Origin of the sequence: Corynebacterium sp. HMSC072A02, from assembly GCF_001810085.1 — a bacterium.
Taxonomy (GTDB): domain Bacteria; phylum Actinomycetota; class Actinomycetes; order Mycobacteriales; family Mycobacteriaceae; genus Corynebacterium; species Corynebacterium hesseae.
Map to the genome: position 1 here is coordinate 1 of NZ_KV799849.1, position 162,290 is coordinate 162,290.

Sequence of the window (162,290 nt, forward strand, 5' to 3'; positions counted from 1 at the left end):
GGGAGAGTAAGAAACCGCCGACACCAAACAACAAACAACAACTCAATACAAACAACGAAGAGACCGTTAAAGCACCATCACTGCTTTAACGGTCTCTTTCCCGTTTTCACAACGCGGCAGCAACTAGGTGGTATCGCCGCGGACTTCTATTGAAGGGGCCATTCGTTATGGACCAAGCTCTTGCTGTTCAAAGGAGAACCAACAAATGGGATAGCCTCACCGTTCCACTCGATTCTCAGTGCAAAGCCGTCCTCTTGACGGTATTTGAGGCGGATGACCGCTAGTTCGAATTCTTGTCCGTAGGACTGTTGCTCGATGAGCGCAACTGCACTTTTGTGGACCTCGCGGCGAGGGATAGGGGCGATCCGATAGCTGCCGTTATTCCAGCAGAAGATCGCGTCAACTTGGCGGAGGGAGGTACCTCCCGTTGCTTTGCGCACGACAAAGTTCATGGCGAAACCGTCCCAGTCTCCACTGGAGGTCTGGTTGAAAAGCTGAATGGATGGTTTGACGTCGTTGATGAGTTGCTTGACTAATCCTCCATCGTCGCCGTTGGTGCCATTCCCATAGGCTGCGGGTGGTATGGCGTAGTCCAAAGCCGGGTAGGAGAACTGGCCAGATTGTGCGTTCTTGTGGCTCTGGTCTTTCAAATCTTGTGCAATGGGAGAGAGTTCCTCGAGGCTACTCGGTGGAGTGTAGTGGTCCGGGTAGTCTTTTCGGTCATACGTAAAGCTATCCAGCTTGTAGTCATAGCGCACGGCCAGCAACGTTGCCACGATGTTGCTTGCGTTGAAAGCCTCCTGTGCTTGCTGCAGGCCATGCAGTTCACCCGCAAAGTTGGGCGGAAAGAGGTCTAGCAACAGATTCTGGTGAATGCGTTCGTGCGCTTCGCTATAGCGCAGAACGCTGTCAAAGGGCGGAGCACCCTTGATTTCAGCGACATTGACGCAGATGAAGCCGGCGTCCTTTTGCCAGACGGCGAAGAAGGTGATGGACTCGACGTTCTGTTCTTTGATGGTTGGGTCTGTGACGAATGAATGACGTACCGCCAGCTCGAATCTCTCCGTGGGAGAGCCGAAGCCGTATTCATAATGTTGCTGTGACATGTGAGCCACAATACAGAGATTTGCCCCGTTCCGGTCGGGGATGCTGGTGATAGAGCCCCGGAGAGCTTTCCTAGCAATTGGGCATCAGACGGCGAACCGCTTCGCGGATGATTTCCGGACGCTTGCAGAAGGCAAAGCGAACCTTGGACTTCCACGGCTCTGGGTTGTCCGTGAAGGCGGCCAGCGGGATAGCGGCCACGCCCTTCGTTGCGGGCAACTGCATGCAGAAGTCCACGCCGGTCATGCCGGTGGGGGAGATATCGGCAACCACGTAGTAGGTGCCGCCGGTGTCGTGGACGTGGAATCCCAGCTGCTCTAGGCCTTCTACAAGGATGCTGCGGCACTCTGCAAGCTCAAACACCATGCCGTCCAGCCATTCTTGTTCATAACGCAGGGCATGCGCCACGGCGGGCTGGAAGGGCGTGGTGGAGACGAAGGTGGTGAACTGCTTGGCTTTGATGACGCCGTCGAGAAGCTTAGGCTCCGCAATGGCCCAGCCGGTCTTCCACCCGGTGCAGTTGAAGGACTTGGCGGCAGAAGACACCGTGACGGTGCGTTCGGCCATCCCCGGCAGGGAGGCGATGCTGACGTGCTCGGCGCTGCCGAAGGTGAGGTTTTCGTAGACTTCATCGGCCAACACAAGGAGGTCCTTTTCCACGCAGAGCTCGGCAAGCTCGGTGAGTGCCTCGCGGGAGAAGACCGAACCGGTTGGGTTGTGCGGGGTATTGATGATGACCATGGCGGTCTTGTCCGTCACGGCAGCACGTACCGCAGCAACGTCGATGTCCCAGCTGTTGCCGGATTCCTTCAGGGGGGCGGGGATGCGGGTGGCGTCGGCAAGCGCGATGGCGGCGATATAGGCGTCGTAATAAGGCTCGAGGACGATGACCTCCTGGCCGGGCTCCACGAGGCCCAAGACTGTTGCGGTGATGGCCTCGGTAGCACCGGCGGTGACCACGACGTGATCCTGCGGCACGGAGTAGGTCTCCGCGATGGCGTCGACCAGTGCTGGGACCCCGCGCAGGGGAGCGTATTGGTTATTGCCGCCGGCGATATTCTCCTGGGCAATCTCCAGCATGCGCCGTGGGCCATCGCTATCGGGGAAACCCTGGCCCAAGTTCACCGCGTCATGCTCCACGGCAAGCGCGGTCATCGTGGCAAAGATGGTTTCGTCAAATTCTTGAAGCCTGTGAACAGTCATTTAAAGCACCAACAGATCGTATTTCGTAGCCTTCACAACAGAAAGACGCTTGCGTGCGCGCTCGAGGCGCTGCCACTGATCCTCCGGAATGGACTTGCGGGCAATCGTCACGGTTTCCGCATCCGGGGTGCCCCAGGCAATCGGCATCGGGGTGATCTGCTGCCAGTGGTCTTTATCGCTTGAGCTGCGCTGGCCGGAGACCGCGGCCACCGGGACCTTGGTGCCCACGGTGCGCTTGATGCCTGGAATGCTCGTGACCGTGCGCAGACATGCGCCCCACCGCGGCGGCGCCTTCGGGTCAACATTGGTGTTCACCAAGGCCATGAGGACCATGTCACGCTCGTTAACCTCCGCTACCACGGCCGGGGCAAGCGGATAAGAGTCATAGAGCTTTTGCGCCGTGCCGACCTTTCGCGAGGCCATGATGCCAACAACGGCGCAAAAGATTCCGAAGAGCACCATGCCGACGGCCAGCGTGATGCGCCAGACGGCATCCATGCCGAAGTAAACGGCGAGGGCACCGAGGATAAGAACCAAGCCCATGATGAGGCCGGAATTGCGCAGGCGCGAGGAATCACGCAGGAGCTCGTTGTTCTTCTTGGCAAAGTCTTCGTTGACTTCAAACTTGAAAATCTTCATCAGCTCACAAGTCTACTTCGTCCACCAGCCGGTAGGCATAACCTTGCTCGGCCAAAAAGCGCTGGCGGTGCATGGCGTATTCCGCATCGATGGATTCGCGCGCCACGAGAGTGTAGAAGGTGGCCTCCTGCCCGTCCTTCTTCGGGCGCAGCAGGCGGCCCAAGCGTTGGGCTTCCTCCTGGCGGGAGCCAAAGGTGCCGGAGACCTGGATGGCCAGGGCAGCCTCGGGAAGGTCGATGGAAAAGTTCGCCACCTTGGACACCACGAGGGTGGGAAGCTCGCCCTCGCGGAATTGCTGGAAGAGCTTTTCGCGATTGGCGGTGGAGGTCTTGCCGTCGATTACCGGTGCGTTGAGGTGCTCACCGAGCTCCTCCAGCTGGTCCACGTAGGCGCCGATGATCAGTGCCTGCTGGCCTGCATGTTTCTTCAGCAGCTTGTCGACGGCCCGCAGCTTCGCGCCTGCCGATGCCGCAATCCGATAGCGCTCCCGCGCTTGTGCCGTGGCATAAAGCAGGCGTTCCTCCTGCGTCATGTCGACGCGCACCTCGACGCAGTCCGCGGTGGCGATATAGCCGGCGGATTCCAGTTCCTTCCACGGCGCGTCATAGCGCTTGGGCCCGATAAGTGAGAAGACATCGCCCTCGCGGCCGTCCTCGCGGATGAGTGTGGCGGTCAGTCCTAAGCGGCGTCGCGATTGCAGGTCGGAGGTCATGCGGAAAACTGGGGCCGGCAGGAGGTGCACTTCGTCGTAGATAATAAGGCCCCAGTCATGGGAATCGAAGAGCTCGAGCGCGCGGTATTCGCCCTTGGTCTTGCGGGTGACCACCTGGTAGGTGGCGATGGTGATGGGCTTGATTTCCTTCTTCTCACCCGAATACTCACCGATCTCCTCGGGCGTGAGGCTGGTGCGGCGCAGCAGCTCATCGCGCCATTGGCGCCCAGCTACGGTGTTGGTCACGAGGATGAGCGTGGTGGCCTGTGCTTTAGCCATGGCGGCAGCACCGACGATGGTCTTGCCCGCGCCACAGGGCAGGACCACGATGCCGGAGCCACCGGACCAGAAGGATTCGGCGGCATACTGCTGATAATCCCGAAGCTCCCAGTCCACCTCCTCCGTGCTCAGCGCGATGGGATGGGATTCGCCGTCGACATAGCCGGCGCGGTCATCGGCGGGCCAGCTGGCTTTGAGCAGCTCTTGTTTGAGCCGCCCGCGAGCGGAGGGCGGCACGGCGATGGTGCTGTCATCGATGCGCGGGCCCAGAAGTTCGCTGACTTTTTTGGTGCGCGTGAGCTCTTCTAGGATGACGGGCTCGTCCGATTCGAGGATGAGACCGTGGGCTGGGTGGGCCAACAGGCGCACGCGGCCGTAGCGCGACATGGTCTCGGCGACGTCGATCAGCAGCGCCTGCGGCACCGGGAAGCGGGAGTAGTTCTCCAGAACGTCGACGACTTGCTCGGCATCGTGCCCGGCGGCGCGCGCATTCCACAGGGCTAGCGGGGTGATGCGATAGGTGTGAATGTGCTCGGGCGCGCGCTCCAGCTCAGCAAAAGGCGCGAGTGCTGCGCGAGCTTCGTTGGCTTGGGGGTGATCCACCTCGAGGAGGACAGTCTTGTCCGATTGGACGATGAGCGGTCCGGGCATGTCTGGGGCCTTTCTACTCTGTGCGTCAGGGAAGGGCTTAATCCCTGTCGGCGAAGCGGACGGAGGAAATGCGGTGTACCGGGAAACGCACGGGCTTGCCCGCTGCGCCTAGGGCATCAATGTAGCCGCCCTCAACGGAGAGCGGTGTCACGGTCACGGTGCGGAGATCGCCGCTTTTATCGGCATAGGAAATCACGATATCGGCGTGGAAGCGCGCGGCGGCGCGGGCCAGGGTGAGCGGATCCGGCTCCTCCTCCTGGTGTTGGCTCGGGTCCTGCGCTGACTTCTGCAAAGCCTGAAGCGCCTGCTCCACCGAGGCGGGCTCGCGCTTGCGCGGCTTCGTGCGGGGCGTGGGCAAAAGGTAGGGCTCGGGGGCGACGGTAAGGGAAGCGCCGGATTCATCCTCCGGGGTGGGGGATAGGCCCTTCGCTCGCAGCTTCTCCAGCAACTCGCCCACGCGCAGCTGCGATACCGCGACGGTGGGCGCGAGCAGGCGCAGACCGGGAACGGATGCGACGGCAAGCTCCAGCAGCGCGGGGTCCTCGCTGCGAAGGTACGAGAGCGCTGGCCCGCTGCGGAGGGTGCCATGGCGCTTGGCGACGTCCCCGATGGCAAACCCCAACGCCTGCGGCACGCCCGTCGGGCAATGCGTTTCCAAAAAGTCGGTCATTTCCTGGGCGGTCAGACCCTGGTCCATGCCACGGCGAATGGTGGACTCGCTGATGCGGTACACGCTGGCCAAGCCTGGGGATTCGAGGTCCGCCAGGGAGGCGAGGGTGCGGTGCGTGTCTGGCTCAAGGGGGCCGGGCACGAGGACGGTGAGATCTTGTTGGATGATGAATTCGCTGACGGTATCGGGGACGAGGCTGGCGGCCGCGGCGGAATCAGCCAGCACGCGGGTGGCTTTGCCCAGTGCAATGGCACCGATCCATTCGGCTTCGGCGCGCAGATTCTCAATGGTCAGCGTGCGCGTGTGGCTGGCAAAGAGAGGGGAGCGAAAGCGCAGATCCTCCCAGAACTCTTCGCTGTTCAGCGCGACGGCGGAGTGAGCGTAGACACCCAGGACGAAGCTACGGAAGCGCGGCAGGCGGCGCACTGCGCTGTCGTCTGCGAGCACCCGAGTATCGCTCCATGTGGCCCAGGGGGAGGTACGCCAGGCGTCGAGAAGAATGCGCCACTTCTCCCCGAGATCGGCCTCGAGCCAGTCCTGGGAGCCGGTGGTGGGGGCGAGGAAATGGCCCTCTAAGCCATCAGGTTCGCCGCGGTGGAGAAGCCGGGCGTGGTGTCCTAGAGCAATAAGCCGCCCGACTTCTTCTTTATCCAAGTCGAGGTCCTTCGCCAACTGGTTGAGCGGGCGAACGCCCACCGAAGAATCCTTGAGCAGCGCGACCGGGTGGCTACCGAGCAACTCGATGAGCCTCTCCATGCCGCGCACGGCCTCGAGGCCCGCCGCGGCACCGGCGTCGTCTGCCTTTGAATCCGGTTCCGGGGTGCCGGCGCGTCCTGAAGGAGTGGTGGGGATGGGCGGGGTTGCGTCCCCAACCAGTGCACGGGCGAGCGCGCGCGGCAGGCGTACCGAGTGGGCATTGATGCGCTCCAAGAAACCTTTGGCCAGCAGGCGCTTGGCGGGGTCGTCAGAGTTGATATCCGGCTCGGTGTCAGTGGTGTATCCCACGCCATCGCCCTTGGCCAAAGCGTCGAGGATGTGGCGCTCTTCTGGAATGAGCGCTTCGATGTCTTGTGCGTCGAACTCGACTTGATTGCGCAGCGACCAGCCGGTGGGAAGCGAGCCCATGACGGCGGTGACGATGCGCACCTGCGGGGCGTTGCCGAAGACGAGGCCGCGCTCCTTGAGCTGTTTCGTGATTGCCGGGTTGGTGTCTTCCACCATGTCGACTTCGCCGCCGCGTTGTGCGATGTCCTCCAAGGCGGCGAGCTGCTCGGCGTTGCTTGCCGCCAAGGCATCCGCGACGTGCATCGGAAGTGTCAGGCGCGAGGCCAGCGCGTCGAAGTCCTTCGGTGCGGGGGAGAGAACATCGCTGCGGTTACTCAGCAGGGCGCGTAAGTCTTCAGCGGGTAGTTGGCTGAGCCATTCGCGGTAGCTCTCGGTGACGTGGGCGCGGTTTGAGGGGGAGGTCATGATGGCCATCAAGTTTAGTAGGCGGGGGAGGGATGGGGCCCTCGTTGGGTGATTAAGTTACTTTTCGGCGCAGGGTTTGGAATAATAAGGAGCATGTCGAATGAGAACAAAGGCTTCGTATCCCCGGCTTGGCCGAAGAACAGCCCCCGCGAGCACGTCATTACTGAGATCACTGCACCGTTTGCTGGCGCATCCAGCCCGTATGGTGACGATCTGATTCTGCCGATGCCGGCAGAGAAGCTGAACTACGTACACCCGTACACCCGCATCAACCGCTAAGTTGGCGCGCAGAAATCTGCGCTTCACTTAGCGAATGTGCTGAGCCTGACTGGCCTGCTTTCAGCCCCTCCGAGAATGTTCTCCTCGGTGGGGCTATACGTGTTTGTAATGTACTTGCGCCTCAACTAGTCGGCACGGGAACTAGTCGGCACGGGCTTGGGCTTTAAAGCCGTCGAGCAGCGTATCGATGAGCTGGGCTTGTATACCTGATAGGTAGTCGGTGCTCACTGGCGTTCTGGGCAGCGGGCGGGTGATGAGACCGATGCCGATGTGAAGTTCGAGTGGGGTGAGGGACTCGGGGCAGAGGCCTGCTTGCCGCGCGAGTTCGAACATCGGTTGGTAGATCGATTTCAGTTCTGCTGTGCGATGGGCAGCGATCTTCTGCGCGTCATCGTCTGAGAACGCAGCAGTGTTCATTTCGGCTGCCGCAGCTTGAACAACGGCGGCGAAGTTAAGGCCGGCGATGCGATGAATGATATCGCGCCAGGTGCCTTCGGGGTCCTCGTCGAAGCCTTGCAGGTGGCTGTCCACCTCTTCCTTGATGTTCGCTACCTCCGCGCTGGTGATGGCAACGATGAGGGAGAGCCGCTCGGGGAAGTGGCGTGAGACCGTGGCGACGCCCACGCCAGCTTTCTTGGCGATTGAGCGCATGGATACGCCCGGTCCCTCGGTGATGAGCAGCTGCCTGGCTGCTGCGACGATGGCTTGCTTGTTTTCTGCTGCATCTTGTCTCACGGCTTGCATCATATCAAACGGAACACTATGCTCCACTTTGTAAGTGAAACATCCTGTTCCGTTTGGAGGCTATGTAATGTCAGCGGTGAAAAGTCGGGAAAGAAAGCAGCCATCGGTTGCTGTGAAATCGATAGCTGCCATCGTGGGGATCCCCATCGTTATCGGTCTCATGCTGTGGGCATTCTTGGCGCCCACCTTTGCATCCGGGCCAGCCGGAGTGCCGATTGCGGTCTCTGTACCGGAGCCCATGCTCGATGGCATCTCGCAGAAGATTGAGAGCGCGGCTGGGGATGAGGCCCCGGAGATCGTCGTGAAGCACGGCGAGGCGGAGGTGCGAGACGCGGTGCTACAGCGTGAGGCTGTTGGCGGCCTCGCTATCTCTCCTCAGGGCGCGAATGCTTTCACGGCCGCGGGAAATGGTGCTCCCTACGTTGCGATGGTTGACGGTCTTGCGAGCCAGCTCGAGGCTCAGGGGATGACCGTGGAGAAGCGGGAGCTGGCACCGACGACGAAGGAGGACCCGCAGGCAAGCGGCATTGCATTGCTTGGCCTTCCGCTAGCTTTTGGTGGCATTATTTCCGCTGTCATTGCCACCTTTGCATTCCGTGGTAAGAAGTGGATCAAGATGGGAGTGCTCGTTGGTATCGCGCTGGTGGGTGCGCTTATTGCTACGTGGATGCTGCACTCGGTTTATGGAACCCTCGGTGGCAGCTTCGCTGCCGAGTGGATGGCCATCGCAGCGGGTATCCTTGCGACTTCTGCGGTAACCGCCGGCCTCGCGGGAGTGATGGGGGCCGCGGGCATCGGAATCGGTGCTGTGGCGACCATCTTCCTGGCGAACCCGCTGTCGGGTCTGGCGACGGGACCATGGCTGCTTCCTGCCGGGTGGTCGACGCTGGGGCAGTGGATGCCCATCGGCGCGACGGGCCACTTGGTCCGTTCACTGTCCTTCTTTGATGGCAATGGTGCCGTCCATGCGTGGTGGGCACTGGGGCTGTGGATCGTTGTCGGTCTAGTGTTGCTGGCCTTCGATAGGTCGCGCGCTAAGGAAGACGTTGCCGTTGAGGAAAAGGTTTAAGCAAAACCAAAAGAGACTGGATGGAGGACACCATCCAGTCTCTTTTTATGTAGTTAGAGTTTTGCCTCGATGTGCCGTGCTTGCACGGCGCTGCGCGCTGCTTAGCGTGCAGCCAGAACCTGTGCCAGCGGGTCGATGACGTGGCGGTTGGCGGAGTAGAAGGCGTTGAAGTCGTGGCGGTTTGCCTTGTACTGCTCGGTGAAGGATGCCGGGATCGTCAGGCCGTACTGGGTGGCGGTGTCCTGGATGAGGGAGTAGAGGGCGTCGGAAGCCAGCTCATCGGTGGGCTCCTCAGCGGCCTCCTGAACGGCCTGCGGGGCGTCAGCCGGAGCCTCCGGAGCGGTCTTCTCCTCGGCCGGGGCTGCGGCTGCGCTTGCATCACGCGGGGTCGGGGCGGAGTTCAGGCCCAGGCTTGCGGAGCAAGCCGGCCATGCGCCCCAACCCTGCTGTGCCAGGGTGCGCTCAGCAACAACGATCTGCTGCTCGCGGGTTGCCAGGTTAGCGGTCGGAGCGAACTCGCCGCCGCCGTAGGCCTGCCAGGTCTGAGCGTTGAACTGCAGGCCGCCGTGGTAACCGTTGCCGGTGTTGATGGCCCAGTTGCCGCCGGACTCGCACTGCGCGAGGCGGTCCCAATCGGAATCCGGTGCAGCGGCAGCGTTCGGTGCCATGATGGCTGCGGCGGCGCCCACGGCAACGGTGGAGGCGGCAAACTTGGTGGCGATGGACTTGTTCTTAGCGGAGTGGCGTCCCATTAAAGTATTCCTTCTCTAGGTTGTTCTTGCTTTCTCGCGCCCAGATGATGCCCAGTCCGGCATAGTGTCTTGCAGTTGATGTTCATAGTCATGCACATCATGTGCGGCCGCCTAGTGGAAGCCCGGACTGTGTCTGGGGCGAGACTTCCACGGCCGGTGGCCGAAGTGCCTGTGGGAAAGAGTAGCGGTTTATAACGAAACAGTCACGTTAAATGCTCCAAAACGGTAACAATCATGGCAATTTATCTATGTTTCCCCTGTTCGCGGCGGCAATGTTAGCTACATCACGCATGTTATGGGTGTGGTTGATGGGGTGAACCCTGGGGCAAGTTTCTCTGGCGGAGCGTGGGGAGGTTAAGATGTATCTCTTTATAAGTTCCACGGATAGTTCCTCCGCGCGGCCGCTTCAGTATTAATTACGCCGCGCCTCCTCGTCCCGGAATGCTTGCGGCCTATAGGCCTGGCGCATGGCAGCGCCTAAGCTTTCATAAGAGGAGAGACGGAAAGAAAGTGAGTGAAGAACCATGCCTATCGGCAAAGTGAAGTGGTATGACGCGGACAAGGGCTTCGGCTTTGTCAGCAACCCCGGCGATGAAGACGTCTACGTTGGCCGCAACGTGCTGCCCAAGGGTGTTGATGAGCTGTATCAAGGCCAGCGAATCGAGTTCGACTTCGCTGCTGGCCGTCGCGGCCCGCAGGCGCTGCGCGTGAAGGTCCTTGATTCCCCGCGCCGCCGTACCCCGGCCCGCAAGCCGGAGGAGCTGTCGAGCATGCTTTCCGACGTCATGACGTTGCTCGAAACCCAAGTACAGCCTGTGCTGAGCCAGGGCCGCTACCCAGATCGCAAGACCGGCCGTCAGGTGGCGGAGATTCTGCGCGCTATTGCCAAGGACTTGGATAGCTAAGGGGCGGCCTACATTCGTAGGCCGATGACTGAAAAGTGCCCTAGTTGCCAAAAGCTAGGCTGATTTTTCAATGATCAGCCCTAAGTTTGGCAGCTAGGGCACTTTGTCGATCGGTGGGGCAGGGGCGCTACTTCTCAGCTGGCGCGTCGCCCGTGGCCTTGGACTCCTTGAGTTCTTCATCCGTCATGGTGGACAGGGACCACACCGTCTGCATCGGGGTTTCCTCGCCATTGGCATCGTGGCCAATCATGAGCGTGGAAATCTCCACCACCATCAGCTTGGGGCGCTCACCGGTGGAGGCCTCAATCGGCGGCACAGAGCCGGGGATATCCAGCGAGGTGGTCTCGTTGGCGCCGTGAGAGGTGCTGTCATTGGCGGCCGGGTCATCATAGATGGACAGCACGGACCACTCGTGGTTAGAGATGGCCTCGGGGATCTCCAACTTCAGGGTGTCATCGGGGCCCACCGTGAGGTTGGGAACCTCGCCTTCCTTGCAGTCGGTGCCAGGCTCGCAGACGCTATAGGGTGCAACGTCAAGGGTGTCGGAGCCCACCGTAGCCGTGATGGTGACGTCCTGTGGCTCGGGGCCCGGGCGGTCATTCCTCCACTTTTGGAACAGCACCACCGCCACGACGATGACCGCCACGGCGATGATGAGCACCAGAAACTGCAGCAGCGACTTCTTCCTTGCTTGCTTCACGGTAGCCATGGCTGAGAATCCTACTCGAAGCGCACCCGGTACAGCTCATCCCAGAGCTTGCCGGTGATCCAAAACTCGTCGGTGCCCGGGATTCGGGCAATGCCGTTGAGGACGGCGTTGGGATCCGTAGAAGGGGAATGGTTGAGGTTTGCGGTATCGATCACGGCGGTGACAGCGCCGGATTCCGGGTCAATGCGCAGGATATCCTCGCTCATCCAGACGTTGGCATAGACCGCACCATCGACGCACTCAAGCTCGTTGAGGTTATCCACGGGGGAGCCGTCGAGGGTGACTTCGGTGCGCGGGCCGAGCTCTGCGAAGGTCTTCGGATCCAGGTGACGCAGCTTGGCGGAGCCGTCGGACAGGATGAGTTCGGATCCCGCGTTGCACAGGCCCCAGCCCTCGCCGTCATAGCTAGCGCGGTCCAGTTCCTCGAAGGTGGCGGAATCCCGCAGGAAAGCTGTCCCGGATTTCCAGGTCAGCTGCCAGATGCCGGCGTCGGTCTGCGTGATTCCCTCGCCGAAGAATGAGCTTTCAAGCGAGGTTTCCTCTTGCGGGGCCTCTGCACCCGGGCTGAGGCGCAGCAGGCGGGACTTGCCGTTGAGCCCGGTGCCGATCAGCAGGTTGCCATCGGGGTCAACCTCCAGGCCCTGGGTAAAGGTATCGGGCGGCAGGGGTACGGTGTCCAGGACGGTAACGCCCAAGCGCTCTGGGGAGCGTGCGCTTGGCGACGTCCCACCGTCCCCCTTCGACGAGGAAGACGACGTCGAAGAGGCAGACGACACCGAAGAGGCAGGCGACACCGCGCGATCGCCTGCGGGTTGGGAGGAACACGACGTGAGCGGTGCGAGGAGAGCGCCGGCGGAGAGAGCTGCAGCGAGTGCGCGAGATGCGAGAGTGAGGTGCGGGAGGGCCATGACTGTCATTGTGCACTATGCCTTGGTGCGTGATTAATAATGGGAGGGTGACTCGCAAGAAAAAGATGCATTCCCCGCTTCTCGACTCGACCGCCGTCGACTTGGCGCGCCGGGCTGTGGAAGAGGTAGGTGAGGGGGACGTCGGCAAGCACCGCGGCGTTGCCGGAGTAGGCCGCAACGTGGCCACTCACCGTTTCGACGCCCACGTGCCGGGCTATCCGGGGTGGGAGTGGCATGCTGTCGTCGCCTGCGCGGAGGGCTCGCGCACACCGACCGTTAACGAGGTCGCGCTCGTTCCCGGCGGCCAGGCCCTCCAAGCACCCGAGTGGGTGCCCTATTCCGAGCGCCTGCGCCCAGGGGACCTTGGCCCGGGCGACCTCATGCCGCCCGCGCCCGATGACGAAAGGCTTGATGAAGGGAAGCTTTCCGAGGCAGGCCTCAAGGAAGCCAAAGAGCGCTGGCGCAAGAAGTATGGGCCTAATTCGGAGATGGCGGCGCAGGCGCAGCTGCAGTGCAAAACCTGTGCTTTCTATCTCGAGCTGATGCCTAATTATGGTGTCTGTGCCAATGAATACTCGGCGGATGGGAAAGTGGTGCACGCCACCTATGGCTGTGGTGCGCATTCCGGCACGACCATCCGTGAGGAGGGATCGGAGCAGGAGCGTCCCTTTGATGATGAGAAGCCGATCTTTTAAGAGGCTCGCCTTGCTCCCCGCACGCAGCAACGACGCAGCGTGCGGGGTTTGCGTTTTAGTACCTGGATGGAGCACCCTTAGCAGGTAAAACTTCATTTCTCTAGATAGAAGGGGCGCTCTCTCACGATGAACGCAGCTATCGATCGCTATTTCAAGATTTCCGAACGCGGATCCACCGTGGGAACCGAGGTCCGCGCCGGCGTGGTCTCGTTCTTCGCGATGGCCTACATCATCCTCCTCAACCCTCTCATCCTGGGCACGTCCGCTGACGCTGCCGGTACCACCCTGGGCATCCCGCAGGTCGCCGCCGCCACCGCACTGGTGGCCGGCGTCATGACCATCGCCTTCGGCATGATCGCCCGTTACCCATTCGCCATGGCTGCGGGCCTGGGTATGAACACCTTCGTCGCCGTGACGATGGTTTCCCTCAACGGCCTGGAATGGCGCGAGGCGATGGGCCTCGTCGTCATCGAAGGCATCATCATCGTCCTGCTGGCCATCTCTGGCTTCCGCCAGGCCGTTTTCGATGCCATCCCGGCCTCCATGAAGGCGGCGATGGGCGTGGGTATTGGTATGTTCATCGCGCTCATCGGTTTCGTGGATGGTCACTTTGTCACCCGCGTCCCGGATGCCGCGATGACCACTGTTCCGGTGAGCCTGGGCGTTAACGGTTCGATCGCTACGTGGCCGGCCTTCGTCTTCGTCGTGGGCCTGATTCTCTCCGCCTTCTTCGTCATCCGTCAGGTCCGCGGCGGACTGTTCATCGGCATCGTCATTACCACCATCATCGCCATGATCATTCAGGCGCTGACCGGTTCCGAGGACTGGGGCATGGCCACTCCGGAGGTGCCCAGTTCCTTGGGTGGTCTGCCGGATCTCTCGATTGTGGGCCAGGTCGATCCGATCAGCGCCTTTACCAAACTCGGCGTGGTCTCCACGGTCTTGCTGATCTTCACCCTGCTGCTCACCAACTTCTTCGACGCCATGGGCACCATGAACGGCCTGGGCAAGCAAGCCAACCTCGTGGACGAGAAAGGCAACCTTCCGGAGATGAAGACCGCCCTGGTGGTTGAGGGCTTTGGCGCCGTTGCCGGTGGCGCCGGTTCGGTCTCCTCCAACACGGTGTTTGCGGATTCGGCGGCCGGCATCGGTGACGGTGCCCGCACCGGCCTGGCCAACGTAGTGACCGGTGTGATCTTCCTGCTGGCCATGTTCCTCACCCCGCTCTACGAGATCGTGCCCATTGAGGCAGCGGCCCCCGTCCTCGTCGTCGTGGGCGTGATGATGGCGGCACAGCTCAAGGACATCGAGTGGAACCGCATGGAGGAGGCCATCCCGGCCTTCCTGACCATCGTGGTCATGCCCTTTACCTACTCCATTGCTAACGGTATTGGTGTGGGCTTCATCGCTTATGCCCTGATGGCTACCTTTGCCGGCAAAGCCAAGAAGGTGCACTGGATCATGTGGCTCGTGGCCGCCCTCTTCGTGGTCTACTTCGCCATGGAGCCCATCAGCTCGCTGCTGGCTTAGCCCGCCTGGGGTGAGCACGCGGCCCTGTGCCTAAACTAGGGGCCATGCGTTTTGTCATCGATGACCCCACAGACCCTCGCCTGGACGATATCCGCGATCTCAAGCACGCGGACAAGTCCGGCGAGGGTTTCGTCTTTGGTGAGGGCCCACTGTGCGTGGAGCGCCTGCTCGCCTCACGATTCCCGGTGCGCTGCATCATCGGCTTTGAAGGAAAGCTCGACACTTTCCTAGCGAACCACGATGTTGGCGATATTCCCGTCTATCAGGTCACTCGAGCAACGTTGGGGGAGGTCACAGGTTTCGACATGCACCGCGGGCTGGTTGCCGCAGCCGACCGCGCAGAGGCCTGGACCGTGGATGAAGTCATTGAGGGCGCTCGCACCCTGGCCATCATGGAAGGTGTGGGTGATCATGAGAACATCGGCTCGCTCTTCCGCAACGCCGCGGGCATGGATGTTGATGGCATCCTCTTAGGCTCGGGAGCTGCGGATCCGCTCTACCGGCGCTCGGTGCGCGTTTCCATGGGGCACGTGCTGCGTTTGCCCTGGGCTCGGTTCGATGGCGGCTTTACCACCTGGCAGCGCGGGCTGGAGAAGCTGCGCGACCAAGGCTTCAGGCTGGTGTCGCTGACCCCGCATCCGGAGGCCGTGCATATCGCCGACGCCCTGGAGGGGGCGGAGAAGGTGGCGCTGCTGGTTGGCGCGGAGGGCCCAGGCCTGACCGAGCATGCCATGCGCGCCACCGATGTGAGGGCGCGTATCCCCATGGCGGAGGGCACGGATTCCCTCAACGTGGCGACGTCGGCGGCAATTGCCTTCTACGAGCGCCAGCGTTCCCAGAGGCTCCGTGACGTCGACACCGCATAGCGGCGCACGAGTCCGCCGAGGTGCTTGGCGGTGCGGACAATCTCTTCGCCGGTGGATTCCGGCTCGAGGTCGTGCTCTTCATAGTCGTCATAATCGTTGAGCCCCAGCTTCGCCACTGAGGTTGTGGCCACCTCAGCCACGGTGCGGCGCGGTGGGGGAGTATCGACCTTGGGCTCGGGGCGGCCGTCGGTGGCATAGCCCACGACGTCCACGTCTGGGCCATCTTCGCCCACTTCGATGCCCAGCCAGAACTCTTGGGCTGCCTGGGTGATGGTGAGCGGCTCGAAGGGCAGGGCAATCCCACCTGCGGGCTCGTCCATCTCCCCGGCCCAGTAAGGGGCCTCAAAGGTTTCGGGCAGGCCATGATCCTCGTAGAGGTTAAAGCGCGTTCCACACAGGGAGCGCCGCAGGCGGCTGCCCGTCCAGTGCGCAAAGCCGGCATAGCCAGTCTCTGGGTTAGAGGTGAAGGCGTAAATCTCCTCTGCCGGCACGGCCTCGCGCAGGGTGCGGGAGAGCTGCGAGAGGATCAGCTGGTCATCATGGATGATGGTTTGCACGACGGCCACACCGGGGTAGCCGCCGATGTAGAACTCGCTCGCGCCGGGTTCGGCGGAACGGTTTAGGGGGAACTGCCCGATAGGCGTTACCGGTAGGGAGGGGTTGAGTTGAGCGAGAAACTTGCGGCCGAAACCGCGGTCAGCCTTGGGCTCTCCGCGGAGAACCTCGGCGGGATCGGCGGCGGTGACGTACCAGAGAGTGAGAACGGCGCTTTGGGTATCCACGGCAGGCTACTCGTTAATCGCGGGGGCGCTTGGTAGAGGAACGAACGCCGAGCAGCACATCCTCCCAGTGCGGGGTGACGGCCTTGCGGCGGCGCTTGGCAGGCTTGGGTTCCGGATCCGGGTTCTGGAGGAAGTCCTCGTCTACGCCCGATTCCTTCTCCTCCGGCTGTGCCGCCGCGCCCTCGTCGCGGGCATCTGCGTTTTCATCGGCGCCGGTTTCGGCGGGGTGCTCCCCACCGCGCGGGGAGGGAAGCACGGAAGGCTCGGCATTGACGTCAGTCTCCGCCTCAGTGTTCTCATTGCCATTGCCGGTGTAAGAAGACAACTCCGTCACGCCGGGGGCTCCAGCGCGCGCGTCCTCGTTGACCTCTCGGCCCTCGGCGTAGTCACGCCCATCGATGGCTTCGTCGTAGCGCTCGCCACGGCCCACGGAGGTCAGCGAACGCACCGGCTGCACGAAGTCCGGGTCCGTCAGGTCTGCGGCCACGGAATTGCGTGCCTCCACCGTGGCCGGGGAAGACATCGTCTGCTTGAAGGTCCACTCCGCTTCGTTGGCGGACAGCCCCGTCTTCCACGTGATGCGCAGGATCCACGGTTCGCCTTGATGGCGGTAGGCATCCCACGTTGCCTCCGACAGCGAGTGCCCGCGTGCGGCGAATGCGGTGGCCAGGATTTCCCACAGGGTGAGCTTGGCTGGGCCATCCTCGCGGATGGGGTGCGCCTGCTTGGCGACGTCCGCAATGCGCGCCCGCTCCAAAAGCACCGGGTGCGCAAAAGGCTCGATGCGGGATTCCGGAACGCCGAGCTCCTCGGCGATCTCAGCGGCGCTGGCACCGGCGCGGATGCGGGCTTGAATCTCATTGGGGCGCAGGCGGATTTCTTGCGCCTGCTGCGTGTGCTGAGTCTGCGGAGAGGAAGGGGAGCCACCAGAAGATGGCATCACGGTGTGCAAACCAGCAGAGCGCGAAGCCTGTGCAGAAGTGGGGGAGGAATCGTCGGTGGCGTTCCCGGCCTCGTGCGTGGTGTGGTCGGATGCCTCTTTCGCGGAGTCGGATTCGGCGGAGTCGGCGGGAGCGAAAAGCTCGCGAAGCTCGTCGGTGACCTCGAGGAAGAATTCCTCACCATCCTCGGCCCGGAGGACGAGCGAGGTGTCAGTTGAGTCGCTGGGTGCGAGGAAAATCTCGCGCATGATGGCGCTCCTTAGCCTGGTAGCGGACATGTGATGAAATCCACTTTACCCAGAACATGCCCCGAACTCTGGCAAGAGCGCGGGGCATGTTGTATGACTCAACACATAGGTGCAAACAAAGTTGTTGCGTGGTGCAAGGAGTGGCGGGCGAAGGCTAGCGGTTGTCCAAAACGTAATCGATAGCCTTGGTGAGCTTGGTGACGTCCGCGGAGTCGATCGCCGGGAACAAGCCCACTCGCAGCTGGTTGCGGCCCAGCTTGCGGTAAGGCTCGACGTCGAGAATGCCGTTGGCGCGCAGCGTCGCGGCAACCGCAGCTGCGTCGACGGAGTCCTCGAAGTCGATGGTGCCCACCACGAGGGAACGTGCGGCAGGCTCGGCCACGAAGGGGGTGGTCTCCGGGCGGGACTCTGCCCAGTTGTACAGGATGGAGGAGTTCTCCGTGGTGCGCTTGACCATGCCGTCGAGGCCGCCGTTGGAGTTCATCCACTGCACCTGATTCTCCAGCATGAGCAGCGTGGCCACAGCTGGGGTGTTGTAGGTCTGGTTCTTGCGGGAGTTGTCCACGGCGGTCTGCAGGTTGAGGAAGGCTGGGATGAAGCGATCGGAGGAGTTAATCTTCTCGATGCGCTCGAGGGCTGCCGGGGACATGGCCGCCAGCCACAGGCCGCCGTCGGAAGCGAAGCACTTCTGCGGGGAGAAGTAGTAGACGTCGGCATCCGACATGTTCACGGGCAGGCCGCCGGCGCCGGACGTGGCGTCGACGACGACGAGCTGCTCCGCGTTTTGGGGGTTGGGGCGGGTCACCGGAACCATGGCGCCAGTCGAAGTTTCGTTGTGGGCCCACGCGATGATGTCGGCGCCTTCGGCGTCGGCTGCCTTCGGATCAGGTGCGGTGCCGACCTCGGCTTCGGTGACGAGTGGGGCGTCGAGCCAAGGGGCGGCGGCTGCGGCTTTAGCAAATTTAGAGGAGAATTCGCCGAAGCTGAGGTGGGCGGATTTCTTCTCAATCAGGCCGAAAGTCGCCGCGTCCCAAAACGCGGTGGCACCGCCGAGGGAGAGAACAATTTCATAGCCTTCTGGCAGGGAAAACAACTCGGAAAGCCCTTCGCGGATGGAACCGACGAGGTTCTTGACGGCTGGCTTGCGGTGCGAGGTACCAATGATGGTGCTGGCACCCGCGGTGATTGCCTCAATTTGGGAGGGGCGAACCTTCGAGGGGCCGCAGCCAAAGCGGCCGTCGGTAGGGAGGAGATCTGCTGGCAGGACGAGTTCTGAGTTGCTCATGTGGGCAGTGTAGCCTAATTTCGTTCGCGCATTAGATACTTTGCCAGGATTGCCAATGTTGGCAGAGTCACAGGTTTTGCTAGAGTGTGAAGAGGTTTAGATTTGTCGCGCCGGCTGCGGTCGGCGTTGAACATTGAGGAAAGGAATATACGTGGCTTCTGAAAAGAACAAGGTTGTACTGCAGTACCCCGGCGGCGAGTACGAGATGGACATTAAGCAGTCCACGGAGGGTGACTCCGGCTTCGATATTGGCAAGCTCCGTAACGAGACCGGCCTAGTCACCTTTGACCCGGGCTATGCGTCTACCGGCTCTACCGAATCCAAGATCACCTTTATTAATGGTGAGGAAGGCATCCTCCGCCACCGCGGCTACGACATCGCGGACTTGGCTGAGAACGCCACCTTCAACGAGGTGTCTTACCTGTTGATCAAGGGCCACCTGCCCACCGAGGATGAGCTGTCCAAGTTCAACACCGAGATCCGCCACCACACCCTGTTGGATGAGGACTTCAAGGCAGCCTTCAACATCTTCCCGCGCAACGCGCACCCGATGGCTGTTCTAGCCTCCTCCCTCAACATTCTTTCCGCCTACTACCAGGACCAGCTCAACCCGCTGGATGAGGAGCAGCTGGATAAGGCGACCGTCCGCCTGCTGGCTAAGGTGCCGATGTTGGCCGCTTATGCTTACCGCGCATCGCAGGGTAAGCCCTACATGTACCCGGATAACAAGCTCAACGCGCGCGAGAACTTCCTGCGCATGATGTTTGGTTACCCGACTGAAGATTATGAGGTCGACCCGATCGTGGCCAAGGCTCTGGATAAGCTCCTTATCCTTCACGCTGACCACGAGCAGAACTGCTCCACCTCCACCGTCCGCATGATCGGCTCCGCTCAGGCCAACCTGTTCGTTGCTATCGCCGGTGGTATCAACGCCCTGTCCGGCCCGCTGCACGGTGGTGCTAACCAGGCTGTTCTGGAGATGCTCGAGGATATCCAGAACAACCACGGTGGTGACGCAACCGACTTCATGAACCGCGTGAAGAACAAGGAAAAGGGCGTTCGCCTCATGGGCTTCGGCCACCGCGTGTACAAGAACTACGACCCGCGCGCGGCCATCGTCAAGGACACCGCTCACGAGATCATCGATCACCTCGGTGGCGATCCGATGCTGGACCTGGCTATGAAGCTCGAGGAGATTGCGCTGAACGACGACTACTTCGTCTCCCGCAAGCTCTACCCGAACGTCGACTTCTACACCGGCCTGATCTACCGCGCCATGGGCTTCCCGACGGACTTCTTCACCGTCCTCTTTGCCATCGGCCGCCTGCCGGGCTGGATTGCTCAGTACCGTGAGCAGCTTGAGCTCAACACCAAGATCAACCGCCCGCGCCAGATCTACACCGGCGAGACCCTGCGCAAGGTCACCCCGCGTAGCGAGCGCTAAACGGTAGCCTGAACGGTGGTCTTTAATAGGCCGCCGTGGCTTGACGTATAGCCTATACGCTGGGTTTCTAGGGCCGAGCCCCGCATCTCCGCTTATACTGGGGAACGTTGTGGCTCGGCCCACGCGTATGCGGCCAGCAAAGAAGAAAACAGTCCAAGGAGGATAATCCCCAATGGAAAAGCCCGTAATTGAGCCGGCAACGGAGCCTGCTCCCCAGGACCTTGTCATCGAAGACATCGTGGTGGGTGACGGTGCCGAAGCCCAGCCGGGCGGCTTCGTTGAGGTCCACTACGTTGGTGTTGACTACGAGACGAACCAGGAGTTCGACTCTTCATGGGGCCGTGGCCAGTCCATCGAGTTCCCGCTGACCGGTCTCATTGCCGGCTGGCAGGAAGGAATCCCGGGTATGAAGGTGGGCGGCCGCCGCAAGCTGGTCATCCCGCCGGAGAAGGCTTACGGCCCGGCCGGTGGCGCACACCCGCTGTCTGGTCGCACGCTGACCTTCGTCATCGATCTCATCCGCGCCTAGGGGAGAGGGCTTAGCCCTTTCTGTTTCCCTAAACGACGCCCTGCCCGGCCGTGCAGTAGTACACGGCAGGTCAGGGCGTTTCGCGTGCATGGGTTCGGATTAAAACGCTGAGGAGCTATGCTTCGCCCCCCACAGGAAGTTAAAGTGCGGCACAATGGGGGACATGAGTGTCCCACAAACCATGTTCAATGATGACCGCGAGATGCCGCTGATGGGTCTCGGAACCTACAAGCTGCGCGGAGAGGATCTTATCCGCTCCGTGCGTGAAGCCATCGATCTGGGCTACCGCCACTTCGATACTGCGACTCTGTACGAGAATGAAGAAGAACTTGGGCAGGCACTGAATGAGGCCATGAAGGCCGGTGACGTAACCCGGGATGAGCTGTTTATCACCAGCAAGGTCTGGCACGACCATCACGGCAAGGACAAGGTAGGCCAAGCCTTCCGTGAATCCTTGGACAAACTGCAGCTGGACTACCTTGACCTCTACCTCATCCACTGGCCGTGGCCGCAGGGTGGGCTCTATGTGGAGACGTTCGAGGAGATTGCCCGCATGCAGGGCATGGGTCAGATTGCGTCGATTGGCGTGGCCAACTTCTATGAGGAAACCTTGCAAACCCTGATTGATGAGACCGGTATCGTCCCGGTTCTCAACCAGGTGGAGCTGCACCCGGGCTTCACTCAGCCGGAGCTGCGCGAATTCCATGCCAAGCACGGCATCGTGACGGAGGCTTGGTCGCCGTTGGCGCGCGGCGTTGTGCTCAACAACCCGGTGGTTGAGTCCGTCGCCGAAAAGCATGGCATCACTGCCGGACAGGCGGTGCTGGCGTACCTGCTGAGCAAGGGGATTTCTGTTATCCCGAAGTCCAGCCGCCGGGAGCGCCTTGCAGAAAACTTCGCTGCCGCAGAGGTTGAGCTTACTTCCGAAGACGTAGCGGCTCTTGATGCGCTTGATGGCCAGGAAGGCTTTGGCCGTATGTTCAAGGACCCGCGAGAGTTCCCTGGCGCCTAAGCCAAAACACGTGGGGCGTACCAAACACCCGCGAGCGGTGGAGCCCGCCTTCAGCGCCTTGCTCTTTCTTCCTACATCGTTAGGGGAGAGGGCGTAGGACGCTGAAGGCGGGCTTTGTTGCGTACCCAGGGAAGTGGGAATCGTGAGGGGTGGGGGAGTGAAGATCTGTGAAAGACTCTGTGAAGTTTCGGTTTGCTAAATTAGATTCTTCCTTTGGAATCTCCTGTGGGGGTGCTAGCAGCGAGATAGAAATCCCTTGTAGTTGCAGGGGTAGGGGGTAGCGAAAGTGTATGTTATTAACTTTTCTTGGCAGGATTTACAACCTTGCAAGAGCGGTTAGGTAACTTACTGTGCAAGGCAAAACGTGATTGAAGACACTACCTCTTGTCTCTCACCGCGGTTTGTGGAGAAAAGACCCCTTGTAAGGAGAGCGACATGACTGACGCACCTGCTTCGATTAATTCGCGCCGCGAACCTACGCCGCAAGAGTTCATCGAGATGCGTGACAGCCCGCAGTTTGCCAAGCTGCGCAGCGCGTACCGCAAATTCACCTTCCCCATGACTGTGGCGTTCTTTGTGTGGTACGTCCTCTATGTGCTGGCTGCGGTCTTTGCCCCCAGCTTCATGGCCATAGAACTTGGTGGCGGTTGGAACATCGGCCTTGTCTTTGGCCTCGCCCAGTTCCTGACAACCTTCATCATCACGTACATCTACGTCAACTACGCCAATAAGAACATCGAGCCGCAAGCAGCGGCCATTCGCCAGGAACTGGAGGGCTAACCAATGCAGACCATAACCTTGGCCGCAGCGGAATCCTCCGCCGGCAACCCGATTCTGAATATCTCAGTCTTCGCCGCCTTCCTTGTCGTCACCATGTACGTGGTGCTTCGTGCCGGCAAGTCCACGAAGGAAGCCTCTGACTTCTACACCGGCGGCGGTAGTTTCTCCGGCCGGCAGAACGGCCTTGCTATCTCCGGCGACTACCTGTCCGCCGCGTCCTTCCTGGGCATCGTCGGCGCCGTTGCGCTCAACGGCTACGATGGCTTCCTCTACTCGGTCGGCTTTTTCGTCGCCTGGCTCGTTGCGCTGATGCTCGTCGCGGAGCCGATGCGCAACGTTGGCCGCTTCACCATGGCGGACGTGTTGTCCTTCCGCCTTAAGCAGCGCCCGGTGCGCGTGGCAGCTGCGATTTCGACCCTGTTCGTGTCGCTGTTCTACCTCATCGCGCAGATGGCCGGCGCAGGCTCCCTCGTGGCCGTGCTCCTGAATATTCACGATTTCAAGTGGCAGGCCGTCGTCGTCGGCATCGTGGGCATCCTCATGATTGTCTACGTTCTTGTCGGTGGCATGAAGGGTACGACCTACGTGCAGATGATCAAGGCCGTGCTCCTGGTAACCGGCGTGGTCATCATGTGCATCCTCACCTTCGTCATGCTCAAGGGCGGCTTCAGCGCACTCTTTACCCAAGCCATTGATATGCACGCTAATTCCGAAGCTATCAAGGAAGGCGGCTACGAAGCCTCCCAGATCATGGAGCCGGGCCTGAAGTACGGAAAGAACCTCACCACCAAGCTTGACTTCATCTCCCTGGGTATTGCCCTCGTTCTCGGCGTTGGCGGCCTGCCGCACGTTCTCATGCGCTTCTACACGGTGCCGACCGCGACCGAGGCTCGCCGCTCCGTTACCTGGGCCATCGTCATCATCGGTGCCTTCTACCTCATGACCCTGGTCCTGGGCTACGGCGCTGCCGCCCTGGTTGGCCCGGACCGCATCCTCGCCGCACCGGGTGGTGCTAACTCCGCAGCACCGCTGCTGGCCCTGGAAATCGGTGGCTCCATCTTCATGGCGGTCATCTCCGCGGTGGCCTTCGCTACCGTTCTGGCTGTTGTCGCCGGCCTCGCCATCACCGCGTCAGCCTCCATCGCGCACGATATCTACCACTCTGTCATCCGCAACGGTGAATCCACTGAGGCTGAGCAGGTCCGCGTCTCCCAGATCACCGTGGTTGTCCTGGGCATCGTCGCCATCATTCTGGGCATCCTGGCCATGACCCAAAACGTTGCCTTCCTGGTGTCCCTGGCCTTCGCGGTCGCGGCATCCGCTAACCTGCCGACCATCCTGTACTCCCTGTACTGGCGTCGATTCAACACCGCGGGCGCTGTCGCATCGATGTACACCGGTGTTATCTCCTGCTTGGTACTCATCTTCCTGTCCCCGGCGGTATCCGGTTCCCCGACCTCGATGTTCCCGAACGCCGACTGGTCCATCTTCCCGCTGTCCTCCCCGGGCCTGGTCACCATCCCGCTGGCCTTCTTCGCGGGCTGGATCGTCTCCATCATGACCCCGCCGGACAACCTGGAAGAGCTGTCCGCAGAGATGGAGGTTCGTTCCCTGACCGGTGTGGGTGTTGAGGCTCCGGTGGACCACTAAAACACCTAAAACGCTACGTTTCGGACGGTAGAGAGTAGACTCAGGTTCTGTGTTTTACTCTCAGCCTTCTCACAGGGCGGTGTCAGCGCGAGCTGGTGCCGCCCTTCTGGCGTGCGTGCTCGGAGCAGCGAGTCTCGCTGCATGCTCACCAGCGCATGAAGAAGACTTCACGGCTGGCGGTTCAGCGCAGACCAGCGCAAGCAAGCCTGGTCCCATCACACATAGGAAAGGGCAGCTGCAGCTGGCAGCTGTCCCGGACTCAGTAGGTCAGTTCCTCAAGGGCGATGAGTCCAAGGCCATCACGTATTACCGCATTGAGACGGGCATGCACATGGGCTCGACCACTGAACACCAGCCGCGCTATGCGCTGAGCTTGATTAAGCTCTACATCGCAACCTACGTGCTGGAACGCGGGTCTTTCGAGGACAAGTACCTAGCGTTGGATATGGTTGCTGATTCCTCTGACGAGAGTGCCGCACAGCTCTTTGAGAAATATCCGCGATCCATCGATGCCATTGCTAAGGAATATGGCTTGGAGTCCACGTCCGCGGGGGAGGACTGGGGGCATTCCATGACCTCTACGTACGACGTTGTGAGGTTCATTGTTCAGCTCATGGAGGATGATCCGACCCATCCTGTGCTGGTAGCTATGTCCCACGCCGATGCTGTATCTGCCGACGGATATCAACAGAACTATGGCACCGCGAAGCTGAGCGACGTCGTGGGCTCTAAGTGGGGATGGTCGGACAGCAAGGATCGTCATTCCTCGGTGTCTTTTGGAGAGAACTTTGTCGTGGCTGCATCCATCGAAGGAAGCGCTCAGGAACTCACGTCTTATGTACGCAAGGAGATCACCGGTAAGAACCTGGTGAAGGGCAACAACCTGAACAAGGAGGCGCTGGCTAATCCTGGTGCTGTTGCCACGCGCTTGACGACGTCCAGCGCTGCGCCCACTGCGACCTCCACGACAGCGACGCCGGCTGCCGCGACATCTTCGGAGCCGTCTTCTTCTGCGCCGTCCTCTCAACCAACGTCTAGAACGTCGGCCTCGAAGACCTCTGCGGCACGGTAGGGGACTGCGCCGCAGCAGGGCATTTAGCCCATGGACTTGCGCACGGTGTTGAGGATATCCACCGCGCCGCGGACTTGGTCATTGCTGATGGAAGAACCAGCAATGGTGATGCCATCGCTGCTCACACTGGAGCCGCGACCAGTGGGATCCGGCAGGGTGATGTTGGGCAGCGGGATGTTGTCCGGCACGCTCGGGATGTCCTTGACCTTGGGCGGTGTCACCGCGCCTTGGCCCGGGGTCCACTGACCCCAGTCATTGGCGTAGACGGTGTTAATATCGCAGGTCACGCCGTCGATGGTGGCCTGGTTCTTGGCTTTTTGGTGGATGGTGGTGCGCGGGTGAATCTTGCCGCCCGAGCCCCAATCGTGCATCCAGTAGAACTGGCCAATGTGGTCGTTGACGCACCAGTCGATGACGTTGTAATTGCCGTACACGCCGGTTTGGTAGCCGGCCGCGCTCAGCGCCGTCGAGAAGGCCTTGAGGTAGGGGCGGATTTGGTTCTCATACTGGGCGCGGGTGGGGTTGTCATCGATCGCGATGTAGATTGGGCGGCCCGTCGGCCCGCCAGCGGCCTTGTGAATAGCGATGGCCTGCGGGGCGTGGACGGCGGCACCCGCCGCACCGTTGAGCCAGTCGGCGGTCTCGGCGCGGCCGAACTGGTAAATGGAGGCGGTCTTCAGGCCGACAGCGGCATTGGCCTTCGTTTCCGCCAGCGTGACGGGTTTGCCCTGCATCCAGTTAGCGCCGGGGCGGCGCTGGGAAACATAGCGAATGGCGCCGAGGTGGCCGGCGGCCTTGATGGCGCGCGCAGAAGGGACACCGGCGGAGAAGTCAATGATGGTGCCCACAGCTGGACCCACGGCGAGCGCAGCGGGTGCTTGGCTGCCGATGGCACCGGCGGTCAGCGCGAGGGCACTGGCTTTGATAAGGGAACGGCGGGACAAAGACATGATGGAGTTCTCCTAGCGAGGGTCAAGTGGGCTGACAAAGATGGGGCCGAAGAAAGTATCTGAAGTCACTTTAGCCACGATGGTCTAAAATTGCACCACAATTAGTATGGGTGGGTGCACAGGTGCGCCTCGCAGAGCCATAAACGTGCACGGAGCCCCATAAGACGGAGGAATAAGTATGGCTGAAGAGCTGAGAATGCGTTTCATTCAGGGCGACAGCGTGTTCCGGCTGAACCACCAGCAGTTCAGCGATGCTGAGGTGCAAGCGGTGCTTCAGGGTTACATCGAGAACTGCCGTCGGAACTCTCAGTGGATCCTCGATACCCGTGAAGAAGGAAACACCCTCGTGGTGGAGCATCTTTTCCCCGCGGAAGAATTCATCGAGGCGAATAATGGCCGCCTGCATATCGATGAGGCTTTCGTCGAATCACTGCCCCTGACGTACCCGATCGTGTTTGAGATCCGCTCGGGCTACCTGCGCATCCACAAGCCGCTAGCCAATAAGTACGGCGCTCTCCTGTCTGACTTCATTCGTGGCTTGTGGGAAGTGTTGCTGCAAGGTCAGATGCACTACCTGTGGGATCACGGCTTTGCGCAGTGTGGTGGTGTGGGAACGATACAACTCAACGCCTATGGGCTGCTGGAGCCGGACGAGCCGCTCATTGGGTTTTACCGGGTAGACGTCGATATGCAGCACGAGGCCTGGGTGTACATCACCCCGCAAGGGCTCATCCTGGTTTTCGACGATGACGACGTCCTTGCCTTCGACAAGGTGGACATGCGCAATCCCTCGATTCCTTCAGGAGTCTTTTCTTTTAGCATGCTCAAGGCTGAGGTGGTTGGAACCGGCGGCGGCAAGACTATTAAAACCTCAATGAGTCCAAAGGATCTTGGGGAACTGGACCAGGCTCGGACGGATATCCGCACCATGTTGTCCTCGCCACACCAAGGGCAGCCGCGCCGTATGGTGGATCCGAACCCGCTTCCCTGGATCGTGGTGGACGGCGAAGAGCTGGGCTATATGGCACAGGCGGATCTGGAGCGCTACCGCCGCCAGCGCTCCGATGCCGGGCACAACCCATTCGGGGATGGCTCCCACACTATGCAGCAAGCCATGGACAACCCCTTCGTTGAATCGTGGGAGGAGAACCCTTCGCGCGACGATAACCCTTTCGCTTAAAGCGCTCTAAAGGCGCTTAAAGCGGAGTGGGCTTAGGGCTGGGTCGTGCGGAACGTGACGTTGGTGGGGTTTTCTACCGTGCGGGAGACGGTGCAGTCCTTCTCGTGGGAGATGCGCACGAGGCGCTCCACCATGGACTGGGCCTGACGGCCGGCATCGGTATCGGGGAAGCGGAGGGAGAATTCCACGTTGACGTCGCTAAGCCTTGAGGCGCCGTCCTCGTTGACGCGGGTGCCTTCTACGTGGACGTCGAAAAGCTCCGGCTCCGTGCGCCGGGAGGTGACCACGTCGACGTCCACGGCCGAGCAGCCCGCCACGGCAGCGAGCAACAGCTCGACCGGACTTAGCAGTCCGTCGCCCGTGCCGAATTCGAGGGTCGCGCCCGCAGTGTTCGTGGCGCGGTAGCGACCGGTATCAACGCGGGTGACGTCGACGTTGTATTTCTTAGTGATATTGCTCATGAGCGTTCATCCTAGCGGCGGGTAATCATTTAAACGTGCGTTCATGCGGTCGTTACGTGAGGGAAAGCTATGGAGAATACATTTCTTATGTCTCTTTTGGCTTTATTCACTGTGATTGGAAGAACTATGGCTTCTCGCCGCCTGCTCGGCACCGTGGTCACCGCCTCGGTGGCCGGTACGTTCCTTATTGTCCCTGCTTCTGCCGATGAGTCGGTGGAAGGCCTAGGTTCGCGCTTCAGCATCGGTGTGCTGCCGGATACTCAGTTCTATTCCCGTTACTCCACCCCGGAAACCGGCAACCTGGCGCAAGCGCGCTACGGTAGCGAGCCTTTTAAGGCGCAGACCGAGTGGCTGGTGAAGAACCAGCAGGCGCTCAACATGGACTTCGCTACCCACCTCGGTGACGTGGTGGACCAGGCGGACGTCGAGGGGGAGTGGAAGGTTGCTGATGAGGCGATGAAGGTCCTCGATGATTCCGACCTGAACTACTCCATCTTGCCGGGCAACCACGACATGATTGAGGATAAGTCAGCGCACCCGTACGACGTCTACTTCAGTGCCGAGCGCGCCAAGACCGCCAACCCGGAAACCTTCCAAGAGCGCCACACCGCGGTCAACAATGACTCCGAGTACCACATTTTTGAGGCCGAGGGCCAGAAGTACCTGGTCCTGGCGCTGGGCTGGCGCGCGGATGATGCGGCTCTGGAGTGGGCGCAAGGCGTTCTCGATGCGCACCCGGACCTGCCGGTCATCCTCACCAGCCACGAGGTGCTCAACCTCGATGGTGCTGGCGAGGTTTTCTACTCCGATGACTATGGCCAGGGCCTGTGGGACAAGTTCATTAAGAAGAACGACCAGATCTTCTTGACCATGGGCGGCCACCACCACGGCGCGGGCTACCGCGTGGACAAGAACGATGCAGGCCACGACGTCATCGGCATCCTGCAGGACTACCAGATGGCTTACCAGGGCGGTAACGGTCTGCTCGGCGTGCTCGAGTTCGACCTGAGCGGCAATGAGCTGGAGATGACCGCCCTGTCCCCGTGGGTCGCGCAGAAACCAGCGAAGGAGCTCACGCAGTTCGACAAGCTCATCCTCGACGGCACAGGCGATAGCTATCACGTGCCGCTCAACTTCAAGGAGCGTTTCGCTGACTTCGCCCCGGACTGGACCATTGGCGATGAAAACGACCCGGACCTCGGTCAGAAGGCCCGCGACATCGCTGAGGAAGGCTACACCCCGTACACCATCCCGAAGGACCAGCTGCCGGAGGGCCCGAATGACTTCGTGAAGTCCGACAAGACCGTCTTCCACTGGCGCCCGGGGCAGACCAAGAACACGGACGGCAAGCAGCTTGCCGACGGCGACGTGGCCACCGAAGGCGCAGTCATTCCGGATGTCTTCGGTGCTGATGGTGCCGGTGACCTCGTTCGCGAGGGTGGTCCTTCCAACACGGGTGAGCGCATCACCTACACCAAGGACCACCACCCGTTGTCCTCTGATTCTGGCTCCCTCTACTGGTCCGACCCAGCTGGCAAGCTCGCGATGGCAGAGTTTCGGTCCAAGGAAGGCGCGGAGATCAACAAGGTCGATACCTCCGAGGGCTACACCTTTGAGTCCTTCGTGAAGATTCCGAAGGACTTCAACGGCTCTGAGCACGGCTGGGGGAGTGCGCTCTCCCGCGACTCCAGCATCGCCGAGCTTGTCGACGGATCCGAGGACACCGACCCCACCGTCATGTTCGGCATTTCTAACCTCCGTGAGCTGCGCTGGTGGGCGGAACCGAAGGAAGGCGAAGGTTCGACTGTCTGGTCCCACGAGGTTCCCACCGAGGAGTGGATGCACATCGCCGTAGTCAACAAGCCGGATTCCGACACCGTAGAGATGTTCATCAACGGTGCACCCATCCTGCGCAACGCCAAGGGTGCTGAAGGCCTCCTCCCGCGCGACCTGCAGTGGGTTATGGGCGCTGGCTTTGATAGCCGCAAGCCGCAGGACCCGTGGTACGGCTGGATTGGTGAGACCCGCCTGACCCAGGGCGTTCTGGACTCCGACGAGTGGCTCACCGCGCGCCCGGCCGTGAAGGAGGAAGAGCCGTCGAGCTCCACTACGACGCCTACCGAGCCGACCAAGCCTTCTAAGCCGACCAACACGAAGGAGCCTTCTGCCGACGATATGGCTGCGGCCTTCTTCGCAGGCTCCAGCCGTGGCGCGAAGGTTATCCTCCCCATCATCGCCGTCATTGCAGTCGTCGGCGGTGCCGCCTACGGCCTCATCCCGACCATCAACCGCATCTTCGGTCTTAACATCCCGCAGCCGAAGCTGCCGCAGATCCCGGGTCTGAACTAGTTACCGTTCACCCTCCGTCCCCCGACTCACATTGAGGCGGGGGTTTTCTATTGTGATGGCCCTGGGCGGATTTTAGCGGGTTAAGGGTCAAAATGTGTGTCTGGCTCGGCGTGTCGCTGGGGTTAGATTTGGCCTTTTTGGATGCCGATTGAGTGGGTGTACTCGGTGTCGATACCGTTGTCGTAGAGGGCTGGTCGTCCTGTTTCGTGGTCGGCTTGGTTCTCGGTGTGGGTCAGGATGGATACTTTGGCGAGTTGGTCCTGGCCCCAGTGGGACTGTCTGGCGATGCGTAGTGGATCGTCGGGCAGTTCTGTTTTTAGGTACAGCCACCAGTCCAGCATTTTGCGCTGGTGTTCATTTGTTCTGCCCCGGTGAGCACGCGCAATCTCTTTCAGGCGAGCGTTAATCCCGCCTTCAAGACTGTTGGTCGTAGATTTGATGCGGGCAGGTTCTAAGACGCCTTTAGGTTGATTGATGTAGACAAAGAGCATGCCTTGGCGCCATAGATGGTTCAGACTGTTGTAGGCCTTTCGCACGTTGGAATGTGTCCATACCCATGTCCAATTTCCTGTATCAGGGTCTTTAACCCTGGTCCTCTCGTCCATCCACCTGCGGTAGACAGTGTTGAAGTTATGGAGCAATACACCCCAGTCAGCTACCTCACGCGCAGGGATTTTTCGTTTTGGTTGATGCGCTTAGATAGCACCTGGGTGCCGTCGATATCTAAGACGCAAGCGTGGTGAAAGTATTTACCGACGTCCATGCCGATGACATAGTCGTAGGTCATGCCAGACCTCCTAGCGAATTGAATGAGTATGGGACTTATTTCATCGCTGGTGGTCGGACATACTTCACGCTGGCATCCACATTACTTTGAGACCTCGCACATTCTGTGCGGGTCAGGTTCCTATTAGCAGTCTGGAGTATGCCACTGCCTTCGGCGGCATCACCCCCCGGATCATTTTCAGACAGGGACGAAAACAAGCCATACCGAAGCCAGCGACTAGTTCCACTGCCCCAAGGCAGAAGGAACGCAGACAAACATAACCTGCCCCAGCATGGGGCTAGGAGTACGAATCCTGAGTTCCTTCAAGCGGAACTGCCAACAACGTAATGGGGGAGAAGGGTGCCCCCGCAAACAACGCCGATCTCGGTGCCCGCGTTAATCGCGTCCCGAACTGATTTTCCACCCGCGTGCTGCTTTGCGTTGCTGCCAGAAGTGACGGTAGATACCGGGGACATCGGAAAGCTCAGAATGCGTGCCCAGCTGGCTGACTTGCCCGTGTTCATCCAAGACTACGATTTGATCAGCAGATTTGATTGTATCCAGCTTATGGGCGATGACAATAAAAGTAGATTGCTCCCGTAGCTCGTCCATCGCAGCAAGAATGTTTGCCTCATTTTCTGCATCGAGCGCGGAGGTAGCCTCATCAAAGAGTACAATCGGCGCTTGCTTGAGAAGCGCGCGAGCTACAGATACGCGCTGGCGTTCACCACCGGATAGAAGCCGACCGCCTTCACCAACAGGAGTATGCCACCCTAGGCGGTTGGCAATAGAAGTCACGCCTGAAAGATCAGCTGCGCGGAAGACTTCCTCATCGGAGGCGTCGGGACGACCAACGCGGATATTAGCGATTAACGAGTCGTCGAAGAGGTAGACATCCTGAAAAACCATGGACAGTCTGGACATTAACTGTTCGGTTCCAAGCTCGCGGATATCTACGCCGTCAACCATCACCGCCCCGGAATCTACATCCCAGAATCGCGAAATAAGGCGCGCAATTGTGGTCTTTCCGGAGCCAGAAGGACCGACAATGGCGGTAACGGTGCCTGGTCGAGCATGGAAAGCGATATCTACCAATACTGGTTTATCGCCGTATCCAAACGTGACATTACGCAGCTCTACACTTCCCGAACCATCGCCTGGGCGCGGAGTAGTGGGTTCCGGTAGGGAAGGGGCATCGGTGATGAGCTCAGTTTCTGTGAGCGCGATACGGCCGGCATCTAAACCGACGAAAGAAGAACCCAGCTGCTCAAGCGTGCGGGTAAACCTCAAGCTGATTCCGATGATCGCAATTGTTTCTAGTGGCGATAGGGCGCCTTCAACGGCAAGATCCGCGGAGACCATAATGAGAGCCACAATGAAGATCTGCACTACTATGCCGTTGAGTAGCAAAGCTAATGTGGATACCCATAGCTCGCGTATTCGTGCTTTATGGTCGATTTCTAGCGCTTGCTCTAGTGGCGCAAAAACTTGTGATTGTCCTGCCGCGCGCAGGGCTGGTTGACGGTTAGCAAATTCTACGATGCGCTGGGAGAGCTCTTTACTCGGCCCCAGTGCGCGGTTCGATGCTTTCTCACGAATCCATGCAGCCAACTGCATCACCACGAGCGCCAATGGTGCGATGATAAGAAGGACCAAGCCCAGCTTCGGGTTCCAGAAACACGCTCCTACTAACAAGGTGACAAGTGCCGCGCTATCGCGGTATATCGTTCCTTGAATATGCGCAATGGTCTCGGCCGCCACCATAAAGCGATCTGAAACGAGGCGAGATAGGCCGCCGGTATTAGCCGGTACGAACCAGCCGAGCGGTAGCGTTGCTAATTTATCGCCCACAGTCGTGTGCGCGGCTCGGATGAAATCCAAGGCCGTGTGGTAAGAGGCCATGGTTGCGAAAAATCGTAGCGCAAAAGCTACGAGCGCAATTGCCAAAAGCGTCCACATCCATGGTGCGATCGTCGTATCCCCATCGAGTGCCTTTGTAAGTGGCACGAGCGTGAGAACGGCGAGGCCATCAAGCACGCCAACGATAAGCGATAGACAAGCATACCTTTTATTGAGCTTATGGCCTACAGGACTTTGCAGCTTTTTGACACTGCGAGTGAGTAGCGGATCACGAAGACGCGAACTAACAGGCGTAGTGGCATTAGACATGAGAATTATCCTTCATAGGCTTGAGGCAGATTATTTGGTCTGCTCCTTGGATGGACTCCGGCTTGTGGGCGATGACTAAGACGGTCTTGCCTCTGACGAGTGTGGCTAGAGCTGCTTGAATTTCTGCTTCGCAGTCAGGATCAGTTGCCGCAGTAGCTTCATCCAGGATCAAGATTGGGGCATTGGTAATGATTGCCCGGGCAATAGAAATGCGTTGCTGTTGTCCACCGGATAAAGAGGTGTCCTCACCAACAACGGTGTCGAGCCCAGCCGGTAAAGCGCGAATATCAGCAGCTATGTGCGCAGCCTCTGCGGCTTGCCAGATCTCTTCATCGCGGGCTTCTGGGCGTGCAAGGCGAATGTTTTCCCGAATACTCATACGCAGTAAGTGAGGATCTTGTAAGACGAAAGCCACAGTGCGGTACAAACTGTCGAAAGTGAGATCACGGATATCCACGTTGTTGATAGTGATTGTGCCCGAATCTGGATCCTGGAAACGCGCCAACATCGTTGCTGCTGTGGATTTGCCAGACCCGGAGGGGCCAATCAATGCCGTGACAGTGCCTGCATTTAGTTGCGCAGAAAAGTCTTGGAGGACTGGTGTGTCTGGGGCGTAGCTAAAGCTGACCTTATGGAACTCCACCTCCATGTCTTGACTATTGGCGTCGAGGCTCTTTTGGCCTTCTTTCACATGGGAAATTGTCATGACTTCATCAAGGCGCAACGCCGCATTGCCAGCGAGCTGGTAAGACCACATCATTTGGCCGACGGTTTGAATCGTGCCCGGGAGCACCAGCGCAATTAACGTTGTTGCGATGACTTCAGCGACCGTGACATAGCCACCAGCTATCAGCAGGGAACCGACTCCTAGATTGATAAGGATGAGGACAGGAACCGCCACCACAGACTCTGAGATTGCGGAAACACGCAGAAGCGGACGTACCCACTCGTAATAGAATTCCGCGAATTTTTGGGCAGCTTCGCGATATCGAGCGTGGGCTTTGCCAACGGTGCCGAAAGCCTTGACGACGGAAATACCTTCGGAGAACTCCACCGCAGTCGCAGAGACCTCACCCAGATAATTATCCATTTCCGCAGTTTTTGTGCCCATATCTTTCATTGAATATGCTTGGATTGCTAGGAAAATGGGCACAGTGGCAATAGAAAGTAGACCAAGGCGCCAATCCAAGATAAAGGCATAAACCAGAAGCGCGAGGGGCGTAAAGATCGCGGCGACCTTCTCTACAGGAGCATGGGCTGTCAGGGTGTGCAGAGTTAACGTATCGTCCTCGACGGCTTTGCGGACTTTGCCGGAATTAGTCTGGCTAAACCACGAGAGTGGTGCTTTCGCAATAGCGGTAATAATTCGGCGCCGGTTAATCCCCACCAACTTTGCATCAGCGAAGTGGGTGATTGCAAGGGCAAGGAAATAGAAGAATAGCTGGCCCAAAAATGCAGCAAGTAGCCATTTCACAATGGACGCGACGTCATCAGTATTGCCGTCGATTAGAGCATTTCCCAGTGCCACCAACGCGACGTAGGGTGCTACGGCGAGTACCGAGGATATAAGCGCGAGAAACTGTGCGAAGTAGATGGTTGTTTGCACTGGGGCCAGTAGTTTTTTTAGAGCGACCTGGCCGGCTTTTAGTTTTGCGCGAGCCTCTTCTTCCGGTGACGCACCGTGTGATTCTGGTGCGTGGGTTCTGCTTGATTCTGTGGAACTTTGTTTTAGTTCAGACATTTCTTTCTCAATTCTTGTTGATGTCAGTCATATCGATGATTCTGGTGACTGATTCTTGGATGAATTCGTGGTCATGGGTGATGACGATGACCACTGCTCCGCTTGCTGCAAGAGATCGAAGTAGCGCAGAGATGGATTGCAGTTGGCGCCAGCCCACGCCAGAGGTAGGTTCATCGAAGATGTAGATCGCTGCTTGCTCGGCTTGGGCTGAAGCTATGGCTAAGCGTTGCCGTTGCCCACCGGACAGAGACTGCGGATGCCGTTGGGCCATTCCTGCCAGATCGAGGCGATGGAGAATCTCATTGACATCGATGTGGTCCCGCTTCTTCTTTGCCAGTCCGAGCGTGACTTCTTCTTCGGTGGTGGCTGCGAATAATTGGCGGCCAACATCTTGCATCACCATGTACGCGGCACGTCTGCGGGCAGCCGCTCCTACTCGTTTGCTGTTCAAACGGAGACTACCGCCGCGTTTGGGAGAAGCAAGACCACAAATGATCCTGGCGAGGGTGGTTTTTCCAGCGCCGTTGGGCCCGATTAAGGCGGTGACTTCGCCGCTGGGGAAAAATGCGTGGTCAATGTTTAATACCTCATGTGCGCCATAAGAAAAACAGATGTTGCTTAGCTCGAGTCCGCTCCGCTGGGGATCGGCGTTTTCGAGCGTGGGTGGTACCGGCACGCTCGCGGGCAGGGGAACATGGTGTAAGCTGCGTAGCCCCAATTGTTTGCGTTCGGGTTCGTCTAAGGCATAAAACTCCTGAGCGCGGAAACTCCGCGTTATTTTTCCCTGAGTCAAGTAAATAACTTGGTCAGCGATATCTTTTAAGAAAAAGAGACGGTGATCAGCGATAATGATCGTTGTGCCTAATTCCTTCAAGCGGTGTAGCACGCGTGCAAGAATATCGATGCTTTCCATAGAGAGATTGGACGTGGGTTCATCGAGAAGCACGAGACTGCCCGGGGACACAAGCGCGCATGCGCATGCCACGGTTTGTAACTGCCCACCGGATAATTCTTTGAATCGCCGGCCCCGAAGATCGTTAATGCCTAGTAGCTCGACCGCTGATTGAATCCTCGACTCAATTTCTTTGGGATCTACACCAAGGTTTTCTAGCCCGAAGGCCAATTCTGCATTGACGCTTTCAGTGAAAAATTGTGTCCTTGGATTCTGGAATACTGAGGCGCTGAACTCGATGGCTCGGGACAGCGGTTCTTCCGCAGGGGTAAAAGCCTGGTCATCCTTTATAATAGTGATGGTGCCTAGTAGCTCTCCTGGATTGAAATGGGGGATGAGTCCGTTGATCAACTTGAGTACCGTGGACTTTCCCGATCCGGAATCACCGGTAATCAGTAGACACTGTCCTGGAGAGACAGAAAAAGACACATCAGATACACCTTGAATACCTGGCCGAGCTCCCAATGGATATGTAAAAGAAACGTTGTGGGCGTCTACACTGGTTGCGATACTGCGTTCGTTCATAAGTGGACCTCCGTGGGAAGCCAGACAGAGGCAACAACGAGGCCCAACCCAGCTAGTGCAGTTGCATCGACAAGCTTGAAGGAAAGATCGGCGGTGGTGGTTGGGCGTGCGGGTCCTCCCAATCCCCGGACAAGAGCAGAGGCAGCGAGCTCATCACCAGCGCGGACGACGGCACCTAATAAGGGGATGATCAACATCGCGGACGATTGTGTGGGCTGTGTGATCCAGCTTTTTACTCCAGGCTGGAGACCCCGAAGGACCATGGCATCGCGGATGGCTTTGGCTTCTGCCACGATGATCGGCAAAACGCGCAGGAATACCGCCGGTGGAATGGTGGCCCAGCCTGGTAAACGCAGGTCCCGCAGTGCTGAGGTCAACGTGGATGGTGTGAGAGTGAGCAAGCCGAATGTGCCGATGGACATGCTGATGACAAAACGGCTTAGCCACGAAAAAATTGCCGCTGAAAAAGCGAAAAATGTGGAGCCAGGAAGCTGTAATAGGCCCCAGTACCCTAGATAGGATAATGCAAAAGCGAACAGGCAAATAAGACCATAGTGTGGCTTTACTGTAGCTAGTGCGATGGAGCTGAAAGCGATAGAAATCAGCAGTGTCGGTAGGTGGCCGTGGCTGAGAGCTACCGCATTGATTACTAGAACAGAAAGCAGCACGGTCCGTGGATCGATCGAAGATCGATGAAGCACGCCCTGTTTTGGCAGGCTCACAGGAGACCAGCGCTTTCAAAGTGTTTGCGGCTGACGCGAACTCCGACCTTTCCTCCGATAAAGCCGACGATGAGCGCACAAATGGCCAGTACTCCAATGGTCCATGGCTGGAAGATATCCGACATGGCATCGGCATATTCTTGACCCATTTGGTCTGCGATATCGACGTAGTAGGAGTCCGTATCCAGAATTAGCGGGATAAAAGGCATAGAAATCCAGACACAGAAGACGCTGTAGGCAATAGGGAAGGATTTGGCAATACTGAGGTGGCTTTTTGTAATAATCAAATCCGCGATAAACCCTAGAATTATGCTTCCCAGCAGGGTCCAGAAGTAGTGTCCGGTGAGCATGAATGCTAGTCCGTTAATACCACCGACGAGGGTGAAAGCACCCATTTTGGGCGTGCGGGCGGCATAAAGCGCTAGCACGATTCCGTTTGCGATTGCCGCGATGAACCATCCAATAAACATGAATTGTGGTCCTGCGAATCCAATCATTCCGCTTACAAAGGTGATTACAAAGTAAAGTGCAGCAAAGATGCCAGCGTTGATGAGATCTCTGGTGTTTAAACGTGCCGTCGACCCACTGGATGAGCTTGCACTCCGTGCGGGCGTAGAGGACTGTTGGGTCATAGTAAACCTCGATTTATGAACAGCAGGAAAGGTAAGGCTTACCTAAGTTAGGTAATACTGTTTATAAAACATTTCAAGTTTTGATCTGAAGATTCACCCTTAATGGGGGTGAATGCAGATAAGTAGACATCAAACCAGACCACGACTACCGACTAAGTACCGACAAAATCGGCACCAACGGCAAGACAACCCTGCGATGGGGAGGCAAACTACGCCGCCTCTACATCGGACGCAGATGGGGCGGGGAACCAATCACCATGGTCTGCATCGACAACCACGTCGACGTCAAAATAGCCATCACTGGGGCACAAATCGCCGCCTACACACTCACCGAAGAAAAGATCTACTACAACTAGAAAGACAACGAACTCAACCCCAGTCGGGGCAACTAAAAAATCTCGAGACACCGACCGGAACGATGTCTCGAGACTTCACAGCGTGCCCCAGAGAAGATTCGAACTTCCGACACCGGCTTTAGGAGAGCCGTGCTCTATCCCCTGAGCTACTGGGGCGGGGGTGCGTTGCGCACCTAGGTAAGACTAGCAGCCCCGCGTGGGGCGGCGTTAAATGCGTCGCCTTTCGTTTATTCGCCGGCCAGCTCCGCGTACTTGGCGCGGACCTCGCTGGCGGAAGGGTTGGTGGCGTGGGTGCCGTCGGAGTAGAGGACGGTGGGCACGATGCGGTTGCCGTCGTTGACGGACTCGATCCAGGCGTTGATGTCGGCGGTGTCGGGGGAATCCGCTTCGACGTTGACGAGCTCGTATGGGGTTTCGGTGCGGTCCAGGTTTTTGATCAGCTTGGCACAGAACGGGCACCAATCGGCGAAGAAGATGGTGACGTGCTCAGTGGTTTCGGGAGTGGCAACGTTGGTGCTCATTAAGCAGCAGCCTTTCTGTCGTAGGTGAGGAAACGGTATTTCATCGGCAGCTCGCTGGGCGGCTGGCCGGGAATGGTGAGGTGGCCTGATTCGGAGGTCAGCCAGTCACTATCGGCAGATAGGCTGAATTCCTCCGGAACGCTCGGGGCCAGGACGGCATCTGCGCCGTAGGCATCGCCGACTTGTACACCCATGAGGGTGAGCTCGATTGTATCCACGCGGTCGAGGGCGGAGCTGTAGAGCTGGCCGCCGCCGATGATCCAGGCGTCGTCAAGCGTGGCGTCAAGTGCGGCGTCGAGGTTGTCCACCACGGTGGCACCCGCGGACCATTCGCCCGGCTGACGGCTGGACAGCACAATGTTCTCCCGGCCTGGCAACGGGCGGAACTTGGGGTTGAGGGACTCCCACGTCTTGCGGCCCATGATGACAGGCGCGCCCATGGTGACCTCTTTGAAGTGCTTGAGGTCCTCCGGCACGTGCCAGGGCATGACCACGCCGTCACCAATGACCCCGTCGAGGGATTGAGCCCAGATTGCGCCCAGCATTAAACGGACACCTGCGCCTTGATGGTGGGGTGGGGGTCGTAGCCGATGACCTCAAAATCATCGAAGCTATAGTCAAAGAGGCTTTCGGCCTTGTGGAGGATAAGCTGCGGGTACTCGCGGGGCTCGCGGGACAGTTGCTCCTTGACCTGTTCGATGTGGTCGTTGTAGATGTGGCAATCCCCACCCGTCCAGATGAGATCGCCTACCTCTAGACCTGCTTGCTGGGCGAACATGTGGGTCAGCGCGGCATAGGAAGCCAGGTTGAAGGGAACGCCGAGGAACATGTCGGCGGAGCGCTGGTAAACCTGCATGGAGAGTTTGCCGTCCGCGACGTAGAGCTGGAAGAGCAGGTGGCAGGGCATGAGCGCCATCTTGTCCAGCTCAGAAACGTTCCACGCGGAGACCAAGTTGCGGCGCGAATCCGGGTTGTTCTTGAGCGTGTCCAAGGCGACCTGGATCTGGTCGATGTGCTGGCCATCCGGAGTGGGCCAGGAGCGCCACTGCACGCCGTAGACAGGGCCCAGCTCGCCGTCCTCATCGGCCCACTCGTTCCAGATGCGGACCTTGTTTTCCTGCAGCCACTTCACATTGGAGTCGCCGCGCAGGAACCACAGCAGCTCACCAATCACGCCGTGGAAGTAGACCTTCTTGGTGGTCAGCAGGGGAAAAGACTCCGCCAAGTTATAGCGCAGCTGGGCGCCGAACAGGGAGAGGGTGCCGGTACCGGTGCGGTCGCCTTTGGGTGCGCCTTCTTCGAGGACACGGCGCAGGAGGTCCTCGTACGGTGTTTTGAGGGATGAAGAAGCAGTGGGATTTTCACTCATGACGTCCAAGTGTAGAGCGTTCAAAAAGTCTTAGGTAGTGAGGTAGGGCTACTAGTGGTTGGATTTGTCACTACGCCGACTGAGCTTGATGAATAGCCTTTAATGCTTCGTCGGTTGGGGTCGCCTGCCATGCGGACTTAGCTCCGGTAAGAATGGAGGGACGGTCCCACAGGTAGCTCATTTCTTGTAGGCCTCGCAGGTCCGTGCTGACAATGCCACCTAGCTTCAGCATCCATGGGCGAATCGTGATGGGGGAGTGTTGGCATCCGGCGCGTCGAGCAAATTCAGCTTGGGTGAGCGCGGGCGCGCAAGGCGTGGAAACTATAGGGGGTGTCGATTCGTTCAGTAGTGCGTCAGCTAGCGCACGGGCGAAATCGGGAAGGTACGTGACCGAGTGTTTAGCGTGTGCGTTAAAAAGAGCAAGGGGACGCTTCTTCCCAATGATGAGCTGATGGTAAACGCATCCGGGGCCGGCATCGGGTCCGTACAGATCGGCCGCGATTACCGAGGTAGTGCGCGAGGGAGAGGCTAAGCGGTTCTCGATTAGGGTCGCTCGAACACCGGGTTTGCCATTGTGGGATCGGGTTCGGGGCGTGTCAGGCGAAATTACCTCGTAAGTCTGGTCGAACCCATACATCGATTCGGGAAAGACAACGGGGATGCCCCGTTGGGCGGCTACCTCTAGCACGGTTTCTTCAGCTGGAATGAGCAGGTCGCGCCACTTTTGTGCGTCGTATGGGGCATGGATGCAGTGGGCAATTCCGTCGATCTGTTCTGGGTACGCGTCACTGTGTGTTGCATCGCCTTTCTTGAACTGCACGTTCCTACTGGCGGCGAAATGGGGCTGCCGTCGCGTCATGATTGTGCATGTGTGCCCTCTTTTAGCGAGTTCGCGTGAAAGTGATCGGCCCACGGGGCCTGCCCCGGTGATGAGAAAATGCATTAGGTGACCTCTGCTCTAAATAGTGACTAGTGCTCTCTAATTCTATAATTGCAGTTACTCAGATTCAAGAGCAGTGCTCTCTTTCTTGTTGATATAGTTTCTATATGTCAATGACCCCAAGAGCGCGTGCTCGCGAACAGACGATGTTGCGCATTGTTGAGGTAGGGCGGGAGCAGCTTGATAAAGGCGGCCCAGAAGCCTTGAATCTTCGTGCAATTGCACGTGATTTGGGGATAGTTTCTTCGGGTATCTACCGCTATGTGCCCGACAGGGCCCACCTATTAACGATGCTGATCGTTGATGCGTTTGAAGCACTTGATGATGCCGTCGCGCGAGGAATCGGTGAGGCTACCGAGACGCGGGACAGATTCCTGCGCCTTGTGTTTGCCATGAGGGCGTGGGCCTTGGAGTTTCCTCAAAGGTGGGCGCTTATTTATGGCACACCCATCATTGGATACGAAGCGCCTGCTTCAGAGACAACGGGCGCGGGTACGAAAGTTAGTAGGCGTCTGGCCGCGTTGTTAACTGAGGCCTCGGTTAAAGAGCTAGAACCGCGTTCATCTCAGTTCTCGCAAGACCTTGCGGCGACCTCTGAGGAGCTTGATGTGGAGCTTCCCACTGACGTCATGGAAAAGGCGCTTGAGGTGTGGATACAGATAATTGGCGTGATTAATGCCGAGGTATTCGGTTACCTCGGCACAGACACGCTGCATGACTACCATGAGTTTCATGCTCGAATGGTTTCTCGTCTGGCTGACGAGTTGGGAATCTGACTTTCTTGCGCTGCGTAGGTAGCTAGCGCAGCGCGTGGGGCTTAGTAGCCGCCGTTGGCCTCCGCGTAGGCGGCGGCGTGCTCCAGAATCTCGTCTGCTAGCTCCGGGCGGCAGATCAAAAGATCCGGGATGAAGGTGTCCTCGTTATTGAACTTGATGGGGGAGCCGTCCAGACGCGAGCAGTGCAGGCCCGCGGCCAGAGCCACGCCCACCGGGGCGGCCTGGTCCCACTCGTACTGGCCACCGGCGTGGATATAAGCGTCATAGTCACCCAAGAGCACGTGGATGGCCTTCGCGCCCGCGGAGCCCGCGCCGACAGTTTCAAAGCCCATCTTCTCCGCGACATAACCCGCAACCTTTGGCGGGCGGTTGCGGGAGACCACGAACTTCTTCGACAGCGGGCCCGTCACCGCGCGCACATCGGAGGACTTAAATGTCACGCCCATGTCCGGCATGCCGACGGCCGCGTGGATCGGGGTGCCGTTTTCTACCAGCGCGATGTGGACGGCCCAGTCCTGGCGGCCGGTGGCGAATTCCTTGGTGCCGTCGAGCGGGTCAATGATCCACACGCGGTTCTTCTTCAAACGGCTCAAGTCATCGGCAGCCTCTTCCGACAGGACGCCATCCTGCGGGCGGTGCTGCTCAAGGACGCGGGCGATCCATTCCTGAGCGGCTTCATCGCCGGCATCACCCAGCGCCAAGCCGCGCAGCAGGCCACCGTTGCGCACGCCTTTGAGGATCTCGCCACAGCCATCGGCGAGGGAGTTGGTTAGACGGGAATCAGAAATCTCAACGGTCATAGTGACCAGATTAGCGCGCGCGATACAGTAGGGCATGTCCAAAAACGTTCTGGCGAAGTTCCGCCCGCAGGTGGCCGGTTGGTTCCAGGACGTTTTCGCCGCCCCCACCCCGGTCCAAGAGCAGGCGTGGGAGGCGATTTCCGGCGGCGCGAACGCACTGGTTGTGGCGCCAACCGGTTCCGGTAAGACGCTCGCGGCTTTCCTGTGGGCCTTGAATTCCTTGGTGGAGCGCGAAGGCCAGACCGCCCTGCCGCTGAGCAATGAACCCTCCCGCGAGGGCGCGCATGATGGCGTGAGAGTGCTGTATATCTCACCACTCAAGGCTTTGGGCGTGGACGTCGAGAACAATTTGCGCGCCCCGCTCAACGGCATTGCCCGCACCGCTGAACGGCTGGGCCAGGAGGTGCCGGATATTACCGTTGGCGTGCGCTCCGGGGATACCCCGCAGGCAGAGCGCGCCCGCCAGGTGCGCAAGCCACCGGACATCCTCATCACCACGCCGGAATCGGCCTACCTGATGCTCACCTCCAAGGCGGCGGGCATTTTGAAGACCGTGGATACCGTCATCATCGATGAAATCCACGCCCTGGCCGGCACTAAGCGCGGCGTGCACCTAGCGTTGACTTTGGAGCGCCTCGGGCTCATCGCAGGGGAGTTCCAACGCATCGGGCTTTCCGCCACGGTGCGCCCGCTGAGTGCTGTCGCGAACTTCTTAGGCGGCGACCGCCCCGTGGATATCATCGCCCCGCCCGCAAAGAAGTGCTGGCAGCTCGACGTCCACGTGCCGGTCGAGGACATGTCGGACCTGCCCACCCCGGAGCAGGGCTCGCCCATCGGGGAGGCGACTGTCGACGACCCCCTTGGCATCACCGAAGGCCCCCAAGACGCGTTGCGCTTACACGCGCAGCGCGGGGAAACTAACACGCAGGGCGGGGTTGGAGATTCCGCCCTGCCCACGGCGAAATCCATCTGGCCCTTCATCGAAGAAGAGCTCTACGCCGAAGTCATGGAGAAGCGCTCCACGCTCGTCTTCGTCAACTCGCGCCGCACCGCCGAGCGGCTCACCAGCCGGCTCAACGAGCTTTATGCCCAGGAGCACGATCCGGAGTCCTTGAGCCCGGCTACCCGGCGCGACCCAGCCCAGCTGATGAAGCAGGTCGACGTCGCCGGCAAGGCCCCGGCTGTCATTGCCCGCGCGCACCACGGCTCGGTGTCCAAAGATGAGCGCGCATTGACGGAAACCATGCTCAAGGAAGGCACGCTCAAGGCCGTGGTGGCCACGAGCTCCCTGGAGCTGGGCATCGACATGGGTGCGGTGGAACTAGTAGTGCAGGTGGAATCGCCGCCGTCGGTGGCTTCCGGCCTGCAGCGCGTGGGCCGCGCCGGGCACTCCGTCGGCGCGGTCTCGCATGGTTCCTTCTATCCCAAGCACCGCGCGGACCTGGTGCAGTCGGCACTCACCGTCGCCCGCATGCAGGACGGCCTCATTGAGGAGATGCACGCCCCGCGCAACCCGTTGGATGTCTTGGCACAGCAGACGGTGGCGGCGGTAGTGGCGTCGGCAAGCGCGGGCACGAGCGAGGGACTCGAAGCCGACGAATGGTATGACACGGTGCGCCGCGCCTGGCCCTATAAGGACCTGGCGCGTGAGGTCTTCGACTCCGTGCTGGACCTGGTCAGTGGTGTGTACCCTTCGACGGATTTTGCGGAGCTGAAACCACGTGTGGTCTATGACCGCGTGACGGGCGTGCTCACCCCGCGCCCCGGCGCGCAGCGCGTGGCGGTGACCAACGGCGGCACCATTCCGGACCGCGGCATGTTCGGGGTGTTCCTCGTGGGAACTGGTGAGGCCGGTTCCGCGCCGCGCCGTGTGGGTGAGCTCGACGAGGAAATGGTTTATGAAACCCGGGTGGGGGATATCTTCACGCTCGGCGCGACGAGCTGGCGCGTGGAGGAGATTACGCGCGACCAGGTGCTCGTAACTCCCGCGCCGGGGCACACGGGGCGTTTGCCTTTCTGGAACGGTGACTCTGCGGGGCGGCCCTATGAGCTGGGCAAGGCGTTGGGTGCATTCCGGCGGGAGGCGTACGCGGATCCGTCCGTGGTGCGCGGCGCCGATGAGAACGCGCGGCGCAACATCGCCGCCTACTTGCACGAGCAGAACGAGGCCACCGGGCTCATCCCGGATGAAAAGACGCTGCTGCTGGAGCGCTTCACGGATGAGCTGGGGGATTGGCGCGTGCTATTGCACACCCCGTTTGGCAGGCCGGTGAATGCGGCGTGGGCGCTGGCGGTGGGTCAGCGCGTGGCGGAGTGCACCGGTATGGACGCGCAGGCCGTGGCGGGCGACGACGGTATCGTGTTGCGCCTGCCGCAGGGGGAGGCGGACCCGGATGCTGCGCTCTTTCTTTTTGACGCTGATGAGATAGCGGACATCGTCACCGAGCAGGTGGGAAACTCCGCGCTCTTTGCTTCTCGTTTCCGGGAGTGCGCGGCGCGAGCGCTGCTTCTGCCGCGGCGTAACCCGGGCAAGCGCGCGCCTTTGTGGCAGCAGCGCCAGCGCGCGGAGCAGCTTCTCGACGTCGCCCGCAACTACCCCTCTTTCCCCATCATCCTGGAGACCGTGCGCGAGTGCGTGCAGGATGTCTACGACCTGCCGGCGCTCACGGAGGTCATGCGGGAGCTGGCGCACCGGCGCATTCGCATCGCGGAGGTCACCACGGAGCAGCCTTCGCCGTTCGCATCTTCGCTGCTGTTCAACTACACCGGCGCGTTCATGTATGAGGGGGACTCGCCGCTGGCGGAAAAGCGCGCGGCGGCCTTGGCCCTAGACCCCGCGCTGTTGGCGAAGCTTCTGGGCACGGTGGAGTTGCGCGAGCTTCTCTCCGCTGAAGTTATTGCTGAAGTCCACGCCCAGCTGCAGCGCACCACTGTAGAACGCCAGGCGCGGACCACCGAGGAGGTCGCGGACCTGCTGCGCGTGCTGGGCCCCATCCCGGTCGATGAGTTCGGCGCGCACGCCACGGTGCCATTGAGTGCACTCGATGCGCTCGGTGCGCGGATCATGCGGGTGCGCATCAACGGCCGCGAGCACGTGGCCCAGGCGCTTGATGCGCCGCTGCTTCGCGACGGCCTGGGCATCCCCGTCCCGCCCGGCATCCCCGCCCAGCAGGCCACGATTACCGACGCCCTGGATCAGTTAGTCAGCCGCTGGGCGCGCACACGCGGGCCGTTTGTGGCGCGCGATGTGCAGGAGGCCTTTGGCCTGTCGGCCGCGGTGGCGCACTCGACGCTGAATGGGCTGGATTCCATCCTGGCGGGGCATTACCGCCAGGGGATAGAGGAGCAGGAGTACTGCGCGGCGGAGGTGCTCAAGGTCATCCGCTCGCGCTCGCTGGCGGCAGCCCGGGCGGCCACGCAGCCGGTTTCGCCCGCGGCCTTTGGGCGCTTTCTCCCGGACTGGCAGCAGGTGGCGGCGGTGGGCCGGCGCCCGGTGCTGCGCGGGGTGGATGGCGTCTTCGCCGTCGTTGAGCAGCTGGCCGGGGTGCGCCTGCCGGCCTCGGCCTGGGAGAGCCTCATCTTGCCTGCGCGTGTAGGGGATTATTCACCGACGATGCTCGATGAGCTCACCGCCAGCGGCGAGGTTCTCATCGTGGGCGCGGGCAAGGCTGGCTCGAACGACCCCTGGATCATGCTGCTACCGGCGGACTATGCCGCACAGCTCGCCCCGCAGATCTCTGCGGAGGAGGCTGGCGTGTCCATGCTGCAAACCCAGCTGCTGGAGGCCTTGCAAGGCGGTGGCAGCTACCTTATCTCCGATATTCAACCGCAGCTGAGCGGTACGCCCGAGGAGGTTCACGAGGCCCTCTGGGGACTGGTGGAGGCAGGTCTGGTCAGCCCCGATTCCTTCGCTCCTATCCGGGCCCACCTTGCCGCAGGCGGTCCCGCCGGGCGTGCGGCGCATCGCGCGCGGCGCAGACCATCGCGCTCGCGACTGCGCATGGGGCGCACTTCCTTTGCGCAATCGCTCAATGTGTCTGGTGCGCAGGCCGCACCAGACGTGGTGGGGCGGTGGTCGCTGTCCGTGCCCGCCGCCACGGATGCGACGTCGCGCTCCATCGCGCACGGCGAGGCCTGGTTGGACCGCTACGGCGTGCTCACCCGCGGATCCGTGGTGGCCGAGGACGTCCTGGGTGGCTTCGCCCTGGCTTATAAAGTGCTCTCCGGCTTCGAGGAATCCGGCAAGGCCATGCGCGGCTATGTCATTGAAGGCTTGGGGGCCGCGCAGTTCTCCACGCCTGCGGTCATTGATCGCCTGCGCGGCGTGGATGATTCCCCCGATGTTACGGGCTGGCCCTCCGGCACCCGCGAGCCGCAGGCCTATGTCCTTGCCGCGACCGACCCGGCCAACCCCTATGGTGCGGCGCTGTCGTGGCCCACTACGGATGCCGGCGAATCCGCGGCCCGGCCGACCCGCGCCGCGGGTGCCTTGGTGGTGCTCATGGATGGCTTGCCGGTGGCGCACCTGACCCGCGGCGGGAAGACACTGACCACGTTCTTCAACGCCCTTCCTGAGGGAATCGAGCGCACCGAGGTACTAGCCGCAGTGCTTGCAGGACTCAACGAGCTGGTTGCCGCCGGGCACTTGAGCAAGGTGGTTATTGAGAAGGCGAACGGTCGGCCTATCTTCGAGTCGAAGCTCGGCGGCGAACTGCGTGCACTGGGTGCGGCACTAACCCCGAAGGGCGTGCGGATTACTGGCTCTGCCCACACCGCCTCTTCCGGCCGTGCAGGACAGCACGGCCAATCTGGAGAAGCCGCGCGCTCCGCCGAGCCTTACCGTCCCGCACGTCGCGGTGGGCGCCGTGCCGTCGAGGCGATGGAGGAGCTCACCTTCGATGATCCGGAGGATTCCACTGAGTCTGGTGGTTCATCGACTGCACCGGGCAGCCCAGGTGGTTTCCGCCCGCGCCGCCGACGCCGCTGAATGATATTCACCTTCATTTAGCCCACGGGCTTTTCATGGGTCTAACCTCAAAAGCTGATAGCCCAATAGAAAAGGAGTCTTGTTTTCATGCGGCTGAAGCGCCAACTGCCCAACGTGTCCGAGCTCAAGAACCTCATGCGGTTCGAAGCACCCAACCTCGACCGCCGGGCAGCACGCCTGGCAGAGGCCGCTGATGTGTGGGATCTGCGCAAGATTGCCAAGCGCCACACCCCGAAGGCGGCCTTTGACTACGTCGATGGCGCCGCCCGCGATGAGGTCAGCTACCGCGAATCCCGCGATTTCTTTCGCGACGTTCGCCTCATGCCCAACGTGCTCAACGGCGCACACGACATCTCTTTAAACACCGAGATCGCCGACGAGCCGGCAGCATTGCCCTTCGGCATCGCGCCGACCGGCTTTACCCGCTTCATGCATGCCGAAGGCGAGGATGCCGGTTCCCAAGCCGCCCGCGACGCAGGCATCCCGTTTACGCTCTCCACGATGGGCACGCGCTCGGTCGAGGAGGTCGCGGCGTCGCAAGGCGCTAGCGGTCGCCGCTGGTTCCAGCTTTACCTGTGGAAGGACCACTCTGCCTGCCAAGAACTCATCGAGCGTGCTGCCGCCAACGGTTATGACACCCTCGTGGTCACCGTGGATACGCCCGTGGCCGGCCAGCGTCTGCGCGATACCCGCAACGGCATGCGCATCCCGCCGCGCCTGACCGCCGGCACCGTCTTCGACGCCGCGTGGCGCCCCGAGTGGTGGTTCAACTTCCTCACCACAGACCCGGTCACCTTCGCGTCGTTGACCTCGACCACCGGCACCCTGGGCGAGCTGGTCAACACCATGTTTGACCCAGGCCTCAACTTCGAGGACCTCGCGTGGATTCGCAAGCAGTGGAAGGGCACGCTCTTCGTCAAGGGAATCGTCAACCCCGAAGACGCACGCAAGGTCATCGACCTTGGCGCCGACGGCATCGTGGTCTCCTCCCACGGCGGGCGCCAGCTCGACCGCGTGGTCAACACCCTCCAGGCCCTTGAGGCCGTGCGCGCAGAGGTGGGCCCGGACGTGGAGATAATCTACGACTCCGGCATCATGTCCGGCGTCGACATCGCCATTGCGCTGGCTCTGGGGGCGGACTTCGTCCTTATCGGCCGCGCCTACCTCTACGGGCTGATGGCCGGCGGCAAGGAAGGCGTGGACCGCGTCATTGAGCTGTTGGCAGAGGAGTTCAAGAACACCCTCCAGCTGCTCGGTGTGAAGAGGATCGAAGACCTGTCTCGCCAGCATGTGGTCACCCCGTGGGAGCCGGGCGCGCTGGCATTCGGTGCGGGAAAGGATGCGCCGGTAGAGTAGGCACCCGTTTGGTGAGGAGGTTCTGCTGTGCCTGAGGGTGATTCCGTTCTGCAGCTGTCGCACCGGCTGCAGTTCATGGAAGGCCGGCGCGTGACCTCCTCCTCCCTGCGCGTGCCGCGCTATGCCACCGTGCGTTTCGACGGGCTGGTGTGCGAGGAGGTCTGGCCCTATGGCAAGCACCTCTTCATGGATTTCGGCGGCGAGCTCATCCTGTATACCCACCTCAAGATGGAAGGCACGTGGGCCATCCACTATGCCGGGGACCGCTGGCGCAAGCCCGGGCACAGCGCACGCGTGGTGCTGCAGATGGAGAACACCCCGCGCGATATTGAGTTGGTAGGGCATTGGCTAGGGCTGGTCGAGGTCTTTCCAGCCCGCGAGTTTGAACAGCGCATGGCGCACCTAGGCCCCGACATCCTCGCGCCAGAATGGGAAGAAGGCGGATTCGAGGAGGCCGTTCGCCGCATCGAGTTGCGCCCCGAGCGCAGCATCGGCGCGGCCCTCCTGGACCAGCGCAACGTGGCAGGCTTGGGCAACGAATACCGCGCCGAGGTCTGCTTCCTGGCCGGCGTTCATCCAGCAACACCTGTAGCGCTTGTCGACGTCCCCCAGATCCTCACCATCTCCCGCCGCCTCATCTGGGCCAACCGCGACTCCCCGGTACGTGTGACCACCGGCGTGAAAAGGGCAGGGGAGACCACCTATGTCTTCGGGCGCAACCGTCAGCGCTGCCGACGCTGCGGCACGCTGATTGAGAAGTCCACGCTGGGTGGTGTGGATGCCGGCGGTGACGAAGGGGAGTTAGAGCGCGTCATCTGGTGGTGCCCGCACTGTCAGCCGCGTCGCTAGGCTGGGATGCATGAAGATCATTTTGAACATCATCTGGTTGGCAACTGGTGGCCTTGTCCTCGCACTGGGCTACTTTCTCTTAGGCATCCTGGCCTGCATCCCCGTCGTGACGATTCCTGCCGGTGTGGCCTCGATGCGTATGGCGAATTTCGCGCTGTGGCCCTTTGGGCGCTCCGTCATTCAACCGGTCAAAGGTACCGGTGGCATGTCTCGGTTCTCTAACGTTGTCTGGTTCCTTGTCGCTGGCCTGTGGTTGGCTATCGGCCACGTCACCACTGCAGCGGCGCAGGCCGTGACCATCGTGGGCATCCCGGTGGCTCTGGCCAACCTGAAGATGATCCCGGTGACCTGCTTCCCGTTCGGCCGCAAGATCGTGGACTCTGACCACATCCCCTTTGGCTGGGAATCGATGATCAAGCTCTAACGAGTATCTCTCCGGTTGCGGGGTTGCCTGGGGTACTTTAGGGTTCTGAGTCATGGGGGATTTAGAGACCTATTTCTCCTACCGCAACTCGGGGATTACTTTAGTGGGGCAAGCGGTAGGAGGAGAGAAACATTTACGCGCACTCGGCGCTTCATCAGCTGACGCCGCCGAACTGGCGCGCTTAAACTACATCTACTTCGGCGCCACCAAGTTCACGGGTAAGCAACGCACGGCCCGCAGCCGAGCTTTAGAACAAGGCCATGACCTGGCCACGCTGAGCCTCATCGAGGCCTACACGAAGAAGCTGAAGAATCAGCTGCATGCGTGGAACCTACGGGTCAAGCTTGCCGGCACACCGGCACCGAACATCCCAGCCGTGGCGGCCAAGCGCTTAAAGGAACTCAAGCCTAAACGTATCCCCACGCCCGGGGTACGCATGACCTACCGCGCTGACGGGCCGCACTCGCTCACCATTACTGATGACCCCATGACAGTCACCGAAATGCGTGGAGTGTTGGAATCCATCAATCAGGACAACCTGCTTGACGCTTCCAGGCACGTTTTCTTCAACAAATCTCACGGCGGTACCAAACCTGCTGTTCTCACCAGCGTGGTCGTCACCTTGGACAAGCTCGACAAAATTGTTAGCGGCGATGGTGATGACATCGTGCTTGAGCTAACTAATGGCGGCCGGATGACCGGCGCGGAGTTTCTGAACTACAAGTTCGCCGAGATCGGCTACGTAACCCTCATCCACCCCACGATCGGGCCGGTGTGGCTGCACCGGATGAAGCGTTTAGCCGGGTTTGAGCAGCGCATGATGGCCAGCGCCGAGCATCCCACCTGTGCCAGGAAGGGATGTAATAAACCTGCTGATTATGCCCAGGTGCATCACCTAGTGCCGTGGAAAGCAGGAGGTACCACCGATCCACCGAATCTGACAATGTTGTGTGCCTATCACAACGGCGTCAATGATGACGACCCAGAGAAACCAACAGGTGCTGGCTACGTGTTTAGGATTCGCGGCGGTGTGGACTACATCCCGCCCTGGGGAGAACCAATCACCGCTCAAGTGGCATATCAAGCCGCACAACGCGGACTCGGACCGCCCGGCGGGTAAACCGCCACGCGGGCGAGCCCACAGGGGCCGCCCGACAGGTCAATCGTCACGCGGGCGCCCACAGGGCCTCCGCGGCGTTGGCGATCCCACATGTCGATTGCGCGTTAAAAACGCGTGAACCCCCGACCGTTCGGCCGGGGGACGTCGCCAAGCAGTGCTTAGCGGTGCTTGCGGTACCAACCGATCAGAGCATCGGTGGAACCATCGCCGGATGCGGCCTCCTCCTTGCCGGAGACTGCCGGTGCCAGGTCATTAGCCTGCTGCTTGCCCAGCTCCACGCCCCACTGGTCGAAGGAGTTGATGTCCCAAATGATGCCCTGGGTGAACACGATGTGCTCGTAGAGCGCGATCAGCGCGCCGAGGGCCTGCGGGGTGAGTTCCTCCGCCAGAATGGTGGTGGTAGGACGGTTGCCCGGCATCACCTTGTGCGGGACCACGGCTGGGTCCACGCCTTCGGCGGCAATCTCTTCTGCAGTCTTACCAAAAGCCAGAACCTTGGTCTGTGCGAAGAAGTTACCCATGAGCAGGTCATGCATCGAGCCGGTGCCGTCGGCGGTGGGGAAGTCTTCCTTCGGGCGGGCAAAGCCGATGAAGTCCGCCGGGATGAGGCGGGTTCCCTGGTGCATGAGCTGGAAGAAGGCATGCTGGCCATTGGTGCCCGGCTCGCCCCAGTAAATCTCACCGGTGCCGGTGCTGACAACGGTGCCGTCGCGGCGCACGGACTTGCCGTTGGACTCCATAGTCAGCTGCTGCAGGTAGGCCGGGAAGCGTCCGAGGTCCTCGGAGTAAGGCAGCACCGCGTGGGTCTGCGCGCCGAAGAAGTTGGAGTACCAGACGCCGAGCAGGCCCATGAGCACCGGTACGTTCTGCTCCAGAGGTGCGGTGCGGAAGTGCTCGTCCATGGCGTGGAAGCCCTCGAGGAAACGCATGAAGTCCAGTGGGCCGATGGTGCACATGAGCGACAGACCAATAGCGGAATCGACGGAGTAGCGGCCGCCCACCCAGTTCCAGAAGCCAAACATGTTCTGGGGGTCGATGCCGAACTCCGCGACCTTCTCCGCGTTGGTGGAAACGGCAACGAAGTGCTTGGCGACGGCCGACTCATCACCATCAAACTGCTCAATCAGCCAGCGGCGTGCGGCGTGAGCGTTGGCCAGGGTTTCCTGGGTGGTGAAGGTCTTCGAAGCGACAATGAAGAGGGTGGAGCCGGCGTCGAGGCCGTCGAGAGTCGCGGCGAGATCCGCCGGGTCGACGTTAGAAACGAACTCCGCGCTGATACCCGCTACCTCGTAGGAACGCAGCGCCTTGGCAGCCATAGCGGGGCCCAAGTCGGAGCCGCCGATGCCGATGTTGACGACCTTCTTGATGGTGTGGCCCGTATGCCCCAGCCACGCACCGGAGCGTAGCGCAGTGGCGAAGTCACGCATGCGGCCCAGAACCTCGTGGACGTCGGCGGCGACGTCTTGGCCGTCGACGCTCAAGTCCTTCTCCACAGGCAGGCGCAGAGCGGTGTGCAGCACAGCACGGTCCTCGGTGTTGTTGAGGTGCTCGCCGGTGAACATGGCGTCGCGGCGGCTCTCGACGTCCGCGGCGCGGGCAAGATCCACCAAAGCGGTGACGACTTCCTCATCGATGAGGTTCTTCGACAGGTCCACGTGCAGGCCCGCAGCATCGAAAGAAAAGTCTGCGGCGCGGGAAGCGGAGTTAGCAAAAAGCTCACGCAGGTTGAGGTCCTTCTTGCTCTCAAAAAGCGAGGTGAGCGCGGCCCACTGCGGCTGAGCGGTGATGTCCATTGCAAAAGCCTTTCTGGCAGGTAGCAGACATGAAACTTACTGTGTCCACCGTAGTCCAGAAATCTCTTCGGTGCCGAGACAGAAGGCTGCGCTGGGTTGAGCTAGGCGTAAAGCTTGAGGCCGAATTGCTTCATTGTGTTTGCGATCTCCATGGCGCCCGTCTCGGAGCCGGAGTAATCGTAATAGTCGCCAAAGGACACGACTCCTGCTGCATATAGTTTGCCGTCGATGGAGGCGTAGACAGGACCACCGCTATCACCGGTATCGCTGTAGCTGCCGAAGGTGAAAAGCCCTTGAGCACCGAATCGGTCGATGAAAGGGTCGCAGGCAATGCCTGCTGTGGAACCGGCAAAGCACAACGTGGGCTTCTTTCGCGTGATTTCTTCCAGGCTCATCCATCCGGCTAAAGGCGCATTGAGCGCCGGTGAGGTAGATACTTCGGCGTCGGGGTTGGACACTTCGATCAGCGCAATGTCGGCCGAGTTGATGCTATCTGTGTTGGTGTTGCTGGCCTTCATTACCATCTGGCCTATCTCTACCTCGCTGCCGGAGCGATCTTCATAGTAGAAGCTGTCGCCCTTGTCCCCGCAGTGTCCGGCGGTGAGGATAAAGAGGCGCTGCCCATCGCCGGCGAAATGACCGGTAGAGCACCGGCCATCATTCGTGCGGTTATAGATAGCCGCACCCGGCGTCAATACTCCCACGTCCATGTAGTAGTCGGCTTTTAGTGCGTTGTACAAGTTATTGCGGGGCTCAAGCAGCTCTGCATGGGGGATTTCAGTGGAGTTAACCCAGAGCGCATCGCCGTCGAGGACCTCTTCGGAGCCTTGCATTGTTCCGGATGCTCCGGAACCTTGTCTGCGTTCGGAGTCGCTGACGGAGGGATGGTCGAGTGGAGTAGCGGAATTTGAGGTCTCAGGTGAAGAAAAGCTGCCGCAGGCGGTCAAAACTAAGGCAGTGACAGCTGCGGTGAGAACAACAGCGGGGCGAGAGGACACATGCATGCTGAGAGCTTAAAACACCGCTAGTTCAGGTGCGCGTGCGTTGGGGATTAGTCCGAGTTGGTGCTAGATTAGCCGAGCTTGCCGCGCCCCAACCGCAGCAGGGCAGAGGCAATCGCGGGGCCTTCCTCGCCAAGCTCGTCGCGGAACTCATTGAGGATGGCAATTTCGCGGGTGTGTACCAAACGGGTACCGCCCGAGCTCATGCGCGTCTTACCAATCGTGCGGGAAATATCGGTGCGGCGCTTAATAGCGTCGAGGATAACGCGGTCGAGGCGGTTGATCTCCTCGCGGTAGCGTTGGATTTCAGCATCGCTGAGCGGGTCATCCGTGCCCGAGGGCATGCGAATGTCGAGGCCGTTGTCCACGACGTTGGGGTTTTGGTGCTCGGGGTTTAAGCCCGAATCTGCGGTGTCAGGATGTGAAGCGCTCATGAGTGAAGATTGTGCCACCACGCTAAGACAAACGGGAATCGCGTGCCGTGACGTCGGTATTCGTCGATAAGAAGCGGCGTGGACGGCAATGTCCGGTGGTGCTAGTAGGTTGGAGAGCATTATGAACAACACTTCTCCGTTTAGGCCTCGTTCTTCGTCTGATCCTTCCGCCGACACCTCCGCTGGCGGCCTGTTTCCCGCGTCCGGGCACAACGCGGATGCCCCTTTAAGCCAGGGAAATGATCCTCTGCTGGAAGGTTTAAACCCGCAACAGGAGGAGGCCGTGACACATTCGGGCTCGCCGCTGCTTATTGTGGCCGGCGCGGGCTCGGGAAAGACCGCGGTGTTGACCCGTCGCATTGCGTATCTCATGCGCGAGCGTGGGGTAGCGCCGTGGCAGATCCTCGCCATTACCTTTACCAACAAGGCAGCCGCGGAGATGAAGGAGCGCGTCGGCCAGCTTGTCGGCCCCGTGGCTGAGCGGATGTGGGTGTCTACCTTCCACTCCATCTGCGTGCGCATCCTGCGCAACAATGCTCAGCTGGTGCCGGGGTTGAACACGAACTTCACCATTTATGACGGCGATGATGCGCGCCGGCTGCTCACCATGATTGCCAAAGACATGCAGCTGGACCTGAAGAAGTACTCTGCGCGTGTTTTGGCTAACCAGATCTCGAACCGTAAGAATGAGCTCATTTCGCCGGAGCAGGCCCGGGCGGAGGCAGAGCGGACGAAGAATCCTTTTGAGCTCACTGTGGCGAGCGTGTACGAGGAGTATCAGCGCCGCCTGCGCGCCGCGAACGCGGTGGATTTCGACGACCTCATCGGGGAAGTGGTGCGTATCTTTAACCAGCACCCGCAGGTGGTGGAGTTTTATCGCCGCCGCTTTAAGCATGTGCTTATCGACGAATACCAGGACACCAACCACGCGCAGTACGCGCTCGTTTCGGCCTTGGTGGGCAGGGGCGAGCTGCCGCCGGATGCCCCGGAACTGTGTGTGGTGGGTGATTCTGATCAGTCGATCTATGCCTTCCGCGGAGCCACCATCAGGAATATCCAGGAGTTCGAGCGGGACTACCCGCAAGCGCACACGATTCTGCTTGAACAAAACTACCGTTCGACCCAGACCATCCTGAACGCGGCGAATGCGGTGATTGCGAAGAATGAGGGCCGCCGCGAGAAGAATCTGTGGACCGCCCACGGCGAAGGCGACAAGATCGTCGGGTATGTGGCGGATAACGAGCACGACGAGGCGCGGTATATCGCCTCGGAAATTGATTCCCTGGCGGATAAGGGCACGGCGTATTCCGATATTGCGGTGATGTACCGCACCAATAACGCCTCCCGCGCGTTGGAGGATATCTTCGTGCGCTCGGGTATCCCGTACAAGGTGGTTGGCGGCACGCGCTTCTACGAGCGCCGCGAGATCCGGGACATGGTGGCTTACTTGCGCATCATGGATAATCCGGATGACACGGTGAGCTTGCGCCGCATCATCAACGTGCCAAAACGCGCCATCGGTGACAAGGCGCAGGCGCAAATCGCCCTACATGCGGAGAACCTTGGCGTTAGTTTTGGGGCGGCTCTCCGTGATGCGGCCGAAGGAAAGGTCGCAGGCCTTGGCACGCGGGCGGTCAATGCCGTCACCAAATTCAACGAGATGATGGACGGCGTGCGCGCACAGATTCCGGGCATGGTCAATGAGGTGACGGGCCAGCCGGATTTGGGGGAGCTGCTCAATGCGCTTCTGGACGCCACCGGCTACCGCGCGGAGTTGGAAAACTCCAATGACCCGCAGGATGGGGCACGCCTAGACAACCTCAACGAGTTGGTATCGGTGGCCCGCGAGTTCAGCTCTGAAGCCGCCAATGAAATGGCCTTTATGGGCGCGGACGCAGAGGAAGCCCCGGAGCTTTCAGAAGGCGAAGCCGCGCCGGGCTCGCTTCAAGCGTTCCTCGAAAAGGTTTCGCTCGTGGCTGATGCGGACCAGATTCCAGATCATGAGTCCGGGGTAGTGACGTTGATGACCCTGCACACCGCGAAGGGCCTTGAGTTTCCCGTCGTTTTCCTCACCGGTTGGGAGGACGGTCAATTCCCGCACATGCGTTCCCTGGGGGACCCGAAGGAGCTCAGTGAGGAGCGCCGCCTTGCCTACGTGGGCATTACGCGTGCTAGGGAACAGCTCTACCTCACGCGTGCGATTCTCCGCTCGTCTTGGGGCAACCCGGTGACGAACCCGGCCAGCCGCTTCCTCGCCGAGGTCCCTGAGGACCTCATCGACTGGCGCCGTGAAGAACCGGACAGCTCGCTGTCCAGTGCGTGGGGCGGAGATGATTCCTACCAATACGGGCGAACCTTCGGCTCAGATAGCGGGTTCTTCCGTTCCCGTGGCGGCGGCTATGGCTCGCGGAGCGCTGCGTCTTCCCCTTCGCAGCGCTCGCGCAAGCCAGCTTCGGCGACATCAATGCCGAAGAATAACCATCTCAATTTAGTTGTGGGGGACCGTGTCAACCACGCAAAATACGGGCTAGGCACGGTCATCGAAGCCTCCGGTACCGGCGCGCGGGCGACAGTCACCGTGGACTTCGGCTCAGCAGGCAAGGTCCGCCTCATGCTCATCGGTGGTGTGCCGATGGAAAAGCTCTAAGGCTTTAGATGTGGATGCCGCGCTCGCTGAACCACTCCACCGGGTCAACGGCTGCGCCGCCGCCCGGGTGAACCTCGAAGTGCAGGTGCGGGCCGGTGGAGTGGCCCTCGTTGCCGATGACGGAGATTTGGTCGCCGGCCTCGACGCGGTCGCCGACGTCGACCAGCAGCTGGTCGCTGGGCATGTGGCCGTAGACGGTGATGGTGCCGTCGTCGTGCTGGATGCGGATCCAGTTGCCGAAGCCCTGGGCTGCGCCGGAGGAGATGACCTCTCCATCCATGACGGCGTAGATGGGCGTACCGATTGGGTTCGCCACGTCGATGCCATTGTGGAAGGAACCCCAACGCGGTCCGAAGCCGGAGGTGAAGGTTCCGGAGGTCGGAAAGACCACGGTGTTACCGTTTGCGTCCTGGCTGCGGGTAGGGGTGAGGCCGGAGTGATCGCCTTGCGGCGCGAAGGCTTCAGCGAGTCCGGGAATGCTGGAGGGGTCGAGGACGATATCGAGGCCGTCCTGCGTGGAGTTGATCTCTGGAGTGGATGCCCCGTTGAGGGCCCCGGCCGTCGAAACGAGCAGCCCGGAGAATGCTTTGAAGAGGTCGGCCTTGGAGTCTTCCTTGACTTCGACGTCGTCGGCAGTCGGGCCCTGGCTGGACCCGTCGGAGACATCCACGCTTGCTGCCGGTTCGGCAGCGAACGCTGGGGCCGTCACGGTGGCGGTGGTGACCGCCATGGCGGCGAGTGCGCTGAGCGTGCGCTTCATTACTTCACGTCCTTAAGTCCTGCGGTGGCTCGCTTCCGCCGTCGTAGCCGGCGGAAAGCCTGTGAGCGATAGGATGCGGCCATATCAGCCGCGTTGTGCCTCGAAGTCTGCGACACGCCGGTGCGGTTTCGGCCGTGTGCTGAGCTTCCGTGGCAACGAGATACAAACTATCCCGTGCTATCACCCTGCGCAATGCGCAAAAATGCAGGTAAATACAGGAATTGTTCGAAAAACTATCGAACAGCCCAGCGTGTTACGTGTGTGAAAGAAGTGAAAATTGTTACAGGGGTAAAGTGAAGGTTTAAAGAATGGGGGTAGGGGTTGGGGGTGTGAAAAGAGTTGTTCCCCGGCCGAAGGCTCGGTCGGGGAACGGTGGGCCACGAAGGCTAGGTCAACGAACGCGACTCGCTGCGATCCCGTGCGGTGAGCGGGGCTGTCTTATCGCTGCGATTGACCGCGGCCGCTATAGCGGCGGCTATGAGCGGCACAACAAGCACGGCGAGGAACTGCCACCAATCCGGGGTGAAGTAGTCCTGCGGGCGCAGGCCATGTGGGGGTTCAGAGAAGGTGAAGGCGGACCTATCAGTGAAGAGGAACGTGCCAAGGTGTCCCGCGATCACTCCGAAGAGCATGCTTGCGGTGGCCACTATCCAGGTTTGCCACGCGGCTACCTTGGACATCAGCGAGGGGTGCGCGCCAATCGACTGCAGCACGGTGCTTTCATGGCGCATGGTGTTAGCCGCATTGGCGATGATGAGCGCGAGCACGATGAGGCAGATGATTCCCATTCCTAGGCCGAGGTAGTAGCGGAAGCTCTCGGGGGAGGAGACACCGAACTCCAGTGAGTATCGCGACTGCGAAGCGCTCGCTGTTAGGTCTCGCAGCTCCTCTCGCTCTGCTTCGCTCGGCGCCTCATCCAACGCCAGGGCCTGGCCTACGTAGAAGGGCTTCATGTTCAGCTTTTGAGCGGCCTGTTGGCTAATCAGGACCACGTCACGATCCACGGTAGGCAAGGCCTCAACAACCGGCAGATCGGCGTTGCGGGTTCCGCTTGGCTCTTGACTGTCGACGCGGTTATACGTCTTTATGGTTACCGTGCCGTGTGTCTTGTCCCCGACGTGGCTGCTGTGGGGGAGCACGATGCCGCCGGCCTCCAATGTTTGTGCCGCCGCACGTCGATCCTCTTCCGAGTCGAACTGCCACAGCTCGAGCTGCGAGGAATCAGCTTGGATCATCCTGCTTTGATAGATCAACGGGCTATAAGGGAAGGTCGTCATCAATTCGTGCGCGCACTCTTGACGGGCCTCTTCGGACTCATCGGTGCGCCGCCCTTGGTTGTCCACGAAGACTGCCCTCTCAACCGGTTTTCTGAGATCGACCTGTTCGCACTGGTAGTCAAATTCGGTGCTGAGCTCATAGAATTCACTATCGTCAGGAAGGCTAAAAGACGTGGTCCACGAGGGGAAAGCATAGAAGGAGTGCGTGCGAGCACCGGTAGCCTGCTGGATGGCCTCCGTGGCCGCTCGCTCCTCTGGCGTAGAAGTCTGCGTAGGTTGGTCAAACGTCGTCTCCTCAATCAGCGCTGTGGTCTCCGGCATAACAAGCGCTTCTTCGGCTACGCTCTTTGCGCTATCGGTCATGATGCCCACACCAAACAGGGAGGCTGTGAAGGAGACCGATACGAGAGCGATGGACGTCGGCAAGGCATGCATGCTGCGCCGGGTCAGGCCACGCCCGGCAAGGCGCAACGCGAGTGGACCGCGGCGAGACAGCTGGGAACACAGGAAAACCAATGCTGGAGCGGAGGCGGCAACGGAAATGACTCCGAAGAGAGCGATGATCGTGGGAATGCCCGTGCCCCACGAACTAAAGCTGAACAACACGAGCAGAAGCAGGAATACCGGGCCTATGGCCATCCACTTCCTAAAGCGCAGTAGGCGGTCGGGTGCGGCGCCCTGGATAGCAGTGGATAAGGCTCCGCGCTGCGCCAACCATGCAGGCACAATCGAGACGATGACGCAGCCGGCTACTGCCACCAGCCATGCAAGGGTTATGGCCAGGAGGGGTGGGTGGGCTGCAAAGTCCGGGTAGCGGGCCGTCCACCACATCCACGAAGCCGACAGGCCAACAACCACGCCGATAGTTGCGCCGATGAGGCCCATCAGCAGGCCATAGGCCATCACGGCAAACATGATGTGGCGCGGCAGCGCGCCCTGGCTCGACATCAACGCGTACAGGCGGGTATTGCGGCCGGTAGCCAACGTGAAGACGGGCGCGAGAAGGAAAAGGATGAGCAATCCGGCGATGGCGTAGAGGCCGAAGAAGAAGAGCACGAAAAGAATGCTGCCCATGATGCCGCCGAAGGAATCTGGCGCCTGATCGCTTTTATGCGTTTCCCGCAGCTCCGGTGCTGAGATTTCGAGTCCGGCCTCGTGGGCACGTTCTGCGACGTCCTTGGTTAGCGGTGCATCTCCCACGATGAGCCAATTGGTGCGAGACGTGTCAGCGGGGTCGATGGAGGCGTCGTCGAGGGTGGGGGAGGTGACAAAGTCATAGTGCTCGGGCGCAATGGCGGCAACGGTGGCTTGGTGCTCACCCTTGAAAGCACTGTTGCGCACGGTAATGACATCACCAACGGAGGCGTCGATCTTGTGTGCTGAGGTTCGCGAAAGTACTGCCTGATTGGGGCCAAGGTCAAACTTGTCGACGGCCTCCCGTGCTAACTCCGGCGGATTCTCCGCGTCGAATTGGCTTAGCCATGAGCTGGTTGATTTGCCGGCATGGATGAGCGAGGTGTTGTCAAAGGTTGTGACCGGGCTGACGCTGAGGCCTTCTGGCAGCACCTGGGCGGCTAGACGGGGAACGTCTTCGTTGGCAATGTCCTGACGCTCGTTGCTCACCTGAAGGGACCGGTCAGGCGAGCTCAAAGCTGCGGAGAGCCGTCCGGAGGAATTATCAAAGAGCGCAATTCCGATGACTAGGGCCACCGGCAGGGCAATGAGCATCACGGCGGCCAGAGTGCGCCATGGATGAAGCTTGAGATCGCGCCTCGTCGGGCGGGTAGCGGCATTAATGCCGGACATATTAGCGCACCTCCTCACCGGTCAGGCGCCCGTCGCGAACCATAACGACGCGGTCGGCCCAGCCCGCGAAACGTGGCTCGTGGGTGACCAGAATGCCGGAAGCGCCGGCGTCGATACGCGCGCGTAGAACCTTCATGATCTCCTCGCCCGTCGAGGTATCGAGGGCACCGGTGGGCTCATCCGCGAGCAGAACTTTGCGCGGTCCAATGAGCGCGCGGGCAATCGCCACGCGCTGGGCCTGACCACCGGAGATTTCCTCGGGGAAGCGGTCAATGGTGCCGTCGAGGCCGACCTCGCTGAGCGCTTCCTCTGCTGCCTCACGGCACTGCGCAGGTGATAGGCCATCGAGTTCAAGGGGAAGGGAAACGTTTTCACCAACGGTCAGGGAAGAGACCAAGTTGAAGTGCTGAAACACGAGGCCCAAGTGGCGGCGTCGGGCAATTGCGGCCTTGGCTTTGGAGAGCTGGGAGGCATCGGCGCCGTCGAGAAGCACGCGTCCCGATGTCGGCGGTTGCAACAGTCCTGCGACGTTGAGCAGGGTGGATTTGCCGGAGCCGGAGGGGCCCATGACGGCTACCAACTCGCCCGGTTGTAGCTGCAGGTTGACGGAATCCAGCGCGGTGACCTGGCGAGCGCCGCTGCCGAAGATACAGGTGATGTTTTCGAGTTCGAGCGGGAAAGGAATGTGCTGGGTGGTGGGCACGGAGTCGGGGGTCATCGCGGTTCCTCCTCGGCGGCGGTGGGGGTGGTCGGGTTGGTCAGAGATTCCACGCGGTCGAGCCAACGTGAGAGAGATTCCAAGTCGAAGATTTGGCGCTCCACGGCCAAGCGCTGGGCGCTGCGCTCCGCAGGCAATTCCGAGGCTCGGCGGTTGAGTTCGCGGAGCTGGCGAACGGTGGCGAAACGCTGGGCGTCAAGGACGGCGATAACGTCGACGTCGGAGCGCCGAGCGGCAAGGGACACTTTGAGCACGAGCTCATCGCGTTCGATGGCGTCACTGTGCAAGGTGGACTTCCACCATTGCGAGAGCTCTGCGCGCCCGTCAGGGGTGATGGCGTAGCTGGTGGCGCGGCGCCCGGTGGGGCCGGTGAGCTCGCCGTCGGTGGCGATGAGCCCATCGCGCTCTAAGCGGCTTAGGGTTTGGGCTACTTGGCCCATGTTGAGCGGCCAGAGGTTGTCGAAGGTCTCCGCAAAGCGGGTCTTGATGTGGCTGGCTGTGGAAGGTTGATCACTGAGCAGCGCAAGAACGGAGTGTTTGACGGACATGGTCACCTCCTGCGCGGAGGACAAGGGGAGGATTAGTTAGGTGCATACCCGGTAAGTTACCGGGTAACTATCGGCTTGGCAAGAGGTTCCGGAACGGAGAGTGGTGTTTACCCCCGCCCGGTGTCCCGCGAGGTGGCGCGCGACCCTACGCGCCTGACCATCGGTGAGTGGGGTGAAATACGCAAAAGACGGCATAGAGCAGATTCGCTCTATGCCGCCTACGTGGTGTTGGAAGGTTTGGTCGCGTGAGTTTTAAGCGACGTCGATGCCGCGCTCTGCGAGCCACGGAACCGGGTCCACGGCACCTTCACCGGTGGGGTGAATTTCGAAGTGCAGGTGGGAGCCGGTGGAGAAGCCGAGAGAACCCATGCCGGCGATCTTCTGGCCAGCGTGGACGCGCTCGCCAACAGCGACGTCAAGGGTCTGCATGTGGCCGTAAACGCTCATGGAGCCGTCATCGTGCTTGATGCGGATCCACTGGCCGTAGCCGGAAGCCGGGCCGGAATCGATGACGGTTCCATCCATAACGGAAAGGATCGGGGTGCCCACGGCATTAGCGATGTCGATGCCGGAGTGGAAGGAGCCCCAGCGGGGGCCGAAGCCCGAGGTAAAGGTACCTTCTGCCGGGCGGGCTACGGAAGGCGCGCGGTTTGCCTCATCGGCGGCGGCGCGGGCATCAGCGGCCTGAATGGCCTTGTCCAGCTGCGTGGACAGGTCAGCGACCGGCTTGGTTTCTGCGATGGAGAGGATCTGCGGTGCTGCGTCCTCAACGGCGGCCTGTGCGTCCTTGAGCGGATCGGTGTCTGCCTGCAAGGTGTAATCGATGGACTGCGCCTTGGTCTCGCCGGTGCCGGCGGATTGAATGGTGCCTGCTGCCGCACCGCCAACGCCTGCGGTAGACACGGCACCAGCCGCGATGGTCATAACCGCCAGACGCCCCTTCGCGGTCTGCGAGGTGGTGATTTTGCGGTGGCGACCTGCGCTTCGCTGAGTCTTGCTTCGCATGAACTCTTCTTCCGTCTTAATTCACTATCGTCCAACCAAAAGAATCGTTACGTCTAAATCTGGTTGGTTATCCGATTGTGACCTTCCTGTTACCAACGAGATGTAACAGTAGCGTCTCGACGGGTGCAGAGCAACCCGGATTGCAGTTTTTCTTCTGGATATACCGAAAGATTTCAACGTCATGATACGGCAGCAATTTACTGTGAATAAAGTAAACCTATGGTCAGCGTGGCGGGGTGGTCGGTGAAAGGGGCAGGGAAAGAACTCTCGCAGTGCTGTCGTTTCGGGGTGTGTCGGATCAATTGGATCGGATATCGACGTGCCACCCCCGGTGGGGGAGGCGCGCGTGGCAAAGTGGACGCCGATGAATAAGAACACGAGTCCCCAGTCCAGGACGTCAGCTCGCCCCCGCGCGCATGTGCGTGGTCGCGGTGATAGCGCCGAGCACTCTGAGCGAGGCTACCGGCGAGATCGCCGGGCTCCTGCAGAGCGCATCAAGGGAATTGAATCGGATAAGGCTCGCGCTCGTCGCGCGCAGGCCCCGACGACGCTGCGCGGGCGTATTCGCCGCATGCTTATCGTCGTCGGTGTCCCGCACCTCGTCGTGGTTCTGGGCATCTTCGTGGTCGCTATCGCCGCGCTCCTTCTTACCAGCTCTCCCTTTGCGTGGCTGAACACCATCGTGGGGGAGGCGTGGATGGTGTTTAATCTGGCTCCAATCCGGGCTGGCGGGATTGATATCGGTGTCCTACCTGTTCTTCCGGCCGCGTTCTTGGCCTGGTTAGTAGGCCGCCGCGTTCGAGCGGCGGTTAAGGACAAGGTGAGTATTAATGACTTGCTTGTCCTGAGCTGTTGTGTGCTGGCGGTGCCGGTGGTTCTGACCATTATCGCGTGGCTGATGCTCTGGGATGCCGGAAAGGTTTATGACGTCTCTCCTCCGGAGTTGTATCGCATTGTGCCCCGCATGCTCCTTCTGCATGCTGCTGCTCTCATCGGAGGCATGGGCCCGCGCTTGTGGAAGGCCTTAGCTAAGCGCAGCGGGGTTCCCCGCGTATTTGTCGACGCCGCTCAAATCGGCCTGAGCTACCTTGGCTACCTTGGCGCCGCAGGGCTGGTTCTCGTTGTGATTATGTGGGGGTGTGGCTGGTCGCGCCAGGCTGAGATGCTCGCTAGCTATCCGGTTCTGACAGCGATGGGGACCGTGGGGCTTTTCCTGCTAAGTATTCTGTATCTCCCGAATGCCGCTGTTGCTGCGGGGGCGGTGCTGAGCGGTTCGGAGCTGCACATTGGGGAAGGCACCAGCGTGAGTCTGTTCAGCGGCCACGTAGTTCCACTCCCGCCGCTGCCGTTGGCCGCAGCTGTTCCTCCTTCAATCAGCTCGTGGTTCGCGGTTTTCTTGGTTGTTCCAGTACTCGCTGCGGTGGCGGCGTTTTATCGTCGCCGAGCGCTGGTGTCTTTCCAAGTAGCGCTTGTTGCAACCATCACTGTTGCCGTGTCCTCTCTCGTGGCTTACTACGCCGTGTCCGGTGCGCTAGGCGTGTACGGCTACACCGGGCCCGAACTCTGGACTGCGGTGGGCTTGAGCTCCCTGTGGTGCCTCGTCGTGGGGTGTGCATTTGCGACGTCTCAGGCGGTGTCCGCATGGCGCGCTCGCCGCGCTACCGTCCCGGCTGCTGAGGCAGAAGCCCCCGCGGCCGCCGAGGAGGCAACGACAGACTCCACCGACACTGCTCAGCCGGAGCAGGATTCTGCAGTGCTTGGCGACGCCACCGCTGCCGAAGCGGAAGAAGCAGAGACTGACGCGGAGGAATCCAACCCCGACGAAGAAAGCGAAGCCGAGGCCGACGCTGAGGACGAAATAGAGGACGAGCAAGAGGGCCAGACTAAGGAGCAAGCTGAGGCACCAGTTGAGGAACAGGCCGAAAGCCAGACCGAAACCGACGTAATTGACGCAGAAGTCGTGGACGTAGAAAGTGCCGAAACCGATGAGACCGCTGAAGCCACGGGGAAGCTCGACACAGACGCAGAGGAACACCAAGAAGCTGAAGGCCCCACAAAAGAGTAAAAATTCCGCGGTTCACGGCGGTAGCGGCTAGGCTGTAGCGCGTGACTACACCGCATCAGCCCGCTGCTATTGCCCACCTCAACGTTGTTGTTCTGGTTTCCGGAACTGGCTCGCTATTGCAGGCCATCGTCGATGGCCAGGATGAGCATTACAGCGTCGTGAAAGTCATCGCGGACGTGCCTTGCCAGGGCATTGAGCGCGCGAGGGCGGCGGGAATTGCCACCGAAGTCGTAGAGATGGGCGCTGACCGCGCCGAATGGAACCAACGTCTGGTTGCCGCAGTGGATGCTGCGCAGCCAGACGTTGTTGTTTCTGCAGGCTTTATGAAGATCTTGGGCAAAGATTTCCTGGATCGCTTCGAAGGTCGCACCATTAATACCCATCCAGCGCTCTTGCCTGCTTTCAAAGGCGCGCATGGCGTACGCGATGCGCTGGCTTATGGTGCCAAGGTCACAGGCTCGACCGTCCATTTCGTTGATGCCGGCGTCGATACCGGCTCCATCATTGCCCAGGAAGCCGTCCGGATTCTGGCAGAGGATGATGAGGCCAGCTTGCACGAGCGCATCAAAGTGGTCGAAAGAGAACTTATCGTTAGCGTTCTCCGCGCGGCGCGCGTGGAGGGCGAAGCACTCAGCATTCAGCTCTAATTAATTCATTACCGCAAGGAAGGCTTAAGTCCCCGTACCATGAGCGAAGATCGTAAGAACATCAAGCGCGCGCTGATTAGCGTTTATGATAAGACCGGTCTGGAAGACCTCGCCCGGTCCCTCGATAACGCTGGCGTGGAGATTGTTTCCACCGGTTCCACCGCGAAAAAGATCGCAGACTTGGGCATTGACGTCACGCCCGTCGAGAAGCTCACTGGCTTCCCGGAGTGCCTTGAGGGCCGTGTGAAGACGCTGCACCCGCGCGTGCATGCAGGCATCCTGGCGGATACCCGCAAAGAGGATCACCTCAACCAGCTCCAGGAGCTTGAGGTAGAGCCCTTCCAGCTCGTCGTGGTGAACCTGTATCCCTTCCGTGAGACGGTTGCCTCCGGAGCCGACTTTGATGGCTGCGTGGAGCAGATCGATATCGGCGGCCCGTCCATGGTGCGCGCGGCCGCCAAGAACCACCCTTCCGTTGCTGTGGTTGTAGACCCTGCGCGCTATGGCGAGGTCGCAGACGCCGTGGCCAACGGTGGCTTCACGCTGGACCAGCGCCGCGGCCTAGCCCGCGATGCCTTCCTGCACACCGCTGATTACGACGCCGCGGTGTCCGCATGGTTCGTCGATCAGCTCAGCGAGGGCGAGGAGACCACCCCGCTGCGCTATGGCGAGAACTCGCACCAGTCCGCGACCGTGACCCGCATCGGTGCCAAGGGTCTGGCCAATGCGACGCAGTTCAACGGCAAGGAAATGAGCTACAACAACTACCAGGATGCTGACGCCGCGTGGCGCGCCGCTTGGGACCATGAGCGCCCGTGCGTGGCAATCATCAAGCACGCCAACCCGTGTGGCATCGCGGTGTCTGACGAGTCCATCGCGGCTGCTCACCGCGCGGCCCATGCCTGCGACCCGATGTCCGCATTCGGCGGCGTCATCGCTGTGAACCGCGAGGTCACCGTGGAGATGGCGGAGCAGGTCAAGGAGATCTTCACCGAGGTCATCGTGGCCCCGTCCTACGAGGAGGGCGCCATCGAGGTTCTTAAGGCCAAGAAGAACCTCCGTGTGCTGCAAGCTGAGTACGAGGCTCCGCAGGTGGAGCGCAAGTACATTTCCGGCGGTGTGCTCACCCAAGAGCCGGATACCTACCAGGCGGAGGGCGATAACCCGGCCAACTGGACGCTGGCTGCGGGCGAGGCCCTGAACGAATCCGATCTAGCGCAGCTCGAGTTTGCTTGGCGCGCCGTGCGTGCGGTGAAGTCCAACGCCATCCTGTTGGCTAAGGATAATGCCACCGTGGGCGTGGGCATGGGCCAGGTCAATCGCGTCGACTCCGCCAAGCTCGCGGTTGAGCGCGCCAACACGCTGGCCGACGGCACCAACCGCACCGAAGGTTCCTTCGCTGCATCGGACGCCTTCTTCCCGTTTGCGGATGGTCTCGAGGTTCTCCTCGATGCCGGTGTCAAGGCCGTGGTTCAGCCGGGTGGTTCCATTCGCGATGAAGAAGTCATCGAGGCCGCTAAGAAGGCTGGCGTGACCATGTACCTCACCGGAACCCGCCACTTCTTCCACTAGAGCCTGAACCAAAGCGTTCCAGCAAACTTCAACTGCCCTAGCTGACGAATCTAGCCGCGTAATTCGACGCGGAAGCGCAAGATTTGGCGGCTAGGGCAGTTATGATCTCAGTTTCTTAAGCGCCCGTGATGGTCATAGGCGTGGTCGCAAGCGCGGCCGTCGAGGTTGGCTCGGAGCTTGTACCAGTCTGCTCCGTATTGGATGATTCGCGGCCCCAGATAAACCACGCGCCGACGCCAAGGACGACAGCCAGGATGAGGAGCAAAGCAATCAGCGCCGCGATGGCGCCGCTGAAGCGCCCTGTGCCTTTCGGCGGGGTAGGAGCGGCATAAGAGTTGGGCTGGGGTGGATTTGGGGGTGTTGGCGCGCCACCACTGAACGGCTGCGGGGCGGGGCTAGCGGGGTGCCCACCGAACGGGGGAGTGCTTCCGAATCCGCCGCTCGGACCATTTGTGCCGCCGGGATGGCCCGGGCGGCCAAACCCGGGAGCAGGTGAACCGAAGCCGGAGGAACCGGAGTCGCGTGGAGGGGTGCCCGAAGGACCAGTAGGAAATGACATGGCGGGAGATCAGCAACCTTTCCGTGCACAGGAAGTTAGAGCATCGAGATACCTCTAACAATCTAAACCCTTAAGCACCGTCCGTGGGGACTTCAATGGAAGCTCGTGGGAATACTCCCCAGTGGGGCAGGAAGCGCTGGCAGCACAGCAGAGCACACACTGTGCAAAGCGCGAGTAAAGACGTAAACGCTGCGCAGAGAATTGTGACTGTGCAAAGATAGGACAGATAGAAAACGCCTATTGGCAATTGCAAACGTCACGATCTACGGAGGCTTCGGTGACTGATTCAGATCGCAATCATGGATTCGGCGCGCATCCCCAGCAGGGAAACGGCAGCCAGCCACAGCCTTCTCATCAAGAAACCCACCCGGAAACCGCGGATTTTGAAGCCCCGCCAACACAACAGCGCCCAGTACAGCCCCAGCAATACCCCCAAAACATGGGAAATAATCCGGGCTACTCGCAATCGGGTGAGCACAACTACTCAAATCCTTTTGCTCCCTCCGGATCCCAGGGCCAGTATCCTCAGCAGCAGCAATTCCCCACGCAACAGTTCCCGCCCCAGGCGGCGCCGCAGGACGGATTTGGCCAGTACGATCAGCAGCCGGCTGCCTATGCGAATTCCTATGCACAGGACGATGCCGGAAACCATGGTTCCTCTAATTCCGGAAAGCTTGTGCTCATCGGCGTGCTGATCTTGGCAGTAATCCTCGTTATTGCCGCGTTGGCCTACCTCATTTTCTTTAAACACGCTGACTCAGGATCCCAGGCTGAATCGCCCCAGACCTCTGCCCAACTCACCGAGCAGAATGAGGGGCCACAAGACAGCACTTCAGCTGCGGAGGAGCCTGAAAAGACCTCAGAGGAGGCTACGACGACCTCCAAGGCGCAGAAGCGCCCCGAGCACCCTGACCTGCCCGCGGGCGCTATCCCGGCGAACGACGCCGCGCGTAACAACGAGCCCGGCGGCAACTTCAACAGTGTCTATCGCGGCACTGAGGTGACGACGGAGCCGTTCGCCAACTCCGTGCGCGATGAATACGTCAAACACTACGTCGATACCCACGAGTTTGACGCCACGATTAGGGCCTTTAGCCCGAAGACCAAGCTGTTCTACACCATGGATTGTTCCGATAACGGCGAGTATGTGACCTGCACTGGCGGCAATAACGCGGTTGTATACATCCTCTAATACGTAGGCGATCAACGATGAAACTCAGAACACGCCCAGACCGCACGCATGAACGCCCGCGGCGCCGGCCTGCGGCACTGGCAGCGTTGGTGGGGATCGCGGTGGCGTCGCTTAGCGCCTGCACCATCGGGGACGTCTCTCAGCCGGAACCAAGTGCTCCAGCAAGCAGCCCGCAGCCTTCCCTTCCTGATTCTGGATCCGGCTCGTCCGCAAGTCCTGCCCCTGATTCCATCCGCGACAAGGAACCATCCGTGATTAAGGCCACCGACCTTCAGGAAGCCGTCGACGCCATCGCCGCCGACAACCCGGGAACCGGAATTGCGGTGGCTGGGTCACAGACCGTCGCTGCTGCGGGAATCACCGACCCGCGGCCCGCATGGTCCACGGCGAAAGTCCCCCTGGCCATCGCCGCCGAACGCGCCGGGGTGGCGGATCCGGATGCTGTGTCTAGGGCAATTACTTTTTCCGATAACGCTGCAGCAGATTCTCTCTGGGAAGCTCTCGGCGGGGGAGCGCAGGCTGCACAGGCTACCCAGGAAATCATCGGACCGGCCACCGTCCCCGCCGCACCACCGCGCCCAGGGTTTAGCGCTTTCGGCCAAACGCAGTGGCCGGTGTCCGAGCAAGCGGAATTTGTCGCTGCGCTGGGATGTCAGGAAGGCGCTGATCCTATCCTCGCGGCCATGGGTGACGTTGATCCGGCACAGCAGTATGGCCTTCGCACCCTAGACGGGGCGGTGGTGAAGGGCGGTTGGGGGCCTGCCGAGGACGGTTCCTATGAGGCCCGTCAGATGGGGCTTATCACGCTAGGTGGACACACGGTGGCGGTGGCAATTTATGCCGCAGCACCATCCGGTGATTACGGCGAAGCCCAGCAGATGCTGACGCGACTAGCCCGGCAATTAGAAACCGCTCAGGTGGAGTGGCCGGACGCGGGATGCCAGCAGGGAGCTGTCTAAAAGCCCTAGTGCGGTTCCTAGTGAGGCCAGTAGTCCTCGAATTTTCCGGCCTCCCCGTCGATGTCATAGTCCGTACCCCGGATGTTGAGCACGGAGCCGGTGTCATCCCCGCTGGTGGGATCGAGGATTGTGGCGCTAAAGGAGCTTCCCTCACCGCGCGCCGGACCAAAGGCAGCACCGCTAGACCAGACTCCGCGGTAGAAAAGGGAGTCCTGCTTTTCGCAGACCACAATGTGGGAAACGGGATCGGTACCATGAGCAGCGAAAACCATGTTCTCGCCTTGCTGGCAGCGTGCCTCTGGGTAGTCGGACCATCCGGCCGCGGTGAGTCCTTCGGGGACATCGGCAGCATCAGGATTGAGAGAAGTCTCCGGCGCCTGCTCATCAGCGGCTTCCTCGTCGCCAGCAGCTTCCTCGTCGTCAGCTGTTCCTTCTTCTGCGGCCGTTTCCTCCGGCGCAGCCCCGCCTACGCGGGTGGGTTCCTGCTCCGTTGCGCTGCCGGCTTCGGGGCTTGCCTGGCTGGTGGAACGGACATCATTCCAAATCACGATTCCGGCAATCAGCAGTGCGATAAGGATTGCAATGGCGCAGATGATCGGAACGAGGTTGCGCTGCTCTGACTGGGGCCGTTGAGTCTGGCCCGACGCCGGCGTAGGGGGCTTATGCGCGTAATGGTTAGTGCCAAATCCTGGGGTGCTCATAGGGTCCTTGGAAAACAGTAGAGAACTACAGGTAGCATATCTGGCTCCGCACAACCAGACGGAACTGCGGGGTAGCACCCTCCATTTGGGGGCGATGGGACATGGCAACCTCAAGCCTTGCTATGCATATGGTGCAATGGGGCGGTGACTAATTCCTACTTCGTGCAATGGCTTACCCAGCAAAAGCGGTATACCACCGTGTACCTGCTGGGCGAGGGCGGCATGGGGCAGGTTTTTCATGCAACCGATCCGGACCTGTCCCGTGAGCTCGCGGTTAAAGTGCTGCTGGATGATGTTCGGGATGAGGCCTCTCGAGCCCGTTTCCACAACGAAATGAAGGCTCTCACCAGGATCGGTAGCCACCCGGGGGTGGTTCAGTTCTATTCCAAGGAGTCGACGCCGCGCGGGGATGACGTGATGGTCATGGCGTTCATCGACGGTGGAACCTTAGCGCAGGCGATCCGGGAACGAGCCAACAAGGGGAGGGGATTTACGGTCGCCGAGGTGGCGTACTACCTCAAACCGATTGCCGCGGCGCTGGACTATATGCACCACGAGCTGCACCCCGGGTGGGTGCATCGGGACATCAAGCCCGCCAATATCTTGCTGCGCAAAAACCCGGGCAGCCTGCCGCCGGCTGTGCTGAGTGACTTCGGGATCAGTATCGAAGAAGGCCAGTCGCGCCTGACCAAGGTCGGTCACATCGTGGGTACCGAAAAGTATTTGGCCCCAGAGAATAACGGCCATGCTTATGGTGATGATGACATGTCGGCGCGCGCGGACGATTACTCGCTGGCGCTTATCGCTTTCGAGATGCTCACGCTTCACCACCTCAAGGACACGATGCCGCGCAGCGAGTGGGAAGGACAGCGCCGTATCCCGGATCTGTCCAGCGATGCCTTCGCCGTATTCCTTGCAGAAGACACTGCTCGCGTTGCCTCGGAGGCACAGACCGTGCTGAACAAGGCGCTCAACAGCGTGCCCATGCAGCGCTATGCGCGGGCCCAGGACTTCATCGCCGCGCTTGACGACGTCTCCCGTTCCCGCCCCTCCCAGCCCGCTTCCGGCCCTACTTCCTCTGCCCCGCGTAGCGCCCCAGCCCTGCGCGGCGCCCCAGCCCCGCAGCCTTCGTCGCAACCAGAGCAGCCGCGGAATGAACGAAGCACTGCGCGGACGGGACAGTTTGGCCAACAGGGGCAATCACCCCAGCGTTGGCCGGAGCCCTCCGCCTCCTTTGGGTCCATGGATCGGGCAAGGCCAACTGGCTTCGTCGCTCCCTCTAATCCGATCGCGTCTTCGGGAACCGTGTCACCCTCCACACCAGTTACCCCGGCGATGCCAGGGTCTACGGTGCAACGACGGTCTACTCCTCAACGGGCAACCCGCAAGCCGGCCGCGAAGGATACTTCCAATGCCCTCATCATCACGGTCACCGTCGTGGTCATCATCCTTATTTTCTTAGTGACGTGGGCTATCGTGGCCTAGCGCCAGCTGAGGTGGGGTGTGGCTTAGCACGCCGAAACAAAGTGAATGCCGCTACACTGAAGAGCACTGTTTGAAGGCGCCTCGCCGACATACCCGGCGAAGAGCGCGAGTTGTCCAGCCCTACGGAGGTGTCTATGAGCCAGCAACAACCACGCCCGCCACAGAACGCACCGCGGGGGCCCAGGCTGCGCATCGATGACCTGATCGGCGGCGTGAAGGTTATTTCCCCGGGTGAGGAAGTCATCGTCGGCCGCGCCGGTGACTTCCGGGTGGGTGAGGAGGACCTCAGCCTGCACCGCCAACTCTTCCAGCTGTGGTATGGCGGCCAGGGATGGATGATCTGCAACGTGGGTAGCCATATCCCTCTGCGCATCGAGCTGCGCGGGGTCAAAGGATTTTCGCGCATTGACCTCGGCCCCCGCTCGGTCGCGGCGGTACCCCCAGGGCCATCGAGGGTTACCTTTGAGACGCCAGAATGCCCCTACGAGCTGTATATCGACGTAGAAAACAGCAACTATTCGCGCCGTACCAAGCGCGAGCAGGACGTCGATGAAGAGCGCACACGCACCCGTCACGTGCCCAATGATGAGCAAGAAGAGCTGCTGCGCCAGCTAGCCAGCTACCTCAAGAAACCGGGTTCTACCGACGCCGATATCCCCTCGGTGCGCGACATTGCTGAGGCGCTGGGGTGGACCGAAAAGAAGACGAACCACAAGATGGATCGCCTCGTCGATAACCTCCGCGCTGACGGCGAAAAGGCCTACAAGCCTTATAAGACCTTCTTGGCGCACTACGCCATTCGACACGGCCGCTAGCGGGCCGACCTCTTGCGGTCCGCGGCGGCCGCGGCGGCGGAAGAAATAGAGTCGTTGCGGTTCTTGAGCAGCTCCAGGGTGGTCGCCTCAGCATCGTCGGGAGGGGTGGCGCCGAGGACTGCTAGGGCGGCGTCGGCAAGCATGGCGGACTGCTCCGGCACGCGCTGCGAGGCATCAAACGGTGCGTTGCCATCATTGGGGCGCATTTCAATGACGGAGAGCGCGATGTGGAAGGGGAGCTCGATGCGCGGATCGTCCGCGCCCACAATTCCTGCGGCGGCAGTACGGAAGTGATCCTTGAGGCGGTCGCGCTGCTCGTGATATTCACCGAACTCGGGGGAATTAGCCACCGGCAGCTGATAAAGGCGGCCGACGTTCCACGCCGAGGTCAAAAGCAGGCGAGATTCGGCTGCTACCAGTGACCACAGGCGCTGCGCCGGCGCGGCATCGGAGGCCGCAAGCTCATCCGCGAGCTCCAGCGAGGGCTCGATGGTGGAATTCAGCAGGGTGAGGAAGATATCGGTCTTCGAAGGAAAGTGATAGTACAGCGAAGCCTGACGGATGCCGACGGCATCAGCAATTTGGTGCGTGGAAGTTGTAGCAAAACCCTGGGTGGTAAAAAGCTCGGATGAGGCATCCAGGATTTCTTCGCGCGCGGTGTTACCCCGGCGGCGTGGGCTATTCTTCCGTGGCCTGCCAACGCTACCTGCCATGAGGCGGACTCCCTTCGATAATGTTCATGTAATAACTGACGGCAAATCAGTAATCGTACACTCCGCCGCAAACGGCGATTGCTAAAGCTCAGCTTTCACTACTGCTAACCACATTACCGTGCCGAATCATGATGGATTCAAAGGCAGCGGAGACTGTGCGGCACGCCGATCCATAGGCGGTGCGGTCCAGTGGAGGCAGATCCCCGAGCACGACACTGTGCTGGACGACGCCCTCGTACCACCGTCCCAACTCCAGCGCGATGCCCGTGCCCCAAGCAAGGCTCAAGCCCTCCGCCTCCGCGGTGGTGAGCAACTCACGCTCCACGCCGATGGCGAGACGGTCTTGGGTGGGGCGGGGCGCTGGTGCTGCCCAGCGTGCGATGGCAGAAACGGGCGCCAGCAAAGAAAAACGAATGGACACATCGGCTAAACGATCGGGAAGCCCATCCACGAGCTTGAGCGGTGCTGGGCGCTGTGACACGGCCTCGGCGTAGAGCTCCTCCTCGCCGCCAGACCCTAGTGGGAGGCCAGCATCGGCACGGGTTGATGCGCAATCCTGTACCGCGCCGCAGGTCAAGCCGGCCTCGGTGATGAGCTTCTCGAGCTGCTCGTCAGTGCCTAACCACGTGATGGGTAGTGAGGGGAGGAGGTCGCCGCGGGCAGCGGCGCCGGTGAGGCGAACCGGGCTGGCGAGACCTGGAGAACGGACGATGTCCGTGACCACGCGAGAAAACCACGCAGCGAGTTCCACACCGTCTCCCCGGTGGGCGGTAGCGTTGCGCACCAAATCCTGCGCTTCTTCCAACAAGCCGCGTGCATGGGCGGGGGACTGGCAGTGGGTAGCGAGTTCGCTGAGGTCTGTGAGTGATTCGTGCAGTGGCATAAAGGCTTAAGTTCCCTTTCCATCAGGGGCGTTCTAACCCTTCAATGTAGCACTCGGGGGTGCCAGTTCTGAGTAAGACAGGTGCGGTGCACGATCCCCAAGAGGACAGGCGGAAAACGAAAGCCGCCGCCTACCGTGCCCCTTAAACGGGGAGGTAGGCGGCGGCTTAAAAGCTCTTTTGTCCTGTCCTAGTGAGTCACGAGTACAGCGGCAAAAGTGCGCTGTTGAAACCAGCTAGTGTTTAGCGGGACGTGAACGGCAGGAGAGCCATTTCGCGAGCGTTCTTGACGGCAGTAGCAACCTGGCGCTGCTGCTGCGGGGTCAGACCGGTGACGCGACGGGAGCGGATCTTGCCACGATCGGAGATGAACAGACGCAGGGTCTTGATCTCCTTGTAGTCAACCTTCTCAATGCCCTCGGCCTTGAGCGGGTTCTTCTTCGGGCGACGGGTCTGCTCCATACGGAACTTCTTGTGATTATTACGCTTGACAGCCATTGTATGGGTACCCCTTTACCAGCTGGACTTGCGAACGCCCGGCAGCTCACCACGGTGAGCCATGCCGCGCATACGGACACGGGACAGACCGAACTTGCGGAGGTAACCGCGCGGACGTCCATCGGCGGAGTCGCGGTTACGGACGCGGACGCGAGCGGCGTCGCGCGGCTGACGGTTCAGCTCGAACTGCGCCTCGAGGCGCTCTTCGTCCGGGGTGTTCGGGTTCTTGATGATTGCCTTGAGTTCAGCGCGACGCTCCGCGTAGCGGGCGACGATTTCCTTGCGCTGCTCGTTCTTGGCGATCTTTGACTTCTTAGCCATAAATTATCGCTCCTCGCGGAATTCGACGTGCTTGCGGACGATCGGATCGAACTTCTTCAAGGTGATGCGATCCGGGTTGTTGCGCTTGTTCTTACGGGTCACGTAGGTGTAACCGGTGCCCGCAGTGGACTTCAGTTTGATGATTGGACGAATGTCATTACGTGCCATCTTTAGATCTTCTCCCCACGTGCGCGAATCTTGGCCACGACGGACTCAATGCCGTCACGGTCGATGATCTTCATGCCCTTGGTGGAAACATTCAGGGTGATGGTACGGCCCTCAGAGGGCAGGTAGTACCGACGACGCTGCACGTTGGGGTTCCAACGGCGCGAGGTGCGGCGGTGCGAGTGCGAGACCTGCTTGCCGAATTCCGGCTTGCGGCCCGTTACCTGGCAAATAGCCGACATGGGTCTTCTTTCTCCTAGCCGCCCACATCGAAAGCGACTAACGGAGTGCCTATATCCGCGGTGAGGCGCGGCGCTCTAAAAAGTGAGGTTGAGCAGGAGGCTTAATCCGTTGAACACCAGTTGATGGGGCGTAAAACGATTACTTTGACAACAGCAAGGGGAAATCTTACATGCCGCGGCCTGTAGAACCTAATCACCGCTGTCGTGCAACCCGGCTTTGATACCTATTATCCAAGCGCCATTTCCGTCGAAGGTGCTGGCGGGGTGATTGTTTTCGCTTGCCGTTGCGTTGCTCTGAGGAGTATGAACTGCGGCGATTTCGATTTTGATGCCTGCGGCCTGTAGGATGTTTCAAGTTGTCGGCGCGAGCCGCACGTTTGTAAGTATAGAGACCCAACTCGGGCACGATCCTTTCATGCTCTCACGCGTCACGGAAGGAACCGACCCGTAGTTCAACCCTGAGGGAATCGACATATGAAGAAAGACATCCACCCGGATTACCACCCGGTGGTCTTCAAGGACGCCGGTACCGGCCACTCCTTCCTGACCAAGTCCACCGCTACCTCCGAGCGCACCGTTGAGTGGGAAGACGGCAACGAGTACCCGCTCATCGTCGTCGACGTGACCGCTGAGTCCCACCCGTTCTGGACCGGTGCGCAGCGCGTTATGGATACCGCTGGCCGCGTTGAGAAGTTCAACCAGCGCTTCGGTGCAATGGCTCGCCGCAAGAAGAAGAACGCGTAAGGAGGATAGGAAAAGATGGCAACTCCTAAGTTTAAGAAGTCCCGCGCGAACACCCACTCTCGCCGTTCCCAGTGGAAGGCTGACAATGTCGCCCTCCAGGAAGTCACCATCGACGGTCAGACCGTGCGCATCCCGCGCCGCCTGGTCAAGGCTGCAAAGCTCGGCCTGGTTGACGTCGAGCAGTTCTAAGGCCTCTCAGGTCTTCAGTCTGTGACTGTAGCCCCGAAGATTCACCGCTTTGAGTGAATCTTCGGGGCTTTTGTCGTGTGTATGTAGTGCGCGCTCGCAGCTCTCCATGATTGCTAAGGCGTGGGCCGCCGAGGCGGCCTTGAATTTTTTGGGGAAACCAGCGGCCTAAGGGGGTATAAGGGGGCGAAAGAATGCGGCCTACTTCGTGAAAACGTCCTAGATAGGACATAATTGAGATTATGAAGATTCTTGTCGTGGATGACGAGCAGGCCGTACGTGAATCGCTTCGGCGCTCCCTGAAGTTTAATGGCTACGAGGTTGTGTTGGCCGCCGATGGCGTTCAGGCTGTCGAGATGGTTCACAGTGATAACCCCGAGCTACTGATCCTCGATGTGATGATGCCGAACATGGACGGCCTTGAAGTCTGCCGCACCCTGCGCAGCGAAGGCTGGGACCGCCCCATTCTCGTGCTGACGGCTCGTGATGGCGTGTCCGATCGCGTTGCAGGTCTCGATGCGGGCGCCGACGATTACTTGCCCAAGCCATTCGCTCTGGAGGAGCTTTTGGCTCGCGTGCGTTCTTTGGTTCGGCGTGCCGCTGCGGACTCCATCGGGACGAAGCAGCCGGTTGAGACGCAGCTAAGCTTCGAGGACCTCAAGCTTGATGCAGATACGCGTGAAGTTACTCGCGGCGACCGTCCAATTTCCCTGACCCGCACCGAGTTTGCGCTCTTGCGCTTGTTGATGGAGAACCCCCGCAAGGTGCTCTCCCGCAACACCATCTTGGAAGAAGTGTGGGGCTATGATTTCCCCACCTCCGGAAATGCGCTTGAAGTCTACATTGGCTATCTCCGCAAAAAGACCGAGGAGAATGGTGAGCCGCGTCTTATCCACACCGTGCGCGGTGTTGGCTATGTCATGAGGGAGGCTATCGCGTGATTTTGCGGAGGCCCGCGCCTGATGCGGTGCCTTCTGAAGACCTGGATACCACTGCGTGGTTAGGCCGCTCAGGCCGACGCGGCTGGGTTTCACGGGCGCCGCTTCGGTGGCGCCTTTCTTTGGTTACCGGCGTTGTTGTCGCCTTCTCCGTGGCAGTAATGACGTTTGTGACCTATTGGCTTGTCGCGGCGTCGATGACGGCGAGCGTCGATAAGCAGATTATGCAGCAAGCCGACGTACTCATACAGCAGGCGCAGGATCCGGCCTTTGTGGAGAACATCGACCAGGAAATTTCCTCATTCAAGCTCTATAACCCCTCGACTCGAATCTCAATCTCCCCACCGTCGGCGGCGTTTGCATTTGGTGACGCACTGCCCGTGGGCGGCGATTTTAAGCCCGACGGGGACACTATGGAAAGCTCCATCCGTACTTTGGGCGGGGAGCGCGTGCTGGCTAAGCATGAGGACGGCGGGACCACGGTAGTCCTGGCTAAGGACCTAGGACCGACCGAGGAAATCGTTTCCGCGGTGGGTTCGGCTCTGCTCATCATCGTGGCGTTCGGCGTGCTGCTTTCCGTCTTCGCGGGAATGGTGGTGTCCAAGACCGGTATGGAACCCATCGCGCGCCTCAAGCGCGCGACAGATTATGTGACGCAGACTAATGACTTGCGGCCGATTGCGGTGGAGAGCAATGACGAGATGTCGCAGCTGACGGTGTCCTTCAACCGAATGCTGTCTGCCCTGCAGCATGCGCGCGTGCAGCAATCGCAGTTCGTGGCAGATGCCGGCCACGAGTTGAAGACGCCGCTAACTTCCATGCGCACCAATATCGAGCTCCTCATGATGCTGAATAAATCCGGCGGCGGATTTGGCATCAGCGAGGAAGATCGTCGTGATTTGGAAGACGACGTGATGGCGCAGATGTCGGAGTTGTCGACCCTGATCGGTGATCTCGTGGACTTGGCACGCGAAGATGCCACTGAGAAGGAACCGGAACCGGTCGAGCTGCACGAGGTTCTGGAAAATTCCCTTAATCGTGCCAAGCGCCGGCGCCCTGACGTGGACTTCCGCGTGAGGTTTATTCCGTGGATGTTGGATGGTGACCCATTTGCCTTGGGGCGTGCCACGCTCAATCTCATGGATAACGCCGCGAAGTGGTCGCCGCCGACGGGTACCGTGCGCGTTTCCATGCGGCAAGTGGCAGAGGACAAGGTGCGCCTGCGTGTGGATGACTCGGGCCCCGGTATCGCGCCCGAGGAGCGCGACAAGGTGTTTGAGCGTTTCTACCGTTCGGCCGAAGCTCGTGCAATGCCTGGTTCCGGACTAGGCTTGGCCATCGTGAAATCCGTCGTCGAGCGGCACAATGGAGAGATCACCATTAAGGATTCCGCGGACGGTGGAACACGCATGGAGGTTATCCTGCCGGGGCATCCCACCGAGGGGGATGCCATGGTGGATGGATTGGAAGAAATCCCGAACGAGTTCCAGCCAGAATCCTTCGATGCGCAAGAAGCAGAGGAGACATCTCAGGGGCCAGCCGAGGAGCACTCGGAGAACCCGCACGACCGGGGTCATATCTTTGCGGAGCGGTGGTTTAACCAAAGCTAGTCTTCCAAGTATCGTCCCAGTTCAGGGTGCACAGGAAATGTACAGCTTTTCCTAGCACACTGGCAGAGCAGAGACAGATACACCCCAGCGCGATGGTGCACACTACCTGACATGAATATGAGGAATTCGAACATGGATAATCCCATGGATACCCCGCAGAACTCTGATGGACGGGGACAAGCACAGCAGCAGGGCGGGGCGCCTTCTGCGGGAAGCTCATCAAACGGCTGGAATCAGCCGCGCTCGGACTCGTGGGCACAGGGAAGGCAGCAGCAAGCGCCCTACGGCGCACAGGGCGGGCCGGGAAGCCCGTCGTCGTTTGGTGCTCAGCCTTCTCAGGCGCCAAGCGCGGGACAAGCACCGTATGGCGGCTCAACCTATGGCTTTGGTCAGCAAAGCCAGGTGCGACAGAGCGCAGCACAACCATATGCAGGACAGCGCTTCGGTGCTGCGCCCGAGGGGAATCAGAACGAACGCTTCGCTGGTCAGCAAGGCGCAGGCGCGCAGGTCGTGGAGCAGGGGAGCGAACCGAAGAACAAGCGCAAAGTAGGAATGGGCACCGCGTTGGCGATGATGCTTGTTGAAGCCATTGCAGTTGGCGGCGTCACCGGTGCCGTGGTTGGCAAAGCCGGTGACGATAAATCCTCGACCTCGACGGTCAACGAGGTTCTCGAGCGCCAGCCGGTGGCCAATAGCACCGGTAACGAGCCGGCCGCCGGCTCTGTGGAGGACGTAGCATCGAAGGTTCTGCCGTCGGTGGTGTCGATCTACTCCATGACCCGCTCTGGCGGTGCCGAGGGCTCCGGTTCAATTATCTCCCCAGATGGTTATGTGCTGACCAACCACCACGTCGTTGCTGGCGCGGATCAGGGAGGGAGGCTCGAAGTGACGATGAATGATGGTTCGCGCCATAGCGCTACGTTTGTCGCGTCCGATGCGACGACAGACGTCGGGGTCATCAAAATCGACGACGTCAGCGATCTTCCTTTCCTCCAGTTTGGTGATTCGGACGCGGCCGCAGTGGGGCAGGAGGTAGTTGCCGTTGGCTCCCCGCTGGGGCTCAACGCCACGGTGACGTCCGGAATTGTGTCGGCCAAGAACCGCCCGGTGCGTGCGTCACAGGAAGGTGGGGAGTCCTCGCTTATCGACGCCATCCAGACCGACGCAGCCGTCAACCCCGGTAACTCCGGCGGTCCCCTGGTGGACATGGAGGGCAACATCATTGGCATGAACTCGATGATCGCCTCGCTATCTGGCGGTTCGAATGCCGAAGGCGGCTCCATCGGCCTGGGCTTCGCCATCCCCTCAAATTTTGCTAAGCGGATGGCCGATGAGCTCATCAATAACGGCAAGGTCAAGCATCCCACGTTGGGCGTTAAGGTCCGTGCGCAGAGCGATACCCTTGGCGCGGAAATCGTTGATGTGGAATCTGGCAGCCCGGCTGATAAAGCAGGACTGAAGTCCGGTGATGTGGTCACTCGCGTCAACGACCGGCTCATTGAAAGCTCCGATGCCCTGATTGCGGCAACCCGCTCGCAGGAATTTGGGGCAACCGTGACACTGGAAGTTAAGGGCCGCGACAACGAAGACGTGAGAAAGGTAGAGGTAACGCTGGCGAGCGAGTAAGTTTACAAATACTCGGGCGGTGCGCAAGCACCGCGTGAATACCGCACCCTGACACCTTTTTAAGCAACTACTTCCGGAAGATTCCGTCCCACCTTTAAGGAGAACCTCCGTGGCAGACAACACCGACGCAGCTGAGCTGTTGGGGCGCGATGCCTCACACGAACTTGATGATGTTACCGAGCCCGATGACGCCTTCCTCATTGCGAGCGAGCAAGAACAAAGCGTTCAGGCGCCGCGTCGCGCGCTCGTCGTGATCGTTACCGACCACCCAGATGAGTCAACGGAGGACACATCGCGTTTGGCGGGTGAATTGCTGGCCGAAGCCGATTTCACCTTCGACGGCGCAGTGATTGTTCGCTCCAAGAAATCCAAAATCCGGCAGGCGATTGAAACCGGTGTGGTCGGGGGAGTTGACCTCGTACTGACTATCGGTGGCACGGGCGTTGGCCCCCGCGATAAGACCCCTGAGGCAACCCGCGCGGTGCTGGATCAAATGGTTCCGGGCGTGGCGCAGGCGCTGCGCTCTTCCGGGCAGGCATGCGGCGCGGTGGATGCCTGCACCTCCCGCGGTATTTCAGGAGTGTCCGGATCGACGGTAATCGTCAATGTGGCTTCGTCCCGCGCGGCGGTGCGCGATGGTATGGCCACGTTGACTCCCTTGGTGCATCACCTCGTGGATCAGCTGCAGAAGTCCAGCGTCTAATGGCTGATTCCGCACCACGTGCCCGCCGTCGTCGTGCTCAGCGCCCGTCGACCGCCCAGAATTATGATCGCAGCTTCGACGTGCCCGGCGGGCCAGTATCGCAGACGGCTGGTACCTCTGCTGGGGCTGGCGCCGATGAGCTGCGCATCGTAAGCCTTGATGGCAACAGCGAAGACGAAGTCACCGGTGAGGCTTTCTACCGCGAGAATATGCCGCCGCACTTTGGTACTACGCAGTAGCGCGTCGAGGGCCTAGAGCGCATAAGGAAATCCCGCAGAGCTTCAGCATTGTGCCGGCTCTGCGGGATTGCAGGTTTTGCTTGTGAATTAGAAGCTGGAACCTGGCTTCTCAGTGGTGGTGCCACCGTTCTCAGCAGCGAGCAGGTCGCGGATCTCAGCGAGCAGCTGCTCGGCGGTCGGAGCCGGCTCCTCCGGGTCAACACCCTGGCGGCGCTTAGCGTGCTCGGTGACGGCATTGAGCGGAGCGACAATGACGAAGTAGATGACGGCAGCGACGATCAGGAAGTTGATGAGTGCCGTGATGACCGCACCAAAGTCAAGGAAGGTCTCGGGATTGTCGGTAATCGCGAAGCCCAGGCCACCGAAGTCCGGGGAACCGAAGGAGTTGATCAGCGGCTGGATGAGGTGGTCCGTGATGGAGGTAACGATTGCGGTGAATGCAGCACCGATGATGACGGCCACGGCCAGCTCGATGACGTTGCCGCGCAAGATGAAATCTTTAAAGCCCTTAAGCATGGGAATATGTCCTTTTCTGCGGAGTAAATGCTTCTTCGGTAGTGCGCGGCTGCGGCGCAGCGCGCGGTGAGAGAACCAACGCTGTTCAATGAGGCGGTACCTAGCACGTGATGAGCCGGAAGGGGCCGAAAGGAGCGAGATTCTTGAAGCGGTAGGAGTGCCTACTTAGGAAGAAGCATCGGGGGAAATTGCTGGAATAGAAAAGACCACTGTTGAGCGCTCACAGCATGCGTTGCCACGACGTTGTGAGACAGGAAAGACACACAAACATTAGCGCCTGAGTGGATGCGCCCATACTAGGCAGAGATTGTTGGTGGTGGCAACATCCCGCGGCACCATTGATGCGCAAACGCGGCGATCTTCACAGTGTCATCTTAATTGTGGGCACGGTCGCCCACGATGATGACCGTGAGCGGTTGCGCAAGGGAAGCGGCAGCGACGTCCTCGGCCGCCTCGGCGGGGAGAGCAACGAGCAACGATTGTGTGCGTGCATCATCTTCGCCTGTTCCCACCGACACGACGCGAGCGCCACGGGCAATAGTCGTTCCGCGTGCGGGGGCGGTACCGTCGGGCCTATCCTCTACCGTGCCGACGATATTGACCGTATCTCCATGGTGGAGATTACGAGAAATCTCCGGCTCAGCCAGCGTAAGCGGGATGAGGTGGCCGTTGTCCATACCGAAATCTGCGACGAGATCTGAGCTGAGTAGGCGAGTTGTGGTCAAGATTTCGCCAGCGCTCGCGGCCGCTACCAGCACGCGTCCCACGGCATCCTCTGGGTTATTTCCCAACGCCGTGGCGGGAAGAGCGGAGGAGGGGACGCGGACCACGGAGACATCGCCAAGCGCTAGCGTCTCCCCGGCCGCCACGTCCCGGGCCATGACCACGACGCGGGGCTGCTCACGCGTGGAAGCGAGCGCACTGGCCGCGGCGGTCACGAGCAGGACAGCTGCGATAACGCGGCGCAGGAACACGCTGCGGCGATGTCCCGGGGTGCGCAGAACATGTAGAAAATCCATACCTTCTTAGACTGCGCGTGGCGCCGCGTGGTTCCCGGGCGGGGCCCGAAAGCGATTAAAGCCAGCGCATCCCGCGCTCGGTCAGGACGCCATCGACTGGACGGTCGTGCTCATCGAAGGGGACATCGCGGATCTCGCTGGAATGCACCAAGGTGACGACAGGCGGGCGCCCAGTGGGGAGAGGCGTGAGCGCGCGGTCGTAATACCCTGCCCCCTTGCCCAAGCGCATGCCTGATTCGCTGACTGCCATCGCGGGCGCGAGGATGAGATCGAGCTGGGCCAGGATTTCGCTGCTGTGGCGCTGGCCGACGGGCTCCGCAATCCCCAGCGCCCCCGGGCGCATGGCCTGTGGGCCGGTATATAGCGTCCACAAAAGCTCCCCGTCTGCACCGGAAATAGGCAGGTAAACCTCTTTGCAGAGCTGTGCCACGGTATCTACGAAGCTGGGGCCGCCCGGCTCTGTGCCCAGTGGGTGGTAGGCGGCAATGCGCATCGCGGGAGTCAGGAGCTCTCTCACACCAGCACACCACGCGGCGTTGTCGTCAGTTCGCTGTTCAGAGGTGCGTTCGCGGCGGGCGCTAAGGAGTGAGGCTCTTAAGGCGTCCTTGGGGGAGGTCGTCATGGTTGTTAATCATAATGTGACGGCGTAGCGCAGCGCAGGAGAGCGGTGGGTGCATTGTAAAGTGGAACTTATGGCTATTGCACACGAGGATTCCCACACCGGGATCGCTACGGTCGTTGTTCCCGCTGCTGGCATGGGCACTCGCTTCCTGCCTGCCACCAAGACCGTGCCCAAGGAGCTGCTCCCCGTCGTTGATACGCCGGGCATCGAGCTTATTGCGGAAGAAGCCGCTTCGGTTGGTGCGCAGCGCCTCGCGGTGATCACCGCACCAAACAAGCAAGAGGTGATGCGGCACTTCGAGGAGTTTCCGGATCTGGTTGAGACACTCGACGCCCGCGGCAAAGACGAGCAGGTTGCTAAGGTCAAGCGCGCCGCCCAGCTGATCCACCCGATTTCGGTGGAGCAGGAAAAGCCGCTTGGGCTCGGTCACGCTGTGGGCTTGGCGGAATCCGTGCTTCAGGATGACGAGGAATTCTTCGCCGTCATGCTGCCGGATGACATTGTCCTGCCGGCCACAGTCATGGGGGAGATGGCCCGCGTTCGCGCAGCTCTAGGCGGCAGCGTGCTGTGCGCCTTTGAGGTCGCGCGCGAGGAGACCTTTAACTATGGTGTGTTCGACGTCGAAGACACCGACGCGCCGGGAGTGAAGAAGGTTGTGGGCATGGTGGAGAAGCCGGATCCGGCTGATGCGCCGTCCAACCTCGTGGCCACCGGGCGCTACCTGCTCGACAGGAAGATCTTTGATGCGCTTCGCCGTATCAAGCCGGGCAAGGGTGGAGAGCTGCAGTTGACCGATGCCATCGAGCTCCTCATCAAGGAGGGACACCCGGTTCACGTCGTAGTTCACCAAGGCAAGCGCCACGACCTTGGCAACCCGGGCGGTTATATCCCAGCCAACGTGGACTTTGGTCTACGCGATGAGAAATACGGTCCCGCGCTCTACAAGGCGATTAAGAAGATTGTGGAGGATTACGAAGAAGAAAACGGGCTGAAGGGCTAAGTCTTGACGCACCAAGCGCGCTAAGCTCTACTCCAGTAACTTCCATCCCTTTAGGCCCCACATACCCCAGAGCAAAGGTAGGCGGTACATGCGTTCGGTCGATGACCAGATGGCGTTCATTCTTGATGCAGCGATGACTCCGGAGCCGGTACGCATCGCCATCGCGAATGCGCTGGGTCTCAAGTGCGCGGAGGAGGTGCAGGCTAATCAGCCGCTGCCGGGCTTCCCGCAGGCGGCGATTGATGGCTACGCCGTGCGTGCCGTGGACGTCGGGGGAGAAAAAGCCCTCAAAGCGCGCACTCGCCACGACGCTGAGGATGCGGATGCTCCTGCCTCGGAGACTGAGATTGAGCGCTCGCTTCCGGTGGTGGGGGAGGTTCCGGCAGGCTCGCGCCAGCCTTTGCGTTTGCAGCCTAAGCAGGCGGTGCGGGTGTATACGGGCGCGCCTTTGCCCACGCTTGCCGACGCCGTCCTTCCCCTCGAGTGGACCGACCGCGGCCGCAAGCGCGTGACCTCACACCGGCCAGTGCGTTCGGGAGACTTCGTGCGCCGCGTGGGCGATGATATCCAACCCGGCGATGTGGCAGTGTCCTCTGGGACTGTCTTGGGGCCGGCGCAGATTGGCCTGCTCGCGGCGGTGGGGCGCTCGAAGGTGCTGGCGTACCCACGCCCGCGCGTGACCATCGTCTCTTACGGCAAGGAGCTTGTCGACGTCGACCGTGAGCCCGGCCTGGGCCAGGTCTTCGACGTGAACTCTTACTCACTCGCAGCGGCCGCGAAGGAGGCCGGCGCGGACGTGCACCGCGTGGGCATTGCTGCCGGTGAGCCGCGCCGCGTGCGGGAGGCCTTGGAGACTTACCTGGCGCGCAGCGAGGTGCTGGTGATTTCCGGTGCCGTGGGCGGTGCGGGGGCGGATGAAATCCGCGAAGTCCTCGATGAGCTGGGGGATGTCGATACTACTCGTGTGGCAATGCACCCCGGTTCGGTCCAAGGTTTTGGTCTGTTGGGTGAAGAGCGCATCCCCACCTTCCTGTTGCCTTCGAACCCCGTGTCTGCGCTCGTCATCTTCGAGGTTTTTGTGCGCCCGCTGATTCGGTTGTCCCTAGGCAAGCGCAGCGGTCAGCGTCGCGTCGTACGCGCACGCGTGCTCAACCACATGGAGTCCCGCCCGGGCCGTCGCGGATACATCCGTGCCCGGCTGATGCGTGACGCCGAGACCTCCGATTACCTCGTGGAAGGGCTAGGTGGCGCGGCGGGCGCGCCGGCACACCTGCTCGCCGGGTTGTCAGAAGCGAACGCGATGATTCGCATCCCGGAGGAGGTCACCGAGATCCGCCCGGGAGATGTGGTCGACGTCCTCTTCCTGACCCAACGAAGCTAGCCGGCAGCTACGCACGCCATGCTTGATCCTTTTGGTACTGCCGCAGGGAGGTTTTCCACCCCCGCCAGCGGTGAGGCTCACCCCGAGCATCCGGGGTGGCCTGAGGCGACCCCTGCTGTGCGGCTGCGAGGCTCCAGCGTTTTCCCGCACGGAGCGACGGTACGCCTGCGCCCGCTGTTGCGTCGGGATGGCGAGGCGTGGCGGCAGCAGCGCATAGAGGATCGGGATTTTCTTAAACCCGTGGAACCTACGCTGCCGACGTCGTGGGATGCGGCGCATTCGCAGTCTGCGTGGTGGAATCACCTGATGTTTTTGCGCGATTCTGCCCGCGCTGGAACGGTGGTGCCGCTCGTCATTGACGTCGATGGGCAATTTCGAGGCCAATTAACCCTGGGAAATATTCAGCACGGAGGGGTTAGTGAATGCTGGATCGGCTATTGGGTCCATTCCGGGGTACACGGCGCAGGCGTGGCCACCGTTGCGTGCGCCCTCGGCGTGGACCACGCTTTTTACCGCGTGGGGCTGCACAGAGTCACCGCCACCTACCTGCCGGAGAACCCTGCTTCGGGCAAGGTGCTACACAACAATGGCTTTCGGGATGAGGGATTTCTGCGCCGCAACTTACACATTGACGGAGCATGGCGGGACCACCACTTCTTGGCGCTCAATCGTGAGGATTTTGCCTCGAGCGCGGTGGCGCGCCTGCACGCGGCGGGGCGGATCCTCGGTCTCTAGATCGCGCTTGGATTAGTTCAACTACCTCTGTTTTCACTTAAGTAACAACCTTGTAATTTATGGGCTCGTTGATGCCCATGGAGCCGGTGTGGACGGCTAGAGTAGGGGCCTAGTTATATTCCCTTTTCGTCGACCCCTGAAAGTGGGACACAGCCGCATGATGACTGCCGTGCCGATCATTCTCGTAATCGTGTTGTGGCTCTTCATCCTCGCCCCGTTGCTTTTGCGTTCGCAGCGTCCGATGAGCCACACGGGTGAGGCCTTTGAAGAGACTCGCGTGCTCTTCGAAGGTGATTCCGGCTCTGTGCCGGGCCGTCGCAAGCCGCGCCTGGGCAAGGAAGATATCCGCCCGCGCGCCCAGGCAGGAACGGGGGCTGCAGCGGACGAAGCGGAGTACGAGCTGGTGGAGGCCGAAGGCGTAAGCGAGGATTCGCAGTCCTCCCGCGCTGAAACCGCTACCTCTGATGAAGCTACTTCGGACGTCGCGGAGACGATCGACGGCGAGGTTGTTGAGGAAGACGCCGTTGAAGAGGACTTCGAGCTCGAAGCGGAGCCCGCCCACGTCGCCGAGGCTGAGCAGGAAGCAGAACAGGAAGCCAAGGACGTTGAAGCAGATGCTGCTGAAGTGTTTACAGCCCCAGCAAATGCTGAGGTGGCGGAGGATGCTTATGACTTCGATGACGCCTACACTTCTCCGGTCGATTTGATGTACCCGGGTGCTATTGATGCTGTGGGGGAGGCGCCGACGACGCCCAACGCCGAGGATTCAGATGGGGCTGATGGTGCTCCCGACGCGGAAGAATCCACGGCGGCGGAAAGCGAGAACGCTGATGCCGCGGAGCTGAACACCGAGGACTCTGAGGCCGGCGGCAGCGATACCGAGCTGTCTGAGGACGAGCTCGCCTTCGCACAGCGCCGCCTTGGCCGCGGCGGATGGGATCCGGTGAAGGAAAAGGAAGCTTCTGCCACGCGTTACCAGCGCCGTCAGCGCACGCTCATCGGATTGGCTGTAGCAGTGGTAGCTACGGTATGCCTCGGCATCGTCGTGGGCGGATGGACGTGGTGGCTGGCGGCTATCGCTGGTGTTATGACCACGGTTTACCTGGTGGCGCTGCGCGCCCAGGTACGCTGTGAACGGGAGCTGCTGCGGCGCCGCATTTACCACCTACGTCGCGCCCGCCTCGGAGTGCGTAACGCGGAGAACCCCGCCGAGTCGCTTCCGCCGAAGCTGCGCCGCCCGGGCGCGCTCATCCTGGAAATCGATGATGAAAGCCCGGACTTTGACTACCTTCCGGTGTACTCGGAGGATGATTCCGACGGTGGGTTTGACGGTCCTCACCCCACCCCGCGCCAGCGGCGCGATGATTTGGCGGAGCGCCGAGTTGGCTAAGCGCTGTGTTGGCTGAGCGCTAGGCCGGCCACACACCGGATGTACCGCGACGGTGCGAGCCCACGAGGTGGGCATCGACCATGCCGATGGCCTCCATGAGTGAGAAGCACGTTACTGGGCCGACGAACTTGAACCCGGCCTTCTTTAAAGCCTTGGACATGTCCAAGGCTTCTTGCGTGTATTTAGGGATGTCTTCTTCGCGCTCCGGCGTGATGGTCTCTTCCGGCAAGAAGCTCCAGATGAACTCATCGAGTCCGCCCTGCTCTCTTAAGGCCACCGTGGCCTTCGCGTTGGCAAGTACCGCATTGATCTTGAGGCGGTTCCGGATGATTCCAGGATTATTCATCAGGCGCTCCACTTCCTCCTCGCCGAAGCTTGCCAGAAGGTCAGCATCAAACCCCACGAAAGCGGCGCGGAAAGCTTCGCGTTTGCGCAGAACGATCTCCCAGCTCAACCCAGCCTGGAAGCCCTCCAAACAGAGGCGCTCTAGCAGTGCGGATTCCTCATGGATAGGCATACCCCATTCGGTGTCGTAGTACTCCTTGAGGAGTGGGGAGGTCATTGCCCAAGCAGGGCGGCCGAGCCCCGCGGAGTCAAAAACAAGTCTCGTATCGTTTGCCATCTGTGTACTAGTCATGCCTTTTTAGACTGCAGAAGTTATTCATCGGTTCCCCAGGGCTACCCGTGGTTGCCAAGGGCTCTCTGCGGATTAGTGCCGCAGCATACGGCCTCGTGGTCCAGAAGCATCTGCTTCGCCGCTGCGCCGCCGCGATAGGAACCCACACCGCCGCCAGCCGGTACGACGCGGTGACACGGCACCACAATAGGAAGCGGGTTGGTGGCACAGGCGCTCCCCGCGGCACGCGCGGCCTGCGCGCTACCGGCGGCGGTGGCAAGTGCCGAATAGGTCCAACGTTCCCCGAAAGGGATGTCGCGCAGAGCACGCTGCGCCCGATCCCGGAAGGTGCGCGGGGACTCAGGCACGGCGAGAAGCAGCTCAAAATCCCTCCGCGTGCCGGCAAAGTACTCGGCAATTTGTTGAGAGGCGTCGACAAGCACCGCGCCCGCAGAGCCAGGTTCGGTGACATCCGTGAGGCGTTGCATGCTTCTAAGATCCGGAGATTCGCCGTCGAAATACACGTGAGATAAACCCCGCGCAGACCCCACGAGGGTGAGGCAGCCTAAAGGCGTGTTCGTAGTGGTCCACGTAAGCATGCTGGGTGGGGAGTCCTTTCGTAGGGAGGTGGCTATCCAGGGTAGTCTATGAACCATGAATAGACCCGCCGTACGCGATGCCGCGCTCCTCATCTTCCGCGCGGTGCTGGGAGTAATCTTCGTGGCGCACGGCGTGGACAAGATGTTCTTTAGTGGGATGGACGAAATTACCGGGCAGTTCTCTGCCATGGGGGTCCCACAGCCGCAGACCTCGGCATACTTGGCTGCCTTCGCGGAAATGCTGGGCGGGGCGGCCCTGGTGGTAGGCCTTCTCACGACCTTTGTTGCGGGGGCTTTAGCGCTGCTCATGGCGTGCGCATTGTATTTCGTGCACATCGGTAACGGTCTCTTCGCGGCCGATGGTGGCATCGAGTACCCGCTGGTTCTCATCGTGTCATTGCTCATGATCGTGGTCTTCGGTTCCGGCCGGGCGAGCGTGGATGGAGTGCTGAGCCGTGCTGACGCATGAGCAAGTGCAGGCAGCGATTTCCGCGCAGCTAGACGGGGAAGCCCCGCAGCTGTCGCCTGACGTCATCGAGGCACACGTTTCCAGCTGCCCAGACTGTGCAGCCTTCCGGGACAAGGCAGCGGCTCTATCGCGCTCGTTGAGCCTTGTGGAACCGGATGGAGCACCGCCGCAGGATCTATCCGAGGTTATCCTCGCTGGCGTGGAGCCAGAATGGCAGCGAGCTTCGAGCACTCGGCAGGCTTCGCTGTCGTTGGCGCGAGTAGCCCTCGGTGTGCTGTCCGTGGCATTTCTTGTGTGGGCGATTGTGGTCGTCGTCAGTGCTTCGGGCTTGACCACCCTGGAGAGCGAAGGGACCCTTGCAGAAGGCGCTGACCCGGAGCGCGCGCGCCTGTTGATCGAGGCCGCAGCACTGCGCTTCGGCCTTGCCAGCGGTTTGGGTTTTGCTGCATGGCGCCCTGCCTCAGCGCCCGGATTGCTGCCGGTGGCGTGCACAATGTTCGCGTTCCTGTGTGGCTTTACCATGCGCGATTTTGCCCTGGGCAGCGTCGCTGCGGGGCAGCTTTATATTCTCATCGGCACCGGGCTGGCCACCGCCTGCCTGGGCTGGGCCTGGGCGGCGGACCGGGGGTTCCTGCTGCGGGATGTCTATCGGACGCTATCTGCTAGCCCGCGTTAGGTCCACGACGGCAGCCACATGATGGAGTTGTACCAAGAATCCGGGATCATGTAGCCGTACAGAATCGGGGAGAAGTAGGCAAACATCGCTACAACGAGTGCGGCGTAGCACACCGTGATAAAGGTGCCCAGCGGCATCGCGGAACCGAAGAGCCTTGTGAGCCAGTGCCATTCCAATTTGCGGCCGCGCCCGATCATTTGGCCCAAGGCCAACGCGATGAGCACGATGATGAACGGGATAAACGCCGTGGCATAAAAGAAGTACATCTGGCGGTCAAAGACCGCTAGCCAGGGTAGGAAACCCGCCGCGGCGCCCACGAGCGGAATGAGGAAGGCGCGGTTGCGGCGCACGAGCAAGGACCACAGCCCCCACAGCACCGCTGGAATGACCAGCCACCAAATGGCCGGGGTGCCAAACAGGTACAGCATCTTGCGGCAGGATCCGCCGTCGCCACAGGAAATGTCAGTGGAGGAGTAGTAGAGGATGGGGCGCGCGGCCACCAGCCAGGCCCACGGCTTGGAATCCCAGGGGTGGCTGTGGCCGCCTGAAGTGGTTAAGGAGGCGTGGAACTCCAGCACGGAGGAGTGATAGTAGAACCAGCCGGCGAGCGGCTCGGGGAGGTTGAGTAGCCAGGACCCTTCTTCGATAGTGCCGTCCACCTTGGCGTGGCGGTAGACGGCGGTTTCATCGGCGAACCAAGCGCGCCATGACCACGCGTAGAGCGCTACAGGAACCGCGACGATGGAGGCGAGGGCCGCGGGCGTATCGCGTACCAGCGTGCCCACGATGTAGCGGCGCACTCCATAAAGACGGCGTAGCGCGAGGTCCGAGAAGACGCTCATGAGGCCGAAGAACATGATGTAGTACAGGCCTGACCACTTCACAGAAAGTGTTAGCCCCAGGAAGACACCGGCCGCAAAGCGCCACCACCGGAAACCAAAACGAGGACCGAAGTCGGAATCACCCATGGTGCCCGAAAGGAAAGCGGCGTGGAGGCGCTCGCGCATCTGCTGGTGGTCGCGCGCCAAGGCCCACGCGGCGGCAACGACGAAGAAGACTTGGAAGATGTCCAGCATGCCAAACTTGGAGGCCACGAGAAGCACACCATCGCACACTGCGAGCAGACCAGCCAGGAATCCAACCTGCCATGAACCAGACAATCGGCGAGCCAGCGCCATTGTCAGCAGGACCGTGCCCACGCCAAAGAGCGCGGCCATGCAGCGCCATCCCAATGGGGTGTAGCCGAAGAGTGCCTCCGAAATCGCAACAATCTGCTTGGCCAGCGGCGGGTGGACGACAAGGCCATAGCCCGGATTGGACTCGATACCGCCGATGAAAAGGTTATGCCAGCTGGTAACCATGTCCCAGGCCTGCGGCACGTAGTGCTTCTCATCGAAGACGGGCGTGCCTTCGGAGACCGGGGAGGTCAGGCCAATGAAGCGCGTGAGGAAAGCCAGCGCCGCGATGATCGCGGTGCTGATCGTGTCAGCCGTTGTCCAGACATAGGGCCGGGGAGCAGGAGGCGCTGGCCGGGTATGGGCGCCGCGTGCGAGAGAAGGACGCGGGCGCTTGATGCGGCCAGATCGATCGGTAGGGGTTGCGATACTCACTCGGATGAGTCTAGCGTGCGTGTGCCATGCTGGGGAGTATGAGTCTTCAGCTTGAACCCTTGCCGCGTGGGGTCATCCTTGCCGCCACGCCGCTCGGAAACCCCGGTGACGCTTCAGCCCGCTTAATGCAAGCTTTGGGTCACGCAGATGTCATTGCCGCGGAAGATACTCGCCGCGTTCGCAATCTGGCCCAGGCATTAGGGGTGGAGATCCGCGGCAGGGTGGTGTCCAATTTCGACCACAACGAAGAGGAGCGTTCGCGCGCTCTCGTCGCCGCCGCCCGGACCGGGACAGTGCTCGTGGTGTCCGACGCCGGTATGCCCCTGGTGTCTGATCCTGGACACTCCATCGTCACCGCAGCAGTGGAGGCAGGCGTGCCCGTGACCTGCTTCCCAGGGCCCTCGGCGGTGCCGACGGCTCTTGCGCTGTCTGGTTTGGGGGTGGGGCATTTTCTCTTCGATGCCTTCCCACCGCGCAAGCCTGGGCCGCGCAAGGCGTGGCTGGAGTCCTTGGTGGGGGAGCAGCGCGCGATTGCGTTCTTCGAGTCCCCGCACCGTTTGGCACAGACGCTTGGCGACGCCTCTGAGATTCTCGGCGCCGACCGTCGCGCGGCTGTGTGCCGAGAGCTGACGAAGACCTACGAGGAGATTAAGCGAGGCTGCCTAGGCGAGCTCGCGGAGTGGGCTGAAGAGAATGCGCGGGGTGAAATCACCGTAGTAATCGAGGGCGGTGAGGCCGCGCCCGTGTCGATGGAGACCCTTGTTGAGCAGGTCCGCGCAGAAGTAGAGCGGGGTGTGCGTGCTAAGGATGCGTGCAAGAAGGCGGCGGCGGGAACGGCATGGTCCAACCGTGAGCTCTATGATGCGTACCTTGCTGCTCGTGGTTAGCAGGGGTAAAAATTTAATTCATACGATAAAGTATTTGCTTGAGGGAAAAACGCGATCTTTGCTATCGTTTTGCCGTGCCACCATTGAAAGATAAGAAGAAAACTCGCTGGATTCGCTTGGTTTTTGGAGTCGTCTGCATTCTATCGGTGTTGGCGTCATTATTAATGCTGCGGCTTCAACCTCCCCGCGCGGCTCAGTCTGTGCAGATCAAAACATCAGATTGGGATCCGTATGTCACGACTAGTGATGAAAACGGCGGCGTTGTTGGCGACATTGTTCTGTCAGTTTTGGCGAGTAGTGGTTACAACGGTCAGGTTTCCTTTGACACATGGGATAGTGGCCTCCAGAAAGTACAAGAAGGAACTGTATTCGGCGTTTTCCCAATGGTGAAATCTGCTTCGCGCCTGGAAAATTACGAATACTCTGATCCCCTTGTTGACTATCGGTATGTCCTATTCAAGCGGAAGGATTACAACGTTACCCAGGCGATGCAACGTGGTGATTTTAACGGTGTACGTATTGGAAAAATTGACGGCTATGACTATTGGGCAGAGCTTGATAACTCAGGTGCAGAATTTAGCAACTACTCCTCGCCGGCTGAGGGTTTTAAAGCTCTTCAGAATGAAGAAGTGGATCTTCTCGCGGAATCCGATCTCGTAGGCAACGCTATTCTTAGGAGTGCGGCCTTCGAAGGTGATTCAGGGATGTTCGACATTCTTGAAGGTAATGCGGCAGCTCTTTCTTCTGAAGACAGTGTTCATTTCTTGATTCGGAAAAACAAGCAATCGAGAGCTGTAATCGATAGGTTCAATAAATCCCTGGCTGAGTATAAAAAGACCGATCGATATAGAGAGCAAATCTCCATGCTGAAAGGTGTACCAGAAAGAGTGAGGCTTATCGGTGATGGATTGATTGACATACGTGACGAATCAGGCAAATTGCTTGGCAGTTTGCCAGCTGGAGTATCAGCTCAAGTGCTTGTTTGGCCGGATGACCTCAAAGAGGGGCAGGAAGTAAAAATCAAGATGCTCACCGGACCTTTGGTTGGGCGAACTGGTTTTGTGAATCTTGAAAGTGTGGAAGTCAATGACGTACAAGGCTAGTTTCCGATTAGTTTCGCCGCTGCGCGTTGATTGCTTAACCCAACCCGGAGTTGAATATCGTGATGGAGATTCTGCCCGACGCTTTTGGGAGTCAGTCGCTCGTGAATCTGGGACTATTTATGCGCGCAAGGTTCCGCAAGCAGGATCGCTACAATATGAATCAGCGCAGAGCATTGATATTCAGAATGATATCGCCGTGGTGAAGGACAAGGTTCAAGTCGAAAAGTCGTTTTATCGAAGTCAGGAACCGACAGTAGAAATCAGTTCTGTTGAGTGGAGCCTCTGTGATTTCGGTATCCTGCTTTCTGAAATCGAACTGGCTGTGGGGATTGAAGGGAAAACGGCCTCGTCAATTGAACAACTTGTGCAGAAGGTCGCTACGCGAATTAACCAAGAGCTCATCGCCCGCATTTATGACGAATTGCGCGACGTGATTAAACAACATGATGGCTACGAGGAATTCGTGTTGTTCCAGGGCGATACGCCCATGGAAGATGCCTGGGCGTCGCGAGCACTGATTTTTGACCCATCAGAGTCCGAATATGCAGAACTTCAAAGTGACTTTGCCTTGGAATGGCTGGGAAACACTAAAGGTAAGAGAGGGATTGTTGAATCGCTGAAACAGCGGAAGATTAGCCACACTGCGGACTGGATGAATTACATTTATCTGAGGGAAACTGCTGACAACAGGGGTGAGATGCAGGAGATGTGGAAGGCGCTTGTGCGTGCACAGTTCTTCTATGCTGCTACGGGTAGAAGCGATTCGAATCTCATGAATATCCTGTCTTGGGCCATGTCCCAATCTTCCGATATTTCAACTAGCAAGCTTCGAGCGAAACTGCGGCAGGAGATGGATTTTGCTGAAGCCTTGTTTCTCAAGAAAACGGAAGTGGGTAAATACGTTAATCCAATGTCGAGATTGGAGACGACGCGCATTCTTGAGGTTTGGGATTATTACGAAGTATTGGAGAATCCTGTACAAACCAAGCTGCGTATTTGCCAGACGAGACTTGACGATATTGATGGAGAACGAGCTCGGTCTGCGAGCTTTTTCACGGACTTAATCCTTATGGTGATTGGTGTAACTTCAATCTTAGGGACAATGTTGGCAGTGGTCAGTTTGGGCCGGAGTACTTCTGCCGATCCTGATCAAACTATCTATGATCTAGGTGCGGGTGACCTGACTACGTGGATTGCTACTCAACCCGTCGACGTCATTCTTCTTATATCAACCATAGTTTCGGTTCTCATGGTTATCGCATTCGTAGTTGCTCGTAAGAAAAGCGAGTCTTGATGGGGACGAGAACGCGATACGGAGTAATTGTACTGGCTTTGGAAGTCCAGTTCTGGTTTCCAGTTTGGTTGCTTTTCCTCTTAGAACGTGGAATTACCACCGAGGAGGCCTCTATAGCCGATGGGGTTTTCCGCTTGATTGCGACGGCCCTTGAGGTTCCTGTCGGATGGTTTTCAGATCGCATTGGCCGGAAGAAGTCCCTTTATCTAGCTCTTATTGGTACGTTTATTACATTCCTTCTTATCGCCTATGTGAATGACTTACCTAGCTTGTTTATTGCATGGAGCGTGTGGGGCCTTGTGTGGGCTCTTGTTTCGGGCTTGCTTACGGCCTATGGCTGGGAGATAGGCAGCCAAATAGAAGGTGGTGGTCCTACCACCGCAGCCGAGTTCATTCGTATACGCAGAGTGTGCGCAGCGATCGCGATGATTGTTTCGTTGGTATCGGCAGGAGCGCTGTTCGAACTGTCTCCAGCGCTTCCATTTGTTATTACAGCTGTAGTAGCTGCAGCTGTAATTCCTGTTGCGTGGGGCTTGCCTGATATCGATCAGCATGTGCGTCAAATTGGGCCGAAACGTATTTCAACAGAAAATTTGCCTTCAGGAGAGATTCTCTGGGCAATTGTGGCCGGTAGCATAGTGCTGATCAGCGGATGGAGTATCCAAATGGTCTTTCAACCGCTTGGGTTGGAAGCATCATTGACTGCTGAGGAGATCTCCTTCCTCTTTGCCGGTTTTGGCGTGGCGCAGTTGGCAGGCGCATGGCTTGTGGGAAAGCTCCCCTTTTCGAGACGAACTGTGCTAGTTACGTCTGTAGCGGGAATTGCGTTTATATGCTTAGGCGTGTGGTTTGGGTTCAAACTCGATGTTGATGTTTGGGCTCCTTTTGTATTGCTTGTTTCGCTAGGTATTTTTTATTCGGTCGGCACTGCTTACTGCGACATTTGGGTTTCAGAGCTGTCATCTACGAGCAACCGCGCTACCATGCTGTCCTTCGTTTCATTAGTAGGCGGAGTGGTGATGATCTTCACTCGGCCGCTGTTGGGTTTCATTTCGGGGGGAATAAGCGCTGCTACTGCGTGTGGAGTTTGGGGTGCGGTATGTCTTGTATTGACGGTCGGGCTATGGCTTCTGCTTGTAAAGAAGACCTCAGAGCCAGTTCGTAAGTGCTAAACCTCTCAAAGTAGAGTGGTGTCCATGAAGAATCCAGTTGTCGTTAATGTTGCTTGGCCCTATGCCAACGGACCCCGCCACATCGGACACGTGGCGGGCTTCGGTGTTCCTTCCGACGTGTTCGCCCGATTCCAGCGAATGCGTGGCAACGACGTCCTCATGGTTTCCGGTACCGATGAACACGGCACCCCGCTGCTGGTTCAGGCGGACAAGGAAGGCGTGACGGTGCGTGAGTTGGCGGATCGCTACAACCGTCAGATCGTCACCGACCTGGCTGGGCTCGGCTTGTCTTATGACCTCTTTACCCGCACCACGACGCGCAACCACTACGCGGTGGTGCAGGAGCTGTTCAAGGGACTCTACGAGAACGGCTACATGATTAAGGAGACCACCCAAGGTGCGATCTCGCCGTCCACTGGCCGCACTTTGCCGGACCGTTATATTGAGGGCACCTGCCCGCTGTGTGGCGCCGATGGCGCGCGCGGTGACCAGTGCGATAACTGCGGTAACCAGCTCGATCCGGTGGACCTGATTAACCCAGTATCCAAGATCAACGGCGAGACCCCGGAGTTTATTGACACCGAGCACTTCCTGCTGGACCTGCCTGCGGTCAAGGAGGTCCTCGAAGAGTGGTTGAAGACTCGTGAGGATTGGCGCCCCAACGTTCTCAAGTTCTCCCTCAACCTGCTGGAGGACATGCGCCCGCGCACCATGACCCGAGACATCGACTGGGGAATTCCCATTCCAGTCGAGGGCTGGGAGGACAATGGTGCGAAGAAGCTCTATGTGTGGTTCGACGCGGTCATTGGTTACCTGTCTTCTTCCATCGAGTGGGCACACCGCACCGGCAACCCGGACGCGTGGAAGGATTACTGGCAGAACCCGCAGGCGCGCCACTACTACTTCCAGGGCAAGGACAACATCACCTTCCACTCCCAGATCTGGCCAGCGGAGCTCTTGGGCTATGCGGGTAAGGGCTCCAAGGGCGGTGAGCTGCACACCTATGGTGAGCTCAACCTGCCGACGGAAATCGTGTCTTCGGAGTACCTGACCATGTCTGGGTCCAAGTTCTCCTCTTCCAAGGGCGTCGTTATCTACGTCAAGGACTTCCTTGAGGAGTTTGGTCCTGACGCGCTGCGCTACTTCATTGCCGTTGCCGGTCCGGAAAACAATGACACCGACTTCACCTGGGATGAGTTCGTGCGCCGCATTAACAACGAGCTTGCCAACGGCTGGGGCAACCTGGTCAACCGCACCGTGTCGATGGCCCACAAGAACTTCGGCGAGGTCCCGGCTCCGGCCGCGTTGGAGCAGGCAGACAAGGACATTCTGTCCCTCGCAGAGGAGACCTTCACCACCGCCGCGGGCTTCCTCGAGCAGTCCAAGTTTAAGCAGGCCATGACCGCCATCATGCACGTGGTGGGTGAGGCCAATGCCTACGTCGCTGCTATGGAGCCGTGGAAGCTGGCCAAGGATGAGACCCAACGCGAGCGCCTAGCCACGGTGTTGTGGACCGCGCTGCAGGTGGTCTCCGATTGCAACGTGATGCTGACCCCGTTCCTGCCGTTTACCGCCCAAAAGGTGCACGAGACCCTGGGCCGCGAGGGAGTGTGGGCCGCGCAGCCGCGCATCGAGGAAGTGGCGGATGACATGCCGGTTGAACTCGTTGGTGTTAACCTTCCGCCGGAGAATCACCCGTACCCGATCATCACGGGTGACTATTCTGCGCAGCAGGCCGCGTGGAAGCGATTCGACATAACCCCGGGTACCGCGCTGCAGAAGCCGAAGCCGCTGGTGGCTAAGCTTGACCCAGAGCTCGGTGAGACCGGCCCTGAGTGGGCCCCGGTTCAGAAGTAGAAGGGGTGGGTTTGGCGTTTCGGCGCACACTTGCGCCTGTCCTACTCTTCACAGTTGTTTGCCTGACCGCGCTGAACCTGCGCTCCGGTATTGCTTCGGTGGCACCGGTGCTGGGGCAGATCCAAGACTTCTTTGGAATCAGCTCTGGGCAGGCAGGCTTGTTGACCGCACTGCCGGGGCTGTGTTTTGCCGCCATGGGGTTGGCGGCGGTTCCCATCGCGCGCCGCGTGGGCCTAAGCCGAACCCTAGCCGGCGGCACGGTGGCCTTGGTTGCGGGGCTCGGCCTGCGTCCATGGGTCAGTAGCTTTCCGCTTTTCGTCGCGCTTACTCTGTGCGTTGTTGCCGGCATCGCGCTGGCAAATGTGCTGCTTCCTGCATGGATCAAGCAACATGGGTCGGGCCGCACGTTGGTGGCGCTGATGACCACCTACACCACGATGTTGGGCGTTTCCAGCGCCCTCGGCCCATTGTCCGCGGTGACACAAAAATCGTGGCAAGGTGCGTTGTGGATTTGGTGCCTGCCCGCCATCGCCCAGCTGGTGGCGTGGATAGTGGTCCTACCTAAGGCCGGCAAGGACGTCGCCCACGGCACGGTTGATGGCGCGGACGCACAACGCCCCATGTTCACCTCGCCCACAGCGGTGGCCATGCTCTTTTTCTTCGGTTTGCAGTCCACCATGGCCTATGTACAGATGGGGTGGCTGCCGCGCATGCTGGTAGAAAAAGGCGTGAGTGAGAACACCGCCAGTGTGGCGCTCGCTGTCATCGGAGTCTTCAATATTCTCGGTGGCGTAGTCATGCCGTGGCTCATCTCGCGTCTTAACCGCCTTACTCCCGTTCCCGTGGTGCTTTCTTTGTGCACGTGTGCCGGGTGGGGTGGAGTGCTGGTGGCTGCCGACGCCGCCCCCTTGGTCTGGGCCTCATTGATGGGGATCGGCGGTATGTGCTTCCCATTGGCGCTTGCTCTGCTCACTGCCCGCACGCGCACCGCGCTCACCACGGCGCGGCTCTCCGGCTTCGTTCAGCCGGGCGGCTACGTCTTGGCGGGCCTCGTACCGCTGTCCGTGGGAGTGGTGCGCGGGGCCACCGGGGATTGGACCGCTGTGCTCATTGGTCTCATGGTGCTCTGTTTCTGCATGCTGGTCGCGGGCCTGCGTGCGACGACGCGTGTTTACATCGACGACGAGCTCGCTGCCTAGCTGGTTCTCGACGGTATACTGCCTGTAGAGCAGAGGAGGTTGAGATCGTTGACTACCACTAACAAGCTCCCCCCCGGTACACCCAGGTGAAATCCTTATGGAGGACTTTCTCAAGGACATGGGGATTACCCAACACAAACTCGCTGTTTCGATAGGGGTCCCGCCTCGACGTATTAACGAAATCGTCCACGGAAAGCGGGCTATTACCGCCGATACGGCTCTTCGTTTGGCTAAATATTTTGGAATGTCCCCACAGTTCTGGCTGGGGCTGCAGACTCACTACGATTTGGATGTCGCGGAAGACAAAATTCTTGCTGAGTTGGACGATATTGTGCCGCTTCAGGCAGCGTTGGCTTAACTTGTGCGCTGGGAGTGACTGAGCAGCACAGTGTGAGTCTCTTGGGTTGAAACTGCCGTTGTTGCCAAAGTTTCCCGCTTCGCCTCAGGATCTGGCCAGATCTTTGGCAACAATGGCAGTGCCGTCACTGAGGTGGGGCGTAGGGCAGTGCCGTCACTGGGGTGGGGCGGCAATCAAGCCGCTTTAGGAGCGGTTGAAGTCGCGCTGCAGGTGCACCAGCCCTAGCCGCACGCCGTCCTTGGTGTGGATATTGGGCATGCGGCCAGTCTCCACAAAACCGAACTTCTTGTGTAGGGCGATGGAGGACTCGTTGGTGTCCACGATGTAGGTGATCATCGTCTCCACGTAGTCATTTTCCTTTGCGTGATCCATGAGCGTGTCCATGAGCTCGCTGCCCACGCCCTTGCCGCGCGCTGATTCCGCGATGTAAATGGAGTCCTCTGCCGTGCCGTAGTAGATGGCTGGGGTGACGAATTGGAAGTAGGCGGCCCAACCGACAATTTCGTCGTCGTCCACGGCGACATAGACCGGATAGTTGTCCTTTTCCATCTGCGCCAGCCACTTCTCGCGGTCCTCTACGGACTCCTGCCATGTGACGAGGTTGGCGGCCGGTTTCGCGGCGGAGGCGGAGTTGTAGATGGCGGCGATTGCGGAGGCGTCGGCAAGCTCTGCGGGACGGACGTGCATGATGTTCCTTAAACCATGAGTTGCAAGTGGGTGAGGTCTATCCAGCGCCCAGCTTTGCGGCTGACTTCTTTTAACGTTCCTACAGTGGCAAAGCCGAACTTTTCATGCAACTTGATGGATGCGGCGTTGTCCGCCACGATGAGTGCCAGCAGCGTATGGACCTGCTCTGCCTCGCGGGCATGCTCAACGACTGCACCGAGCAAGCGCGTGCCCACCCCGCGGCCGTGCGCTGCGGGATCAACGTAGATCGTGGTCTCGTAGCATCCCAGCCACACCTTGGGATCGCGGTAGGGGCGGTAGAGAGCCCAGCCCAAGTACGTGCCGTCGTCAGTGAAAGCCACGAAGCAGGGGCAGCCGTCGCGGCGTAGCTGGTGGAGATACTCGGTGCGCTCTTCCACCGTGGCGGGTTCGCTGCGAAAGATGAAGTGGGTCTCTCGGATGGCCCAATTCAGCGTGGCGGTCATCGCGGGGACGTCGGCGTCCGTCGCTTCACGGATAATCATGCGCGCAAGACTACACTCGCAGCCATGTCTAAGAAGAAGCCACGCCCCACGCCCGTTCCCGCCGAAGGTTTGAGCCAGCTTATCGACGCCCACACGCACCTCGCCTCCTGCCGCGACGCTGACGCCGACCTCGTTGAGCGTGCTCGTGCTGCGGGTGTTGAGCGCATCGTCACTGTGGGTGATGGCCTAGCGGAGGCGGAGAAGGCTTTGGCCGCGGCGCAGGAATTCGACAACGTGTATGCCGCGTGCGCCATTCACCCCACTAAGGCGGCTGAACTTGATGAGGCTGCTCGTTTGCGCTTGAGCGAGATGGCTGCGGATCCGCGCTGCGTGGCCATCGGGGAGACAGGCTTAGATACCTATTGGATTCACCACGAGCCGGAAACCACCGCGCCCCTCGAAGTGCAGGAAGAGGCTCTTCGTTGGCACGCGGAATTGGCGGCCAAGGTGGGAAAGACGCTTATGATCCACAACCGCGAGGCCGATGAGGACCTCATGCGTGTGCTGGGGGATTGCCCCAGGCCGCCGACGGTGATGCTGCACTGCTTTTCCTCGCCGCTCGCCGTGGCCAAAGAAGCCCTTGAGCGCGGCTATGTTCTGTCTTTCGCCGGCAACGTTACTTTCAAGCGTAATGAGGAGATGCGCCAGGCCGCTGCCATTGCCCCAGCTGGGCAACTGCTGATTGAAACGGATGCGCCGTACATGACGCCGGAGCCTTTCCGGGGTGCGCGTAATGAGCCCTCCTTGATTGGGCACACGTACCGTTGCGTGGCGCAGGCGCGTGGTCAAGAAGTGGAAGACCTCGCGGCGGAGGTGGCCACGACCTTCGCGCGGGTCTTTGGCGTGTGAGGATTTTCACTTTATCTAAAGGTGCTGCTCAGTGGTGGCGCACGTGTTTGTTGTGACGAGTGTGCTGCTAGTGGCCGCGGCGCGTGAGTGCATTTCGTAAGTTACGTTCTGTTACCGTATTGTTATTCAAAGTTAGTCCGGTATTGATGTCGCCGGCAGGCGCGCGTGGGGCGCGCCGAGACAGGTGTTCAGAATGCGGGTTCCTGCATTGTGAACACGAAGCATCGTGAAGACGAGTAAAGGTTTATGTCCCCGAAGAAGCAGATCAAGCGAATCAACAATTCCCGCTCTTTGCCGCTGCGCATGGCTACCGGTGGTGTGCTTGGCACCCTAGCCGTGGGCGGCGTCGTTGCCGTCAGCACGCAGAAGGACATCACACTTGACGTGAACGGCGAGACCACTCAGCTGGCCACCTTCGCCGGTGATGTCAACGCTGCCCTCGAGGCTGCCGGAGTCAACGTTGAGGGAGAAGACGTTGTCTACCCGGCCCTGTCGGAGCAGGTCGCTGACGGTGACTCGATCACCGTTCGCACTGCCAAGCCTGTCGCGGTTACCATCGATGGCGTCGAAAAGCAGCTCTCTTCCACCGATCTCACGGTGTCTGACCTGCTGGGCGGCCTCGATGGAATCGCCCCGGGTGCTGCCATCACTTCCGGTTCCAAGACCGTGGAGGAGGATGAAACGGTGACTGAGGGAATGAACCTTGAAGTGGTGTCCCCGAAGATCGTTAAGCTTACTGACGGCGGTTCCGTTTCCTATGCCAGCGTTGCGGCCAAGACTGTGGGGGACGTGCTCGAGGCTCGTGGAATCACGGTGGGCAAGGATGACCGCGTATCCCCAGCTCTGGATACGCCGGTGAAGGCCGGTACTGCCATTACCGTGGACCGCGTCGAGATCTCCGAAGAGGAAAAGACGGAGGACTTTGACGCGCCGGCTAATTATGTCGATGACCCAGAGCTCGAGGAAGGCACTGAGGAAGTCCGCGAGGAGGGAACCCCCGGTTCGCGCGCCGTGACCCGCAAGATTGTCAAGGTCAACGGCAAGGAAGAATCCAACGAGATTATCAAGGAAGACGTGCGCAGGGAGGCCGTTGCTGCCGTGATTGCGCGCGGAACCAAGCCGAAGTCCACCGCGCCGGCCGTTGCGGATGGCTCCGTGTGGGATTCCATCGCACAGTGTGAGGCAACCGGAAACTGGGCAATCAACACAGGCAATGGTTTCTCCGGTGGCCTGCAGTTCACCCCGTCGACCTGGGCTGCTTTTGGTGGCACCGAGTATGCCCCGGAGGCATGGCAGGCTTCTCGCGAGCAGCAGATCGCTGTGGCAGAGAAGGTTCAAGCCGCGCAGGGCTGGGGTGCATGGCCTGCGTGTACCGCCAAGCTCGGCCTGCGCTAAAGCTTACGAGCCACGCGTATTAGTCTGAGTGGTATGACTCAACCCCATCTGCTGGGCCCAGTGGAGATCCGCGAACTCGCCGCTGAGCTTGACGTGACACCGACGAAGAAGCTGGGCCAGAACTTTCTGCATGACCCGAACACCATCCGCCGCATCGTCGCTGCTGCCGACTTGTCCCCAGAGGACCGCGTGGTTGAGGTGGGCCCCGGGCTGGGCTCGCTGACCCTAGGTCTGTTGGGGGAAGTTGCGCACGTAACGGCCGTGGAAATTGACTCGCGTCTGGCTGGCAAACTCCCAGATACCGTGGCCGCGCGCGCAGCCGATTTTGCTGACCGTCTTTCGGTCGTGGAAAAGGATGCGCTCACCGTTGAGGCGGGCGAGTTGGGGGAACCCACCGCCTTGGTGGCCAACCTGCCCTATAACGTCGCGGTACCGGTTTTGCTCCACCTGCTGGAGGTCTACCCATCGATTCGCCGCGTTTTGGTCATGGTGCAGCTGGAGGTTGCTGAGCGCCTCGCCGCCGCGCCGGGCAACAAGGTCTATGGCATTCCTAGTGTGAAGGCATCTTTTTATGGCCCGGTTAGGCAAGCCGGGACAATCGGCAAGAACGTGTTTTGGCCGGCGCCGAAGATTGAGTCGGGCCTGGTGCGCATTGACTGCACCCGTCCCTTCGACGAGGCGCTGCGCCCGCGGCTTTTCGCGCTGATCGACGCCTCCTTTGCCCAACGCCGCAAGACCCTCCGCGCCGCCCTGGCGGGCTTTTATGGTTCCGCCGCGGCAGCCGAGGAAGCGCTGCGCGCGGCGAATATCGATCCGCGCCTGCGCGGCGAGAAGCTAGGCGTGGAGGATTTCGTTAGGTTGGCGGAAGCCTCATGAGCAAGACGGTAAACGAGTCTCCGCAGCTGTGGCAGGCGCGTGCCCACGCTAAGGTTAACCTGCACCTGGGTGTGGGCGAGGCCCGCGCGGATGGTTTCCACGAGCTGGCCACCGTGTTCCAATCCCTCGATGTACACGACCGCGTGAGCTACCGCTGGGGCGAGGGCTGTGCCGTGGAGGTCACGGGTAACCACGCGACAGGTGTGCCGGCATCGACCGAGAACCTGGCATGGCGCGCGGTGGAGCTGGTGACGAAAAACCTCATGCTACCGGCAGCTGGCACGCTCACGATGGAAAAGAACATCCCCGCTGCCGGCGGGATGGCCGGCGGGTCTGCCGATGCCGCCGCGGCCCTGCTTTTGGCCAATCACGCGCTGAGCGCTGAGTTTGGTCGTGAGCCTCTCAGCATGGAAAAGCTCTACGAACTCGCCGCGGAACTCGGCTCCGATGTGCCTTTTACCCTCATGGGCGGCACGGCTTTGGGACGCGGCCGCGGTGAGCTTCTGACTCCGATGCTTGCGCGTGGGCGCTATATCTGGGCGATCATCACCAATGCTGAGGGCTTGTCTACGCCGTCGGTATTCCACAAGCTGGATGAGCTGCGGGATGCCGGACGCGGAAGCGCCCCGCACCTCGATACTGAAGCCGTGGGCCAAGCCCTCGTAGGCGGCAACCCCCGTGAGCTCGCCGCAGTGATGCACAATGACCTCCAGCCAGCAGCGCTCTCGCTGCGCCCAGACTTGCGCAAGATTCTGGATACTGGTGAGGCCGCCGGTGCCCTCAAGGGAATTGTCTCCGGTTCTGGTCCTACCTGCGCCTTCCTCTGCGAAGACGAGGAGACCGCGCAGGAGGTGGTGGCCCAGGTGTGCGCCGATAACCGCGGTACTCGCGGATTGGTGACCCGCGGCCCAGCCACCGGCGCAACACTGGTCTAGCACTAGCAGGGTGAATGGTGGAGGCCCTTAGAGGACGGCCATCTCTACGGGCTTGACATCGAGCTTGTAGCGCTGTGGTTCTTGGTCGCCGAGGAGGTCAAGAACGACCAGTTCCTGCTTGTTTGCGTCGGTGACGTAGGCATAGCCGTTGGCTGCCTTCAGGATCGGCCCTGGTTGTTGCCACTCCTCGTTTTCCTTCCACTGGGAGATGGCGTCAATCTTCTTGGTTATCTCGCCGGAATCTGGGTCGATGATGTTGAGTGTGCCGTCGGTCGTGAGCACCAGTGCCTCGCCCAAGGGCCCGCGGGCCAAGGAACGGAACCAGTAGGACTCGCCGAGCTCGACCTTCGTGGCGGAGTAGTCCTCCGTATTGATGAGGGTCACTGAGGTGGGGCGCTCGAAGTCGGCATCTTTGTCGGTCTTGTTATCCGCCAGGATGATGTTGGATTCCTCTGATCCCGCGGAGTTGCCGGAGCGCTGGTAGCCGTCTTTGCCTGCATAGGCGGAAGCGTCGATCTTGTGGAATTCAGTTCCGTCGAAGACGATGGGCCCGTCCTCGCATCCGAAGAAGAGGGAGCCATTGCCAGCGGCAGCTTCGCCGTGAACACCAGGACACTCGGTGGTTTCCGCAAGGACCTTGCCAGACTTATCCACATGCTGGATGGTGTGGCGCTCATCTTCGGTGCCCTTCGTGGTGACCACGGAGCCGTCTTTCAGCGGAACCGCGACGCCGTGGTGCGCAGCACCTGTCTCGACGGTGTTGACCGGCTGGGCGTCTTCCTTGCCGAAGTCCTCGGTCTTGTAGATCTTTGCTACACCATCTCCGTCGGAGAAGAGCGCGGTAAAACCATCGTGGTGAACCACGTGGCCGGCGTGAGGTGCGTCGATGGAAGCGTCGTCAAGCTGCGGCTGAGCCGCGTAGTAGTGCTTGTGATCTCCGTGTGGCTTGGTGATGCGCCCGGTGTCGTAGGTGAGGAAGCTATCGCCTTTGGTCACCATGATGTGGCGGTTATCGCCGGCATCGCTAAGCCGGAGAAATGCTTTCAGTTCTTCGTTGTCGATGACCTCACCGGTCTCTCCATCGAGCGTGGTGAGGCCGTCCTTGTGGGAGATGAGGACACGGGGAGGAAGCTCTGCCACCTCGGTTTCGCCAGCAGAGGCTTCGAAGCCGTCATGGCTGTGCTCTCCGTTATGGCCTTCACCGTGTTCGTCATGCGCGTGGGAGGCTTCAGCGCTGGAGGGAGACGGAGCGTCATTGCTCTCGGGGGAGGAGCAGGAGGACAGGGTGAGGATGCTTGCGGAAAGTGCGGCGCACAGGATGAGGTGTTCTTTTTTCATGGTGTTGCAGAGTATTGGAAATGAAAATCGATAGCAATAAAGGTAATGGTGCGGGGGTAACCGGGCTGAGGCACTAAGATGGACTCTCGATATGGCGAACCTCATTAACCTGGAAAATGTAACCAAGTCCTTTGGTCTGAAGACCCTGCTGGACGGGGTCTCCCTCGGTGTTCAAACCGGTGACCGCATCGGCATCGTCGGCGTCAACGGCGGCGGCAAGACCACGCTGCTGGAGGTCCTCACCGGCATTGAGCCACCGGACGCGGGCCGCGTATCCCATAACTCTGACCTGCGCATGGCGGTGGTGACCCAACGCTTCGAGCTGGAGGAGTCCCTCACCATCGCCCAGGTCATCATTGAGCCGCTCGGGCTGGAAACCTTCGAGTGGGCATCCAACGCGAAGGTGCGCGATGTTCTCGGTGGCCTCGGCATCGTTGACCTGGGGCTGGACACTCCCGTTGGTTCACTTTCCGGTGGTGAGCGCCGTCGCGTCAACCTTGCTGCTGCGCTCGTTCAAGACCTCGACATCGTGGTGCTCGATGAGCCGACAAACCACCTTGACGTCGAGGGTGTGCAGTGGCTGGCCAGCCACCTGCTTTCGCGCAAACTGGCGGTGGTCGTTGTCACGCACGACCGTTGGTTCCTCGACACCGTCGCCACCACGACCTGGGAGGTGCACGATGGCGTAGTCGATGCCTACGAGGGCGGCTATAACGACTGGACTTTTGCCCGCGCTGAGCGCGCCCGCCAGGCTGATGCCATCGAGCAGCGCCGCCAGAATCTGGCGCGCAAAGAGCTGGCGTGGCTGCGCCGCGGGGCGCCTGCCCGTACCTCAAAGCCGCGCTACCGCATTGAGGCGGCTGAGGCACTCATCGCGGATGTTCCAGCGCCGCGCGACAAGGTCGAGCTCATGGCCTTTTCCAAGCAGCGCCAGGGGCGAGTCGTCATTGAGCTCGAGGACGCAAAGGTTACAACCCCGGACGGCCGCACGCTGGTAGATCACCTCACCTGGCGGCTGGCGCCGGGCGAGCGCATTGGCCTCGTCGGCGTTAATGGTTCCGGCAAGACCACGCTGCTGCGCGCGCTTGCTGGCGAAGTCGAGCTTGCCGCTGGCAAGCGCATTGAGGGCAAGACCGTGCGTCTGGGCTGGCTGCGCCAGGAGCTCGATGACCTGGATCCACAGCGCCGGCTTCTCGACGCTGTCGAAGACGTCGCCACCTACGTCCACCTGGGCAAGAAAGAGCTTTCTGCCTCTCAGCTGGCCGAGCGCCTGGGCTTTTCCGCCAAGCGCCAGCGCACACCCGTCGGTGATCTATCGGGCGGTGAGCGCCGCCGTTTGCAGCTGACCCGTGTGCTCATGGCGGAGCCAAACGTGCTGCTTCTCGACGAGCCCACGAACGACCTCGACATCGATACCCTCCAAGAGCTTGAATCCTTGCTGGACTCGTGGCCGGGAACCTTGGTAGTTATTTCTCACGACCGTTACCTCATCGAGCGCATCGCGGACAACACCTATGCGCTGTTTGGGGATGGCAAGCTCACCAACCTGCCGGGCGGAATCGAGGAGTACTTGCGCCGCCGCCAGGAGATGGAAGCCGCCACCGCCGGCGGTGTGCTCGACTTGGGCGAGGCCTCGAAGAACGCCGACGGTCAGCGTACGGAAACCGCCCCAGTTAAACGGCTGAGTTCCCAGGAAGAACGCGAGCTGACCAAGAAGATGAACGCGCTCGAGCGCAAGATGGGCAAGCTCGACGACAAGACGGCGAAGCTGAATGAAAAAATGGCGCAGGCCGCGGAGAAGATGTCTTCCGGAGAGGGAGACAGCGGCGAGCTGGCCAAGCTCGACGCCGACCTCAAAGCGGTGGCCGCCGAGCGCGAGGAGCTAGAGATGGAATGGCTGGAGCTAGGGGAGAAGCTGGAAGGCTAGTGTTCGACGGCTAGTGCTCGCCAGCGAGGGTCAGCTCTACCCGAAGAATGCTGCGATGGCGAGCATGGCCGGCAAGGAGAGAAAAGTGGTGAGGAAGACCGTATCGCGCGCCACCGTCTCTCCCGATTGGTAGGTCGCGGCGTAGTTATAAACATTCTGCGCGGTCGGAAGCGCAGACAAGATGAGTACCGCGTATAGCTCCTTGCCGCTCAGGCCCAAGGCTAGGCCCGTCGCCAAGGCGATGGCTGGCATGGCTACGAGCTTGAGCACGGTGGCGGTCATGGTTGGCAGGCGGTCGCTAGCCAGCAACCCGTCTCCGGTGAGGGAAGCGCCGAAACTCATCAGGATCATCGGGATGGAAGCCCCGCCGAGGATCTCGAGGGGAGCCATGATGACTTCGGGTACCTTCCAGCCAGCCGCAGAAACGATGAAACCGGCGACGGCAGCGATGACAACCGGCGCCGTGAGCCCGGAAAACACAGAGCTGCTTATCGAACGCAGGCTTGTCCCCTGTGCATTGAGACCGGCGATGATGAAGGGGGAGAGTACTGCCATCTGGAGTACGAGTGCTGGCACCACAAAGGTGGCATCACCGATGACATAGGTGGCGATGGGCAGCCCGATGTTGACGGAGTTGTAGTAGCTGGCTGCGGCCGCTCCGGCCATCGTCTCTGCCCCGCTCCGCCGGAAGAACAGCGCGCTGAGCACCGCATACAGGGCCATCGTGGCGACCGAGGCAATCGCGATGACAGCGACAACCGGAGACATAAAGGCAGAGGTATCCGAGGTGGCCACGCTGGAGAAGATGAGCGCCGGAGTCGCAGCCCAGAACGCTGTGCGGTTGAACTGCAGGCGCGCCTCACCGTGGCCGATAACGCCCCGGTGACCCAGAAAGAACCCCACACCGATAACCACAAAAATGATGGCAAATCCGGTTAAGACATCCAGCACCAGTGATCAACCTCTCGAAGAATCCTAAAAGCAAGTCTCCGGTCATTCTTCCACGCCGGTCCTTTCCACCGGCAGCTGATAACAAAGTGATATCGAAAATGCCGTATGACCGGGAAGTCTTTTTCAAGGCGGGCGGACTTATGGCACGGTGGTAGTTATGAATTCTTTGCGTCGTGTTTCCCGCCTGTCCGCTACCTCCGCCGTGGCAGTATCCCTCACCGCCCTTCTTTCGGTCTCCGCGGCCCAGGCCGCCCCGGCTAACCCATCGTCCGCACAGCCCCAGGAACTGAACCAGCTGTCTTCCCAGGCTATGGAGCAGGTCAACTCCTTTGAAGTCGAGCTTCCTGCGCAGGCTTATGACCTGGCTAAGCAGTACAACGTCCAGCTGCCGGACTTCATCAAGAAGCCGACCCCGGCGGTGGCCGATGAGCTCGTTGGCGCAACCCATGCCCACCTGATTAAGCAGGGCCACCACGAAGATGCCAACGCCAAGAACATCGCCCAGGAGTGGGCAAACCAGGCTGCGGCCGGCAAGGTTACCTTCCAGGACAATGCAGGCGATGGCCTGACTCATTTGGAAGAGGGCAGCGGTAACATTTACAAGCTCACGGAGCAGGAAGCTAAGGATCGCGTGAACTGGCTCAACCGCGATGTTCCTGTGACCAAGACTGACGGCACCGGCTTCGGCGTTGCGCAGGCCTTCGACGGCACCCACGTCTACGTTGCGGAGTACTTCTTCAACAAGTAGACCTTCACGCGGCCAATGATAAGCCGCTATTACAGAAGGCCCTGCCTGTAGCGGCAGGGCCTTCTGCACGTTTTCGCGGAGAAGGTTACAGTGGGGCCCATGATTTTGATCAACGTACAGTTCCACGTCAAGCCCGAGTACGCCGATACCTTCCTGGAAGAGATCGACTGGTACACCAAGGCCTGCCAGGCAGAGCCCGGCTGCATCGACTTCAAGTGGTTCCGTGATCCGGAAGACAAGCAGCGCTTCCTGCTCCTCGAGTCTTATAAGGACGGCACTGATGTCGACCACGTCAGCACCGAGCACTTCAAGCGCTCGTGCGAGGAGCTGCCGAAGTACCTGGTAGAGACCCCGGACATCATCAATACTTCCATTCCTGGTAAGACAGCATGGGATAAGATGGCTGAATTCTCGGTCTAAACCCCACGCGTTTACAAAAGCCGCCCGGCAGAAGCCGGGCGGCTTTTAGCGATCATCAGGGGCTTTTAGCTAGCGGGAGCAGACGGTGGTGAGGTCCTTTTCCTCGTTGGCGTATTGCTCCATGGCGTCGTACAGCGCATCCGCGTAAAGATGTGCGCCTTCGGGGAGCGGGTGGACGCCGTCGTCGTAAAGCATGGCAGGGTTCTCCTGAGCCATGCCGCACCAGTCTGCGATGTAGACGTTGTCGTGAGCAGTCGCGGCGTCAATGATTTCGGCGCGTGCCTGTCCCATCCAATCGCGCTCGCCGTAGGGCAAGACGAGGATCAGCGTGCGCTCGGGGCCGACGATGTCGATGAGCTCGTCCATCTGGCCCTCAAACGTAGCCCCGTTGGTTCCCAAGCCCACAAACACGGTGGAGCGCAACTGCCCGGAATCCTTCTGCGCCTTGATGACGGGAAGGGCTGCCGAATAGTGGCGGGAGATCGTGGCGTCGATGCTAATGCCCGGGAAACGCTCATTGAGAGCCTCGGAGGCAGCGAGCATGACGGAATCACCGATAGCACTAATCTCGTTTCCAGTGGGAAGCGCACGCTTTTCCTTCGGCTTCGTGGTCTCGGAAGGCTTTGCGGGGACAGACGATGACTGTGCCGGGGCAGAATTCTCCGCCTGTTCGTTGGACAGCGCCATGCGCTCGAGCTCGCGCTCCAGTTCGCTCTTATCCTCCGAAGTCACCAGCGCGTAGCCCACGCCCAGTACGGAAAGAACAACGAGGACGGGAACGGCAGGCCACATGGCCTTGCCAAAACCATCTTTGACCTCTTGCGCGCTGGGGCGTGCAGCCCAGTAGGCGTGCCACGTAGGGCGGAATCCGGCGCGGCGGAAGGGATTTTCTACAAACTGGTAGGTCACCTCAGCCAGCACGCAGCTCAGCGGAAGCGACAGGAGGCCTAGGAGCCAGGAGGGGGCGTCGGACAGCGCGTGGACAATCATTACCACCGGCCAGTGCCAGAGGTAGAGGGAGAACGAGCGCTGGCCCAGCCACCGCATCACACGGGTGCGGAAGATCCACGTGAGGGGACCAGATTCGCGCACCACTGCCCAAATCATTGCCGCGCCGAGGACACTGGTAAGGACGAGGCCGCCGCGGTAGGTGAAATCCCGATCCGCGCCCATCCACACCAATTGCGCGAGGTAGCCAACTAATGCGAAGGAACCAACGGTTCCGGCGAGAACGCCCTTGTTTGCGGCCGGCCAAGAATCCGCGTCCATGTCCTTGTCGGTGGAGGTCATGAGGAGGGACAGCATCGCGCCGATGAGGAGACCGAACGCGTGGGTATCGGTGCCGTAGTACACACGCGTGGGATCCTCGCCCGGGCTATAGAGCAGTGCCATGGCGACGGCCGAGGCACATGCGAGGATGAGCGATACGGCGATGGGCAGGCGCTTGGGCTTGCGGCGGGAAAAGGCAAAGACGCCAAGCATCAACAGCGGCCAGATCAGGTAGAACTGTTCCTCGACAGCCAAGGACCAATAGTGGGCGAAAACTTGTACTTCATTAGGCGCAAAATAGGTTTGGCTCGTGGCGATTTGGGTCCAGTTGTTGACAAAGAAGAACGTGCCCAAGAATTGTTCGCGGATGCCAACGGCCAGGTCCCCACCAATGAGCGACACTATCGCTGTGCATATGGACAGGACTATGAGTGCGGCCGGGAGGATTCGCCGGAAGCGGCGGAGCCAAAAGCCTTTGAGGCTGATGCGTCCAGTGACGTTGAACTCGCGAACAAGCAGCGAGGTGATGAGGAACCCGGAAAGGACAAAGAACATGTCCACACCGAGGTAGCCGCCGGGGAGAATATCCCCGAAGAAGTGGTAGATCACCACGGCGAGAACCGCTAGACCGCGCAGACCATCCAGGCCCGGCACTTGGCGCAGGCGGGCGCGCGCACGGCGCTTTGAGCCAGCGGGGGCAGTGGGGCCAGAGGCGGTTGCGTTGCGGGCGGATGCAGAAGCAGCTGCTGGAGCTGCGGCGGCTGTGCCCGCCGCGACGGTTGCGGTTGCAGGGGCGGCTGCAGCGGCGGCAGTGGGGGAAGCCTGTGCTACTCGCCGCTTTTCTGATCGGCGTTTTTCCTGCTTGGCGCTTAACGCCCCGACGGATTGCGAGCGGCGGGCCAGAGCACGCGAAATCTCGTTCTCGGTGCCGGGTGAAGCCTTCTTCTCAGGTTGCTTGGATTCCCCGGTTCCTTTGCTCTTTTGGGGCGTTGTGGTTTCCCGGGGCTTTGCGGCCGCCTCGGTCTTTGTCTCCTCGTTGGCCTTTGCAGTCGCCGGGGCTTTCTTGGGTTTCGGGGCCGTCGCGGCCTTTTCGGCTCCTTCTTGCCGCTTGGGGTGTGCTGGAGCCGGGGAAGGAGACTGTGCTTTGTCGCCGTGTGCAGGTGGCTGCTTCGCAGCGGGCTGAGTTTGTGATGGCTTGGTTGTTGAAGCCTTGTCGGCGCTGGGCGTTGCAGGTGCCTGGCGTCGTTGGGCGGGAGCCTGCGGGTTCGGGTGCCGCGGAATGGCCCGACGTGGGCCGCGTCGACCGGCCGAAGCTACTTCGGCCTCTTCGCGGGCTTTAACTAGTTTGGCCTTTTTCACCGCCGAGGCTTTGGGAAGTGCATCCGGAGTCAGATCTAGAGTGAAGTCTTCAGCCGAACGTGGGCGTACGCGGCCAGGCCGAGAGGCAGGACGCTGGGCATTACGGGGTCCGTGCCCAGTGGGTGCTGGTGGAGTCTTAGGGGCGCTTGCCTTAGCAGGCTTATCGTTCGCGGTAGGCGCGGTGGACTTAGCAGGTGGCGGGGACTGAGAAGGCGTAGCAGGCGCAGTGCGCGCGGAAGTTGCAGCGGGTGAAGGCGAGGTAGTTTTCGAGGAATCCGCCGAGGAGGACGGAGCGGGACTCGATGCAGACGACTCGCCCTTTGCCAAACGTGACATCATCGACCGCAAAAACTTCTTCACTACACACTCCGCAGGTAGACACCGGGGTTCGGGTACTGAGGCTCAGTAACCCGAGTAATCCTACTCTGTGCGTACGGGCTACTCGGGCAAGGCTGCGGGGGAGCGTGTTAGGTGCGCAAAAGCTGGCGAAGGACGGTGCTAACCCCGTTGTTGGTATTAGCTGGGGCGATGATATCTGCGATTTCCTTCAGCTGAGGATGCGCGTTTTCCATGGCCACAGCCGTCCCGGCGGCGCGCAGCATCTCGAAATCATTGAGGTAGTCACCGAAGGCGACAGTGGCTGCGATCGGAATACCGGCGAGCTCAGCGAGCTTAGTTAGCGCCGTACCTTTTTCCACGCCGCGGGCCATCACATCGAGCCAGACCTTGCCGGATACCGCGACATTGTCCTCCGGGACGGCGCGGACGATGGGACCGTAAATGTGCGCCTCAGAACCAGATTCGCAGAAAATAGCAATCTTGATGATGTTGCTCTCCGGCACTGCATCCAAGTCATCGACCCAGGTGACCGCCTTGTAGTACTTTGCAATCTCTGTACGTGCCGCGTCTGACACATCCCGTGCAACGTAGGCGGTCTCCGGGGAACATAGAACTATGGTATGTTCCACGTCGATGGCCGCAACAGCCTCTCGTGCCGCGTGCACGGTGGATTCCGCAAGCGGGAATGCTGCGATGATCTCACCGCCGCGCATGATGACCGAGCCGTTTTCGGCGATAAACGTTTCGCCTTTCGGGAACATGTCCTTCAAGGTGGCCAGTTGGCGCCCCGAGGCCGGAACCAGCTCGCAGCCGCGGGCAGTGGCCAGGTCCTGGAGCTCCGAAAAGTCTGCAGGGAGTTGGCCATGCGCGTCGAGGAGCGTGCCGTCCATATCAAGGGCAACAAGTTGTGGGAGCAAGTAAGTCACACCAATCTAAAAGTGTTGGGCTAGAGGCAGGGAACCATGTCCAACGTAGCGCCAAGAAATAGGTGGCTGAAACTTTTGTGATATGGAACACTGGTGCGCATGACTACGACTGATCCAGTACTCGTTTCCGTGCGCAACCACACCGGTGTTCTCGAACTCAACAGGCCGAAGGCCCTGAACTCTTTGAAGCCGGACATGATTGACATCATCCGCCGCTCCCTCGAAGCGTGGGCGCAGGATGACGACATCGAGCAGGTCCTTATTTACTCCAACAGTCCCAAGGCATTCTGCGCTGGCGGCGATGTGCGTCACGCGCGGGAGGGAATCGCGGAAGGCAAGCTGGAAGAGGTTGATGCCTTCTTCGCCAGCGAGTACCTCACCAACGGCGATATCGCCGAGTTTCCGAAGCCCTACATCGCCGTCATCGACGGCGTCGTCATGGGCGGTGGATTGGGCATTTCCCTGCATGGTTCGCACCGCGTGGTGACAGAGAAGGCCTTCGCTTCGATGCCCGAGATGAACATCGGATACGTCACGGACGTCGGAGTAGCTTATGCGGCCCAGCGCATGGTGGGCACCCGCGGCGTAGCTTCGCCGGGTTTGGCAAAGTTTTGGGGGCTGAGCGGGTACCGCATGTATGCCGCCGACATGCTGTGGACGGGCGTGGCAACCCACGTGGTCAAGGATGCCGCCGAGCTGATTGAAGCCGCTATCGAGCGCGGTATTGATGCCGCACTGGAAGAGCTGGCCCTACCCGCGCCACAGCAGCCAGCACCGCTCGAGCAGGTGGCTCAAGACCTGGAGGAGACCTTCGCGCTGCCCACGTGGGAGGAGATTTCCGCGGAGCTGGACAAGCGCCCGCAGATCGCCGGCGAGGTGCGTCGCCTCATGGCAGCCGCGTGCCCAGCCGCCATCATCGCGGCCAATGAGCTCTATGAGGCGGAAGCCGCTGTCGACGATATCCGTGAGGCGCTCCTGCTAGAACTCAAACTGGGCATGCACATGTACCGCCGCCCTGACTTTTCCGAAGGCGTGCGTGCGGTACTGGTGGACAAGACCCAAGACGCAGCGTTTAACCCGGCGACCACGGAGGACGTTGACGTCGAAGAATTCCGCGCGGTGCTCAGCTCCTAGTGGTTATAGCGGGCGTGCCCGCTGGTATGCGGCGCGCGCCCGTTGCTCATCCACTCCCGCCGGCACCGCAACATTGAGCGTGGCCTGCGCGGAGGCCCGTGATGGCGCGGGCAGGTGAAACGCGGGGGCGTCAGAAAGTGCCAGGCCTTGGCGGCCGTCGGGTAGCTGCACTGGCAACAGGGTCCACAGCCCCAGAATTGGCATGGCTAACTGCGGCAAGCGCAGAGAGCGTGCCTCGGGGATGGGTACGCGGGCGCGAATCAGCTCGGGGATGGCATTGTCATATCCGAAGCGGCGCAGGTTCGCCGCGGCGTGGGCGGACATGGAACCGGAGAGCTCGTCTGCCCATGCCCACGTGAAGGTGTTCGTCGTGGCGTTGAGGGTGGCGATGAGATGGGAGGGAACCGTAAGCGAACCATAATCGGAGTTCACCACGGTGCGCGACGTGTCAGGGTCAAGGTCAGCCCACAGGTTGGGGAATCGGGCCTCCAGGAAGAAATTGTGCTCGGTGGCCATAAAGTGGGCGTCGGCCAGCACATCGCGTGCGCTGAGCCCGCCGTGGCCCGAAGGATGGGGGAGAGCCGCGATCCGGATGCCGTGGAAGTGCGCGAGGCCTTGTACAACATCTGGTGCCACGCCCACATAGGAGGCGAGCTCGGCGGTGGCGAGGTGTTCGTCGACGCCTCCCTCAATATCCCCCGTATGCTCAAGCCCGGCCAGGATGCTGACACGGGGATCGGGGTGGATCTCCGCGAAGTTGACGGCGACGAGCGCCTCGCCCTCGCCCTGCGGGACGCGGATGACTGGGCGGTCACCCACGAGCCGCCGCGCCAAGCCGCGGAGCAGGGCGGAATCGGGTTGCGGGCCGTGGAACTCCGGTTGCGGCGCGTGTTCCGTCAACCCCGTAGACCAGTGCAAGCGGCCATCCTGGATTGTGGCTAGGCGCAGGCCATCGAAGTCATAGGTCCCAGAGGCGGTAGTAAAACGCACCACTGCGCGCTGATCGGTGGCGGGCTCGGAGTCGGAAGATGCAAAGTTCACCTCGACGTCGCGCACGTCGCCCAAGCGTGAGGAGAACGCGGCGTCGATGCCGGCTTGAATGAAGGCGCCAGCGGAGTACAGGTCCTGGGCTGAGTCCATTAGTGCTCCTTGACTTGGTTTTATTCCCTGAAGAAGGGATGCTCGATAGCCTCCTCATATGCCTGAAGGAGGGCTTGGGTGGATTCTACCCAGGAATACTTTTCGGCTTCGCGGCGGGCGGCAGCACCCATCGTCTCCCGACGCGTGGCGTCACGAAGAAGATTGACGGTAGCGCTGGCCCAGGCCTCATCATCGGCATCGGGTTCGATGAGATGTCCTGTAACGCCTTCCTCAATGACGAAGGGAATACCGCCGGCATTCGTGCCGATGACCGGCACACCCGAGGCGAAGGACTCTAGCGCCACAAGGCCCAGTGTCTCCGTGGCGGAGGGGAAGAGGAAGACATCTCCGACAGCGAAGGCAGCGGCGAGCTCCTCGCCGGACAAGTAACCGGTGAACACGGTGTGCGAAGGATCGAAGTTGGCCTTGAGCTCCTCCAGCGCAGGGCCATCGCCGACGACGGCAAGGCGGGCGTCACCAAGCTCTGTCCGCACCAGGTGCATTACGTGGTCGAGGCGCTCCAAGTCCTTTTCCTTGGAGACCCTCCCGATATAGGTCACCAGCGGGGAGTCCGGGTTACCACCGGTGAGGCGCTCGCGCATCTGCGCGGTGGCGCGGCTGGGGTGGTAGGCCTGCGTATCGACAGCCTTGGGCCACAGGTGCACGTTGTGGATCCCCACCTCCCGAGCCTTATCCACCATGGGGCCTGAGGTGCATAGGTTCACCGCAGCCTGGTTGTGCAGGTACTTCAGAGCGGCCTCAGTCAGCGGGCGGGTCCACCCGATGCCCAGTGCATCGACGTATTCAGGCACGTTGGTGTGGAAGCTAGCCACCAGCGGCACGGCATCGCGCTGCGCGGCAAAGACACCGAGCGCCGCTGTCCAAATGGGATTGACCGCGTGGATGACATCGGGATCGAAATCCCTGATTTCCTTGAAGAACTTCCACGAGGGCAAGCCGAATTTGATTTCCGGGTAGACCCACAGCGACAAGCTGGGTATGCGGGTGACCTCGAAGCCGGCGTAGGTTGCAGGGGCCTTGCCCGTGGCAAAAATCCGGACCTCATGGCCCATCGCGGCCAGCTGGTCCAGAGTGCGCGTCAGGCGCGTGACCACGCCGTCGATCTTGGGGAGGAAGACCTCGGTAACGATTGCGATGCGCACGGAGGACTAGGCCTCCGTGGAGGGGACGCCGGCGTGCTGCTGGCGCGTCCACAGCGATTGCGCCGGAATCTTGGAGCGGTCAGCGCGGTCGGCGTACTTGCGTGCGACTTCCTCCACCTCGTGCAGCAGCCCTTCAGACAAGGTGGTCGGTTCCAGCCCCAGGTTGAGGAAGGTGTCGTTGGTGACGTGGAGCTCATTTTCCGCGGATTCCTTGCGCGGGTTCGGCACGTAGGCCACCTCTGCGCCAGAGATCTTCGCAACCAACTCCGCTAAGTCACGTACGCGGTGGGTTTCCGTCATCTGGTTGATGATCTTGACGCGCTCACCGCGCGCCGGCGGGTTCTGCAAAGCTAGCTCGATGCAGCGTACCATGTCCCGGATGTGGATAAAAGCGCGGGTCTGGCCACCGGTGCCGTGCACGGTCAGTGGGTAGTCGATGCCGGCTTGGATGAGGAAGCGGTTGAGCACCGTGCCGTAGTCACCGTCATAATCAAAGCGGTTGATAAGGCGCTCGTCCTTCTGGGTCTGCTCCGTGTGCGTGCCCCAAATGATGCCCTGGTGCAGATCGGTGATGCGCAGCTCATCGTTCTTGGCGTAGTAGGCAAACAGGTGCTGGTCCAGCACCTTCGTCATGTGGTAGACCGAGCCCGGGTTGGAGGGGTACAGGATCTGCTGCTTGACGACGCCCCCCTCACCCGCATCCACCTGCACGTCCAGGTAGCCTTCCGGGATCTTCATTCCGGCGGTGCCGTAGCCGTAGACACCCATGGTTCCCAAGTGAGCGACGTGGATATCCTGCTCAGATTCCACGATGGCGGCGAGCAGGTTGTGGGTGGCGTTGATGTTGTTATCCACCGTGTAGCGCTTGGTGCGCGAATTTTTCATGGAATAGGGGGCGGCGCGCTGCTCAGCGAAGTGCACCACGGCATCCGGGCGTTCGGTATTCAGGAACTCGAGCAGGTCGTCGTAGTCCTGGGCCACGTCGAGGTTGCGGAAGCCAATGGTCTTGCCGGAAACCTCGGTCCACGCAGCCAGGCGTTCCTCAATGGAGGCGATGGGTGTTAAGGATTCCGCGCCCAACTCCTCATCGATGGCGCGCCGGGAGAGGTTATCCACGATGATGACGTCATGGCCTTGGTCGGAGAGATAAAGGGAAGCGGGCCACCCACAGAAGCCGTCTCCGCCGAGAATCGCTACCTTCATTTTTTTATCTCTCCACATCTCTGTCGGCGGCAAGCACTTTTCAATACCTTACCGTTGACGGCCCTCACATGAGGGCCGTCAACGGTAAACAGTGAGTGAATGTTTCCTCGGGCTGCACCGTTAAGCCGAGGCATGGCGCAGGGCGCTGAAGACCAGGTGCCCAGAGCAAGTTCCGGAAACGCGCCCTGTACACTGGCGCGCATGCTTGAAGCCGTGCTCAATGCCTTCGCCGATTCCGTCAACGCCTTATTGATCGGAATCTTGGTGGCTATCGGCATCATGCTTCCGCGGGGCAGCTACCGCAAGATTGCGGCCCTCGTCATCGTCGGCGACTGGTTCGGTGTGCTCACCGCCGCCGCCGTGGTGATGTTCGTGTTCGTCGGCATCCAGGACAAGGTTGCCGCGGCCTTGGAATCGCCTCTGCTGGGGTGGGGGCTGGTAGTCATCGGCCTTGCGCTGGGCCTTTTAGCCTGGCGCTCCCAGGGCGAACCCAACGACTTGGTGCAGAAACTCCTCGGCCCGCTGCGCACTCCTTCGGCCAAGACTGTTGTGGTGGGCTATGCCATGGGAGTTATCCAGTCCTTGACCTCCGTGCCTTTCTTCTATGGCCTGATGCACCTAGCGGCCGGGGACTTTAGCAATACCGTTAAGTATGGTGGCCTCTTTTTCTACGCCACGTTTGCGCTCTCGCTGCCGACGGTGTGCGGATTATTCATCGCCCTTGTGCGGGCGAAGCCACAGTCCTGGGCCGGACGCGCCTTTGCGTGGGCCCGGGAGAACTCCACCACCGTGGCATTGTGGAGCGGCTACGGCGTGGCCGCTTTCCTGGTGGTCATGGGCATCTTCGCTCTGCTTTAGGGGCTTGCCTTCAAGGCGACTCGGCAGCTGTCCTAGCTTCGCGGTGGTGGAACTGCCCTAGTTGCCAAAATTCTGGCCAGATCGTGCGGCAGGCTCGGGAGTTTTGGCAACAACGGCAGTTGCGACTGCTAGTCGTAGAGGACGGCGTCGAGAGGGAGGGCGTCGCCAAGCAGCGCCTGATTTTTTGAAATTTCGACGTAGCGCGCGGCGTGCGGTATGAAGGCGGCGGATTCCTCAGGGCTCAGCTCGCGCCGCACCTTGGCTGGAACCCCGGCGGCTAGTGTGCCGGCGGGAATGTCCTGGCCTTCGAGCACCACCGCGCCGGCGGCGATGAGAGAGCCAGGGCCCACGGTGGAGCCGGAGAGCAAGGTGGCTTTCATCCCGACGAGCGTGCCCGCACCCACCCGCGTGCCGTGGAGCATGGCCATGTGGCCCACGGTGACATCATCCTTCAGCACACACGGCTCGGTGGATTCAACGTGGATGACGCAGTTGTCCTGGATATTGACGCGGGCGCCTAGACGGATGGAACCAACGTCCCCGCGCAGCACGGAGCCATAAAACACGGAGGAGTCAGGGCCGATGGTGACGTCACCGATGATGGTGGCATTCGGGGCGATCCAGGCGCTGCGGTGGATGCGGGGAGTGCGTCCTTGGAAGGGAAGGATGAGCATGGCAGGCTAGCTTTCTTCAGGGGTGGTTTCGATGGAGACCGCAAGCGACTCGGAGACTTCATAATCGCCGGGCGTGGCGCTGATCTGGGCCAGCATGTCCCGTTCCGCAGGGGATAGCGGGATGGCCCAGCCCCGCTTGGGATCATGGACCGGACGCTGTGCCTTCGTCGTGGGGGAAAGATGCACCGTGGTCTTAGAGCCACTTAAGCGCGCGGGCTCGCCGGAGCGCGCCACCTCACTGAGTACCTGTGCGCCGGCTGGGGAGGTAACCAGGATGATGAGGCCGCCGGCCGTGTGGACGGACAGGTGGTCTACGGAGACCTCGACGGCGTGGGGATCCGGGGAGGCCAAGCGGACGGTGGGGGAGCCGCCGAGCTTATCGACGATATCCTTTACCGCGGAAAACAAACTCATGGCGCGATCCTAGCGCGGGGGTACCATCGTGCAGTGTGATTGACGCGAAAGATACAGCACTCGTCATTGAAGGCGGCGGTATGCGCAATTCCTATACCGCCGCGTGCATCGTCAAACTCCTAAAGGAGGAGGTGGAATTCGGCTGGGTCGGAGGCGTGTCCGCGGGCTCCTCGCACACCGTGAACTTCCTTTCCCGCGATGTGGTTCGCTCCGAGGAATCCTTCGTGGACTTTGCCAAGAACCCCAGCTTCGGCGGCCTGGGCTCACTGTTGCGCGGTAGCGGCTACTTCAATGCGGAGTTCATCTACGAGAAGGCTGCGGACCAGGACATGCCCTTTGACTGGGAAGCCTTTGACGCTAACCCGGCGCAGGTGTGCATTTCCGCCGCGCGCGCAGATACGGGGGAGAGCGTGTATTGGGGGCGTGAAGACATCAAGACGCAGGAAGACCTGATGGTGCGTGTGCGCGCCTCCTCGACGCTGCCGTTGATCATGCCGATGCGCGTCATCGACGGTGCGCCGTATGTCGACGGCGCCATGGGGGAATCCGGCGGCATCCTCATCGAGCAGGCGGAGAAGGCCGGGTTTGAGAAGTTCCTGTTCCTGGGGTCGAAACCGCGTGGCTACGTGCGGCCTGAGGTGGGGCGGCCGGCGGCGCTGCGGCGAATCTTCCGAAAGTACCCTGCCGTAGCGGAGGCGATGATTGCTCGGCCGGCCCGGTACAACGCCTCCAAGGACCGGCTTCTGGAGCTGGAAAAGGAGGGGAGCGCACAGCTTTTCTTCCCGGAGGATATGCAGGTGGCATCGACTGAGCGTTCTGTGACAAAGCTGCGCTCCAACTATGAGGCTGGGCGCGCGCAGACCTATGCCGAATGGCCGGCGTGGAAGGAATTCCTCAGCAGCTAGTGAGCTCAGCGGGGTCGTGCGCGACTCACTTTTGCCAACACGGTGTGAGTCGCGCCTCCTCTAGGGAGGAGAAGCGGACCCATGCATGGAGTTTTCTGAGTGTTTTCTTACAATGATTTCCCGTGTTGGCACTATTTGATGGAAATATTTGGCTGAGCATTTTCTTTATTGCTTTGCTCGGCACGTTATTTGGCATGATTCCTTTTGGCCCGCTGCGCTTCGGCGCAGCCGGCACCTTGTTCGTGGGATTGGCCATCGGCGCCTTTATCGATCTCGACGGCACGATTTTAAGCAGCCTGCAGGAGATGGGCCTTGGCCTCTTCATCTATATGCAGGGCTTGTCTGCCGGCGAGCGCTTCTTCAAAGGCTTCTCTGAACAGCTCAAGCACATGATTACTGCCGCGATAGCGGTGGTGGGTGCTGCCGCCGTGGCACTTCTCGCGGGCGGCTGGTTGGGACTGTCGCCCTTGCTCTCCGTGGGCGTGTTCTCCGGTGCGACGACCTCGACGGCATCGCTTGCCGTGGCGCAACAGCAAACGGGCGAGGAACTGCCGGCCGTGGGCTACTCCTTGGGCTATCCGGTAGGCGTGGCCGTCGCTATCCTCCTTGTAGCTTTTCTGCTCAAGCAGTCCTGGCCGGCCACTAAGGATAAGGACAATTCTGCGGAGGAGGTCTTTCGCTCCCGGACTATTCGGGTAACCAAGGACATCACCTACGAGGAGCTGGTGGAGCGATTCGAGGATCAGTTCGTTATTGCCACGATTCGCCGTGGCAATACCCGAACCGTGGCCGGGGACCATCCGGAGATTCGCAAGGGTGACATCCTGCGCGTACTCGTGACGAAGGCGAAAAGGCACGAGCTTACCGCTGCTCTAGGCAAGCGCCAGCCTCAGGTGCCCTTCGTGGACAAGCGTTTGGTCATTGAAACCGTGGTGGTGTCGAACTCCGATATTGCTGGTCGAACCGTGGAGGACCTCAACCTCTTCAAGCGCTATGGTGGCCGCATTGTCCACGTGCAGCGCGGTGATGAAGAGTTCCTGGCTAGCTTCGATACGCACCTCGATGCAGGTGACCGGGTGACGGTGATTGTGGATCAGGATCGCCTGGGTGATATTCGCGATTACTTCGGTGACTCGGTTCAGGGTTACTCGCAGCTGAACTGGGTTGCTGTCGGTGGTGGTCTGTTCTTGGGCTACCTCATCGCGCTCATTGTGGTTCCGCTACCAGGTGGTGCGTCCTTTGAGCTTGGCTTTGCGCTGGGCCCATTGATTACCGGACTTGTTCTCGGAGCTCTGCACCGCACGCGCCGCGTGCCCTGGAAGGTTCCGGCTTCTATCAATCTGGCTCTTCAGCAGTGGGGCCTGGTTATCTTCTTGGCTTCGGTGGGCTTGGCCTCAAGTGAAGCTTTCCAGTCCACGGCATTCTCCTGGATGGGCCTGAAATGCATGGTTCTCGCCGCCATCATTACCGTGGTTGTCGTCGTCCTCTTCGCTGTGGCTAACAGGTTCCTCGGCCAGTCAGAAACCCGCACCGCGGGCGGCGTTTCCGGCATCTTTGGCCAGCCTGCCGTGGTCGACTACGCCACAGGAATCAGCACGGATTCCCGCATTATGACTGGCTACGCGGCCACCATTGTGGTGGCGCAGATAGTCAAAATCGTGGTCATTCCGTTGATGCTCACGGTCTAATCTGCCACGAAAACTGCTGCGGGGAGCCTAGTCAGTGCTCCCCGCAGCTGGCCGTTTTGGAGCCTTCACCGCACTTCAAACTGTTTTGTGTCGTGCTGCTTTGGGATTGTGCGAGCATACATTGATGCAAAAGGGTGGCGCGGCACACAATCCATCGGTACGATTCTGGTTAACTTCGTACAGTTTGGAGAGCGAAATATGGACATCGTTATTGCGGGCGCTGCCCGCACGCCTTTCGGCAAGTTGCTTGGTTCCCTTGCACCCTTGTCTGCGACGGAGCTTGGCTCCCGCGCCATCGCTGCCGCACTCGAGCAGGCACAGGTTCACCCTGACGACGTCGATGCCGTGATGTGTGGCCAGGTTCTGCAGGCTGGTGTGGGGCAGAATCCCACGAAGCAAGCAGCACTCGGGGCAGGGATTTCTCCGAACGCGCACACCGCAACGGTCAACAAGGTCTGTTTGTCTGGTTTGACCGCGATTATCGACGCCTCCCGGCTCCTTCGCTCCGGTGAGGCCACGGTGGTGGTCGCTGGGGGAATGGAGTCGATGTCAAACGCGCCGCACCTACTGCCGCAGTCACGCAGTGGGAAGAAGTTCGGTACCGTCGAACTGCTCGATCATATGGAACACGATGGCTTGCGCGCGGCCGACCTGGGGATTTCGATGGGCTCGCTGTCAGAGAAATATGCCGAACGCTATCCCGCAACCCGCCAAGAGCAAGATCGCTGTGCCGCGTTGTCCCACCAGCGCGCTGTGCAAGCGAGTGAGGAGGGGGCCTTCGACAAGGAGATCGCTCCCATAACGGTATCGAGCAAGCGCAGCGAGGTCCTCATCTCACGCGATGAAGGAATTCGGGAAGGGGTTACTGAAGAAACCTTGGCCGGGTTGCGACCAGCTTTTCAGAGCGATGGGAGTATTACCGCTGGCAATTCCTCACCCATCACGGATGGGGCGGCTGCAGTAGTTCTCACCACACGTGAGCACGCGGAAAAGGAAGGACTGCCGGTCATGGCGGTCCTACGGGCGCCAGGGCAGGTAGCCGGTCCGGATTCATCCTTGCAGGAGCAACCCGCTCGGGCTCTCCTCGCAGCCCTTGAGCGCCAAGGCTGGGGCATTGCTGATCTCGATCACATTGAGATCAATGAGGCTTTCGCCGCAGTGGTGGTTCATTCTGCCAAGGTCCTCGGTATCAATCCCGATGATGTGAACCCGCAGGGCGGTGCGATTGCCCTGGGGCATCCTATCGGTGCATCCGGTGCCCGGCTCGTAGCCCATGCGGCGCATCGCCTTGCGAGCGGCCAGGCCCATCGCGCGGGTGTCACTTTGTGCGGCGGCGGTGGCCAGGGTGAAGCGCTGTTGCTTGAAGCTCCACACTAGAACGCGCCCGATTGTCCATAAAGAGGAGGAATAGACGATGACGAATGAAATTATCCACGACATCCGCGGCCATGCTGGTGTTCTTACGCTAAACCGGCCCAAGGCCATTAACGCGCTAAATCAGACAATGATTGATGAGATGACGTCAGTTTTGAAGGACTGGCAGGACGATGATCGCGTCAAGCTCGTTATCCTCCGGGGCGCGGGTGATCGTGGGCTGTGTGCTGGTGGCGATGTTGCGGCCTTGTACCACGATGCACTGGAGGGCGGCACGGCAGGCGCCCATTTCTGGAAGACGGAATATGAACTGAACTATTTAATCTCCACCTATTCCAAGCCCTATGTGGCGCTCATGGAAGGCATCGTGCTGGGCGGCGGAATTGGTGTCTCAGCGCACGCCTCACACCGCATTGTTTGCGAGGATTCGCGCATTGGAATGCCGGAGGTTGGGATTGGGTATTCGCCCGATGCCGGTGGGTCCTATCTTCTGTCCCGAGCTGCGGATCGTCTTGGCCGGCACTTGGCGTATACCGCGATCCACGTGGGGGCCGCGGAGGCGATCGATACCGGCTTCGCGGACTACTTCGTGCCCAAGGACAAGCTCGATGCTCTCGTTGAGCAGCTGGTGGAGACGGGCGACCCAGCCGATATTGAGAAGTTCACTGAGTCAGTGGGCCCAGGCTTCGGTAAGGACCGCGCCGAAATGGTGGACGTCTACGCCGCAGACACCGCTGAAGAGACCCTTGCCCGCCTGCAAGAACGTGCAGCAGCAGGCGGCGACGGGCATTGGGCGGCGAAGGCCGCCAAGCGGATGAGCTTGAATTCCCCGCTGGGCATTCGCGTCACCGAGGAATCCTTAAATCGCAATGCGACGATGAGCTTCGCGGAGACCTTGACCCAGGAGTTCTGGATGTCCGTGAACATGCAAAAACACAAGGAATTTGTGGAGGGAATTCGCGCGCAAATCGTGGATAAGGACCGCAATCCCTCCTGGGAATATGAGTCCATCGGCGCCGTCCCCGACGACGTGGTGGCTTCTGTCCTTGAACCCATCGAGGGCAGCGTGGAAGCCCCAGAATTCAACGATCACCACTGATTAAATACCAATCAAGAACCACAGGAAGGACACTATTACCATGGCAATTCTTAGCGAGAAGCGCGGCCGCGTCGCACTCATCACGCTCAATCGTCCGGAGGCGCTTAATGCCCTGAACAACGACACCATGCTTGAAGTTACCCAGGCAGTTCAGGAATTCGACGCCGATGCAGAAGTAGGGGCAATCGTCATTACCGGTTCAGAGAAAGCGTTTGCGGCCGGTGCAGATATCAAGGAAATGTCTTCGAAGTCGGCGACAGAGATGTACACCGCGGATTGGTTCGCAGGTTGGGACGTCCTCACACGAGCCCGCACGCCGATCATCGCTGCAGTGAACGGATACGCGCTCGGTGGAGGTTGCGAGCTGGCTATGATGTGTGACTTCATCATCGCTGGCGACAAGGCCAAGTTTGGCCAGCCGGAAGTCAACTTGGGAGTCACGCCAGGCATGGGAGGATCCCAGCGACTGACCCGAGCTATCGGAAAGGCGAAGGCCATGGAGATGTGCCTGACTGGCCGCATGATGGCAGCCGAGGAAGCAGAACGCTCCGGCTTGGTAGCACGCGTGGTTCCTGCCGGTGAGCTCCTTGACTCGGCGCTGGAGACGGCGAAGCTCATCGCTTCAAAGTCCTTCGTGGCAACGTCCCAAATCAAAGAACAGGTCAATGCGGTTGATGAACTTTCATTGTCCCAGGGTATCCAGTTCGAACGGCGAACCTTTCACGCGTTGTTCTCTTCCCATGATCAGAAGGAAGGTATGGCAGCCTTCGTAGAGAAGCGCGACCCGGAGTTCAAGCACTCCTAAACCCTTAACCGCGAGTTAGCCTTTCTGCTTCTTCGGCCGCACGTGCGTGAGCGCACGCTTTTTAAAGAACAAATGGCTACTGGGCGTCGGGCTCCTCGACATCGTCACCGGCCGCGCGCCGGATGCGGTTGGCAGCAGCAATGATGCGGTCTTGCTCGCCAGTAGAAAGCGCAACGGAAGCAAAATAGCGATCAAGAGCAGGCCCCGCCGCCGAGGCCAACACGATGCCTTGGTCGGTGACCATGACCAAGGTTGAGCGTTTGTCTTTTGGATCGCTGACACGCTCGATAAGTTCGTCCTTCTCAAGTTTGCGCACCGTGTGAGTGAGTGACGCCGGTGGAAGCTGAAGCCGAGCGCTGATTTTAGACATGGGCATGCTTCCCGCACGTGACCACATGAGCACAGCGAGGACCTCGAACTGGTTGTAGCTCACCCCATAAGGAGCCAGCACATCTTCGGCGCCATTACGCAAAATGTGTGCGGCACGTTCGAAGGAGGATACCGTGGCGAGGCCACGAGCAGAGCGCGCGGAATAACGCTTCGCCCACTGACGGCGTGCTTCAGCGATGATATCCATGAGCGGAAAAGGACCTCCTTGCGGTACGTGAGATAACTATAAATGAGAGCTTCGCTGTTCTAAGTACCCGACCACACGCATCGCAGATAGGGCCGCAGACGGGGGAGAGCTACCGGGGGGATTATGGCGTCGCAGATGCGAAAGCCCCAGCAGTGGGCTGGGGCCTGCGTTGCTGAAGGGCGGTGGGGTTAACCCTTTAGTGCTGGAAAGTCGGAATCCGCGTATTCCGTCGATGCCTTCGTCTCGCCGCCGTCAGCGGAGTGGATCTCGTTTTCGCGCTTGCGCAGATCTACACGGCGGATCTTGCCGGAGACGGTCTTCGGAAGTTCATAGAATTCGAGACGGCGGATGCGCTTGTAGGGAGCCAACCCATCGCGGCAGTGCTTAAGGATGGACTCGGCGGTCTCCGCTGTTGGCTCGTAGCCGCCGGCGAGAGCGACGTAGGCCTTTGGCACGGCGAGGCGGATGGGATCCGGGGAGGGAACCACCGCTACCTCGGCGACTGCCGGGTGCTCAATGACAACGGATTCGAGTTCGAAAGGGGATAGGCGGTAGTCGGAGGCCTTGAAGACATCGTCGGCGCGGCCGATGTAGAAAATGTAGCCGTCCTCATCGCGCTCCGCGGTGTCTCCCGTGTGGTAGTAACCATCGCGGAAGACTTCCGCGTTCTTGTCTGGGTCATTGAAATAACCCACAGTAAGGCCGACTGGGCGGGGATCGAGCTTCAAGCAGATTTCTCCGGTATCCCCAATCTTATCAGTAGCGGGATCCTTGAGCACGACTTCCCAGCCTGGCAGCGGACGCCCCATCGAGCCTGGCTTCACCTTTTGCTCCGGGGTGTTGGCAATTTGCAGCGTCGTCTCCGTCTGCCCGAAACCATCGCGAACGTTTGTGTTCCAGGCCTTGGCAATGGTGCTGATGAGCTCGGGGTTGAGCGGCTCGCCAGCCGCAACCAGCTTTTTCGGTGGCGTCTTCATACGACCCAGGTCTGCTTGGACGAGCATGCGCCAGACCGTTGGCGGCGCGCAGAAGCTGGTGACGCCTTCTTCTTCCATCTTGTCCATGAGCGCAGCGGCGTCGAAGCGCGCATAGTTGTATAGGAAGATGGTGGCTCCGGCGATCCACGGCGCGAAGAAGTTTGACCATGCGTGCTTGGCCCAGCCGGGGGCGGCAACGTTGAGGTGGACGTCGCCAGGCGCCAAGCCAATCCAGTACATCGTGGTCAGGTGCCCCACGGGATAGGACGTGTGAGTGTGCTCGACGAGCTTCGCCTTCGACGTAGTGCCGGAGGTGAAATACAGCAGGAGAGTCTCATCAGCCTTGGTTTCCTGCTTTGGCGTGTACTCTTCCGAGCCAGTAAAAGAATCCGAATAGCGCAGGGTGGGGTGCGCTGTCTGTGCATCTGGTTCATCACCGACCTGGATCAGGGTGAAGTCACCGCTGACGTCTTGGAATTTGGCGGCGTCCTCGGCATTGGCCACAACCCAGGAAATATTGGCTCGGTCAGTGCGGTCCTGCAGATCAGCCGCGCCAAGCATTGCGGTCGCCGGGTTAAGAACGAAGCCTGCCTTGATGCAGGCCAGCATGCACTCCCACAGCTCTACTTGATTGTTGAGCATGAGCATGACGCGATCGCCGCGCTGGACGCCCTGGGCCTCCAGCCAGTTGGCCAATTGTGCCGAGCGGGCTGACATCTCAGCAAAGGTACGGCGGGTGCTGCTGCCATCTGTCTCACAGATGACGAGAGCCTCGCGGTTCTTCGACTCTTCCGCAGTGGCGAGGTGATCAAACCAATCAAGTGCGAAGTTGAAGTGCTCGAAGCGCGGCCATTCGAAGTTGCTGCGGGCTGCTTCATAATCAGTCTGATAAGAAACCAGCAGGTCGCGGGCTGCTTGGAATTGTTCGGTCACCGTGGTCATTGGTTCTCCTCTAGCTTGTGCTCAAATGGGGAAGGACGGCGCACTGGCTATGGCCCGTGTCCCAAACCGTTCGTCTCTGTGACGTGGGTCGCAGCCTACTTTACTTCGAGTTCGAAGTAATGGCTAGAGATTTTCTGAACTGCCTTTGAAAGATGCAGGTTAGCGTAGTGAAATTCCGTGGAGAATGAGCTGGCCAAGGGTGTGGTAGGCCTCTGCTGGGGCCAGGGTGTCTGAGTAAAAGCCCTGCTGAATATCACTCATTGAGCGCTGGATAAGGCGGGAGACAAAGTCGGTGTACTCGGCGGTGAATTCCCCAGCCTCGACGCCCTGGCTGAGTAGCTTGTGGATAGTCTCGGTAGCTCTCCTCGTGTTGAGGCTATACACCTCCTGAGCGGCGGGGTCAGAGGCGAGGTCGCGCATGAACTCAGGGCTCGCGGGTTCCAGGGCAATGGTCATCGAGGAGAAGTATTTCTCAAGAGCTTGGGCGTATGTGGGCGCTGTGGTGACTGCGGTGCGACGGGTGATTTCTTTGAAGAAGCTGACCAGTACGCGGCGAATGATTGCGTCTCTGGATGGGCCTAATGCGTACATGGTCGATTTTGAGCATTGGTAGCGCTTCGTTGCGCCGTCGATGGTAAAGGATTCGAAGCCCTCGGCTAGAAAGTCCTGCAAGAGGGCATTGAACAGCTCGCGTTGTCGTGGCGTGAGTGGTTGGGTCATGAGTCTTTCTGCCTCTCGGTGGTCCTGGCTATGTGGGGTATTTGTGTGCGTTCTCCCCAGTCTGTTGCGCACAATGATCATAGAACACGGCGCGTAAGAGTACGGAAAGATGTATATTCGTACTCATTCAATGTGAAGAGCCCATTGATGCCTGAGTCCAAGAGCTTGTATGTGGCCTGGAGAAAGCCCATACATCGACCTTAAAACCCAGCTAGAAAGGTAGAAAGCTATGCCGCCGATTCTTAGTTCGCAACACCCCAGCGGGAAACATTTGGAGAGCATTAAGTACCCCCACGCTGATATTTTCGCGGTGGCAGATCGTCTCGTCCCAGAGGAACAGGCGCGTTTAGCAGAGATCCACGAGTTCTTGCAGACGGAGATTCGCCCTGTCGTAGGCGAATACTGGGACCGTGAGGAGCTGCCATTCGATCTTCTGCCCCGCATGGCGGAGATGGGCTTGGGCGAAATTGAACTCACGGATACCTCGCGCCTTTACCGCGGGCTGGTGTACGCGGAAGTAACCCGCGCGGACGTGTCCTTGTCTGCCCTGGTGGGTATTCACAATGAGCTGGTCCTCGGACTCATCGACAAGCTGGGCTCGCCAGAGCAGAAGGACACCTGGCTAGCAGGCTTGCGCCAATTCACCAAGGTGGGTTGCTTTGCGTTGACCGAACCGGAGCACGGCTCCGATATCGCCGGCGGCCTTGCCACCACAGCAGAGCGCACCGCTGAAGGCTGGCTCATCAATGGAGCGAAACGTTGGATCGGGGCCGGTACCTTCGCCGATTTTGCTATCACCTTCGCCCGGGATAAAGCAGACAACGAGATTAAGGCCTTCATCGTTGAACTCGACCGCGAGGGCGTAACGCGCAGCAAGATTTCCCGCAAGATGGGCCTGCGCATCATGCAGAATGCGGACCTTAAGTTCGACAACGTCCTCATCCCACACGAGAACCTGATTCCGGGTGCGGAATCCTTTGCCAATGTCAATGACTTCCTGTGTTATTCGCGCGCCTGGGTGGGCTGGCAGGGAGCCGGCTTGCAACTAGGCATCTTCGACAAGGCCCGCGAGTACGCGGTCAAGCGCCAGCAGTTTGGCAGGCCAATCGCCAAATTCCAGCTGGTCCAGGAACAGCTTTCTCGCATCCTCGGCAACGCCACCGCGTCACTCGCCATGATGGCGCAGCTGGCAGAGATTCAAGAACAAGGAAAGCTGGAAATGCCTTTTGCTGCCTTGGCAAAGGCAACCACCACCCGTCTGGCGCGCGAATCCGCCGCGGCGGGCCGCAACATCGGCGGAGGAAACGGCATCCTGACCGAATACGACTTGTCGAAGATGATGGATGATGCCGAGATTCTCTTCACCTACGAGGGAACCTACGACATCAACTCGCTCATCGTCGGCCGCGCTGTCACCGGCGTTTCCGCTTTCGTTTAAACAGCCCTGTCAAACCCCACACCCCACGGTGATTAAAGGAGAAAACACCATGAACCTGCACGAAGCATCCGCCGTCGTTACCGGCGGTGCATCCGGCCTCGGGGCCGCAACGGCCGCAGAACTCGCGGAGCACGGAGCCACGGTCACCGTGCTCGATCTGTCCGTCCCGGAGGAGAAACAAAACGGAATCAATTACACGGCAGTTGACGTCACCGATGCAGCCGCAGTACGCGAAGCGGTTCTCGCTGCATCCAAGCAAAAGCCTTTGCGCGTGGCGGTGAATTGCGCAGGCATCTGCCCTTCAGCACGCATCTTCGGGCGAAAAGGCCCCCACGACCCGGAGCTGTTTTCTAAGACGATCAACGTTAACCTCATGGGAACCTTCCACGTCATGACCGCAGCCGCCGAGGCGATGGCCCAGGCAGAACCACTCGACGAGGACGGCCAGCGCGGAGTCATCATCAACACCGCTTCCGTTGCGGCCTTCGAAGGGCAGGTTGGCCAGGCGGCCTACGCGGCGTCGAAGGGCGCGGTGGCTGCCCTGTCGATTACCGGAGCACGGGATCTCGCCTCGTTGGGAATCCGTGTCAATGCCATCGCACCGGGCGTCGTAGCTACCCCGATGATGGAACAAATCACTCCGGAGTTCCGCGAACAGCTCGAGGCCACCGTGCCTTTCCCCGCAAGGCTGGCAAAGCCGGAGGAATTCGCCGCCCTAGCTGTGTCCATTACCGAGAACCCTTATATCAATGGCGAAACGATTCGCTTGGATGGTGCGCTGCGTATGCCGCCACGCTAAGGGCCTCATCACGAGAATCAACCCTCAGAAACCCATCACGCGCGCATTGTCGACGCCCCTCCGATACGGGGCCTAGCCATAAGCCGGCAGGCCCCAACAGGGAAAGACTGCGCGCGTAGTCTGCACCAGCGCTGCGTGCGGCTTTTCAGCCATGACCTTGGTGGGATCGAAACCCCCAATGGCGGCGCACGCACCCTCATCACCCAAGGTGGGCGAGCCCTCCCAGCCGTTCGGCATCCGTTCCGAAGCTGCGAGCTCAACGTCGGCGACTGCGGCCAGCACCTGGGTCCACGCGCGGGCAACGGCGTCGACGTGATATCCGCCGCCGCCAAGCGCGACCCATCGCCCACCCGCAAACTGTTTCGCCCACACCGCCACTGAGCGATAAGCCCGCGCCATCGCGTCGATGGTGAGTTCCAGATCCGCGAGGGGATCAGAGCGGTGCGGGTCCGCACCGTGTTGGGAAATGATGAAGTCGGGGCGGAATTTCTTGAGGAGCGGCGGGACGACCGCATGGATGACCTGCAGCCACTCCTCGTCACTCACCCCGCGGGGCAGGGCCACGTTAACCGCGGTCCCTTCCGCGCCTTGACCACCAATCTCGTGTGCATAGCCAGTCCCGGGGAAGAGATAGAGTCCCGATTCGTGTACCGAGATGGTGAGCACGTTGGGGTCATTCCAAAAAATCCTTTCGACGCCGTCACCGTGGTGGGCATCCAAGTCCAGGTACACCACGCGTTGGGCGCCATTTGCCTTAAGCCAACGGATGGCAATCGCAGCATCGTTGTACATGCAAAAGCCTGACATGGAATCGGCGAAGGCGTGGTGCAACCCGCCGGAAAGGTTAACGGCGCGCTGCGCACGGCCCTCCCACACAGCGCGCGCGGCCGCTAGGGTGCCACCGGCGATGCGCGCGGCGACCGTCGATAAGCCGTGGCTAATCGGGTTGTCTTCAGTGCCCAAGCCATAGTGAGCGGAAGGCACCTCGGCGCGGGTGGCGGCGATGTAATCAGGACTGTGAACGAGCTCCAAGTGGGAGGTATTCAACGGGGCGGGACATTCGATGTCGAATTCTTCCAGCACACCAAAGTGTTTGGCCAGCGACAGTGCTGCGGCGACTCGGTCCGGTCCCATCGGATGCCCAGGGCCCAGCGAATAGCGGTGCATCTCCTCGGAGGCAAAAAGAAGAGGCTTCGTCTGGTTCATGACAAGGACCTCGCGAGAGGATCGCGGACATCACCGAGCGGTGCGATGCGCATTCGAGCCCCCACCACAACAGTGTGCGCTACCCCGGCGATGACGGGGGAAAGCTCAATATCGACGAGTGCAGCAATGTCGTCCTTGAGCTGTGCCAGCTGCATCATGACCTCTTCGACACGGTGCAGTTTGGCAGCTTTGGTGCCGCGGTAACCAGCAAGAAGGGGAGAAGCCTTGAGGCAGCTGAGCATGTCGAGTGCATCGGTGCGACGAAGCGGGGGCACGCGCCACTCGACGTCTCCCAAAAGATCCGAGGGCAGACCGGAGAAACCGGAGGAAATCATGGGCCCAACAACGGGATCTTCGATGGCACGCACAGTGAGAGAGGCGCCAGCTGTGACCATGCGTTGCACGACTGGGATGAGAATGGCCGGATCCTCGCCCAAGTGGAGATCGCGCGTGAGCTGGGTGATGGTAGTCCACGCGCGCACCATGGATTCCTCGTCATGGATGCTTCGCACGACGGTGGGCAGCTCCGAACGGCCTCGCACCATCTGCGAGCTGCACTTGAGGACGACATCCCAACCATAATCGCGACCGGCCGCGATTGCTTCGTCGAGGGTGAGCACCGGGGCCCAAGGGACGATCTCTATGCCATAAGCCCCAAGGATTCGCGCGCACTCCTCGTCGGTGGCCCAGCGTCCCGTGGGGGAATCAGTCAGAACTTCCGCGACCACACCGCGCGCTTCTGCAAGTCCCGTGCTGTTGGCGAACTCATCGGAAGGATTGGGGCGTGCTAGGACGCGGCGGCGTTCATTATCGATGATGGTGGCCAGAGCCTCAATGGCGTCGGCGTAGGTGCCAAACACGGGAAGCTGGCCGGGCGCCTCTGGTCCCTCGGAGGTGCGGAAATCGGGAATATCAAAACCCACGAAGCTGGCGATGAGCGGGGTATCCGTCGTCGTTGCCGCCAACTGGGACAGATTTACGTAGGCCTCCTTGAGGATGAACTCACCAACTTCCACGACGGCGCACAGCACCGCGTCGATACCCGGATCTTCTAGGGCGCGCCGGGCCTGCTCCGTGATGGCGGGGGCGGGGTCATCGACGACGGTGGTGGCGTGCGGGCGCAGTCCGAAGCGCCAGGCTGCCTGTTCCATCTGCGCGGTGAGGCCGGAGGAATTCGACATCACTGCGATGCGACGGCCCTGCGGAACGGGTTGGCGCGCGAGGAGCTGGGCGATGTCGAGCATGGCATCGCGGCGGGTGACCACCATTGCCCCGGTGCAGCGAATGATCTCGTCGAGCGCAGCCGGGCTCGCCGCCGATAGTCCCTCCACCGCGTAGTGGCGGGCCGACTTCAGAGCCCGGGAGGGCAAGAAAACGACGACGTGCTTGTCCAGCGCTAGGCGGCGCAGCACCCGGAAGAATTTGCGCGGGTTACCAATCGAGTCGAGGGAGAGCAAACAAATTCGTGTGTTCTCATCTTGGCTCCAGAATTGCATGACGTCGTTGCCTGTGACGTCAGCGAAGGAACCGGCGGCAATGAAATTGCTTAGGCCGCATCCGAGCTGCAGTGCATGAGACAGAGCTAGCGTCGCCACACCCGCAGACTGAGTAAACAGGCCCACCTGTCCCGCACGCGGCATGGGTGCTGGGCTGGCGTTGAGCCGCACTGCCGCGTCTGTGTTGATCAGGCCTAGCGCAGCTGGGCCAAGGGCTCGCAGGCCGTAGTCCCTAGCCGCGAGCACGATGTCGCGAGCCTGGTCGGGGGAGAGGTTGGGGTTTTGGCTGCGGGAGATGAGGACTACTCCTTTGGCGCCGGCAGCGGCAGCAGCCTGCATAGCTTCCGCGCCGCCGTGGCCTTGGAACTCGATGACGACGAGATCCACCGGCTCATCGAGGGTGTTGAGCTCCTCCACGCCGTGAAGGTGGCGTAATGTACCGGCGAAGTTGGCGCTAGCTAGCTGCTTGCTGGACAGCGTTCCGACTACCGCCACGGAGCGTGGGTTGAGCAAACGGTGGATCGAGTTCGCTTCTGCACGCAGCTCGCGGCGCTCCATGACATCGCGGGAGTTCTCATTCGGCGCTATTCGGAAATCCACCCGGATGAAACCGTCCTCGAGTTCCGGCTTCGCGGAATACCCTGCGCGTACGAAAACCTGCACCATCCTGCGGTTCTGCGTCAGCATCTCCGCGAAGAAGCGCTCCACTTTTCCTTCGCGTCCAATTTCTGCGAGGTGCTCGAGCAGGATATTAGCCACGCCTTTTCCGTGGTGGGAATCTTGGACAAGGAAGGAGACATCGCCCACCCGCGAGGGTAGGAACTGCTCGACAATGGAGTATCCGGCAACGGCCACGATGTTGCCGCGTTCCACCATGACGAGGGTGACTTTGTCATAGCCATCCGTGTGGAGCCAGCGGTCTAGGTCATCGTCGGTTAGCGCGGGGTGCGTGCCGAAGAAGCGCAAGTACTTTGATTGATCCGAGACGCGGTCGTAGAAGGCGCGGATGGCGTCGCGGTCGGCGGGCGTGATGGGACGCAGCGTAGCGATGTCGCCGTCGTTGAGGATGACATCGGCTTCCCAATTCTGCGGCTCGGGGCCGGTGGGCGCGGTAGACGTGGGCTGCTCCATGTGGTCCATGTCATTACCTTAGCCAACGCTACGTTGAGCTCAGGACAGGTGAACGGCATTCACCCCACCGGGCCTTGGGGAGGGTATTCACAAAAGCGCTGGACAGTGCATGTATGGCAAATCACTGCAGGGGGTGAATGGTGTTCTGTATCTCAATTTCTATGGCGGGCGGTTGTTATTCAACGTTAGTGTGTGACCCAAGCCATACAGGGAGCCGGAGGTTCCAGGAAGGAGACGCGCCATGCGCACTGTGTATCACTACGTCAACGGAGAAACGTTTGAAGGGACGTCGGGCAATACCCAGCCCGTGCTGAATCCTTCGACCGGCAAGGAGCAGGCCGCGGTGGCCTTGGCGAACAAGGCCGACGTGGACAGCGTCATTGCGGAATCCGCTAAGGCCCAGCCGGGTTGGGCGGCGCTGAACCCGCAGAAGCGCATCCGCATCATCATGGAGTGGATCCGCCTCATCCATGCCAACATGGATGAGCTGGCCACCCAGCTCTCCCTCGAACACGGCAAGACTCTCCCGGATGCCAAGGGAGACGTGCTGCGCGGCGTCGACGTGCTGGAGTTTGCCCTTGGTGCGCCGCACCAGCTCAAGGGCGAGTACTCCTCGGAGGTTGGCACCGGCATCGATACGTATTCGCTGCGCCAGCCGCTCGGCGTGGTAGCGGGAATCACCCCGTTCAATTTTCCGGCCATGATTCCACTGTGGAAGGCCGGCCCGGCCCTGGCGGCGGGCAATGCCTTCGTGCTCAAGCCCTCCGAGCGCGACCCCTCCGTGCCGGTTCGCCTGGCGGAGCTCTTTATTGAGGCCGGCGGCCCCGCTGGTGTTCTCAACGTTGTGCACGGCGGCAAGGAGGCCGTCGATGCCATCCTCGATTCCGAGACGATCAAGGCCGTGGGCTTCGTTGGTTCCACGCCGATTGCGCAGTACATCTACGAGCGCTGCGCGGCGACGGGCAAGCGCGCCCAGTGCTTCGGTGGCGCAAAGAACCACGCCATCGTGCTTCCCGACGCCGACATCGACGCCACCGCCGACGCCATCGTGGGCGCTGCCTTCGGCTCCGCCGGCGAGCGTTGTATGGCACTGTCCGTCGTGGTTCCGGTGGGGCAGGAGACGGCAGACCGCCTGCGCGATGCCATCCTGGCAAAGATTCCGGAGCTCAAGGTGGGCCACTGCCTCGACCCAGAGGCCGACTATGGCCCATTAGTCACCGCGGAGGCGCGCGACCGTGTCCACCGACTCATCGCTGAAGGCGTGGAAGCAGGCGCAACGCTGCTTACCGACGGCCGCGAGTTGGACATGTCTGACAAGTCTTTCAACGAGGATTCCCTCGCGGATGGCTTCTATTCCGGTCCGAGCTTCTTCGACAACGTCACCGCAGACATGTCTATCTACAGCGAGGAGATCTTCGGCCCCGTGCTGGTTATGGTCCGTGCCGAAACTCTGGAAGAGGCTGTTTCTTACCCGAATGACCATATGTACGGCAACGGCGTCGCCATCTTCACCCAGAACGGTGGCGCGGCCCGCGACTTCTGCAAGAACGTTCAGGTTGGCATGGTGGGCGTCAACGTCCCGATTCCGGTGCCGATTGCCTACCACACCTTTGGTGGCTGGAAGGCCTCTGGTTTCGGCGACCTCAACCAGCACGGTCCGGATTCCTTCCGCTTCTACACCAAGACTAAGACCGTCACCTCGCGCTGGCCTAGTGATGACTCCGCAGGTCCCCAGTTCACCATGCCGGTCATGTAAGGAGAGAACACAATGACGACTATCGCTTTCATCGGATTGGGAAATATGGGCGGCCCCATGGCCGCCAACCTGGCGAAGGCTGGGCACGAGGTTCGCGGCTTCGACGTCGTGGAAGAAGCCCGGGACCGTGCCGCCGAGCAAGGGATCACCATCATCGAAACCGCGGAAGAAGCCGCGAAAGGCGCCGAGGTAGTGTTTACCAGCTTGCCCAACGGTGGGCTGGTCAAGCAGGTGCTCGAATCGGTCCTCGCAGCAAACGAGGACGCGAAGACCTACGTTGATGTCTCCACCATCGCGGTCGCGGAAGCTCGCGAGCTCGCGGACACCGTGAGCAAGGCAGGCTCCGCCTTCCTTGATGCACCGGTCTCCGGTGGCATCGCCGGTGCCGCCGCGGGAACGCTTGCCTTCATGGTCGGCGGCACAGCCGAAGACTTTGGGAAGGTCAAGTCGCTGCTCGACATCATGGGCAAGTCCGTGACCCACTGCGGTGACATCGGCAACGGCCAGGCCGTCAAGGCGTGTAACAACATGATCCTTGCGGTCCAGCAAATTGTGTTGGCTGAAGCCCTCGTCCTTGGCGAGCGCTTGGGGCTCGATCACCAAGCTTTCTACGACGTCGTTTCCAACGCCACCGGAAACTCGTGGTCGCTGTCCGTCAACGCCCCGGTCCCGGATATCGTGCCGAGCTCGCCGGCCAACAATGACTTTAAACCCGGCTTCGCCTCTGCCCTCATGCTTAAGGATCTCAAGCTGGCCATGGCCGCGGCGGAAGACACCAAGACCGACACCGTCCTGGGCCGGATTGCGGAGGAGCAGTACGCCTCCTTCGTGGATGAAGGCCATGGCGGACTTGATTTCTCCGCCATCATCTCCGAGGTCCGTTCCAAGGGTGCCTCTTAGAAAACTAGGGCGCTGGGTTGCCATCAAGGATGCCCTGCAGCAGCGGGGCATAGTACTCGATGAGTTCCTCGGTTGAGAAGTCCGCGAACTCGGTATCGCCGAAGCGCCGCATGAAGGACAAGCCCATGAGCAGGGCCAGCGCGGATTGGGCTCGCAGCTCTGGCGAAGGTGTTTGGCGTCCGGATTCCTCACGAATCCGGGAGGTCAAGACCTCCAGCAAGTCGGATTTAATTCTCTTACCAATAGCTCCGAGCGTCTGATAGTCCCCGCTCGCGACCGAAATCGTACGGGCCATGGAGTATGGGGCGTTATGCGGCGCGGTGAGGGTCTCCACCACCGCGGTGCGGCCTAGCTCGCTGAAAGGGCCGGCAAAGAGCGCCGCCGAGGAAGCGGTGAAATCCACCGTGGCCTCAAAAAGCCCTTCCTTGTTGTGGAAGTGCTTCACGATCAGCGCGACGGACACTTCCGCTTTTTCGGCGATGTCCTTCATCGACACCTGGGAGAAGGACCGCTCACTGAAAAGCTCGCGTGAGCACTCGAGAATCCTCTCCCGCGTCGAGGCTGCTTTCTCTTCCATAGGGGACATGGTACCGGCGCCGCATGCGCAGGAAGGGCGTTTCGTCCTCTTGCCTCAGATGACCAAGACTGTGAGGTAGAAACAATGGTTATCTCATTCATCGGGGTGATTCTCTCCCTGATTTTCCTCGTCGTGATGGCCTATCGCGGGCACTCCGTGGTGGTCGTCGCTCCCTTCGCGGCGCTGATCGCGGTGCTCTTTTCCGGCGAGCCTATCCTGGCCACCTATACCCAGATCTTTATGCCGGCAGCCGGAAACTTCGTGACCAAGTATTTCCCGCTCTTCCTCTTCGGGGCAATCTTTGGGTACCTGATGACATCCACGGGGCTGGCCCGTTACCTAGCGCGCGGAATTACCGCGCTATTCGGGCCTAAGCGAGCGATGTTCTCGACGGTCGTCGCCACCGCATTGCTTACCTACGGCGGTGTGTCCGCGTGGGTCGTGGCTTTCACCATCGTGCCCATCGCGACCGCTCTGTTTAAGGAGTCTGGGATCCCCAAACGGCTCATGCCTGGTGCGATTGCCTTGGGAACCATCACCTTCGCGCTGGCCGGGCTTCCCGGTTCGCCGCAGATCCACAATGCCATTCCCACCAGTTACTTCGGAACCAACGTCTATGCGGCGCCGCTCTTCGGCCTCATTTCTTCCGCCCTCATGCTGGCGGCGGGAACCGCCTGGCTCGAATACCGCGTGCGAACCCTCCGCGCGAAAGGTGAGACGTTTGAGCCGCTCGATGCCGACGGGAAGGTCATCGAAACACCCGAGGGAATCGGCGACAGCGGGGAAGAAGCAAGTGTAGAAATCGGTGGTGAATCCTTCGACACCAACTCCGGTGGCCGGGTAGCCACCCACGCCAGGGCTGAAACCGAGCCTTCTGTCCAGGTGCAGGGTTTGCTGGGTCTGGTGCCCATCGCCGTTGTCATCGCGGTCAACTTCGCCATGGTCTACGGGGTGTCGAAAGTGCTGGACACCTCCTACTTAGCCGAAGAGAAATACGGCGAGACCAACCTCGATGCGCTGTTGGGCATCTGGTCACCGACGGTCGCTTTGGCCTGCGCGGTGTTCGTCATCGTGGCGATGTTCCCCAAGCGCGCCGCCGAGTCCATTAAGGAATTCTCCGATGGCGCCAAGAACGCAATCCTTCCGTGCCTCACCACCGCCTCGGAGGTTGGCTATGGCGCGGTGATTGCCGCACTGGCTGTCTTTAGCGTGGTCAAAAGCAACATGATGGGAATCTCCGATAACGCCTTGGTGGTTTCCACAGTGTCCACCGCCGTCATCTCCGGCATCACCGGCTCCTCCTCAGGTGGTCTGTCTATCACGATGCAGACCTTGGGAGACCAGCTGGCGCAGCTGGCCACAGAGCAAGGAATCAGCCTTGAGCTGATGCACCGCGTGACCGCGATGGCCTCGGTATCTTTCGATTCCATGCCGCACAACGGCGCGGTGCTTACCATGCTGATTGTCTGCAGCATGACGCACCGACTGTCCTATAAGGATGTTGCCGTGGTGACCATCATCATTCCGCTGGCAACGCTGGCGTTGATGCTCGGCGTCAACGCGCTCATCCCCGGCCTGAGCTAGAGAAAGCGCGGGGCCGCGCTAGGCTCCGTGTGGCCCGCGCTTTCCGCATAGGTTTCTCGCGCGGCAAGGTGCGGGTGCGCCAGAACGTCCTCGGGGGAGACGACCTCCGTGACGCAGGCGTCGCTGCCGCGGAAGATATCGATCCATTCCGCTTGTGTCTTTTCCGCGAAGCGCTGCGCGATGATCTCCTTCATGGTTGGCCAGGCGTCGCGGTCATTTTGTTCGTAGCCACTTAGTTCCTGTTCAAGCCCAAGGCCTTCCACCATGAGCGCATAAAACTGTGGCTCGATGGCACCGGCGGCCATCCACTTTTCATCAGCTGTGCGGTAGACGCTATAAAATGGTGCACCTCCGTCTAGAAGGTTTGTCCCGCGTTCCTGCCATTGGCCTTTGGCACGGAAGGCATGCAGCATGGCGGTGAGGTTGGCCGCGCCGTCGACAATAGCGGCATCCACCACGCAACCACGGCCGGTGTTCTTCGCCTGCAGGACGCCCGCGAGAAGTCCTGTTACCAAATACATCGAGCCGCCGCCGAAGTCCCCGAGGAAGTTGACCGGCGGAACGGGTGCTCCGTCGCTGCCTGCGATGGGGTGCAGCGCACCTGAGACCGCGATGTAGTTGATGTCGTGGCCGGCGGTGTGGGCCAGCGGGCCGGATTGGCCCCAGCCGGTGATGCGCCCGTAGACCAGCGCCGGGTTGATCGCCTGCGCCTCCTTAGGGCCTAGACCAAGGCGCTCAGCCACGCCGGGGCGGAATCCTTCGATGAGGATGTTCGTTGTGGTCAAGGTTTCGCGCAGCTTGTCGACGTCCACCGGGTCCTTAAGGTCCGCCTCCAGAACCTCTTGCCCGCGGTAGAGGATGCTGTGCGGGACCACGGCGGGAGGATTACCTGGGCGGACCACGCGGGTAACACTAGCGCCCATGTCCGCAAGCATCATCGCAGCGAAGGGACCGGGGCCGATGCCTCCGAGGAAAAGGACTGAAATGCCGGTGAGGGGAGAGCTCATGGTGACCTACCTAAAGGTGTACGGATTTCTATATAATCGTACCGTGAGGTGGGTCACCCGACAAGGGCGTGAAAACTAATCCGCCACAAGTGTTTCGATGGTGAGCTCCGGGTGCTCCTTCTCAATGAAGGCCAGCTTCCACTTATCACCAAAGAGCGCGATGAGCTCGCCGTCGCTGCGGGTAAAGATTTCTACGCCGCGCTGGCGGCCCAGTTCGGGCGCGGATTCGGCGTCGGTACGGCGGGCCACCGAGTAGGGGATGGGCTCGGTGATGGTCTCCACGTTGTACTCGACCTCCATGCGAGCCTGCATGACCTCGAACTGCATGGGGCCCACCGCAGCCATGACCGGGGCGGCATCGCCACGCGTATCGTTGCGCAGAATCTGGACCACGCCTTCCGCAGCCAGTTGGTCCAAGCCCTTGCGGAATGCTTTGTAGTCACCCAAAGACTTCGCGCGCAGGATGCGGAATGCCTCCGGCGCGAACTGCGGCATGGGCTTGAACTGCACCTTCTTGCCCGTGTAAATCGTGTCACCAGGTGCCAAGGAACCGGCATTGACCAAGCCCACGATGTCACCCGGGTAAGCCGTATCCACGGTGTCACGCGTGCGGCCGAAGACCGTCAGAGCGTACTTAGTGGAGAAGCTGCGCCCAGACTGCGCATGGTTGACCTGCATGCCGCGCTCAAACTCACCGGAGACGACGCGCATGAAAGCCAGGTTATCGCGGTGCTTGCGGTCCATACCCGCCTGCACCTTGAAGATGACGCCCGCGAAGTCATCGGTGACCTCACGTACCTCATCGATGGCGGAGGTAGCGGCCTCGATGGCCTGCGGATCTGATTCGCGCGAGCGCGGAGCCGGGGCGATGGCGCACAGAGTATCCAGGATCTGGTGCACGCCGAAGTTCAGCATCGCGGAGGCGAAGATGAGCGGGGACGTCACGCACTGTTCGAAGAGCTCCTGGTCGTGCAGGGCGCCGTCGGCTGCCAGCAGCTCTGCTTCCTCCACGGCCGTCTCCCAAGCGTCCTCTTCCTTCGCGGCTGCATCCTCAGGCGCGTAGTGCTCCTCCGGGGCGATGGTGGAACCACCGGCGGTGCGCAGGAAGTGCACGTACTCATCAGCCTCGCCGTCATCGTTGATGTGGGCCAAGCCGCGGAAGTCGCCAGCGATACCCACCGGCCAGTACAGCGGGGTGGGCTGCAGCTGGATTTCGTTGACGATTTCGTCGACAAGCTCCAGCGGCTCTCGTCCCACGCGGTCCCACTTGTTGATCACCGTAATGATCGGCAGGCCGCGGGCCTTACACACGCGAAACAGCTTGAGGGTCTGGGGCTCGAGGCCCTTGGCGGCGTCGATAAGCATGACGGCAGCATCCACCGCCGTGAGCACGCGGTAGGTATCCTCCGAAAAGTCCGCGTGGCCCGGGGTGTCCACCAGGTTGATCATGTAGGGCTCGCCCTCGTGACCCTCGGGCGCGTACTCGAACTGCAGGGCCGAGGAGGCCACGGAAATGCCGCGTTCCTTCTCCATCTCCATCCAGTCAGAGACCGTGGACTTGCGGTTGCCCTTGCCGTGCACCGCGCCAGCTTCGTTGATGACGTGCGCGTGAAGTGCCAGCGCCTCCGTCAGCGTGGACTTACCAGCATCCGGGTGGGCGATGACGGCGAATGTGCGGCGGCGGGAAGCTTCGGAGGCAATACTCATGCGGGCTAGTTTAGCCGCTGGCTGTTACCACTCCACATTGAGCTGGCGGCCCAAATCATCGAAGACGCGCCGCGCCACGGAGAGCTTCTTCGCAATCGGCCTCTGCAGGCCTGGCTTGCGCTTGTTGTTGTAATACTCGCCGGAATTGAAATGGATGCCCGGAGTGCCGCTGAGGAAATAAGCAAGGTTCTCGCCGCCCTTGTCCGCCTTGCCCAAGAAATGCTTTGCTGCAGTGGTCGAATACAGCTTGCTCGTCCTACTCGTTGAGTTCTGCCCGAAGCCAGTATTCAACACGCCCGGGTGGAAGGCCACGGAGGTCAGACCGTGCGAGTCGAGGTAGCGGGTCAGAAGAATATCGCCCAACTTGGCGTTGCCGTAAGCGCGCTCCGCGGTGAATTTTTCAAAGGTGTTTGGGTCACCGGGGTCGAAAGCGGAATACAGGACGTTGGCCAACGAGGCGGTCTGCACCACGGTGGCGTCGCTGGCCCGCAGGGTATCGCGCAATAAAGAGGTCAGAAGAAAAGGCGCCACAACGTTGATCTGCCACGTGCGCTCGAAGCCATCGGCGGTGGCGAAGGGGCCGTCGAACATGCCGCCGGCGTTATTGCCCAAGGCATCGATCTGCGGGTACTGGCTCAGCTCTTCCGCGAGGCGGCGAACCTGGCCCAAAGACTCGTAGTTGGCCACGTGAAAGGCCGCACCAATTTCTTCGGCTACGGCCTGCGTCTTTTCCGGATTCCGGCCCACGAGCACGAGCGAATCCTGCGGGCGGCGCTGGTGAAGAATGCGGGCAGCGGCCGCGCCCACCCCGCTCGAAGCACCGGTAATGACAATTGTTCGAGGGTCATGATTAGAAGGCAGGTTCTTGCTCGCGCGGCTCATACTTGGACAGTGTAGGACGTTGAGCGTGGTCGCGCCGGGGGTTTATTTAGCCCGGGAATGGATTTCCTGTTGGGCCTTACTGAGCCCCTCTGTCACGATGAGGCGGGCGGCCTCAGCAGCGGTGGCGATGGTGGAATCGAGGGCAGCGCTGGCGTCGACAGGCGCGAGCACCCAGTCCGGGATGGAGCCACCCTTGGGCGGGCGCCCGATACCCACGCGCACGCGCAGATAATCGCGCGTGCCCAAGCGCTCGCTCAGCGACTTCAAGCCGTTATGGCCATTTTCGTTGCCGCCCTTCTTAATGCGCACCTTGCCGGCAGGTAGGTCGAGCTCGTCATGGATGACGATGATGTTTTCTGCCGCAACCCCCAGCTGCGTGGCCAAGGGGGCAATAGGATCGCCGGAGAGGTTCATGTAGGTGTGTGAACGCAAAGCCACGACCTTCGTGCCCCCGAGCTCGAGCTGTGCGGCGCTGAGCTGGTGCCCGGTGACGGGTTCAAGCATGTCGCCAGATTCGGCGAGGAGATCATCCACCGCCATGTAGCCGACGTTGTGACGGGTCGCGGCGTATTTCGCGCCGGGATTGCCTAAGCCTACGATGAGCCACTTAGCGCTTAAATCGGCTGGATTTAGTCCAGGGTTGACTGCCTTTTTCGTCTTGTTCGGCGCAGCCTCAGCGCTGCCAAAGAGGCGGGTGAAAAAGTCACGGATGGCGGACACAACAACTCCCTTGATGGATCTTCTTTAGGCTGGGGGACCATGAGTCAACTTCTTGAGGCTATCACCTGTCCCGTCCTACCTGCCCCGATGGCCGGTGGGCCCATCACCCCTGAACTGGTTGCCGCCGCTGAGGCCGCCGGTTCCTTTGGCGCGCTGGGTCTGGGGAGCTCTTCGGTCGACGCCGCGCGGGAGGCCATCGCTGCGTGCGCCGGCACGCGCTTCGGCGTCAACCTCTTTTATCCGCAGAGGGAGCTGACAGAATCGGAGCTCGCGGCTGCACGGTCTCTTGCCGCAGAAGAGGACGCCGTGCTTGGCGACGTCCCCCTGGACTTCGGTTGGCAGGACAAGCTCGACGCCGCGCTGGATGGTGGGGCAGCGGTGCTGTGGTCGATGTTCGGGGTCTTTGAAGAAGAGGAGATTGCGCGCATCCACGCCGCTGGGGCTGAGGCGTGGACCACGGTCACCACCCCGGAGGAGGCGCAGTCCGCGGCCGCGCGCGGCGTCGATGTGTTGTGCGTGCAAGGGCCTGAAGCCGGGGGACACCGCGGTGTATGGGACCCGAGTGCGGAACCCGATCCGCGCCCGCTCAAAGAACTTGTTGCGGCGGTGCATCAAGTCACGGGCATTCCGCTCATTGCCGCGGGTGGGCTGCGCACCGCGGAGGATGTCGCCGAGGCCTTGGCGTGGCCGGGGGTAGAGGCAGTCAGCTGTGGCTCTGCCTTCTTGCTGTCCGATGAAGCCGGAACGAGTGAGCACAACCGTGGCCTTCTGCGCCGCGGCGGCCGGACGGTGTCGACCCGCGCGTTCTCCGGGCGCTACGCCCGCGGGCTGGAGACTGCCTACACACGGGTACACCCGGACCTGCCTTTGGTCTACCCCTATCTCAACGCGTTGCTGAAACCGCGTCGTGCGCAGCTCGACGCCGACGTGGACTATTGCCTCGTGGGCGTCGACGTGGAGAAAATCGGCGGGGGTAGTGTGGCGGAAATCCTCGCGCAACTACACCCAAACGGGCATGAATAGGGGTTAAGATTTACGAATGGACATAGTTTTACACCCTTTTTGACGAGTAAAGGATACAAAGTACGTGACTTCGAACGCGCACATTGGGCACGAGGATTGGAACGAGCGCCTGGAGCTGGCCCAAGAGATGATCCCGCTCATCCACCAGCTGCACCGCAATAACAACGTTGTCACCTCTATCTACGGCCGCCTGCTCATCGGTGTGACCGATATCGACATCATCAAGGCGCACCGCTACGCCCGCCGCATCGCTGAGCGTGAGCTTTCCACCGCAGAGACCCTGCCCATCCTCAAGGAACTGTGCTCGATGAACCTGGGCACCGCTTCCATCGACTTGGGCCGCCTGGCCACTGGCTTCGAGGAATCCGGCTCCGACAACCTGCGCAACTACCTCGAGGAGACCCTCGTGGATCTCGTCGGCGCTGGTGTTGACAAGGAATCCACCGACGTCGTTCTTTACGGCTTCGGCCGCATCGGCCGCCTGCTGGCCCGCATTCTGATTGCCCGTGAGGCTGCCTATGGTGGCGTGCGCCTGCGCGCCATCGTCGTTCGCAAGAAGGGTGACATTGACATCTTCAAGCGCGCCTCCCTCCTGCGCCGCGACTCCGTCCACGGTGCCTTCAACGGCACCATCGCCGTCGACGAGGAGAACGAGGTCATCTGGGCCAACGGCACCAAGATCCAGATGATCTACGCCAACAACCCCGCGGAGATCGACTACACCCAGTACGGCATCGACAACGCCATCGTCGTGGACAACACCGGTGTGTGGCGCGACCGCGAGGGCCTGTCCCAGCACCTGCAGTCCAAGGGTGTGGCTCGCGTGCTGCTGACCGCTCCGGGCAAGGGCGACCTGAAGAACATCGTCTACGGCATCAACCACGGCGATATCGAGGATTCCGACCAGATCCTCTCCGCCGCATCCTGCACCACCAACGGTATTACCCCGGTGCTCAAGGTCATCAACGACCGCTACGGCGTGGTCCACGGCCACGTGGAGACCGCACACTCCTTCACCAATGACCAGAACCTTATTGATAACTTCCACAAGGGTGACCGCCGCGGCCGCGCAGCCGGCCTGAACATGGTGCTTACGGAGACTGGTGCCGCCAAGGCTGTGGCCAAGGCTGTCCCGGAATTCGCTGGCAAGCTCACCGGTAACGCCATCCGCGTTCCTACCCCGGATGTCTCCATGGCTGTGCTCAACCTCGAGCTGGAGAAGGAGGCCGACCGCGACGAGGTCAACGACTTCCTGCGCAATGTCTCCCTGCACTCTGACCTGCGCCAGCAGATCTCCTACATTGCCTCCCCGGAGGTTGTGTCCTCTGACTTCGTGGGCTCTACCCACGCTGGTGTGGTCGATGGTCTGGCAACCATCTCCTCCGGCAAGCACCTCGTGCTCTACGTGTGGTACGACAACGAGTTTGGCTACTCCAACCAGGTCATCCGCATCGTCGAGGAAATCGCCGGTGCCCGTCCGGTGGTCTACCCGAAGCGCGTCGATGTTTCTGAGCTCTAAGAGCTAGATAGCTAACACCGCTCTCGCCACATGGCGCGGGCGGTGTTTCGTTGTTTTGGGGTCGTTATCGATTCATTCCTAAACTTGCCAGGATGCTTCACACGCACAACTGCCCGATCTGCCAAAAGTAGGGGCTGGGATTGAAAAATCTAGACTGTTTTCGTCAGATTGGTCAGTTTTAGCGGGAAGACAGCGCTCGAGTATGGAGTAAATGTCGTGCGCGCAATGTTGCGGCCACACCAAGCACTGCGGCCAACAGCACAGCGACGGCATAGCGCAAAGGTGAGTGCGCAACCAAAGGCCAGGCGGGGAAGGCGAGTACCCACAGACCGGTATCTGCCAAGACATCGCCGCCCAAGGTGACGGAGACAATCGTCCCTACGATTGCGAGAGTGATAGCGCTCACAGTGCCGAAGCGAATCACCAGAATGAGTGATACAGCTGCGATGACATAGCCCACCCCAACCGCAAGGGGCAAAGCGGAAAACTGTGCAGCGCCATCACCACCTGCGAGCGCACTGGCCAGGTATGCGGCAGCGCAAACCGCCACGATGACGGACAAAAACCACATGAGGATTCCGGATGTGCCGAACCGTGTTTCCATATACACCAGCGGCCACGAATCTGACATGCGCGGCCATACGAGGACAGGCAAAATACCTGCGCCGACCGGCAGCAGAAAGAAGTAAAAGAAACCTTCGACGTAGTTAGCAGGATATTGCAGGGCGACAAAGCCTAGCGCCAGAATGCTGAGCATCAGGCAAGAGAAAACCGCTGGGCTAAAAGCTGCACGGTGGAGTCCTAGCAGCGTAGACCACAGCGAGGACTGTGCCGCCGCACGTGGGTGGTTCGTTGGCTGCCATACTTGGGCTTTTTCCACGGTGGTATCAGCCACGTCGGCGTCAGCCTGGGCCGTTGCAGATCGCGCGAAACGGTGTCGCAGCGAGAGCTTAGGCCGGTATCGTCGCGGCGTGTAGACCGCGGCTAGTGCTCCGAGCACGGCGAGGATGACGCACAATATGAAAGCCGGTAGTGGACTGCTGTTTAGAAGTGGGTCGTGTGGTTCAAGAGGCACCGAGTTCTGGTGAATACGCAATGCGCGTAAAAGCAGTCGTTGTGGCCATGCTGGGGGAAAGGCCCACCACTTGCCTGATTCAACAGTGTTCGGAAGGATGCTGAGTATTTGCCACAGGGCCGCAGCAACCAGTGTATAGGCGAAGCCCAGTCTGCGGGCACAGGCAGCGGAAAGCCCGGCAATGCCAAGTGCACCAAGGAAAGAATAAAGCCCGGCTATGAGGATAAGCTCGTGGTTCTCGCGCCCCTGGATGGCGACAGCGAGCCAGGAACCACCAAAGTTCAGCATGTGGAATAGCGCAATGCTGGCAATGACGACGAGAAGCCGGACAGCGTTCTCCCGACGCGGGTTGAGGTTTCTCCACTGCGTCCCGCCGCTGCGGGTAACAACTTCACGGTGTTCTGGGACCGCAGCGAATAGCGCAACAAGTGGGGCGTACATGCCGGTAACAAATAAGGATTGCCAAGCCAAGACGCCTGTGGCATCACTGTGCACCGATGCCATAGATGAAAAGATCACCGTCATGATGACCAGCGGTAGAGCAAGTAAAGGCAACCACTGTAAGGTGCTTCCACGGCTGCGCAGTAGTTCTGCTGAAAGGTAACTCGGGCGAGGATCAGTAGTGTGCTTAGGCATGTGACTCTCCTCCCCGGTTGGTAGGCGCTTGGGAGGGGTGGCCAGGTGAGGTAAGTCGGAAGAATTCCTCCTCCAACTGACCACGTGGAGCTAGCTCGTGCAGGGAACCGGAATAGCGAATCGTACCCTCGGCCAAGACGGTGATGTCATGGGCAAGGTGCAGGACCTCTCCAAGCTGGTGGGAGCTGACGATAACGGTGTGCCCAGCCGCGGCTAGTTGTTGTAGTAGCTCTCGCAATTCCATGATGCCTTGGGGATCGAGGCCATTCTGGGGCTCATCAAGAACAAGTACCTCTGGATCGCCGAGGAGAGCTTGCGCTAACGCCAGGCGGGCCTTCATACCAGTGGAAAAGGATTTCGCCTTCTTGGAGCCAACGCCGTTGAGCCCAGCGCTGGAGAGAACCCGGTCAATCTCGGAATCAGGAAGGCCCAGAAGTCGAGCGTGAACGCGAAGATTCGCCGAGGCAGACAGATGGCCATAAAAGGCTGGCCCGTTCACTGAGGCACCAATGCGGCGAAGCACATTGCGGCTCCATGGTTGGCCCGCCACGTTGATGGAGCCTGAGTCAGGTGGCAGGAGACCTAAGAGGATGGAAAAGAGCGTCGATTTTCCTGCCCCGTTGCGCCCGAGGAGCGCATGCACGCGGCCAGGGGAGATGTGGAAGGAAACATCATCGAGGACTCGTTGCCGACCAAAAGACTTCGAGATGTGCTCAAAAGAGATATCGCAATTCATAAAATGCAGTATCGCCGGGGCTCATCATAAAGGAATCCGCCTGCATGATGGTCTTCAGCGAGCAGACCTCCTACCGTGGTAGGAGCTTAGGCAACCCCAGCACGCTGCGCTAAGAGAACGAGGGCCACTCGGTCACGTGCGGCGAGTTTAGACATGAGCGCGGAGACGTGAGTTTTCACCGTGGTTTCTGCGATGACCATGTCGGCGGCTATCTCCGCATTTGTAGCACCACGCGCGATGAGCGAAAGCACTTCCATCTCGCGGCGCGTTACAAGACTGAGTCCTTGGCGTTCCTGGGCGCTGAGGTTTTCGCGCGTCAGCGCCGAGCGATAAGCCTCCAGCACTGGGCCGGTTACCTCGGCGGCCAGCACCGATTCTCCTTGCGCCACGTTGCGAACGGCGGTCACAAGAACCTCTGGGTCGGCATCCTTCAGCAGGAAGCCGTGGGCGCCAGCGGAGATGGACCGCGCCACGAGCTCTTCATCATTGAATGTGGTGAGCATGATGATGCGGCACTCGGGCTTGCGCTCGAGTATGGCTTGCGCCGCTGCAATGCCGTCCATGCCAGGCATGCGAATGTCGAGGATAGCCACATCAATGTGGTGGCTTATTGCTGCTGCCACGGCATCCGCCCCCGTGGCCGCGGTGGCCACGACCTCGATGTCTTCTTGCGCAGTGAGGATGGTAGACAGTGCTGAGAGCAGCATTGCTTGATCATCGGCCAACAAGACGCGGATTCTAGAGCTGCTGGGTTGCATCCATTGTCTCCTTCATCGGTATCTGTGCGTGCAAGGAAAAGGAATGAGCATCGCCGGAATAGTCGAGGCGACCGCCAAGCGAACGAGCTCGTTCCGCCACTCCGACTAAGCCCACGCCGCTGCCCGCGACGTTGCTTGGCGTGGGATGAGGATTGGTGGAGATGAGGGTGAGCGCGGCGGCGTCATCAAGTACAAGCTCAACCACGACATGCGTGCCGACGCCCTGATGGCGCAGAGCATTCGTCAAGCCCTCCGTGGTAATGCGCACCAATGCCATCTGCACCAACGACGGCACGGCGTATTCAGCTGGGAGGTTTGCGTCGACTTTCAGCCCGGCAGCGCGGAAGCCTTCGAGGATTCCTTCGATGTGCTCAAGTTGTTGAGCAGGCTCTAGAGCCGTGGGGCCGGGTGAGCGCAAGGCAGCGACGATTCCGCGAACCTCGCCCAAGGCGGTATCCGCATTATCGCGGATCGAAAGAAGTGCTTCTTCAGCCGCGCCGGAGTCCGTATTCGCTGCAACGATGCCTGCATTAGCCTGAACCTTAATCAGGGTGAGGGAATGGGCAAGGACATCGTGCAGTTCCCGTGCAATGAGGAGGCGTTCTTCTTCTTGTGCCTGGTGGAAGCGCTCGCGGGCTAGTATCTCCCGTTGGCGATCACGGTCAAAATACCGGGCAGCGATGAAATACGTGCTGCCCAGCACTGCCCAATGGGCCACCACCATGGCAAGGAAGGGTGTGTCTACCTCATAGCGCAGAAGGTAAGTCTCAGTGTCGATGCGCCACATGAAGGGGGAGATAAAGGTACCGAGTGCGGTGATGAGGAGGACCACCCGCGGAACCAGCCTCTGGGTGATGTACCGCGAGGTGGTGTACACGGCCATGGGGGCGGTCAGCGCCCACGGGGTGAGGCCGCTATTGGTGGGGAGCTGGTTCATCCATATGACAGCCCAGGCCAGGAGCAGAACTAGGAATCCTGTTGCGCTCACGATTGGCCTCGAGCGCCACACGAGGAAGAACGGTATGAACAGCAGCGACAAGAGAGCCTCGAGTACTTCCACCGTTCCGGAAGAGGAAAACGCCAAGGCACAATAAAAGGCCGCTACGAGCCCCGCGACTCCTGCGAGTAGCGCGTCCCCCAAATGCACCGAGGACAGGAAGGTACGCGCGGTGCGGGAAGAGCTCATAGACGGCCATGGTAGTACATGCCGAAAGTACTACTTCTTTTTCTTGTCCTTCTTGCCCTTCTTTTTCTTTCCCTGCTTCTTGCCGGAGCCGTTGCCGTTGACCTTGTCGCGCTCCAAATCGGCTGCGACATCTGGTACGTAGGCAAATTCATTGCGCGGCGGGCGTACGTATTCGGCCTCGAGCTCGGGGCGATCTGGGATCTCAGGAACATCCTGCTCTACGTGCTGGTACGGAACCATCTTGAGGATGTGGTTGATCACGTTGATGCGCGAGCGCTTCTTGTCCTCGGATTCCACGGTGTACCACGGGGAGGACGGGGTATCGGTGTGGACGAACATTTCATCCTTGGCACGCGAGTAGTCTTCCCAACGGGTAATGGACTGCAAGTCCATGGGGGAGAGCTTCCAGCGGCGCAGCGGATCGTTGCGGCGGGACTTAAAGCGTGCGAGCTGCTCCTCATCAGAAACGGAGAACCAGTACTTAAGAAGGATGACGCCATCCTCGATGAGCATGTGCTCCAGCAGCGGAGCCTGGTGAAGGAAGCGCACGTATTCTTGCTGGGAACAGAAGCCCATGACACGCTCCACGCCGGCGCGGTTGTACCAGGAACGGTCGAAGATGACGATCTCGCCGGCGGTGGGCAGCTTCTCAATGTAGCGCTGGAAATACCACTGGCCCGCCTCACGGTCGGTGGGCTTCGGCAGCGCCTCGATGCGGCAGGTACGCGGGTTCAGGTATTGCGTAATGCGTTTGATGGCGGAACCCTTGCCGGCGGCGTCGCGGCCTTCCATGATGATGACCACGCGGGCGCCGGTCTCAACGACCCACTGCTGCATCTCGACGAGCTCTGCTTGGAGGCGCTTGAGCTCGTCCTCATAGGCTTGCTTGTCTAGCTTCGGCGGCTTGGTGGCAGACTTCTTAGACTGTGAACTCATACCTCTAAATTTACCGCTTAGCTGGGAGAATCCCTAACCGCGGGGGTTAAGCAAGTGGGGCGAATTGGGAGGTATTTAGTCAACCTCGTGTTGCGTCACCGCGCCGCTGGCGGCGTCGACGTCGAGTTCGTGTTCCTGGCCATTCGCCTTGAACTCGATCTCCCAGTGCGGGCCCTTGCCGTCGTCACCATCGTCGTAGTCGACCTCTTTTTCTGTGACGGTCTGGGCATCAACGCCGGCGTGGGATAAAGCTTTCTCGAATGCTTCATCGCCGGTGAGTTTCCCGGAATTCTCTGCTTTTCCGGCGTCCCCGGCAGCAGCCGTGTCTGCAGGCAGCTGGGCGTCGTCATCGCGGTCATCGTCGTCATCAACATCGCCCTGGTCCGCGCCAGTTGCAACGGCTGTTTCCGTCACGGTTTCCACAGACGCGGGAGTCGGCGTCGGGGCGGGATCGGCCTCTTTATCTGAAGAGCACGCAACCAGCGCGGTGCTGGCGCATAGTGCGAGGCCGGCGGCGGTGAAGCGGGAGCAAAGAGTCATTGAGGCTCATCCTCCTTGGTCAGTCGGGCACGTGTGGTGCCCCACCCTAACGAAACCTGTCAGTTTTCGCTGAAGATCCTGGATACGGCTGAATGTTAACGGCCGTGACAGATACAGCCTTCGCCGCAGCCCCCGGCAGCGGGAGGTTCGCCGAAGCGCGTGGTGTTCTCAATCGCGCCGAGCCCTTCGATGCTGATGCGGGTGCGGGAGCCGTCGCCAAGCAGTGCTTCCTCACCGCGCGCGAAGCCCACGCCTTCCGGGGTGCCGGTGGCAATAACATCGCCCGGATTCAGAGGGTAGAGGGAGGAACAGAAGGCGATGAGCTCGGCCACGGAGAAGATGAGGTCATCGGTGTTATCGTCCTGGCGGACTTCACCATCGACGGTCGTGACTAGCCGCGCGGCCTTGCCCGGGGCCCATTCATCAGTCGTGGTCAACCACGGTCCGAAGCCGGCGGTGCGGTAGAAGGATTTACCGGCGTGGAACTGCGTGGTAGCGCGCTGATAATCGCGCAAAGTGTAGTCATTCATGATGGCATAGCCCGCCACATGCCCGAGTGCCTCCGCTACCGGAACGCGGTGCGCACGGCGCCCAATGACCACGGCGAGCTCTCCTTCATAGTCCAGCTTCTTCGTGGCATAGTCCGGGACGTAGACGTCATCGAAAGGGCCGGTCAGAGCCTCTGGAAACTTGATGAAAAGCGTGGGTTGTGTAGGCAGCTCGCGGCCCATCTCACGGGCATGCTTGGCGTAGTTAACGCCGACACAGATGATCTTTCCTGGGTTCGGGATGACGGGGGCGAGGTCGGCGTCGTCAAAAACCACCGGCTCGCCGGAGAGCTGCGCGGCTTTACGCCAGTCTGGACTGGCCAGCAATTCGCCGACATTCTCATAATCCAGCTCGGTGCCCACGTTGGGGCCATCGATGCGGATAGCGCAGGTGCCAAAACTGGTGCGGAGAGTAGCGAGCTTCATGCCGGCTAGTCTAACGCGCGAAGAATCTCCTCCACCGCATCGGCGCACATGATGGGGACCTCCTGGGCTTCCCGTTTGCTCCATGGCTTGAGAACAAACGCGGCTGGGTCCATGCGTCCAGGTGGGCGGCCGATGCCCACCGAAAGCCGCTGATAGTCCTTGGTGCCCAAAGACTTCGTGGTGGAGCGCAGGCCATTGTGGCCGTGGTCCCCGCCGCCGAGGCGTCGCTTGATGGTGGCAAAGTCGAGCTCAAGTTCATCGTGGACCACGATGATGTGATCATGCGGAATGTTGAAGTACTGAGCGAGGGCCTTGATAGGTCCGCCGGACAAGTTCATGAAGCAACGCGGCTTGGCGACGATCACCTTGTTGTCCCCGCGCCGCGCTTCGGCGAAATCCGTGTTTGTCTTCTTATGAACGGAAAAGGAAGCGAACAGCTCACGGGCCAGCTCATCAGCCACGTCAAAGCCGATGTTGTGGCGGGTGCCGGCGTACTTCGGGCCGGGGTTGCCCAGCCCCACGACGAGGAAAGAAGATTGAGTCACGCTGCCCATTCTAAACAGCGTAGGGGCGAAAACGGCGAACCGCGCCCGTCCCCAGAAAGCTGGGGGCAGGCGCGGTGCGTTAGATAGGTGAGGGGAGGTTTACTCCTCGTCCTTCTTCTCCTCGGAAGCGGACTCGTCGGCGGACTCGGCGCCAGCCTCAGCGCCGCCTTCCTCAGCAGCCTCAGCGGCAGCCTCGACGTCCTCATCAACCTCCGGCTCGGAGATGGAGACGATGACGGTGTCTTCCTCGGCAGCAAGGGTGGTGCCCTCCGGCAGGGAAACCTCGCCAGCGGTGACAACGGTGCCGTCCTCGAGACCCTCGATGGACACGACGATCTCTTCCGGAATGTTGAGCACGTCTGCCTCGACGAGGAGGACGTCGGCATCCTGGATGGACATGAGACCCGGAGCCGGCTCGCCCTCGAGGACAACCGGAACCTCGACCTCAACCTTCTCGCCACGCTTAATGGAGAGCAGGTCGATGTGGTCGATGTTGAAGGTCAGGACGTTCTGGTCGATGTGCTTGACCATGACGAGGTGCTGCTCGCCCTCGAGCTCCAGCTCGAACACGGCGTTGACACCGTGGTTGCGGACCAGTGCGGTCATTTCTAGGCGGTCAACGGCGAAGTGCAGAACGTCGACGGCGTGGCCGTAGACAACGCCCGGGATCTTGCCTGCAGCGCGCAGACGGCGAGCGAAGCCCTTGCCGAACTCAGAACGGACCTCAGCCTTAAGTACGGGGCGCTCAGAAGCCATAAGTAAATCTCCTTAAAGTATCGTTGTGCGGCAAGGGCTGTTGTAGGACCGTGTAGATACGACAAAAGCCTGCCGATGGACGTCTTGGACGAGTCATCGCAGGCTTAATACAAGATTCACTGCTTAACTTGTGCTATCGCGTCGATAACGGATTTCTCCCTCGCCGAGACGCACAAAATTTTAGCAGCAGCGTTGTCGCAGAACCAAATCTAGTGAGTCTCAAACAGCGTGGTCACAGAACCGTTCTCGAAAATCTCGTGGATGGTGCGGGCCAGCAGCGGGGCGATGGACAGTACCGTGAGGTTGTCCCAGCCCTCGGTGGACTGCGGCAGGGTATCGGTCGTGATGACCTCGACAGCACCGCACTCGGACAGGCGCTCGCGGGCCGGGTCGGAGAAGACACCGTGGGTACACGCAATAACCACGGACTTGGCGCCGGCTTCTTTGAGCACGCGGACAGCGCCCGCGATGGTGCCGCCGGTATCAATCATGTCATCGAGCAGGATGCAGTCCTTGCCCTCGACGTCACCGACGACGCGGTTGGACACCGTCTTGTTGGCCTCGGTAGTGGAGCGGGTCTTGTGAACGAAGGAGAGTGGGGCGTCGCCAAGCTCGTGCGCCCACTTCTCCGCCACCTTCACGCGGCCAGCATCGGGGGAGACCACAGCGAGGTTGTCCAGCGGGTACTTGGACTTGATGTAGTCCACCAAGATCGGCATCGCGTGCATGTGGTCGACCGGGCCATCGAAGAAGCCCTGAATCTGGTCGGTGTGCAGGTCCACGGACACGATGCGGTCGGCGCCGGCAGCGGCCAGCAGGTCTGCCACCAGGCGGGCAGAAATAGGCTCGCGTCCCAGGTGCTTCTTGTCCTGGCGTGCGTATGGGTAGAAGGGCAGGATGGCGGTAATACGCTTAGCGGAGCCGCGCTTGAGCGCATCAATCATGATGAGCTGCTCCACCAGCCACTTGTTGAGCGGCTGGGTGTGGGACTGCATCACGAAGCAGTCGGCACCACGGACGGACTCCTCGAAGCGAATGAAGATCTCACCGTTGGCGAAATCGCGCGCGGTGGTTGGAACCAGATCGGTCTTGAGCTCCTTGGCCACAGCCTCAGCCAACGCTGGGTGAGCGCGCCCAGTGAAGAGCATCATGTTCTTGCTGCTGCCGGTAACCTTGCCAGTCATAGGTAGATATCCCTTTACTTGTTGTTAGTTAGTGGTCTATTCGTCAGCCTCGGCGTCCTGTGCCTTGCCGGCGGCTTCTGCTGCCGGCGTGCCCGGACGCTTCTTTTGCACCCAACCTTCGATGTTGCGCTGCTTGCCGCCGGAGACCGCGAGCGCTCCCGCAGGAACGTCGTCCTTAATCACTGTACCCGCACCGGAGTAAGCGCCATCACCGACGGTGACGGGGGCGATGAACATGGTGTCCGATCCGGTGCGCACGTGGCTGCCGATGGTGGTGTGGTGCTTGTTGACGCCGTCGTAGTTGACGAAGACGGAGGAAGCACCAATGTTGGAATAATCGCCCACGGTGGCGTCACCGATATACGTCAGGTGAGGCACCTTGGTGCCGCGGCCGATCTGTGCCTTCTTTGCCTCGACGAAGCCGCCCAGCTTGCCCTCTTCACCCACGATGACGCCGGGGCGGATGTAGGTAAACGGGCCAATCTGCGCGTTGCCGCCAATGACGGAGTCGAAACCGTGCGTGCGCACCACATGTGCGCCTTCACCAACCTGCATGTTGGTCAGCGTGGTGTCGGGGCCGATTTCGGCGCCATCGGCGATGGTCGTGGCACCCCACAGCTGGGTGTTGGGGTGAATGGTGACGTCTTGGCCAATGGTCACGTTGACGCCGATCCAGGTGGTGTCGGGGTCAACGATGGTGGCGCCGCCGCGCATGGCTTCCTCAACCACGCGGCGGTTGAGCAGGCGGCCGGCTTGAGCTAATTGCACGCGGTCGTTGACGCCGGAGAGCTCCTCCGGATCGGCGGCGACGTGCGCACCAACGCGGTGGCCGTCTTCGCGGGCAATCTCCAAAACATCGGTGATGTAGAGCTCGCCCTGGGCGTTATCGGAGTTGAGCTTCGTCAAAGCGTCGCGAAGCACGGCACCGTCGAACGCGAAGACGCCGGAGTTGACCTCGCGCACCTTTCGTTGTTCCTCAGAGGCGTCCTTCTGCTCCACGATGGCGGTGACGGATCCATCCTCGGCGCGCAGCACGCGGCCGTAACCGGTGGGATCCTCCAGCGTCATGGACAGAACTGTTACGGCATTGCCCTCGCCGGTATGGGCCTCCTGCAGCTGGCGCAAAGTCTCCGGACGCAGAAGTGGAACGTCACCGTTAGTCACGATGACGGTTCCGTTAAAGTCCGGCAGAGCGCTCAAGCCGCACTGCACGGCGTGGCCGGTACCGTTCTGTTCCTCCTGGACCGCCTGGGATACTGCACAATCCAGTTCCTCGGCGATGGCATCGACAGCAGGGGAAACCTGGTCGCGCTGGTGGCCCACGACGACCACGAGGTGCTCCGGATTCAGACCGGCGGCTGCGTGGAGGGCGTGGCCGAGAAGTGACCTCCCGCCAATCTCATGCAACGTCTTTTGGGTTGAGGATTTCATGCGGGTACCTGCGCCTGCTGCCAGGACAATGGCGGCGCAGTCAGTTACTTCAGCCACGAGTGTGTGCTTCTCCTGTGATTGGGGGTCAGGACTTACTGTGTTTCATCATAACGCGTGCTGCCTACTTCCCGTGTGACACCTCCGGGAGCGCTCGGGCACGCCATGCGCCAATCAGACCGATGCACGCTAAGAACAGGATGGCCGCCGAGGGGCCCGCGAGTGCAATGACGGCGGAGATGCCGCCGACGACGAGGAGGATGACGCCCATCATGGTGTTTGCGGCCCCGACGTAGCGGGTGCGCTTGTCCTCACCAGCCATGTCCACCACATACGTCTTGCGAGCCACGCGGATGGCGGCGTGCGCCAGATTGACCAGGAAGAAGCCGAGGGGAAGGGCCCACATGCTCACCGCTGTCGGCGCCCACGCGGCGCAGGCCACGATGGCCAGCAAGATGATCGCCGCGGCACCCGCGGCCCAGGACATGACCAGACGGGAGGACTTATCCGACAACACACCAGAAACCCGGCCGCCGACGAGGCTGGCCAAGCCCGAAGCTAGGACGAAGCCGCCGAGTCCACTAAGCGCATGCGAGCCGATGTTCTGCGAAAGTACCACGATGAAAGAAGTGGATAAGGCAGACACCAACAGCAGGGCGCGGACGTTAACGAAGGCTCGGAAGCGGGCATCCTGGGTGTATAGCTGCCAGGTGTCCTTCCACCAGCTGCGGTTTATGCCCTTCTGGCCGGAGTTCTCCGGCACGGGCTCCTCGATGCTGCGAAAGACCGCTGCCGCAAGGAACCACGTGGCCGCGCCGATGGCCAGTAATAGTGCCAGACCCCAGCGCGGGAGTTCGCCCAGAACGGCGAGGACGCCACCGGTAATCAGGGTGACCGCCCCGCCCAGCTGTGTTGCCCGGCCGGTCACCACGCCGCGGCGACCCTTGGAGATGGTGCGGCCTTGGACGTCCTTACCGGTGAGCGAACACAGCGCGCGGAGCACGGCGAGAGCAGCAAGCGCGAGGCAGACGATGAGGCCGAGGAGGGGGCCGCTAACAAGCACGGCAGCCGCCGCAATGATCGCCGCGCACACACCCTGGCCCATCGACCCCAACACCCACAGGCGCTTGCGGGCAGGATGGGACACCACCCATGGGGTTAGCGCCGCCTGCGGGAGCATGGAACCGGACTCGCGCAAGGGGACCAGTAGGCCGGTGAAGAAGCTTGGGACGCCGGCCACACTAAACAGCCAGGGGAGGACCGTCTTTCCAGAGAGCAATTGATCGCCCACGCCCTGCAGGCCGTTCGACCACACGAAGCGGCGTGCATTGGCGGATTCCTGGGAGTGCGACGAGCTCTGAGTCATGACTGTGATTTTAAGCCCGGCTCGACCTTATATGGGTCCTAAGGTTTGCCTGATCTCTATCCTGGAAAACATGTCTATCTCCGCTCGTCCCACAGTGTCCCGCCGTGTCTTCGTCCAAGGCTCCGTGCTCACCATCGCCGGTGCCACCGTGATGGGGTTGAGCTCATGCTCTGCATCGTCCTCGAAGAATCAACCGGAGCCGCAGGGCTATGACAGTGAGCCGCGCGCCCTGCCCATCCCGCCGGTGGAAGAGGGCGAAGTTATTGACGGAACGCGAGTAATCAAGCTCACCGCGCAGGACGGTTACTCGGAGGTTCTCCCTGGCAATGACCGCACCAGGACATGGGGTTTTAACGGCCCCTTCTTAGGCCCCACCCTGCGCGCCCGGCGTGGGGAGAAGGTCCGCGCGGAGATCACCAACAATCTCATTGAGATGACCACGGTGCACTGGCACGGCATGAAGTTGCCTGCCTACTCGGATGGCGGCCCGCACTCGCCGATTGAGGTGGGCAAGACCTGGAAACCCGAATGGGAGATCACCCAGCCGGCGGCCACGCTGTGGTACCACCCGCACCCGCACATGGCCACGGCCACGCATGCCTACCGCGGGCTGGCGGGCATGTTCCTCATCGACGATGACGTGGCCTCTGGTCTTGACTTGCCGCAGGACTACGGTGTGGACGATATCCCGGTGGTCATCATGGACGCGAAGTTCACCGAGGACGGACAGATCGATGAGAAAAGCGATAACACCCTGGGCCTTCTCGGAACCACGCCCGTGGTCAACGGCATCACCAATGCGCGCTTCGACGCCACCACGCGCCGGGTTCGCCTGCGTCTGCTTAACGGTGCCTCCATGCGCTTCTACACACTGGAGCTGAGCAATGGCCCCTTCCATGTCATCGCCACGGACACTGGGCTTCTCGACGCCCCCGTGGAAGTCGACTCCCTCCTCTTCGGCCCGGGCGAGCGCGCCGAAATTATCGTGGACTTGGAGCCCGGCGAGGAAGTACAGCTGCGCTCGGTGCCGCGTAAGGATAACTTTGGGGTGCCCAAAGACAAGGATGCGGCTGACTTCGGCTTTCAGGATTCCTTTGACATTCTCACCATTTCCGGGCCGGAAGAGTCCGCACCGGAGCCACCGGCTCTGCCGGAAACGCTGGACCCAGCCGCGGCGAAGACCCCGTCCACGGAGGGCCTTGAAGAGCGCGAGTTCGTGCTCAACACCTTCATGATCAACGGCGAGCAGATGGACATGGCGCGGGTGGATACGGTCATTGATCACGACGCCCCGGAGATCTGGACCGTGACCAATGAGAACTCTGATTGGCCGCACAACTTCCACATCCACAACGCCCGCTTCAAGGTTCTGGACTGGGACGGCGATGAGAAGATGAATGTGTTCAACTCCGGGTGGAAGGACATTGTGAATCTTCCGCCGAAGGCAACCGCGCGCCTGCTGGTGGAGTTTGGACACTTCCCGGACAAGACCATCCCGTACATGTACCACTGCCACATGTTGCTGCATGAGGACGAGGGAATGATGGGGCAGTACGTCATGGTCAATAAAGGCGAAAAGCCCGACGTGCGCGTTAAACCCGCCGCCTTAGTCTTCGAGCAAACCGCCACCACGCACTCCGCCCACGCCGGCCAGGTGGTGGACTCCTCCCGCAGCCCCTATGCGACGCCGGAGGCGAAGAGCTAACCCTTCACGATGCTCTCGTAGGCACGGCCCGCTAGCGCCGAGCTGTGCCAGCGGCGGAAGAGGTTGGATGGACGGTTGCGCATCAAGGTGACCGCGAATTTACGTGCGTCAGAGATGACTTCAGGATTTAGAGCGTTGAAGGTTTCCTCTAGTTGGCCGATGGGGTAGTAGAACGCTTCGGTCGAGGTCACTTCGTATTCATGACGCATGACCAAATGACAGGGCGAGTTGCTGATCCAGATGGCGTCAGGCTCTGCGTCCCAATCTGTTCAGAAGACTGAAATGGTAGCGGTGTGGTG

151 protein-coding genes, 1 tRNA gene and 3 pseudogenes are annotated in these 162,290 nt (G+C 60.5%); 72 read left to right on the forward strand and 83 right to left on the reverse strand.

What is annotated here, in order from left to right; translation table 11 throughout:
- Positions 1–146: 146 nt before the first annotated feature.
- The 5 genes from HMPREF2698_RS07190 to HMPREF2698_RS07210 form a co-directional block, all read right to left on the reverse strand.
- The gene (locus HMPREF2698_RS07190; RefSeq protein ID WP_070563269.1) at positions 147–1,106 is read right to left on the reverse strand and encodes a hypothetical protein; all 960 of its coding nucleotides are present in this window, start codon (positions 1,104–1,106) and stop codon (positions 147–149) included.
- 70 nt (positions 1,107–1,176) lie between these two features.
- Positions 1,177–2,307 (reverse strand): aminotransferase class I/II-fold pyridoxal phosphate-dependent enzyme, encoded by a 1,131-nt coding sequence (locus HMPREF2698_RS07195; RefSeq protein WP_070563272.1) that lies wholly within the window; start codon positions 2,305–2,307, stop codon positions 1,177–1,179.
- Positions 2,308–2,946, reverse strand: coding sequence for a DUF3239 domain-containing protein (locus HMPREF2698_RS07200; protein WP_070563275.1), 639 nt, complete (start codon positions 2,944–2,946; stop codon positions 2,308–2,310).
- Between the two features lie 4 nt (positions 2,947–2,950).
- A complete protein-coding gene (locus HMPREF2698_RS07205) occupies positions 2,951–4,588 on the reverse strand; it encodes a DNA repair helicase XPB (protein WP_070563278.1) in 1,638 nt (545 codons plus the stop codon).
- Positions 4,589–4,625: 37 nt separating this feature from the next.
- On the reverse strand, positions 4,626–6,728 hold the full coding sequence (locus tag HMPREF2698_RS07210) for a helicase-associated domain-containing protein (RefSeq protein WP_070563496.1): 2,103 nt from the start codon (positions 6,726–6,728) through the stop codon (positions 4,626–4,628).
- A gap of 93 nt (positions 6,729–6,821) precedes the next feature.
- On the opposite strand from HMPREF2698_RS07210, the gene HMPREF2698_RS07215 reads away from it, so the two are divergent.
- Positions 6,822–7,007, forward strand: coding sequence for a hypothetical protein (locus HMPREF2698_RS07215; RefSeq protein ID WP_070523044.1), 186 nt, complete (start codon positions 6,822–6,824; stop codon positions 7,005–7,007).
- Positions 7,008–7,148: 141 nt separating this feature from the next.
- Here HMPREF2698_RS07215 and HMPREF2698_RS07220 read toward each other — a convergent pair whose 3' ends face one another.
- Positions 7,149–7,751, reverse strand: coding sequence for a TetR/AcrR family transcriptional regulator (locus HMPREF2698_RS07220; protein WP_246819453.1), 603 nt, complete (start codon positions 7,749–7,751; stop codon positions 7,149–7,151).
- A gap of 112 nt (positions 7,752–7,863) precedes the next feature.
- Between HMPREF2698_RS07220 and HMPREF2698_RS07225 the strand changes: the two genes are divergently transcribed.
- Positions 7,864–8,820, forward strand: coding sequence for an ABC transporter permease (locus tag HMPREF2698_RS07225; RefSeq protein WP_232748464.1), 957 nt, complete (start codon positions 7,864–7,866; stop codon positions 8,818–8,820).
- A gap of 101 nt (positions 8,821–8,921) precedes the next feature.
- Here the strand turns inward: HMPREF2698_RS07225 and HMPREF2698_RS07230 are convergent, their stop codons facing one another.
- Positions 8,922–9,572 (reverse strand): resuscitation-promoting factor Rpf1 domain-containing protein, encoded by a 651-nt coding sequence (locus HMPREF2698_RS07230; RefSeq protein ID WP_070523053.1) that lies wholly within the window; start codon positions 9,570–9,572, stop codon positions 8,922–8,924.
- A gap of 524 nt (positions 9,573–10,096) precedes the next feature.
- Here HMPREF2698_RS07230 and HMPREF2698_RS07235 point away from each other — a divergent pair.
- A complete protein-coding gene (locus HMPREF2698_RS07235; RefSeq protein ID WP_070523056.1) occupies positions 10,097–10,477 on the forward strand; it encodes a cold-shock protein in 381 nt (126 codons plus the stop codon).
- A 127-nt stretch (positions 10,478–10,604) separates the two neighbouring features.
- Here HMPREF2698_RS07235 and HMPREF2698_RS07240 read toward each other — a convergent pair whose 3' ends face one another.
- Complete coding sequence (locus HMPREF2698_RS07240; protein WP_070523059.1) at positions 10,605–11,186, reverse strand: DUF2771 domain-containing protein; 582 nt, start codon at positions 11,184–11,186, stop codon at positions 10,605–10,607.
- Positions 11,187–11,197: 11 nt separating this feature from the next.
- Positions 11,198–12,103 (reverse strand): glutaminyl-peptide cyclotransferase, encoded by a 906-nt coding sequence (locus HMPREF2698_RS07245; RefSeq protein ID WP_101736171.1) that lies wholly within the window; start codon positions 12,101–12,103, stop codon positions 11,198–11,200.
- Positions 12,104–12,159: 56 nt separating this feature from the next.
- Here HMPREF2698_RS07245 and HMPREF2698_RS07250 point away from each other — a divergent pair, with 56 nt between their 5' ends.
- The 3 genes from HMPREF2698_RS07250 to HMPREF2698_RS07260 all read left to right on the forward strand — a co-directional run bounded on the left by HMPREF2698_RS07250 (position 12,160) and on the right by HMPREF2698_RS07260 (position 15,185).
- Positions 12,160–12,789: a DUF3027 domain-containing protein gene (locus tag HMPREF2698_RS07250; protein WP_319803319.1), complete on the forward strand. Its 630-nt coding sequence runs from the start codon at positions 12,160–12,162 to the stop codon at positions 12,787–12,789.
- Between the two features lie 126 nt (positions 12,790–12,915).
- Positions 12,916–14,319: an NCS2 family permease gene (locus tag HMPREF2698_RS07255; protein ID WP_070523067.1), complete on the forward strand. Its 1,404-nt coding sequence runs from the start codon at positions 12,916–12,918 to the stop codon at positions 14,317–14,319.
- A 44-nt stretch (positions 14,320–14,363) separates the two neighbouring features.
- Complete coding sequence (locus HMPREF2698_RS07260) at positions 14,364–15,185, forward strand: TrmH family RNA methyltransferase (RefSeq protein WP_070523069.1); 822 nt, start codon at positions 14,364–14,366, stop codon at positions 15,183–15,185.
- On the opposite strand, the gene HMPREF2698_RS07265 is transcribed toward HMPREF2698_RS07260, so the two are convergent.
- The 3 genes from HMPREF2698_RS07265 to serC all read right to left on the reverse strand — a co-directional run bounded on the left by HMPREF2698_RS07265 (position 15,137) and on the right by serC (position 18,441).
- Positions 15,137–15,967 (reverse strand): DUF6928 family protein, encoded by an 831-nt coding sequence (locus tag HMPREF2698_RS07265; RefSeq protein ID WP_070523079.1) that lies wholly within the window; start codon positions 15,965–15,967, stop codon positions 15,137–15,139. The two genes, HMPREF2698_RS07260 and HMPREF2698_RS07265, sit on opposite strands and share 49 nt — an antisense overlap.
- Before the next feature lie 13 nt (positions 15,968–15,980).
- The gene (sepH, locus tag HMPREF2698_RS07270; RefSeq protein ID WP_070563284.1) at positions 15,981–17,156 is read right to left on the reverse strand and encodes a septation protein SepH; all 1,176 of its coding nucleotides are present in this window, start codon (positions 17,154–17,156) and stop codon (positions 15,981–15,983) included.
- A gap of 154 nt (positions 17,157–17,310) precedes the next feature.
- A complete protein-coding gene (gene serC / locus HMPREF2698_RS07275; RefSeq protein WP_070563287.1) occupies positions 17,311–18,441 on the reverse strand; it encodes a phosphoserine transaminase in 1,131 nt (376 codons plus the stop codon).
- A gap of 151 nt (positions 18,442–18,592) precedes the next feature.
- On the opposite strand from serC, the gene HMPREF2698_RS07280 reads away from it, so the two are divergent.
- The 6 genes from HMPREF2698_RS07280 to HMPREF2698_RS07305 all read left to right on the forward strand — a co-directional run bounded on the left by HMPREF2698_RS07280 (position 18,593) and on the right by HMPREF2698_RS07305 (position 24,928).
- A complete protein-coding gene (locus HMPREF2698_RS07280) occupies positions 18,593–19,885 on the forward strand; it encodes a citrate synthase (RefSeq protein WP_083303809.1) in 1,293 nt (430 codons plus the stop codon).
- 172 nt (positions 19,886–20,057) lie between these two features.
- Positions 20,058–20,414: an FKBP-type peptidyl-prolyl cis-trans isomerase gene (locus HMPREF2698_RS07285; RefSeq protein ID WP_010187736.1), complete on the forward strand. Its 357-nt coding sequence runs from the start codon at positions 20,058–20,060 to the stop codon at positions 20,412–20,414.
- 154 nt (positions 20,415–20,568) lie between these two features.
- Positions 20,569–21,426, forward strand: a complete 858-nt coding sequence (locus HMPREF2698_RS07290) for an aldo/keto reductase (protein ID WP_070563290.1) — start codon at positions 20,569–20,571, stop codon at positions 21,424–21,426.
- 435 nt (positions 21,427–21,861) lie between these two features.
- Positions 21,862–22,206 (forward strand): DUF485 domain-containing protein, encoded by a 345-nt coding sequence (locus tag HMPREF2698_RS07295; RefSeq protein WP_070523091.1) that lies wholly within the window; start codon positions 21,862–21,864, stop codon positions 22,204–22,206.
- Positions 22,207–22,209: 3 nt separating this feature from the next.
- Entirely contained in the window at positions 22,210–23,856 is a 1,647-nt protein-coding gene (locus HMPREF2698_RS07300) for a solute symporter family protein (protein ID WP_070563292.1), read from the forward strand.
- A 49-nt stretch (positions 23,857–23,905) separates the two neighbouring features.
- On the forward strand, positions 23,906–24,928 hold the full coding sequence (locus HMPREF2698_RS07305) for a hypothetical protein (protein ID WP_070563295.1): 1,023 nt from the start codon (positions 23,906–23,908) through the stop codon (positions 24,926–24,928).
- A 23-nt stretch (positions 24,929–24,951) separates the two neighbouring features.
- Here HMPREF2698_RS07305 and HMPREF2698_RS07310 read toward each other — a convergent pair whose 3' ends face one another.
- Entirely contained in the window at positions 24,952–25,878 is a 927-nt protein-coding gene (locus HMPREF2698_RS07310) for a DUF1906 domain-containing protein (protein WP_070563298.1), read from the reverse strand.
- A 196-nt stretch (positions 25,879–26,074) separates the two neighbouring features.
- On the opposite strand from HMPREF2698_RS07310, the gene HMPREF2698_RS07315 reads away from it, so the two are divergent.
- Positions 26,075–27,058: a hypothetical protein gene (locus tag HMPREF2698_RS07315; RefSeq protein WP_232748466.1), complete on the forward strand. Its 984-nt coding sequence runs from the start codon at positions 26,075–26,077 to the stop codon at positions 27,056–27,058.
- A 32-nt stretch (positions 27,059–27,090) separates the two neighbouring features.
- On the opposite strand, the gene HMPREF2698_RS07320 is transcribed toward HMPREF2698_RS07315, so the two are convergent.
- Entirely contained in the window at positions 27,091–27,519 is a 429-nt protein-coding gene (locus tag HMPREF2698_RS07320) for an OsmC family protein (RefSeq protein ID WP_070531604.1), read from the reverse strand.
- A gap of 126 nt (positions 27,520–27,645) precedes the next feature.
- Between HMPREF2698_RS07320 and HMPREF2698_RS07325 the strand changes: the two genes are divergently transcribed.
- Entirely contained in the window at positions 27,646–29,868 is a 2,223-nt protein-coding gene (locus HMPREF2698_RS07325) for a LamG-like jellyroll fold domain-containing protein (RefSeq protein ID WP_070531607.1), read from the forward strand.
- A gap of 122 nt (positions 29,869–29,990) precedes the next feature.
- Here HMPREF2698_RS07325 and HMPREF2698_RS07330 read toward each other — a convergent pair.
- From HMPREF2698_RS07330 to HMPREF2698_RS07360, 7 genes and pseudogenes are all read right to left on the reverse strand, one after another.
- Positions 29,991–30,530, reverse strand: a pseudogene (locus HMPREF2698_RS07330) (IS256 family transposase); the annotation flags it as partial.
- Between the two features lie 2 nt (positions 30,531–30,532).
- Positions 30,533–30,655 (reverse strand): annotated as a pseudogene (locus HMPREF2698_RS07335) (transposase); the annotation flags it as partial.
- 375 nt (positions 30,656–31,030) lie between these two features.
- A complete protein-coding gene (locus HMPREF2698_RS07340) occupies positions 31,031–32,803 on the reverse strand; it encodes an ABC transporter ATP-binding protein (RefSeq protein WP_029158873.1) in 1,773 nt (590 codons plus the stop codon).
- Positions 32,796–34,544, reverse strand: coding sequence for an ABC transporter ATP-binding protein (locus HMPREF2698_RS07345; RefSeq protein WP_070529421.1), 1,749 nt, complete (start codon positions 34,542–34,544; stop codon positions 32,796–32,798). Before HMPREF2698_RS07345 ends, HMPREF2698_RS07340 begins: the two co-directional genes overlap by 8 nt.
- 7 nt (positions 34,545–34,551) lie before the next feature.
- A complete protein-coding gene (locus tag HMPREF2698_RS07350) occupies positions 34,552–36,021 on the reverse strand; it encodes an ABC transporter ATP-binding protein (RefSeq protein ID WP_012714930.1) in 1,470 nt (489 codons plus the stop codon).
- Positions 36,018–36,743: an energy-coupling factor transporter transmembrane component T family protein gene (locus HMPREF2698_RS07355; protein WP_070529419.1), complete on the reverse strand. Its 726-nt coding sequence runs from the start codon at positions 36,741–36,743 to the stop codon at positions 36,018–36,020. Before HMPREF2698_RS07355 ends, HMPREF2698_RS07350 begins: the two co-directional genes overlap by 4 nt.
- Entirely contained in the window at positions 36,740–37,375 is a 636-nt protein-coding gene (locus HMPREF2698_RS07360) for an MptD family putative ECF transporter S component (protein WP_012714931.1), read from the reverse strand. The genes HMPREF2698_RS07355 and HMPREF2698_RS07360 overlap by 4 nt, the downstream gene beginning before the upstream one ends.
- A gap of 140 nt (positions 37,376–37,515) precedes the next feature.
- Between HMPREF2698_RS07360 and HMPREF2698_RS12955 the strand changes: the two are divergent.
- A pseudogene (locus tag HMPREF2698_RS12955) lies at positions 37,516–37,793 on the forward strand (IS481 family transposase); the annotation flags it as partial.
- A gap of 21 nt (positions 37,794–37,814) precedes the next feature.
- On the opposite strand, the gene HMPREF2698_RS07370 reads toward HMPREF2698_RS12955, so the two are convergent.
- From HMPREF2698_RS07370 to HMPREF2698_RS07390, 5 genes are all read right to left on the reverse strand, one after another.
- Positions 37,815–37,887, reverse strand: a tRNA-Arg gene (locus HMPREF2698_RS07370).
- Between the two features lie 71 nt (positions 37,888–37,958).
- On the reverse strand, positions 37,959–38,252 hold the full coding sequence (locus HMPREF2698_RS07375) for a mycoredoxin (protein WP_010187687.1): 294 nt from the start codon (positions 38,250–38,252) through the stop codon (positions 37,959–37,961).
- Positions 38,252–38,797 (reverse strand): dihydrofolate reductase, encoded by a 546-nt coding sequence (locus HMPREF2698_RS07380; RefSeq protein ID WP_070520619.1) that lies wholly within the window; start codon positions 38,795–38,797, stop codon positions 38,252–38,254. Before HMPREF2698_RS07380 ends, HMPREF2698_RS07375 begins: the two co-directional genes overlap by 1 nt.
- A complete protein-coding gene (locus HMPREF2698_RS07385) occupies positions 38,797–39,621 on the reverse strand; it encodes a thymidylate synthase (RefSeq protein ID WP_070563301.1) in 825 nt (274 codons plus the stop codon). The genes HMPREF2698_RS07380 and HMPREF2698_RS07385 overlap by 1 nt, the downstream gene beginning before the upstream one ends.
- A gap of 70 nt (positions 39,622–39,691) precedes the next feature.
- On the reverse strand, positions 39,692–40,564 hold the full coding sequence (locus HMPREF2698_RS07390) for an NAD-dependent epimerase/dehydratase family protein (protein WP_070563304.1): 873 nt from the start codon (positions 40,562–40,564) through the stop codon (positions 39,692–39,694).
- 104 nt (positions 40,565–40,668) lie between these two features.
- On the opposite strand from HMPREF2698_RS07390, the gene HMPREF2698_RS07395 reads away from it, so the two are divergent.
- The gene (locus HMPREF2698_RS07395; protein WP_070563307.1) at positions 40,669–41,337 is read left to right on the forward strand and encodes a TetR/AcrR family transcriptional regulator; all 669 of its coding nucleotides are present in this window, start codon (positions 40,669–40,671) and stop codon (positions 41,335–41,337) included.
- Between the two features lie 41 nt (positions 41,338–41,378).
- On the opposite strand, the gene HMPREF2698_RS07400 is transcribed toward HMPREF2698_RS07395, so the two are convergent.
- Positions 41,379–42,137, reverse strand: coding sequence for a 3'(2'),5'-bisphosphate nucleotidase CysQ (locus HMPREF2698_RS07400; protein ID WP_210386592.1), 759 nt, complete (start codon positions 42,135–42,137; stop codon positions 41,379–41,381).
- Positions 42,138–42,171: 34 nt separating this feature from the next.
- On the opposite strand from HMPREF2698_RS07400, the gene HMPREF2698_RS07405 reads away from it, so the two are divergent.
- The 5 genes from HMPREF2698_RS07405 to HMPREF2698_RS07425 all read left to right on the forward strand — a co-directional run bounded on the left by HMPREF2698_RS07405 (position 42,172) and on the right by HMPREF2698_RS07425 (position 50,873).
- Positions 42,172–47,124, forward strand: a complete 4,953-nt coding sequence (locus tag HMPREF2698_RS07405; RefSeq protein ID WP_070563310.1) for an Lhr family ATP-dependent helicase — start codon at positions 42,172–42,174, stop codon at positions 47,122–47,124.
- An 87-nt stretch (positions 47,125–47,211) separates the two neighbouring features.
- A complete protein-coding gene (locus HMPREF2698_RS07410; protein ID WP_070563313.1) occupies positions 47,212–48,480 on the forward strand; it encodes an alpha-hydroxy acid oxidase in 1,269 nt (422 codons plus the stop codon).
- Positions 48,481–48,507: 27 nt separating this feature from the next.
- Positions 48,508–49,329, forward strand: coding sequence for a DNA-formamidopyrimidine glycosylase family protein (locus tag HMPREF2698_RS07415; RefSeq protein ID WP_070563317.1), 822 nt, complete (start codon positions 48,508–48,510; stop codon positions 49,327–49,329).
- Positions 49,330–49,339: 10 nt separating this feature from the next.
- A complete protein-coding gene (locus HMPREF2698_RS07420) occupies positions 49,340–49,753 on the forward strand; it encodes a YccF domain-containing protein (RefSeq protein ID WP_049155174.1) in 414 nt (137 codons plus the stop codon).
- 52 nt (positions 49,754–49,805) lie between these two features.
- Complete coding sequence (locus tag HMPREF2698_RS07425) at positions 49,806–50,873, forward strand: HNH endonuclease signature motif containing protein (RefSeq protein ID WP_070563319.1); 1,068 nt, start codon at positions 49,806–49,808, stop codon at positions 50,871–50,873.
- Between the two features lie 158 nt (positions 50,874–51,031).
- On the opposite strand, the gene pgi is transcribed toward HMPREF2698_RS07425, so the two are convergent.
- The 3 genes from pgi to HMPREF2698_RS07440 all read right to left on the reverse strand — a co-directional run bounded on the left by pgi (position 51,032) and on the right by HMPREF2698_RS07440 (position 54,101).
- Positions 51,032–52,666 (reverse strand): glucose-6-phosphate isomerase, encoded by a 1,635-nt coding sequence (gene pgi / locus HMPREF2698_RS07430; protein WP_070563321.1) that lies wholly within the window; start codon positions 52,664–52,666, stop codon positions 51,032–51,034.
- 101 nt (positions 52,667–52,767) lie between these two features.
- Positions 52,768–53,499: a S1 family peptidase gene (locus HMPREF2698_RS07435; RefSeq protein WP_239248570.1), complete on the reverse strand. Its 732-nt coding sequence runs from the start codon at positions 53,497–53,499 to the stop codon at positions 52,768–52,770.
- 239 nt (positions 53,500–53,738) lie between these two features.
- Positions 53,739–54,101: a chorismate mutase gene (locus HMPREF2698_RS07440; protein ID WP_070563325.1), complete on the reverse strand. Its 363-nt coding sequence runs from the start codon at positions 54,099–54,101 to the stop codon at positions 53,739–53,741.
- Positions 54,102–54,222: 121 nt separating this feature from the next.
- On the opposite strand from HMPREF2698_RS07440, the gene pcrA reads away from it, so the two are divergent.
- Positions 54,223–56,748, forward strand: coding sequence for a DNA helicase PcrA (pcrA, locus tag HMPREF2698_RS07445; protein ID WP_070563328.1), 2,526 nt, complete (start codon positions 54,223–54,225; stop codon positions 56,746–56,748).
- A 4-nt stretch (positions 56,749–56,752) separates the two neighbouring features.
- On the opposite strand, the gene HMPREF2698_RS07450 is transcribed toward pcrA, so the two are convergent.
- The 5 genes from HMPREF2698_RS07450 to HMPREF2698_RS07470 all read right to left on the reverse strand — a co-directional run bounded on the left by HMPREF2698_RS07450 (position 56,753) and on the right by HMPREF2698_RS07470 (position 62,862).
- Positions 56,753–57,508, reverse strand: coding sequence for a M23 family metallopeptidase (locus HMPREF2698_RS07450; protein WP_070520656.1), 756 nt, complete (start codon positions 57,506–57,508; stop codon positions 56,753–56,755).
- 386 nt (positions 57,509–57,894) lie between these two features.
- The gene (locus tag HMPREF2698_RS07455) at positions 57,895–60,591 is read right to left on the reverse strand and encodes an FtsX-like permease family protein (protein WP_070563331.1); all 2,697 of its coding nucleotides are present in this window, start codon (positions 60,589–60,591) and stop codon (positions 57,895–57,897) included.
- Position 60,592: 1 nt separating this feature from the next.
- Positions 60,593–61,309 (reverse strand): ABC transporter ATP-binding protein, encoded by a 717-nt coding sequence (locus HMPREF2698_RS07460; RefSeq protein WP_070520666.1) that lies wholly within the window; start codon positions 61,307–61,309, stop codon positions 60,593–60,595.
- Positions 61,306–61,857 carry a PadR family transcriptional regulator gene (locus tag HMPREF2698_RS07465; protein ID WP_070520673.1) on the reverse strand — a complete coding sequence of 184 codons (552 nt, stop codon included), beginning with the start codon at positions 61,855–61,857 and terminating at the stop codon, positions 61,306–61,308. Before HMPREF2698_RS07465 ends, HMPREF2698_RS07460 begins: the two co-directional genes overlap by 4 nt.
- A 252-nt stretch (positions 61,858–62,109) precedes the next feature.
- Complete coding sequence (locus HMPREF2698_RS07470; RefSeq protein ID WP_070520676.1) at positions 62,110–62,862, reverse strand: M23 family metallopeptidase; 753 nt, start codon at positions 62,860–62,862, stop codon at positions 62,110–62,112.
- 364 nt (positions 62,863–63,226) lie between these two features.
- Between HMPREF2698_RS07470 and HMPREF2698_RS07475 the strand changes: the two genes are divergently transcribed.
- The 3 genes from HMPREF2698_RS07475 to purH are packed head-to-tail and all read left to right on the forward strand — an operon-like array spanning position 63,227 to position 67,146.
- On the forward strand, positions 63,227–64,927 hold the full coding sequence (locus HMPREF2698_RS07475) for a cell division protein PerM (RefSeq protein WP_246819447.1): 1,701 nt from the start codon (positions 63,227–63,229) through the stop codon (positions 64,925–64,927).
- Positions 64,928–64,968: 41 nt separating this feature from the next.
- Complete coding sequence (purN, locus tag HMPREF2698_RS07480; RefSeq protein WP_070563334.1) at positions 64,969–65,574, forward strand: phosphoribosylglycinamide formyltransferase; 606 nt, start codon at positions 64,969–64,971, stop codon at positions 65,572–65,574.
- 39 nt (positions 65,575–65,613) lie between these two features.
- Positions 65,614–67,146, forward strand: coding sequence for a bifunctional phosphoribosylaminoimidazolecarboxamide formyltransferase/IMP cyclohydrolase (purH, locus tag HMPREF2698_RS07485; RefSeq protein WP_070563337.1), 1,533 nt, complete (start codon positions 65,614–65,616; stop codon positions 67,144–67,146).
- A gap of 115 nt (positions 67,147–67,261) precedes the next feature.
- On the opposite strand, the gene HMPREF2698_RS12960 is transcribed toward purH, so the two are convergent.
- The gene (locus HMPREF2698_RS12960; protein ID WP_232755556.1) at positions 67,262–67,705 is read right to left on the reverse strand and encodes a hypothetical protein; all 444 of its coding nucleotides are present in this window, start codon (positions 67,703–67,705) and stop codon (positions 67,262–67,264) included.
- Between the two features lie 277 nt (positions 67,706–67,982).
- Between HMPREF2698_RS12960 and HMPREF2698_RS07490 the strand changes: the two genes are divergently transcribed.
- Positions 67,983–68,897: a hypothetical protein gene (locus HMPREF2698_RS07490; RefSeq protein ID WP_070563340.1), complete on the forward strand. Its 915-nt coding sequence runs from the start codon at positions 67,983–67,985 to the stop codon at positions 68,895–68,897.
- A 17-nt stretch (positions 68,898–68,914) separates the two neighbouring features.
- Positions 68,915–69,856, forward strand: a complete 942-nt coding sequence (locus tag HMPREF2698_RS07495) for a hypothetical protein (protein WP_246819448.1) — start codon at positions 68,915–68,917, stop codon at positions 69,854–69,856.
- Between the two features lie 17 nt (positions 69,857–69,873).
- Here the strand turns inward: HMPREF2698_RS07495 and HMPREF2698_RS07500 are convergent, their stop codons facing one another.
- Positions 69,874–70,557 (reverse strand): hypothetical protein, encoded by a 684-nt coding sequence (locus HMPREF2698_RS07500; protein WP_070563343.1) that lies wholly within the window; start codon positions 70,555–70,557, stop codon positions 69,874–69,876.
- A 144-nt stretch (positions 70,558–70,701) separates the two neighbouring features.
- On the opposite strand from HMPREF2698_RS07500, the gene HMPREF2698_RS07505 reads away from it, so the two are divergent.
- Both HMPREF2698_RS07505 and HMPREF2698_RS07510 read left to right on the forward strand, forming a co-directional pair.
- Entirely contained in the window at positions 70,702–72,042 is a 1,341-nt protein-coding gene (locus tag HMPREF2698_RS07505; RefSeq protein ID WP_070563346.1) for a serine/threonine protein kinase, read from the forward strand.
- 134 nt (positions 72,043–72,176) lie between these two features.
- Positions 72,177–72,857: a DNA-binding response regulator gene (locus HMPREF2698_RS07510; protein ID WP_118781208.1), complete on the forward strand. Its 681-nt coding sequence runs from the start codon at positions 72,177–72,179 to the stop codon at positions 72,855–72,857.
- On the opposite strand, the gene HMPREF2698_RS07515 is transcribed toward HMPREF2698_RS07510, so the two are convergent.
- From HMPREF2698_RS07515 to rpmB, 6 genes are all read right to left on the reverse strand, one after another.
- Positions 72,854–73,570 (reverse strand): TetR/AcrR family transcriptional regulator, encoded by a 717-nt coding sequence (locus tag HMPREF2698_RS07515; protein ID WP_070520700.1) that lies wholly within the window; start codon positions 73,568–73,570, stop codon positions 72,854–72,856. The two genes, HMPREF2698_RS07510 and HMPREF2698_RS07515, sit on opposite strands and share 4 nt — an antisense overlap.
- An 88-nt stretch (positions 73,571–73,658) precedes the next feature.
- Positions 73,659–74,453 (reverse strand): hypothetical protein, encoded by a 795-nt coding sequence (locus tag HMPREF2698_RS07520; protein WP_070563349.1) that lies wholly within the window; start codon positions 74,451–74,453, stop codon positions 73,659–73,661.
- Between the two features lie 241 nt (positions 74,454–74,694).
- Positions 74,695–74,949, reverse strand: coding sequence for a 30S ribosomal protein S18 (rpsR, locus tag HMPREF2698_RS07525; protein WP_010187626.1), 255 nt, complete (start codon positions 74,947–74,949; stop codon positions 74,695–74,697).
- Positions 74,950–74,964: 15 nt separating this feature from the next.
- Complete coding sequence (gene rpsN, locus HMPREF2698_RS07530) at positions 74,965–75,270, reverse strand: 30S ribosomal protein S14 (protein ID WP_010187625.1); 306 nt, start codon at positions 75,268–75,270, stop codon at positions 74,965–74,967.
- Between the two features lie 3 nt (positions 75,271–75,273).
- Positions 75,274–75,438 carry a 50S ribosomal protein L33 gene (gene rpmG, locus HMPREF2698_RS07535; protein ID WP_010187624.1) on the reverse strand — a complete coding sequence of 55 codons (165 nt, stop codon included), beginning with the start codon at positions 75,436–75,438 and terminating at the stop codon, positions 75,274–75,276.
- Positions 75,439–75,440: 2 nt separating this feature from the next.
- Complete coding sequence (rpmB, locus tag HMPREF2698_RS07540) at positions 75,441–75,677, reverse strand: 50S ribosomal protein L28 (protein WP_005279911.1); 237 nt, start codon at positions 75,675–75,677, stop codon at positions 75,441–75,443.
- A 474-nt stretch (positions 75,678–76,151) separates the two neighbouring features.
- On the opposite strand from rpmB, the gene HMPREF2698_RS07545 reads away from it, so the two are divergent.
- The 7 genes from HMPREF2698_RS07545 to HMPREF2698_RS07575 all read left to right on the forward strand — a co-directional run bounded on the left by HMPREF2698_RS07545 (position 76,152) and on the right by HMPREF2698_RS07575 (position 81,723).
- Positions 76,152–76,421, forward strand: coding sequence for a type B 50S ribosomal protein L31 (locus HMPREF2698_RS07545; RefSeq protein WP_070520710.1), 270 nt, complete (start codon positions 76,152–76,154; stop codon positions 76,419–76,421).
- Between the two features lie 15 nt (positions 76,422–76,436).
- Positions 76,437–76,610 carry a 50S ribosomal protein L32 gene (gene rpmF / locus HMPREF2698_RS07550; protein WP_010187615.1) on the forward strand — a complete coding sequence of 58 codons (174 nt, stop codon included), beginning with the start codon at positions 76,437–76,439 and terminating at the stop codon, positions 76,608–76,610.
- A gap of 239 nt (positions 76,611–76,849) precedes the next feature.
- Complete coding sequence (locus HMPREF2698_RS07555) at positions 76,850–77,548, forward strand: response regulator transcription factor (protein WP_070563351.1); 699 nt, start codon at positions 76,850–76,852, stop codon at positions 77,546–77,548.
- Positions 77,545–79,155 (forward strand): HAMP domain-containing sensor histidine kinase, encoded by a 1,611-nt coding sequence (locus tag HMPREF2698_RS07560; RefSeq protein ID WP_083299260.1) that lies wholly within the window; start codon positions 77,545–77,547, stop codon positions 79,153–79,155. Before HMPREF2698_RS07555 ends, HMPREF2698_RS07560 begins: the two co-directional genes overlap by 4 nt.
- Before the next feature lie 111 nt (positions 79,156–79,266).
- Positions 79,267–80,781, forward strand: a complete 1,515-nt coding sequence (locus tag HMPREF2698_RS07565) for a S1C family serine protease (protein ID WP_070531659.1) — start codon at positions 79,267–79,269, stop codon at positions 80,779–80,781.
- A gap of 109 nt (positions 80,782–80,890) precedes the next feature.
- Positions 80,891–81,484 (forward strand): MogA/MoaB family molybdenum cofactor biosynthesis protein, encoded by a 594-nt coding sequence (locus tag HMPREF2698_RS07570; RefSeq protein ID WP_070520727.1) that lies wholly within the window; start codon positions 80,891–80,893, stop codon positions 81,482–81,484.
- Positions 81,484–81,723: a hypothetical protein gene (locus tag HMPREF2698_RS07575; protein WP_070563354.1), complete on the forward strand. Its 240-nt coding sequence runs from the start codon at positions 81,484–81,486 to the stop codon at positions 81,721–81,723. The genes HMPREF2698_RS07570 and HMPREF2698_RS07575 overlap by 1 nt, the downstream gene beginning before the upstream one ends.
- An 87-nt stretch (positions 81,724–81,810) precedes the next feature.
- Here the strand turns inward: HMPREF2698_RS07575 and mscL are convergent, their stop codons facing one another.
- From mscL to HMPREF2698_RS07590, 3 genes are all read right to left on the reverse strand, one after another.
- Positions 81,811–82,239, reverse strand: coding sequence for a large conductance mechanosensitive channel protein MscL (mscL, locus tag HMPREF2698_RS07580; protein WP_070520733.1), 429 nt, complete (start codon positions 82,237–82,239; stop codon positions 81,811–81,813).
- 374 nt (positions 82,240–82,613) lie between these two features.
- On the reverse strand, positions 82,614–83,258 hold the full coding sequence (locus HMPREF2698_RS07585) for an SAF domain-containing protein (protein WP_070563357.1): 645 nt from the start codon (positions 83,256–83,258) through the stop codon (positions 82,614–82,616).
- A 55-nt stretch (positions 83,259–83,313) separates the two neighbouring features.
- A complete protein-coding gene (locus HMPREF2698_RS07590; protein ID WP_070563360.1) occupies positions 83,314–83,880 on the reverse strand; it encodes a 5-formyltetrahydrofolate cyclo-ligase in 567 nt (188 codons plus the stop codon).
- A 70-nt stretch (positions 83,881–83,950) separates the two neighbouring features.
- On the opposite strand from HMPREF2698_RS07590, the gene HMPREF2698_RS07595 reads away from it, so the two are divergent.
- From HMPREF2698_RS07595 to glpR, 4 genes are all read left to right on the forward strand, one after another.
- The gene (locus tag HMPREF2698_RS07595) at positions 83,951–84,880 is read left to right on the forward strand and encodes a UTP--glucose-1-phosphate uridylyltransferase (protein ID WP_070563363.1); all 930 of its coding nucleotides are present in this window, start codon (positions 83,951–83,953) and stop codon (positions 84,878–84,880) included.
- Between the two features lie 88 nt (positions 84,881–84,968).
- Positions 84,969–86,261, forward strand: coding sequence for a molybdotransferase-like divisome protein Glp (gene glp / locus HMPREF2698_RS07600; protein WP_070520746.1), 1,293 nt, complete (start codon positions 84,969–84,971; stop codon positions 86,259–86,261).
- Between the two features lie 18 nt (positions 86,262–86,279).
- A complete protein-coding gene (locus HMPREF2698_RS07605) occupies positions 86,280–86,996 on the forward strand; it encodes a GNAT family N-acetyltransferase (protein ID WP_070563366.1) in 717 nt (238 codons plus the stop codon).
- Positions 86,997–87,156: 160 nt separating this feature from the next.
- Complete coding sequence (gene glpR / locus HMPREF2698_RS07610) at positions 87,157–88,386, forward strand: divisome protein SepX/GlpR (RefSeq protein WP_371325934.1); 1,230 nt, start codon at positions 87,157–87,159, stop codon at positions 88,384–88,386.
- A gap of 19 nt (positions 88,387–88,405) precedes the next feature.
- On the opposite strand, the gene HMPREF2698_RS07615 is transcribed toward glpR, so the two are convergent.
- Both HMPREF2698_RS07615 and HMPREF2698_RS07620 read right to left on the reverse strand, forming a co-directional pair.
- A complete protein-coding gene (locus HMPREF2698_RS07615; RefSeq protein WP_083303811.1) occupies positions 88,406–89,023 on the reverse strand; it encodes a DNA-3-methyladenine glycosylase I in 618 nt (205 codons plus the stop codon).
- 41 nt (positions 89,024–89,064) lie between these two features.
- Positions 89,065–89,694: a methylated-DNA--[protein]-cysteine S-methyltransferase gene (locus HMPREF2698_RS07620; protein WP_371325933.1), complete on the reverse strand. Its 630-nt coding sequence runs from the start codon at positions 89,692–89,694 to the stop codon at positions 89,065–89,067.
- On the opposite strand from HMPREF2698_RS07620, the gene HMPREF2698_RS07625 reads away from it, so the two are divergent.
- Together HMPREF2698_RS07625 and HMPREF2698_RS07630 are read left to right on the forward strand one after the other, a co-directional pair.
- Positions 89,657–90,070 carry a DoxX family protein gene (locus HMPREF2698_RS07625; RefSeq protein WP_070520761.1) on the forward strand — a complete coding sequence of 138 codons (414 nt, stop codon included), beginning with the start codon at positions 89,657–89,659 and terminating at the stop codon, positions 90,068–90,070. The two genes, HMPREF2698_RS07620 and HMPREF2698_RS07625, sit on opposite strands and share 38 nt — an antisense overlap.
- Entirely contained in the window at positions 90,057–90,746 is a 690-nt protein-coding gene (locus HMPREF2698_RS07630; RefSeq protein WP_070520764.1) for a zf-HC2 domain-containing protein, read from the forward strand. Before HMPREF2698_RS07625 ends, HMPREF2698_RS07630 begins: the two co-directional genes overlap by 14 nt.
- Here HMPREF2698_RS07630 and HMPREF2698_RS07635 read toward each other — a convergent pair.
- Positions 90,743–92,356: a dolichyl-phosphate-mannose--protein mannosyltransferase gene (locus HMPREF2698_RS07635; RefSeq protein ID WP_193629109.1), complete on the reverse strand. Its 1,614-nt coding sequence runs from the start codon at positions 92,354–92,356 to the stop codon at positions 90,743–90,745. The two genes, HMPREF2698_RS07630 and HMPREF2698_RS07635, sit on opposite strands and share 4 nt — an antisense overlap.
- A 38-nt stretch (positions 92,357–92,394) precedes the next feature.
- Between HMPREF2698_RS07635 and rsmI the strand changes: the two genes are divergently transcribed.
- From rsmI to HMPREF2698_RS07670, 7 genes are all read left to right on the forward strand, one after another.
- Positions 92,395–93,243, forward strand: coding sequence for a 16S rRNA (cytidine(1402)-2'-O)-methyltransferase (rsmI, locus tag HMPREF2698_RS07640; RefSeq protein WP_070563378.1), 849 nt, complete (start codon positions 92,395–92,397; stop codon positions 93,241–93,243).
- 38 nt (positions 93,244–93,281) lie between these two features.
- Complete coding sequence (locus tag HMPREF2698_RS07645) at positions 93,282–94,346, forward strand: substrate-binding periplasmic protein (protein WP_141748934.1); 1,065 nt, start codon at positions 93,282–93,284, stop codon at positions 94,344–94,346.
- Complete coding sequence (locus tag HMPREF2698_RS07650; protein ID WP_141748935.1) at positions 94,330–95,640, forward strand: hypothetical protein; 1,311 nt, start codon at positions 94,330–94,332, stop codon at positions 95,638–95,640. Before HMPREF2698_RS07645 ends, HMPREF2698_RS07650 begins: the two co-directional genes overlap by 17 nt.
- Positions 95,641–95,678: 38 nt before the next feature.
- Entirely contained in the window at positions 95,679–96,812 is a 1,134-nt protein-coding gene (locus HMPREF2698_RS07655) for an MFS transporter (RefSeq protein ID WP_168164025.1), read from the forward strand.
- Between the two features lie 24 nt (positions 96,813–96,836).
- A complete protein-coding gene (gene metG / locus HMPREF2698_RS07660; RefSeq protein WP_070563518.1) occupies positions 96,837–98,669 on the forward strand; it encodes a methionine--tRNA ligase in 1,833 nt (610 codons plus the stop codon).
- Between the two features lie 5 nt (positions 98,670–98,674).
- The gene (locus tag HMPREF2698_RS07665; protein WP_070563390.1) at positions 98,675–99,868 is read left to right on the forward strand and encodes an MFS transporter; all 1,194 of its coding nucleotides are present in this window, start codon (positions 98,675–98,677) and stop codon (positions 99,866–99,868) included.
- Positions 99,869–99,965: 97 nt separating this feature from the next.
- Positions 99,966–100,226: a HigA family addiction module antitoxin gene (locus HMPREF2698_RS07670; RefSeq protein ID WP_070563393.1), complete on the forward strand. Its 261-nt coding sequence runs from the start codon at positions 99,966–99,968 to the stop codon at positions 100,224–100,226.
- Between the two features lie 183 nt (positions 100,227–100,409).
- Here the strand turns inward: HMPREF2698_RS07670 and HMPREF2698_RS07675 are convergent, their stop codons facing one another.
- Together HMPREF2698_RS07675 and HMPREF2698_RS07680 are read right to left on the reverse strand one after the other, a co-directional pair.
- Entirely contained in the window at positions 100,410–100,913 is a 504-nt protein-coding gene (locus HMPREF2698_RS07675; RefSeq protein WP_070563396.1) for a GNAT family N-acetyltransferase, read from the reverse strand.
- An 8-nt stretch (positions 100,914–100,921) separates the two neighbouring features.
- Entirely contained in the window at positions 100,922–101,416 is a 495-nt protein-coding gene (locus HMPREF2698_RS07680) for a GNAT family N-acetyltransferase (RefSeq protein ID WP_083299263.1), read from the reverse strand.
- A 24-nt stretch (positions 101,417–101,440) separates the two neighbouring features.
- On the opposite strand from HMPREF2698_RS07680, the gene HMPREF2698_RS07685 reads away from it, so the two are divergent.
- From HMPREF2698_RS07685 to HMPREF2698_RS07700, 4 genes are all read left to right on the forward strand, one after another.
- Entirely contained in the window at positions 101,441–102,265 is an 825-nt protein-coding gene (locus HMPREF2698_RS07685; RefSeq protein ID WP_070563399.1) for a TatD family hydrolase, read from the forward strand.
- Positions 102,266–102,511: 246 nt separating this feature from the next.
- On the forward strand, positions 102,512–103,660 hold the full coding sequence (locus HMPREF2698_RS07690; RefSeq protein WP_070531704.1) for a resuscitation-promoting factor: 1,149 nt from the start codon (positions 102,512–102,514) through the stop codon (positions 103,658–103,660).
- Between the two features lie 33 nt (positions 103,661–103,693).
- Complete coding sequence (gene rsmA / locus HMPREF2698_RS07695) at positions 103,694–104,536, forward strand: 16S rRNA (adenine(1518)-N(6)/adenine(1519)-N(6))-dimethyltransferase RsmA (protein WP_070531707.1); 843 nt, start codon at positions 103,694–103,696, stop codon at positions 104,534–104,536.
- The gene (locus HMPREF2698_RS07700; RefSeq protein WP_070563402.1) at positions 104,533–105,471 is read left to right on the forward strand and encodes a 4-(cytidine 5'-diphospho)-2-C-methyl-D-erythritol kinase; all 939 of its coding nucleotides are present in this window, start codon (positions 104,533–104,535) and stop codon (positions 105,469–105,471) included. The genes rsmA and HMPREF2698_RS07700 overlap by 4 nt, the downstream gene beginning before the upstream one ends.
- 27 nt (positions 105,472–105,498) lie before the next feature.
- On the opposite strand, the gene HMPREF2698_RS07705 is transcribed toward HMPREF2698_RS07700, so the two are convergent.
- Positions 105,499–106,809, reverse strand: a complete 1,311-nt coding sequence (locus HMPREF2698_RS07705; protein WP_070563405.1) for a hypothetical protein — start codon at positions 106,807–106,809, stop codon at positions 105,499–105,501.
- 91 nt (positions 106,810–106,900) lie between these two features.
- Between HMPREF2698_RS07705 and HMPREF2698_RS07710 the strand changes: the two genes are divergently transcribed.
- Complete coding sequence (locus HMPREF2698_RS07710; protein ID WP_070563408.1) at positions 106,901–108,736, forward strand: ABC-F family ATP-binding cassette domain-containing protein; 1,836 nt, start codon at positions 106,901–106,903, stop codon at positions 108,734–108,736.
- 36 nt (positions 108,737–108,772) lie between these two features.
- Here the strand turns inward: HMPREF2698_RS07710 and HMPREF2698_RS07715 are convergent, their stop codons facing one another.
- Positions 108,773–109,687, reverse strand: a complete 915-nt coding sequence (locus HMPREF2698_RS07715; protein WP_070563410.1) for an AEC family transporter — start codon at positions 109,685–109,687, stop codon at positions 108,773–108,775.
- Between the two features lie 157 nt (positions 109,688–109,844).
- Here HMPREF2698_RS07715 and HMPREF2698_RS07720 point away from each other — a divergent pair, with 157 nt between their 5' ends.
- A complete protein-coding gene (locus HMPREF2698_RS07720) occupies positions 109,845–110,435 on the forward strand; it encodes a hypothetical protein (RefSeq protein ID WP_070520808.1) in 591 nt (196 codons plus the stop codon).
- A gap of 99 nt (positions 110,436–110,534) precedes the next feature.
- A complete protein-coding gene (locus HMPREF2698_RS07725) occupies positions 110,535–110,855 on the forward strand; it encodes a putative quinol monooxygenase (RefSeq protein ID WP_070563413.1) in 321 nt (106 codons plus the stop codon).
- 69 nt (positions 110,856–110,924) lie between these two features.
- Here HMPREF2698_RS07725 and HMPREF2698_RS13520 read toward each other — a convergent pair whose 3' ends face one another.
- On the reverse strand, positions 110,925–113,483 hold the full coding sequence (locus HMPREF2698_RS13520) for an acyltransferase family protein (protein ID WP_246819449.1): 2,559 nt from the start codon (positions 113,481–113,483) through the stop codon (positions 110,925–110,927).
- Positions 113,484–113,709: 226 nt separating this feature from the next.
- Between HMPREF2698_RS13520 and HMPREF2698_RS13525 the strand changes: the two genes are divergently transcribed.
- On the forward strand, positions 113,710–113,892 hold the full coding sequence (locus HMPREF2698_RS13525) for a hypothetical protein (protein WP_070530609.1): 183 nt from the start codon (positions 113,710–113,712) through the stop codon (positions 113,890–113,892).
- A 58-nt stretch (positions 113,893–113,950) separates the two neighbouring features.
- Here the strand turns inward: HMPREF2698_RS13525 and HMPREF2698_RS07735 are convergent, their stop codons facing one another.
- Positions 113,951–114,748, reverse strand: a complete 798-nt coding sequence (locus tag HMPREF2698_RS07735; protein WP_246819450.1) for an HAD family hydrolase — start codon at positions 114,746–114,748, stop codon at positions 113,951–113,953.
- Between the two features lie 99 nt (positions 114,749–114,847).
- Here HMPREF2698_RS07735 and HMPREF2698_RS07740 point away from each other — a divergent pair, with 99 nt between their 5' ends.
- Positions 114,848–115,882, forward strand: coding sequence for a 3-hydroxyisobutyryl-CoA hydrolase (locus tag HMPREF2698_RS07740; protein WP_070563418.1), 1,035 nt, complete (start codon positions 114,848–114,850; stop codon positions 115,880–115,882).
- Positions 115,883–115,885: 3 nt separating this feature from the next.
- Here HMPREF2698_RS07740 and HMPREF2698_RS07745 read toward each other — a convergent pair whose 3' ends face one another.
- From HMPREF2698_RS07745 to HMPREF2698_RS07755, 3 genes are read right to left on the reverse strand one after another with little or no spacing between them, the layout of a single operon-like run.
- Positions 115,886–117,022, reverse strand: a complete 1,137-nt coding sequence (locus HMPREF2698_RS07745; RefSeq protein ID WP_070563421.1) for a DUF6882 domain-containing protein — start codon at positions 117,020–117,022, stop codon at positions 115,886–115,888.
- Positions 117,023–117,042: 20 nt separating this feature from the next.
- Positions 117,043–118,185 (reverse strand): glycosyltransferase family 4 protein, encoded by a 1,143-nt coding sequence (locus tag HMPREF2698_RS07750; protein WP_070563424.1) that lies wholly within the window; start codon positions 118,183–118,185, stop codon positions 117,043–117,045.
- 6 nt (positions 118,186–118,191) lie between these two features.
- Positions 118,192–119,388 carry an NAD-dependent epimerase/dehydratase family protein gene (locus HMPREF2698_RS07755; RefSeq protein ID WP_070563427.1) on the reverse strand — a complete coding sequence of 399 codons (1,197 nt, stop codon included), beginning with the start codon at positions 119,386–119,388 and terminating at the stop codon, positions 118,192–118,194.
- Between the two features lie 201 nt (positions 119,389–119,589).
- On the opposite strand from HMPREF2698_RS07755, the gene HMPREF2698_RS07760 reads away from it, so the two are divergent.
- Positions 119,590–120,246: a hypothetical protein gene (locus tag HMPREF2698_RS07760; protein ID WP_070563429.1), complete on the forward strand. Its 657-nt coding sequence runs from the start codon at positions 119,590–119,592 to the stop codon at positions 120,244–120,246.
- A 128-nt stretch (positions 120,247–120,374) separates the two neighbouring features.
- Here HMPREF2698_RS07760 and HMPREF2698_RS07765 read toward each other — a convergent pair whose 3' ends face one another.
- Positions 120,375–120,920, reverse strand: coding sequence for a gamma carbonic anhydrase family protein (locus HMPREF2698_RS07765; protein ID WP_070520833.1), 546 nt, complete (start codon positions 120,918–120,920; stop codon positions 120,375–120,377).
- Between the two features lie 6 nt (positions 120,921–120,926).
- The gene (locus tag HMPREF2698_RS07770) at positions 120,927–121,334 is read right to left on the reverse strand and encodes a hypothetical protein (RefSeq protein ID WP_070530594.1); all 408 of its coding nucleotides are present in this window, start codon (positions 121,332–121,334) and stop codon (positions 120,927–120,929) included.
- Between the two features lie 35 nt (positions 121,335–121,369).
- On the opposite strand from HMPREF2698_RS07770, the gene HMPREF2698_RS07775 reads away from it, so the two are divergent.
- The 5 genes from HMPREF2698_RS07775 (at position 121,370) to HMPREF2698_RS07795 (ending at position 127,205) form a co-directional block, all read left to right on the forward strand.
- On the forward strand, positions 121,370–122,239 hold the full coding sequence (locus HMPREF2698_RS07775; RefSeq protein ID WP_070520836.1) for a patatin-like phospholipase family protein: 870 nt from the start codon (positions 121,370–121,372) through the stop codon (positions 122,237–122,239).
- Positions 122,240–122,361: 122 nt separating this feature from the next.
- Positions 122,362–123,927 carry an aspartate-alanine antiporter-like transporter gene (locus HMPREF2698_RS07780; RefSeq protein ID WP_070563432.1) on the forward strand — a complete coding sequence of 522 codons (1,566 nt, stop codon included), beginning with the start codon at positions 122,362–122,364 and terminating at the stop codon, positions 123,925–123,927.
- A gap of 198 nt (positions 123,928–124,125) precedes the next feature.
- Positions 124,126–125,304 (forward strand): acetyl-CoA C-acyltransferase, encoded by a 1,179-nt coding sequence (locus HMPREF2698_RS07785; RefSeq protein ID WP_070563435.1) that lies wholly within the window; start codon positions 124,126–124,128, stop codon positions 125,302–125,304.
- Between the two features lie 37 nt (positions 125,305–125,341).
- A complete protein-coding gene (locus tag HMPREF2698_RS07790) occupies positions 125,342–126,400 on the forward strand; it encodes an enoyl-CoA hydratase/isomerase family protein (RefSeq protein ID WP_070563438.1) in 1,059 nt (352 codons plus the stop codon).
- Between the two features lie 40 nt (positions 126,401–126,440).
- On the forward strand, positions 126,441–127,205 hold the full coding sequence (locus tag HMPREF2698_RS07795) for an enoyl-CoA hydratase (RefSeq protein WP_070563440.1): 765 nt from the start codon (positions 126,441–126,443) through the stop codon (positions 127,203–127,205).
- Between the two features lie 76 nt (positions 127,206–127,281).
- Here HMPREF2698_RS07795 and HMPREF2698_RS07800 read toward each other — a convergent pair whose 3' ends face one another.
- The 3 genes from HMPREF2698_RS07800 to HMPREF2698_RS07810 form a co-directional block, all read right to left on the reverse strand.
- Entirely contained in the window at positions 127,282–127,782 is a 501-nt protein-coding gene (locus HMPREF2698_RS07800) for a MarR family winged helix-turn-helix transcriptional regulator (RefSeq protein ID WP_070563442.1), read from the reverse strand.
- Between the two features lie 188 nt (positions 127,783–127,970).
- Positions 127,971–129,701, reverse strand: a complete 1,731-nt coding sequence (locus HMPREF2698_RS07805; RefSeq protein ID WP_070563444.1) for an AMP-binding protein — start codon at positions 129,699–129,701, stop codon at positions 127,971–127,973.
- Positions 129,702–129,860: 159 nt separating this feature from the next.
- Positions 129,861–130,421, reverse strand: coding sequence for a TetR/AcrR family transcriptional regulator (locus HMPREF2698_RS07810; RefSeq protein WP_070563447.1), 561 nt, complete (start codon positions 130,419–130,421; stop codon positions 129,861–129,863).
- Between the two features lie 229 nt (positions 130,422–130,650).
- On the opposite strand from HMPREF2698_RS07810, the gene HMPREF2698_RS07815 reads away from it, so the two are divergent.
- Together HMPREF2698_RS07815 and HMPREF2698_RS07820 are read left to right on the forward strand one after the other, a co-directional pair.
- Positions 130,651–131,859 (forward strand): acyl-CoA dehydrogenase family protein, encoded by a 1,209-nt coding sequence (locus HMPREF2698_RS07815; protein WP_070563450.1) that lies wholly within the window; start codon positions 130,651–130,653, stop codon positions 131,857–131,859.
- Between the two features lie 49 nt (positions 131,860–131,908).
- A complete protein-coding gene (locus HMPREF2698_RS07820) occupies positions 131,909–132,658 on the forward strand; it encodes an SDR family NAD(P)-dependent oxidoreductase (RefSeq protein WP_070563453.1) in 750 nt (249 codons plus the stop codon).
- Positions 132,659–132,730: 72 nt separating this feature from the next.
- Here HMPREF2698_RS07820 and HMPREF2698_RS07825 read toward each other — a convergent pair whose 3' ends face one another.
- Together HMPREF2698_RS07825 and HMPREF2698_RS07830 are read right to left on the reverse strand one after the other, a co-directional pair.
- Positions 132,731–133,864, reverse strand: a complete 1,134-nt coding sequence (locus tag HMPREF2698_RS07825; protein WP_070563456.1) for an acetoin utilization protein AcuC — start codon at positions 133,862–133,864, stop codon at positions 132,731–132,733.
- A complete protein-coding gene (locus HMPREF2698_RS07830) occupies positions 133,861–136,500 on the reverse strand; it encodes a GNAT family N-acetyltransferase (RefSeq protein WP_070563459.1) in 2,640 nt (879 codons plus the stop codon). Before HMPREF2698_RS07830 ends, HMPREF2698_RS07825 begins: the two co-directional genes overlap by 4 nt.
- Positions 136,501–136,732: 232 nt before the next feature.
- On the opposite strand from HMPREF2698_RS07830, the gene HMPREF2698_RS07835 reads away from it, so the two are divergent.
- Both HMPREF2698_RS07835 and mmsB read left to right on the forward strand, forming a co-directional pair.
- The gene (locus HMPREF2698_RS07835) at positions 136,733–138,247 is read left to right on the forward strand and encodes a CoA-acylating methylmalonate-semialdehyde dehydrogenase (protein WP_070563462.1); all 1,515 of its coding nucleotides are present in this window, start codon (positions 136,733–136,735) and stop codon (positions 138,245–138,247) included.
- A gap of 12 nt (positions 138,248–138,259) precedes the next feature.
- The gene (mmsB, locus tag HMPREF2698_RS07840) at positions 138,260–139,147 is read left to right on the forward strand and encodes a 3-hydroxyisobutyrate dehydrogenase (protein ID WP_070563464.1); all 888 of its coding nucleotides are present in this window, start codon (positions 138,260–138,262) and stop codon (positions 139,145–139,147) included.
- Positions 139,148–139,151: 4 nt separating this feature from the next.
- Here the strand turns inward: mmsB and HMPREF2698_RS07845 are convergent, their stop codons facing one another.
- Positions 139,152–139,733 carry a TetR/AcrR family transcriptional regulator gene (locus tag HMPREF2698_RS07845; RefSeq protein WP_070563466.1) on the reverse strand — a complete coding sequence of 194 codons (582 nt, stop codon included), beginning with the start codon at positions 139,731–139,733 and terminating at the stop codon, positions 139,152–139,154.
- Positions 139,734–139,808: 75 nt separating this feature from the next.
- On the opposite strand from HMPREF2698_RS07845, the gene HMPREF2698_RS07850 reads away from it, so the two are divergent.
- Positions 139,809–141,308: a GntP family permease gene (locus tag HMPREF2698_RS07850; RefSeq protein ID WP_070563467.1), complete on the forward strand. Its 1,500-nt coding sequence runs from the start codon at positions 139,809–139,811 to the stop codon at positions 141,306–141,308.
- Here HMPREF2698_RS07850 and HMPREF2698_RS07855 read toward each other — a convergent pair.
- The 4 genes from HMPREF2698_RS07855 to pth (HMPREF2698_RS07870) all read right to left on the reverse strand — a co-directional run bounded on the left by HMPREF2698_RS07855 (position 141,305) and on the right by pth (HMPREF2698_RS07870) (position 145,624).
- Positions 141,305–142,315, reverse strand: a complete 1,011-nt coding sequence (locus HMPREF2698_RS07855) for a CaiB/BaiF CoA transferase family protein (RefSeq protein ID WP_070563469.1) — start codon at positions 142,313–142,315, stop codon at positions 141,305–141,307. The two genes, HMPREF2698_RS07850 and HMPREF2698_RS07855, sit on opposite strands and share 4 nt — an antisense overlap.
- Before the next feature lie 75 nt (positions 142,316–142,390).
- Positions 142,391–144,022 (reverse strand): peptide chain release factor 3, encoded by a 1,632-nt coding sequence (locus HMPREF2698_RS07860; RefSeq protein WP_070520842.1) that lies wholly within the window; start codon positions 144,020–144,022, stop codon positions 142,391–142,393.
- A gap of 24 nt (positions 144,023–144,046) precedes the next feature.
- Positions 144,047–144,904 (reverse strand): SDR family NAD(P)-dependent oxidoreductase, encoded by an 858-nt coding sequence (locus HMPREF2698_RS07865; RefSeq protein ID WP_070563471.1) that lies wholly within the window; start codon positions 144,902–144,904, stop codon positions 144,047–144,049.
- 42 nt (positions 144,905–144,946) lie between these two features.
- Positions 144,947–145,624: an aminoacyl-tRNA hydrolase gene (gene pth, locus HMPREF2698_RS07870; RefSeq protein WP_070563472.1), complete on the reverse strand. Its 678-nt coding sequence runs from the start codon at positions 145,622–145,624 to the stop codon at positions 144,947–144,949.
- Positions 145,625–145,663: 39 nt separating this feature from the next.
- Here pth (HMPREF2698_RS07870) and HMPREF2698_RS07875 point away from each other — a divergent pair, with 39 nt between their 5' ends.
- Together HMPREF2698_RS07875 and HMPREF2698_RS07880 are read left to right on the forward strand one after the other, a co-directional pair.
- Positions 145,664–146,647, forward strand: coding sequence for a nitronate monooxygenase (locus HMPREF2698_RS07875; RefSeq protein ID WP_070563474.1), 984 nt, complete (start codon positions 145,664–145,666; stop codon positions 146,645–146,647).
- Positions 146,648–146,711: 64 nt separating this feature from the next.
- On the forward strand, positions 146,712–148,166 hold the full coding sequence (locus HMPREF2698_RS07880; protein ID WP_070563476.1) for a glyceraldehyde-3-phosphate dehydrogenase: 1,455 nt from the start codon (positions 146,712–146,714) through the stop codon (positions 148,164–148,166).
- Between the two features lie 178 nt (positions 148,167–148,344).
- Here the strand turns inward: HMPREF2698_RS07880 and HMPREF2698_RS07885 are convergent, their stop codons facing one another.
- The 12 genes from HMPREF2698_RS07885 to HMPREF2698_RS07940 form a co-directional block, all read right to left on the reverse strand.
- On the reverse strand, positions 148,345–149,745 hold the full coding sequence (locus tag HMPREF2698_RS07885; RefSeq protein ID WP_246819451.1) for an ABC-2 family transporter permease: 1,401 nt from the start codon (positions 149,743–149,745) through the stop codon (positions 148,345–148,347).
- Positions 149,746–149,869: 124 nt separating this feature from the next.
- Positions 149,870–150,613, reverse strand: a complete 744-nt coding sequence (locus HMPREF2698_RS07890; protein WP_070563480.1) for an ATP-binding cassette domain-containing protein — start codon at positions 150,611–150,613, stop codon at positions 149,870–149,872.
- An 86-nt stretch (positions 150,614–150,699) separates the two neighbouring features.
- Positions 150,700–151,371, reverse strand: coding sequence for a response regulator (locus HMPREF2698_RS07895; protein ID WP_070447113.1), 672 nt, complete (start codon positions 151,369–151,371; stop codon positions 150,700–150,702).
- On the reverse strand, positions 151,352–152,557 hold the full coding sequence (locus tag HMPREF2698_RS07900) for a sensor histidine kinase (RefSeq protein WP_070447110.1): 1,206 nt from the start codon (positions 152,555–152,557) through the stop codon (positions 151,352–151,354). The genes HMPREF2698_RS07895 and HMPREF2698_RS07900 overlap by 20 nt, the downstream gene beginning before the upstream one ends.
- A gap of 30 nt (positions 152,558–152,587) precedes the next feature.
- Complete coding sequence (ppk2, locus tag HMPREF2698_RS07905) at positions 152,588–153,493, reverse strand: polyphosphate kinase 2 (RefSeq protein ID WP_070447108.1); 906 nt, start codon at positions 153,491–153,493, stop codon at positions 152,588–152,590.
- A 75-nt stretch (positions 153,494–153,568) separates the two neighbouring features.
- Entirely contained in the window at positions 153,569–154,033 is a 465-nt protein-coding gene (locus tag HMPREF2698_RS07910; protein WP_230307889.1) for a PepSY domain-containing protein, read from the reverse strand.
- A 95-nt stretch (positions 154,034–154,128) separates the two neighbouring features.
- A complete protein-coding gene (locus tag HMPREF2698_RS07915) occupies positions 154,129–155,007 on the reverse strand; it encodes a fumarylacetoacetate hydrolase family protein (protein WP_070563482.1) in 879 nt (292 codons plus the stop codon).
- Between the two features lie 5 nt (positions 155,008–155,012).
- On the reverse strand, positions 155,013–155,561 hold the full coding sequence (gene pth, locus HMPREF2698_RS07920) for an aminoacyl-tRNA hydrolase (protein WP_070563484.1): 549 nt from the start codon (positions 155,559–155,561) through the stop codon (positions 155,013–155,015).
- A 90-nt stretch (positions 155,562–155,651) separates the two neighbouring features.
- On the reverse strand, positions 155,652–156,308 hold the full coding sequence (locus HMPREF2698_RS07925) for a 50S ribosomal protein L25/general stress protein Ctc (protein WP_070529222.1): 657 nt from the start codon (positions 156,306–156,308) through the stop codon (positions 155,652–155,654).
- 209 nt (positions 156,309–156,517) lie between these two features.
- Positions 156,518–157,492 carry a ribose-phosphate diphosphokinase gene (locus tag HMPREF2698_RS07930; RefSeq protein WP_070520869.1) on the reverse strand — a complete coding sequence of 325 codons (975 nt, stop codon included), beginning with the start codon at positions 157,490–157,492 and terminating at the stop codon, positions 156,518–156,520.
- 36 nt (positions 157,493–157,528) lie between these two features.
- A complete protein-coding gene (gene glmU / locus HMPREF2698_RS07935) occupies positions 157,529–158,980 on the reverse strand; it encodes a bifunctional UDP-N-acetylglucosamine diphosphorylase/glucosamine-1-phosphate N-acetyltransferase GlmU (protein ID WP_070563486.1) in 1,452 nt (483 codons plus the stop codon).
- A 64-nt stretch (positions 158,981–159,044) separates the two neighbouring features.
- Positions 159,045–160,286 carry an MFS transporter gene (locus HMPREF2698_RS07940; RefSeq protein ID WP_070563490.1) on the reverse strand — a complete coding sequence of 414 codons (1,242 nt, stop codon included), beginning with the start codon at positions 160,284–160,286 and terminating at the stop codon, positions 159,045–159,047.
- A 70-nt stretch (positions 160,287–160,356) separates the two neighbouring features.
- On the opposite strand from HMPREF2698_RS07940, the gene HMPREF2698_RS07945 reads away from it, so the two are divergent.
- Positions 160,357–161,991 carry a multicopper oxidase family protein gene (locus HMPREF2698_RS07945; protein WP_070563493.1) on the forward strand — a complete coding sequence of 545 codons (1,635 nt, stop codon included), beginning with the start codon at positions 160,357–160,359 and terminating at the stop codon, positions 161,989–161,991.
- Here the strand turns inward: HMPREF2698_RS07945 and HMPREF2698_RS07950 are convergent.
- A complete protein-coding gene (locus tag HMPREF2698_RS07950; RefSeq protein WP_246819452.1) occupies positions 161,988–162,200 on the reverse strand; it encodes a hypothetical protein in 213 nt (70 codons plus the stop codon). The two genes, HMPREF2698_RS07945 and HMPREF2698_RS07950, sit on opposite strands and share 4 nt — an antisense overlap.
- Between the last annotated feature and the right edge of the window lie 90 nt (positions 162,201–162,290).

Bases quoted from the DNA above. Each gene is read 5' to 3' on its own strand.
- HMPREF2698_RS07190 (WP_070563269.1), bottom strand. From the start codon at position 1,106: ATGTCACAGCAACATTATGAATACGGCTTCGGCTCTCCCACGGAGAGA.
- HMPREF2698_RS07195 (WP_070563272.1), bottom strand. From the start codon at position 2,307: ATGACTGTTCACAGGCTTCAAGAATTTGACGAAACCATCTTTGCCACG.
- HMPREF2698_RS07200 (WP_070563275.1), bottom strand. From the start codon at position 2,946: ATGAAGATTTTCAAGTTTGAAGTCAACGAAGACTTTGCCAAGAAGAAC.
- HMPREF2698_RS07205 (WP_070563278.1), bottom strand. From the start codon at position 4,588: ATGCCCGGACCGCTCATCGTCCAATCGGACAAGACTGTCCTCCTCGAG.
- HMPREF2698_RS07210 (WP_070563496.1), bottom strand. From the start codon at position 6,728: ATGACCTCCCCCTCAAACCGCGCCCACGTCACCGAGAGCTACCGCGAA.
- HMPREF2698_RS07215 (WP_070523044.1), top strand. From the start codon at position 6,822: ATGTCGAATGAGAACAAAGGCTTCGTATCCCCGGCTTGGCCGAAGAAC.
- HMPREF2698_RS07220 (WP_246819453.1), bottom strand. From the start codon at position 7,751: ATGCAAGCCGTGAGACAAGATGCAGCAGAAAACAAGCAAGCCATCGTC.
- HMPREF2698_RS07230 (WP_070523053.1), bottom strand. From the start codon at position 9,572: ATGGGACGCCACTCCGCTAAGAACAAGTCCATCGCCACCAAGTTTGCC.
- HMPREF2698_RS07235 (WP_070523056.1), top strand. From the start codon at position 10,097: ATGCCTATCGGCAAAGTGAAGTGGTATGACGCGGACAAGGGCTTCGGC.
- HMPREF2698_RS07240 (WP_070523059.1), bottom strand. From the start codon at position 11,186: ATGGCTACCGTGAAGCAAGCAAGGAAGAAGTCGCTGCTGCAGTTTCTG.
- HMPREF2698_RS07245 (WP_101736171.1), bottom strand. From the start codon at position 12,103: ATGACAGTCATGGCCCTCCCGCACCTCACTCTCGCATCTCGCGCACTC.
- HMPREF2698_RS07250 (WP_319803319.1), top strand. From the start codon at position 12,160: ATGCATTCCCCGCTTCTCGACTCGACCGCCGTCGACTTGGCGCGCCGG.
- HMPREF2698_RS07255 (WP_070523067.1), top strand. From the start codon at position 12,916: ATGAACGCAGCTATCGATCGCTATTTCAAGATTTCCGAACGCGGATCC.
- HMPREF2698_RS07260 (WP_070523069.1), top strand. From the start codon at position 14,364: ATGCGTTTTGTCATCGATGACCCCACAGACCCTCGCCTGGACGATATC.
- sepH (WP_070563284.1), bottom strand. From the start codon at position 17,156: ATGCGCGAGATTTTCCTCGCACCCAGCGACTCAACTGACACCTCGCTC.
- serC (WP_070563287.1), bottom strand. From the start codon at position 18,441: ATGAGCAACTCAGAACTCGTCCTGCCAGCAGATCTCCTCCCTACCGAC.
- HMPREF2698_RS07285 (WP_010187736.1), top strand. From the start codon at position 20,058: ATGGAAAAGCCCGTAATTGAGCCGGCAACGGAGCCTGCTCCCCAGGAC.
- HMPREF2698_RS07290 (WP_070563290.1), top strand. From the start codon at position 20,569: ATGGGGGACATGAGTGTCCCACAAACCATGTTCAATGATGACCGCGAG.
- HMPREF2698_RS07295 (WP_070523091.1), top strand. From the start codon at position 21,862: ATGACTGACGCACCTGCTTCGATTAATTCGCGCCGCGAACCTACGCCG.
- HMPREF2698_RS07300 (WP_070563292.1), top strand. From the start codon at position 22,210: ATGCAGACCATAACCTTGGCCGCAGCGGAATCCTCCGCCGGCAACCCG.
- HMPREF2698_RS07310 (WP_070563298.1), bottom strand. From the start codon at position 25,878: ATGTCTTTGTCCCGCCGTTCCCTTATCAAAGCCAGTGCCCTCGCGCTG.
- HMPREF2698_RS07315 (WP_232748466.1), top strand. From the start codon at position 26,075: ATGCGTTTCATTCAGGGCGACAGCGTGTTCCGGCTGAACCACCAGCAG.
- HMPREF2698_RS07320 (WP_070531604.1), bottom strand. From the start codon at position 27,519: ATGAGCAATATCACTAAGAAATACAACGTCGACGTCACCCGCGTTGAT.
- HMPREF2698_RS07325 (WP_070531607.1), top strand. From the start codon at position 27,646: ATGGCTTCTCGCCGCCTGCTCGGCACCGTGGTCACCGCCTCGGTGGCC.
- HMPREF2698_RS07340 (WP_029158873.1), bottom strand. From the start codon at position 32,803: ATGTCTAATGCCACTACGCCTGTTAGTTCGCGTCTTCGTGATCCGCTA.
- HMPREF2698_RS07345 (WP_070529421.1), bottom strand. From the start codon at position 34,544: ATGTCTGAACTAAAACAAAGTTCCACAGAATCAAGCAGAACCCACGCA.
- HMPREF2698_RS07350 (WP_012714930.1), bottom strand. From the start codon at position 36,021: ATGAACGAACGCAGTATCGCAACCAGTGTAGACGCCCACAACGTTTCT.
- HMPREF2698_RS07360 (WP_012714931.1), bottom strand. From the start codon at position 37,375: ATGACCCAACAGTCCTCTACGCCCGCACGGAGTGCAAGCTCATCCAGT.
- HMPREF2698_RS07375 (WP_010187687.1), bottom strand. From the start codon at position 38,252: ATGAGCACCAACGTTGCCACTCCCGAAACCACTGAGCACGTCACCATC.
- HMPREF2698_RS07380 (WP_070520619.1), bottom strand. From the start codon at position 38,797: ATGCTGGGCGCAATCTGGGCTCAATCCCTCGACGGGGTCATTGGTGAC.
- HMPREF2698_RS07385 (WP_070563301.1), bottom strand. From the start codon at position 39,621: ATGAGTGAAAATCCCACTGCTTCTTCATCCCTCAAAACACCGTACGAG.
- HMPREF2698_RS07390 (WP_070563304.1), bottom strand. From the start codon at position 40,564: ATGCATTTTCTCATCACCGGGGCAGGCCCCGTGGGCCGATCACTTTCA.
- HMPREF2698_RS07395 (WP_070563307.1), top strand. From the start codon at position 40,669: ATGTCAATGACCCCAAGAGCGCGTGCTCGCGAACAGACGATGTTGCGC.
- HMPREF2698_RS07400 (WP_210386592.1), bottom strand. From the start codon at position 42,137: ATGACCGTTGAGATTTCTGATTCCCGTCTAACCAACTCCCTCGCCGAT.
- HMPREF2698_RS07405 (WP_070563310.1), top strand. From the start codon at position 42,172: ATGTCCAAAAACGTTCTGGCGAAGTTCCGCCCGCAGGTGGCCGGTTGG.
- HMPREF2698_RS07410 (WP_070563313.1), top strand. From the start codon at position 47,212: ATGCGGCTGAAGCGCCAACTGCCCAACGTGTCCGAGCTCAAGAACCTC.
- HMPREF2698_RS07420 (WP_049155174.1), top strand. From the start codon at position 49,340: ATGAAGATCATTTTGAACATCATCTGGTTGGCAACTGGTGGCCTTGTC.
- HMPREF2698_RS07425 (WP_070563319.1), top strand. From the start codon at position 49,806: ATGGGGGATTTAGAGACCTATTTCTCCTACCGCAACTCGGGGATTACT.
- pgi (WP_070563321.1), bottom strand. From the start codon at position 52,666: ATGGACATCACCGCTCAGCCGCAGTGGGCCGCGCTCACCTCGCTTTTT.
- HMPREF2698_RS07435 (WP_239248570.1), bottom strand. From the start codon at position 53,499: ATGCAAGGCTCCGAAGAGGTCCTCGACGGCGATGCGCTCTGGGTTAAC.
- HMPREF2698_RS07440 (WP_070563325.1), bottom strand. From the start codon at position 54,101: ATGAGCGCTTCACATCCTGACACCGCAGATTCGGGCTTAAACCCCGAG.
- pcrA (WP_070563328.1), top strand. From the start codon at position 54,223: ATGAACAACACTTCTCCGTTTAGGCCTCGTTCTTCGTCTGATCCTTCC.
- HMPREF2698_RS07450 (WP_070520656.1), bottom strand. From the start codon at position 57,508: ATGAAGCGCACGCTCAGCGCACTCGCCGCCATGGCGGTCACCACCGCC.
- HMPREF2698_RS07455 (WP_070563331.1), bottom strand. From the start codon at position 60,591: ATGTCCGGCATTAATGCCGCTACCCGCCCGACGAGGCGCGATCTCAAG.
- HMPREF2698_RS07460 (WP_070520666.1), bottom strand. From the start codon at position 61,309: ATGACCCCCGACTCCGTGCCCACCACCCAGCACATTCCTTTCCCGCTC.
- HMPREF2698_RS07465 (WP_070520673.1), bottom strand. From the start codon at position 61,857: ATGTCCGTCAAACACTCCGTTCTTGCGCTGCTCAGTGATCAACCTTCC.
- HMPREF2698_RS07470 (WP_070520676.1), bottom strand. From the start codon at position 62,862: ATGCGAAGCAAGACTCAGCGAAGCGCAGGTCGCCACCGCAAAATCACC.
- HMPREF2698_RS07475 (WP_246819447.1), top strand. From the start codon at position 63,227: ATGAATAAGAACACGAGTCCCCAGTCCAGGACGTCAGCTCGCCCCCGC.
- purH (WP_070563337.1), top strand. From the start codon at position 65,614: ATGAGCGAAGATCGTAAGAACATCAAGCGCGCGCTGATTAGCGTTTAT.
- HMPREF2698_RS12960 (WP_232755556.1), bottom strand. From the start codon at position 67,705: ATGTCATTTCCTACTGGTCCTTCGGGCACCCCTCCACGCGACTCCGGT.
- HMPREF2698_RS07495 (WP_246819448.1), top strand. From the start codon at position 68,915: ATGAAACTCAGAACACGCCCAGACCGCACGCATGAACGCCCGCGGCGC.
- HMPREF2698_RS07500 (WP_070563343.1), bottom strand. From the start codon at position 70,557: ATGAGCACCCCAGGATTTGGCACTAACCATTACGCGCATAAGCCCCCT.
- HMPREF2698_RS07510 (WP_118781208.1), top strand. From the start codon at position 72,177: ATGAGCCAGCAACAACCACGCCCGCCACAGAACGCACCGCGGGGGCCC.
- HMPREF2698_RS07515 (WP_070520700.1), bottom strand. From the start codon at position 73,570: ATGGCAGGTAGCGTTGGCAGGCCACGGAAGAATAGCCCACGCCGCCGG.
- HMPREF2698_RS07520 (WP_070563349.1), bottom strand. From the start codon at position 74,453: ATGCCACTGCACGAATCACTCACAGACCTCAGCGAACTCGCTACCCAC.
- rpsR (WP_010187626.1), bottom strand. From the start codon at position 74,949: ATGGCTGTCAAGCGTAATAATCACAAGAAGTTCCGTATGGAGCAGACC.
- rpsN (WP_010187625.1), bottom strand. From the start codon at position 75,270: ATGGCTAAGAAGTCAAAGATCGCCAAGAACGAGCAGCGCAAGGAAATC.
- rpmG (WP_010187624.1), bottom strand. From the start codon at position 75,438: ATGGCACGTAATGACATTCGTCCAATCATCAAACTGAAGTCCACTGCG.
- rpmB (WP_005279911.1), bottom strand. From the start codon at position 75,677: ATGTCGGCTATTTGCCAGGTAACGGGCCGCAAGCCGGAATTCGGCAAG.
- HMPREF2698_RS07545 (WP_070520710.1), top strand. From the start codon at position 76,152: ATGAAGAAAGACATCCACCCGGATTACCACCCGGTGGTCTTCAAGGAC.
- rpmF (WP_010187615.1), top strand. From the start codon at position 76,437: ATGGCAACTCCTAAGTTTAAGAAGTCCCGCGCGAACACCCACTCTCGC.
- HMPREF2698_RS07555 (WP_070563351.1), top strand. From the start codon at position 76,850: ATGAAGATTCTTGTCGTGGATGACGAGCAGGCCGTACGTGAATCGCTT.
- HMPREF2698_RS07565 (WP_070531659.1), top strand. From the start codon at position 79,267: ATGAATATGAGGAATTCGAACATGGATAATCCCATGGATACCCCGCAG.
- HMPREF2698_RS07575 (WP_070563354.1), top strand. From the start codon at position 81,484: ATGGCTGATTCCGCACCACGTGCCCGCCGTCGTCGTGCTCAGCGCCCG.
- mscL (WP_070520733.1), bottom strand. From the start codon at position 82,239: ATGCTTAAGGGCTTTAAAGATTTCATCTTGCGCGGCAACGTCATCGAG.
- HMPREF2698_RS07585 (WP_070563357.1), bottom strand. From the start codon at position 83,258: ATGGATTTTCTACATGTTCTGCGCACCCCGGGACATCGCCGCAGCGTG.
- HMPREF2698_RS07590 (WP_070563360.1), bottom strand. From the start codon at position 83,880: ATGACGACCTCCCCCAAGGACGCCTTAAGAGCCTCACTCCTTAGCGCC.
- HMPREF2698_RS07595 (WP_070563363.1), top strand. From the start codon at position 83,951: ATGGCTATTGCACACGAGGATTCCCACACCGGGATCGCTACGGTCGTT.
- glp (WP_070520746.1), top strand. From the start codon at position 84,969: ATGCGTTCGGTCGATGACCAGATGGCGTTCATTCTTGATGCAGCGATG.
- HMPREF2698_RS07605 (WP_070563366.1), top strand. From the start codon at position 86,280: ATGCTTGATCCTTTTGGTACTGCCGCAGGGAGGTTTTCCACCCCCGCC.
- glpR (WP_371325934.1), top strand. From the start codon at position 87,157: ATGACTGCCGTGCCGATCATTCTCGTAATCGTGTTGTGGCTCTTCATC.
- HMPREF2698_RS07615 (WP_083303811.1), bottom strand. From the start codon at position 89,023: ATGACTAGTACACAGATGGCAAACGATACGAGACTTGTTTTTGACTCC.
- HMPREF2698_RS07625 (WP_070520761.1), top strand. From the start codon at position 89,657: ATGAATAGACCCGCCGTACGCGATGCCGCGCTCCTCATCTTCCGCGCG.
- HMPREF2698_RS07620 (WP_371325933.1), bottom strand. From the start codon at position 89,694: ATGAGGAGCGCGGCATCGCGTACGGCGGGTCTATTCATGGTTCATAGA.
- rsmI (WP_070563378.1), top strand. From the start codon at position 92,395: ATGAGTCTTCAGCTTGAACCCTTGCCGCGTGGGGTCATCCTTGCCGCC.
- HMPREF2698_RS07650 (WP_141748935.1), top strand. From the start codon at position 94,330: ATGACGTACAAGGCTAGTTTCCGATTAGTTTCGCCGCTGCGCGTTGAT.
- metG (WP_070563518.1), top strand. From the start codon at position 96,837: ATGAAGAATCCAGTTGTCGTTAATGTTGCTTGGCCCTATGCCAACGGA.
- HMPREF2698_RS07670 (WP_070563393.1), top strand. From the start codon at position 99,966: ATGGAGGACTTTCTCAAGGACATGGGGATTACCCAACACAAACTCGCT.
- HMPREF2698_RS07675 (WP_070563396.1), bottom strand. From the start codon at position 100,913: ATGCACGTCCGTCCCGCAGAGCTTGCCGACGCCTCCGCAATCGCCGCC.
- HMPREF2698_RS07680 (WP_083299263.1), bottom strand. From the start codon at position 101,416: ATGATTATCCGTGAAGCGACGGACGCCGACGTCCCCGCGATGACCGCC.
- HMPREF2698_RS07685 (WP_070563399.1), top strand. From the start codon at position 101,441: ATGTCTAAGAAGAAGCCACGCCCCACGCCCGTTCCCGCCGAAGGTTTG.
- HMPREF2698_RS07690 (WP_070531704.1), top strand. From the start codon at position 102,512: ATGTCCCCGAAGAAGCAGATCAAGCGAATCAACAATTCCCGCTCTTTG.
- rsmA (WP_070531707.1), top strand. From the start codon at position 103,694: ATGACTCAACCCCATCTGCTGGGCCCAGTGGAGATCCGCGAACTCGCC.
- HMPREF2698_RS07700 (WP_070563402.1), top strand. From the start codon at position 104,533: ATGAGCAAGACGGTAAACGAGTCTCCGCAGCTGTGGCAGGCGCGTGCC.
- HMPREF2698_RS07705 (WP_070563405.1), bottom strand. From the start codon at position 106,809: ATGAAAAAAGAACACCTCATCCTGTGCGCCGCACTTTCCGCAAGCATC.
- HMPREF2698_RS07710 (WP_070563408.1), top strand. From the start codon at position 106,901: ATGGCGAACCTCATTAACCTGGAAAATGTAACCAAGTCCTTTGGTCTG.
- HMPREF2698_RS07720 (WP_070520808.1), top strand. From the start codon at position 109,845: ATGAATTCTTTGCGTCGTGTTTCCCGCCTGTCCGCTACCTCCGCCGTG.
- HMPREF2698_RS07725 (WP_070563413.1), top strand. From the start codon at position 110,535: ATGATTTTGATCAACGTACAGTTCCACGTCAAGCCCGAGTACGCCGAT.
- HMPREF2698_RS07740 (WP_070563418.1), top strand. From the start codon at position 114,848: ATGACTACGACTGATCCAGTACTCGTTTCCGTGCGCAACCACACCGGT.
- HMPREF2698_RS07745 (WP_070563421.1), bottom strand. From the start codon at position 117,022: ATGGACTCAGCCCAGGACCTGTACTCCGCTGGCGCCTTCATTCAAGCC.
- HMPREF2698_RS07755 (WP_070563427.1), bottom strand. From the start codon at position 119,388: ATGAAGGTAGCGATTCTCGGCGGAGACGGCTTCTGTGGGTGGCCCGCT.
- HMPREF2698_RS07760 (WP_070563429.1), top strand. From the start codon at position 119,590: ATGCTTGAAGCCGTGCTCAATGCCTTCGCCGATTCCGTCAACGCCTTA.
- HMPREF2698_RS07765 (WP_070520833.1), bottom strand. From the start codon at position 120,920: ATGCTCATCCTTCCCTTCCAAGGACGCACTCCCCGCATCCACCGCAGC.
- HMPREF2698_RS07770 (WP_070530594.1), bottom strand. From the start codon at position 121,334: ATGAGTTTGTTTTCCGCGGTAAAGGATATCGTCGATAAGCTCGGCGGC.
- HMPREF2698_RS07785 (WP_070563435.1), top strand. From the start codon at position 124,126: ATGGACATCGTTATTGCGGGCGCTGCCCGCACGCCTTTCGGCAAGTTG.
- HMPREF2698_RS07790 (WP_070563438.1), top strand. From the start codon at position 125,342: ATGACGAATGAAATTATCCACGACATCCGCGGCCATGCTGGTGTTCTT.
- HMPREF2698_RS07795 (WP_070563440.1), top strand. From the start codon at position 126,441: ATGGCAATTCTTAGCGAGAAGCGCGGCCGCGTCGCACTCATCACGCTC.
- HMPREF2698_RS07800 (WP_070563442.1), bottom strand. From the start codon at position 127,782: ATGGATATCATCGCTGAAGCACGCCGTCAGTGGGCGAAGCGTTATTCC.
- HMPREF2698_RS07805 (WP_070563444.1), bottom strand. From the start codon at position 129,701: ATGACCACGGTGACCGAACAATTCCAAGCAGCCCGCGACCTGCTGGTT.
- HMPREF2698_RS07810 (WP_070563447.1), bottom strand. From the start codon at position 130,421: ATGACCCAACCACTCACGCCACGACAACGCGAGCTGTTCAATGCCCTC.
- HMPREF2698_RS07815 (WP_070563450.1), top strand. From the start codon at position 130,651: ATGCCGCCGATTCTTAGTTCGCAACACCCCAGCGGGAAACATTTGGAG.
- HMPREF2698_RS07820 (WP_070563453.1), top strand. From the start codon at position 131,909: ATGAACCTGCACGAAGCATCCGCCGTCGTTACCGGCGGTGCATCCGGC.
- HMPREF2698_RS07825 (WP_070563456.1), bottom strand. From the start codon at position 133,864: ATGAACCAGACGAAGCCTCTTCTTTTTGCCTCCGAGGAGATGCACCGC.
- HMPREF2698_RS07830 (WP_070563459.1), bottom strand. From the start codon at position 136,500: ATGGACCACATGGAGCAGCCCACGTCTACCGCGCCCACCGGCCCCGAG.
- HMPREF2698_RS07835 (WP_070563462.1), top strand. From the start codon at position 136,733: ATGCGCACTGTGTATCACTACGTCAACGGAGAAACGTTTGAAGGGACG.
- mmsB (WP_070563464.1), top strand. From the start codon at position 138,260: ATGACGACTATCGCTTTCATCGGATTGGGAAATATGGGCGGCCCCATG.
- HMPREF2698_RS07845 (WP_070563466.1), bottom strand. From the start codon at position 139,733: ATGTCCCCTATGGAAGAGAAAGCAGCCTCGACGCGGGAGAGGATTCTC.
- HMPREF2698_RS07850 (WP_070563467.1), top strand. From the start codon at position 139,809: ATGGTTATCTCATTCATCGGGGTGATTCTCTCCCTGATTTTCCTCGTC.
- HMPREF2698_RS07855 (WP_070563469.1), bottom strand. From the start codon at position 142,315: ATGAGCTCTCCCCTCACCGGCATTTCAGTCCTTTTCCTCGGAGGCATC.
- HMPREF2698_RS07860 (WP_070520842.1), bottom strand. From the start codon at position 144,022: ATGAGTATTGCCTCCGAAGCTTCCCGCCGCCGCACATTCGCCGTCATC.
- HMPREF2698_RS07865 (WP_070563471.1), bottom strand. From the start codon at position 144,904: ATGAGCCGCGCGAGCAAGAACCTGCCTTCTAATCATGACCCTCGAACA.
- HMPREF2698_RS07875 (WP_070563474.1), top strand. From the start codon at position 145,664: ATGAGTCAACTTCTTGAGGCTATCACCTGTCCCGTCCTACCTGCCCCG.
- HMPREF2698_RS07885 (WP_246819451.1), bottom strand. From the start codon at position 149,745: ATGGCATCGGTGCACAGTGATGCCACAGGCGTCTTGGCTTGGCAATCC.
- HMPREF2698_RS07890 (WP_070563480.1), bottom strand. From the start codon at position 150,613: ATGAATTGCGATATCTCTTTTGAGCACATCTCGAAGTCTTTTGGTCGG.
- HMPREF2698_RS07895 (WP_070447113.1), bottom strand. From the start codon at position 151,371: ATGCAACCCAGCAGCTCTAGAATCCGCGTCTTGTTGGCCGATGATCAA.
- HMPREF2698_RS07900 (WP_070447110.1), bottom strand. From the start codon at position 152,557: ATGAGCTCTTCCCGCACCGCGCGTACCTTCCTGTCCTCGGTGCATTTG.
- ppk2 (WP_070447108.1), bottom strand. From the start codon at position 153,493: ATGAGTTCACAGTCTAAGAAGTCTGCCACCAAGCCGCCGAAGCTAGAC.
- HMPREF2698_RS07910 (WP_230307889.1), bottom strand. From the start codon at position 154,033: ATGACTCTTTGCTCCCGCTTCACCGCCGCCGGCCTCGCACTATGCGCC.
- HMPREF2698_RS07915 (WP_070563482.1), bottom strand. From the start codon at position 155,007: ATGAAGCTCGCTACTCTCCGCACCAGTTTTGGCACCTGCGCTATCCGC.
- pth (WP_070563484.1), bottom strand. From the start codon at position 155,561: ATGGGCAGCGTGACTCAATCTTCTTTCCTCGTCGTGGGGCTGGGCAAC.
- HMPREF2698_RS07925 (WP_070529222.1), bottom strand. From the start codon at position 156,308: ATGGCTTCTGAGCGCCCCGTACTTAAGGCTGAGGTCCGTTCTGAGTTC.
- HMPREF2698_RS07930 (WP_070520869.1), bottom strand. From the start codon at position 157,492: ATGACTGGCAAGGTTACCGGCAGCAGCAAGAACATGATGCTCTTCACT.
- HMPREF2698_RS07940 (WP_070563490.1), bottom strand. From the start codon at position 160,286: ATGACTCAGAGCTCGTCGCACTCCCAGGAATCCGCCAATGCACGCCGC.
- HMPREF2698_RS07945 (WP_070563493.1), top strand. From the start codon at position 160,357: ATGTCTATCTCCGCTCGTCCCACAGTGTCCCGCCGTGTCTTCGTCCAA.
- HMPREF2698_RS07950 (WP_246819452.1), bottom strand. From the start codon at position 162,200: ATGCGTCATGAATACGAAGTGACCTCGACCGAAGCGTTCTACTACCCC.